We start from the raw sequence: 229,329 nt of genomic DNA, 5'->3' as shown, positions 1-229,329 counted from the left end.
TGGAGTAGAGAAGCCGAACGAGGGGCGCTCTGAGCGGTGATGCGGAGCGCCTCCGACATGGTGAGGAACGGGGCCCAGAGCGATGCGATCTGTTCGACGGTGAGGCCTCCGGCGATCGCGTAGGCGGCGGCGGTGACGACGTCACCGGCCGAGTCGCCGACCATGTGGAACCCTCGTACCTTCCCGTCTCGGCGATCGGAGATGAGGACGGCCTTCCCGGCCGACTCTCCATTGATGGCCGCGCGAGGCACTGCCATCAGAGGTAGTTCACGCACGTCGACGTCGATGCCCTCGGCGGCGGCCTGCTCGGTCGTGATGCCGACGGACGCGAGCTGGGGCGAGGTGAAGGTGACGCGCGGCAGGATCGCGTAGTCGATCGAGCGCGAGGAACCAGTGACCGCGTTCTCGGCCGCGATCGCGCCCTCCGTGCCGGCGACGTAGACGAACTGCGCAGCTCCGGTGACGTCGCCAGCGGCCCAGATCCTCGGGTGGGTTGTGCGCAGGTGGTCATCCACGGTGATCTCGCCGCGAGGACCGGTCTCCACGCCGATCACCTCGAGGCCCAGGCCCGCCGTGGCCGGTTCCCGACCGGCGGCGATGAGGATCCGCTCTGCGTGGACTTCTCGTGCGACGCCGGCGACCATAGCCGTGCCGACGACGGCACCTCCATCTTTGCCGACTTCGAAGAGATCGGCATCCTCGAGGATCTCGATGCCCTGCTCGGTCAGCGCTTCCTTGAGAGCGACTGAGATCTCGGGCTGCTCCTGGGGCGCGATCCTCGAGGGGAGCTGCAGCACGGTCACCTTCGCCCCGAGATGGGACAGCCACTGCGCCTGCTCGAGCCCGACCGCATTGCCGCCGACGACCAGGACGCTGTCGGGGACCTCGGAGAGGGACATCGCCTCGGCGGAGGTGAGGTAGTCCACGTCCTCGAGGCCGGCGACCTGCGGAATCCGAGGAACGGCACCCGTGGCGACCACGACACTACGAGCGCTCGCGGTCCTCGTCGTCCCGTCCTCCCCTGCCACCGCGATCTCGACTGGGGCGTCGACCGCACCTGGCAGGAGCCGGGCGTCTCCGCGCAGGACGTCGATGCCGACGGCGATCGGACCATCGACGTGGTCGGCCTGCCGGCGCTCGTCGGCGAACCGGTCCTTCCAGGACACGAGGGCTTCTAGGTCCACGGCATCCGCGGAAGTCGCGACGCCTGGATAGCGGCTGGCCCCGGCGGAGTAGTGAGCCTCCGCAGCGGACAGGAGCATCTTCGAGGGGACGCATCCGACGTTGAGGCATGTGCCGCCGGCCCGTCCGCGCTCGATCATCACCGCCGTCTTTCCCAATGCGCGAGCGGTCTCCGCCGCTGCGCTCGCCGCGCTTCCTCCGCCGATGACGGCGAGGTCGTAGTCCGAGGCGGTGCTGACCGCAGCTCCCATGTGGATTCCTTCTCTCTGAACAAATTGACCAGACCGACCGGTCTGCCTACTTTCGAGGGTAGAACAGTCGGTCTGGTATCGTCAAACCTATGACCGCGCATGTCCACACAGCACAGGAGGCCCCGTCCGCGCGCGAGCGGATCCTCGACGCCGCCTCGCGGCTCTTCGCCGAGCACGGGGTCCGCGCTGTGGGCGTGGCCAGAGTGATCTCGGAGGCCGGGGTCGCCAAGGCCACCCTGTATGCACACTTCCCATCGAAGGACGACCTCGTGCGCGCATACCTGGAGCGCCAGGCCGAGCGCTCGGAGCGGGAGATCGAAGCCCTCGAGCGGGCAGGACTCCGTGGAGCGCGGCTGATCCGGGCGGTCTTCGATCTGGCCGCCAATGCAGCGGCACAGGACCGATACGCGGGCTGCTGCTTCATCGCAGCGGCGGCGGAGCACCTCGACGACTCCGGAGGGGTTTCCCAAGTCCTGGCAGACCAGCGACGGTCGCTGCTACAAAGGTTCGACCGCTGCCTCGACGAGGATGATCCGCGGAGCCGGGACCGGACAGCCAGGCAGTTGATGGCCCTGCTGGACGGGGCTAAGGTCGCCTCGCTCGAGGAGGGGGCAGCCGCCTTTGATGCCGTCGACCCGCTGATCGACCTTCTGGCGGGTCCGTCCGAGACAGGATCTACTGGGGTACGAGCTCAGCTCTGATCGCGCAGCCGCCCGGAGTCTTGCGAGCAGTGCAGTGAACACCGCAATGGACACCACGCTCAGAACGCTGGCGATGACCCAGTGGCACAAACATCCTGCTCGCCGCTCTCAGTCTCAGCAGCAACCGCCTTGATGGATCGACTCGGCAGGGCAGCTATGGTGAAAATCCCCGAAGGCTGCCGAAGTCTCGTCAAGCGGATTCCCGCACGACCGTGGTGAAGAGGTCCGCAGGATCGGTCGCCTCGACGGCGACGCCTTCGCGCAGGGCCGACGTAACGTCATGCACGATGCGTCGGGCCTCGGCAGCGTGGTCGATGGCGATCGTGGTCAGCGGCGGCGAGGCCAGGCGCGCCGTGGGGATGTCATCAGCGCCGATGACGGCCAGGTCGTTCGGAATGCCCACGCCGGCGAGTCGAGCACCGGCGATCAGCGCCTGCGCCACCTCGTCGTTGTAGGCGCAGACCGCCGTCACGGGGTCGTCCATCCCTCGCCAGTGCTCGATGGCAGCAGCAGCCGATTCCGCGTCAAGCGCCACAGTGCGCACCTCCGGCGCGGCGATGCCCGCCTCCGCACATGCCGCCCGGACGCCCTCGAGTCGGGGCTCGGCGAAGTCCCTAAGCGTAGGCGGCTCGGGGTAGGCGTAGCCGATCCTCGCATGCCCGGCCGCGACGAGGTGCTGAGCCTGGAGCAGCCCGATCCTGGCGTCGGGTCGGACGAAGCGCGCGCTCCCGTCGGGCTCACCCGAGAAGAGGACGGCCACGCATTGCACGCCGGCAGCGCGCATGGTGCGTTCGGCATCCGGATCCACGGGACTGTATGTCAGCACCGCAGCAGGGGCGATCTCGTTCCACACCGCCTCGACGCCGCGCACGCCCGCGCCCTCGATGTGCGTCACGAGGGTCAGGCCCACCGCGTCGAAGCCCGCAGTGAGCTCGGCCAGCAGCAATCCCGACGCCGAACCGAGCGGCCAGGGCTTCACGATGCAGAGCACGACGTCGGACCGCCCTCGCTTGAGCGTCCGCGCGGCCGCGGAGGGCGTGTACCCAAGGCGCGCAGCGGCGTCGAGCACCCGGCGGCGCGTGCCGTCGGGGATCGTCTGATGCGGCGTGCGGTTCAGCACATAGCTCACGGTCGAGCGCGCCACGCCGGCCTCCCTCGCCACATCGGAACTGGTGACCCGCTTCTGCGTTTTCGGCACCATCGGCTCCCTTCTGACCACGCGCTCTGCATCACCTATTGACGTTACCAAGATTACACTGCCATACTGAATCGAGTCACTGACACGAGTCAGTGTCAGTCGTCACGTCGTAAGCAACGCTGTTCGGATTCCCGGCCGACTCCGCGCTCGATCATTCATCTGGCGACTCCCTCGCCCCCAGGGTTCGCTTTTCCGGCAGAACCCGGTCTTTTCCTCACCGAGAGCAGGTCACTTCATGAGCAGTGCGTCCCATCCCTACCAAGACCCGTCCCTAAGCCCGGCGCAGCGGGCCGAGGACCTCCTGTCCAGGCTTCCGCTCGAGGACAAGGCGGGACTCATGTTCCAGCCGCTGGCGGGGATCGGCGACTTCGACGCACCCGGCCCCATCGGCTATCCGTCGACGCGCACCCTGCTCGACCGGCGGATCAACCACTTCAACACCCTGCAAGCATCGAGCGCTCGGGATCTGGCGCAGTGGGCCAATGCCGCGCAGGCCGAGGTCCGCAAGCAGCCTTTCGGCATCCCGGTCACCATCTCGAGCGACCCTCGCCACGCCTTCGGCAACAACCCCGGCACCGGGCTCGCCGCGGGCCCGTTCTCTCAGTGGCCCGAACCCCTCGGCTTCGGCGCGCTCGACGACCCGGATCTCGCGGAGCGCTTCGGCGAGATCGTCCGCCGCGAGTACCGCGCCGTCGGCATCACGCTGGCCCTGCACCCGCAGATCGACCTGGCGACCGAGCCCCGCTGGTCCCGCGCGGGCGGCACCTATGGGCAGAGCGCGGAGACGGCTTCCCGCCTCGGCGTCGCCTACGTCCGCGGGCTCCAGGGCGAGGCTCTCGGCCCGAGCTCCGTCGCCGCCATGGGCAAGCACTTCCCCGGCGGTGGCCCGCAGCTGGACGGCGAGGATCCGCACTTCGACTACGGCAAGGAGCAGGTCTACCCGGGCGGACTGTGGGACATGCACCTGCAGCCGTTCAAGGACGTCCTCACCGCAGGGATCTCGCAGATGATGCCCTACTACGGCGTGCCGATGGGAACCGCGTACGAGGAGGTCGGGTTCAGCTTCAACCGGGAGATCGTCACCGATCTTCTGCGCAAGCAGCTCGGCTTCGACGGCATCGTGTGCAGCGACTGGGGCATCATCGGCGCGACACCGTGGGGCGTCGAGCACTTGTCGTTCGAGGAGCGCATGGTTAAGGCCCTCGACGCGGGGATCGACCAGTTCGGCGGCGAAGCGATCCCCGACACGCTCATCGGGCTCGTCCGATCGGGGGCGGTGAGCGAGTCCCGCATCGACGAGTCCGCCCGCCGCCTGCTGCGTGAGAAGTTCACTCTCGGACTGTTCGACGACCCGTTCGTCGATGCGGAGCGCGCGGAGGTCGTCGTCGGTGCCGCCGACGCCCGCGACACAGGGATCGCTGCCCAGTGCGCCGCGCACACCCTGCTGGTGAACGGCGAGACGAAGGCCCACCTCCCGTTGGACCGGGGCATCTCGGTCTACGTCGAAGGCATGGATCCCGCCGCACTGGCGGGACGGGCCCACGTCGTCGCCGCCCCCGAGGACGCCGACGTCGCCATCCTGCGCGTCGCGGCCCCCTTCGAGCAGCGGGGCGTGCCCGGTGACCTCGAGTCCTTCTTCCATGCCGGCTCGATCGAATTCCCGGCGCAGGACGTCGAGCACATCGCGGCGATCGCATCTTCCGCCCCGACGGTGGTCGGCGTGTACCTGGACCGCGGCGCGATCCTGACGCCGCTGCTGCCGCACGTTGATTCCCTGCTCGCGGAGTTCGGTGCGAGCGACGAGGCGTTCGCCCGGGTCCTCTTCGGCGAGGCCGAGCCCCTGGGACGCCTGCCCATCGAGCTGCCCTCGTCGACCGCAGCGGTGGAGACCAGCAGGCCCGATGTCCCCTCGGACTCGGAAGATCCAGCCTTCGAGTACGGATTCGGCCTCCGGTACGAGGACTGGGAGCCGAAGCCGCAGCCGACTGACGCGGAGCGATCCACCACGACCCTCGCACGGCGCAGAGGCGGGCGCTACCGGCTGGACCGGACGAGCATCGGTCTGCTCCTGAAGGACCCCGACGCCCGATCCGTCCTAGCCGATGACATCCCCGAGCTGCTGGACCATCCGCTTCTGAACGCCACTTTGGGGATGGACGTCCCCTCCGTCGTCGCGATGGTCGGAGACGGCGTCGACGAGAGGCGCCGCGAGCGTCTGATCGCCCGGCTCGCAGCGCTGTAGTCCCGATCCTTCACCCACCCGCAACACCCCTGCGCACCGCTCTTCGCCCTGGTGGAGCGAGCGCGCGCATTCGAGAAAGGAACCGGAACATGTCCGGTGCAGTCCCCACAACCGCCAACGCGATCGTCCGTCGCGTCGGCGCAGGCTTCATCTCGCTGTACGTCCTCGCCTACATGGGCGTGTGGCTCGCGCTCATGGCCCCAGTGCTGGTCACCCTGCCGCTGAAGGTCAACGGCCTGGTCGGCGCGGACGCCGCTCCCGCCGCGCTCGGCCTCATCACCGGCATCGGAGCGCTGCTCGCCCTCGTCGGGAACCCGCTGTTCGGCAGGCTGAGCGACCGCACCACGGCCCGGCTCGGCATGCGCCGCCCGTGGATGATCGTCGGTCTCCTCGGGGCGACCGCCGGCCTGCTCGTCGTCGCCCTCGCCCCTGCGGTATGGGTCGTCGTGATCGGCTGGTCCCTCACCCAGCTAGCCTTCAACGCCCTGCTGGCAGCGGTCGTCGCGATCATGGCCGACCAGATCCCCGAGCGCCAGCGCGGCGTGGTCTCCGGGGTCCTGGGCATCTGCGCCCCCGTCGCGCTCGTCGTCGGGGCGTACGTGGTCCAGCTGGTCGCGCCGCTCGGACAGCTGGCGATGTTCCTGTTCCCCATGGCGATCACCTCCGCGTGCGTCGTGGCGTTCATGGTCGTCCTCAGAGACCGTCGGCTCTCGGGGGACGATAGGCCCGCCTGGTCGTTCCGCGAATTCGTCGCCACCTTCTACACGAGCCCTCGCAAGGCCCCCGACTTCGCCTGGGCCTGGGTCAGCCGGTTCCTGTTCGTCATGGGGCAGTCGTTCCTGCTGACCTACCAGGCGTTCTACCTGCTCAACAAGATCGGGATCTCCGAGGTTCAGCTGCCGGACAGCATCTTCGTGGCCACCCTGGTCTCATCCATCTGCTGGGTGCTGTTCAGCCTCGTCGGCGGAAAGCTCTCCGATGCGACGGGACGCCGGAAGGTGTTCGTCCTGGCGTCCGCGCTCGTGTACGGGATCGGTCTGCTCGTGGTCGCGTTCTCGTCCGAGATGACCGTGTTCCTGATCGCCATGGCGATCACCGGTGCCGGCATCGGCATCTACTTCGCCGTCGACCTCGCGCTGGTCACCGACGTCCTGCCCGACCGCGAGAACGCCGCCAAGGACCTCGGCGTGTTCAACATCGCCAGCGCACTGCCCCAGTCGATCGCCCCGGCCATCGCCCCCGCGATCCTCGCGATCGGCGGAGGCGACTACTCCGTCCTCTTCGTCGTGGCCGGGGCCTGCACCATCGTCGGCGCTCTGGCGGTGCTGAAAGTCAAGGGCGTGCGATGACCCCGTGGCCGGTCCCAGCGCGACCGGCCACAGCGACCCAGTTTGCAAACCACCGATTGATTAGGAGAAGCAATGCACAACCACAATGAAGAAGCCGCGTTCATGGCCGACATCAAGGAGTCCGCGCCGGAGATGGTCTCGGCCTTCTTCGGGTTCGACAAGGCCGTCTTCAAGAAGGAAACCGGCAACCTCGACCTCGCCACGCGGGAGCTGATCGCGGTCGGCGTCGCGGTCACCACCCAGTGCCCGTTCTGCATCGAGGACCACGCCAAGCGCGCCATCAAGGCCGGTGCGTCCAAAGCCGATGTCGCCGAAGCCGTCATGGTCGCCGCAGCCCTGCGCGCCGGCGGCGGCGTCACCCACGGATGGAAGGCGATGAAGGCCATCGCCGAGGACGAGTAGCTCGTAGCGCAGGGTCGCGCCCCGAAGGCTCGCCGGTACCGAGCCGGATGTCTGATTGCGCGACCAGGGCATCGACACGGTCACCCTCGCCGGGTACATGCCCAGCAACTGCGACCACGCTTCCGCTGCGGACGCCGAGACGCGCGACTTGGCCGTCGAAGTCCTCTCCGATGCCACCGGCGCAATCGACCTGTCGAACGAGTCTCGTCAAATCTGCGGCGCAGGGCCGTGCCAGCACCAGCGACGCGGACTCTGCGATCCCGGACGTCTGCTGACAGGAAGTTCCCTCCCACGGGGCGAGCGCCTCCCTTGGCCGATTGCACCGAAGCGTTTCAGACTCATGTCCCTGCAGATGTTCCTGGATCCGCACAGTGCTTCGATCAGCGTCCCGCGGACGTCTTCTTCGCGTATGCACGTGCGGCGCGAACGCGGTCTCCGCAGCGGGTGGAGCACCACTGCCGGCGCGCGTGGGTGCGCAGCATGAAGCGGCCGCAGCCCTGGTCGGCGCACCGGGCAAGGGTCTTCGCATCGGGACCAGTGAGCAGCTCCACCAGGTCTGCGGCGACCAGCGTCATCGCGTGCTCGACGGCACGAGTCGCCGGATGCTCCTGTGCGACATGGAACAGCTGGTCGGCAGACCAGGCGAGACGCGATGCCATGGGACTGAGCACCAGTGCACTATTGATCGCTTCGATGTCTTGATCGCGGGGCGGACGACCGGAGGTGACGGAGTCCAGGACTCCCAGTACGGAGCTGCGGAAGACGCGCAGGCGATTGCTGCAGTAGTGCTGCACCTCCGCGTTATCTCCCGCGAGGCCGTGCGTGACCATCCATCGGGTGGTCTGCTCCGGGGTGCCCAGCAGGTCCACACTCGCCCCTTGGCCAGGGCCCTCCTGGGTGTTGGCCAGGGCGATGGCCGGGTGGAAGTCCTCGCCGACGGCGGCGGGCAGAGGACGAGTCAGTTCAGGGCTAGCATCCATACTTCTCATGGTAACAGCTTGTCTTTAACATGAGAAGTGCAGTACTCTCGATTGCATCGAATCCATGCTCGTCGATCCGACGTAAGCACTCACCCAACCTCCGGAAGGAACCCTTTGCACATCACCCATGTCCGCAACGCCACCCTGCTCGTCGAGGCCGCCGGCCTGAAGATCCTCGTCGATCCGATGCTCGGGGCGAAGGGCTCATTCGGGCCCGCTCCGACGACCGTCCCCTGCGCCGAGCGGAACCCGCTGGTCGACCTGCCGATGCCGCTGACCGAGCTGCTTGACGCTGACCTGGTCGTCGTCACCCACACCCACCCGGACCACTGGGACGCCGCCGCCGCCGCGCTCCTGCCCCGCTCGACGCCGATCGTCGTTCAGAACCGGCAGGACGCGGACGAACTGGCCGAGCACGGCTTCACCGCCATGCAGACGATGGAGGAGCCCATCGCGTTCGGCCCAGTGACGATCACTCGGACCGAGGGCAGACACGGAGCCGACGACTTCTTGGCGGCCAATCCTGGCATGGGCCTGGTCAGCGGCTTTGTTCTGAGCATCGAGGGCGAGCCCTCTCTGTACGTCGCCGGGGACACGGTGTGGACGCAGGGCGTTATCGACGCCCTGGACGGCCACCGACCGGATGTCGTCGTGCTGAACACCGGCGAGGCCCGGTGGGCCGAGGGCGACCCGATCATCATGGGAGCCCAGGACGTGATCCGGGTGCACGAGCAGCTGCCGAGCTCACAGATCGTCGCGGTCCACATGGAGGCCCTCAACCACTGCACGGTCTCACGAGCAGACGTCCGCGCCCTCGCCGAGGCACATCGGATCGGCAACAGGGTCCACGTCCCCGCCGACGGCGAACGGCTCACCTTCTGATGGCCTACGCTGCCATGAAGCCCGCGCCACTCGATGTGCGAACGCTCCAGAGGCGCACGGTCGGGGCGCTGGCCGCTGGCCAGGTCCTCGGCGCGATCGGCACCGGCGCGACCGTCAGCCTCGGCTCCATGCTGATCGTCGAGGTGTCGGGTTCCGCGGCTTGGTCGGGCATGGCTGCGACCACGGGTACGCTCGGGGCGGCGCTGTTCGCCGTCCCGCTCGCCGCACTGGCGCTACGACGCGGCCGGCGCGTCTCCCTGTCGACGGCGGGCATCATCGCTAGCCTGGGCGGGGCAGTCGTGGTCGCCGCGGCAGGCATCAGCAACCTGCTCCTGCTTTTCATTGGCATGGCGCTCATGGGCGCGGCGCAGGCGCTGAACCTGCAGGCGCGCTTCGCCGCGGCCGATCTGGCCGATCCAGCCTCGCGCGGAAGGGACCTGTCGCTGGTCGTCTGGTCCACGACGCTCGGGGTCATCATCGGACCGAACCTGTTCGAGCCCGGCGAGGCACTCGGCTCCTGGCTCGCTCTGCCCTCGCTCACCGGTGGGTTCGCGATCAGCCTCGCAGCGCAGCTGCTCGCCACTGTGATCTACCTGCTGGCACTGCGCCCCGACCCGCTCATTGTGGCCCTTGCGGCCACCTCCACGGTGCCGTCGGGAGGGCACCGATCCCGCGGCGGCGGGCTCGCCCTGCTCCGCACGAGTCCCGCGGTGCGGCGAGCTGTGGCCACAGTCGCGCTCGCCCACCTGGTGATGGTCGCGCTGATGAGCATGACCCCTGTGCACATGTCGAGCCATGGTTCGAGCCTCACGATCGTGGGCGTGACGATCAGCCTCCACATGGCCGGGATGTACGCCCTGTCCCCCGTCTTCGGTTGGCTCACCGACCGGCTGGGCGGCCGTCCCGTTGTCCTGCTCGGACAGGGGCTGACGGCCGGAGCGCTGCTCGCCGGACTGATCTGGCCGCACTCGGTGCTCGGCCTCACCCTCGGGCTGATACTGCTCGGGCTCGGATGGTCGGCCGCGACCGTCGCCGGAGCGACCCTGGTCACGTCCGCAGCCCCCACGGCCCAGCGCCCGGCGGCCCAAGGCATCTCCGACGCGATGATGAACGTCGCCGGCGCTCTCGGCGGAGCACTCGCAGGACCAGTCCTGGCAGCCGTCGCGTACCCGGGGCTCTCGGTACTGCTGATCGTCCCCGTGCTGGTCGTCGTGGCGCTCCAGGCCGCACGGCGCGGCTGAATCGGGGTAGGCGCGGAGGCTATGTCACCGCAGTAGCGCGCATGGCTTCCGAGCTCACCGGGGAGAGCATCGCGAACCGCGACGGCTCGATCCAGGACCGAGCCTCGTCGTGAAGTCCGCCAGCGGGACCGCTGTGACCGTCTCGCCGTCAGGGCCACTGCGGAGGAGCAGGCCTGCACGCTCTTTGAAGCGGTCCTGCAGCCGGTAGCCGCCGCCACAAGAATGGGGCACGAGTCGGCTTCGTCGGCGGGGTGGGCGGCCTCAAGGTCATCGAAGCCGGACACCGCGTCGTCGACGTCGGGGACCTCCCCGCGGCGTTCAAGCCCGAGGCATTCGCGCACGCGGAAGTACTGGAGCGGCTGCGTGACGACGAGGCCGGCGCGGACTGGTTCTTCCTCGGCCGAGTTGCCTCCTTCGGCACATGGAACGCCGAGCGCACCGGCGTGTTCAGCCGTACACCGCCGCGATTTGTCAGTCTCTGCATGCGGCATCGACGTCGGTAAGCACGTGCTCCAGGTGAGCCGTCGGGCACCTGATCACAACGCTTGCCGACCGCTTGAACCGCATACTCCCCGCATTGCGGCACTTCCAAAGGTTTGTGTGGAAGACAAGCCAGGTTTCGGTTGCGTTTACCGGCAGCAGATTTCATGGAGCAGCCGGGGCATTCCTGGCTTCGAGTGCTCCGAATCCGTCGAAATCGCCGAATTCGCGGTCACAGAGACCACGGGCGCGGTCCAAACTTCGTGAAGCAATTCGTGACGTCGTTAAATGGCGGTGACGCGGGGCCTGATTCGCCTCGCGCCGCCGGAGAGTTTTCCGTCAGGAGGCGCTGTCGTCCGGCACTTCCTCGAAGTCAGCATCGGTTGCCGGCGGCGTGAATGCCTCAACGACAGCGTGCGTGGATTTGTGGTTGATCATCAGTCGGTACACGTCCGGCCTGGAGTAGTGACCCGTCGGGTCCGCGGCCGACTTCGCGATCGCGCGCAGCGCGGGGTCCAGATTCGCGAAGAGGATGCCTTCTTCGAATTCCGACAAGGGCTCTGCGAGGACGGAGCCCTCAGGTCCGAAGATGCGGGCAAATCCACCACCGAGCGCGAGGAGCTGACGCTTGGTCTCGGTATCGCAGAAGGTGTCATGCGCGGCCTGGCCGATGACGGAGGTGGGGGCGATGACGAACGATTGCGTTTCGACCGCGTAGTTCAAGCTGGCCGAGATGTTGACTTCAGGACCAAGAGCGATGGCCTGGCCGCGGTAGATGGAGAACGTCGGCCAGGATGCGACATGGATTTCTTCATTGAGTCCGGCCATGGCGTACTTCGTCAGCGGTTGCAAGTGCTCCCAGCAGCAGAGAGCTCCGAGGCGACCGAGGTCGGTGTCGTGAACTTGGATGTCGCTGCCGTCGCCTTCTCCAAACACGGATCGTTCGACGTGGGTGGGCTTGAGCTTTCGGCGGACCGAAATCAGTTCTCCGGCGTCGGAGACAAAGGCCTGCGACAAGTAGAGAGTTCCCCCGGAGATCTCACTGAAGCCGAAGACGACGTGGATCTTGTGCTTCGCTGCGGCCTCCTGGATCCGCTTCATCTCGGCACCGTCGCGCGTCATGGAGTTCTCTGCGTAGCGCGGTACGAATCCCATGTTCGCGCCGGGCGAATCAAGCCAGATCCACCACGGATAGCCTGGGAGCCAGGTCTCGCCGAAGCCGACGAGCTGAGCACCGCCGTCTGCCGCCTGAGCGACCAGATCGAGGAACTTTTCGAGGCTGGCTTCAAGATCGAGCCAAACGGGCTCCGCCTGAACAGCAGCGACGCGTATTGTGGTGTGCATGGTGACCTCCTGATCGAAGATTTGGTGCACCAAGCATGCACGCCCCACAACCGTGTTAAGTTGACGAGGAGTGCCAGAATCACTGACGGCTCGTGCCACTGTCTCGGCGGTACTCGGCGGGAGTCACAGCTGTGACAGCACGGAATGCCCGATAGAACCCTGACTCGCTTTCGAATCCGCAGGCGCTCGCGATGGAGCCGACGGGGCGCTCCGGCTCAGCAATCAAGAGCTGGCGTGCGCGTTCGATTCGAAGCCGCCGAAGCTGGTATGCGATCCCCTGATCTCCAACGATGCGATAGAGGGTGCGGCGCGAGACGTTGCAGGCCTTGGCGACGCTCTCGGCATCGATATCGGGATCGGCGAGGTTCCGCCGGAGAAAATCAGCCACTCGCTGTCTCGCTGCTGCCTCCAAGGCTCCAGCCGGTGGCTTGAGTCCGCTGGCAAAGGATGCCACTGCTTCCACCAGTCCCAAGGTCTGCGGCGCAAGCATCAACGCTGCCTGCGTGTTGGTCGAAGCAGTTCCGGACAGGGAACGCAGAAACGGCACGACTGCGGCGGCTGGAGTTCCGCGACCAAGGGTCCTTGCAGTAAATTGTCGAGTCTCCTTTATGGACAATGCGTCGCGCGGGATCTGGATGACCAGTTGCGCGAAGGGCCGATCAAACTGCAAAGCATAGGGGCGGCTGCTGTCATAGAATGCCATCTCGCCAGGCGAAAGCAAGGCCGTGCGATCGTCTTGCTCGACCCGCCCAGAACCGGAAATCTGGATGCTTGCCAGGAGGAATTCATTGTCGCATTGCGCAATCAGGCCAGGGGTCCTTCTAACCGCCTGAGAGGAGGCGCGTACATCCGAGAACCCGATTGCATCAATCGTTGAATGTTGGATGCGGCCTACGAACTTCTTCTCCTTGATGGGCTTCGCTGACAACGGAACGAAAGTCTGGCTGATCAGCTCCTCCCAGTAGGCGAATGCATCGGGTTGAGCAACAGAACTGGTGCTCGACATATTCGTCGCGGGGCTGCCCTGAGGCGAAGGCGGATCCGAGGTTCTCAGCCGCCCGGAAACCTGAGGGTCGGTGTGCATCATTTCCTCCAGTGATCAAGCATGTGTGGAAACTAGCGTAATTCCAGTGGCCGCGATCGGCCAGGGAACGTGAATTCCACCGGGAGCGACACCCGCATGCGGACGACAGAATTGCAATATTTCATCGGCAGCATTTCGGCTTGCCGTGCCGCTCGGGCATGCGATGCCGTTCGCGGGGCAGCCGATCCGGATTGGCCGAGGGATTTCCGCGCTGGGCAAGGTAGGAACCAGACGAGCTCCGGACAGCGCGAAACATGATGCCGAGGCGATGCCCGGCCTGTCGGGCTGGCCCCGTTAGGCGACGATCGAGATCCGCGGTGGGCTCCGTCACTGGCCGATACGGGGCGACCCACCGGCCAGGGTTGCCGCGATGGTTCTTCGATACCTGGGCCAGATCCCCTCCGTTCGATCTGACGACTCAGGTCTTGGTGACGCACCATACAAGCGCCCAGCCGCCATTGTGGAATACCCACCGGGGGTATATGGTTGTGCACATCGAGATACCCACCGGGGGTATAGAAAGGAGGCCATCCGATGGCTGCGAACGAGTACCAGGTGACGGGTATGACCTGCGGGCGCTGCGAGATGTCGGTGAGGGAAGAGGTCAGCGAGATCGACGGCGTGGAGTCCGTCGAGGTCAGCGCGAAGACCGGAAGGCTCGTCGTGACGAGCCTGGGAGAGATCGACGACGCCAAGGTCCTCGCCGCGGTCGAGGAGGCCGGATACCAGGCGGCGCGGGCCTGATGAGAGCACTGGCCCGGCTCGCCCTCTACGGCGCTGGTCTGGTAGTGGCGTTCGGCGGGGCCTACGGGCTCGCCGGCGTCCTCGTCCCGGAGGGCGTCGTGGAGTCGCGGACCCAGCGGAACCAGGTGAACGAGCACAGCGAAGGAGCGGAGCAGATGAACAGCAACGACAACGCACACCACGGATCCGGGGACATGGCTGGCCATGACCACCCCGCCGACGGCGGCGCACCGCCCGCGGGCATCCAGCCAGCCGCGAACCCCACCTACCCGGTCGGATCGAGGGTGCGGCTGAGCGCGGACCACATGCCGGGCATGGACGGCGCAGAGGCGACGATCTCCGGGGCGTTCACCACGACCACGTACTCGGTCAGCTACACGCCCATCGGCGGTGGGGAGCCCGTGGTCGACCACAAGTGGGTCGTGCACGAGGAGCTTGAGAACCCCGGCGATGCACCGCTGGCCGACGGCACCGAGGTCGTGCTGGAAGCCGAGCACATGGCCGGGATGAAGGGAGCGACGGCGACGATCGACCACTCCACCCAGGAGACCGTCTACATGGTCGACGTCGAGAACGACGAGATGACGATGACCAACCACAAGTGGGTCGTCGAGAGCGAGATCCGACCGGTCGGCTGACCGGTCGGCACAGCGTACGAGGAGAGGAAGGGGCGCGCAGTGAGCACCCATGCACAGCCGGTCGCGGACACCGGCATCGAGCTCGAGATCGGCGGGATGACCTGCGCGTCCTGCGCGAACCGGATCGAGCGCAAGCTCAACAAGCTCGACGGCGTGACCGCGACGGTCAACTACGCCACGGAAAAGGCCAAGGTCACCGTCCCCGACGGCTACGACCCGCAGCTGCTGGTCAGCGAGGTCGAGAAGACCGGCTACACGGCCGCGTTGCCGAAGCCGCAGCAGGCCGGACCTGCCGTGTCGACGTATGAGGCGGAAGACGAGACAGATCCCGAGTTGACCTCGCTGAGGCATCGACTAATCGGAGCGAGCGTGCTCACCGTCCCGGTGATCGCGATGGCCATGGTCCCGGCGCTCCATTTCACCTACTGGCAGTGGGCGTCGCTCGCGCTGGCAGCACCGGTGATCGTCTGGGCGGCGTGGCCATTCCACAAGGCGTCGTGGACCAACCTCAAGCACGGTACCGCCACCATGGACACCCTCATCTCCATGGGCACCGCGGCGGCGTTCCTCTGGTCGCTCTACGCCCTGTTCCTCGGCACCGCCGGGACGCCGGGCATGACGCACGCGTTCGAGCTCGCCATCGCCCCCTCCGACGGGGCGGCGAACATCTATCTCGAGGTCGGGGCAGGCGTGACGATGTTCATCCTCGCCGGCCGCTACTTCGAGAAGCGCTCCAAGCGCCAAGCCGGGGCCGCCCTGCGCGCCCTGCTCGAGCTCGGCGCGAAGGAGGTCTCGGTGCTGCGCGACGGTGCCGAGATCAAGATCCCCACCGCGGATCTGCAGGTCGGGGACGAGTTCGTCGTCCGCCCGGGCGAGAAGATCGCCACCGACGGCACCGTCGTCTCCGGCACCTCCGCCGTGGACGCCTCCATGCTCACCGGCGAATCCGTACCTGTCGAGGTCGTCGCGGGCGACCCGGTCACCGGCGCGACCGTCAACGCCGGCGGACGCCTGATCGTGAAGGCGACGCGCGTCGGCTCCGACACCCAGTTGGCCCAGATGGCCAAGCTGGTGGAGGACGCCCAAACCGGCAAGGCCCAGGTCCAGCGCCTGGCCGACCGGATCTCCGGCGTGTTCGTACCGATCGTCATCGTCATCGCCGTCGTTGCCCTCGGCGCATGGCTCGGGGCAGGATTCCCGGTCACCGCTGCGTTCACCGCCGCCGTCGCGGTCCTGGTCATCGCCTGCCCCTGCGCACTCGGGCTCGCGACTCCGACCGCACTGCTGGTCGGCACCGGCCGCGGCGCGCAGATGGGCGTGCTGATCAAGGGCCCCGAGGTCCTGGAGTCCACCCGGACGGTCGACACCGTGGTGCTCGACAAGACCGGCACCGTGACGACCGGCAAGATGACCCTCACGGAGGTCATCGCTGAGCCCGGCACCGACCGCGCCGAGCTGCTGCGCCTTGCCGGCGCGCTCGAGAACGCCTCCGAGCACCCGATCGCCCAGGCCATCGCCAAGGGCGCGGCCGAGGAGAGCGGTCAGCTCCCGACGCCGGAGGACTTCGCCAATGTCGAGGGCAAGGGCGTGCAGGGCGTCGTCGACGGGCACGCGGTCCTCGTCGGCCGCGAGTCGTTCCTGGCCGACTGGTCCCAGCGGCCCTCCCCCGACGTGGCCGCCGCCAAGGCCGCGGCCGAGGTCGAGGGGAAGACCGTCGTCGCCGTCAGCTGGGACGGACAGGCCCGCGGGATCCTCGTGGTGGCCGACGCAGTGAAGCCCACCAGCGCACAGGCCATCGCCGAGCTCAAGCAGCTCGGCCTGACCCCGGTGCTGCTCACCGGCGACAACGACGCCGTGGCCCGCCGGATCGCTCACGAGGTCGGCATCGAGCAGGTCATCGCCGAGGTCCTCCCGAAGGACAAGGTCGAGGTCATCGCCCGCCTGCAGAGGAACGGCAAGGTCGTCGCGATGGTCGGCGACGGCGTCAACGACGCCCCAGCCTTGGCGCAGGCCGACCTTGGCCTGGCGATGGGCACCGGCACCGACGTCGCCATCGAGGCGGCCGACATCACCCTGGTGCGCGGGGACCTGCGGGCCGCGGTCGACGCGATCCGGCTCGCCCGGAAGACCCTGTCGACGATCAAGACCAACCTGTTCTGGGCCTTCGCCTACAACGTCGCCGCCGTCCCGGTCGCGGCGCTGGGCATGCTCAACCCGATGCTCGCCGGCGCGGCGATGGCGTTCTCCAGCGTCTTCGTCGTCGGCAACAGCCTGCGCCTGCGCGGATTCCGCAGCGTTACCAAGCAGCCCTGAACCCGACCCCCACGCGAAGACCGAAAGGCACCACGAACATGACGACCGAAGCATCCCCAGCCGCAAGCTGCTGCAGCACCACGAGCACGGAAGACCCGGAGAACGGCCGCGAGAGCCTACTCGCCGACGCCGGCTGCTGCGGCGGCGCGGCCGGTCCGAGGGCCGACGCAGAGCACCAGCACGGCTACATCGGCGACAAGTCCGGCTACCTGACGCGCATGAAGCGCATCGAGGGCCAGGCCCGCGGCATCGCGCGGATGATCGACGAGGAGCAGTACTGCATCGACATCCTCACCCAGGTCAGCGCGCTGACACGGGCCCTGCAGACCGTGGCCACCGGCCTCCTCGACGACCACCTCAAGCACTGCGTCCTCGACGCCGCCCGAATGGGCGACGAGGCAGCCGCTCAGGAGAAGCTCCAAGAAGCCAGCGACGCCATCAAGCGGCTCGTGCGCTCCTGAGCTGCCGCCCCGACGAGGCAGACAGACCCGCCGCCCCTTGAATGCTGGAGGGCGGCCAGACCACAGTTCATGAGCAGAGCCCGCTCATGATCTGCCGGCGACCCGCGGTGCCCGCCTCCGCCCAGTGAGACGAAGGCGAGCGGCATCGCCACAGCGTCCGTCACGGCGCGACGCCGTCTACGAAGAGATTGAGAGAGACGAATGACATCGACGAAGACCCAGCCCCGAGGCGGGCTCATACCCCTGCTCGTGATCGCGACGGCGCAGCTCATGCTCGTGCTCGACGACTCGATCGTGAACATCGCCCTGCCGAGCATCCAGGAGGAGCTGGGCGTCGCCCCGGTGCACCTGCCCTGGGTAGTCAACGCCTACATCCTCGCGTTCGGCGCGCTGCTGCTCCTGGGCGGGCGCATCGGCGACCTATGGGGCCGCAGGCGCACCCTCCAGCTCGGCATTGCCGTCTTCGTCGTCGCCTCGCTCGTCGGCGGCCTCGGCGTCAACGTCGAGATGCTCATCATCGCCCGCGCTGTCCAAGGCATCGGCGCGGCGCTGGCAGCGCCCAACGCCCTGGCCCTGATCGCGACGACTTTCTCCGAGCGCTCGATGCGCGACAAAGCGCTCTCGCTCTACGGCGCAATGTCCGGGCTCGGCATCGTCGTCGGCCTGCTGCTCGGCGGCGTGCTCACCGACCTGCTCGACTGGCGCTGGGTGTTCTTCGTCAACGTGCCCATCGGCCTGCTCGTACTCTGGGGCACGCGCACGCTCGTGGCCGCGGAGCGGCACACGGGCCGTCTGGGCATGATCGGCGCGGTGCTCGGCACCGGCGGCATGGTCTCGCTGGTCTACTCGATCACCCGCTTCGGCGAGGACGGCTTCGCCGATCCGATCGCCTGGGTCCTTGTCGGACTGGCCGCCACGCTGCTGGTCGCGTTCGTTCTCACGCAGCGCTCCAGCGCGAGCCCGCTGGTGCCGCTGTCGCTGTTCAAGGACCGCAGCCGAACCGGCGCGTACCTGACGATGCTCGGGCTCGCGATCGGGCCGATGGGCACGTTCTACGTCGTGACCCTGTACCTCCAGGAGGTGCGCGGGTTCAGCCCTCTCATCACCGGCCTGTCCTGGTTGCCGTTCGCCGTGGGCATCGTCCTCGGCGCGGGCATCGCGCCCAAGCTGCTGCTCAAGCTCGCGCCGCGCTGGGTCGCCGCCCTCGGCGGGCTGCTGGGCGCTGCGGGAGCGCTGTGGTTCTCCTCCATCGGCACCCAGACGGGCTACTGGCTGCATCTCGCCCCGGCGATGCTGGTCGTGGCCCTCGGCTTCGGCCTCGGCGTCATCGCCCTGACGCAGGCCGCCGTCTACGGCGTGGAGGCCGACAAGGCGGGCATCGCCTCGGCGCTTCTGAACTCCGCCCAGCAGCTCGGCGTCGCCCTCGGCCTCGCGGTCCTTGCAGGCGTCGCCGCCACAGTCACCGCCGGGACCGGCGGCACCGGGCCCCAGGCTCTCGTCGACGGCTACGGCACCGCGCTGCTCGTGGGCGCGGGTATCCTCCTCGCCGCGGCTCTTCTTGCTGCGCTGACGCTCAGCGGGAAGGTGGGCGAGGACGCTCCGGAGCCGACGGCAGAGACCGCCTGACGAACTCTCAATAGAGCTGCACCATCGCCGTGGCGACCAGCCCGCCGCCTAAAGGTGGCGGGCTGGTTTTTTCGAGGGAGACCCTCTCCAGGCTCTGGTTCTACAGGCTGATCCAGCTCATGCTCGAAACACTTGCCGACCCGGACGAGCCCTGGCGTCGATCGGAGATCTAGACCCGAGTGGCTCGGGCGTGACGGCTCTGGTCATCGCGAGAATCAGCAACTGAACCACGAACCGTCCAGCATCCAGGGCGACGGCGAACGATACGCATTGACGAACTGTGTGTCGATACAGCACGACGATCAAAGTCGACGTGCGAGCTGCCGTTCACACTAGCGTTTCCGCTGGCAGACCGGACAGGAGTAACTCGACCGGTTCATGAACTTCTCCCGCACGATCGGCGTCCCGCAGCGCGTGCAGGGCTGGCCGGCAAGACCGTAGGCGTTCAGGCTGCGGGAAAAATAGCCACTGCTACCTGCGACGTCGACGTAGAGGGAATCGAACGAGGTTCCACCTTGGGCGAGTGCGGCAGCCATGACCTCCCGAGCAGCATCGATCAGCGCTGAGATCCTCGGCCTGCTCAGCGACGAAGCCGGCGTCTCCCCGTGCACCTTGGCAGCCCACAGCGCCTCGTCGGCGTAGATGTTCCCGATGCCGGACACCACCGTCTGGTCCAGCAGCACGCGCTTGATCCCGATACGTTTGCTCTTGATTCGCGCAACTGCTGCCGCTTGGTCGAACTGCGGATCGAACGGATCCCGCGCGATGTGGGCGATCGGCGACGGAAGTGATGCCCCGCCCTCGTCGTACATCAGATGACCGAACGTGCGCTGGTCATCGAACCGCAGATCATGGCAGCCATCAGTGAAAGTGAACCGCGCCCGCTCATGCGCAGCGACCGGAGCTTCAGGGGCCGTGATGAGCATCTGCCCACTCATCCCCAGATGCGCCAGCAGCGCGTCCTCGCCGTCTAGAATAAGCCACAGGTACTTGCCTCGGCGGGCAGTCCCCGTGATCGTCGCACCGACCATCCGCGCTGCCAGATCTTCCGGACCGCCCACATGACGACGAGCGGCCCGAGGATGCCGGACAACAGCCGATGCGATCCTCCTGCTACGGACATGATCGTCGAGTCCCCGGCGCACGACTTCGACCTCAGGCAATTCAGGCATGATTCGCACCTCCCAGACTCTGCAACCCGGCTCCATGGCGGTGCGCTGCTGAGCATGTCGGACCACTGAGCGGCTTGGCCAGCGCTCGTCGTGCCAGGTCAGACCGGGAAACGACTCGTTGACGCCGGGCCGCTGTCCGGCACCGCCAATCACGACGTTTGACTGTACGGCTTCCTTCGACCCGCTCTACGTCAATGTTTAAGTAGCCGCTCTCCCCATTGACGTTGACGTAGAGCGAGTCGAAGCTGGTGCCTCCCTCCTCGAGGGAGCGAAGCATCACATCGACGAGGGACTCGAGGAGCACCCCGCTCTGCTGCCGGGTCAGCGCGGACGCGGGACGCTCGTAGTGCAGCCGTGCGTACCAGAGGGCCTCGTCGGCGTAGATGTTCCCGACGCCGCTGATGACAGCCTGGTCGAGGATGACGCGCTTGACGCCGGTGGTGCGCGGGCGTCCGCTCGGCAGCCGGGTCACCGCCCGGTGGAACGACGCCGGGTCCCACACCGGGTCCAGGACGTCCCGGGCGATATGCCCGGCAGCAGCCGGGATCAGCGGCAGGCCTGTGCCAGCACCTCCGGGGGCGCCGTCCTCCGTCGGAACCAGCGGGCTGATGAACATGCCGCCGAAGATGCGCTGGTCGACGAACCGAAGCTCGCCCGGCAGATCGGCTCCAGCGCCGGCTGGACCACCGTCGAGCGTCATCCTGATCTTCAGGTGCCGAGGCTCTGCCATGCCGGCGTCCTGCAGGAGGACTTGGCCGCTCATCCCTAGGTGCGCCACGACGGCGTCGCGTGGCTCCTCGGAGCCGTCCCGGCTGAAGGGCAGCCAGAGGAACTTCCCGCGCCGGGCCGCCGCGGAGAAACGGGCACCGATGAGCGCCGACTCGAAGGCCGCGGGCCCGCCCTCCTGGCGCCGGAGGGAGCGTGGGTCGAGGATCTCGACGGCGGCGACGCGGCGGCCGGAGACCCAGCGGTCCAGGCCGCGGCGGACGACCTCCGCCTCGGGCAGCTCAGGCACGACGGGTGCCGCGGAAGTGCTCCTTCGACTCGACGGGCGCGGCGGAATCGCCCGCGGCGTCGTCGTTGAGCAGCTTCCAGGAAGCGGCAGCGGCTTCCTGCTCCGCCTCCTTCTTGGAGGGGCCGGTGCCGGCGCCATAATCGGTGCCGCCGATGGTCAGTGTGGCCTGGAAGACGCGGGCGTGGTCCGGCCCGGATCCCTCGACCACGTAGTGAACGGTGCCGAGCTTGCGGCTGGCGGCGACCTCCTGGATGGCCGTCTTCCAGTCGACGCCGGCTCCGAGGTTCTCCACCTCGTCCAGGAGCGGGACGATGAGCCGCAGGACCATGTCCTTGGCGGTCTCGACGCCGCAGCTGAGCATGGTGGCTCCGATGAGCGCCTCGGTGGTGTCGGCGAGGATGGACGCCTTGTCGCGTCCCCCGGTCAGCTTCTCCCCCTGGCCGAGGTAGACGAATTCACCGATTCCGAGGTCCCGGGCGACGCGTGCCAGCGCACGGGTGCTGACCACGGCGGCCCGGCGCTTGGCGAGGTCGCCCTCGGGCAGATCGGGGTACCGGTGGTAGAGGTGCTCGGTGATCGTGTAGCCGAGGATGGAGTCGCCGAGGAACTCGAGGCGCTCGTTGGTGGGGATGCCACCGTGCTCGTACGCGTACGAGCGATGCGTGAGGGCAAGACGAAGCGTCTCGGAGTCGATGTCGACTCCGAGACGCTTCAACAGGTCTTCTGATGCTGGCATCAGACGTCTTTAGGCGTCTGCTACCTTGCGGCCCTTGTACTCAAGGAACAGCTCGGTGCCGGCAGAATCGGTCACGACCTTGGCCTGGTGCGGCAGGCTGTAGGTGACGCGACCGTTCTCGACGGTCTTGACCAGGTTGGGCGCGGTGGCCTTCCACTGGGACCGGCGTGCACGGGTATTGGCGCGAGACATTTTCCGCTTCGGAACAGCCACGGCTAACTCTCTTCTCTCTCGACTGAATCTTTACGTGAATCCGCTGAATCAGCGGGGGTGCCGAGCAGGCCACTCAAGGCCGCCCAGCGAGGATCTAGGACTTCATGGTGGTGGTCCGGATCCTCTTCAAGGCGTACCCCGCATTCGGGGCAGAGACCTTCACAGTCTTCCCGGCACACCGGCTGGAACGGCAGTGCGGTCACCACCGCGTCCCTGAGCACCGGTTCCACGTCGACGAAGTCGTCCTGGACCAGATGCTGCTCCGCTTCTTCGTCCTCGGACCCCTCGATGGGGCCGTAGTAGAAGAGCTCCTGAAATTCGGCGACGTGACTGTACTCGATGGGCTCCAGGCACCGTCCGCATTCGCCGACGATGTCGACTTCAGCTTCACCGGTGACCAGGATTCCCTCGTGCACAGCCTCGAAGCGGACCTCGAGATCGATTTCCGACCCCTGAGGCACACCGATGAGCGCCACACCCATCTCCGCGGGCGCGGGCACCGTCTCCTCCAAGGTCCTCATGTTTCCCGGGCTGCGCCCGAGATCCTTGACCGAGAAGGCCAGCGGCGAACTGCGATCGAGACCGGGTGACGCCGGGCGATCAATACGCTTGTCGCTAATGAGAACTCCTGTAGAACATAGACCGACATTACATCTTAGCCGCTGCGCGCCCGTACCCCAAACCGCGTCGGGGAGCGCGTGTCCTCGGGGCGTGCGGGTCGCCGCGGCCGTGGCCTCAGAAGCCGCCGGCCAGCTCCTTGAGCCAGGGCTTCAGCGCCGGGCCGAGGTCATGGCGGGCACAGGCCAGCTCGACGACGGCCTTGAGGTAGCTGACCTTGTCGCCGGTGTCGTAGCGGCTGCCCTTGAAGACCACCGCGTACACCCCGGCGCCCTCCCCGTCCATGCCGGCCAGTGACTCGAGCGCGTCCGTCAGCTGGATCTCGCCGCCGCGGCCCGGGCCGGTCTCCTCGAGGACGTCGAAGACGCGCGGGGAGAGCACGTAGCGGCCGATCACGGCCAGGTTGGACGGCGCCTCGCTGGCCTCCGGCTTCTCGACCAGCCCCTTCACGCGGACGTAGTCGTCGCCGTCGACGCGCTCGACGTCGGCGCAGCCGTAGGCGCTGATGGCCTCCGGATCCACCTCCATGAGCGCGATGACCGATCCACCGGTCTCCTGCTGGACCCGGATCATCTCCTCCAGCAGGTGCTCGTCCTCGCCGATCAGGTCATCGCCCAGGAGGACCGCGAAGGGCTCGTCGCCGACGTGCCGCTTGGCGCAGAGGACCGCATGCCCGAGACCCTTGGCATCGATCTGGCGCACATAGTGGATGTCACCGAGATCAGTGGCCTCGTTGACCAGCTCGAGCTTGCGGGTGTCGCCCTTGTCGGCGAGCGCCGCCTCCAGGGAGGGGACGCGGTCGAAGTGGTCCTCGAGCGCACGCTTGGAGCGGCCCGTGATCATCAGGACGTCGTCGAGTCCGGCGCGCACCGCCTCGGAGACGACGTACTGGATCGCCGGCCGGTCGACGACCGGCAGCATCTCCTTCGGCATGGCCTTGGTGGCGGGCAGGAAGCGGGTGCCCAGGCCGGCCGCCGGAATAACTGCCTTGGTGACTCGTTTACGGTGCGTCAAAGACTTTCCCTTCGGTCGTGGGTGTGAAGCTGTCAGGACTCGAGCCGCTGGATGACGGCGCGGGGCACGTAGTCGGACACGTCGCCCCCGAGTGCCGCGACCTCCTTGAGCAGGCTCGAGGAGATGTGGGCGTAGTGGTTGTCGGCCATCAGGAACACGGTCTCGACACCCGTGAGGTGACGGTTCATGGTCGCCATCGGCGCCTCGTACTGGAAGTCGGTGGCGTTCCGGAGTCCCTTGATGATGGCGTCCGCCCCGACGTCGCGGCAGAAATCGGCCAGCAGTCCGTCACCCATGGGCCGGACACTGATGCCGGCGATGGAGGAGAGCGTCTGTCGGGCCATCTCGATCCGCTCCGATTCCTCGAAGCGATACTGCTTCGAGTAATTAGTCGATACCGCGACCACCACCTCGTCGAACAGCCGCGTCGCTCGCGCGATGATCTCGATGTGTCCTTTGTGGATCGGATCGAAAGATCCCGGGCAAACGGCGCGTCTCATGGTTCGAACATACCGGAAAGAGAATCAGCGGTCCCTCAATGAAGCCGACGAAACAGCTGGGAGCCCCGGCTGTAGTACAGCTCACCGCTCTCCAGGCGGAGGAGATTGGTTCCGCGTGCGATCAGGCGGCGCGCCAGGGTCGCCTTGTCGATCTCGAAGATGTCGCCGCCCGCGCAGCCCATGAGCGCGGTCCCCGCATCGTGCAGGGTCCGCCCCGTGACGTAGCGGGCCGAGTCACGCCGGTCCCCGTACCGCTGGGCGCGCAGGACACGCAGGTCCGGGACCCTCAGCTGGAAGACACTGTTGCGGGTGATCCCCCAGAGCGTCCCATCGTCCGCATCGAGCGCGAGCGCGGACACGTTCATCTCGCCAGCTACGGGCACGGTGGACGCCAGGACCTCGCCGGTCCGCAGATCGATGCGGGCCACCCTGCCCTCGGCCGCGGCGGCCTCCGCCCCGTACCCTGCAGCCGGTCCCATCCCGGCGAGCGCCTCGTCCCTGGTCCTCCCCGGAGCCAGGCAGAGCGGCGACTGTCCGGGGACCACGTCGCGGTAGGAGCGCTGGGCGGTGAAGGCCGGATCGACGATGGTCAGCGCGCCGCCTGTCTGGCCGTAGTCCGGCGCGGTGCCGACGAGCACCCGTCCCCCGTGCGAGAGGAGACAGACGGGCCGATCCTGACCCGTGTCAGGTGCGAGGTCGAGGTCCACCTTCACGTGGTCGAGGCCGTCCTCGGGGGTCTCGACGGCTCGAGACCCGCTGGTGCGCCGGCGTGGCGCTTCGGCATCCGGGTCCAGCAGGTTCCCGAGCCGCGCCGAGAGCGGTGAGTTGGAGTGTCCCGCGGGGGCGAGTGGATTCCACCGCATCAGTCGTTGCAGGTTCGCTCCGGGATACGAGCCGGCGAGCAGGTCGTGCCCGTGGACCCCGAAGGCCTCGATCTGGCCGTGGCAGGGCAGGGTCCCGAATCGGCCGGAGCCGTCCTGGAATTCGTCGGTGAGCGGCTGCGGCGTGTAGGTCGCCACGCTGTAGGCCGTCCCGAAGGCACCGGCGAAGAGGCGGCCATCGGGTCCCACCCCGAGGGAGCGTATCGGGCGGGAACCGGCTTTCACGTCTGCTCGGATCCGACCGGACCCACCGGAGGTGGCGTCCCACGTGAGGAGCATTCCGGTGGCGTTCGTCGTCGTCAGCCGGTACCGGTGGCGTCTGCCCGGGAGGCGGATCCATCCGGCGCCGCGCAGGGCGGAGACCTGGAGGCTCCTCCGGACGGGGCGGGTGCGGGCTACGGGGTCGTACTCGTAGAGGCGCTGATCGAGACCGGCGAAGAAGAGGGCGGGGTGGCTCGACCCAGGGTGCTGGACCGCCAGGCCGGGCGCGACGTCGGGGATCGATGCCGTCCAGTGCCCGGTCGCCGTGTTGCGGATGTAGACCCGGTTCTCGGGGTCGACTCGCGCGAAGAGGTAGTCGCCCGAGACGGCGAGGTCGTAGACGAAAGTGCGCTCGCCGCTGTAGCTCGGCTTCGGCGCCGGCAGGTCGATTCTCTCGATCCGCCCGTCCGTGAGCCCGACCTTGAAGACGGCGGGCTCGCTGGTGCCGGTGCCCACGTACGCATCGGTCCCGGCCCGGGCCAGACCGATGGAGTAGGCGTTCTCCTGCCCGAACGGACCGTACTCGCGCCAGGTGCCCCCGCCCGGGGCGCTGCCCGCCGCCCGGTCGTCCGGTGGAGTCGGCGTGAAGCGCAGCAGTCTGCCGTCGCCGTAAGTGGTTGCGAGGAAGCCCCCGTCGCCGTCGGGGACGGCGCGTTCGAAGAAGGGCCGGTCCGCTGGAACGCCGACCACCGGGGCGAGGCTCATGCTGGCGGTGTCGATGAGGAAGGCGCGGCCGTCGGTGGTGCCGACGAAGGCGGTCCCGCTCTCCGAGTCGACCGCCACGGCCCAGGCACTGGCGGTGGCGTCCTCCTCCTCGTCCTCCGCGTGCAGCTCGAAGGCCTCGAGCGCCGCTCCGCTGTTCGCGTCGATCACGGTGATCGTCCCCGGACTGCCAGCGGCGACCATGACGGCGATGTCCCGGCCATCGGGCGTGCGCCCCCATCCGGCGACCGGGATGACGACCTGCTGAAGGGGCGAGCCGACCAGGACCTCCTCGCGGCGCTCGTTGCTACGTTCGCCGGGCTCGTGACCGCGAGGACTCGGCGGGGCCGCCTCGGTCGTGGCGCGCTCCCCGGGAGGGACGGTGACCCCGCAGCCGGCAGCCCCGGCCACCGCCCCGGCCAGCGTCACGCCGAGCAACGTGCGCCGGGAGACGGGCGGGGCGGCGTGCTTATCGGTCATAGCGCCCATAAGCTTCTCATGATCCTGACCCGGCCCCCAGGTCGGTTCCGTGGCGCCGGCGGGCCGTCGCGCGGAGGGCACACGACGGAAGGCGACAGAATGACGATGGGTGCAGCCCAGGCCCCGTGGCAGCGCGCCGCGGGAGCAGCTGGGCTTCTGAGCGAGAAGGGCGCAGTGGCCCCGACGGTGTTCGAGGAACTGACCGCTTTGGCGAACCGGCACAGTGCCATCAACCTGGGCCAGGGCTTCCCCGATTCGGACGGGCCGGGCGAGTTGCGCGCCGTCGCGCAGGAGGCCATCGGCCTGGGGATCGACGAGGGCGGCCTCAACCAGTACGCGCCCGGGACCGGCCTCCCCGAGTTCCGGGTGGCCGTCTCCGAGCACCACCGGAGGTTCTACGGCCGCGAGCTGGACCCGGAGTCGGAGGTGCTGGCGACGACGGGCGCCACCGAGGGCATCGCCGCGGCGATCCTGGCGCTGGTATCCCCCGGTGACCGGGTGGTCACCCTCTCCCCGTTCTACGACTCCTACGCGGCGATGATCGGGCTCGCCGGTGGCTCGCACGCCACGATCCCCCTGCGCTGGCCGGACTTCCAGCCACGCGTCGAGGACATCGCGGCGGCCATCGCTCCGGGGACCCGCCTCGTCGTCGTCAACACGCCGCACAACCCGACCGGCTCGGTCGTCGCGACGGAGGCCCTGGAGGCGATCGTCCGTCGATGCCGCGAGGTCGGCGCCCGGATCCTCAGCGACGAGGTCTACGAGCATCTGGTCTTCGAGGGTGCTCATGTGCCCGTCGCATCCCTTCCAGGAGCCGGGGCCATCACCCTCACCGCGGGCTCCGCCGGCAAATCCTTCTCCTTGACCGGCTGGAAGGTCGGCTGGTTGACGGGGCCCCCGGAGCTCATCACCGCCGCTCGTGCCGTCAAGCAGTTCCTGACGTACTCCTCCGGCGGCCCGTTCCAGCGCGCGGTCGCCCGAGGGCTTGGATTCGACCGGCAGTTCTTCCTGGCCGGTGCGGCGAGACTGCAGGAGCAGTCGCGCTGCCTCGGGGACGCGTTGACCTCGATCGGCTTCGAGGTCAATCGTCCCGCGGCGGGCTACTTCCTCATCGCCGACGCGCGCCCGCTCGGCGTCGCCGACGCCCGGGAGCTCGCCTACCGCCTCCCGGAGTCGCTCGGTGTCGCCGCCATCCCCGTCACCGCGTTCGTCCACCCCGGCGCACGCGAGGACTACGCGTCGCTGCTGCGCTTCGCCTTCTGCAAGCGGCCGGACGTGCTGGCCGAGGCGGCGGAACGGCTGCGGCGCCTGCCCGAGGTCCTATGAGCCCCCACGCGCTGAACCGCAGCCTCTCCATGGCCTCCGGGTCGGTCGCCCGAGTCATCGCCGATCCCCTGCAGGACGGTGCTGTCATCCTGCTCGTCGGAGAGGCGGAGCAGTCCCACGTCCACCTCGACGACCAGCGGAGGATCTTCTACGAGTACCTCCAACGCGTCTCCCACGCGATCGACGCCCGTTTCACCCCCGACTCCGCCGGCAGGATGGCCCCGCTGCGGATCCTCCACCTCGGGGCCGGAGCCCTGACGCTGCCGCGATCGATCGGTCTCCGCCGCCCCGGCAGTCGCCAGGTCGTCGTCGACATCGAGCGCGAGCTCGTCGATTTCGTCATCGGGCTGGTCGCGCTGCCAGCGGGCCTGCGGATGGGGCGTGACATCGTCTCGGTCGTGGACGACGCAAGGGAGTACGTGGAGGGTCTGTCCGCCTCCGAGCCCGGACACGAGGCGACGTTCGACGCCGTCGTCCTGGACATCTTCACGGGCCGGGACTCCCCCGCCCACCTCGCGGATCCCGACTTCTACCGCCTGCTGCGCGAGCGGCTGGGTCCGCGCGGGCTGCTCCTGGTCAACGTCGGGGACGATGAGGGGATGCACTTCGCCCGCGAGCAGATCCGGGCACTGCGCGGCGTGTTCGCCGATGTCCTGGCGACCGGGGCCGCGGAGCTCTTCACCGGCCGCTACGCGGGGAACATCGTGGCGGTCGCCTCCGAGTCGCCGTTCTCGGCGGCGGAACTCGACCAGCTCGCGGGGGCCGGACCGTTCCCGGGGTCCACGCTGCAGGGCGTGGACCTGGACGGTTTCAGCCGCGGGTAGCGGGCTCCGCATACCAGATGCGGGTCTCCCCGTACTTCTTGTCGTCGATCGGCTCGAGACCGGCCGGCCAGGCCGGTTCGGGCGAGCGATGGGACCGCTCCACCACGACGACGGCGGTCTCCGAGAGCCGCGGGAGCAGGTTCTCCAGGACCTCGCCCAGCTCACCCTCGGACAACGGGTAGGGAGGATCGAGGAAGGCCAGGTCCCAGACATCTCCCAGAGTCGCGATGATCCCCGGGGCGCGTCCCTTGACCACGCGGGCGCCCGCCGTCCCCAGTTCGTCCGCGCCCCGGCCGGCGCCGACTGCCTGGTTGATGCGCTGGGCGTTGGTCCTCGCCGCCTTCACCGCGGCGTCCGCCGCGTCGACGAGGACCGCTCGCCGAGCACCACGGCTGACGGCCTCGAGACCCAGCGCGCCGCTGCCCGCGAAGAGATCGAGGACCCTGGCGTCCTGGACCGCCTCCCAGTGCTCCAGGCGGGAGAAGACGGACTCCTTCACGCGGTCCGTCGTGGGGCGGGTCCCTGTGCCCGGGACGCTTGCCAGCGCCAGGCCTCCAGCGATCCCTGCGATGATGCGGCTCATTCGGTCCTCCAGTCTCCGGCGCCTCTGACGCCCTAGGCGCGCTCGAGGAAGGCTTTGCTGTCCTCGTCCATGGTCGAGATGATCCGGCGCAGCACGGGGAGGCCCTCCAGGCCGGGGTCGCGGCCGATGAGATCGAAGGCCGCGTCCCGCGCGCGCGCGATGACGGTCTGGTCGCGGGTCACGCGCAGGAGCTTGAGGCTGGAGGCGCCGCCGCTCTGGGACGCTCCGAGGATGTCGCCCTCCTTGCGCGTGTCGACGTCGTACTCGCTCAACTCGAGCCCGTCGGTAGTGCTCGCGACCTTGAAGAGACGCCCGACCGAGGGATGGTCCTCCGCGAGCCGGGTGACGAGGACGCACGTCCCGCCGTGTGCTCCTCGGCCCACCCGGCCACGCAACTGGTGCAGCTGCGCGACACCGAACCGGTCCGCGTCCATGATGATCATCAGCGTCGCATTGGGCACGTCGACGCCGACCTCCACCACGGTGGTCGACACCAGCAGGTCGATCTCGCCCCGTGCGAACGCCGTCATGGTCTGGTCCTTGGCGTCGCTGGGCATGCCGCCGTGCAGGAGGGCGGTCATGGCCTCCTGCAGCGCGGGCTCCTCGGCCAGCTGCGCCGCCAGCGCCTCAGCCGAGGTCGGCTGCGGCCCTTCCCCGCCGTTGCGGTCTGTCGCCTCGCCGATGACCGGGCAGACGACGAAGACCTGTCGGCCGGCTGCGATCTCCTCCCGGGCCCGCTCCCAGAGCCGGGTCTCCCATCCGGGATGCGCCTCGAGAGAGGACACATGCGTCCGGATCGGCTGGCGCCCCCGGGGCAGCTCGGTGAGCGTCGACACCGAGAGGTCGCCGAAGCTGGTCATCGCGATGGTCCGCGGGATGGGCGTGGCGGTCATGATCAGCGTATGCGGTGTCGCGGCGGCCCGCTGCCGGAGCACATCGCGCTGCTCGACCCCGAAACGATGCTGCTCGTCGACCACGACCATTCCGAGCTCGACGAACCCGACGTTCTCGGAGAGCAGGGCGTGGGTGCCGACCACCAGGTCCACCTCGCCGCTGGCGAGGCCGAGCAGAGTGCGCTTCTTGGAGGCCTGCGGGGTGGACCCGGTCAGCAGCTCGACGCGGATGGCGTGTTCGGCGGCGGTGAGCGTCCCGCCCTCCCCCAGGGGGCCGAGGGCGGCCCGGATGGACCTGAAGTGCTGCTCGGCCAGAACCTCCGTCGGGGCCAGGAAGGCGGCTTGGGCGCCGGCATCCACGGCCTGCAGGATCGCCCGGAGCGCGACGACGGTCTTGCCGGACCCGACCTCGCCCTGCAGCAGCCGATTCATCGGCGAGGCGGACGCAAGGTCCGCGGAGATCTCGGCGCCGGCCGCGAGCTGCCCGGCCGTGAGTGCGAAGGGAAGGGCGGCGTCGAACGCCGCCAGGACGCCGTCGGAGCGCGGAGGACGGGGCACGGCCGGCAGAGAGTCGTGGGCGGCGCGTCGGGTCGCCAGGACCGTCTGGAGGAGGAACGCCTCCTGGTACTTGAACCGGTGCTGGGCGCGGTAGGCCTCCTGCAGGGTCTCGGGGCGGTGGATGGAGCGATACGCCTGGCGCAGGGGCAGGAGCCGTTCGCCGGAGAGGACGTGCGCCGGCATCGGATCCTCGAGCTGGTCCAGCGCGCCGTCGTCGAGGAGCCGCCCGATCTGTTTCCTGATCCAGTCGCTGGCCATGGTCTTCGTCGCGCCGTAGATGGGGGTGGGCCGCAGGTCGACGTCGGGGGCGTCGTCGGAGGACAGGACCTCGTAGTCGGGGTGGCTGAACGTGAGACCGTTCTGCCGGATCGTCGGCACACCGGAGAGGAGCACACGGGTTCCCGTCACGAGCCGCTCGACGGCACGGTTGTTGAAGAAGACCGCGCTCACCCGGGGCCCGGCCGACTCGCTGTCGTCCGCGACCTCTAGCTCGTACAGCGTTCCGCGGCGCTGGTGCATCCGGCGCTTGTTGAACTTCACGACCGTTCCCAGGACGCTGGCGTCGACCCCCGGGGCGAGCTGGCCGATCGGTGCCAGCGCGCCGCGTTCGACGTAGCGCCGGGGATAGTAGTCAAGCAGGTCTCCGAGCGTCGTGAGACCGAGCTCGCGCTCGATCCGGCCCGCGTCGGCGGCCCCGAGCAGCTCGCCCAACGGCCGCTCCCGGGCGGGCGTGCCGCTCATGCGCAGTCTTGAGCAGCGCTGAGGCTGGTGACCGTCACGTTCTCCGGCTCGCAGAACGTCCGGAACATCTCGAGGACCGGCGCGGCGTCGGGCACGTGCACGTGGACCCGCCAGCGGGTCGCCTCTCCCGAACCGTCCGGGAGCGGGCTCATGATGACGGACTCGCCCATGTCGTCGAGTTGACCGCGCAGGAGCGCGGCATCGAGCGGTGACAGGGACATGCTGCACATGACCTCGACTCCCTCCTCGGCCTGGGCTGCGGCGTGGATGTGGGGGTCCTGGATCGCGTAGCCCGGGAAGCCCTCGAGGACGAACTCGTCGACGGGCGAACCGACGACGGCGGCCTTGAGTGCCTCGAGGACGAGCAGGAAGCCCATCGCACCGGCGTCGACGACCTGGGCTTTGGTCAGCAGGTCGAGCTCGCCCTCCGAGGCGACCACGGCCAGACGTGTCCCCTCGACGGCCGCGTCCAGGCCCGTGAGGAGCGCCGCCCTCGACTGCAGGTCGACGTCGCGGAGAGAGTCCTCGAGGGCCCGGTTGACCGCCTCGTTGGCCGCGCTCATGGCGCTCGGCATCGTGCCGGGAACCGGGTCGGTGAGGGCCGACCAGGCACGGAGCTGTCCTCGGTCGAGTCCTTCGGAGAGGTGCTGGAGGACCAGACGGCGTTGTCCCACCAGCGGCTCGGCGAATCCGAGGAGGAAGACGGAGAGCAACGTCCCGGAGTTCCCCCGCGCGTTCTCGAGAGCGGTCTGCGCGGCATCGCGCAGAAGCAATCCGATGTCGTCGGTTTCCCCGAAGGACTGGGCCCGCTCGGAGGCGATGCGGACCGTCTGGTAGAGGTTGGTCCCGGTGTCGCCGTCCGGGACCGGGAAGACGTTGATGGCGTCGAGCCGGTCGCTGTGGTTGCCGAGCACTGTCTCCGCCTGCTTCAACCACGCTCTGGCGCCCTGCGCCCCGGTCGCGAGTTTCTGCTGCACGTCTTCGCCCATCGGTTTCTCGTCGAGCGGCTGGAGAGCCGCTTTTGTCCGCCTCACAGCGTATCCCATGCATTCCCGACGGGTCTGCTGGCCCGGCGTCGACCCCCGAAATGCCGGAAGCTCCGAGCCCGGGTGCGTATGATCGGGCAGGACTTTTCCTGACATGGAGGCTGTAGATGACTCGCCGCACCAGGTCGGCGGCCCCGTACGCGGCCGCCGGTGCGCGCCATGCGCGGCAGAACCCGGGCGTTGCCGTCCCAGCGGGTCTCGCGGACCCGTATCACGCTGATCCGGACCGCGTCCCGTGGCTCGGTACGCGCCGGATGCTGGAGGATGACCTGCATCCGGCCACGACGGGGCTGACACGGCTGACCTCGTTTGCGCCGACGGCCGAGAAGCTCGAGCGCAAACGCCTGATCGCGAAGCTGGTGCTGGCTGCGGCCGTGGTCGCGATTCCCGTGCTGGCTGTCGCCCTCTACTTCGTCAGCTGACTTCAGGCCGTACTGCGCCGAGACGCGGAGGGGCGGTACGGCATCGATTCACTCGCCGCCGTACCGCCCCCAGCGTTTCCGTCGCTCCGCCGTCAGCCGAGCACCACCCGCTCCAGCTCTCCCAGAACCTCGTCGGCATGGAACCGCCGGCAGTATTGGCGCGCCTGCCGTGTCGCCTCTCGGTAGGCCGCTGCGTCCCCTGTGACGCCGAGGATCCTCTCTGCCATGGACCCCACCGTCAGGTGCAGCCACTCCCCGGGATAGATGTACTCGGAACCAGGCCACGCAAGCGAGACAGGAAGAGCTCCGGAGGCGCCTCCGTCAGCGAGCGTCAGGTGGAATGACTCGAAGTCACTCACGGAGAGGACGACGCCGATCTTCCGGTACCACTCGACCATGTCGTTCCCGTGTCCATCGAAGTGGACGGCGCCCGCCAGCAGCGGATCGTCGGTGATGCGGGCGTACTGAGCGTTGTAGTACGCCATTTCGTCCTCCCGCTTGGCCATCCACGGGTAGTCCTCCGGGGTCTTCCCCTTGATGAACAGCTGGTACCGCTGATCCGTCAGGCGGAGCTGCCGGAGGACATCCAGGGCCCGGTCGAGGTGCTTCTGCTGCGGCACGATCCCCACGAGTCCCAGGTTGAAGCGGGCGTCTCCCGTCTTCTCCTGGTTGTAGAGTTCCGGCTCCACCGCATTGGGCACGATGCGAGCCGAGCCCGCCGGGTACCCCAGCCGGCTGACGGCCATGTCGCGCACCAGCCGCCCCACGTAGACGGTGGCGTCGAAGCGCTTCGCGTCGGTCCGTTCGGGGTAGGCAGTGAAGAGCTCCTGGGAGTGGAACCGGACGATCAGACGCTGGTCGCCCCGGACGTGGCGCGCATACCACTCTGCATTGCCCAACGACCACTCGCAGAAGATCACGTCTGCCTGCGCGAGCAATCGCTTGCTCTGCTCGGGATCGTGCTTCGCATGGTCCTGCCACTCGTCAACCAGCACGGTATGTCCGGACGATGCCAATCGTTCCATCAGGGCGCGCGCGAATTTCAGGTCGTGACCGGCCACGATAATCGTCCGCGGCGTCTGCTCGGAGGTCGTCGAGGCTGGTTCCACGTCGGGGCTGGTACGGGCGGCGATCGCCCGTCGGGCAACGAGCACCGGCTCGCTCGAACCGGGTTTCCGTCCGAACCAGGGCGCTCCGGGCTCCGAGGGCCGACGGACCAGCAGCGTCTTGCCGCGTTCGTCGATGTCCTGGGTCTGCATTTCAGCGCAGGCGAGGGCCTGGTCGCACTCGATTCTCTGCTCCAGCCACAGCGACCGTGCCAGATCCTCAGCGACCTCCGGATCGGCCAGGGCGTCGCCGAGCCAGGCCCGAGAAGTCTCGGGGAGGTCCTCGCTCCCGTCCGACATCACGATTCCTGCCGCATTCAGTCGAGCAACAGCGTCGGCGGTGGCTCCTCCCCCGCTGCGGACGGCGACTGGCCGGTGCGTCTGTCCGAGGATTTGGTCAGCGACGTCCGGCGTGAGCGAATCGACATCGAGGACGTACTCCGGCAGCGCATCCACAGCGATGCCCAGCCCCGCCGTCCGCAGCATGTAGGCGAGTCTGTGCGTCGCCAGGTGGGCCCTGTAGACATGCCGATGGAGACGCCATCCGTCCGCGTTCCTCCCTGCTTCCTCGTTGAGCCAGTAGTCGGCGAGCAGGTCGGCCGTTCCGGGCTTCACCGCCAGTGGCAGGAGCCGTCCGAACAGGCTCGTGACGCCGCGGCCTCGGCCGGAGATCACCGGCGTGCCACAACCGGCGAGTTCCATCACTCGGCGGGAGAACATCGTCGGCGACTTGTCGACGGAATTGACGTTGACGTGGACCGGGTGGGACTTGTAGGCGGCGACCATCTCCGGATACTCGAGCCCGCCCTGGACATGGGGTGCAAGCCGCTCTGGGAACCTGTAGGGGCTGTTCTCGTGGTTGACCTGGCGGTCATAGATCGTCAGGCCGTGCGGTTCCACCTCGCCGAGGATGCGGGACAGTTCGGCGGACCGGTCCGGGTACCGGTCACCGTAGTACGAGCCGCCGTAGGCGACGGTGTGTTCGTATGGGCGGTCGACCGGGAGGGGATGATGGAGGGCGGCCTGCGCAAAGAACGGAAGTGAGGCCACCGTACGGACGGTTCCCGTGCCCTCCGTTGCGTACCGCCGGATGCAGTCCGCATCCGTGGTGAAGACGTGGTCGAAGAGGGCCGAAGTGCGAATGAAGCGCTCCGTGTGGACGGGATCTTCCTTGTTCCAGAAGATCGTGGGGATCCCACGCGCACGGCAGGCCTCCACCAGGTTCCGCAGCGGGGCGATTTCCTCATCACTGTAGTAGCCGACGCCGCGCGTCCACGCTCCCTCATTTCCTGCCCAGGCCGACTCGACGAGAAGGACATCGATTCCGTCGCCGTCGAGGACTTCGGACCACGTCTCTGGGTAGAGCGCAACCGTCCTGCATTCCGGGCTGAAAGTCGCGAAGGTGAACTCATCGGCGATGAGTCCTAGACGCACTGACGACAGCGGACGTCCTGCTGTCGCAGTGCTCTCATCGGGCTGGAGCCCGCCTATCGACAGTTGTTCATAGGCGGCGGTCGCCAGACGGGCGACAGCTGTCCAGGAGCGATTCTCGACAGCCCACTGGCGGGCAGCGCGCCCCACGTCACCGCGAACTGATGGTCGTTGCCCGAGCTCGATCAGGACCTCGGCCAACGCATCCGCGTTGTCGGCTTCGAAAATGCGACCGCGCTGCTGCTCCTCGCCGATCAGATGCTTGATCGGTGCCACGTCGGATCCGACGACCGGGATGCCAGCGGCCATGGCTTCTAGTGGCTTGAGTGGCGAGACCATCTCCGTCACGACGTTAGAACGCCGGGGGCACGGGGCGACGTCGAACAAGGTCAGGTATCTGCGCACCATCGTGGGCTTCACACGGCCAGTGAAGATCACCGCGCTTCCGAGTCCCAACTCGTCGGCGAGGACTCCCAGGGATTCGCGTTCCTTGCCGTCGCCGACCAACAGGAGGCGGGCGCGAGGCACAGCCTGGTGGACCTGTTTGAACGCGCGGATGAGAAGATCCAGTCCCTCATAGGCCACCATGCTGCCGGCGTAGCCGATGACATAGTCCTCTGGACGGATGTCAAGGGACTGGGCTAGCTGCCGGTCCCGGCCGGTCGGAACGAACACCGCAGGGTCCGCCGCGTTGGGAAGCAGGTCGATGCGCCGTTCGTCGACTCCCCGACGGACAAGTTCGGCCTTCACTTCGTCCGTAATGGCCAGGACACGGTCCGCATTGGTTGCGACGAACGTCTCCAGTCGTTCTGCCAAACGGAATTTGTCGGTTTCCCGCCAGTCCGGAGTCTTGGAAGCGAGTTCGGTGATCTCCCAGAGGCCCCGGACCTCATAGACGAAGGGGATGCCGAGCCGCCGGGCCGCCGTGAGCGCGGGCAGTGCCGTGTAGTAGTTGGAGGCGCTGTGGATGGTCGCGGCTCGCTGGGACTGGGCCTTCCGGACGTAGGAGTCTGCTGCCTGTTGAAGATAGATATCCAACGGCGTGCGCGACCAGTCGGTGCTGGGATCGTAGTGATACTCCAGGGCTCCGAAGCTTCGGACACATGGCCTGCCTACCGGCGCCCGGCGGTCTGTCTGAGAGTCCCAAGGATAACCCGGTCGGGCTGCCACGAATATGTCATGTCCTTCGGCACCCAACGCAGATGCCAGGTGACTCGTCCGAGTCGAATAACCATTGGATTGGAACTCAGCAGTACTATGCGCGCAATACATGATGCGGCCGCGCTGAGGCAGATAGGCGGGGTCGAGTCCGGTAGGCGGAAGAACTGGTAATGAATCGAGAAGTGAGACTTGCCCGCGCAGACGCTTCAGCCAATCAGCTTCGACTTTAGTCGCGTGCTCGTCTGACAGGCCTTGGAGGTACTCGTACGGTGACCTGATATGACCTTCGTTGAGGAGTTCACGAACCCTCTGCATCGGCGACTTCTGACTTGCAACTTTCCGATTTGCGTCGGATACCGATCCACCCAGTTCGGCGGTTCGATTTCCGTCCGGCAAGGGCGTCGAGGACGCGGTCGACGTACCGTCTCCCGGGGGCCGACTCGCCGATGCATGCCCTCCTGGACAAGGTGCGGGGAGCCCCAGGCGTTGGACCAATCGCTTCGGATCGCTGAGCAAGTTCGCTGCCCGGACAACGGGTCGTTGCCGGAGTCCATCGTAGGCCTTCTTGAACTTGTCTACTCGTTCAGTTTGCTTCGCCAGTTTCGTTGCCAGCCGGTCCCGCTCCTGCCGGGTGTCCCGAAGGCGCGAGGCTGCCTCTTCGCCTAAACTTTTCAGTCGGCGATTTTCTTTCTCAAGTTTTCCGATTTTGTCCAGGTACAGACGCTCGCGCTCGATGAGGTCGACCAGATCAACCTCTCCGGATTCAATCCTCTGCTGCACCCGGAACTGCTTGGCGCGGAACAGCGCGTCGTGCGCAGGTGTCACGCCTCGGCTTGCATTGCTTTTGCTCACCATACGACTAATATCCTCTTCTCGGCTTGGGCGCGGCACCCAGTAATTCGAAACGGTCGGGAGGAAATTGGTTCTGAAGTCGTCGCTCGAGTTGTCGGGCTCTGACATGGTCACGGTCCTTGATTGCTTTGGCAACTTGAGAGTGCCACCGGATCACGGTGGACGAGTCCGCCGCCATAACGACCCTACCTTCCTTTAGCCAAATTATGCGGTCGCAAAGGCGCCCGAGGGTCCGAGGGTTGCTACCTGCGAAGACAGTGGATCCCCCGCGCAGGCGAAACGCAGCAATCTTCGCTGCTACGTCCTCGTCCTCGAGTATTGCGGAGAACTCTTCCGGGTCTTCAAAAACGAGTAGTGAAGCTCCAAGCGCAATGCCCATGTAGATTGCGACTGTGCCCAGAGTCATCGGATCAACATCTCCGACTCTCGTCGATGACGCTTCGGCCATGCCGGCCTCGTCGAGGACGAGCTCTACCACCTTGCGAAGTGCAACACCGTTCACCTGACGCGCCATACCCATCCGACTGAGGTTGAACGCGAGGGTCTCCTCTTCGGTGAAGCCGCTTCGGGGTGAGACGACTAGTGGGTACTCCGATTGAAAAACATTTCCACTCTCCGGACGCGCGCTTCCGGAAATGAGATGCACCAAGAGTTCGATCCCGTCATTGCGGCCCCCTAGCAGGCCCAGTGACTCACCAGCATTCACGCAAAGATCCAGATCCTGCAGCCCGACTTCGTGGGAGCTTGCCCCGCGGCCGTAGGTCCGCGAGGCGCCGATACGATGTAACACCAGGTTGGCGCGCGTGACCGGATCGGCGCTAGTCATTATTATCTCCTGCCTTGCGGTAAGTTCCTTCACGCCACCACACCAATAGCGAGCCCACGAGCAGTGGCGCGACGGCCCAGAGCAACATGATGTACCAGCCCTCGAGCGCGGGCGCGCTGCCATAGATCGTGACGTCTCGGGCAGCCGAAAGCACCCATGCCATTGGGTTCCAATGGATTAGGAAAGCCAACAGAGGGCTAAGTTCCGCAAAGCGGTCCACCGAGAACATCACCCCGGATCCGTACATCCACGCTCGCGTGGAGACTCTTAGCAGATTGTTTACATCTGGAACCACCGCGACGAAGTGCGCCGCCATCACCGAGATCCCCAGATTGACAAGGGCCTGCAAGACGATGATGGGTATGAGCAATAGAATGTAGAAACTTAACTCTTCCGCCGGCGGAATAAGAAGTAACATGACAAGAAGCACTAGATAGCTCGGGAAACCACTGAGCCAGACGCGAGCGTTGACACTCAAGGGCGCCGTCAGGGCTGGCAGCAGGCCGCCCGACCCGCCGGGCTTGAATCGATAGATGGACATGGCCGATCCATTGACACATTTAGTCGTCATCTGGAATAGAAATACGCCAATCAACAGGAAGGCAACAAAGTTGTCAATTCCATCACTGAGATTTAGGATTAGTCCAAATACGACGAAATAAACTGCGCCGTCAAGTATAGGATTGATAATCAGCCAAAGGTTACCCAGAAATTGATGCTCGCCGCCTTGAGTAACCTGAGCCTTAGCCTCATGAGATATATAGTCGCGCGTCTCCCAGACTCGAATCAGATAGTCGACGAACCCCTGTCGCCCTCCCCGCTTATTGAGATGCGCAACATCTACATAAGTGGTCTCTTTTTCAGCCGGCAAACGTCGCTCCATTCTCTGTTTATCCAACCGCAGCTAGCGCGGCACGTCCCGGATAAGCGTGTTGTAGTTTTCGATGCAAAGCATGGCGTTGCGCTCCCATGTCCTGGTGTTCAAGACGGTCGCGCGCCCCGCGAACCCCATTCGAGCTCGCACGTCGCCATCCTCGAGAAGCCGGTGGATGGCGTCGGCCAGAGCAGACGGATCGCTAGGCGGAACGACCAAGCCTGTCACACCGTCTTTGACCATCTCCCTCAGGGCCGGCAGGTCGGAGGCGACCACCGGTCTGCACGATGCCATGGCCTCCACCGGCTTGAGGGGGGTCACCGCGCGAGTGACGGCGAAATCCTTGCGGGGTACGACGAACACATCCAACGCTTGGTGGCGCAAGGGGGCCTGCTGGGCAGGAACGCGTCCCGTGAAGATCTTCTCTGGATCCAATCCGAGCTCGGCCGCATGCAGGCGCAGACTCGGCATGGCCATGCCGTCCCCCACGATCATGAGTTCGACGTCATCGCGCCCGGTGCGCAACTCGGCAAAAGCACTGATGAGATCGTCGAGTCCCTCATAGCTCACCAGGGAGGACACGGTGCCAATGAAGAACTTGTCAGGGTCTAGGTGCAGTTCCAATTTGGCCACTCGGGAGGGCCGGGGGGTTTCCAGGAACGCGTTGCCGACGGCATTGGGCGATAACAAGACACGAGCGGGATTTACCCCGGCCCCAAGGATTCTGTCGCGCATGGCATGGCCGAGGGTCAGAACCAGGTTGGCGGCGGCCATTACTTCGGCCTCGCGTGCATTGAAGCGACGATAGCGCTCGGACTCTGTGGCCTCGGGGCCTCGCTTCGAGGCCCAAGTATCGGACAATTGTCCCCGGACTTCGTAGACCCAGGGAATACCGACAGCCTCCGCGACGGCTCGTGCCACGAGGCCATTCACGAAGTGCGTGGTGGTGTGTATGACGGCGGGGCGTAGTTCGAGCACGAGCCTGAGGAGCTTCTCCGCCTCCTCCTGCAACCGATCTCGCAGGTTCGGTACTGGACCATCGGCACGAAGACGGTGATACGTGACCTGGTCTATTGTCTGCTTGCTGTGGTGCGGCAGAATCCCGAGCGACTCCGGGTAGCCAAGGCGAGTGGCCGCGTGAACTCTCCAACCTGCAACCGCCTGCGCTTTGAGCAGCGAATGCGAGCGCTGCGTGTATCCAGTGCTCGTGTAGGGCAGCGAGTTCGTGAGCAGATGGAGCACTGTCCGCTGACGTGGTTCGTAGTCCTGGATCGAGGACACTGCGGGGCACCAGTCGCCGAACACCTCCTGCTCAGCCAGATAGCGGTCGCGGAGCCGCGCGAGCCGTTGATTCTCCGGATCGAGCCGAGAGATCGCTTGAGTGGTATTGCCGTTGTAGAAGTCGAGTTTGGCGAGCGTCTGTTCGGTCCCTACCGCGTCGTCCATGCGGCCCGCGAAGACCTTCGCGAGTTCTGGTTCGTGGGCCGCAAGGGCGAGGTCGGCGAAGTACTTGGCCTGGGCTCCCCTAGGTCCCTTGGCCAGGGCTGCTTTGAGACGTTCGCGTACCGAATCAGAATTCTCGCGAAGGAGCGCCGCGGTCGCTGCCATCCGTGTTGCCGGCGCTGCCCGGAGAACATTGTCGAAGGCGACGAGGAGACGTTGGTGGGAAGCGTTGGCTTTCCGGCGCCAGAGTCGGAGGACGAACGACGCCGGATCCTCCTGCCAGTGCCGCTTGAGGGTATGGCGGTGGGCTAGGACGTTCATCGTCTACGATCTGCCCTTCCGTGCGGGGCGGCGGAATACCTTCACGTAGTAGAGAACGGCCACCGCCGCCACACCGAGAGCGACAGCCACGTTCAAGACGGGCTGGGCGAGGGACTGCTGTGCCACACGTTCAGAGGGCGCGACCCCTCCGGTCTCTCCACCGCCCTGGCCCACCTCTGGGGCGCCAGAAGTCGTGGACGCCGAGGAGTCAGCGGACGGTGCGGCTCGGACCAACGAGGCGGAGGGTGCTTCACCGGCAGAGGGCGACTCGGATTTGGCGGCCGTGGGCGACGGCGACGTCGAACCGGCCGCCGTTCCGGGATGCGCGTAGAGGACGCGGCCGGAGATGAAGCTGTACCTATACCCTGTGTCGGCCAAGGAACCGGGCACAAGCATCTGCCCGCTCTGCGGCACGATCAGAAAGCCAGTGCGGGCGTGAACGTAATAGCCGGTCGCCGAGTCGACGGTCAGCCCGCTGGAACCTGTGCCCACCGAGTCTCGTCCGTTCCCACCGTCGGCAGGCCGTTCGGCGACCGACCCGCGATCTGCAGAGCGCTCGACCCCGTCTGCCTCACCGGTGCCCCGCTGATCGGAGTCGGAGGTGGTGTTGGAGCTTGGCCTCACGCTGGCCGCGCCGGACGGGGCGACCTCGGTGGGCTGTGCGGATGTCGCCGCTTCGCTCGTCGGTTGCGGATTCGCCTCGGAGGGTACATCAGGACCGGTGTCGACGAGACGGTCGTCGGGCTCGAGCGAAGCTGCTGGCGGTGTAGGAAGCGGAACGGCCACGGCCGGTCCGATTGCCGGCCCTGCCGGCATAGTGCCGCCCAGCAACAGGGCGGAGGCGGCGATACGCAGTGGCCACGTGAACGGCCGTGTGCTCGGGTCCATCGACCGGTTCACTCTCTGCTCCTCCCCCGACAGTGCCGCCGCGTCAATTCTGCAGATTGTTCTCAGCGACATACTGAGCCAGCGTGTCATTCTTGATGGCTTCCGCGACCTCGGCCGTGGCCGCGGGATCATAGACGACGATCGACTGGCCATCGGCCGAGCGTCCGACGCCTTGGTTCGGCAGAGTGAACGTGGTGACGTCGGAGCTTCGGACGTCTCTCATGCTGACTCCGATGGTGGCCAACTTCATCGAGTCCAGGGTCTGATCGACGGTGACGTACGGCGAGAACTCGCTCACGACGTCCGAGATCTTGCCCGGATTGGTCAAGGTGTCCGCGTTGAGGAACTCAGACATCACGGCCTTCATGTAGAGCTGCTGATTCGCGACGCGAGTGTAGTCACCGTCCTTGAACTGTTTCCGTTCGCGCACGAACTTCAGAGCGCTTTCACCGTCGAGTTCGATCACTCCTGCGGGGAAATGCTCCCCAGCCGAACCGCCGGACGTGAACGCTTGCGGATTGTTGAGTTCGACACCGCCCAAAGCATCCGTGAGGGCTTTGAATCCCTCGAAATCGATGATGGCCACGTGGTCGATCGGCGCTTCGACCAGACCCTCGATGGTCTGCACGAGGAGCGGGACCCCGCCGAAGGCCAGTGCTGCGTTGATCTTGTGCTCGCCGCGCCCCGGGATCTCGACCCACGTGTCTCGCATGATCGACATGACGTTGACGGCAGACCGGTCGCCCGGAATATTGACCAGCATCATAGTGTCCGACCGGCCGCCATTGGGCACGTCGGCTAGATTCTCCGTCTCGCCGCTGCCGCCGCGCACATCGGAACCGATGACCAGGAAGTTCAAGGCGTCCGCGCTCTCGTCCGGTCGCTCGGGCCGTGGTTCGTCGCTGGGGAAGACGGATTCAATGGTCTGTGCCTTCGACTGGAAGCTGTTCATGAGGCTGTAGAGGTAACCGAAGGCGATACCGCCTGCGATCAGCACGACGGTCAGCAGCGACAGCACCACGATCAGTACTGGGCGCTTCTTGCGGCGCGGCCCCTCGTCGTCGTAACCCGACGTCCCGTCCGTCTGGCTCATACACCCTCATTCCTCGTCATCGCACAGCCGACCGGCTGGACCAAAGAGCAATTATGCCATGCCGATATAACGCAGCCCCCGTCATCGTGGCGCTGGCCATGGCTTGGGCGCTGCGCATGGGTATGCCGTTAGGCTCGAGTCGTGAAGAGCTCCGCTTGTGAAAACCCCGCCTGGACCGAACGGCAGCCACGGCCTCGCCGCAGGGCTCGCTGGTACCTGTTCATGTCCGCAGGTTCGGCCGTCGCGCTGTCGGCGGCCGGGTGCGCACCAGTGGTGGATGTCGATCCAGCCGCCAACGCCAACGATCCGGCTTGCGCAAATGTGATGGTCTACCTGCCCGAGACGCTGTCGGGGCTCCCACGCCGGGAGACCAACAGCCAGGCCACCGCGGCGTGGGGAGACCCGTCGGCCATCGTCCTACGATGTGGCGCAGGGACCCCGAGCACCGTCTCGACGCAGCCGTGCGTCTCCGCGAACGGTGTCGACTGGCTAGCGGCCGAGGGCGACGATCACTGGACCCTCACGACCTATGGACGCACGCCCGCTGTTGAAGTCCTCTTCAACCCGAACGCCGTCCCCTCCAGCAACGTGCTGCCCGAACTGGCGGCGTCCGTGGGACGCATCCCCGCCCAGGAGGAGTGCCTTTCGACGCAACGCGAAACCGACTTCCGCTAGCGCAGCCCGCGCCGACGCTCGAGAGCCAAACTGATCAGCTCGTCGATCAGCTCGGGGTATGCCAATCCCGTCTTCGCCCACATCTGGGGATACATGCTCGTCGGCGTGAAGCCAGGCATGGTGTTGATCTCGTTGATGACCCACCGGCCCTCCGGTGTGTAGAAGAAGTCCACTCGTGCCAACCCCTCGCCGCCGACGGCGTCGAAGGCGGCTGCGGCGAGCTCGCGGATCTGCCGGACAGCGTCTGAGGGGAGTTCCGCAGGACAACTGAGGTTGGCGGCGGAGCCATCCACGTACTTCGCCTCGAAGTCGTAGAACGTGTGGGCGCCATCGGCGACGACGATCTCACCGGGGAACGAGGTGCGTGGCGCGTCGGAGCCGCGACCCTCGAGGACACCGCACTCGATCTCGCGTCCCGCGATTCCTGCCTCGACCACGACCTTCGGGTCGTGCTTGCGGGCCTCCTCGATGGCATCGGTCAACTGGGATGGATCGGTTACACGCGTGATGCCCATCGAGGACCCCGCTCTGGCGGGCTTGACGAAGAGCGGAAAGCGCAACGACTCAGCCTTGTGCAGGGCAGCCGCACGATCACGCCGCCATTCCTTGTCCGTGATGACGGCGTAAGGACCCACCTCGAAGCCGGCCGCGGTGAAGGCGACCTTCATGAAGTGCTTGTCCATCCCGATGGCACTGGCTGCCACGCCCGAGCCCACGTACGCCATGTCCGCCATCTCGAGCAGCCCTTGCAGGGTGCCGTCTTCGCCGAAGGGACCGTGCAGGAGCGGGAAGACCACGTCGATCGCGCCGAGGCTCTCCGGAGGGCCGCTGGCAGCCTGCGCGACGAGCTGGCGTCCTTCCGCAATGTCGGCCGAACCTACAGCGTCATCGGCGACGCCGTCGGGCTCGGCCAAGCGGACGGTGCTCTTCCCGCGCGTGACTTCGGGGCGCCGGCCGGATTCCAGCGTCCAGCCGGCGGGATCGGAATCGACCGGGGTCCAAACCCCGTCTCGGGTGATGCCCACGGGCACCACGTCGTACTTCTCTCGATCGATGGCGCCCATGACGCCGGCTGCGGTGACGCACGAGACCGCGTGCTCCGAGGAGCGTCCGCCGAAGAGCAGCAGGACTCGGGGCTTGCGGGAGGAGGTCATTCGTCATCGCTTTCGTTGCGGTGGTCTTGTTCTGACTTCAAGTCGCGGCCCAGCAGCGCGCGCGCCATGTCCGTGGTGGACAAGCGTCCGTCGAGCACGGCGACGACTGCCTCGGTGATCGGCATCTCGACGTCGTTGCGTCGGGCCAGGTGCAGGACGGCGTGGGCGGACTTCATGCCCTCGGCGGTCTGGGTCATGCTGGCCACGACCTCGTCCGGCGTCAGGTCCTCGCCGAGCAGCCGGCCGGCGGTCCGATTACGGGACAGTGGCGAAGAGCACGTGGCCACGAGGTCCCCGAGCCCGGCCAGGCCGGCCATGGTCTCGATGCGCCCCCCGAGCGCGGACGCCAGCCGGGTGGTCTCGGCGAGTCCACGGGTGATCACCGAGGCCTTGGTGTTGTCCCCCATCCCCATGCCGTCGCACATTCCGACCGCCAGGGCGATGACGTTCTTGACGATCCCGCCCATCTCGACACCGACGACGTCCGAGTTCGTGTACGGCCGGAAGTACGGGGCGCTGGCGGCCGCGGCGACCCACGCGGCGATCTCCTCGTCCTCGCAGGCGACCACGGAGGCCGTCGGTTCCTCGCGGGCGATCTCCATCGCGAGGTTCGGCCCGGAGACGACCGCGACTCGTGAGGAGTCCAACCCGAGCTCGCTGCAGATGACTTCGCTCATGCGGGCATCGCTGTCCCGCTCCAGACCTTTCATCAGGGAGACGACGACGGCGGAACGCGGCAGGACGTCTGCTACTTGTCGGAGCTGAGCCCGGAGCGTCTGAGCCGGCACCGCCAGCACAACGATGTCAGCGTGTTCCAACGCCTCGCTGGGGTCGGCTGTGGCGTGGACGTTCTCCGGCAGTTCGATGCCGTCGAGGTAGCTGGAGTTGCGGTGGCGCTCGTCGATCTCGGTCGCCACTTCGGGTCTGCGCGCCCAGACGACGACGCGGGCCGGATGTCCGTCGTCGTTGGAACTGAAACGGGCGGCGTCGGCGATGACTTTGGCAAAAGTGGTGCCCCAGCTTCCTGCTCCGAGCACCGCGACCTTGCGGGGCGGCTTCACGGTGCGCTCCCTTGTCCGTCGACGCGGCCGGAGTCGTCGAAGTCACGTCCGTGCAGCGCTTGGCCGTGTGCCCGCGGGTCCCAGAGCTCCGCAGGCGCCGACTTCCCCCGCAGCTCCGCCACGCCTGCCGCCACAGCGCGCATGATGCGGTCGGTGGCCTCCTCGAGGACGGACTTGGTGATGGGTTTTCCGTAGAGGTCCGAGAGGTCGACGGGGTCGCCGACGCGTACTCGAACGGTCTTGCGTGGCAGCACGTGCAGCTTCTTGCCGTAACGCGGAAGGACGTCCTGGGCCCCCCAGTGCGCGATGGGTACCACGGGGGCTCGGGACTGCAGGGCCAGTCGCGCGGCTCCGGTCCGGCCGCGCATGGGCCACAGGTCGGGATCGCGCGTCAGAGTCCCCTCCGGATACACAACGGCGACAGAACCAGCATCCAGCAGTGCCTGCGCCTGCTGGAGGGAACGGTTGGCCGAGGCCGATGAGCGGGTGACGGGGATCTGTTCCGTCGCCTTGAGGACCCATCCGATGACAGGCAGCTCGAAGAGCGACTCCTTGGCGAGATAGCGGGGCAGCCGCCCGTTGCTGTAGAGCGCGTGACCGACCACCACAGGATCGATCTCGGTCAGGTGGTTCGGGCAGGCGATGAATCCCGTCTCCGGCAGGCGGTCGAAGCGCTCCCACCGCCTGGCCATCAGGATGTTCATGAGCGGACGGGCGATGCCCGCGATGACGCCGAAGGTGACGCGCGCGCGACGGCTCTCTTGCACGGGCATCCCCTTAGTTGTGCTCTTCGCTCAGTTCCACGCGGGCGCCGAGTCCCTGCAGCTTGTCCAGGAAGTGCTCGTAGCCACGGTTGATCAGCTCGATCCCGGTCACCCTGGAGCTGCCCTCGGCCGCCAGCGCTGCGATCAGATGCGAGAATCCGCCACGGAGGTCGGGGATGTCGATGTCTTGGCCCACCAGTTTCGAGGGTCCGGTGATGACGGCGGAATGGAGGAAGTTCCGCTGCCCGAACCGGCACGGCACAGAACCCAGGCATTCGCGGTGCAGCTGGATGGTCGCTCCCATCCGGACGAGAGCGTCGGTGAAACCGAACCGGTTCTCGTAGACCGTTTCGTGCACGATCGAGACGCCGGTCGCCTGGGTGAGCGCGACGACGAGCGGCTGCTGCCAGTCCGTCATGAATCCCGGGTGGACGTTGGTCTCGAGCACGAGCGGCTTCAGGTCGCCGCCGGGGTGGTAGAAGCGGATACCGTTGTCGTGGACATCGAAGGCACCTCCGACTTTGCGGAAGGTGTTCAGGAAGGCGGTGAGGTTGGGCTGCTGGGCTCCCTCGACGAAGATGTCGCCCTTCGTCACCAAGGCAGCCGAAGCCCAGGACGCGGCCTCGTTGCGATCGCCCACGGCGAAGTGGTTGTAGCCGGAGAGCGTCGGCACACCCTCCACGCGGATGACCCGGTCCGTCTGGACCTGGATGATCGCACCCATCTTCTGCAGGATGGCGATCAGGTCCATGATCTCCGGCTCCACGGCCGCGTTCTTGAGCTCTGTGATGCCTTCGGCTCGGACGGCGGACAACAGGACCTGCTCCGTTGCCCCGACCGAGGGGTACGGCAGTTCGAGCTTGGCTCCGGTGAGCCCGTGCGGGGCACGGATCGCAATGCCGTCAGTCCGCTTGTCGACGACTGCCCCGAAGGCCCGGAGCACATTAAGATGGAAGTCGATCGGACGGTCGCCGATGCGGCAGCCGCCTAGATCCGGGATGAAGGCTTCGCCGATGCTGTGGATGAGCGGCCCGCAGAAGAGGATCGGGATCCGGGAGTCGCCTGCGTGGGCATCGATCTCCTTCGACGAGGCACGGACCGCGCCCCGCGGGTCGAGTGTGAGGTCGCCGGACTCGGGGTCCTTCGAGACGGTGACGCCATGGATCTGCAGCAGTCCGGTGACGATCTCCACGTCCCGGATCTCCGGCACATTGCGCAGCACGGAAGGGCTGTCGCCCAGCAGTGCGGCGACCATGGCCTTCGGCACCAGGTTCTTGGCCCCCCTGACATTGACAGTTCCGCGCAGGGGCGCACCGCCATGAATGGTCAGGACTTTGCCCATGAATCAAACCTCACGTTCGTCGATTGCCGGCTCTCGCCGGAAGCACCACGTAAGCATACAACCGGGGCCTTGGGATTCCGGGGAGCCACCCTGGGCCCACGAGTGTCCTTGCGCACGGGCCAGGACCTGCCTTGACCGTCCGAAATCACAGCAAGCGGCCGCGCTCGGATCACGTCGAGCGCGGCCGCCATGCCTGGTCGCCTGCTTGCTGGATCAGGTGCGGGCGGGCAGGGTCTTGGGCTTGAAGTCCGGTCGGGTCCGCTCATAGGCCACGATGTCGTCCTCCTGCTGGAGCGTGAGGCCGATGTCGTCGAGCCCCTCCATGAGACGCCACCGCGTGTAGTCGTCGATTTCGAAGGGCACGCTGATCGCGCCGCACGCGACGATGCGGCTCTCCAGATCCACGGTGATCTCCGTCCCGGGATTGTTCTCGAGTTCCTTCCAGAGGAGCTCGACATCGGGCTGGGCCACCTGGGCCGCCACGAGTCCCTGCTTGCCCGCGTTGCCACGGAAGATATCCGCGAAGCGAGACGAGACCACGGCCTTGAATCCGTAGTCCTTGAGCGCCCAGACAGCGTGCTCGCGGGACGAGCCGGTGCCGAAGTCCGGTCCGGCCACCAGCACCGACCCTTCGCGGTACGGCTCCTGGTTGAGCACGAAGTTCTCGTCGCGGCGCCACGCCGCGAACAGGGCGTCCTCGAATCCCGTGCGCGTCACCCGCTTGAGGTAGACCGCCGGGATGATCTGGTCGGTGTCGATGTTGTTCTGCGGCAGCGGGACGCCAATGCCGGTATGGGTCATGATCTTTTCCACGGTGACTCCTTATGCTGCCTGGGCCGCGCTGACGAGGGGCGGAAGGTCGGAGGGAGAGCTGAGCGTGCCGCGGATCGCCGTGGCCGCCGCGACAAGAGGCGACACCAGATGAGTGCGCCCGCCCTTGCCCTGGCGGCCCTCGAAGTTGCGATTGGACGTCGAGGCACACCGCTCCCCCGGCGCGAGTTGGTCAGGGTTCATTCCCAGACACATGGAGCAGCCGGCGAAGCGCCATTCAGCCCCGAACTCCTTGAAGACCTTGTCGAGCCCCTCCGCTTCCGCTTCGAGCCGGACACGAGCCGAACCGGGAACCACGATCATGCGGACGCTGTCGGCCTTCCTCCGTCCACGGATGATGTCGGCTGCGGCCCGGAGATCCTCCATGCGGCTGTTGGTGCACGATCCGAGGAAGACGGTATCGACGGCGATCTCCTTCATCGGAGTGCCGGCGACGAGATCCATGTACTTGAGCGCACGGGCGCACGACTGCTGGTCGCCCTCATCGGCGAAATCCTCTGGCGCGGGCACACGTCCGGAGAGCGAAACACCCTGCCCTGGGTTGGTGCCCCAGGTGACGAAGGGCTCCAGCTCATCCGCATCGATGTGGACCTCCGCATCGAAGGCCGCACCGTCGTCCGACTTCAAAGACTCCCAGTACTCCACGGCAGACTCCCACTCCGACCCCTGCGGGGCATGCGGACGACCCTTGATGTAGCTGTAGGTCGTCTCGTCAGGTGCAATCATGCCGGCGCGGGCGCCCGCCTCGATCGACATATTGCAGATGGTCATCCGAGCGTCCATGGACAGGGCCCGAATCGCCGAACCGCGGTACTCGAGCACGTAGCCCTGTCCGCCACCCGTCCCGATCTTGGCGATGACGGCCAGGATGATGTCCTTCGAGGTGACGCCCGGCTTGAGCGTTCCCTCGACGTTGATCGCCATGGTCTTGAAGGGCTTCAGGGACAACGTCTGCGTTGCCATGACGTGCTCGACCTCTGATGTGCCGATTCCCATGGCGAGGGCCCCGAAGGCGCCATGCGTGGACGTGTGCGAGTCACCGCAGACGACGGTCATGCCAGGCTGGGTGAGTCCGAGCTGCGGGCCGACCACATGGACGATTCCCTGTTCCTTGTCGCCCAGAGAGTGCAGGCGCACACCGAACTCCGCGCAGTTCGCCCGCAGCGTCTCGATCTGGGTCCGACTCGTCGGGTCGGCGATCGGCTTGTCGATCTCAAGCGTCGGCGTGTTGTGGTCCTCCGTGGCAATGGTCAGGTCGGGCCGACGGAGCTTGCGTCCGGCGAGGCGCAACCCCTCGAACGCCTGCGGCGAGGTGACCTCATGAAGCAGGTGGAGATCGATGTAGAGCAGATCCGGTTCCTGTGCGTCCCCCGCCCGTTCACCGCGACGGACTATGTGGTCCGCCCATACCTTCTCAGCCAGCGTTTGTGGCTTCTCCCGATCAATCATTGCTTCCTCCATGACAAGAAAATTGCCGATGATTCAAGCAAACCACCGCCGACCGGGAGTGGCTAGCACGAGGGCTGGTGTCTCATATTCCGAGACGCTAATATCAATCCATGGACAACTCGAGTGGTGTGGGCGTGCTGGACAAGGCCGCTATGGTCCTCGATGCTCTGGAGGCCGGGCCGACGACGCTGGCCCAGTTAGTGTCGGCGACGGGGCTCTCCAGACCGACCGTGCACCGTCTGGCGCAAGCTCTGGTGCACCACCGTCTGCTGGGCAAGGACATCCATGGCCGGTTCATTCTGGGCAGCCGTCTGGTCGAGCTCGCTTCAGCGGCGGGCGAAGATCGCCTGATCTCTGCAGCTGGACCGCTTCTCATCCAGCTCCGAGATCAAACCGGCGAGAGCGCGCAGGTCTTCCGGCGTCAGGGCGATAGCAGAGTGTGTGTAGCCTCCGCTGAGCGCCCAGTCGGCCTCCGCGACACCATCCCCGTCGGCACGCAGCTCTCGATGAAGGCCGGTTCGGCAGCCCAAGTGCTCCTGGCGTGGGAAGACCACCAGAGGCTGCTCGACGGCTTGGACGGGGCGAGGTTCACCCCCACTATCTTGTCGGGTGTGCGCCGCCGAGGCTGGGCGCAGAGCCTCGGCGAACGCGAGCCCGGCGTCTCATCCGTCTCTGCGCCGGTGCGGGGCCCGAATGGACGCGTTATCGCTGCCGTGTCCATCTCCGGCCCGATCGAACGCCTGACGCGTCAGCCAGGCAAGCTCTATGCGGACGACGTCGTTCAGACTGCGACGCAGCTCAGCCGAGCCCTTCAACAGCGAAGCGACGAACGAGACAGTGAATAAAAAGGGAAACTACGCTGAAGGGAGCGAACGCCAGAAGCCACGCATCTGCTGGATAGCCACGCGCCCTCTGGACAGACACACCTGACGGAGCTCCGATAATTGACGGGACCCGGCCGTTGAATTCGCCAAGAGTCGTGCGACCTCCCCTCCATCCAAGGCGTCAACGTCGACGACAGAGCCAATCGACATCTCCTCGAAAAACGACGTGACCTTGGGGTCATAGGAGAGTCCAAGAGTGCTTATCCCCAGGCTCGACGCGAGGACACAAAAATGCAGACGCATGCCCGCCGCCGCCACGACATCTTCAAGTGCACCTGCCATATCACGGCCGGTCGTGACGGGATCCAAGATCTCGAGGCCCTCAACCGCCTTGTATCCCGCACTCGTCAGATCCGATTTCAAGCGACCAAGGTAGGCCGCATCCTCCGGCGAGAGGGGTACACCGCGAATAAAGGTACCGCGGTCTTCCGCGACTTTGCACGCCTGACGCAGCAAGCTCCGGATCTGAGTATCGTCCGCGAAGGGCCACGGACGCAGATTAATCGCGATGCCACCATGCTTCGAAGATTCCTCGAAATCGATGCGGGTGGCAGAGGCGAGAACAGGATCCACGACTACGGAAGGCTCCGCACCGAAGGAGACAATAGACGTCTGCCTTGCGGAAGCTTCATCGCGGACCGAGAATGAGGCGGCACCGTGAATAGCCTCGCGGAACGCCCGCTGGGCGTCAGCGCTCCGCAGCGGGCCGACTCCCTGTGCGTAGAAATGAACGGGAACATCGAAGGCTCGTGCAAGTCGTGCATAAGCTCCATAGCCCAGAATTGAACCGCGCGCTCCCGTGACCAGACCACGGAGAGCCCCCTGTTCCTCGAAGTCGTAGTCTTGGAACAGCCCCCCACCCGCATAGACCAGCGCAGCACAATGCTGTAGGACAAACTGCATCTCATCCAGTTGCTCACGACCCAGCGCCGAAACCCCATGACGTTGTGAGGTTCCTTCGGGATCGACACTGAGGACAACCGGAACGAGATCCGGGCGTTCCTCGGAGATGACGGTGAGTGTTTCCTCGAGAATGAGTTCGTCACCGAGATTGGCGGCGCCGAACCACCCACAGAGCATGACGTAACGTCGTGTACTTATGGGCCGCGATTCGAGGGCACAGCTGTCGCCGGGCTTGCCCGCAATCGCCACTTTTTCAGAAGCTAGCCGGGAAGACGGAGGGCCAGGGAGTCCAATGTCGATCTCAACCCCGGCTGCGGAGGCCATACGCCGAAGCAAATCCCAACCGACAGGTCGCTCCGCGCTCGCTTCGGGTACAACCAATCGCTCGTAGTCTCGCAACAGTCGGACGAAATCCGTGGTGGACGGATTGACGTATCTTCTGAGTGCCCTGCCTGAACCGAGCGTCGCGTTCCAATGCTCGATCAGTGACTCCGTTTTCCTGGGAAGAAGTTCACTCGTCACGAGCGCTATATCCTTCTTCACAGTCCGGCGGGTAACGCCCCCTAGCAAATCGGTCAATTGCGCCGCAGGCACGAGATCCGCCATGCCCCCCCGCCGATAGTCTGCTCCAGCGTCTTCCAGACGCAATCGCCTCTCTTCATCAGGATAGAACGAGAGGTCGACCACTTCCAAGCGAACCTTGTTGGCAACAGCCTCAAGCAGCTCGAGTCGAAATAACGTCCAGTCTTCTACTACCCACAAGACGCGATCAAAACGCTCAATCGCCCGGAGGTCGGCGAAGTCTGTTTCCCCAGCCGCTGGACTCGGCAAACTTTGCGTTGGCTCCGTAATGAATGGTGTGGCTCCCAGCTCCGCTAGCACTCGATTGAAGAACAGGCGAACCAAGGAGAATTTTTCTCTAAAGTCTCCAACCAGGACGATCCCGTCTGCGGGTGATTCAATCAGCCCGAGCAAGCGCGCTAGTTCGCTGGTTCGATTGACCACATCATCCATTCAGATGCTCCTCGATAATCGAAGCCACTCCGGCAGGATTGGCCGCTGTCTGTTGTCCGGAAAACAGGCCTTCTCGAGATTCCGGCAGCAGCACGGACGATGCCCGCGCAGCATTGACCTGGTCAAGACCGACGGAACCAACGGCTCCCCAGCTCGGAGAAGAAGAATTGACAAAAACTCGGACGCGCGCCGCGTCCATTTGAATCCACGATGCTCTGCTGTCGCTTCGAGCAACGTCCTGAATACTTGCAAAAGAGGGAAACGCTGATTCATGGACACGGCGAACGAATTTACTGTCACGCCCCTCGTCAGCCAAGGAGAAGACGGGGGCGAGGAACAAGGCGGAGAAGACTGTGGATCGTGCTACGAGACGGCTCGCGATGATGGCAGCCGTCGACGGGGCAACGAGGAGGACCTCCTCGCAATCGGTCCGCTCCGCAACCCGCAAGAGTGCCTTCTCAACGTCCAGGAGAGGATCCCACGACTCCTGTCCCAGGTACCAGCCGACTCTTAATGTGGAACCGGACGAAAACGTGGGATCAGGGATCACTACGCTCCAGGCTCCGAGTTCACGTGGCCGGAGCGGGGAATCGAGGAATGGATGCGGATGAACGGTTGGGTCGACGACAGAGTGCAGGAAAGCCACCAGCGTCCGTGAAGCCGTTGCGTGGTCTTTGGGCGGGTACACCCGAAATGCCAGACGCCCGTCCGAGAAGTCGGTCGGCGCGACGACTGGCATGGGAGTCGCACCATCGCCAATATTCTCGGGTGCATCGGCAGAATCTGCCCGATCGACCCCGGACAGCCCCACCTGACCTCTGCGGTCGCAACTTGGCTCCGCCCCCGGTGGCAGCGGGTCTGCCGCCATGATGTGGCGTCGGAGTCTCTGCACGCTCTCTTCGAACAGCTCATTCCAGCGCGTTATGGGATGAGGTCCATGCCCATCTGCTACGTGTTCGCGAACCAACACAAAATTGTCAAGGTTGCTGCGACCTGTCGCAGCGTCGTACTCGATCGATTGCAGGAAAGGCGACATATGGTCGCGCACGTGTTCATCATCGCCGTCGTTCTGCGCGTAGGTGACTAAATTATTACGATGCATCCCGTCGCGATAAAGGTCTATTACCGAGAACCGGTAAGGATAGGCGCTCTGGACGACGTCGCGATCAGCGGCACCGAATAGATTTCTGACCACTCTCTTGACAAACACTCCGCCGAGATAATTAAAGGTATCGGTCTGGGGACTGAAGCAGAGAGCCACTGAGGAAGAAAACCTCGCCGAGAGCCGAAGCGCAGCGAAACCTCCGCCCGATGAACCCTCAAAAATGACACCGCCCGAATCAATCTTTGACGCGACATGGCGAATGACAGCTTCCATCCAATCGTCAACATCAACTCTTGGCGTACCGAGATACCACGACAGCAGATTGCCTCTGTCCAGTCCAAGCGTAGGGTCGGAAAATGCTAGGAAGGGATACGGGTCCTGGAGACTGGAATTAACGCGCAAGAAATACGGCAATTTGACTTTGGCCGTTCTCGCGCCGTGCAGTGCGACTCTGAGGAGGTCGCTCTCTGCACCGTGCCCCCGCAAAACAAAACTGAGAATCATACCGTCGCCGATCGGCAAATGATATATAGCGGCTCCAGCCACGACGGAAATGTCGTCAATCTCATCGACCGCGTACTCGGGCAAGCCGTAAAATTCGTGCTTCTCGCTGATTACTGTCCTCAAGCTCGTACACCCACCGATGCGACTCCCCCTAGAGCTTCGACCAGATTCTCCTCAACAGCCAAGTGACGTCGAGCGAATTCGATGGAATTCAAGCGAAGATTCTCAAGGCGTCCTTCATCTGACATAAGTCGGTGAATTTTCAGTCGAAGCTCTCCGGGTTGTCCGATCACGAGGCAGTCCTCGCCCGGCGAAGTGATCACCGCAGGGGCTATGCCTCTCATCAAAACGGGCAGGCTACCGCTGATCATCGCGTGACCCAGCAATCTGTTCGGCAGAGGGCCCTTACGCGAGGTGTCGGGAAGAACTATTGAAACCAGGCTATTCGCGATTCGTGCCGCATTGGCCAAGCCATGCTTCTGGCTTCCTCCACTGTCGACAGCGAATCGGGCCGTCTCCAACCCGTGAAAATCCTCGAGAAGGTGCCTGTTCAGAGCGAAATGCGCGTCGCGCTGCGCCAATATTCCGACCCTCTTGTATCGGGTCTTTTGCAACATAAGTAATCTGACGTAGCTTCGGTCGAACCCATCGGGGTAGTAGCCGACATTCTCCAGTCCTCGTTGTCTAAACTTCGAGGGGGTCAGCATATTGACGAAGTACGCGCGGTCCACAATGGAGACCAATCGCGCATCTCGGAGTGTGAATTCCGCTGATTCGAGTCCGAGGACGATCGTCTCAACACTTTCGGCATCCCGCATCCGCGCTACGCCTCGTGCCGCAGGAAGATAGTAGCCACCGACGAACAAGAACACATCCGGTTTGGTCTGGAAGTGATCATAGAGGCCACTGAGGTCGACAATGCCGGAGAATTCCCCCATAGGATCCGGCGTGATGAACTGACGGAAGTTATATGGGTTGACGGGGGTGACCTCGTGGCCAAGGTTCTCCAGTCCGCGTCGAGTCGTGTTCAGAGTGGAGAGGTGATCCCCCCATCCTGTGCCTACCAAGGCAATATTAAGTTTCTCGACCGGAAGAGGTGCCGAGTCAAAGTGGCTGACTAAAGCGGCATCGATCCGTTCGTCGCCCCCGAGCGAATAGTTCTCTGGCGCTTCACGCTGGAGGCCGACCGACGGAGGGGCACCAGTCAATGAACCACTCGCGGTGTCTGACTGCTCCCAGACCTGTCGTTCCAGCGTTGAACCATCAAATTCTGTGAACAAGCGGGCCCGCCCCACGACGTCGAGCGCGCGCCAGTCGTCGCTTTGCAGCAAGTATTCGAGCGCCAGAACACGCGAAGCGGCACTGAAGTTCGCCTCGAACCGTCGGCGCACGGATTGACTGATCGCCGACAGTTCACCACTTTTCAGCAGATCCTTGGCCGTTGCTTCGGCTTCCCGCGCGTCCGAGACACAGAAGATCTCAGGGAACGTCGGCAGCGAGGCGCCCTCCGGAACGAAGGACACGAGTGGAATTCCCATCGCCGCGTACTGGATCACGCGACTCGGGAACTCGAAGAACCCTAGCTCCGCCAGTCCATCGAACCATGTTTCGAGCCCTCGATGGTCTTGGAAGTACTGCGGAATGTTGATCGCAAGTTTCGTCCGGGCACCGGCGTCCACGACTTCCCTATCTGAGTCCAGATACCCGCCCCACACTTTATTGTAGTCGGTGCCGACATTTCCGTGAATTCTCAAATCAAGGTCGAGGCTCGAGAGGCTGAAGTAGCGATCACGACGGACTTGATCGTTAACGTTCCCCAGAAACATGACATCGCTCTCGGGCGCCCTGCTTCCATACACGTACGGGAAACTCACGCCGTCTGTCCAGAACGGGAAATTCACGCCCGTCGGTCGGCCATGCTTCTCCTCATAAAATTTGAGGACTGTCTCATTGCCGCAGTGCAGGATTAAGTCATACAAATCGACAATCGGGCCGTAGGACAACTTCCAAAGAACTGGGTCGTCCGAGAGCCAAGCAATCAGAGTCGCTCCCGAGCCCTTAAGGCGACGGAGCTCGGGATAGGGAAGGCTGGCCGGACGGAAAACGAAGATCACGTCGGGTCTGCTGTCGATGGCTGCATCTATGGCGGCGTTTACAGGGGCAAGCTGGCTTGAATCCGTCAGAAACTTGAAACCGTGGCCGATCTTCCCGGTCGAGCTGACCTCATGGCCTCGGGCGCGGAGAGCACGTTCCAAGGAACTCGCCACATGCGTTTCAAGGATTCCGTCGAAGATTAGAAACTTCACGGGCTCAGATCTTCCAATCGTTGTCTTCGAGGATGGCAGACGTTGTTGCGAGACAATTAAAACGGTCTACCGAATATCCGTCCGCGGGTAATTCCATTGGACGGGTACCGCGAGAGGACGAATCGTAGAGACGGACGAGGTCTTCCAGTCGACGTGCAGCGACCGTACCTCTGAGGACAGTTGGCACGGTGGACTCTGGCCGACAGCCAGCAATCCTCGTCCCGTCGAATAGCTCTGTCTTGCCAAAAAAGGCCTCCGGCTGCTGCCGTGAACAAAGGAAGAGATCCTCTGCGAAGCCTGCCCCATAAGACATGCCCGTCGTAAAGGAAACTGCGAATGTGCCTTCGTTTCCGGCGAGCTCCACCGCCGGCAAGCCCTGGCGAGCTGCCTGGCGCGTCAAGAGCGGGCCGTCCGCCTCGGCCGAAGCCCCTTTGCCGAAGATGATGCCTCTCGGCGGAACGGACTGCTCGGAGATCTCTCGGATGAGCCGTTCAATGTCCTGCTCTCCGGAGCATTCCGTATCAAGGTCGACGTACGCCAAGTAGGAGAATTCACGCGGTCCGTGGAGGTCGTAGGAAGGTGCGGTCGAATCGATCTCGCCCCCAGATTTGGTCGTAACACTCAAGATATATTCCAGTCGGTCCGCGTACGTGTGTCGACGCATCGTCACACGCCACGCCCTATGTGCCGTCCGCTCATGGAAATAGTCGTCGTTGATCGCCGATTCTAGCAGTTCAATCGCCCGCTCCTTTGTTGCAGACTGCAAGACCTCGCCATCCGAATAGAACCGGGAAATTGCGTTCGATGGACTTGAAAGAACCAAGGTTTTGCATGCGCTCAACTCAAAAATTCGACGGGCGCACATTGATTCGCTCTGGGGCACGGAATTGACGTTGAGAAATATCCGGTAGCGTCGATACGCATGAACCATCTCCTCATACGGAAGGGATCCGCAAATCAGATTTTGATAGCGATCTGGGAATTGATAGTTCGGATCGCCATTCTGCTCTCGCGAGTAAATGTCGAACTTGAATTTCGCCGCAGCTGGGAAGAGATATTCCATCTGCGTACGGCGCTCGGGGAACTTGTGCGCAAAATACTGGCCAGCGAAGGCGACTTCGCCCGCTCGGTAGCCCTCGCCGCGACGCGGCGTGTGGATCTCCGGTGCCGCTGCAAATGGAAGGACATAAGCATTCGAACGACCGGTTAGAGTTTTGTATCTTTCAACGACACCCGCCTCAGTGGTGAAGATGTAGTCGAAAAGGGCGGCCGTCTCACTAAACTCGTCGAAATGCGGAGGATCCTCCTTGTTCCAGAAGACAGAAGGGATGCCGCGGGAGCGGGCTGCGTGCACGAGTTCCTCGACTTTGGGGTCGGGTCCCGAATTGCGCGCGAAGCGGTAGCGCCATGAATAGTTGTTTCCGCGCCATGCCGATTCGCAGAGCAGCAGATCCGGCTCGAAGAAGTCAAGAGCCTTCTCAATATCCTGAGTTCCGATTGGAACGAGGTTCGCGATACCCTCGAAGCATCGCGTCGAGAACTCGTCAAGGACGACGGCAATGGTCGGCTTGGAATCGTCCCATTGCTTTCCATAGATCGGTTTCGACGAGCGATTGAAGAGGTCGGCTAGCGCATCTGAATAGTTCAGCATTCGTTCTGGGAAATTCCTTCGTTACAGCCGGTACGCACAGAAGTACCGCGAATCTGGATTGACTCCCCCCGGATCCGGACACTGCACAGTCTCTCACAGCGCTCTTCGAGCCGGGCTAGGGAGACGCATCGAAGCGCGCCGCTGTCACCCAACTCACAGAGAACTCTAAGGAACCAGCGTTCGCGGTCTGCGGTCTGATGCCTGCAAATGATCCGCGCGACGTGAAGCCGCTCTCCTGAAGCGGAGCGCCGTCGGGCATTGGTAGGGTGTTGGCGTCGGACCCGTCGTGGCCCGGCGGCAATCATCGCTCCAGGCGACTCGTAGAAGGCGGAGACGAATCGAAATGCCCAAGTTGTTCATCTGGGGTGGATGCGTAGGCCGGGACACCTATTCGAGGATGGGTCCTGACTGGACGCTGACTGAATACGTGGCGAGGCAGAGCTGGATCAGCGCTGCCACTGGGGCCGCAGAACTCGTGGGTGATGTGGATCTGCAGTCGGCATTCCAGCGAAAGTGCCTCGAACGGGATATCCAAGGTAATGCCCTGGAGATCTTCGCCGGCCACATATCGACTACGGACGTAGTGGTTCTCGATCTACTGGCTGAGCGCACCGGCATTCTCCGAACGCCCAATGGTGCCTACGTGACGCAGTCCTGGGAACTGGAACAAAGCAATCTTGTCGCTCAGCAACCCTCTACTTTACCCGCAGTGGAATTTGGGACTGACGCTCATTTCGCACTTTGGACCGATGCCGCCGAACTAGTATTAGCGGCCATCCGGAACGCGGGAGTCCCCTACGTGATTCTGGCTCCGGAGTGGGCTAGGACGACCGCGTCCGGTATGTCTCACCCCAAGCTCGAGACCTATCGAGGCCGCCCGGTCACGTGGTTCAACAGTGCGTTTGAACGCTACTACGCTTGGTTGGAGGCCGAGGGCCATCCCGTCGTTCGTCTCGATGACCAACTCGCCCGCGCCGACGTGGACCATCAGTGGGGCCTCGCCCCGTTTCACTTCACGGAACAAGCGTATAGACACTTCGGTGAACACATCAAGAACGCGGCAGGGAAGTCACGACTGGCGAGCGGTCACTGAGAGATACGCATGAAGTCAGTGATCTCTTCGCAGATGTACTCGTACATGCTGTCGATGTAGTGGTACGGGGCCAGACCCCATTTGTGTCCAGTGGCTGCCACAGCCAAGCTCTCTGGCGGTCGAATCACGGCAGCTCCCAAGTCCGCGCACCGCTCGTAGTAGCGTCGGTACTTAGCATTCCACTCACTGATCGAGCTCCCGCGGTAGCCGAGGTGCTTTCCCTCGTCGCTGACCTCCGCCCAATCCGGTGCGAGAATTAGCGTTCGAAGTGCTAGAGCATCCAGACGCTCCAGCACAGTCGAGGCGGCCTGCGACCAAAGCTCAAAGTGCCGTTCTGACCCGAACTCGACGAGCTTGAGAGGATCGGCCTGCTGGGACAGAAGGCCACTGCAGCCAAATTCCCAACTGTTCGTCACATGCGTTCCGTCAGGGGCCTGATAGCTTCCCAGCCTCTCATCCACCAGGTCGGCGAGGACAATGTCAGTACGCCTGGCCTCCGCTTCGATGAGATCGAGGGCCTCCCCGCCCAGATCCCATTCCAGGCAACGTCGCTGAAACGGCGAAGACAGATCGGGCTGTCCGCGCAACGTAGTTCTTCCCGATGTCGCGCTGAGGAACCCTTGCCGTGCTACATATCCCGTCAGCACCCATTCCTCGTCGAGGAAGGCGCGCGTGTCTCGTGATACGCAGCTCCCGAAAACGAAAACTCCTGGCATTAGGGCTCCACTTCCTCGACAGGACTGCCGGCATCTACGGACACAGACGAGCAAACACCGCACGAAGGTGCGCATGATCGTAATCCGACCCACATGAGCCACGGGCCCCGGTCATCGTATAGTGAACGCGGTCGCGGGCCAAGAAGCTCTCGCGAAGCCTGCCGAAGGCGGGGACACGGGGCAAGAGCCGGCATCGAACAAGGCCCGAGCTGGAACGCACTCTGTAGGGCGTTTGCCTGAGTTCTCTCAGGCGAACGGGTCCCACCCTGGGCGCAAGCCATCGAGATTTTCCGCCAACCACGACTGTGCTGGCTGCGCATCGATCCGGACGCCGCGACCAGTCTCCGCCCATCCCACATGCCGCCATCCGGGCGGAGGACCCGGCCTTGGATCGAAGGCTGCAAGCAGAGCGAAGTCCTCGCCGCCGGTGAATACCCAACGCCGTGCATCTCCCTCGAGATATTGCGCAACCTGGGTCAGCTCCGGGGGTTCGGCGCAGGCAACGGACTGCAAATGAATACACAGGCCGGAGGCTTCCGCGACACGCGCAGCGTCTTGGATCAAACCATCTGAGATATCAAGCATGGCGCGTGCTCCTGCCATCCGAGCGGATGGCCCGGCACCAATAGGGGGGCGAGGCCGCAATTGGGCGAGCGCCACACTGTACACAGGCTCGGGCGACGAGTCGGATATCCGCTGACCCATCACTTCCGACTCATGTCGTCCGGAGCTACGATGGTCTAGCAGGTCAACGCCAGCGGCACCTAGCCCGAGAGTGCCACACACCGCCAGGATATCCCCCGGTTTCGCGCCGGACCGCAGGACCGGCTCTCCACCGTCCAACGAGCCGAAAGCTGTGGTTGTCACCGAGATCTCACGCCCTCGGCCCACGTCGCCGCCGATGATCGCGCAGTCGTGTGCGCCGAGCTGATCGATGGAGTCCGTGACGCCGGCGGCGAATGACTCGACCCAGTCCAGTCCGATGTCGGCCGGAAGGCTGAGGCTGGTCACAATCCCGGTCGGCCGCGCCCCCATGGCGTTGATGTCTGACAGGTTCTGGGCGACGGATTTCCACCCGACGTCGTATCCGGTGGTTCGGTAACCGCAGGGCCAGATTCTGCGGAAGTCCTGGTCCTCGGTGATCGTGTCCACCGTGGTGACGAGGCGTCCATCCGGCACTGCGAGGATTCCAGCGTCGTCGCCCGGGCCCAGGATCGGCTTCGCCGAGCGGTAGCCGCGGAGCAGGGTCTCGATCAGTTCGTGCTCGGTGAATCCGGCGCTCATCGTCGTCCTCCGGCGCGAGCGACCGCGGAGCGGTACCTATTGCAGCGCTCGACCTCCTGGCGCACTGGTTCGACGACCGAGCGCTCGGCGACTTCTGCCACGGAGGCGTGAAGCCGCCGTCGTACTCTTCGACCCTTCAGGGCAGCGCCGAGGCGCGCGATCACCGATGAGGCGACCGCCAGAACGACTCCGGCCAACAGGCCCGCGACGATCATCAGCGTCGGAACCGGGAAGCCCTCCACATTTGGCGCCGGCGGCAGATCGAACTGCAGGTAGGAGGCCGCGCCGAGACCGAGGAGCCACAGGGCACCCGCGAGCGCCACGGTCAGCGCGATCCATTGGACAAGGGCCACGACGTACCACCACCAGGACCTGGCATTGGCCCCGAGTTCCGTTCCGGCGATGGCACGGTCCAGCTGCTGCGGCAGCTCCTCCCGGTACCGAAGGCCGGCGTCGAGAATCGCAGTCTGCCAGACCGGCGGGGCCTCAGTGCAAGCTTGCTCGGTGAAACGGCGGACGGCGCCATCCGTCATGGCCCGCTGGGCTGGTCCCTGGATCGGCAAGGACGTGCGATTCATCTCGGGGTTGATCTCCGCCGTCTTGAGGTTCAGGCGCCGCAGTGGGTCGGGACGTAGCTTCGCCACCCACTTCGTGAGTGGCCAGCCGGTGTATCCGATGGCGTCCAAGCGGTACGACCGTTGCACGGCTCTGACTACGGTCTCGACGCCGACGGCCGCGGACAGGCCGGAGGCCAGCGTTTCCCGTTGCTGAGGGCCGGGCATGGCGAGCTCTCGCTCGGGCGCGTCCGTGCCCAGGTGGCCCGCGCACTGACGCACGTCGGCGAGCAAACGCGCCTGAGCCGCCGTGCGTTGATCGACGATCGCCCTGATGTCCGAGCGGAGTTCATCCACTCCCTGGCCTGTGACGGCTGAGACGGCGCGAAGGCGCTGGTGTCGGATCCCGTCGGCGGCGAGCAGCGCGGAGAGCGATGCGAGGACCGGTTCCGCCTCGGCCTCGGCGAGGCGGTCCACCTGATTGAGGACGACGAGCGTGACCGCGTCGTGAGTCGCGAGCCGGCGCAGGAAGTCCTGGTGGACCACGGCATCGGCGTATTTCTGCGGGTCGAGGACGAAGACGAGCACGTCCACCTGGCCGGCCATGCGCTCCACGATCTCGCGGTGCTCCCGAGCGGTCGAATCGAAGTCGGGCAGATCCAGGAGGATCAGTCCGCCCGAGGGCCCGGCCGAGTCACCTCGCCACCACCGCCCCAGAGCGCTGCGCCGGGGAGCCTCGGCCTCTGCCGCGTCGGAGACGACAAGACGCTCCTGGACCTGCAACCAGTCCAGCAGTTCGCCCGCATCGGCGACGACGGCTCCCTGGTGCTCGTAAACGGCGGCCAACGCGTAGCTGGTCGTCGGGCGGGTGGCCGCCGTCCGAGCCAGTTCCACGCCCACGATCGCGTTGAACAACGAGCTCTTGCCAGAGCCCGTGGCCCCGAAGAATCCGACGACGGTGTGATCCGCCGACAGGCGACGTCGCCACTGCGCACTGTCAACGACGGCCCCCGCGCGCTCGATCGCCGCGTCCGAGACCCGTCCTCGACCGGCCTCGACCGCTTCGCGGAGACAGGCCAGACCGTCGTCGAGCTCGCTGGTCGCAGCGTGCACCGCCTTCTCGCGTTTAGCCACGGCTCGAGTCTCCTGTCTGCGGCGCCCGGCCGGGCCGGGTCGCGACGAGGGTCCTGACCTCGGCGACGGCCACCCGGAGCCGGTCAACCTCCGCAGGAGCCCGGACGGTGCCCAGCCGGGCGCTGAAACGCTCCGCCTCCGAGTCCATGAGGACCTGGATCCGCTCCTCCAGCAACGCTCTCGCCTTCCTGGCGAGCCGGCGGACGGCCTCCTCGCCGAAGATCGCTTCCAGGAGCTTCTGCCCGACGATGGCGGAGCCACCGGCGATTCCGACCTCGAGGCCGGTGAGTCCCGCCGTAGAGGCGAAGACGACGACCATCAGAGCAACGGCGACACCGTTGACCCCGAAGGAGACCATGCGCGCGGCGAACCGCTTTCCCTCCCCCTCCGTGCGGATCAACTCCATCAGGTCCGTCTGCCACGCCCGGACGTCTGCAGCTGCCCGGTCCGAGAATCCGCTCGAGAGGCGCGCGAGTTCGGCGTCCTGGAGGAGCTCGCGCCCGGCCGGTGTCGAGCGCCACGACCTCTGCACGGTCTCGACGGCGCGGGCTGCGGAGTCCACGATGACGGCGTGAAGGCCCGTCTCAATGGCCTCTTCGACGACCTTGACGGGCACGGGACGCCCGGTGAAGAAGGCGCCGATCCGGTCCCGCATCCGACCGATCGTCGATTCGAGGGAGCGGAAGAACTCTCCAGTGCCGACGAAGTCCTGCCACCGCGCCAGCACTTCGCCGCGCAGCAGCGTCCCGTCCTGTGCCGCCTCGCTGACCTCGGAACGCGCTTGGTCGAAGGCTCCGGCGACGACGTCGATCAGATGGCGGGCTTCCTCGAGCTGCTCCTGTTCGGCGGCGAGGACCTCCTCGGCGAGTCCGGCGATCTGTTCGACGGCTCCCGTCAGGGTGCGGCCCGCCACTCGGGCGCGCTCGGCGGCATCCGAGGCAAGGGCCTCCAGCCACGAGGCGATGTCCTCGACGGCGGTACGCGGCAGCATGCCGTGCTCGTCCACCTGGCTCTCCTGGACCACGAAGAGGCGAGCCTGGGCGAGCCCGTGTCCGGTCAGCATGGACTGCAGATGCGGCCGGATCTCCGCTGCCGCGCCCTCGGGGACGCGGTCGAGGACTACTCCGACGGTGATATCGCGGCCAGCGGCCTCGTCGAGCAGTTCCCAGGGGACGGCGTCGGCGTACCGGTTGGCGGTCGTCACGAACAGCCAGAGGTCGGCGGCAGCGAGCAGCTGTCCGGCGAGGCGACGATTCTCGTCGGCGATCGAGTCGATGTCCGGCGCGTCGAGCAGGGCGATCCCCCGAGGTATCGCTTCCTCGGCCAGGAGGACCAAGGAGTCGGAACGGACCTCGTACGGGTCCGCGACCGACGGCGGCTGGCCGACGGGCCCGCTGCCCTTCATCGGGGCGTCGCGACGGCGCCCGACGATCCGTTCGAGTTCGGGCAGGATCCGCGTCGAGTGGAACCACGCGGCCTCGTCGGGGTGGTGCAGGAGAATGGGCTGTCGAGTCGTCGGGCGGATGGCTCCGGCCCTGGTCACGGGATGCCCCACGAGAGCGTTGACCAGCGTCGATTTGCCGGCGCCGGTGGAGCCGCCGACGACGGCGAGCAGCGGCGCGTCCAGGCTCTGGTAGCGCGGCAGTACGTGATCGCGCAGTTGGCCGACGGCACGCCCCCGTGCGAGCTCGCCTACAGCCCTTCCACCGGTGTCCAAGGGCAGGCGGCTCTCGATCAGTTCGCGCTGCGCCGCCGTCAGGGTCTCGACGGCGACGGCCACGTGCGCTGCGTCCAATGCGTTCACGCCCTCTATCCTGCCCTAAACCGGTGGGTTAACGAGGAAGGTCCCGGGAGCCGTGGCTCCCGGGACCTGGTTGTGACCCCAGCGGGATTCGAACCCGCGTTGCCGCCGTGAGAGGGCGGAGTACTAGGCCGCTATACGATGGGGCCCTAGTTGCGCGCAACGTGACACCGATGCAGTCTCCGACTGGCCGGATGGAACATTGCGCTCGTGACCCCAGCGGGATTCGAACCCGCGTTGCCGCCGTGAGAGGGCGGAGTACTAGGCCGCTATACGATGGGGCCGAACGCAAGCGATTCAGCGCTCGAAGTGAGCGAGAACCGCGTTTGAAGAGAGTTGCTGCGAACTCTCGTCGCTGGGATACCAGGACTCGAACCTAGAATAACGGAACCAGAAACCGTCGTGTTGCCAATTACACCATATCCCAATGCCACCGAGGCGACCGGTCCGGAAGTTCTGGGAACCTCTTTTCCTGCCCCTCGGCACGGATAAATACTTTACCCGAGCCTGCCCGAAAATCCAAAACAGGATCCGGCCCGGCGGCATGTGATCCGCACTACTCCCTAGTCAGACGTGAGGAACCCGGTCCTGAAGGCCGTGAGGCGGGCCAGAGACGAGTCCCTCCCGAGGATCACCATGGACTCGAACAGAGGCGGCGAGATCCGGCGCCCGGACACGGCGGTCCGCACCGGGCCGAAGGCCTTCCGCGGCTTCAACCCGAGGTCGTCGACGAGAGCTCCCCGGAGGGCGGCCTCGATGCTCTCCGCATCCCAGGCAGGGAGCGTCTCGAGCGCTGCGATCGACTTCTCCAGAACCTCGAGGAGGTTCTCCGGCATTCCCTTGAGCGCATCGTCGGCGACGGTGAGCTCGTCGTCGGCGAGGAAGAGGAAGGCCATCATGTCCGGGGCCTCGCCCAGGAGGCCGATGCGCTCCTGCACCAGCGGAGCGGCCTCGGCGAGGATCTCGAACTGCCGTTCGGTGAGATGCTCCCCCACCAGACCGGCGGCGCGGAGGTACGGGACCAGTCGGTCGCGGAAGTCCTCGGGCGCGAGCCGCCGCACGTGGGTGCCGTTGATCGCCTCGGCCTTCTTCAGATCGAACCGGGCCGGGTTGGACAGCACGTCGGCGACGTCGAAGGCCTCCACCAGCTGCTCGCGGGTGAAGATGTCCTCATCGGCGGAGAGACTCCACCCCAGCAGGGACAGGTAGTTCAGCAGCCCCTCCGGGATGAAGCCGCGCTCACGGTGCAGGAACAGGCTGGATTCGGGATCCCGCTTGGACAGCTTCTTGTTGCCCTGGCCCATGACGTACGGCAGATGGCCGAAGAGCGGCATGTACTCGGCGACGCCGATCTCGATCAGTGCGCGGTAGAGCGCGATCTGCCGCGGAGTGGAGGACAGCAGGTCCTCGCCGCGGAGGACGTGGGTGATCCCCATCAGGGCGTCGTCGACGGGGTTGACCAGCGTGTAGAGCGGCTTGCCGGTGGCGCGGACGACGACGAAGTCCGGGACGGAGCCGGCCTTGAAGGTGATCTCGCCACGGACGAGGTCCGTGAAGGTGATGTCGTCATCGGGCATCCGCACCCGGAGGACGGGTTCGCGGCCCTCGGCGCGGAAGGCGGCGATCTCGTCAGCGGTGAGCGCGCGGTCGTAGTTGTCGTAGCCGAGCTTCGGATCCCTGCCGGCGGCCCGGTGGCGGGCCTCGATCTCCTCCGGCGTCGAAAACGACTCGTAGACGTGGCCGCCCGCCTTCAGCTTCTCGATGACGCCCTGGTAGATGTCGTCGCGCTGCGACTGCCGGTACGGGGCGTGCGGTCCGCCGACGTTGACGCCCTCGTCCCAGTCGATGCCCAGCCACTGCAGTGCGTCGAGGAGCTGCTCGTAGCTCTCCTCGGAGTCACGGGCGGCGTCCGTGTCCTCGATGCGGAAGATCATCTTGCCGCCCGTGTGCCGGGCGTAGGCCCAGTTGAAGAGGGCCGTGCGGATGAGTCCTACGTGTGGCGTTCCCGTCGGCGACGGGCAGAAGCGCACGCGGACGGGGGTTTCGTCGGTCACTGTGGGCAGTGTGCTGGGGCTAGTCATGATGCCTCGATTGTAGCCACTGGCCGGCTAGCGTCGCCTGCGGGTGGCCGCCGCGATACGGCGGACCAACAACACGACGGCGACGACCACCGCTGCGGTGATCAGCACCGCGGTGGCCCATTGCGGTCCGCCGAGGTGGTGGTTGACGCGCGCTCCCAGGCCCAGTAGCAGGGCGATCGCCCAGCCGTACCGGGCCGGCAGCCGCCGGTGTCCTCTTGAAGCCGGCGGCTGCCGCGCCGCGCCACGCATGGAACGCGCGAAGACACGTCCGAGGGTCCGCATGCTCAGCGGCGGAACGTGTTGGCCAACGTGCCGATTCCCTCGATCTCGACCTCGAAGCGCTGCCCCTCGCGCAGCAGGCCGACGCGGGCCGGGGTGCCCGTGAGGATGACATCGCCCGGCAGCAGGGTGAACGCCTGCGACGCCAACGCGACGAGTTCGGCCACGGACCAGATCATGTCGGCTGTGGTGCCGTCCTGCATGGTCTGACCATCGAGCCGTCCCACGACACGGATGTCGTCGGTGTCCAGATCGGTCTCGATCCAGGGACCGAGCGGGCAGGAGCCGTCCCAGCCCTTGGCCCGGCCCCACTGCGGATCGGTCTTCTGGGCATCACGGGCCGTCAAATCGTTCGCGCACGTGTATCCGAACACGACGTCGGGCACCTTCTCCAGCGGAACGTCCTTGCAGATGCGACCGATGATCACGGCGAGCTCCGCCTCGAAGGAGATCTCCTCCGAGAAGCTCGGGAGCGTGACCGGGTCGTTCGGCCCGGTCACCGCGGTGTTCGGCTTCAGGAACATCAGCGGTGACGCCGGAACCTCGTTGCCCAGCTCCTCTGCGTGCTTCGGGTAGGTCCTGCCGAAAGCGACGATCTTCGAACGCGGGATAATCGGGGCGACCAGTCGGACGTCGTCTAACGGATACTGCTGTCCGGTCGGCTGGATCCCTTGATAGAAGGGATCGCCAGCGATCGCGGAGACTGTCTCTCCCTCGACCACGCCGTACATGGGGTCACCATCAACTACGAAACGAGCAATACGCATGGGCTCTACAATACGTGCGCAGCCGCTGGTCTGCGGACCGATGCCGTTCAGGCGAGGCGGGTGAGCCAGCCGTGGGTGTCCTCGGCCGTGCCGGTCTGGATGCCCAGGAGCTCCTCGCGGATGCTCATGGTGACCGAGTCGGCCTGCAGCGACGGCGTCGTGATGGACTCCTCGGTGGTCTTGAGCTCGCCGATCGGGGTGATCACGGCGGCGGTGCCGCACGCGAAAACCTCGCGCAGACGTCCGTTCTCCGCGGTCCTGCGCCACTCGTCCAGCGTGATCCTGCGCTCCTCAACCGTCAACCCGCGATCCTTGGCGAGCTGGATGACCGAGCTCCGGGTCACGCCACGGAGGATGTTCCCATTGAGCTCCGGGGTGACGATCCGCCCGTCGTCGAAGACGAAGAACACATTCATCCCGCCGAGTTCCTCCACGGCGTTGTCGTTGAACGGGTCGAGGAAGAGGACCTGCTTGCACCCATTGGCCTCGGCCTCCATCTGTGCGGCGAGGGATGCGGCGTAGTTACCACCGCATTTGGCCTCCCCCGTACCGCCCCGGCCGGCGCGTGCGTAGCGCGTCGACAGCCAGATGGAGACCGGCTTGAGCTCGCCGCCGAAGTAGTTCCCGGCCGGCGAGGCGATGACGCGGTAGGAGACTTCGCGTGAGGGGCGGACACCGAGGAAAGCCTCGGTCGCGATCATGAACGGCCGGAGGTAGAGCGCCTCGCCGTCCCCGCTCGGAACCCACGCGCGGTCCGTCTGGACCAGTTGGCGCAGGGAGTCGATGAAGACCTCGGTCGGCAACTCCGGCAGGGCCAGGCGGGCGGCGGACTTGTTGAAGCGCTCCGCGTTCGCCTCGGCGCGGAAGGTCCAGACGGTACCGTCGGCGTGGCGGTAGGCCTTCAGGCCCTCGAAGATCTCCTGGCCGTAGTGCAGCACCGATGCCGCAGGATCCAACGAGATGGGGCCATACGGCTCGATCCGCGCGTTGGACCAGCGGCCGCCGTCCTCAGACCAGTTCCAGTCGACGACAGCCGTGTGATCGGTGAAGTGGTCGCCGAATCCTGGGTTGGCCAGAATGGCGGCACGTTCCGCGTCGCTCTTGGGGGTGTCTGAGAGCTTCTGAGCGAATTCCATGGGGCTGCGCGGTTCCTTCTCTTCACGAATGGGCGATCCGGGCCGCCGTGTGAGACCGGCGGCACGGGATCAGCCTAAGCCACCAGAGCGGCAATCGCATCGCCGACTTCGGCGGTCGCGCGAACGTCGCTCATCTCCGCTCGCGAGGTGATGTCCTTCTCCACGGCCTCCTCGATGCGGCGGGCGGCCTCCGGCAGGCCGACGTGATCCAGGAGCAGCGCCGCGGAGAGGATCGCGGCCGTCGGGTCGGCCTTCTGCTGCCCGGCGATGTCCGGTGCGGAGCCGTGCACCGGCTCGAACATGCTCGGCGCCGTCCGGTCCATGTTGATGTTGCCGGAGGCGGCGAGGCCGATGCCCCCCGTGACTGCGCCTGCCAGATCGGTCAAGATATCGCCGAAGAGGTTGTCGGTGACGATCACGTCGAATCTGGACGGGTCGGTGACCATGAAGATGGTCGCCGCGTCCACGTGCATGTAGTCGAGCTCGATGCCCGGGTAGTCGGCCGCGACGGCCTCGACGGTCCGCTTCCACAGGTGCCCGGCATGGACCAGGACGTTGTGCTTGTGCACCAGCGTGACCTTCTTCCGGGGACGCCTAGAGGCCCGCTCGAAGGCATCTCGCACGACTCGCTGGACACCGTACGCGGTGTTGACCGAGACCTCGGTGGCGATCTCGTGGTCGGTCCCGGAGCGGACCGCTCCGCCGTTGCCGACGTACGGCCCCTCCGTGCCCTCGCGGACGACGACGAAGTCGACGTCGCCCGGAGCGGCGAGGGGGCTGGGGACGCCCTCGTACAACTTCGAGGGGCGGAGATTGACGTAGTGGTCCAGGCTGAAGCGCAGCTTCAGGAGCAGTTCGCGCTCGATCAATCCCGAGGGGATCCGCGTGTCGCCCGGGGCGGCGCCAACGGCCCCGAACAGGATGGCGTCGTGGCCGCGGAGGCTGGCCAGCGTTTCATCGGTGAGCGTCTCGCCGGTCTCGAGCCAGTGCTGGGCTCCGAGCGGGTACTCGGTGAAGGTGACCTGCGCCTGCTCGTCCTGGAGCGCGCGCTTCATCACCTTCATGGCCTCGGCGATGACCTCGGGGCCGATGCCGTCGCCCGGGATTACAGCAAGATCGATGGTGCGTGTCGTCATGTCTTCAAAGTTAGACAAGAGGTCCGCATGATGGTCACTCCGTCTCACATGGCGAACGATATGACGGGAATTTTTTCGGCTCCGGGCGCTCAACCCTACGCGGCGTGGTACCTCACCTGGGCAGCGATCCACTCGTAGGCCTCGGGAACGTAGTGGTACGGGGCCGGGCCCCATTTGTGCTCGTCGTCGCCGACCGCCAGCTCCTCCGGCATCGCGACGACGGTGAATCCGCTCTGCTCCATGTAGGCATAGAACGGCTTGTAGTCCTCGTTGTACTCGGCGCTGGATCGGCCGCGCAGCGAGAGTGGCTCGCCGGCCCGAGTCTGCGTGGCCCACGGCGTGTTCAGGACCAAGGCCTTCTCCAGGAGTCCGGCGTCGCGGAGCTCACCGGCTACACAATCGACTGCTGCGGTCCACTGGTGCCAGTGACGATCCGTACCGAAGCGGAACCACGGTGCTTCGCCGAGCTGGTCTGCGAGGGCCGTCCGCATCAGTTCGTTCGAACGTGTCACGTAGCCGCCCTTGTAGCGGAGAACGCCGAGCCTTTCGACAATCAGATCCATAAGGATAACGTTCGCGTCCGCTCCGGAACTCTTTAGTTGAGGAAGGAGATTGGACGCTATGTCTCCCCGAACCTGACGCGCCTGAAAGGCCGAGACCAACTCAGTGGCACTCGGCGCGACAGACAGAGGTCGCGTTGCCGAACTGATGAGCGATTGGCGAGCGATGTATGCGATCAAGTCGAAGTCGCTCTTGAGCAGCTCGAAGCTATCCCGCGCGACACAACCGCCGTAGACTACAACGCTCTTGATGGTGACTCCTTCGTTTCAGCAGCCGCCCCCACGCACCGAGTTCAGAGCGGAGGGTCGACAACTAGCTCCGACAATAATAGTCACCTGTCTGCTGTCGTTGGCGCGACGTCCGGACAGAGCCAACGAGCTCGCCCGTATTGCGCCGCACGGGCTCCACCGTTGCTCGCGTAGGCGCCCGCAAACGATAGGTTTGTGAATATGACGTGGCACCGCAAGGTCGACCAGTGGATCCGAGAGCATCCGCGCATCGTGGACCTCATCGGGGCGCTCATGCTGTGGTTCGTCACCGTCGTGGCGACTGCCGGTCTGGCCGGCAGCCCCAGCACGGGAAACGAGGCCGTACTCGCGGTACTCGTCTCCAGCGCCGAGACTCTGCCACTGATCTTGCGTCGCTCGCACCGGCGGATCAGCGCGGGCGTGATCGTGCTGGCCTGTCTGATGCATCTGGCCTTCCTGCCCGGTTTCCTCCCGTCCGTGGTCGCCGTTCCAGTGGTCGTCTACACGTTGGCGAAGTACGGGGAACGGTGGGAGTCCCTCAGCGGCCTGGGTCTCTCCCTGGTCGGTGCCGCGTTCTCGTCCGCCGCCTTCGGTGGAGTAACCGCAGACCGCAGTTTCGCTTCGTTGGTCGCGTCGACCGTCATTATCGGTCTCAGCATGCTCGTCGTGTGGACGTACGGCGACCTCGCCCGCACCAGGCTGGTGGCGCTCCAGGCACTCCACGACCGAGCCGAGCGCCTGGAACGGGAGCAGGCGGCGGAGCGGTCGGCTGCGGCGGCCGACGAGCGGGCCCGGATCGCCCGCGAGATGCACGACATCGTGGCCCACTCGCTCTCGATCATGATCACTCAGGCCGACGGGGCACGCTACGCCGGACGGGAGAACCCCGAGGTGGCCGTCGGGGCCCTGGAGACCATCGCGACTCACGGACGCGAGTCGTTGAAAGACATGCGTCGCCTCCTGGGCGTCCTGCGGGGCGAGGAAGAGGCGCAGTACAGGCCGATGCCCGGGATAGGCGATCTGGAGCAGCTCGCCGAGCAGGTCCGGCTGGCGGGTCAACAGGTGGATCTCCAGATAGTCGGCACCCCGCGCCGAGCCCTCCCGAACGGCGCCGAGCTCGCCGTCTACCGGTGCGTCCAGGAATCCCTGACCAATGTGGTCAAGCATGCGGGCACCGCCGCGCGCGCCACGGTCACCGTCGAGTGGACACGGCACGGCATCTCCGTCAGCGTGACCGACAATGGACGCGGTGCGTTGGCCGATGCCTCGACCGCAGGATCGGGCCGCGGCCTCGACGGCATGCGCGAGCGCGTCGAGCTGTACGGCGGCCAGATGTCCGCCGGTCCCCTCCCCCGCGGCGGCTTCGTCGTCCGGGCCTTCATCCCCTATCTGGAGAATGCATGACCACCCCTGATTCCGCGGAAGTGATCCGCATCGGCCTCGTCGACGACCAGCAGCTAGTCCGCAGCGGCTTCCGCATGCTCATCAACTCGCAACCGGACCTCGAGGTCGTGGCGGAGGCCAACAATGGCCGAGAGGCCCTCGGGTCGCCCGCGCTGGCGCAGGCAGACGTCGTGTTGATGGACGTCCGCATGCCAGAACTCGACGGTATCCAGACAACCGAGCGTCTGCTCGCCGGGGCCGACGGCGATGGTCCGAGGATCATCGTCCTGACGACTTTCGACCTCGACGAGTACGCGCTGGCGGCCATCCAGGCCGGAGCGAGCGGCTTCCTCCTCAAGGACGCTCCGCCCGAGGAGCTGCTGGAGGCCGTCCGCACCGTGCACCGAGGCGACGCAGTGATCGCGCCGTCGACGACGCGTCGGCTCATGGACCATATGGCACCGATGCTGCGCTCGAACGCGAAGACCAACCACGACGACGTCGCAGCCGTCGAGTCCCTGACGGCCCGCGAGCTCGAGGTCTTCAAGCTCATCGCCACCGGTCGGACCAATCCCGAAATCGCAGCGGAACTCTTCCTGTCGGAGGCGACGGTGAAGACGCATGTACGCCACGTGCTGGCGAAACTCAGGGCTCGGGACCGCGTTCAAGCCGTGGTCATGGCGTACACGACAGGTGTGGTGGGCTAAGCAAGTGCCGTCGCCCCGCGACGTCAGCGGGCTGGTTCGAGCAAGTAAACTGGATGCTCGTGCCGGCTCGCTGACAGCTCATCTGAGACGGTTTGGAATGAGAGGACGACATGTCGACGAGTCTTGCTACCCCGGATGCCATGAAGGACTACGACTACTGGGAGCGCCCGGTCCATCGCTGGCCTTCTGCCCGCGCGTTTCTGGACGCCGAAGAACTACCCGACGGCATCCACGCGGTAAGCCTCAGCAGTGGCACGGTCCTGGATATCCTCTTGGAGGGCGAACCCCTGGGTCCAGCAGACACTCGCCATGTTCTGACCTTCTTCAGCGGCGCGGTCCAGGAACGGCAGGGCAGGAAAGGCCCCTACTTCAGCGGCCTTGGAATGAGCAAGCGGCTGGATATGCCCATTATCGCCGTCTCGGATCCGGGTCTCGATGCCGACCCTGACGTGCGGCTTGCCTGGTACGCAGGGAATCTTCGCTCGCGGTTTCAAGACGAACTCTCTGAGCTGTTGAGGGGTTTAGCGGCACGATCGGGTCGGCCTCTCCTGCTGGCAGGCGGTTCAGGCGGGGGGTTCGCGGCGCTGGCTCAAGCTGAGCGCCTCCGCGAACTGGCCACAGTCGTGGTGTGGAATCCACAGACCTCGATTCTGCACTACAATCCAGCTTCTGTGAGAAAGTGGCTGCGCACCCTTGGCTTTGCCGTGGGCTTCATTCAGACCGAGGACTGGATTCCTCAAGTAACGCGTCGGGTGAACGGCCGGATCCAATTGTCGCTTCGCGGGAGCGGTGCCCTCGAGTCAGCGCGGGGTGTGCTGTATCTCCAAAACTGGAGCGACTCGCACCGCCGCGTTCACCTACTTCCATGGTTGAACTGGAATCGGTGGCTCGAAATGCCCGTCGCAAGGGCGGCTTCTACGCCTGCTTCCCTTCCGGGCGCGCCCGTTATCGCTTCGTCATCGCGCGCGCCGCAAGCGGCCGTTTACTCACTGGGGCGGAATCATGCAGTAGTCGTTGCCGAGTTCACGGAAGGACACGGCACGCCGCCTCGGGGCGACCTCGTAAATATTCTCGGCGCTCTCCAAAACGGTACGGCGAGTCCGCAACAGCTGGGACTCCGATTCGCCAAGACGCACGCCTAGTAAGGTCGAATCCAGGTTTCAAGGCGCCAAAGAGGCTACCAAGTTCAGCTACTTACCTTGGAAGTACCAGACCAAGGCGGCATAGGCACTGTAGAGATGCCTGATTTCTCGACGCTTCTGGAGCCTTTCCGTGGATAAACGTCTGACGTAGTCGACATTGAAAATCGGGGCAATCTCGCTCTCATTGATGTGCGCGAGAGCCCAGCGTAACCCCTGCTGTGTCGAGGGCATGTGATGGACCTGCCAATAGCTGACGCCCGCTCGCTTGGCTTGAGCCAAGAGTCGGCGCCGAGCGTCCTCCGACACCGCGGCCTTCTTAGCTGGTGGATAGATCGAACGGTGTGGGCGTGTGGTGAAGCGACCTGCACGCGGCGTGATTGGCTCAGGAGCACGCCGGTACGAATCGAAACCTCCCCCGAATCGAGGCTTGTCGAACGGCAGAGCCGCCAGCTCAGGGACGAGGGACATCATGAGATCGAATCCGATGACATTCGCTGAGCGAGGGCCAAGGGGCAGGGACATAGCCAGGCGGAACCCGGCCCGCGAGTACAGGGGATCGAAGCGGGCCCCGTACCGGCTCCAGAGCACCGATGAGTGACCGATGTGGTACCGATTTCGAGCCGCCGCGTAGTGGAGATCGCCTAGCTGATCCTCGGCAGCAATGTGGGCTGCGAGGTCTTGCAGGGAGTCGGCAGCGCGGCGGCGCAGTCTATCTGCGGCATCCGGGGTAGCCAGACCGCCCTCGGCAGTGGCCCCGGAACCCCAGAGCGCCGCGGCCAGTTCCTTTTCGGGGTATCGCCGATCCAGTCCCAGGTTCAGCGGCGCCAGTTTCGGCGAGTGGAAGGAGCGCAGTACTTCTCCGTAACCGCCGCCTACGGCGGCGACGGACTGCTGTTCCTCGCGTCCAATGGGACCGGTGGTCGTGAGACCTCCGGAGTTGTCCATGGGCAGGAGGAACATTTCTCTCGGGTGACTCGTCGGATACTGCGAGAGGCCCGCATTGAGTGTTCTGGTGAGCCCGAAGTGCGCGGAGATGAGATCCGCGACATCGCGGTCGGGGGACCCTACCGGTCCGGAACAGAAGAACTCGAACCGGTCAGTCAGTCCCCCTTCGAGAAGCCCGGCCAGGATCAGCCGCGAGTCGAAGCCGCCCGTCAGGTGGGCGACGCGCTGGGACACGGGCATGTTCGCGATCGCCTCCAGTGATTCCAGCAGGTCCGCTCGCGCGAGATGCAGGAGATCGGCATAGGAGCCGGTCGCCGCCAAGTCTTCCTCGAAGAAGGGGTAGACGAGCTGTCTTACGCCCGTGTCGTCTATGCGGATCCATGACGACATGGCGGCTACCCGAATACCCGCGTAACTGGTTGGGAGGTAGCCGCCATTGCCGACGAGTGCTCGCTCCAGTTGAAATTCAAGGTCCTTCTCCGGTGCGTCACCGTACGCGGATGCAACCTCGATGACGGATGGCAGACTCGACGACAGGTAGGTGGCCCGAGCTCCTTCCCAGATAAAGACCAGGGAACCGCCGAGCGGATCGGGGACGACGGCGACGCCCTCGCCCGGGTGCGTCAGAAAGAGGGTCGATGGATTCTTGACGGCCGCTCCCCATCGCTCTGCAGCCTTCGTGAGATCGCTTTGATCATGCAAAAGGTCCAGGGCGGAAGCCGCCGTCTGGACGGCGCGGCCAACTATGGCCGTCCCGTCCAATGCTGCGCTCCGACCAGTCGACGGGTCGACGAAAGTCGTTCGATCCGGGCCTGGGACGATCTGTACCGACTCGAGAATCGTTTGGGCAGTGTTCAAGTGGGAGCCGCGCGTGATCCCATGTACTACGACTGGTGCCTGCATTAATTCTCCGGGTCGGAAATCGGACTCGTTGCCGAGTCTAATGGGTGGATAGCGTGGCGAAGCGCTCTGCGAGATCGCGGGCAAGGGCCAGCCGTGATTCTGGCCCCGTTTGAAGTGCCCCGATGAGTTCGGAGAGCAATGCGGCATCGGGTGGAAGGTGACCTTCGGCGAAATCCGCAACCACGACCGTGTGGCTCTCGCCTCGGCTGAAGATCTGTGTGTCGCCCGGGCCATCTTGCCGAGCCCACTCGGCGGCATCGAGCCACGGATCGAGATGGTTTTCGCGGTGCCAATCACTCCGGTTCTGGAGGTACAGCAATCCGGCACAGTGTTCGACCGCACTCGCCCCTGAAAGTCGTGTCCGGATTCGGCCGTTGATTCGCGCCTCCACGGCCTGTATCCAGTCCTGGCCCGTGTAGACGGACGAGGCCAGGCCGAGGGCTTTGCTCAGATATGCACGCACAGGGCCCGGGTGATACCGAAGAAGATCGGTCTGCGCGTTCCAGACCAAGCCAGATGCCAGTCCGGCGAGCTGCTCGAGGAGAAACAACGAGGCGAACCCGGCGCCGGACCCACCGACCAGCAACAGGGGCCGGCCCGCCCTCTCGGCCATCCCACGGAGGACTGACGCGAGCTCGGCTTGGAAGCTGTCCTGGAGCCGGCCCGTGTACCAGGCCAGGTTGACGCCCGTATCCAGATCGACGCCGGGATCAGCGATGCCAACAACGGGCATGTCCAACCCCCCGGCAATTCCCAGACCGCTGAAGAAGGGCCCGGCCTTGTCCGCCCTGCCCGTGACGGCGCCAGCGAGAAAGGTCAGGACATGCGGATGCGATTCATCCGTCAGCGGGCTACCCCGCAGGAAGAGGTCCAGGACGAGCCCGCTCTCCAGACGAATGGCATGAATCCCGTCCGGCACCGACTCGGCATCGCGGAATTCCGCTGGCGATGCCCACCGGTGAACAGGTACCCGCCATGCCGCATAATCCTTGACGAGCTTCCCAGCTTCCACGGCCGTACTTCCCCTCCGTACCGGACGTCACGCAATCCCGGTTACTGTAGTGCACCGTCGGCGAAGTCGTCGAAGACGGCCTGGACGCCGTCGTCGTAGACCAGGATGGACTGGCCGTCCGCGCTGCGTCCGAAAGGCGCCTCCGGCACGTCGTGGCCGACCTCCTGCACGTCGAGGCGGTACGTCCACGCCGCGAAGGTGAGCGCCTGCTCGGCGGTGAGGTTCGTCTGGACGTGCGGGTCGACCAGGGTCAAGGACTCGGCGAGCGCGCCGGGGCCGGTGCCGAGGACGTGGGCGGCGAAGCCGAGCAGCGCGACCCCCTGGTGGAAGCTGCGGTCGAAGTCGCCGCCCGGGAGGGTCTTGCGCTCGCGCACGAACATGAGCGCGTCGTCCGGGTCGAGCGTCGCGGTCCCCTCGGGGACGGTCTTGACGGGGACCGGCGCGTCGAGAGTCAGTCCTCCGAGGTCGGCGACGATCGACTTGAATCCCTCGAACCCGGTGAGGATGTAGCCCTGGGGCTGGATGCCGGTCGCGTCGGCCACCGCCTGCACCTGGGCCTCCGGGCCACCCTGCAGCAGGGCCGAATTGATCTTGGCGGTTCCGCCTCCGGGGATCGGCACCCAGAGGTCGCGCGGTATGCCCACGATGCCGGCGCCGCCCGCCCCGTTGGCCCCGAGCAGCTGCAGCGCGTCGCCGCGTGCCCGGTCGATCTTCTGGCCTTCCTTCTCGCGAGCGTCGGAGCCGATCAGCAGGACGTGCCGCTGATCGCCGAGGACCGGCTCCTCGATCCCGAGACTGGGCCACCAGCCCCCGACGATGCTCCACCCGCCCGGTCCGGCGACGGCCAGCGTCACATCGTCGCCGCTGGTGAGGACCGCGAGCTTCTGCTCGTTCCACGCCCCGAGGGTGGCCTCGACCGCCACGTCGTCCGCGCTCGCCTCTCGCTGGGCAGCAGCCTCCGCTGCGGGCCCGCCGGTGGCGGCGTCTCCCCCGCTGTACCAGGCGACGGCGAGGTCCGCGAGGGCCTGCGGCATGTCGCCGGTGTCGACAGCCGGCGTGGGCGTCGTCGACGGCGCCGCCGACGTCGTCGCCGGAGCGGGCTCGGGTTCCGGCTCGGCGGCCGAGCAGCCGGCGAGCGCCAGCGCTCCGGCCAGAGCAGCGACAGGGAGGACGGCGAGCGGGCGGCCAGTGGGGTCTCGTTCGGTCAGTCGGCGCGGCAGAACTCTCATGGCACCATCCTGCCATTGGCCCGCACCCCTCGGTACGGGGCCTCAGCCCAGCAGCCCGCTCGTCTCATCCCGCGGGGTGAGCCGCCCGCCTCGAGTTCGCGCCGGTGGGACGATGTGCGGGGCCCGCGCTGAAAAATAGCGTGGTCACCATGAGCACACACATGCCCTCGACACTCGAGAACCCGACCCGGCCCGCGCCGGCCATCGCCGTCGCCGCACGCGGCCTGACCAAGGTCTACGGAACCGGCGCCACCCAGGTGGAGGCCCTCGCCGGCGTGGACATCGATTTCCCGGCCGGCCGCTTCACCGCCATCATGGGTCCGTCCGGCTCCGGCAAGTCCACCCTCATGCACTGCTTGGCCGGACTGGACTCGGCGACCAGCGGGCAGATCGTCATCGGCGACGTGGACATCACCGGCCTGCAGGACACCGAGCTGACGCGCCTGCGGCGCGACAAGGCCGGTTTCATCTTCCAGGCGTTCAACCTCGTCCCGACGCTGACCACCGAGCAGAACATCCTCCTGCCCCTCCAGCTCGCGGGGCGCAAGCATGACAAGGCATGGTTCGCCACCGTCGTCGACACGCTGGGGCTGCGCCCGCGCCTGGGCCACAAGCCCCACGAGCTCTCTGGTGGGCAGCAGCAGCGCGTGGCAGTGGCCCGCGCCCTGTTGACGCGTCCCGACGTGGTCTTCGGGGACGAGCCCACCGGCAACCTGGACTCGCAGACCGGCGCCGAGGTCCTCTCGCTGCTGCGCGCCTCGGTCCGCGACTTCGGCCAGACCATCATCATGGTGACCCACGACCCCGTCGCCGCGAGCTACGCGGACGACATCGTGCTGGTGCGCGATGGCCGGCTGGAGGGCCGTGTCCCGGCGACGACGCCGCAGGAGATCGCCGCCGCGCTCGCCCGCCTCACGACCCAGGACGACGCCGCCGCGACGGACACTCGGGGGGCCGGCGCATGATGACCCTCGCGTGGGCGAACGTGCGCAGCTACGCGCGCCGCTACATCGCCGTCGTGCTGGCCGTGATGATCGGTACGGCGTTCCTCGCCGCGACGCTGATGGTCGGCTCCAGCGCCACCGCCTCCCTCCAGCAGTCGATCGGCACCGGCTACAAGCACGCCGACCTGATCGCCTCCGTTGACTACGACGCGTACACGGGCGAGGTCCCCGACGCCCCCTACGACCCGGAGCTCCTCGCCGAAGTGGAGGGCCTCGACGCGGTCCGTGACGTCCAGCCCGACCTCAGCGCCGGCGCCCGGCTCGGCTCCGGCGACTCGACCTTCCAGGCCAGGCTGCACAGCGTCCCGGCGGCCGCGGACTTCCGCAGCACCGAGCTCGCCGAGGGAGAGTTCCCGGATGCAGCCCACGAGCTGACGGTGGACACCGCGACGGCGGAGCGCGCCGGGATCGACGTCGGCGATACCGTCTCCCTCGCGATTCCGACCGGCGAGCAGGAGCCGGCGCCGGTCGCCTACCGGGTCTCCGGCCTCACCGTGGTCAGCGCGAATCCGGCCATGGGCGCCTTCACGGAGGTGGTCGTGACGCCGGAGAGCCTCCAGGAGGCACTCGCGGGCGCGATCGGCGCCACCTCGTTCCAGCTCAAGCTGGCCGACGGCGCCGACGCCGGCGCCGCGGCGGAGGAGGTCTCCGGCGTGCTCCGTGCCGCAGGCGTGGAGCACCCGCAGGTGCTCACCGCGGCCGAGCAGACCGTCCAGGACGTCGCCTCCCTCTCCGGCGGCTCCGACCAGCTGACCGTGGTGCTCCTGGTCTTCGCCCTGGTGGCGCTCGTGGTCACCGGCCTGGTGGTCACCAACACGTTCTCCGTCCTGGTCACCCAGCGCACCCGCGAGCTGGCCCTGCTGCGCACTCTGGGCGCGGCGCGCGGCCAGATCCGCGGTGCGGTGGTCCTCGAGTCCGTCATCATCGGGGTCGTCGCCTCGGCACTCGGCGTGCTGCTGGCCGTCGGTGTCATGTCCGGCCTCATCGGCTACGTGGCGACCCTGCCCGGTACCGCGTTCGCGGTCCTCTCCGTCCCCGTCTCCAGCGTCCTCATCGGGCTCGGCGTCGGCACCGCCATGACGATCCTGGCCGCCTGGATCCCGGCCCGCCAGGCCACCCGCGTGGCCCCACTGGCTGCGCTGCGCCCGGCCGACGGCGCCTCCGTGCGCAACCGTGCCGGCAGGGCCCGGCTCGTCCTCGGTGGGCTCGGCGTGCTCCTCGGCGCCGCGCTCCTGGCCTTCGGCGCGTTCAACGCGAACCTCCTGGTCTCCTTCGCGGGCGGCTTCGTCTCCTTCATCGGCATCCTGATGATCGGCTCGCTGTTCCTGCCGCCCGCCGTCTCGGCGGTGGGCCGCCTGGTCTCCGGCACGGGCGTGCCGGCCAAGCTCGCCGCCCTGAACTCCGTGCGGAACCCGGGCCGGACCACGGCCACGGCCACGGCGCTGCTGATCGGCGTCACCCTGGTCTCGATGATCCTCGTCGGGGCACAGTCCGCGAAGGCGACGTTCGACCAGGGCCTCGCCGCAGAGTACCCCGTGGACGTCACGGTCCAGCACGACGGCGTCGCGGCCCCCTTCGGCGCCGACGCCGCGGACCGCCTGACGGCCGTCGACGGCGTCGAGCACGCCGTCCGGCTCGTTCCCGTGGCCGACTCCGAGTACGGCACTGTCTACGCCGCCGATCCCGAGGCCCTGGGCGCGGTTCTGAACGATCCGTCGCTGGTCCCGGCCCGGGGCGAGATCCTGCTGCCGGACACCGCCTTCGACGAGACGGTCGTGAAGGAGACCTCCGTCGACGGCGACTCCTTGACCGTGCGCCCCACCGACGTCGACGCCTTCGTCCCACTCGTCACCGCGGACACGGCCGCGGGCTGGGATGCGGAGGCCACCGTCGCGGGGCAGCCCTCCCCCGCTGACCTGCCGGCGATCCTCTGGGCCGATGCGAGCGACTCGCTCGATGTCGCCGGCGCCCAGGAACTGCAGAGCACCATCGCCGCGGCTCTCGGTGTGGAGGACTACTCCGTCGGCGGCGGGCTCATCGAGCGGCAGATGTTCACCACGGTGATCGACATGCTGCTGATGGTGGTCACCGGCCTGCTGGCCGTCGCCGTCCTCATCGCGTTGATCGGTGTGGCGAACACGCTGAGCCTGTCCATTCTGGAGCGCACCCGCGAGAACTCCCTGCTGCGCGCCCTCGGTCTGACCACCCGTCAGCTGCGCGGCATGCTGGCGTTGGAGGCGGTCCTGATCGCGGGCGTCGCCGCCCTGATCGGCCTGGGCCTCGGCACGGCGTACGGCCTGCTCGGCACACAGTCGGCCCTCGGGTTCCTCACCGAGGTGGTCGTGGACCTCCCCTGGATCCAGCTCGCGGCCGTACTGGCGGTGGCGGTGTGCGCCGGACTGCTCGCGTCCGTGGTCCCGGCGCGCCGGGCCGCCCGCCTCTCGCCGGTGGCGGGCCTCGCCACCGAATAACAGCAGCGCGTGGCGTGGCCCCCGCGCACTCCGGGCCGGGGGCCACGCCTGCACACTCGGCTGAGCACCGGGGACGGCGCCCCGAGCAGGCGCAGAGAACCCCAGGCAGGCGCAGAGAACAGAGGACGACGGCGGTAGGGAACCTACCGCCGTCGTCCTCTGTCGTGTGCGCTCTGTCAGGGGCGGGGCTCAGCGCGCCGCTGTCCCGCGCGATCGCGGTGCCCGGTCGCTTCAGTCCGCGGGCTCCTCGTAGCGCGGGAAGATCGGCGCCGGGTCCGGCAGTTCCGTCCCGGGCTCGAGCGGCATGTCGAAAGCGGCGAACATGCGGGCGGCGCCCTCCGGCTGGCCGAGAACGTCGAGCAGGCGGCTGGCGGCCTCGGGGACGATCGGCTGGATCAGGAGGGCCACCCGGCGCACCACCTCGAGCGTCACGTACAGGACCGTGCCCATGCGCTCGACGTCGGTCTTGCGCAGGACCCACGGCGCCTGGTCCGCGAAGTAGGCGTTGGCCTCGCCGAGAACGTGCCAGACGGCCTCGAGCGCCCGGCTGAACTCCTGCCGGCTGTACAGGTCTCGGTTCGATTCGAGCAGGGCGGCGGCCAGCTCCAGGATCGCGCGGTCCGCATCGGCGAGCTCACCGGGCCGCGGCACGGACGAGTCGCAGTTCTTCTTCACCATGGACAGGGAGCGCTGGGCGAGATTGCCGAGGTTGTTCGCGAGATCCGAGTTGATCCGGCCCACGATCGCCTCGTGGTTGTAGCTGCCGTCCGCCCCGAACGGGACCTCGCGCAGGAAGAAGTAGCGCATCTGGTCCAGTCCGTACTTCTCCACGAAGTCGGCGGGCGCCACGGTGTTCCCGAGCGACTTGGACATCTTCACGCCGTTGTTGTGCAGGAAGCCGTGGATCATGACCCGCTTGGGCAGCTCGAGCCCGGCCGACATGAGGAAGGCCGGCCAGAAGATGGCGTGGAACCGGGAGATGTCCTTGCCGATGACGTGGACGTCGGCCGGCCAGTACTTCCGGAAGCTGGGCGACTCCACGTCGGGGAACCCGGCGCCCGTGAGGTAGTTGGTCAGGGCGTCGACCCACACGTACATCACGTGCTTCTCGTTGCCCGGGACGGGCACGCCCCAGTCGAACGTGGTGCGGGAGATCGAAAGATCCTCGAGACCGCGCTCCACGAACCGGATGACCTCGTTGAAGCGGGAGCGGGGCGCACCGAAGTCCGGCTGGCGGCGATAGAGGTCCAGCAGCCTGTCCTGGTAGGCGGAGAGGCGGAAGAAGTAGGACTCCTCCTCCGTCCAGGTGACCTCGGTGTCCGTCTCCTTGGCATAGCGGACGCCGTCCTCGCGGACCTCGGTGTCCTCCTCGGAGTGGAACGCCTCGTCGCGCACGGAGTACCAGCCGGCGTACTTGTCCAGGTAGATGTCCCCGTTGGCCTCCATGCGCCGCCAGATCTCCTGGGCGGCATCGATGTGGTCCGGATCGGTGGTGCGGATGAAGCGGTCGTAACTGGTCCCGAGCTCGTCGTTCATCTGCTGGAAGGCATCCGAGTTGCGCTGCGCCAGCTCACGCGGCGACAGTCCCATCCGCTGGGCGGTCTGCAGCATCTTCTGGCCGTGCTCGTCGGTACCCGTCATGAAGAAGACATCGTGCCCGTCGAGCCGCTTGAACCGGGCCATGGCGTCCGTGGCAATGACCTCGTAGGCGTGGCCGATATGGGGCTCGCCGTTGGGGTAGGAGATCGCCGTGGTGATGTAGAACGGGGGCTGCTCGGTGGAAGTCACCCAAGAGAATTTACCGCATCGACGGGCGTTCCCCGGCGGTGCGGCACCGCCTGTGAAGAGAGCCGGCACAGCGTCCTCGACGCCGTGCCGGCTCTCGCCGTTCATCGTTGGGCTCCCGCGGTCAGGACCGGCGACTCCGTGCGGTCCCGGGCCCCTGCGGGGAGGCACCCCTGCTGCAGGTCAGCAGGACCCCAGGTTGGCCACGTTCTTCGAGAGCACGCCCTCGCCACCGAGCAGGGTGACCAGTTCGACCTCGGCGTCCGGATCCAGGAAGTCCGCCAGCGAGGCGGCGGGGACGCACGTGGGCCGGGAGAGGTAGATCGGCGTAGCGTGCCAGCCGGCCGAGGCCGCGCCGGCCAGGGCATCCGGGTAGTTCATGCCGGTCGCGAGCATGACCTCCCCCGAGTAACCGAGCAGCTCCCGATTCACCAGGAGATTGGTGTGGTAGCGGTCCTTGCCCGCGTAGCGGAATGTGGCGACGCCGCTGGCCTTCAGCCCGGACTGGAAGCCGGCGGAGATGACGCCGTTGCCGCCCACCAGGGAGGCCTGGACGATCCCCAGCTCGTCCAGCAGGGCGACCGTCTCCGCGTCGGGGCTCGTGCTGGTGCCCCGGACGAGGACCACGGGAACCTCGAGCGCACCGGCCAGCGGAGCAGCGGACAGCGCGTCCGGGTAGTCGAGTCCGGTGGCGAGGTACGCCTCCTCGGCGCCCTCCGGGAAGACGGCCCGCGCGATGTTCGCCGACGTCTGGTAGCGGTTGTCGCCGCCGATCCGCTCCACCGCCTTCGCGCCGACGATCTCCGCGACGGAGTCCGCCACCTTCTGGCTGACGGCACCCTCGCCGCCGACCAGGACCACCTTGTACGGGGCCAGGCGCTTGATCTCCTGAGCCACGGTCCCGTCCAGCCCGCCCGCCGGGGTCAGCAGCACGGGGCCGCCCTCCGCGGCCGCTGCCGGGCCAGCGACGAGCGCATCGGCGAAATCATGGGCGGTGGCCAGATAGACGACGCTGGATCCACCCGGGAAGTACGTCTTGGAGATCTCCACCGACGTCTGCATGCGGTTGCTGCCGCCGAGGCGCTCGACATCGACGCCGGGCGGGACGGCCGCCGGCTGCGCGGCCGAGGCCGCCGGCGCGGCCGTCACCGCCATCGCTGCTGTGAGCAGGCCGGCGACGAGGACTCGGTGGAGACGCGAGCGCCCGGACGCGGGCGCAGAGGAATTCAAGGACATAGGAGTCCCCTTCGTGAATGCACGTAGTGAGTGCGAGCGAGAATCACCCGAAATGGTGTGATGAGCAGAAAGATATCACCCGGAACAACTGTTTCAGCGGCCGATGCACAAACGTTGTAGAACACCGTCGCTGGAGATGACGACGGGGCGCCACCGGCGCGGCCATGGCCGCGAGGTGACGCCCCGCCGTCGTCCTGTGCGGGTCCCGCCCGCCCGGATCAGTCGTCGAGGTTGACCTCGCGCGCGAAGGTGGCGCCCACGGTGGTGCGGACCTGCTCGAGGGTCCCTTCTGGGAGCGCATCGTCGACGGTGAGGATCGCGAGGGCCTCGGCGCTCTCCGCGCTCGGGGCGACCTGCATGCCCACGATGTTGACCCCGCGCTCGCCGAGGACGGCGCCGAGGGCACCGACGACGCCCGGGCGGTCCTCGTAGCGCAGGACCACGAGGTGCTCGGCGATCGGGATCTCGATCTCGTAGCCGTCGATGCCGACGAGCTTCTCGATCTGCTTGGGCCCGGTCAAGGTGCCGGACACCGCGAGAACGCGGCCGTCGCTGGTGGCCCCGCGCAGGTTCAGGACGTTGCGGTACTCGGGCGAGTCACTGGTGGTGATCAGCCGCGCGGCGACACCGCGCTGCTCGGCCAGGACCGGTGCGTTGACGTAGGAGACCTGCTCGGATACGACGTCGGTGAAGATGCCCTTCAACGCAGCCAGCTCCAGCGCCTTGACGTCGAGGCTGGCGATCTCCCCGGCGACCTCGATGTCGAGGCTCACCAGCGAGTCCTCGGTGAGCGCCGTGAAGATCCGCCCGAGCTTCTCGATCAGCGGGATGCCGGGGCGGACATTCTCGTCGATGATCCCGCCGGCGACGTTGACCGCGTCGGGGACGAGCTCACCGGCCAGCGCCAGGCGCACCGACTTGGCGACCGAGATGCCGGCCTTCTCCTGCGCCTCCTCGGTGGAGGCCCCCAGGTGCGGGGTGACCACGACGTTCTCGAAGTCGAAGAACGGTAGGTCGGTGCTGGGCTCGCTGACGAAGACATCGACGCCCGCACCGGCGATCTCGCCGTCCTTCAGCGCCGTGTAGAGCGCGGCCTCGTCGATCAGGCCACCGCGGGCCACGTTGACGACGTACGCCGTCTCCTTCATCTTCGAGAAGGCGTCGGCGCCGAGCATACCGAGGGTCTCCGGCGTCTTGGGCATGTGGATGGTGATGAAGTCGCTAGAGGCGAGGAGCTCGTCGAGGTCCATCAGCTGCACCCCGAGCTGCTGGGCCCGGGCGGCCGTCACGTAGGGATCGTAGGCGGCGATCTTCATGCCGAAGCCCTGGAGCCGGGCGGCGACGAGCGCGCCGATCCGGCCGAGGCCGATGATGCCGGCCGTCTTCTCGTAGAGCTCGACGCCGGCGTACTTGGAGCGCTTCCACTCGCCGTTCTTCAGGGCGCCGTTGGCCGCCGGGATGCGACGGGCGAGGGAGACGATGTGGCCGACGGTGAGCTCGGCGGCGGAGATGATGTTCGACGTCGGGGCGTTGACGACCATGACGCCGGCCTGGGTGGCGGACTTGATGTCCACGTTGTCCAGGCCCACACCCGCGCGGGCGATGACCTTCAGGTTCTTGGCCGCGGCGATGGCCTCGGCGTCCACCTTGGTGGCCGAGCGGACCAGGATGGCGTCCACGTCGGCGATGGCCGCGAGCAGCTGAGATCGATCGGCACCGTTGGTCTGGCGGATCTCGAAGTCCGGACCGAGGGCCTCGACTGTTGCGGGCGAGAGCTCTTCGGCGAGCAGAACGACGGGCTTGTTCTCTGACACTGCGGTGGCACCTTCTCTGAGTGTGGGATGCGGTCACGACCAGCGACCCGGCTGAGGGCACAGGTCTGCCGAAGCTAGGCTATGCCGCGCCCGCCCCGGCCTCCGAACCCCGCTCCGCAGTATTACAGGGTGAAGCGCCCCCGAGCGGGGTTCGGGCGCGAGAAGACCGACCTGCTCTTTCCCTTCCCGTCACCCCTCGTTAGCCTGCCAGTGGCAGACTCGCCCCACCTCAGGGCGTCCGCCACACGCCGACGCGCCGTGCCGAGGCTAATTCGGAGGCGGCATGCAGGCAGAATAAAGACTGTGGCCATCGCCACCCGTCTTCGTCTATCACTGGAGTCCCACCATGGCGCCTCAGAACGCCGCCTCCGGCCCGCCCACCTGCCGCGGACCGCTCCTGTCCCTCTCGACCGCCGCTCTGACGGCCGTCCTGTCCGTCTCGCTGACGATGGCCGGAGCCGTCCCCGCGTCCGCGGCACAGGCATCCGCCCCGCTGCCGTCACCGTCGGTTGCCGCGTCCGAGGGCGACGGCGAGCCCGTCGAGCTCGGCAAGGCGGCCGCCGGCGAGGTCCCGGACCCGGCCGCCGTCGAGGCGCAGCTGCCGGACGGACCGTCGAACCCCGAGGCCGAGGTCCACTCGGCCGTCGAGGAGGTCACCGCGCAGGCGGTCGCCACGCTGGAGCTCGACCCCGCCGAGGTCACCGTCCTCGGCGCCACGTGGGACGGCACCGACCCGGCAGCGGAGTACCGCGCCAAGGTCGACGGCGAGTGGAGCGAGTGGCAGGAGCTGCCCGAGGAGGAGACGCCCGGCGGCCACGACCAGGAGGAGCAGGCCGCCCAGGCACCCGGCTCATCGGCGCCACTGGCGCTGACCGAGGCGACGGCCGTGGAGGCGCGTGCCACGAACCCCGACTTCTCCTCCGAGCTCGAACTCGTCGCGTACTCCTCCCCCGTGACCGACGTCGACCGCGAGATCACCGAGGGCAAGGGCGGACCCGAGTCCTCCACGCCGAGTTCCGCCGGGTCGCCGGAGGCGCCAGCCGCGAAACCCCCGGCCGAGCCGAGCGCGTCGGCGCCGACTCCGGCGAACGAGGGCGCTCAGCAGACGGCGTCCCCCGCCGCATCAGAGCCGGCCCGGACCGAACCGGGCGGCGGTCAGCCGTCGCCGTCGTCGCCTCCGGACGCCGATGGCTCCACCGGTTCTTCCGCCGAGCCCGGCACGTCGCCGACCGCAGCCGCGACGGGGGCAGCAGCACTGCAGACGCTCGCCGTCGAGCGCACGGCCGTGCAGACGGCGACGACCTCCTCCACCAGTGTGCTCAACCGGGTCATCACACGCTCCTCCTGGGGCGCTGCGACCCCGGTCTGCGACCTCGGGAACAGCAAGCGCAAGTACGCCACGATCGTCCACCACACCGCTGGCACCAACAGCTACACGGTCTCCCAGGTACCGGGGATCCTGCGCGGCATCCAGCGCTATCACATGGCCAAGGACCCGACCTGGTGCGACATCGGCTACCACATGCTCGTGGACAAGTGGGGCAACATCTACGAGGGCCGCGGCGGCGGACTCGGCGTCTCCCGCATCGCGACCCATGCCGCCGGCTGGAACGGCGACACGTTCGGCGTCTCCGTCATGGGCGACTACACGACCACGCGCCCGTCCTCGGCCGTGGTCCGCTCGCTGCAGCAGATCGCCGGCTGGCAGGCGGCCTACTGGGGGTACGACCCGACGGGCTCGGTCCGGCTCGTCGCCGGCCGCGGCAGTCAGAAGCACGACGACGGCGCCACCGTGACGCTGCCGCGCGTCTTCGGGCACCGCGACGTCGGCTACACCACCTGCCCGGGGCTGATCTACGGATACCTCGGCAGCGTCCGCACCGGCGCGAAGTCGTGGATGCCCAACGAGGCCGCGGGCCAGACCGGCGTCGGCGCCTACCGGATCGCCGGCGACGACCGCTACCGGACCGCCGTGGCCGCGTCGCGGCAGGCCTACCCCAGCGGTGCTGGGACCGTCTACGTCGCGACGGGCGCCGACTACGCGGACGCCCTGGTCGCTGCCCCGGCGGCCGCGCGGCAGAACGCCCCGCTTCTCCTGACCCGGCCCGGCGGGCTCCCCAGCCCCGTGGCGGCCGAGATCGACCGGTTGAATCCGCGGAAGATCGTGGTGGTCGGCGGGTCGGGTGCGGTCTCCGCGACCGTGGCCAGCCAGCTCAAGCGCTACACGTCGAACGTCGTCCGCCACGGCGGCGACAACCGCTACTCGACGGCCGCCAAGGTCGTCCGCGGCGCCTTCCCCTCGGCGTCCCGGGCCTACATCGCGACCGGGCTCGACTACCCGGACGCGCTCGCCGCCTCGGCGCTGGCCGGGTCCTACGGGGCGATCGTGATGCTCGTGCCCGGCAAGAACTCCACGGCGAACACCGAGACCCAGCGGGTGCTCAGCGGCCTGGGCGTGGACAAGGCGGTCATCGTGGGCGGACCCGCCGTGGTCTCCCGCGGCATCGCCAGCTCGCTGAGCGCCTACTCCCCCAGCCGCGTGTTCGGCAGCGACCGGTACGAGACCGCCCAGAAGCTCAACTCGGGCCTCGTGAACCACGCGTCGCGGGTCTATTTCGCGACCGGCCGGGACTTCCCGGACGCGCTCGCCGCGGCGGCGATCGCCGGCACCCGGCGCGCACCGCTCTACCTCTCGCACCCCACCTGCGTCCCGCTCGGGATCCGCACGGACGTGGTGGAGTCCGACGTCGCGACGGCCACCCTGGTGGGCGGCGAGGGCGTGCTGACGAACGCCGTCGGACGGATGTCGCCCTGCTACTGACCGTCCCCGTCCGCTGACGGCTGGCCGCTGCCAGCCAGCGACACGAAGAGGTCGGCCCCGCTGCTTCCGCAGCGGGGGCCGACCTCTTCGTTCGTACGGTTCGACCGTGCGACGCGCGCTTGATCAGGGGGACGATCAGCGGGCGGCGCTGCCCTCGGTGTAGTCGTCGTCCTGCTGGCTCCACGAGAAGTGCGAGCGCAGGGCCTTGCCGGTCGCCTCGATCGGGTGGCCGGCCTCCTCCTCGCGCAGCTTGAGGAACTCGGCGCCGCCGTTCTCCTGGTCGTCGATGAAGCGCTGGGCGAAGGCACCCGACTGGATGTCGGCCAGGATCGCCTTCATGGACTCCTTGACCTCCGGGGTGACCACGCGGGGGCCGGAGACGTAGTCGCCGTACTCGGCGGTGTCGGAGATGGACCAGCGCTGCTTCGCGATGCCGCCCTCCCACATGAGGTCGACGATCAGCTTCAGCTCGTGCAGGACCTCGAAGTAGGCGATCTCCGGCTGGTAGCCGGCCTCGGTCAAGGTCTCGAACCCGGCCTGGACCAGGTGGGAGACGCCGCCGCAGAGCACGGCCTGCTCGCCGAAGAGGTCCGTCTCGGTCTCCTCGGTGAAGGTGGTCTTGATGACGCCGGCGCGGGTGCCGCCGATGCCCTTGGCGTAGGACTTGGCCAGGTCCCAGGCGGTGCCCGACGCATCCTGCTCCACGGCGATGATGTCCGGGATGCCGCGGCCGGCGACGAACTCGCGGCGCACGGTGTGTCCGGGCGCCTTCGGGGCGACCAGGAGGACGTCCACGCCGGCCGGCGGCTGGATGTAGCCGAAGCGGATGTTGAAGCCGTGGCCGAAGACCAGCGCGTCGCCGTCCTTCAGGTTGGACTCGATGTCCTCCTTGTAGAGGTGGCGCTGCACCTGGTCCGGCGCCAGGATGACGACGACGTCGGCCCACGCGGCGACCTCGGCGGGGGTGCCGACGGTCAGGCCCTCCTCCTCGGCCTTGGCGCGGGACTTCGAGCCGTCCTTGAGGCCCACGCGGACCTCGACGCCGGAGTCGCGCAGGTTCAGCGAGTGGGCGTGGCCCTGGGAGCCGTAGCCGATGACGGCTACCTTCTTGCCCTGGATGATCGACAGGTCGGCGTCGTCGTCGTAGTACAACTCGGTCACAGTAACTCCTTGGTAGTGCGGGGCTGGGAAAGCTAGGCGGAGACGGAGCGCAGGGCGCGCTCCGACATGGATTTGGAACCGCGGCCGATGGCCAGCGTTCCGGACTGGACGATCTCCTTGATGCCGAAGGGCTCCAGCACGGAGAGGAGCGCGTTGAGCTTCTCCGCGTTGCCGGTGGCCTCGAGCACCAGGGAGTCGGTCGCCACGTCCACGACGTTGGCGCGGAAGAGGTCGGCGGCCTGGGTCACCTGCAGCCGGGTCACGGCGTCGGCGCGGACCTTGACCAGGATGTGGTCGCGCTGCACCGACGCCTCGGGCACGAGCTCGACGATCTTGAGCACGTTGATGAGCTTGTTGAGCTGCTTGGTCACCTGCTCCAGCAGGTCGCCCTCGGCGTCGACGACGACGGTCACGCGGCTGATGCCCTCGTGCTCCGTCGGCCCCACGGCGAGCGAGTGGATGTTGAACGCGCGGCGGGCGAAGAGGCCGGCGACGCGGGTCAGGACGCCGGGGACGTCCTGCACGAGCACGGAGAGTGTGTGACGTGCCATGGCTTAGTCCTCCTCTTCCCAGTCCGGCGTCATGTCGCGCGCGATCTGGATCTGGTCGTTGCTGACGCCGGCCGGAACCATCGGCCACACCATCGAGTCGCGGCTGACCACGAAGTCGATGACCACCGGGCGGTCGTTGATCTCGAGCGCCTGGGCGATGGTCGCGTCCACGTCCTCGGGGCGCTCGCAGCGCAGGCCGACGCACCCGTACGCGTCGGCGAGCTTCACGAAGTCCGGGATGCGGGCGGTGCCGTGGCCGGTGTTCAGATCCGTGTTGGAGTACCGGGAGTCGTAGAACAGCGTCTGCCACTGCCGGACCATGCCCAGCGAGGAGTTGTTGATGACGGCGACCTTGATCGGAATCTGGTTGATCACGCAGGTGGCCAGCTCCTGGTTGGTCATCTGGAAGCAGCCGTCGCCGTCGATCGCCCAGACCACGCGGTCGGGATTGCCGACCTTGGCGCCCATCGCGGCCGGGACCGAGTAGCCCATGGTGCCCAGACCGCCGGAATTGAGCCACTGGTGCGGGCGCTCGTACTTCACGAACTGCGCGGCCCACATCTGGTGCTGGCCGACGCCGGCGACGTAGACGCCCTCCGGGCCGGTCAGCTCGCCGATCCGCTGGATCACGTGCTGCGGGGCGGTGAGTCCGTCGTGAGGCTCCGTGTACCCGATCGGGTACGTCTCGCGGAGCCGGTCCAGCGTCCGCCACCAGGCCGCGAGGTCGGGGCGGCCCGACTCCTCGAAGCGGGCGCGGCAGGCGTCCAGCAGTTCCGGGATGATGTCGGCCAGGTCGCCGACGATCGGGACGTCCGCCACGCGGTTCTTGGAGATCTCCGCCGGGTCGATGTCGGCGTGGATCACCTTCGCGTTCGGCGCGAAGGTGGAGAGCACGCCCGTCACGCGGTCGTCGAAGCGGGCCCCGAGGGTGATCAGCAGATCGGACTGCTGCAGCGCGGTCACCGCCGAGACGGCGCCGTGCATGCCGGGCATGCCGACGTGCTGCTCGTGCGAGTCCGGGAACGCGCCCCGGGCCTGCAGGGTGGTGGCCACCGGTGCGCCGATGAACTCGGCGAGCTCCCGCAGCTCCCGGGAGGCGTGGGCCTTGATGACGCCGCCGCCGACGTAGAGCGCGGGCCGCTGGGCCGAGGCGATCAGCTTCGCTGCCTCGCGCAGCTGCTTGGAGTGGCCCTTGCTGATCACGCGGTAGCCGGGGAGATCGATCCGCGGCGGCCACGAGAACTCCATGGTCGCCTGCTGGGCGTCCTTGGAGATGTCGACGATGACCGGCCCCGGCCGCCCGCTGCCGGCGATGTAGAACGCCTCGGCGAGGACGCGCGGGATCTCCTGCGCGTCGGTGACGAGGAACGAGTGCTTGGTGATCGGCATGGTGATGCCGACGATGTCCGCCTCCTGGAAGGCGTCCGAGCCGATCACGGCGCTGTTGACCTGACCGGTGATGGCGACCATCGGGACCGAGTCCATGTGGGCGTCGGCGATGGCGGTGACGAGGTTGGTGGCCCCCGGGCCGGAGGTGGCGATGCACACGCCGACCTCGCCCGTGACCATGGCGTAGCCCTGGGCGGCGTGGCCGGCTCCCTGCTCGTGACGGACCAGGACGTGGTTGATCACGCTGGAGTCCATCAGGGGGTCGTAGGTGGGGAGGATGGCCCCGCCCGGCAACCCGAAGACGTCTGTGACGCCCAGTTCTTCCAGTGAACGAACGATGGCTTGTGAGCCAGTCATTGCAGTGGGGGGCACGGAGTTGTTCGGTCCCTGCACGGGATTCGGCCCCTCCACAACGGAAGAGACAGGAGCAACATCCTTTGCGCGGTTGGCCGTCCTGGCCACCAGCGCCGGGCTGATGTCGGGTCCGTTTGTCATGGATTCTTCCTTCTCTTCGATGCAATCAAGCATAAAAAAACCCCTCTGGCCCGGCATTTCCTGGGCTTCAGTGGGGTTCAGCGCGTCACCTGTCCGACCAACCGGCGGCTAGGCCACGCGCTCGGTAACTCGTAGGACGGTGATGATGCTCTGCATGCCACTCAGTCTTGTCTCGCCGGCGGGGGGTGTCAACGAGCCGCACCCCTCGTCTCATATTGTGGACAATGCGTCCAAAGGTTGAACAAGCACGACGGCGCGCCCAGCGGTGGGCGGGGGCGCCGTCGTGCTCGGATCTGCGCGGCGTCAGCCGCAGAAGGCACCGACGCTCGCCGACTTCACGAGCTTGGTGTACTTGGCGAGGACGCCGGTCGTGAAGCGCGCGGGCAGCGGCTCCCAACCGACCTTGCGCGCCTCGAGCTCCGCCGGCTCGACCAGGAGGTCGAACGAGCGTCCGGCGATGTCCACACGGATCCGGTCGCCGTCGCGCACGAAGGCGATGGGGCCGCCGTCGACCGCCTCCGGCGCGACGTGGCCGATGCACAGCCCCGTGGTGCCGCCGGAGAAGCGGCCGTCCGTGAGCAGCAGGACGTCCTTGCCCAGGCCCGCGCCCTTGATCGCGCCGGTGATGGCGAGCATCTCGCGCATGCCCGGGCCGCCCTTGGGGCCCTCGTAGCGGATGACCACGACGTCGCCGGCCTTGATCTCGCCGCGGTCCAGGGCGTCGAGCGCGCCCTGCTCGCGCTCGAAGACGCGCGCGGTGCCCTCGAAGACGTCGGCGTCGAAGCCAGCGGACTTCACGACGGCCCCCTCGGGTGCCAGCGAGCCGCGCAGGACGGTGACACCGCCGGTCTTGTGCATCGGGTTGTCGAGCTGGCGCAGCACCTCGCCGTCGAGCGGGCCGGGGGCGATCTCCTCGAGGTTCTCGGCGATGGTCTTGCCGGTCACCGTGAGGCAGTCGCCGTGCAGCAGACCCGCGTCGAGCAGGGCCTTCATGACCACGGGGACTCCGCCGATCTTGTCCAAGTCGAACATGACGTGCTTGCCGAAGGGCTTCATGTCCGCGATGTGCGGGACCTTGTCGCCGATGCGGTTGAAGTCGTCCAGCGTCAGGTCCACCTCCGCCTCGCGGGCGATGGCCAGCAGATGCAGGACGGCGTTCGTGGAGCCGCCGAAGGCCATGGTGACGGCGATGGCGTTCTCGAAGGCCTTCTTGGTGAGGATGTCGCGCGCACGGATGCCCTTGCGGAGCATCTCCACGACGGCCTCGCCCGAGCGCCGGGCGTACATGTCGCGTCGGCGGTCGGCCGAGGGCGGGGCGGCCGAGCCCGGCAGGGACATGCCCAGTGCCTCGCCGATGGAGGCCATGGTGTTGGCGGTGTACATGCCGCCGCAGGCGCCCTCGCCCGGGCAGATCGCCCGCTCGATCGCGTCGAGGTCCTCCTTGCTCATGGTTCCGGCGGCACACGCGCCGACGGCCTCGAAGGCGTCGATCAGCGTGACCTCCTTCTCCGTGCCGTCGGACATGCGGGCGAACCCCGGCATGATCGTGCCGGCGTAGAGGAACACCGAGGAGAGGTTTAGGCGGGCCGCGGCCATGAGCATGCCGGGGAGGGACTTGTCGCAGCCGGCCAGCAGGACGGAGCCGTCCAGGCGCTCGGCCATCATGACGGTCTCGACGGAGTCCGCGATGACTTCGCGCGAGACGAGGGAGAAGTGCATGCCCTCGTGGCCCATGGAGATGCCGTCGGAGACCGAGATGGTGCCGAACTGCATCGGGTAGCCGCCACCGGAGTGGACGCCTTCCTTGGCGCCCTGGGCGAGACGGTTGAGGGACAGATTGCAGGGCGTGATCTCGTTCCACGAGCTCGCGATGCCGATCTGCGGCTTGGAGAAGTCTTCGTCGCCCATGCCGACGGCGCGGAGCATTCCGCGGGCGGGGGCGGCGTGGATGCCGTCGGTGACGGCGCGGCTTCGTGGCTTGATATCTACGGTGGCGTCCTGCGTCATAGCCGCGATTCTAGGCTCGCCGTTTCGGGGCGACCAACGCGTGACTCCTGCACGTAACGATCCAGTGAATTCTTTCCACAACACCCAGAAATTTGTCAGTGACCCTCCATAGACTGTTCGCATGGTCACTACCAAAGACCCGAACCTCTGCGATGCGGCGTTGAAGGCGCATCTGCACCAGGCCTTCGACCACCAGATCCCCAACTTCGGCAGCTACAACCTCGTCTACGCCGCTGGCAACGCCGGCAGTGGCGGCAGTCTCATCATCGGTTTCCGGCGCCAGCCACTCGAGCTGGTCCTGGCCCCCGTGAGCCCCGCGGACCTCGCTCCTCGGGAGCAGCCGATCTCCGTTAACATGACCAATCTGTCCCATCTCGCCGAGGTGCGCGACGGCGGGTTCGAGGTCGGCACCTCCACCGGCCGCGTCTTCCGCTTCGAGGTCGTCCCGCAGCCGAGCATTGCCGTGCCGGAGTCGGTCTTCCCCGAGTCCGGCAATGTCCTGCTCGACCAGGAGCTCGACGCCGAGGAGTTCGTGGGCTTCATGGACGAGTTCATGACCGCTCTGGAGCTCGTGTCGGTCCAGCCGCAATAGCGGGCCTACTCGCCAGCGGGCGGAGGCACCGCGGCCGTGGGCCGGGCGACTGCTCCGGCCGTGCGGCTCCGGCGCGGCTCATGAAGGGGCCTAGTGAGAGCCGGATCGGCACTCGGGTGTGAGGTCCGCCTCAGAGTGCCGGTTCGAGTTGCAGAGCCCTCCGGTGGTGTGTATTGTTATTTCTCGTTGCGAACGCGGCGGGCGCGGAAAAGAGCCCGAAACGACAGCGACAGATGCGCCTCTAGCTCAATTGGCAGAGCAACTGACTCTTAATCAGTAGGTTCCGGGTTCAAGTCCCGGGGGGCGCACTCCTCCGGAAGCCTCTCACCGTCGGGTGAGGGGCTTCCGTCTTTAACCGCAAGACCGTCCAGGTACCCGAGTGGCACGGCGTGTGGGCCCACGTCTTCAGAACCGTCTGGCCGCCCCGGCGGACCCATGCCAGCGGTTGCTGCTCGCTTGCCGCGAGGCACCGACCCGCGCCGGAGAGCCGGGCGGCCGACCGCAGTCGAGACGGTGACGCTCAGGCCCTGAAGCCCTCTGCAAGCACACGCATGAATGGCGGGCGCCGCCGAGGCGCAAGGGAGGATTCAGAGTGATCCCTCGAGAAGCCTGACGTCACGGCGTAGATCATCGAGCACCCTGTGCGACTGAATGTGGTCGGCTGGCGCCGTCGCGGAGACATCGTCAAGCCACTCGAGGAGTTCAGCGAGCGTAGCGGTGCCGGACAAAAACTCTCCCAACCTGTCGGCCGCCTCGCTCATGATCTCGCAGGGCCGTGGCAGGAGTGTAAGAGCCCGATTCATCCAGCCGTCGCGCAAGTGTTCGGCATGCGTCAACGCATCCATTGTTGTTCCCCCCCCGGAAGTACTTGAAGCGCCAAGTATATGCGCTTCCTCACTCGAGCCTCGAACCGCCTCGCTCTTGCAGGGAACTTCTGACTGCGAGCTCCGCTGCCCCGGGAGAGGAGTTGTCACGGATGTGTACTACTCTGCTAGCGGCCGATACAGCCCCGCCGCCCTGAACCGACGGAGCATCCCCGGGTCATGTCCACAGCGCCCGGCAGACAGGATCGCCGGCGGCGTGCCGGCAGTACCGGCTAGTTTCGTCCGCGAAGCTGCGCACGATGCCCAACCCACAGGAGGACCCCCATGGCCGAACGGCTCGCCCCCGGCGCCCCCGCACCCGCCTTCACCCTGCCCGACGCCGACGGCAACGCCATCTCGCTCGCCGACTTCTCCGGGCGCAAGGTCATCCTCTACTTCTACCCGGCAGCCTCCACGCCCGGGTGCACCAAGCAGGCCTGCGACTTCCGGGACAATCTCGCCTCGCTCGCCGCCGCCGGCTACCAGGTCCTGGGCGTCTCGCCCGACTCCCCCATGAAGCTGAAGAAGTTCGTCACCAAGGAGGACCTGACGTTCCCACTCCTGTCCGACGAGGACCACGGAGTGGCCGAGGCCTATGGCGCGTGGGGCGAAAAGAAGAACTACGGGCGCGTCTACGAGGGCTTGATCCGCTCGACCATCGTCATCGGCGAGGACGGCGCCGTCGAGGTCGCCCAGTACAACGTGCGCGCCACGGGCCACGTCGCCAAGCTCCGCCGGGATCTCGGCCTCGCCGTCGAGGCCTGAGTTCCTCCACCACTTCCGGGCACGGGGTGCCCGTCCGGTACACTGATCCGGTCCGCCGCGGGCCCTGACCGCGGACGGAGAGGCGAGCGTGGCGAAATTGGCAGACGCGCTGGATTTAGGTTCCAGTGTCTTCGGACGTGGGGGTTCAAGTCCCCCCGCTCGCACCATTCGGTACGGACCGGTCGCCCCGGCCGGCACCGTCCATCCGCACGGCATCTGCACGCCCTGCGACACGCCGCCCGAGGCGGACGTGGCGCCGGCGCGCGAAGGAGACCCACGCATGGCACGTACGTCCCCGGGGGCCGGGCCCGAGCCCACGCGCCGCTCCGTCCTCGGCTGGGGCCTGGGCCTCGGCGCCGCCGGTCTGACGGCTCTCACGGGCTGCTCGCCAGCGGCGGAGCCCGCCCGGCCCACGGCCGGCCCCACGGCCCCGGGCCCCACGACGTTCCGCGTCGGCACCCCGGCCGGTCCCGTCTCGCTCGACCCTGCGGTCGTGTCGGACGCCGAGTCCCACCGGGTGACCCGGCAGCTCTTCGAGGGCCTCGTCGGGGTCGACCCGGACTCGGGCGCCCCGGCCCCCGCTCTGGCGGAGTCGTGGAAAGTCTCCGACGACGGTCTGACGTACACGTTCACGCTCCGCGACGGCGTGACGTTCCACGACGGCACCGAGCTCTCCGGCGAGGTCGTGGTGCACAACTTCGAGCGCTGGGCGGGCGGCGAGGCCCCGGACGGCGGCACATTCGCCGCCTTCGACACGATCTTCCACCACCAGCACGCGGCCGTGCCGGCCGTCGACGAGAACGCCGAGGATCCCGGCGCCCCGTCCATGGGCGAGCTGACGGAGGCAGCGCTGGACCGCATCCCCGAGCCGCCGCAGGCGATCCTCGACGGTGCGAGCTACTACAAGTCCTGCACTGCACCGGACCGGTTGACGGTGGTCCTCGAGCTCAACGCGCCCCTGACCGGGCTGGTCCAGGCGCTCACCGTGCCGGGGCTCGCCGTGGCCGCGCCGTCGTCGACGGCCGAGGCCCCCGTGGGCACCGGACCGTACCGGTTCGCCGGCCTCGACGAGGAGACGACGGTCCTGGAGCGCTTCCCGGACCACTGGCGCGCCGAGGATTTCGCCGACGCCGTGGACCGCGTGGAGCTGCGCGTGCTGCGCGACGCGCCCTCGCGGCTGCGCGAGCTCAGCCGGGGCGACATCCACGGCTACGACACGGTGACCGTCCACGAGATGCGCGACCTCGTACGCGCGGGACAGCAGATCGTCCAGCGCGACCCCTTCTCCGTGCTCTACCTGGGGATGAACCAGGCCTCGGGCCCGCTGCGCTCCCTCGACGTCCGCCGGGCCGCGGCCCATGCCACCCAGCACTCCGACGCCTGGGAGCAGCTCTTCATCGCCGGGACGGAGCAGGCGCGCTCCTTCCTCCCGCCCAGCCTCGGTGTCGAGGCCCCCGACACGTACTACGGCTACGACCCCACCACGGCGGCGACCCTCCTCGAGTCCGCCGGGTACGACGGCGAGCTGATCCCCTTCCTCTACCCCCGGGACGTCAGCCGCGGCTACCTGCCGCTGCCCGAACTCGTCTACGCGGAGCTCAGCGCCCAGCTCACCGCGGCCGGATTCGTCCTGGAGCCGGTGCCGGTCCGCTGGGAGGACGGCTACATCGACGCGGTCCTGAGCGGTGAGTACGCCGGATTCCACCTCCTGGGGTGGACCGGCTCCTACCGGGACCCGGACCACTTCCTCAGCTCGCTCTTCGGTCTCTCCAACGACCAGTTCGGATACGACTCCACGGCACTGAAGACCCATCTGGCCGCGGCGCGGTCCATGCCGGAGGGTCCCGAGCGGGCCGCCGCCTACCGTGCCATCAGCGAACTGCTGGCGCAGGACCTGCCCGCGCAGCCCCTCTCCTTCCCGATCTCCGCCCTGGCGATGTCGACCCCCGTGGTGAACTATCCGTCCAGCCCCGTACTGGACGAGGTCTACGACCGTGTGAGGCTCGACGCATAAGCCCCGGGCGGGCGCCGACCGATTTCCGCGGCCTCTGATCAGCGCGCTAACCTGAGTGCCGAACCTTGATTTTTCGATGGAGATGATCCGTGCCCGCCTCACTTGGAAACCACAACATTGATGTAGCGCTCATCGGCGGCGGAATCATGTCCGCGACGCTGGGGACGTTCATCAAGCAGCTCGAGCCGGACTGGAGCGTCAGTCTGTTCGAGAACCTGGACGAGGCCGGGCTCGAGTCCTCCGACCCGTGGAACAACGCCGGCACGGGTCACTCGGCCCTCTGCGAGCTGAACTACAGCCCCGCCGCGGCGGACGGCAGCGTGGATCCCGCCAAGGCCATCAAGATCAACGAGCAGTTCCAGGTGTCCCGGCAGTTCTACGCCTTCATGGTGGAGCACGGGCTGATCGGCGAGCCGCAGAGCTTCATCAACCCGCTGCCGCACATGAGCTTCGTCATCGGGGACGACCATGCCGACTACCTCCGCACCCGCTACGAGTCGCTACGCCAGCAGCCGCTCTTCGAGCGGATCGAGCACACCGAGGACCTGTCCACCATCGCGGAGTGGGCCCCGCTCGTCGCCGAGGGCCGCGACGAGGCACAGCGTGTGGCAGCCTCCCGCGTCGCCTCCGGCACGGATGTCGACTTCGGCTCGCTGACGCGTCAGCTGACGGACTACCTGGGCCGGAGCGGCGCGGACCTGAACTTCGGCCACCGCGTGACCGGTCTGGAGCGCGACGGCTCCGGCTGGAAGCTCACCGTCAAGAACAACGCCACGGGCCAGAAGCGGACCGTCACGGCGAAGTTCGTCTTCGTCGGGGCCGGCGGCGGCGCACTACGCCTGCTCCAGTCGGCCGGCATCCCCGAGATCAAGGGCTTCGGCGGATTCCCGGTCTCCGGGCAGTTCCTGCGCAACACCAACGATGCGACGATCGAGCGCCATCACGCCAAGGTGTACGGCCAGGCCTCCGTGGGCGCGCCGCCCATGTCCGTCCCCCACCTGGACACCCGCTTCGTCAACGGCAAGCGCTCGCTGATGTTCGGCCCGTACGCGGGGTTCTCGACGAACTTCCTCAAGACGGGCTCCTACCTGGACCTGCCCCTGTCCATCCGCCCGCACAACATCATCCCGATGCTGGCGGTCGCGAAGGACAACATGGACCTGACCAAGTACCTCGTCACCGAGGTCCTCAAGTCGCGCGGCAAGAAGGACGAGGCCCTCCGCGAGTACTACCCGGAGGCCTCGGCCGAGGAGTGGGAGCTCATCAACGCGGGCCAGCGCGTGCAGGTCATCAAGAAGGACCCGAAGAAGGCCGGCGTCCTCCAGTTCGGCACCGAGGTCATCACCGGCGCCGACGGCAGCGTCGCCGGCCTGCTGGGCGCCTCCCCCGGCGCGTCCACGGCCGCGCCGATCATGATCGACCTGCTGCAGCGCTGCTTCCCGCAGCAGTTCGCCGGCTGGGAGTCCAAGCTCACCGAGATCATCCCCAGCTTCGGCCGCAAGCTCAACGAGAGCCCGGACCTCCTCGCCGAGGTCACGGAGTCCACCGATCGGGTGCTCCAGCTGGGCTGATCCCCACCACGGCGCTCCCGCGGCCCTCACGGCCGCGGGAGCGCCGTCGTCGTACCCGGCCCCGTCCAGGGCTGGACACTGCACCGAAGCCCGAGGCATCGCCACTCTTATATGCAAATGCATATAAATGGGGTAGACTGGCGCTCGCCACGACAACCAAGGAGCAGGCATGCAGATCGGCATCTTCAGCGTCAGCGACATCACCACCGACCCGACCAACGGGACCACGCCCACCGAGCACGAGCGCATCAAGGCGTGGGGCGCGATCGCCCGGAAGGTCGAGGAGATCGGGATGGACGTCTTCGCGGTCGGCGAGCACCACAACCGGCCGTTCTTCTCCTCCTCCCCCACCACCACGCTGGCCCACATCGCCGCCCAGACCGAGCGGATCATCCTCTCCACGGCCACCACGCTGATCACCACGAACGACCCGGTGAAGATCGCCGAGGACTTCTCCATGCTCCAGCACCTCGCGGACGGACGCGTGGACCTCGTCCTCGGCCGCGGCAACACGGCGCCGGTCTACCCGTGGTTCGGCAAGAACATCCAGGACTCCGTGGAGCTCACCGTGGAGAACGTGCACCTCCTGCACCGCCTCTGGAACGAGGACTCGGTCACGTGGCAGGGCAAGTTCCGTACGCCCCTGCAGAACTTCACGTCCACGCCGCGCCCGCTCGACGACGTCGCGCCGTTCGTCTGGCACGGCTCGATCCGCACGCCGCAGGTGGCCGAGATCGCCGCGTACTACGGCGACGGCTTCTTCGCCAACAACATCTTCTGGCCCAAGGAGCACTACCAGCAGCTCATCAGCCTCTACCGGGAGCGCTTCGAGCACTACGGCCATGGCCGGGCGGACCAGGCGTTCGTGGGTCTGGGCGGTCAGTTCTACATGGCCAAGAACTCACAGGACGCGGTGCGCGAGTTCCGCCCGTACTTCGACAACGCGCCCGTCTACGGGCACGGCCCGTCGCTGGAGGACTTCACCGCGCAGACGCCGCTGACCGTCGGCAGCCCGCAGGAGGTCATCGAGAAGACGCTGACGTTCCAGGAGTACTTCGGCGACTACCACCGGCAGCTGTTCCTGGTGGACCACGCCGGCCTGCCGCTGAAGACGGTGCTGAACCAGCTGGATATGTTCGGCGAGCACGTCCTGCCGGAGCTGCGCGCCGAGTACGCCAAGCGCAAGCCGGCCGACCACCCGGACGCGCCGACCCACGAGACGCTGAAGGCCGCGAAGGCCGCTGGCGTCAAGCCGGCCATGGCCAAGAGCGCACCGGAGGGCCAGGCGACGGACGGCGTCGCTCCGGCCGGGGCAGGCGGTGAGCACGATGCCTGAGCTCCCGTCCGTCAAGGAGACGGCCCTGGCCTGGGAGTCGCTGTTCCGGTGCCAGGTGACGATCATGCGCCGGCTCCAGCAGCTCCCGGAGTTCAAGGAGCTGAGCATGCGCGAGTACGACGTGCTGTTCAACCTCCGGCGCGCGCCGCAGTGCGGGCTCCGCCTGGGCGACCTCAACGAGTCGCTGCTGCTCAGCCAGCCGAGCCTGAGCCGGATGATCGACCGGCTGGTGGCACGCGGACTGGTGGTGCGCCAGCAGGACCCCAGCGACCACCGGGCCATCCTCATCACGCTCACCGGGGCCGGGGCCGAGGTCCAGCGCCGGATCGGCCGTGCCCACGTCCGGCACATCAACGAGGTGCTCGGAGGGGCCCTCGACGCCGAACAGCTGGAGCAGCTTCGCGCGCTGACGACGGCGCTCAGCCAGTCCGTCGCGGAGGAGCAGGGCTAGAGAGCGGGGCGGACGGCCCCAGCGCTCGTCCGACCTCCCGCGCCGGCGACCGCCTCCACGGCGGCGACGACGGCGCGCGCTGCCTGCGTCAGCTCTGCCTCCTGCACGCCGCGGGTGAAGCTGAGCCGGACCGAGGTCAGGGCCACATCGGGGGCGAGTCCCATCGCCAGGAGCACCGGCGAGGGCTCGTCCGAATCCGCGTGGCACGCGGATCCGGAGGAGCAGAACACGCCGCGGCGCTCCAGCTCCAGCAGGACCGCCTCCCCGGCCGTCCCGGGGAAGCAGAAGGACACGATCCCGGGGATCCGGCTGGTCGGGTGCCCGGTCGCCAGGGCGCGATCGGGCCGGCCCGGCCGGTTCAGCCGCTCCAGGACGGCATCCCGCAGGTACGCTCCGAAGCCCGTCTGCTCGCCGGACCGCGTGGCCTCGGCGGCCAGGCGCAGGGCCGTGGCCGTGGAGACGGCCCCGGCGACGTTCTCGGTGCCGCTGCGGCGGCCGCGCTCCTGCCCGCCACCGTGGAGCAACGCCTCCAGCGGGAGCCGCCCGCGCACCATGAGCACGCCGGCTCCCTTCAAGCCGCCGATCTTGTGCCCGGAGACGCTCAACGCGTCGGCGTGCCGGGCGATCTCCTCAAGATCGAGCCACCCGGCAGCCTGGACCGCATCGGTGTGAAACAGGGCGCCGGCCCCGCGCGCGAGCGCGGAGATCTCCGCGACGGGCTGCACGGTCCCGACCTCGTTGTTCACGGCCATGACCGAGACCAGTGCGGTATCCGGGCGCAGCAGCGCCGCGACCGCCGCCGGGTCGACGGTCCCGCTGCCGTCCACGGGGGCGACCGAGACCTCGAACCCGTGGTGCGCCTCCAGATACTGCAGGGGCTGCCGCACCGAGGAGTGCTCCACCGCGCTCGTGACGATGTGCCGGCCGCGCGGCGATGCGAGCGCCAGACCCTTCAGCGCCAGATTGTTCGCCTCCGTCCCGCCGGAGGTGAAGACCACGTCGCCGGGGCGCACACCCAGGGCTGCGGCCGCCGTCGTGCGCGCATAGTCCATGGCGCGCGCGGCCGAGCCGCCGAGCTCATGCCGGCTGGAGGGGTTGCCGAAGTCGTGGCTGAACAGCGGCCCGACCATCTCCAGGACCTCCGGCCGGACCGGCGTGGTCGCCGCCGCGTCGAGGTAGATCATGCCGGCTCCGTCCCGTCGGCCCGGCTGCCGCGCAGGTCGATGTCCAGCCCCAGGTCGACGGCGCGGACGCTGTGCGTCAACGCCCCCGAGGAGATGACATCCACGCCGGTGGCCGCGATCGCGGCGATGCGCTCGAGCGTGACCGTGCCGGAGGCCTCGACGGTGCAGCGTCCAGCGACCCGGCGCACGCCCTCGGCGAGGTCCTCGAGGGAGAAGTTGTCCAGCATGACCGTGTCCACGCCGGCGGAGACAACGGGCTCGAGCTGGTCCAGCCGGTCGATCTCCACCTCGAGGTGCTGGGTGTGGCCGAGCCGCGCCCGCAGTCCGACGAGGGCCGCGGTCAGCTCCTCGCCCTCGCCGAGCAGCGCGAGATGGTTGTCCTTCGCCATGACGGCCTCCGAGAGGTTGTCCCGGTGGTTGGAGCCGCCGCCGCAGCGGACGGCGTACCGCTCCAGCACGCGGAGCCCGGGCGTGGTCTTCCGGGTATCGGCGATGCGGGCCGGATGCCCGGCGGCCGCGTCCACCATGGCCCGGGTCTGCGTGGCGATCCCGCTGAGCCGCTGCAGGAGGTTCAGGCCCACCCGTTCGGCGGTGAGGAGCCCCCGCGCGGGTCCGGTGACGACGGCGAGGCGGGCACCGGCCTCGAACCGCTCCCCGTCCCGGACGGAGGGTTCGACCCGGAGCCGCTGGTCGGTGAGGCGCATCGCCGTGGCGAAGGCCTCCAGCCCCGAGACGACGCCGGGCTCCCGAGCGACGACGAACGCCGTCGCCTGTGCGTCCGCGGGGATGAGGAGGTCGGCGGTCAGATCCCCGGCGGGCGCGTCCTCCAGCAGCGCCGCGGCGACGATGCGTTCGAGCTGCAGGCGCGGGACCGGGCGGATCTCGGCCCCGGCGGGCGGGCTGGCCGTTCCGAGCATGGTGGTATCGGCGTTTGCGGCGGCGGTACCGGCGGTTGTGGCGGCGGTGTCAGACGTGGGCAAGGTGGTCCTCTCGGGTGGCGCCGGCCGCGGGGGCCGGCGCGAGCGATGGTTCAGTGCGCGAGGCGGTGGCGCGCGATGCCGGGGTGTCCGCAGCGGTCGGGACGGCAGGGGCGGCAGGGTCGGCGGGCCGGGCGTCGCTGCGGTGATGGGCACCGATGGACTCGGTCCGACGGCGGGCGGCCACCGCGATGCGGTGCGCGACCTGCACCGCGTTGAGCAGCTCGTACCGGTCGCGGGGCCAGGCGTCGTCGCGCTCGGCCAGGAGCGCGGCCTCCATCGCCGCGAGGCCGGCCTGGGCCCGGGCCAGACCCGGCTCGTCGCGTTCGACGGCGAGGTACGTTCCGGTGATCGCGTGCAGGTCCTCCCAACCTCCGGCAGCGGGCACGGCGCCCGGGTGCCCGGGCACGGCGGCGTTCACCCCGGGGCACGGGGCTGTGCCGGTTCCGGTGCTACGGAGGGGGCTGCTGTCGGCGGCAGCGACATCGCCAGCGAGCCCGGCGGTCGACGCCGGCGAGGGCGCGGCGATGTCGGCGACGGCGCGCCACGCGAAGACGAGCGCCTCCAGCAGCGAGTTGGAGGCGAGGCGATTGGCCCCGTGCACACCGGTGCAGGCCGTCTCGCCCGCGGCCCAGAGCCCGGGCAGGGCGGTCCGCCCGGCGAGGTCCGTGGCGATGCCGCCCATCCAGTAGTGCTGGGCCTCCGCGACCGGGACCAGGTCGCGCTCCAGATCGAGCCCCTGCCCGCCCAGCGCGGCGGCGATGGTGGGGAACCGGGCGGCGAGGCCGCGCCCGGCGAGATGCCGGGCGTCCAGGTACACGGCGCCCGTGCGGGCGCGTTCGGCGTGGATGGCGCGGGCGACGATGTCGCGCGGGGCCAGTTCCGCTTCCGGGTGACGGCCGGGCATGAACCGCTCCCCGCGACGGTTGCGCAGGTAGGCACCCTCGCCGCGGACGGCCTCGGTGATCATCAGGGGCGGGCCGCCCTCGGGCCGCCACAGGGTCGGATGGAACTGGACGAACTCCGCGTCGGCGAGATCGAGGGCGACGCCGAGCCGGCGCCCCGCGCGCAGGGCCAGCGCAGCCCCGTCGCCCGTGGCACCGGCCGGGTTGGTGGTGTGCGGGTAGAGGCGGCCGATGCCGCCCGTGGCCAGCAGCACCCGTCCGTGCAGGCTCCGCGACCCGCCGCGGGGCCGGCCGTGCGGGGCGCCGCCGTCGTCCGCGAGGCGCACGCCGGTGACGCTGCCGGGGCCGACGACGCCGCGGAGGGACGGCGCTGCGGCGTCGTCCCTCGTGCCCCCGGGAGGGCCCGGGGTCGAGGCGGGCTCGACGAGGAGGTCGGTGACGAACGCGTGCTCGCGTAGTTCGATCCGGCCCCGGGCGGCGAGGCGCCGCACGACGGCGATCAGCGCCGAGGCGATGCCGCGGCCCGTGGCGTCGCCTCGGTGGTGCAGGATGCGCGGGTGCCGGTGCGCGCCCTCGAGACCGAGGGCGTAGCGTTCCGGGTCCGCGGCGTGCCGGTCGAAGTCCACGCCGTGGCCGATCAGCCGGGCGCAGTGCTCCCAGGCCTCCGAGCAGAGGGCCCGCACCGCCGCCTCGTCGCCGGCGAACGCGCCGGCGCGGAGGGTGTCCTCCACGTGGGAGCCGACCGAGTCGCCCGGTGCGGCCAGCGGCACCGGTGCGACGGCGGAGATCCCGCCCTGGGCGTACCAAGTGTTGGAGTCGCGGAGCCGGTCCTTGGTCACCAGGGTGACGGGCAGGCCGCGGCCGGCCGCGGCGATGGCGGCGTACAGGCCGGCCAGGCCGGATCCGACGACGATCAGCCGCGTCTCGTGGGCAGCCATGGTGATCAGGGGCGCGCGGCGAGCATGCGCTCGAGCGCGGTCTTGGCGTCGACGGCGGTGACGGCGTCCACGGTGATGCGGTTGACGATGCGGCCGGCCACGAGCTCCTCCAGCACCCAGGCGAGGTAGCCGGGGTGGATCCGGTACATCGTGGAGCAGGGGCAGATGACCGGGTCCAGGCAGAAGATGGTGTGCTGCGGGTACTCGGCGGCCAGCCGGTTGACCATGTTGACCTCGGTGCCGATCGCGAAGGTGGTCGGCTCCGTGGCCGCGGCGACGGCCTTCCGGATGAAGTCGGTCGAGCCGGCGGCGTCCGCGGCATCGACCACCTCCATGGGGCACTCGGGGTGGACGATCACCCGGCAGCCCGGGTACTCGGCACGCGCACCCTCGATCTGCCCGACGGTGAAGCGCTTGTGCACGGAGCAGAATCCGTGCCACAGGATGACCTGCGCCTCCTGCAGCGCCTCGGCCGAGTTCCCGCCGAGCGGGCGGCGGGGGTTCCACATCGGCATGGCCTCCAGCGGCACGCCCATGGCCTTGGCGGTGTTGCGGCCGAGGTGCTGATCCGGGAAGAACAGCACGCGGCGACCGCGCTCGAACGCCCACTCGAGGACGGTCGACGCGTTCGAGGACGTGCAGACGATGCCGCCGTGCCGGCCCACGAACGCCTTCAGAGCCGCCGAGCAGTTCATGTAGGTGACGGGGATGACCGGGGCGCGGCCGTCGTCGTCCTCCTCGGCGTAGAGCTCCATGAGCTGCTCCCAGCACTCCTCGACGGAGGACTCGTCCGCCATGTCGGCCATCGAGCAGCCGGCGGCGAGGTTCGGCAGCACCACGGCCTGGTCCCCACGGGAGAGGATGTCCGCCGTCTCCGCCATGAAGTGCACGCCGCAGAACACGATGTACTCGGCGTCCGGTTTGGTCAGCGCCGCGTTGGCGAGCTGGAAGGAGTCGCCCACGAAGTCCGCGTACTGCACCACCTCGTCCCGCTGGTAGAAGTGCCCGAGGACCACGAGCCGGTCCCCCAGCGTCTCCTTCGCTGCGCGGATGCGGGCGTCCAGCTCGGCGTCCGTGGCGAGGCGGTACTCCTCCGGGATCCCGCCCTGGCGCGGGGTGTCCGCGGGGGCCGTGTCCCCCATCGACGCGCCGGGGCCGTAGGCGGGGGAACCGCCGTCGAAGTTCCACGGCGACTTCGCGAGGTCCGGCGTGCAGGTGGAGGACGCCGTCGCGGACGGGGCGCCGCCCGCCCCCCGGGCGGCGGGGCGCAGTCCGGGGTCGACCGTGCGGGTGAGTTCCTGGATGGTGACGTTGACGCTGCTCATGGCTGGACCTTCGATGCGGTGGGTGCCGCCGGCGCGGAGTGCGGCTCCGGCTGCGGGGAGGTTTCGGACGGTGGACTGGAGGTCGACGCCGACGCGGCCGCGGACGGAGGACCGTCGGCGTCGGGCCCGGCGTACCGGTAGAGCTTCGGCGGGCGGTGCTTGACGCCCTGCAGGTACTGGCCGGTGTCGACGAGGTCGGGTGAGCCGCGCAGCTGCCGGCGGAAGTTCGCCGGGTCGATCGGCCGTCCCAGGATGGCCTGGTGGACCTCGTGGATCTGGGCGAGCGTGAACCGGTCACCGAGCAGGCGGTGCGCGATCTTCCCGTAGGCGACCTTGTTGCGCAGGCGCTCGAGCGCGTAGGCGACGATCGCGGAGTGGTCGAACGCGAGGTGCTCGGCAACCTCCGCCGAGTCGGCGGGGAACCAGGAGACATGGGGGTCGTCGACGAGCGTGGAGTTGGCCCCGCCGGACGGGTCGGCGTCGGCGTCGCGCACCAGCGCCCAGTAGGCGATCGTGACGACGCGCTGGGCCGGCGAGCGGTCGACGCCGCCGAACGTGTAGAGCTGCTCGAGGTACCGCGGGACGAGTCCGGTGGTGGTGCGCAGGTGCTCGGCCGCGGCCTCCTGCAGCGATTGCCGGGGCAGCAGCGGGCCGCCCGGCAGGGCCCACTGGCCGCGGTGCGGCTGGCGGGTACGGCGCACCAGGGGGATCCAGAGCCGCAGCCCCTCGCCGGCCCCGGAGCCGGCCCGGGCTTCGTCCGGCCGGGCGGGACCGAGCGAGAAGATGACCGTGGACACGGCGATCTGCGGGCTGGCCGCAGCCCGCTCGCTGACGTTCATGAACTCCACGGATCCCCGTTCGGTCGACGGTTAGTTAATGTCAAAGTGACTATAACTCATTCGCCGCGGCGGCCGTTCGGTGGGCGGGCTCTGTTACGGGCGGCCCTCCCCGGCGGCGGAGCGGACCAGGGGCAGGGCGCGCGGCGGGATCAGGGAGTTCAGGACGACGACGGTCGAGGAGCGGACCACCGTCCCCGTGGCGATGACCGCGTCCAGCACGCGCTGCAGGTCGGCATTGGAGCGCGCGACCACGCAGGCCAGGAGATCGAACTCCCCGGAGACCGTGTGCAGCTCCAGCACCTCCGGCACGCCGGAGAGCGCCTCGGCCACGGCGTCATGCCCGCTGTCCTGATGGATGGCGAGCGAGCAGTAGGCGCGCACGGGGTACCCGATCCCTTCTGCGGAGAGGTGCGGCCCCCACCCGGTGACGACGCCGCGGGCGGTCAGCCGATCGAGCCGCGCCTGCACCGTGGCGCGGGCGACCTCCAGCGTGCGCGAGGCCTCGAGGACCGACATCTTGGGGTCGGAACTGAAGATCTCGATGATCCGGGCGTCGAGCTCGTCGACCATGGGCCCCTCCATCAAACTAGTCAGACTGATAAGTGCTCTACCTCCACTGTGGCACACTTTGCGCAACTTGCCAGGTGGCATGGCCGCAGATTGCACCGGCACCGTGGAGTGTCTAGGGTCACAGCAACCAAGGAAAGGAGCGGCGTCATGAGCGTGACCGCCACCCCCGAGGCGCACGGCGCCCTGGAGCTCGACCCGCAGCGGCTGCCGGCCGACGAGCTCAAGCGGCTCCTCGCCCAGATGATCACCGTCCGCCACCTGGACACGTCCGCCATCGCCTGGCAGCGCCAGGGCATCATCCCCGGCTACGCCCCCATGCAGGGCCAGGAGGCCGCGCAGGTCGGCAGCATCGCCGCCCTGGACATGTCGCGCGACTTCGTCTTCCCCACCTACCGGGAGATGGGCGCGGCCTATGCGGCCGGCGTCGACATGGCCGAGTACATGGCCACCCACAAGGCCACCTGGAACGGCGGCCTCCACGATCCCGTGAAGCACCGCTTCACCCCGATCCAGACCGTGATCGCCGGGTCCGCCCTCCACGCCGTCGGCTGGGCCCACGGCCAGCGCCTGGACGCCATCCGCGAGGGCCGCGAGCAGACCGACCTGCCCGCGTCGCTGATCTACCTCGGCGACGGCGCGTCCTCGCAGGGCGACATCCACGAGGCCATGAACTTCGCCGGTGTCTTCAAGACGCCCACGGTCTTCTTCGTGCAGAACAACGGCTGGGCCATCTCCGTGCCCACCGAGCGCCAGGTCGCCGGCGGCTCAGTCGCCGCCCGCGGCGCGGGCTACGGCCTGCCGTCCGTGGCGGTGGACGGGAACGACGTCGAGGCCGTGGTCCGCGCGGTCCGAGCGGCCGTGGCGCACGCCCGCTCGGGCGCCGGCGCCGTCGTCGTCGAGGCGTTCACCTACCGGCGCGGCCCGCACTCGACGTCGGACGATCCCGGCCGCTACCGCACCCTCGAGGACGAGCGACGCGACGCCGGTCCGGACCCGATCGAGCGGCTCGTCGAGCGACTGGTCGCGGACGGAGAGCTCACCGAGGCCGGGGTCGAGGAGTTCCGAGCCGAGGCCGCGGCGTTCGAGGAGCGGACCCGCGAGGCCGTCGCCGCGCAGGGCCCGCGCCCCGGCGCGGAGATGTTCGAGTACGTGTACCAGGAGACCACGCCCGTCCTGCAGCAGCAGGCGGCCCAGTGGCGCGAGGAGTCCGACCATGCCTGAGGCGACCATGACCGCGAACACCGGAGCAGTGCGGACGGGGACGCAGGAGCTCTCGCTCAACAAGGCCATCAACGCGGCCCTCGCCGATGCGCTGGAGGAGAACCCGCGGGCGCTGGTGCTGGGAGAGGACGTGGGCCGGCTCGGCGGCGTCTTCCGCATCACCGACGGACTCCAGGAGCGCTTCGGCGCCGAGCGCGTCTTCGACACCCCGCTGGCGGAGTCCGGAATCCTCGGCATGTCCGTGGGGCTGGCGATGGCCGGCTACCACCCGATCCCCGAGGTCCAGTTCGACGGGTTCACCTACCCGGCCGTGAACCAGATCGTCACGCAGATCGCCCGCATGAACTTCCGCACCCGCGGCGCCCTGCCGATGCCGATCACACTGCGCATGCCGAGCTTCGGCGGCATCCAGTCCCCCGAGCTGCACTCGGAGTCGCTCGAGTGGCTGTTCGCCCACGTCGCCGGGCTCAAGGTGGTCTCGCCGTCGAACCCGCACCAGGCCTACCACCTGATGCGCCACGCGGCGACGATGCCGGACCCGGTGGTCTTCATGGAGCCCAAGTCCCGCTACTGGCAGAAGGGCAGCGTGGACTTCGAGACCCCCGGCGACCTGACCGGCTCGGTCGTGGCCCGCGAGGGCCGGCACCTGACCCTCGTCGCCTGGGGCGCGATGGTCTCCCGCTGCCTGCAGGTGGCGGACATGGCCGCCGAGGACGGGGTGGAGGTCGAGGTCCTGGACCTGCGCTGGCTCAAGCCCATCGACGCCGAGGGCCTGGCGAGGTCCGTCGCCAAGACCCGCCGCGCCGTCGTGGTGCACGAGGCGCCGAGGAGCGCCGGACTCGGCGCCGAGGTGGCTCAGCTGATCACCGAGCACTGCTTCGGTACCCTGAAGGCACCCGTGGAACGCGTCACCGGATTCGACGTCCCCTTCCCCTCGGGCAGCCTGGAGAACGAGTACCTGCCCAACGCCGACCGCATCCTCTTCGGCATTCAACGAGTATTGGAGTACCGCCGTGGCTGAAGTTTCCTTCCCGCTGCCCGACCTGGGCGAGGGCCTGATCGAGGCGACCGTGCTGGAGTGGCTGGTCGCCGAGGGCGACCAGGTCGAGCGCAACCAGCCGATGGTCGAGGTCGAGACCACCAAGAGCTCGCTGGAGCTGCCGAGCCCGCAGGCCGGCACCGTCGTGCGCACGTTCGGCGAGCCGGGCGACACGATCAACGTCGGCGATCCGCTGATCGTCTTCGAGGTGCCGGACGACACTGCCGGGATCGTGGGCACCGTGCCGAAGGACGAGGCGCCCAAGCGCCGGGTGCGGCTCAGCGCCAACCTCGACGACGACTGATGCCGGCCGTGACCGACGTCCCGCAGCTGACCGCCCACGTCTTCGCGCCCGAGGGCGCCGAGACGGGCCGGCCCGTCCTGCTGATCCACGGCTTCGCCTCGTCCACCGAGCTGAACTGGGTCGCCACCGGCTGGGTGAAGTACCTGAACGACGCCGGCCGCCGAGTCGTCGCCGTCGACCTGCCCGGGCACGGACAGACGCCGCTGGACGGGCCCGACGCCTCGGCGCCGGTGCCGAGCCTGCTGCGCGCCGGCATCCGGCGGGCGGCCCTCGAGGCCCTGGGGCACGGCGGCGACGTCACGGCCGCCGGGACAGACGGCCGCGCTGCGGCGACCGAGGGGCTCGTCGACGTCGTCGGATACTCCTTCGGGGCGCGCCTGGCCTGGGGCCTGGCCGCGGACTACCCGGAGCTGGTCCACCAGCTCGTCCTCGGCGGTGCCGCCGCCACGGACCCGCTCGCCGACTTCGACGTCCCCGAGGCGCGCGCGGTCCTCGCGAGCGGGGACGACGCGGCGCGCATGTCCGACCCAGTGTCGGATGCGCTGCTGCAGATGGCCCAGCTGGTCCCGAGCAACGACGTCGACGCCCTGCTGCGGGTGATCGAGGCAGTGGGCGCCGAGCCGTTCACGCCCGGGCAGTCCGTGCCGCAGCAACCGGTCCTCCTGGTCGCCGGGCAGCGGGACGAGCTCGCCGAGACCATGCCGCGCCTGACCGAGCTGGCACGCGGCGCGGGCGGAGCCGAGGAACTGTGGCTGCCGGCGCGCACGCACTCGAACGCGGTGACCTCACGCGCCTTCAAGCAGGCCGCCCTGGAGCACTTCGCGTCCTAGCTGGACCAGGCCGGACATCCACCCACCAGCACTCGAAGGCCGCCCACGTTTGCGCGTGGGCGGCCTTCGTCGTCGCTGCGCCCCGGGAGCCAGCCGCGGTCAGCCGGACGGGCGGAGAACGGGCAGAGGACGACAGCCCTTGACAGGATGCGTGACGGAGGACACCATGATCGTATACGATTTCGTACATCCGATCCGTACTCATCGAGCCCCGGGAGCAGATCTTGACGAACGACCATGGGAACCACACCGCAACAGCCGCGCAGGCGAACCCCTCCGGCGAACGCCCGGTCGACCAGGCCTTCCTCGACTCGGTCGGCAAGGTCCTGGCCGTCCACCTCTCCTACCGGTCGCGGGCCGAGCAGCGCGGCCGCACGCCGAAGTTCCCGTCCTACTTCATGAAGGCGACCTCCTCCCTGGCCCCGAGCGGCAGCGCCGTGGAGCGCCCCGCCGGAACCGAGCTGCTGGCCTTCGAGGGCGAGATCGCCCTGGTCATCGGCACGCGCGCGCGGCGCGTCTCGCCCGAGGCCGGCTGGTCCCACGTGGGCTGGGTGACCGCCAGCAACGACCTCGGCCTGTACGACATCAAGTACGCGGACAAGGGATCGAACGTCCGCTCCAAGTCCGGCGACGGCTTCACCCCGCTCGGCCCGGCCCTGCTCCCGGCCGACGCGGTGGACCCGCAGCGGCTGCGGATCCGCACCCGGGTGAACGGGGAGGTCGTCCAGGACGCCACCACCGAGGAGCTCCTGTTCGAGTTCGGCCAGATCGTCGCGGACCTCTCCCAGCAGATGACCCTCCTGCCCGGCGACGTCATCCTCACGGGCACCCCGGCGGGCTCGTCCGTCGTCGTGCCCGGCGACGTGGTGGAGGTCCAGGTCGACGACATCGCCTCCGGCCGCACGACCGGCCCGCTGGCGACGACGGTGGTCCAGGGCGAGGCGGGCTTCGCCGCGTTCGGGAACCCGCCTCGCATCACGGACGCCGACCGGGTCGACGCCTACGGCACGGCGGAGGGCGCTGGCGTCGAGAGCGAGCCCACGGGCCGCGACGTGCTGACGGACGAGGTCCGCGCCAAGCTGCTCTCCGTGGCCACGGCGACGATCTCCGGCGCACTGCGCAAGCGCGGGCTGAACAACGTGGCGATCGAGGGGCTCACCGCGACGAAGGGGACGCGCAAGGTCATCGGCGTCGCCCGCACCCTGCGCTACGTCCCCCATCGCGAGGACCTCTTCAAGGCTCGCGGCGGCGGCTACAACGCGCAGAAGCAGGCGATGGACTCCCTGAAGCCGGGCGAGATCCTCGTCATGGAGGCCCGCGGCGAGCAGGGCTCTGCGACCCTCGGCGACATCCTCGCGATGCGCAGCCAGGTGCTCGGGGCGGAGGCGATCATCACCGACGGCGCCGTGCGGGACCTCTCGGCGGTGGAGGACGCCGACCTGCCGGTCTTCCACCATGGGGCGCACCCGGCCGTCCTCGGCCGCAAGCACGTCCCCTGGAGCGTCGACGAGACCATCGCCTGCGGCGGCACGACCGTCCAGCCGGGGGACGTGATCGTCGGCGACTCCGACGGGATCCTCGTGATCCCGCCGGCCCTCGTCGCGGAGCTCGCCGACGAGGTCGTGGAGCAGGAGCGGCGTGACTCGTTCGTCCTCGAGCACGTCAAGCAGGGTCACGCGATCGACGGCCTGTTCCCCATGAACAAGGACTGGCTGGCGAAGTACCACGCCTGGGTCGACGCCGGAGCGGACCTTGGCGCCCTCTAAGTCGGAGCAGGCGTACGAGCTGATCCAGGACAAGATCGTCTCCGGGGCCTACTCCCCCGGCTACCGTCTGGTCCTGGGGAGCATCGCCGCGGAGCTCGGCTGCTCCACGGTCCCCGTCCGGGAGGCGATCCGCCGGCTCGAGGCCGAGGGTCTGGTGGCCTTCGAGCGGAACGTCGGCGCGACCGTGGCGAGCGTGGACGCGACGCTCTACCTGCACACGCTCCAGACGCTCTCGGTCCTCGAGGGGGCGGCGACGGCCCTGGCCGCCCCGCTGCTCGACGCGGACGACCTGGCTGCAGCCCGCCGGATCAACCGGGACATGGAGTCCTGCCTGGAGCACTTCGACCCGCAGCGGTTCTCTCGGCTGAATGTGGCCTTCCACGAGCGGCTCTACGGCCCCTGCCCGAACCCCCACATCCTGGACCTGGTCCAGCGCGGCTGGAACCGCATGCGGGCCATGCGCTCCTCGACGTTCGCCACCGTGCCCGGCCGGGCACGGGAGTCGGTCGCCGAGCACGACGTCCTCCTCGACCTGCTGGAGGCCGGCGCTCCCCCGCCCTCCGTGGAGGCGGCTGCGCGAGACCACCGCACCAACACGCTGAACGCCTACCTGGCGGTCGCCGGCCTCCCGCCGTCGCCGCTGTACCTCCCCCTCCCGGGCACGAGCCCCACCGACGCCACCCCCGACCAGACCCCCGAGCCCGCCCTGCGCGGACGAAAGGACACACCATGAGCAAGCACTTCCTCCCCGACGCCCTGCCGACCCGGCTCCAGCACTACATCGGCGGCGCATTCGTCGACTCGATCGGCGGCGAGACCTTCGACGTCCTCGATCCAGTGACCAACCAGCCCTACGCCACCGCAGCCTCCGGGCAGAAGGCCGACGTCGACGCCGCCGTCGCAGCCGCCCGCGAGGCCTTCGTCAACGGCCCGTGGCCGCGCATGAAGGCCCGCGAGCGCGCCAATGTGCTGTACCGGATCGCCGACGCCGTCGTCGAGCAGGAGGACCGCCTCGCCGAGCTCGAGACGTTCGACACCGGCCTGCCGATCACCCAGGCGCGCGGTCAGGCGAAGCGCGCGGCCGAGAACTTCCGCTTCTTCGCCGACCTGATCGTCGCCCAGCACGACAACGCCTTCAAGGTCCCGGGCTCGCAGGTCAATTACGTCAACCGCAAGCCGATCGGTGTCGCCGGGCTCATCACCCCCTGGAACACGCCGTTCATGCTGGAATCCTGGAAGCTCGCCCCGTCGATCGCCTCCGGGTGCACCGTGGTCCTCAAGCCGGCCGAGTTCACGCCGCTGTCCGCCTCCCTGTGGGCGACCATCTTCAAGGAGGCCGGCCTGCCCGACGGCGTGTTCAACCTGGTCAACGGGCTCGGCGAGACGGCCGGCGACTCCCTGGTCAAGCACCCGGACGTCCCGCTGATCTCCTTCACCGGCGAGTCGACCACGGGGCAGACCATCTTCCGCAACTGCGCGGAGGGCCTGAAGGGCATGTCGATGGAGCTCGGCGGCAAGTCGCCGGCGATCGTCTTCGCCGACGCGGACTTCGACGCCGCGATCGACTCCACGCTGTTCGGCGTGTTCTCGCTCAACGGCGAGCGCTGCACGGCCGGCAGCCGCATCCTGGTCCAGCGGGACATCTACGACCGCTTCTGCGAGGTCTACGCGGAGCGCGCCCGGAACATCCGGGTCGGCGACCCCCACGATCCGCAGACCCAGGTCGGCGCGCTGGTCCACCCGGAGCACTACGACAAGGTCATGGGCTACGTGGAGCTGGGCAAGTCCGAGGGCCGGCTGCTCGCCGGCGGCGGCCGGCCGGAGCACCTGCCCGTGGGCCAGGAGAACGGTTCCTACGTGGCGCCGACCGTCTTCGCCGACGTGGCCCCGGACGCACGGATCTTCCAGGAGGAGATCTTCGGCCCCGTCGTCGCGATCACGCCCTTCGACACGGACGAGGAGGCCCTCGAGCTGGCGAACAACACCAAGTACGGGCTGGCCGCCTACGTGTGGACCTCGGACCTGAAGCGCGCCCACAACTTCGCGCAGGACGTGGAGGCGGGCATGGTGTGGCTCAACAGCCACAACGTCCGCGATCTGCGCAGCCCGTTCGGCGGCGTCAAGGCCTCCGGCCTCGGACACGAGGGGGGCTACCGCTCCATCGACTTCTACACCGACCAGCAGGCCGTGCACATCACCCTCGGCGACGTCCACACCCCCAAGTTCGGGTCTCTGGACGACGCCGCGAAGCTCGACGGCTGACCCGACCACCCCACCCTCCCGACGGCGGCACGCAGCGCCGCGTGCCGCCGTCGTACCCACCCCAGGAGACAGACATGACCGAGAAGACCGCCTCCAATGAGATCCCCCGGCCCACCGCGCCGACGCCGGACATCCTCCGCTGCGCCTACATGGAGCTGGTGGTGACCGACCTGGCGAGGTCCCGCGACTTCTACGTGGACCTGCTGGGCCTGCACGTCACCCACGAGGACGACCAGCAGATCTACCTGCGCTCCTTCGAGGAGTTCATCCACCACAACCTGGTCCTGACCAAGGGCCCGGTCGCGGCCGCGAAGGCCTTCGCCTACCGCGTCCGCACCCCCGAGGACGTGGACCGCGCCGAGGCCTACTACCGTGAGCTCGGCTGCCGGACCGAGCGCCGGAGCGAGGGGTTCGTCCGCGGCATCGGCGACTCCGTGCGCGTCGAGGACCCGCTGGGCTTCCCCTACGAGTTCTTCCACGAGGTCGAGCACGTGGAGCGGCTGCACATGCGCTACGACCTCTACTCGGCCGGCGAGCTGGTGCGCCTGGACCACTTCAACCAGGTCACCCCCGACGTCCCCCGGGGCCGGAAGTACCTGGAGGACCTGGGCTTCCGTGTCACCGAGGACATCAAGGACGCCGAGGGCACCACCTACGCGGCGTGGATGCACCGCAAGGGCACCGTGCACGACACGGCCCTGACCGGCGGCAACGGACCGCGGCTGCACCACGTCGCCTTCTCCACGCACGAGAAGCACAACATCATCCAGATCTGCGACAAGATGGGCGCCCTGCGCCTGTCCGACCGGATCGAGCGCGGCCCGGGCCGCCACGGCGTCTCCAACGCGTTCTACCTGTACATCCTCGATCCGGACGACCACCGCATCGAGATCTACACGCAGGACTACTACACCGGCGACCCGGACAACCCGGTCATCACGTGGGACGTCCACGACAACCAGCGCCGCGACTGGTGGGGCAACCCGGTGGTCCCGTCCTGGTACACCGAGGCCTCCCCCGTCCTCGACCTGGACGGGAACCCCCAGGAGGTCGTCGAGCGCACCGACAGCTCGGAGATGGCCGTGACCGTCGGCGCCGACGGTTTCTCCTACACCCGCGAGCAGGACGAAGACGGCACCTACCGCGGCGAGGCCTCGAAGGGGTTCAAGCTCGGCAACCAGGTCTGAGCCTGACCACGCGCGCCACCCCGCGGCACGACGGCACCCGGCGGCTCCCGGCATCGACACCGGGAGGCGCCGGGCGCCGTCGTTCTCCTTGCCCCCCCGCGACGCCGCCCGTGACGACGGGCCGTCGCGGGTGCAGACTGGATCCATGGGTGAGGACCAGCCGCACGACGGCGCAGCCGCAGCCCCCTACGCCGATCGCGAGGAGGCCGCCCGGGCGCTGGCCGCGGAACTCGACCGGGCCACGACGGGCACGCTGCGCGGGCGCCGCGACGCCGTGGTCCTGGGCCTGGCTCGCGGCGGTGTGCCCGTCGCGGCCGGCATCGCCGAGACCCTCGCACTCGACTGGGACGCGCTGATCGTCCGCAAGCTCGGGATCCCCGGCCACAGCGAGGTCGCCTTCGGCGCCGTCGCCGCGCACGGGCCACGGACCGCCGAGCACCGGGTCGGCTCGGTGCTGCGGTCCATGCCCCGGCACATCAGCCGTGGCCAGCTGCACCGGGTCGAGCGCGAGGAGGCCGCCGAACTGCGTCGCCGGCAGCAGGAGTACCTGCACGGCCGCATCGTGCCCTTCGCGGACCGGACCGTGGTCCTCGTCGACGACGGCCTGGCGACCGGCGCCACCATGCACGCTGCCGTGGACGTGGTGCGGTCGGCGGGCGCGGCCCGGATCGTGATCGCGGTCCCCGTCGGACCGCCGGAGGTCTGCGCCCAGCTGGCCGCCTCGGTCGATCTGCTCGTGTGCCCCTGCCGTCCCGTCGACTTCAGGGCCGTCGGCGCCTCCTACCGGCGCTTCGACCAGGTCGACGACGCGGAGGTGCGGGATCTGCTGGACCGGAGACCGCGGGACCCGGGCCCGGACTGATCCGGCTGCTACTCCCCGTCCCGCGGCAGAGAGCCCAGGCGCTCGCCGTCGGCATCGAAGACCACCAGCTCGTCGCCGTGCACCTCCATGGAATGCAGGCCCTCGAGCCACTGGGTCGTGTCCTCGCACCACATCTCCGTGCGGACGATGGCGGGGGCCTCGATGCGGCCGTCCTCGACCGACCATTCACCCGAGAGCCAGTTGCAGCCGTCCGAGCCGGTGAGGACGCCGCCCTCGTCGAACCGCAACCAGGGCGAGGAGGCCTCGTCGTCACCCCACTGGCCGAGCACCTGCTGTCCGACGGGCTGCCCGGCCCCGCTCGGCTCGGCGCACCCCGAGAGGAGGAGGGTGAAGGCGACTGCTGCACTCAGGGCCGGCAGGCGCCGCGGCATAGTCGTCATGGCAACAGCATGGCCCGTGCACGTTGGATTTCGCCGGGTTCCAGCGGGGAGCTTCCTCAGTGCCTGCCGCACCCTTCCTCGGTGCGGGCCCTTCCTTCGTCGGTGCGGCCCCTTCCTTTCGCGGTCCGGCTCCTTCCTTTCACAGTCCGGCCCCTTCCTTTCACAGTCCGGCCCCGCCCCACCGGAAGACGCGAAAGCGGTGCGGACATCGGTCCGCACCGCTCCCACGCGTTGCACCTCGGGCGAGGCCGGCCGCTAGTTGTACGCGGCCGTCAGGTTGGTGACACTCGGGCTGCTGGGGCGAGGCCGTGGCTCGAGTGGATGCGTTCAGTGTTGTAGTGCTTCAGCCAGGGTGCAAGTTCATCCCTCCGGGCTTGATTGCTGGTAAAGGGCTGCCGGTAGGCCCATTCGGTGGCGAGGGTGCGGTTGAAGCGCTCGACCTTGCCGTTCTGCCAGGGGCAGTGCGGTTTGATGAATTTCTGCCGTGCCCCCCCGGGCCGCGACGGCGTCCTTGAACGCAGTCGAGTGGCGGTAGGCGAAGGCGTTGTCGGTGATGACTCGCTGGATACGGTCGATGCCGTGGGAGGCGAAGTAGGCTGCCGCCCGGGTCAGGAACCCGGCTGCGGTCGCCCCTTTCTCATCGGTGTGGACCTCGGCGTAGGCGAGCCGGGTGTGGTCGTCGACGGCTGCGTGGACGTAGTCGAAGCCACCCCGGCGCGCCCGGTGCGGTGGTTCGCCCGTGACTGCTCCGGGTCCGCCCGCCAGCCCCCGCCATCGGGGATGCGTCCGAGTTTCTTCACATCCAGATGCACGAGGTCGCCCGGGTCGGAGTGCTCGTAGCGGTGCGCGGTGGACCTGGCGGCACGGATCACGGCACCGGTGACCGGGTCCAGCCACGACAGCGGCGGCACCCGGTGCCGGGCCAGGATCCGGGAGACCGTCCGGGCCGGGACCCCCGTCAGCGGGGCGAGCCGGGCGGGTCCGACCCGGTGCCGTGCCCGGGCCGCGAGCACGGCCTGCTCGCGGCCCGGACTGGTCTTCCCTGGCATCCGGTGGGGCCGGCTGCTCCGGTCCGCCAACCCTTCCAGGCCTGCTTCCCGGAAACGGCGGACCCACCGGTGCGCGCACTGCCGTGAGACGCCCAGCTCCTTCGCGACGTGGGACACGGGCCGGCGGTCGTCGAGGACCCGGGCGACGAGCAGCCGCCTTCCGTGAACGGTCAGACGGGCATTAGCGTGGGACACAGAGGCCTCCTGGCGATGGTTGAACTAGACAGCTCCATCAAGCCAGGAGGCCTCGCTAGATCACAAGCCCCGAAGTGTCACCAACGCTATGGCCGGGTACAGCTAGTCGGCGGAGGCCCGGGGAACCGGGTGCACGTCCTCGACGTGGAGGTTCTTGCCCCGCGTCTCCTTCACGAAGGAGACGGCCACCAGCGACACGATGGTGATCGCCAGGATGTAGACGCCGATGCTCCACGACTGCCCGGTGCGCGTCAGCAGCGATTCGGCGATCAGCGGGGCGAACGCGCCGCCGAGGATCGCACCGAGGGCGTAGCCGATCGAGACGCCGGAGTAGCGGACGTCCACCGGGAACATCTCCGCGTACAGCGCCGACTGGGGGCCGTAGGACAGGCCCAGGCCGATCGTCAGGACGAACAGCGCGATGAAGTACGCGATGATGTTGCCGGTGTCCAGGACGAACCACATGGGGATCGCCCAGGCCGCGACGATGGCATAGCCGATCTGGAACGTCCGGATGCGTCCGATCCGGTCGGAGAGGATGCCGCCGTACATGGTGAAGATCAGCCAGCCAAAGGACGCGAGCGTCGTCGCGAGCAGCACCTGCGGACGCGGCATCCCGAGATCACGGATGACGTAGGTCGCGAAGAACGCGATCAGCAAGTAGCCGGCGGCGTTGTTGGCGATGAAGATCAGGGCGCAGAGCATGACCTCCTTGGCATTCTTCTTGAACAGCCGTCCCAAGGGGGCGGAGGACTCCTTCTTGCGCTCCTGGAGCTCCAGGAAGATCGGGGACTCCTCGACCGCGCGGCGGATGAAGTAGCCGATCCCGATCAGGACGATCGAGAACAGGAACGGAACACGCCAGCCCCACTCGAGGAAGGCCTCGTTGCCGATGATCGTGGTGAGGATCCACATCGTGAACGTCGCCAGGATCATGCCGCAGGGCACGCCGATCTGCGGGTAGGCCCCGAAGAAGCCGCGCTTCTCGACGGGCGCGTGCTCCACGGACATGAGGGCCGCACCGCCCCATTCGCCACCGGCGGAGAAGCCCTGGAGGACGCGCAGGAGGATCAGCATGACCGCTGCCCCGGCACCGATCTGGGCATGCGTCGGCAGCACACCGATCAGGGCCGTGGCGGCGCCCATCATGATGAGGGTGAAGACCAGCATCTTCTTGCGTCCGAGCCGGTCCCCGAGGTGGCCGGCGACGATGGCGCCCAAGGGACGGAACAGGAAGGAGATGCCGATGGAGGCCCAGGAGGCGAGCTGCGCGCCCGTCTCACCGAGCGGCGCGAAGAAGAGCGGGCCGAGCACGAGGCCGGCGGCCTGAGCGTAGATGAAGAAGTCGTACCACTCGATGGTGGTGCCCACGAGGGTGCCGGCGAGGACCTTGCGTTCCTCTTTCCGGCTCGACTCGTGGTGCAGGGTGGCGGAAGCCATGAGAACTCCAGTGTTCGGGCACGCGGTGCGGTGCGGTGATCGAATTACCAACCGACCGAACGGTCGGGAACTGCTTGAATGCTACACCAATGCGATCCAAATCACATAGAGCCAGCTCGCGAGGATTCGAGACCCCCGGGCCCTGCGCCCCGGCGAGGAGTGGGGCAGGGCGACGCAGTCCATGTTCTATAATCGAACGAGCAGTTCTATTTTGGATCGTTACCCACCGTAGACTTGCGTGACGCACGGCACAAGCGTGTTGCGTCCTCCTCGCGCATCGAAAGGGATCCGCATGAGCTCCGAGACGGACACGAGTACCCCGCCGGGCAAGCCGGCGTCGCAGACGCTCTCGCGGGGGCTCCGGATGCTGGAGGTGCTGGCCGAGGCGTCCGGTCCGATGACGATCGCCGAGTTGGCCGCTGAGCTCGGGCTGCACCGTTCGATCGCCTACCGGATCCTGCGGACGCTGGAGGAGCACAATCTGGCGCACCGCGGCCGGTCCGGCGCCGTCGAGCTGGCGCCCGGGCTGGCGGCGCTCGCTCGTGGCGTGCAGCGGGACCTCCAGTCGGCGTCGCTGCCGGAGCTGACGGAGCTGGCGAACGAGCTCGGCGTCAGCGCGTTCCTGGCGGTCTGGGACCACAGGGACTGCATCACGCTGGTGACCGTCGAGCCTCGCCACTCCAGCGCGGCCGTCATCCAGCGTCCCGGGACGCGGCACGCGTTCACCCGCGGCGCCCCGGGCATCGCGATCCAGTCCTCCCACACCGCGGAGGAGTGGGAGGCCCGGATGCCGGACGAGCCGTATCGCGAGGCGGCCGCCGAGGCACGCCGCCGTGGTTTCGCCTCCAGCCACGACGAGGTCATCCCGGGGGTGTCGTCGGTGGCGGCGCCGGTGATCGTGCCGGGCCAGCTGCCGGCCTCGGTCGCGATCGTCTATCCGACGGCGACCGGGCCGCTTCCGGCGGAGGAGCTGGGCGGCCGCGTCGCGCAGGCGGCACGGACCATCGAGCGCTCCCTGGGCAGCGTGGTCCAGCGCTGACCGGTCCGGGCCCTCGACTCAGACCGGGAGCGCATCGGTCTGCAGAGAGGTGCTGGAGCCCTCGCGGTGCTTGTGGACCACGAGCTGCGTGGCGATCTGGTCCTTCAGTTCCTGGACGTGACTGATGACGCCGACGACGCGGCCACTGCTGCGCAGGTCGTCGAGCGAGCGCATCACGAGCTCCAGGGTTCCCGGATCCAGGGTCCCGAAGCCCTCGTCCACGAAGAGGGTCTCCATGTCGATCCCTCCGGACTCCGCCTGGATGACGTCGGCCAGACCCAGGGCGAGCGCCAACGAGGCCATGAACGTCTCCCCGCCGGAGAGCGTGCTCGGCTCGCGTGTCTGCCCGTTCCACTCGTCGATCACGCTGATGCCCAGGCCGCCCTTGCCGCGACCGCCGGACGCGTCGTTGTGCCGCAGTTCGAAACGCCCTCCGGTCATGATGGAGAGCCGCTCCGTGGCGGCAGCGGCGACGGCCTCCAGACGGGCCGCGAGGACGTAGGTGCTCAGCGTCATCTTGAGGGTGTTCTCACCGGCCCCGGCGACGGTATCCGCGAGCCCGCGGACCAGCTCGTACTCCTCGAGGAGGCTGCCCTGATCGCCGACGAGCCGCACCAGCGATTCGAGGTCGGCTGCGGAGCGCCGCTCGAAACTGGCCAGGGCCCCCCGACGCTCCGCCAGTTCGGCCCCTCGCGCCTCTGCGGCCTCCGCCTCCGCTTCTGCGGCTTCCAGCACGTCCTCCCCGGGAAGTGCTTCGCCAGAGGCTCGGGCTGCCAGAGCGCGGGCCACGGCTTCGCTCTCGGACAGGGTGCGCAGGCGGATCTCCCGCTCGTCGTGCTCGCGGACCCGCTGGCGCAGCGCATCGGCCTGCTCGGGGGCCAGCCGGGCACGGGCCGCCGACCGGCAGGCGTCCTGCAGGGACTCGGCGTCCGTGTCGAGGACGCCTGCGGTATCGCGCGCGCCGGGCGGCAGGAAGCCGTACTCGACCAATGCCTCCTCGAGCTCCTGCTCGGTCTCGGCCGCAGCGTCCGTCAGCTGCGCGACCGCCCGCCCGGCGTCGCGCCAAGCCTCCAGCGCCTGGCAGACCCGGCGGACGCCGTCCAGCCGTTCGGCGAGCGTCGCCGCGGGTGCCACGGCGCGGGCGAGCTCGGCCTCGAGCCGACTGACCCGTGCGGCGGACTCCTCCAGGGTGGCGGCCAGCACGCCGGCCTCCTGCTCGCTGCGCCGATCCTCGGCGTCGAGTTCGCGGCAGGCCTCCCGGCCGGACTCCACCAGGGCCTCGAGTCGCGTGGACCGTGCGGCCGCCTCACTGGCTTCCCGGGCCGCCGTCTCCGCCGCGGCGACCGCGGCCGACGCCGCGTCGGCGTCGAGCTCGCCGGCCTCGGCCGAGAGCCGGGCCATCTCCTCCTTGGCCTTCGCCTCGGCCGACGCTGCCTCGCGCTCACGATGCTGCGCGGACTCCACGGCCGCCTCGGCGGCCTCGAGCTCTGCGTCGGTGACGCTCGGGTTGCCGGAGCCCGCCGCGGGGGCGGGGTGGGTCTCGCTGCCGCACACGGCGCAGGGTTCGCCATCGACGAGTCCCGCGGCGAGCACGGCCGCTGACTGCTCCAGACGATCGCGCACGAGCTGGGCCCGGGCCTGTCGAAGACCCAGGAGCTTCTTCTCCGCTTCGAGCCACTCCCCGGTCCGCTGCCGCACTTCGACGGCGAGCTCGTCGCGGGCCGCGACGGCACGGAGTCGGCGGCGTGCCGCGGCCAGAGCGTCTTCCTGCTCCGCGGGGTTCCGGGCGGACGCTCGAAGGCCCGCCAGCTCCGTCTCGGCCTCCTCGAGGCGCGCCCGTTCGGCACGGAGCCTCTGGGCCGTCGCGGTCCGCTGGCGCTCGAGCACGAGCCGGCGTTCACGAGCCCGCTCGTGGGTCCGTCTCTCATCCGCCAGCTCGTCCTCGCGGGCACGCAGCGCCTCGAGCCGGGAGGCGAGCTCCGTGGCCGTCCGACAGGCCTGGCCGAGCCCTTCGACGTCCGGATGCGCCGCGGCGAGCACCTCGTCGAGTCCGGCGAGCCCGCGCGCCTCGTCCGAGGCCTCCTGGAGGGCTCGATGCGACTCGGCGAGCCGGGTACGGGCTGCGGTATTGCGGCGATCGGCGCGCTCGACGAGCATCCCGCGTTCGTGGAGTTCCAGCCGTTCGCGCGCCTCCACCGCCTCCGGCCGGAGCTGTTCGTGCCGCTCCCGATCTCGTTCCAGCTCGATCAGGCGCGCCTCGTCGTCCCGGCGGCGGCGCATCCCGTCCACGCGCTCACGGGCGGCGGCCACGCAGCGACGCGCTGCCTCCTCCCGGGCCGCTGCGGCGCGTCGGCGGGTCTCGAGGAGGTTGTCGATGACTCCGGCGAGCACCTCGGGCTCGGGCAACGGCGCTTCATCGGGATGATGCGCGAGCGCAGCGTCCCACTCCGCCAGTGTCCCGACGGGCGGCTCAGCCGTGCCGGGGTCCGCGATGCCGTGGCCAGGCTGCTCGTCCGTGTCCGGTTCCAGCAGGTTCTCGGCCGCGTCGCGGACCACGCGGGCTGTGAGGGTCCGCTTGGTGCGCTCGGCGGTCTCGGCGCGGCGGGCGAGCTCCCGGCGTCGTTCGGCGAGCAGCTCCTCGACCCGCTGGTAGGTCGTGACGTCGAAGAGCTTCTGCAGCAATTCGGCGCGGTCCTTGTCCTCGGCCCGGAGGAAGGTCGCGAACTCCCCCTGGGGCAGCATGGCGACCCGCGTGAACTCCTCGCGGCCGAGGTGGACGAGCCCCTGGATCAGCTGCCCGACCTCGTCGTTCCGCGCGGAGAGCGCCGTCCACTCCCCCTCCACGAGCTCCCGGAGCGAGCTCTGGGCCTGCTGGCGCGTGGTCCCGGTTCCGCGTGCCTTCGGCCGGTCCCAGGCGGGCGACCTCATGGCCTCGAACCGGCGTCCTCCGACACTGAACTCGCAGAGCACCTGCGGAGGCGTCGCGTCGTCCGCATAGGCGCTCCGCAGGGTCCGCGCCTTCTGCCGGGCCCCGGGGAGAGATCCGTAGAGCGCATAGCAGATCGCGTCCAGCACGGTGGTCTTGCCCGCGCCGGTGTCGCCGTTGAGCAGGAAGAGCCCCCCTGCGGAGAGCGCGTCGAAGTCGATGTCCTCCCGGTCCTTGAACGGCCCGAAGGCCTGGATGACGACGCGGTGAATCCTCAAGCCGTCGCCTCCTCGATCGCGGCCGCCTCGATGAGCCGCTCCAGTTCCTGCCGCTCCGACGCGCTGGCCGTTCGCTGCCGCACGTGGGCCAGGAAGTCGGCGGAGACATCGAGCGGCGGCCGACCACGCCCGACGCGCTGCGCGTACGTCGATGGCCAGGCCGCGGGGCCCGTCGGGGCGAACACCAGCTGGAGCACGTGCGGGAACCGCTCCTTGAGCCGCGACAGCGCCCGGGGTGGGCGCTCCGGATCGGTCAGCGTGATCTGGCAGTAGGCCTCCTCCGCATCGGAGTACTCCTCGGCCTCCAGCAATTCGTCCAGGGGGCCCTGGAGCCGGCGAAGCAGCCGGTGGGCCCGCCAGTCCACGCGCTCGGCCGCTACGGGCGCCGAGACGTCGGCGGGACGGTCGTCCCCGGTGGTGAGCATCCAGGCACCCTTGATGTGGCCCGCCTCGGAGAAGGAGTAGTGCAGGGGCGATCCGGAGTAGCGGACGGTGGGAGCCAGCTCCTGCCGACCATGCAGGTGGCCGAGCGCCGCGTAGTCGAACCGCTCGAACAGTGCGGTGGGCACCACGTCGACCCCGCCGATGCTCAGCGGTCGCTCGCTCTCGGAACCCGAGCCTCCGGCCGCGAAGACGTGAGCCATGACGATCCCGACGACGGGGCCCTCCGCGTGCTCGCGCCGGCGCTCGAGGTCGGCCCAGGCCCGTTCGAGGACCTCCGCCGTAACGGGGGTGTGGCCTGGCGCGGAGACACCCAGCGCCTCGCGCACCAGCCGCGGCTCGAGATAGGGGACGGGGTAGACCGCCACCTGGTGGTCCTCGGCGTGGAGGACCACGGGCTCCCACGCGCGCGCGACGTCCGTGCGCACGTGGACTCCCCCGAATGCCATGAACGACGACCCTGCGCCGAGGCGGACCGCGGAGTCGTGGTTGCCGCTGGTCACCACGATCTCGGCACCAGCCTGGCGCAGCCGCACCAGCGCGTCGTCGAAGAGCCGAATGACGTCGACCCGGGGCATCGCCTGGTCGTAGACGTCCCCCGCGATCAGGACGACGTCGATTCCCTCCGCCCGCACGAGCTCCACGAGCTGGTCGACGAAGTCGCGCTGGGCGGGGAGCATGTCCTCCTCGTGGAAGGAACGACCCAGATGCCAGTCCGAGGTGTGAAGGAGCTTCATGGGTCCACCCTAGGACGCGGCGCCGACCGGTTGGCGCACGGACGCCCGACGCCGTGGACAATGGAGGGGTGAGCCTTCCAACGACGCCCCCGTCCGCCTCCGTCGACGCCTTCCTCGACCGAGCCACCGCGCTCTGGGCCGCCCCAGGACTGGCCGCCGCGCCGGACGAGCTGGACGCCCTCCACCTCCTGCACCTCTATCTCACCGACGGTCTCCTCGAGGCGCTCGAATGGGCCAACCAGGGGGTCGGCTCCGACGAGGCCGCCTGCATGTGGCTCGCGGCCCTGCGCTGGTACCGGAGGACGACGGGCGCCTTCCCCTCCGGCGCGCCCCAGCCCCTCGACCGCTGGATCGACGAGTTGGTCGCGGAGGTTCCGGCCGAACGGACGATCCCGGCCCCCGAGGAGATCGAGTCGGCCCTGGCCGGCGTGGAGATGGGCAGCACGTCGCGGCCCAATGCGTCCGGCACCGCGTCGACGGCCGCGCTCGTCTGTGCCACCGTCCCGGGCCTCCTCCCCCACACCCCGGAGGTTACGGCCCGGCATCTCGGGACGGACGCCGCGGCGCTGGTCGTCAGGCGAGAGCTCTTCGAAGCGGCAGGGGCGACCGCGGCCACGGTCCGTCGACTCGTCTGGGCCCGGGACACGGAGACCGTCCTCAGTGAGCTCCAGGCAGAGCACCGCGACGTCCCCGGGCTCGGACCGGCGCTCGCCGCGGTCGCCGCGGCGGGCGGCCCGGAGGGCGCCGCGGAACGCCTGGCCGCGTCCGCGGGCGACGCCGGGACGCTGGGTCTCGCCCTCGCACTCGTCGGTGCCGCCCACGGCACGGCGGCCCTCCCGAACGGATGGGGTGCCCGCCCCGCCTCCGCGCTCGCCGTGGAGACGGCGCGCCGCTGGCGGACGCTGGTCCTGCCGGCCTGAACCGGCGACAGGACCGGGGCCACGGCGGGCGTCCCTGCCGGTCCGGCGGAGCGGCCTCGGACGGGCCTCGCGTCAGGAACCCGCGGACGCCGACGCCGGACGGGTGCCCGTGACCGCGCTGCCCTCCGTGGTTGAATCCGGCCCGGGGTCCGTCGCTGAATCCGTCACCGGACCCACCACTGGCCCCGTCCCTGGCTCCGTCCCCGGACCGTGCGCTCCTTCGGACCAGCCCCCGCCGACCATCTGGAGGAACTCGCCCTCGGAGACGATCTCGACCTCCTGGCCGGCCTCGCGGTAGCGCAGGACCTGCCGCGCTTTGGACGTCAAGCGGCCCGCCCTCAGATCCGATGCGACGAAGCCGTCGCCGACGACGAGCACGGTGGTCTTCCGTGTGACCCGGCTGGCCGTCTGCGCGCCGCAGGCAGCTGCGCGCTGCTTGGCCTCGGGACGGCTAATCCCGAGGTTCCCCGTGAACACCACGGTCTGGCCGTGGAGCGGGTGCGACGGATCCGCACCGGGGTCCGGCTCGGGGTTGGGGCCCTCCTGCGGCCAGACGGCCCAGTCCGGCTGCCGTGGGATCGGCCCACCGCTGGCTCGCCAGTTGAGCGCGTCCCGCGTCGCCTTGGAGAGCTCGTCGCCCACGGCGTAGGCCGGAGCCGTGCTGAAGGCGGAGGCCATGCTCGCGCCTAGGTCCTGCGGAGCAGCGGCACCGTGGAGCCGGCCGATGTCGATCATGATGCCGGCGCAGGCACGGGCGTCCTCGAGCGCGTCGTGGTGGTTCTGCAGCGGCACGCCGGCGGCCTCGGCGACGAAGGGCAGCGAGTACGAGGCCAGTCGGTAGCTGCGCCGGGAGAGGATGACCGTGCACGCATGCTCGAACGCCGGCCCGGGGAGCTCGGAGACCTCCAGGGCGGATCGGATGACGCCGAGGTCGAACGCCGCGTTGTGCGCGACGACGAGGTCCGCGCCGATGAAGTCGCTGAGCGCGCCGAAGACGTCGCCGAACCGGGGTGCCGCGGCCACCCGTTCGGGGGTGATCCCGTGGATCTGCACATTGCGCGGATCGAAGTGGTCGTAGCCGGGAGGCGGCCGCATCAGCCAGAGGTTCTCCTCGACGATGCGTCCGTCGCGGACCTTGACGGCGCCGACGGAGCAGGCGGAGCCCCGGAAGCCGTTGGCTGTCTCGAAGTCGATGGCGGTGAAGTCGTAACTCATGGCTCTCAGACGGTTCTCAGGCGGAGGGGCTCTGGTCTCGCGAGCTGCGGCTCGCGCGGACGCGCTTGACGACCCAGTAGACCAGCGCGGCGGCGACGGCGACGAGCACGATCTTCTGGAAGATGTCGGCGTACTGCTCCACGAGGTGCCACTGCTCGCCGAGGTAGTAGCCGGCGAGCACGAAGATGGTGTTCCAGATGGCGCTGCCGGCGAACGTCAGCCCGAGGAATTTCGCCGGGTGCATCGCCGTGACGCCCGCGGGGATGGAGATGACCGACCGGAAGACCGGCACCATCCGACCGAAGAACACGGCCTTGGCGCCATGCTTGTCGAACCACGCCTCCACCTTGTCGACGTCCTCGACCGCGACCAGCGGCAACGCGCCGAAGATGCGCCGCGTCCGTTCGCGGCCGAGGAGCCGGCCGACCCAGTAGAGCACGAACGCCCCGACGACGGAGCCCAGCGTCGTCCACACCAGGGCCTCCGCCAGGCTGAAGCTCCCCCGGCTGGCGGCGAACCCCGCCATCGGCAGGATCAGCTCGCTCGGCAGCGGCGGGAAGAGGTTCTCCAGGGCGATGGCCAAGGCGGCGCCCGGAGCGCCGATGGTCTCCATCAGCCCGACGGCCCAGTCCGCGAGGCCGCCGAGCCACCCGCCCCCGGAGGCGGGCGGGGTCGTCGTCATTGCATTCACAGGAATCCCCTCGGTGGTGCTCCGCCGGCTCGCGCCGGCGGGCCGGCGAAATCAGCGCGCCAACGCAGCGACGACCTCGGGCAGCAGCGCCCGGAAGGCCTGCCCGCGGTGGCTGATCGCGTTCTTCTCGGCAGAGGTCAGCTCCGCGCAGCTGCGGGTCTCCCCCGCGGGCAGCAGGATCGGGTCGTAGCCGAAGCCGCCCGCTCCCCGGGGCTCGCGCAGGAGCCGCCCCTGAAGCCGCCCCTCCCGCACGGCCGTCTCGCCCCCGGGGGACGCCAGTGCCGCCGCGCACACGAACGCCGCGCCGCGGTGCTCGTCGGCGATGTCCTGCAGCTGGGCGAGGAGCAGATCAAGATTCGCCGCATCGTCACCGTGCCGGCCCGCCCACCGAGCGGAGAAGATCCCCGGTGCCCCGTGAAGCACGTCGACGGCGAGCCCCGAGTCGTCCGCGATGGCCAGCAGCCCGGTGGCGGCGGCGACTGCACGGGCCTTCAGGAGGGAGTTCTCCGCGAAGGTCACGCCGGTCTCGACGACGTCGGGCGCGCCCACCGCGCCCGCGTCGACCACCTGCGTGTCGACGTCGAGGCCCGGGACCTGGCCACGGAGCAGCTCGCGCAGCTCACGGACCTTGCCCTCGTTGTGCGTGGCCAGGACCAGCCGCGGCTCGGCTCCGCTCACAGGGACTCGCCCGTCTCGACGCCGAGGGCCTCCCGCTGGATCCGGGACAGCTCGGCGGTTCCCGCAAGCGCCAGGTCCAGGAGCGCGTCGAGCTCGTCGCGCTTGAAGGGCGCACCCTCCGCCGTGCCCTGGACCTCCACGAAGTCACCCGAACCGGTGACGACGACGTTCATGTCGGTCTCGGCGCGGACGTCCTCCACATACGGGAGGTCCAGCATGGGCGTGCCGTCGATGATGCCGACCGAGACCGCCGAGACGGTGTCCGTGAGGACCTTGGCGTTCTTGTGGACCAGGCCCTGCTCACGCGCCCAGCGGATCGACTCCGCCAGCGCGACGAACGCACCCGTGATAGCCGCCGTGCGCGTCCCGCCGTCGGCCTGCAGGACATCGCAGTCCAGCACGATCGTGTTCTCGCCCAAGGCCTTGGTGTCGATGATCGCGCGCAGCGAGCGACCGATGAGCCGCGAGATCTCATGCGTGCGGCCGCCGATCTTGCCCTTGACCGACTCCCGCGAGCTGCGGGTGTTCGTGGCGCGCGGCAACATGGCGTACTCGGCCGTCACCCAGCCCTTGCCCTCGCCCTTCAGCCACCGCGGCACGCCCTCCGTGAAGGACGCCGTGCAGAGCACACGGGTGCTGCCGAACTCGATCAGCGCGGAGCCCTCCGCCTGGCTCGACCAGCCGCGGGTGATGGTGATGGGGCGGAGCTGGTCGTGGGCGCGCCCGTCGGCACGCGGCGCGTCGCCTGCTCCGGTTGCGGTCGCGCTGGCCTGTGGGGATGTGGTCGTCATGCCATCAAGTCTAGGCGGCACAGCCCCCGTCTCGGGCACGCCGGGGAACCCCGCGCGGTGTGCGGCGACTACCGGCTGCGCCCCGCCTTGCGCTCGGGACCCCGCGGCCGGCCCGGCCACACGCGTTGCTCGGTGTCGGGACGGATGAGGGCCACCGGCGCCGTGGGCATGGCCCGCGGGTCGCCCAGCCGGGTGCCGGACCACACGCCATAGGTGACACCGGAGACCGCGACGGCGATGCCGCCGTCGTACACCTCCGTCGCCTCGTCGACCACCTGGTTGATGCCGGTCCAGACGGGGATGTGGGTCAGCAGGAGCCGGTGGACGCCGGCGTCGCGGGCCGCCTCCCCGGCCCGCTTGCCGGTCAGGTGGACGCCCTCGATGGCGTCGTCGCGCCCCTCCTCGAAGGCGGCCTCGCAGAGGAACATGTCGGCGTCGCGGGCGGCCTCGTTCAGGCCCTCGCAGGCGTCGGTGTCCCCCGAGTACGTCAGGACGGACGTCATGAGCGTCCCGTCCGCCACCGGCTCGGTCGCCTCCACGCGCAGCGCGTAGGCCTCCTCGATGGGATGGCGCACGGGATACGGGGTGATCCGGAAGGGGCCGATCTCGATCGGCGACCGCGGCTCCCAGGACCGGAAGTCGAAGTCCTTGTGCATGCCCTCGGGATCCGTCGGCGCCAGCCCGTAGGCCGTGCCGATGCGGTCCTCCGTCGCCTCCGGGCCGTAGACCGTCATCCGGTCCCGGCCCCAGCCGTTCGGGTCCCACCGGATGGCCACGTGCATGCCGCACAGGTCCATGAAGTGGTCCGGGTGCAGATGCGTGATCATGATCCCGTCGAGATCCTTGAGATCCGTGTAGCGCTGCAGGACTCCCAGCGCCCCCGACCCGAGGTCCAGCAGGATCTTCCACTCGCGCTCGCCGTCGAACGCGGAGACCAGATAGCAGGAGGCCGGCGACCCCGGACCCGGGAAGGAACCCGTGCAGCCGATGATGGTGAGTTTCATGGTCTACTTCCTGGCACTGTTGCCGATAGACGCACGGGCGGTCATCTCTGGAGTCACCATAGCGATGGAACCAGTCGGGTAGCGAGCCGCGACGTGATCGACGTGCTCCACGCCGAGCACCTCGGGGCCGAGGAATCGGCGGGCGAGGGACTCGAAGGCCGCCGCGTCGCCGGTGGCGATGAAGTGATGGCTCGGGTCGGTGGACTCCACACGGGAGAGGCCCGTGCGCATCAGCGCGGCGTAGACGTCCTTGGCGGTCTCCTCGGCGCTGGAGACGAGCGTGACGCCGTCGCCCATGACATAGGAGAGCACGCCGGTCAGCAGCGGATAGTGCGTGCAGCCCAGGACCAGGGTGTCGACGCCGGCCTCCTTGAGCGGTGCGAGATACTCCTCGGCCGTCGCCAGCAGGTCCTCCCCCGTGGTGACGCCGCGCTCGACGTAGTCGACGAATCGCGGGCAGGCCACCGAGGAGACCTGCAGGTGCGGTGCGGCGGCGAACGCGTCCTCGTAGGCCCGCGACCCCACGGTGGCCCGCGTGCCGATGACGCCGATTCTGCCATTGCGCGTGGCCGCGACAGCTCGGCGCACGGCCGGCTGGATGACCTCGACGACCGGGATCCCGTACCGGGCGGTGTATCGCTCGCGCGCATCGCGCAGGACGGCTGCCGAGGCCGAGTTGCAGGCGATCACCAGGAGCTTCACCCCGGCGTCGACCAGCTCGTCCATGATGCCGAGGGCGTTCGCGCGGACCTCGGCGATGGGCAGCGGGCCGTACGGGCTGCGTGCGGTGTCCCCGACGTAGAGCGTGGACTCGTTGGGCAGCTGGTCCAGCACCGCGCGCGAGACCGTCAGGCCCCCGACGCCGGAGTCGAAGATCCCGATGGGGGCCGAGGCGCGCAGCTGCCGCACCGGTTCCGCGGACTGCAGAGGTTGGGGCACCTCGCCGGTGCCGACAGGGACGACGTTCATGATCAACCGACAATATCCGATGCTGCCGCCGGCGCCGGTGTGATGCTGCCTACACTCCTAGCGGTCGTGGTCCTCGCCCCGGGAGCCGTCCAGATCCAGTTCGAAACGCTCGGTGAGGGCGACCATCAGACTGTCCTGGGCCCAGGTGACGAAGTTGTAGACGAGCGCGAGGTAGTCGTCGACCGACTCCGCCTCGGCCCAGTCCTCGAGCCGGTGGACCCGTTCGGCGTCCTCCTCCGTCTCGATGCCGAGGCGTTCCGCCAGGACGAGCCGGACGTCGTTGAGGGCTGCGGCGAATCGCGGTGCCGACGCGTCGTCGAGGTGGAGCCGCGATGTCTCCAGCGCCAGCTTGGCGGCGCGCAGCGAAGCGGTCTTGGACTGCCGGAGGGCGTGCTCCGTCAGCCCGCGGAACTCCGCCGCGGCGGTGTCGTCGTCCTTCACTGCGTCCGGCAGCAGCCGGCGCAGCGCCGGATCGCGGGGCGGCTCGGCTGCCGCTGCCCCGGCTCCGGAGGCGAAGTCCTCCGGGCTCAGGCCCGTCAGCTCCCACAGGGGATCCCGTTCGGGGGACGACGGCGGCGCGGCCAGCGGTTCGTCGTCGTCCGGTTCCAGCATGGTGATGACGTCGTCGAACAGATTGCGGAGGAGGTCGCGCTCGGCGCGCTCCAGATGTCCCGTCACGCCGCGGCGCGTGTTCTTGAAGGCGCGTGCCATCAGGCCTCGTCCGCCCTCTTGAACGTCGCCCACAGGCCGTAGCGGTGCATCGCTGCGACGTCCGCCTCGACCTTCTCCAGCGATCCGGTGGACACGACGGAGCGGCCCAGCGTGTGGACCTCCATCATGAGGTCGTCCGCCTTGTCCTTGGAGTAGCCGAAATAGCTGCGGAACACCCAGCTCACGTAGCTCATGAGGTTCACCGGATCGTTCCAGACGATCAGGACGTACGGAATGTCATGGGCCGGCGTCGTCTCGGCGCCGGTCCCTTCCACTGTCTCGGGGGTCAGCACGGGCATTCCTCCAGTCTAAATCCGATTGGCCGCCACGCCCACGCCGGAGGGCGGGACGGTGGATGCCCCGCGCCGGGCTTAGCCCTCGTCGGCCAGGCGGCGCGCGACGGATTAGAGTGATTCGCAGCGCCAGCGCGCCCGGTCAGTACGTCAGCACCAGCAGGAGCCACCCATGCGGCAGCAGCCGACCTCGCTTTTCACCGACCACTACGAACTGACGATGCTCCAGGCATCGCTGCGGTCGGGGGCCGCGCACCGCCGGTCCGTCTTCGAGGCGTTCTCGCGCCGACTCCCGGAAGGCCGTCGCTACGGCGTGGTCGCGGGCACCGGCCGAGTCCTGGAGGCGCTCGAGCGCTTCCGGTTCTCCACGGAGGAGCTGGACTTCCTCTCCGACAACGCCGTGGTGGACGACCCGACGCTCGAGTTCCTGCGGGACTTCCGGTTCTCCGGCAGCATCCACGGCTACGCCGAGGGCGAGCTCTACTTCCCCCACTCCCCGCTGCTCACGGTGGAGTCGACCTTCGCCGAGGCCTGCATCCTGGAGACCCTCATCCTCTCGATCCTCAACCACGACTCGGCGATCGCCTCCGCGGCCTCGCGCATGGTCGCCGCGGCGCACGGGCGGCCGTGCGTGGAGATGGGCTCGCGCCGCACGCAGGAGGAGTCGGCCGTGGCCGCGGCCCGCGCCGCCGTGATCGCCGGGTTCAGCTCTACCTCCAACCTGGAGGCCGGCTTCCGCTACGGCCTGCCCACGGTCGGAACGGCCGCGCACTCCTTCACCCTGCTGCACGACTCGGAGCGCGCGGCCTTCGAGGCCCAGGTCGCCTCGCTCGGCCGCGACACCACCCTGCTGGTGGACACGTACGACGTCGAGGAGGGCGTCCGGACGGCGGTCGAGGTGGCCGGACCCGAGCTCGGCGCGGTGCGGCTGGACTCCGGCGACCTGGTGGACCAGGCACGCTGGGTGCGGGTCCTCCTGGACGACCTGGGAAACCACAACACGCGCATCATGGTCACCAGCGATCTGGACGAGTACGCGATCGCCGCCCTGCAGTCGGCGCCGGTCGACGCCTACGGCGTCGGCACGTCCCTGGTGACGGGCTCGGGCGCGCCGACGGCGTCCATGGTCTACAAACTGGTGTCGCGGCAGGACGACTCGGGCGAGTTCGTCGACGTCGCCAAGGCGGCCAAGAACAAGGCCAGCGTCGGGGGCCGGAAGCAGGCGGTCCGCCGGATCAACGAGCGCGGCCGCGCCACTGCGGAGCTCGTCGGCGTGGGCTTCCGCCCGGAGGCCGACTCCAATGACCGGCAGCTGCTCGTCCCGCTGGTGCTCGACGGCGAGGTACAGCCCGGCTTCACGGGGGCCGAGGGAGTGCGCCGGGCGGCCGAGCGGCACCGGGCCAGCATCCAGGAGCTCCCGGGGGTCGCCCGCAAGCTGCAGAAGGGCGAGCCGGTCATCCAGACGGAGCTCATCACGCGCTGAGCCGCCGGACGGCCGGCGCCCCGGTCCCTGCTACTTGCGGCCGACGAACCAGTCCTGGAGCTTCTTGATCCGCGCATCCAACTGGTCCGCACTCGCCTGCGCGACGGGCGGGCCGCCGCAGACCTCGCGCAGCTTGTTGTGGATGGACCCGTGGGCCGTACCCGTCCGGGCGGCCCAGGCCGAGACGTTCTTGGCCAGCTGCTGACGCAGGTCCAGGAGCCGGCGGTGGTCGACGACGGCGGCCGACGATGCCTGCTCCGATGCCGACGAGCGGCGTTTGACGTGCTCGGCCTGGCGCTGCCGCAGGAGCACGCCGACCTGGTCGGCATCCAGCAGGCCGGGGATGCCGAGGAAATCGTGCTCCTCGTCCGAGCCGATGGCGCCCCCCGTCCCGAACTCCCCGCCGTCGAAGAGCACGCGGTCGAACGAGGCGTTGGAGTGCAGCGCCTCGAACTTCTGCTTGGTCAGCTCGTCGGAGGCCTTCTCCTCCCGGTTGGCCTCGTCGAGCAGGCCCTCCTCGGGGATGAAGTCCGGGTCCTCGACGTGCTTCTCGGGGCGGTCGAGGGCATGGTCCCGCTCGACCTCCATCTCGTTGGCGAGGGCCATGAGGATCGGCACGGACGGCAGGAAGACGCTGGCGACCTCGCCGCGCTTCCGTGATCGCACGAAACGGCCGACGGCCTGGGCGAAGAACAGCGGGGTGGACGTGCTCGTGGCGTACACGCCCACGGACAGCCGCGGCACGTCGACGCCCTCGGAGACCATGCGGACCGCGACCATCCAACGGCTGTCCCCGGCGGAGAACTCCTCGATCCGGCTCGACGCCTTGGGGTCGTCGGAGAGGATGACGGTCGTCTTCTCCCCCGTCAGCCGGTCGAGCTGGGCAGCGTAGGCGCGGGCGTCGTCGTGGTCAGTGGCGATCACCAGGCCGCCGGCGTCGGGCACGGTCCGGCGGACCTCCGTCAGGCGGCGGTCCGCCGCCGAGAGCACGGCAGGGATCCACTCGCCGTCGGGGTTCAACGCCGTGCGCCAGGCATGCGCCGTGATGTCCTTCGTGAAGCCCTCGCCGAGGTTGGCCTCCATCTCCTCGCCCGCGCTGGTCCGCCAGCGCATCTGGCCGGAGTAGGCCATGAACAGGACCGGGCGGACCACGTTGTCCTTGAGCGCGTCGCCGTATCCGTACGTGTAGTCGGCCTTGGAGCGGCGGATCCCCTCGGCGTCCTCGACGTAGTCGACGAACGGGATGGCGGCCGTGTCGGAGCGGAACGGCGTCCCGGTCAGGGCCAGTCGGCGGGTCGCCGGTTCGAAGGCCTCCCGGATGCCGTCGCCCCAGCTGAGCTCGTCGCCGCCGTGATGGACCTCGTCGAGGATCACGAGCGTGCGGGCGGCCTCCGTCTTGGCGCGGTGCAGCAAGGGCTTGGAGGCCACCTGCGCATACGTCACGGCCACGCCGATGTAGCCCGCGCCGTGGCGTCCGTCGGAGTTCTTGAAGTTGGGGTCCAGGGACAGCCCGATCCGGGCGGCCGCGTCGGCCCACTGGCTCTTGAGATGCTCGGTCGGGGCGACCACGGTGATGCGGTTGACCGTCCCGGCGTCGACGAGCATGCGGGCGATGCGCAGGGCGAACGTCGTCTTGCCGGCGCCGGGCGTCGCGACGGCCAGGAAGTCCCTCGGCGCCTGGTCGATATAGAGCTGCAGGGCCTCCTGCTGCCACTGCCTGAGCTTCGGGGCCGTGCCCCACGCGGCGCGTTCGGGATAGGCCGGGGGCATGCTCTCGCCCACGGAGAAGAGCGCTTCGGTCACGGGTGTCCCCTTCGGAAGTCGACGATGTCGACCGGCGCGGCTCCGGGCCGCGCGGTCATTCAGCTCACGAGTCGGGCGCGCGGCGGCGCCCCGGGCAGGTCAGCTGTTCTCGTCGGCGTCGCGGAAGCCGTCGTACACGGCCTTGCACTCCGGGCACACGGGGAACTTCTGCGGGTCCCGCCCGGGGACCCACACCTTGCCGCACAGCGCGATCACGGGATCGCCGGTCACGGCGGATTCCATGATCTTCTCCTTGCGCACATAGTGCGCGAACCGCTCGGAGTCACCCGGCTCGATCAGCTGGCGGGTCTCCTCGCGTTCGACCGTCGCGGTACCGCCGCGGCTTCCGCCGTCGAAGGGATCGTTCTCGATGGAGTTCGCAGGCAGGCTCATGGACTCCATTCTATCAACGGTGCCCTACTTGTTGAGTGTGACCGCCTGCATCAGCTCCGGCAGCCGGGCATCGAACCAGCGGCCCCCGATCCGCACGCCGAGCGCCAGCAGAGCGCCGCCGAGGAGCAGCCCCACCGCGAGCGTCAACCAGGCGTAGAGCGGGTTCCCGGTGACGAAGAACGCGATCAGGAGGCCCAGTTCGGGCAGGAGCGCGACCGTCGCGACGGCGAAGGTGGCCAGCTGCACGACGGCGACACGCGCGCCTGCACCGGGCGGCGTCTTGAAGGGGTTCTCCCCGGGCAACGGCACGCTGTACGTCCAACGGGCCGACGCGACCGAGGACACGCCGAGGCCCGAGAGCAGGCCGCCGAGGCTCACGCCGAGAATCGCCAGCACGTCCACCGGGTCGCCACCGGCCGCGAGCGGGATGAAGGAGAGGAGCACGACGAGCGGGACCGAGATCACGGAGCAGGCCAGGACCCGGCCCAGGCGGTCGTGCACGCCGCGCAGGCCCGTGGTGGCGTGCAGCGCGAATGCCGTCGAGTCGTAGGAGACGTCGGCGGAGATCGCGAACCCCAGCATGACGGCCACGAGCGGCGACGCCGCGTAGAGCATGAAGGGCGACTCCGCCTGCGAGGACGCGTACCAGAAGGCGATCGGGATCAACGGGACGACGACGATGCTCGCGGCGTACCGCGGGTCCTTGAACCAGTAGGTCAGGGACCGACCGGCGACGGCGCCCCACGGCGTGGCCGGGAACCACCCGAGCGGGCCCAGACCGGCCTGCGCCCGACCGCCCTTGCCGCTGCCCGCGGGGCGTTCGAGGGAGCGGCGGAGCAGCACGGCCCAGAGCCAGATCGTGGCGGCGAGGTAGCCCACTGCCGCGGCGAACCGCAGTCCGAGGACCGCCCAGGCTCCGGCCGCGGCGTCGGCGGGGAGCGCTGCGAAGACGCCGAGCGGCGTCCAGCCGATGACTCCGGCCACCTGCGGCAACCAGTCCATCAGACCGGCGGAGGAGATCCAGCTCTCGATCCCGCCGATGATGGGCCCGAGCAGGACGAGCGGGACGAAGAGCAGGATGGTGCCGACCTCGCGGAAGCGCCGGCTGGCGGTAAGCGAGTGGGCCGCCGTCGTGGTCAGCCGCGCCAGCGCCAGGCAGTAGAGGGCGCCGAGCGCGCCCGCCACCACGGCCGCGGCAGCGGCGGGTGCCCACTGGCGCCAGGCCAGGGCCTGCGCGACGAACAGGATCAGGGTCACGGCGCCGGGGACACCGACGAAGCCGGTGAGCAGGAGCCCGGCGGCGAGATCGCGGCTCGGGATCGGGAACGGCGCGAAGCGCGCCGGGTCGAGCGTGGAGTCCACACCCGCGGCGAGGACGGGGATCACCGCCCAGAGCAGGGTCGCCACGCCCCCGGCGAGGACCAGGACCGTGCCGATGAGCTCAGCGTCCTGCCCGCCGAGGCCGAAGAGGCCGACGATCAGCATGACAGCGACGAACAACCCGTAGAGCGCACCGAGGATGACCCCGACCAGCTGCCAGGGGCTGCGCCGGAAACCGTTGGCGAGGAGCGCTCCCTTGAGCCGGATCAGCTCTGCAACCACTGGAGTCCCCCGCCCTCGGCGCGGCCGCCGACCAGCTCGACGAAGCGGTCCTCCAGGCTGTCGCCCCCGCGTACCTCGTCGACCGTTCCGGCGGCGAGCACGTTGCCGTCGGAGATGACGGCGACATGGGAGCACATGCGCTGGACCAGGTCCATGACGTGGCTGGAGACGACGACGGTTCCGCCGCGCTCGACGTAGCCGGCCAGGATGGACCGGATGTTGGCGGCCGAGACGGGGTCGACGGCCTCGAAGGGCTCGTCCAGGACGAGGACCCGAGGCGAGTGGATGAGCGCAGTGGCGAGCGCGATCTTCTTGGTCATGCCGGCCGAGTAGTCGACGACCAGCTTGGAGGCGGCGTCCTCGAGGTCGAGGACCCGCAGGAGGTCCTCGGTCCGCTCGGCGACCGTCGTGGGGTCCATCCCGCGGAGCCGCCCGGCGTACGTGACGAGCTGGCGGCCGGTGAGGCGGTCGAAGAGGCGCACGCCGTCGGCGAGGACGCCGAGGAGCCCCTTGGCCTCGAGCGGGCGCTCCCAGACATCGACGCCGTGGATCCAGACCTGGCCGGCGTCCGGCCGGAGCAGGCCCGTCGCCATGGACAGGGTGGTCGTCTTGCCGGCCCCGTTCGGCCCGACGAGCCCGTAGAAGGAGCCCGCCGGCACGTCGAGGTCGATGCCGTTGACGGCGACCTTGTCGCCGAAGCGCTTGCCCAGCCCCCGCACCGAGATCGCGGCGTGCGGGCGCGCGTTGTCCATTCCCTGCTCGATCATGGCGCAAATCTAGCAACGCGGCAGGGGCGGAGGCTTCATCCTTTCGGATGAACCTGCCACCCCCACCGGCGCCTGCGTTCCGAGCTGCCGCCCCGCAGCGTCAGCGGGGGCGGGGCGGGGGCGGGGCTAGAAGAGGACCCGGGCGAGGCGCTGGCGCGCGGCACGCACGCGGTCGTCCTGCGGACCGACGACGTCGAACAGCTCCACCAGTCGCGTCCGAGCCGCCTCGCGGTCGTCGCCGGCGCTGCGGGACACGAAACCGATCAGGCGGCGGAACGCGTCCTCGACGTGCCCGCCGGACAGGTCGAGGTCCGCGACGTCCAGCTGGGCCTGCAGGTCGTCCGGGTGGTCTGCGCCGCGGGAGCGCACCTCCTGCGGGTCCATGGCCTGGACCCGCGAGAGCAGCTTCACGTTGGCCAGTCCGATCTCGGCGTCGCGGTCGTTCGGCTTCTGCGCGAGCGCCTCCCGGTACGCCGCTTCGGCCGCCGCGTAGTCGCCGGTGTCGATGGCCTCCACGGCCTTCCGGTGCAGCGGTGGCAGTTCCGGCTCGGCCTGCTCCCCCTCGGCCACCCCGAACGCCGGGAGGGTGCCTGTGACGCCGTGCTGGACCGCGAGCTGGATGAGCTCGTCGAAGAGCGATTTCATCTGCTCGGGGGAGGCGGCGCCCTGGAAGAGCGGCACGGGCTGCCCGCGGACGACAGCGACCACCGCGGGGATCTGCTGGACGCGGAAGGCCTGGGCGACGGCCTGTTCCTTCTGGGCGTCCACGAGCAGCAGTGCGAGACGGCCGGCGTAGCCGTCGACCAGCGCGCCCATCGTCTCGTCCAGGCGAACGGACTCGGGCGCCGAGGCGGCACCCAGCGAGACCACCACCGGTGCCGTCTCGGACCACTGCAGCGCCTGCTCGAACTCTGCCTGCCCGATGCGCTTGACCCAGGTGCCCCCACTGGACGGCCCGGGGCCGGGGGCAGGCGTCGCGCCGCCCCCTCCGGCCAGTGCCGAGAGGTCGACGGCGCCGCGGGTCGAGGCGGGCGCGGCTGCGGGCTCGTGCTGGCCGTGGGTCGGTTCGTGCGTCGGATCGGTGGGGAGGCTCATGCCGGCTTGTTCGTCCTTACTCGTCGATGGTCACGGACTTCAGGGTGGTGTCGCCCGCGATCACTTGGATCTTGTCCTTGCTGCCCGAGGCGGGGATGTACAGCGCCACCGTATCGGTGTAGCTGAACGTAGCGGTACCCGTCGTCGAATCCCCTCCGGCCATCTCGATGTGCAGCTCGTCGACCAGGGAGACCGTCCCGCCGTCCTCGGCCGGCGTCGTCAGCATCCTGGAGTCGATGGCGGCGGTGACGATCGCTCCGCCGTCGGGCGTGGCCAGGACGTTCGTCTCGGAGACGTCGACGCCCCGTTCGAAGTTCACGCGGGCGAACTCGCGGTTGTCCTCGTTGTCGCGCACCGCCTCCTGCGCCTGGTGCACGCGGTCGATGAAGACGCTGTCGGCGAAGAGGTCCTTCTCGGCCGCCGCCGGATCGGAGAGGTACTGGCTCAAGCCGGCCAGCGCGGCGTCCGGCGAGGCGAGCAGCCCGTTCTCCTCGGCGGGGTCGAGCGGCTTGACGGCCGGGTCGCCCACGGCGATGCCGGGGAAGCTGGTTCCCGGAAGCATCGGCACGTTGTTCACGAGCTCGTAGTTCTCGCGGGGAGACTCCTGCTTCAGCGTGAGGACGCGCGGGAAGGCGCTGCCCTCCACCTGCGTCACGGCGATTACCGTGCGCGGCCAGGCGGTGTCCGTCGTGACAGCGGCGGAGAGGATCGGCCCGGCGGCGACCGGCTCGGCCGGATCGACCTCGAGCCCGTCCTTGCGCTGCTCGTAGTTCAGCGCGCGCAGGGCCAGGGCCGTGCCGTTAGTACGGGGGCGGAGGGCGTCCACGTTCTGCTCCTCGTCACCTGCCGCCACGGTCTCCGAGACGTTCTGGAGGATCCGCTCGAGCTGGGTCTCGAGCACCACGGGGTAGCCCTCCTCCTCGGAGGTGTCGGCGGTGCCCTCGTCCTCGGCGGGGGCCGACTCGGCGGGCTCGGACGGTGTCGCCGACGCGCTCTCGGACGGCGCGGCGCTCTCCGAGGCGTCCTCGCTCGGCGTCGCATGAGCGGCACTCGCACCGCCCAGGCCCAGGCCGAGGGCCGCCACGGCCGCCACCACACGCCGGGCGACGCCGCCGGCCGACGAACCCCCGTTCGTCCCGTCCTGCGGCTCCGGCGTCCTCGCATCGGCCTGGCCGCCCGACTTGCCGCCGGGCATGATCAGACGGATCAGACCGAGCAGCAGCAGCAACGCGCCGATGATGATCAGTGCGAGCGCGAAGGGAGTGCCGGCGTCGTTCGGCCACTCGAACGTGATGTCCACGGGGGCGGGCTGCTCCCCGTCGACCGCGAGCAGGAGCGACCAGTCGCCCTCCGCCGGCTCAGTCCACGTGTGGGTGGTCTGCTGGTCCACCTTGTCGGTGGCGACCCACAGGTCGGACTGGGCCGGGCTCGGGACGGTCGCCTCACCCTCCACGTGCTCCGTCTGGACGGCGACGTTCTCGGCGTCGATCCCGGTGACCCGGTTGACCGCAGCGCCCTCCACCCAGGCGTCCACGTCACCGCTGCGCCCGAGCATCACGTTGAATTCGGCGGGCGACTCGACGGTGATCTCGACGGGCTCGTCGTGGACGTCGGCCACGGCGGGCTCGATCACCGTCAACGGCGCGTCGGGAAGGCCGGACACACTGGCGGTCAGAGTCTCGGACGGCGCCCAGAAGGTCTTCTGGCCGATCCCGACGAGCAGGGCGACGGCGCCGAGCACGATCGCGACGGCGGCTGACAGGATTCTCACGGACTTACTCACCTTACGGCTGGGAACAGGACTCGACCACGGCGCTGGGGTCCACGAGGATGCGCCGCCCGATCTCAATGATAACGAGACGGTCACGTCCAATGGTTCCCACTTTGGGACGAGTCTCACACGGCGAGGCCCGGCAGACCACCCCGGCGCCGATGCTCAGCGGCCCGTGCGCGTGTTCCAGCAGTGCGTGTGCCAGTGCCGCCGGCCGGCGGCGGAGGCCTCCTCGCCGGACCAGTGGTCGGACCGCCACGTCACGAGGTGCTCGACGCCGGGTGCGATCTGGAGGTGGCAGCCGGGGCATGTGTAGTGCTTCTCGGCCCGGTGGCCGGCGATCCGCCGCACGTGCCATTCCCCGTCCCGGGCGCTCTGCTGGGAGGGGAAGCCGAAGGAGAAGGCCTCGACCGGGCGCTCCTCCCCCGCGGACTGCCACTTGTTGCGCCGCTTCCCCTTGCCCGGGGCGGCGGACGGGCGGCGCGGACGGTGCGATCGGGGCATGCCCGCCATTGTGCCAACAAGGGCCGGCCTGCGCGATCCGGCGCGCCTCGCTAGAGTGTCCTCTTGTGCGTCTAGTCATTGCCCGCTGCTCCGTAGACTACGAGGGCCGTCTGCGCGCCCACCTCCCGCTGGCCACGCGCCTGCTGGTGGTCAAGGCGGACGGATCCGTCCTCGTCCATTCCGACGGCGGCTCCTACAAGCCGCTGAACTGGATGAGCCCGCCCGCAGTGCTCCGCGCCGTCGAGCCGGACGAGGACGACCGCGAGGCCGGCGTCGAGTCCGTCTGGCGCGTCCAGAACGCCAAGAGCGACGACCGCCTGATCGTTCGCATCCACGAGACGATCCACGATTCCACCCATGAGCTGGGCGTGGACCCGGGCCTCATCAAGGACGGTGTCGAGGCGGATCTGCAGCGTCTGCTCGCGGAGCAGATCGACACCCTCGGCGCCGGGTTCTCGCTGGTGCGCCGCGAGTACATGACGGCGATCGGTCCGGTCGACATCCTCGCCCGGGACGCCGAGGGCCGGACCGTCGCCATCGAGCTCAAGCGCCGAGGCGACATCGACGGGGTCGAGCAGCTCACCCGCTACCTCGAGCTCATGAACCGCGACCCGCTCCTGGCCCCGGTCCGCGGCATCTTCGCCGCCCAGAAGATCAAGCCCCAGGCCCGCACGCTCGCCACCGACCGCGGCATCGAGTGCGTGACGCTGGACTACGACCAGATGCGCGGCGTCGACGACTCCGCCTCGCGCCTGTTCTAGCCCTCCGGCGCCTCCCGGTCGCCGCCACCCTGTCGGGCCCGCCCCGCGTTCCCCTAGGATGGGCGCATGGCCCCCCTCCCCGCTCCGACGCCCCCCGACGACGCCCCCGGCGGAGCCGGTCCGCACCGCGGATCCACCGGGCCCGACGGATCCGCCGCGGCGCCCTCCCGGATCGCGGTGCGCGGCACGGTGGTGACCGAGGGCCTCCAGCTGACCGACGCCGTCGTGGTGATGGAGGGCGATCGGATCGACTACGTCGGGCCATGGGACGTCTTCGCCCGCGACGCGGATGCCGGCACCTACACGGTCGAGGAGCTGCCCGAGGCCGCCCTCGTGCTGCCAGGGCTCGTCGACCTGCACTGCCACGGCGGCTACGGCGTCGACTTCACCGCCTCCAGCCGCGAGGAGATCGAGGCGGCCCTCCCGCGGCTGTACGCCACGGGCACCACGACGTTGCTCGCCTCGATCATGTCCGCCCCGGCCGAGCGCATGGTCTCCGCGTGCGAGCGGCTCGGCGAGCTCGCCGGCGAGGGGGTCATCGCGGGCATCCACGCCGAGGGGCCCTTCCTGGCCGGGGCCCGCTGCGGCGCCCAGCCAGTCGAGCACCTGCTGGGCTACGACGCCGACCTCGTCGACACGCTGGCGGGGGCCGCGGCCGGGCAGCTGCGCACGATGACCTACGCCCCCGAGCTCGAGGGCAGCGATGCCCTCGTCGAGCAGCTGGTCACGCACGGCGTCGTGCCCTCCATGGGGCACACCGACGCCGACGTCGACACCGCCGCGGCATCGCTCGCCCTGGCGGCCGAGGAACTCGAGTCGGCCGGGTTCGACGGGTACGCCGAGGTCCCCACGGTCACGCACTGCTTCAACGGGATGCCCCCGTGGCACCACCGCGCCCCCGGGGCGGCCGGCGCCGCCCTCGATGCCGCCGCCGAGGAGGAAGCAGTCCTGGAGGTCATCGGGGACGGCCACCATCTCTCGCCCCAGACCGTGCGGATGCTGTTCAACCTGCTCCCCGAGCCCGCCCTGATGCTGGTCTCCGACGGCACATCCGCTGTCGGCCTGTCCGACGGCACGCACCGGCTCGGCGACCAGGAGATCACCGTGTCCGACGGCGTCGGGCGCACCGCCGACGGCCGGCTCGCCGGAGGCGCCGCAACACTGCTCGACGGGCTGCGCAGCGTGGTCGCCGCCGGGATCCCGATCCAGCGGGCCGTCCCGGCCGCGACCAGCATCCCGGCCTCGCTGATCGGGCTGGCCGACGAGGTGGGCCAGCTCCACGCCGGCTTCAGCGCCGACGTCCTGGTCGTCACCCGGGACCTCGAGCCGCTGGCCGTCTACCGCGCCGGCCTCCGCGTCGAGCCCTGACCCAGGGCGTCACGAACGAGTCATATCCGCAGGTCAGGAACCCGGAGCGCCGGCGAATAGGTCAATTCACGCAATGTTCGCCGGAGACCCTTGCCGAGGTCACCACCGTGTGTGAGTCTGAAGCCAGTCTTTGTGTTGGTTGTATCGATCCCGCAAAGCACTATGCGGGTGGGAAACATCGCTTGTTGCGGCCTCGGGACTAATCCCTGGCCGACTCCCCCGCCTCTGCCGGCGAAAAGGTTGCCGGCAGCGACATCTCGATCGGGAGGAAAGTATGGCTCAGGGAACCGTGAAGTGGTTCAACGCTGAAAAGGGCTTCGGCTTCATCACGCCGGACGGCGCGGATCAGGACGTCTTCGTGCACTACTCGGAGATCCAGACCCAGGGGTTCCGCACGCTGGACGAGAACCAGCGCGTGGAGTTCGAGATCGGCGAGGGGACCAAGGGTCCCCAGGCCACGGGCGTCGTCGGGCTCTAGCGGCCGCAGACAGACCGAAGGGGTGGGAACGGTTCGTCCGTTCCCACCCCTTCGGTCTGTCACTTTCCGGGTCCTGCCCGTCGGTGCCGTCGGCTACCGCCAGGTGCCGATGCCGACCACCGGACCCGCCTCGAGCCACGCGCTCAGCCCGGTGTAGGCCCCGTAGTTCATGGCGAGGTCGAAGCGGTCGCCACCGTGCTCCAATCCGACCACGATCCAGCCTCCGGGCAGCTTCGTGGCCTCCGCGCCCTGCGGCTCGCGCCACCCGTGGATCTCGAGCTTGCTGCGCCGGAAGCGGTGCCGCGGTATCGGCGAGAGCGAGTAGAGCGACATGAACTCGAGCTCCTGCTCCGCATAACGACAAACCCCCATCCGCCAGCGTCCGGAGACGAGGCAGATGGAGGCGTCGAAGGTGCCCAGGGCGCCCCGCAGCTGCGACCGGCGCAGCAGCAGGGCACCCACCATCAGCACGACCGCGACAGCGGCCAGGATGATGATCAGCAGTCCGAGGTCGTTCAAGGCCGGACTATCGGTTTCCCGCTGTCGCGGCCTCGTCGAGCTGGGCGTTGTCGGCGACGATGACCACGCGGTTGTTGTCGACCGAGAAGAACCCACCGTCGGCCTGGACCGTGATCCGCGAGCCATTCACCGGAGTGATCTCCAGCTGGCCGGCCTCCATCACCGCGAGGACCGGGGTGTGGCCCGGCATCACGCCGATGTCGCCGTCGCTGGTGCGCGCCTTGACCAGAGTCGCTGCGCCGGACCACACGAAGTGGTCCGCGGCGACGATTTCGACTTCGAGTTCGGCCATGGCTACTTGGTCTGTTCCTGGATCTTGGCCCACTGGCGCTCGACGTCGTCGAGACCGCCGACGTTGTAGAACGCCTGCTCGGCCACATGGTCGAGCTCGCCGTCGCAGATGGCCTTGAAGCCCTCGACCGTGTCCTTGAGGGAGACCGTCGAGCCCTCGACGCCGGTGAACTGCTTGGCGGTGTAGGTGTTCTGCGAGAGGAACTGCTCGATGCGGCGGGCACGGGCGACCGTGACCTTGTCCTCCTCGGAGAGCTCGTCCACACCGAGGATCGCGATGATGTCCTGCAGCTCCTTGTTCTTCTGGAGGATCTGCTTGACGCGCACGGCCACGTCGTAGTGCTCCTGGCCCACGTACTGCGGGTCGAGGATGCGCGACGTCGAGGTCAGCGGGTCGATGGCCGGGTAGAGGCCACGCGACGCGATCGCACGCGAGAGCTCGGTGGTCGCGTCGAGGTGCGCGAACGTGGTCGCCGGCGCCGGGTCGGTGTAGTCGTCGGCGGGGACGTAGATCGCCTGCATCGAGGTGATCGAGTGGCCCTTCGTCGACGTGATGCGCTCCTGGAGGAGGCCCATCTCGTCGGCGAGGTTCGGCTGGTAGCCCACTGCGGACGGCATGCGGCCGAGCAGCGTCGAGACCTCGGAGCCGGCCTGCGTGAAGCGGAAGATGTTGTCGATGAAGAGCAGCACGTCCTGGTTCTGCACATCGCGGAAGTACTCCGCCATGGTCAGGGCCGAGAGGGCCACGCGCAGACGCGTTCCCGGCGGCTCGTCCATCTGACCGAAGACGAGGGCCGTGTCCTTGAGAACGCCCGCCTCCTCCATCTCGACCCAGAGGTCGTTGCCCTCACGGGTACGCTCGCCGACGCCGGCGAACACCGAGGTGCCGCCGAAGTTGCGGGCGACACGGGTGATCATCTCCTGGATGAGCACCGTCTTGCCGACGCCTGCGCCGCCGAAGAGACCAATCTTGCCGCCCTTGATGTAGGGGGTGAGCAGGTCGATCGACTTGATGCCGGTCTCCAGCATCTCGGTGGCGCCCTCGAGGTCCGCGAACTTCGGGGCCTTGCGGTGGATCGTCCAGCGGTCGCTGGCCTGGATCTCGGATGCCTCGACGTCGAGCGGCTCGCCCAGGACGTTGAAGATGTGGCCCTTGACGCCGTCGCCGACGGGGACGGAGATCGAGGCGCCGGTGTCGACCACGACCGTGCCGCGGACCAGGCCGTCGGTGGCCTGGAGCGAGATGGCGCGGACCAGGTTGTCACCGAGGTGCTGGCTGGTCTCGAAGGTCAGGGTCTTGGTGACGCCATTGAGCGTCACCGTGGTGGTCAGTGCGTTGTAGATGGCGGGGAGGGCGTCGGCCGGAAATTCGACGTCGACGACCGGACCGATCACGCGCGCGACGCGGCCGGTGGCACCGGCGCCCGCGGCTGCGGTTCCCTGCTCGTTCAGTTGGGCAGTCATGTCTCTCACTTCGCTCGTGTAAATAGCGGGGGGTTACGTGTTGTTCGGCTGGCTAGGACGCGTTCAGTGCGTCCGCACCGCCCACGATCTCGGTCAGTTCCTGCGTGATCTCGGCCTGGCGGGCGTTGTTGCGAAGTCGCGTGTACTTCTTCACAAGCTCGGAGGCGTTGTCGCCGGCGGCCTTCATGGCGCGCTGGCGTGCGGCGAGCTCGGAAGCGGCCGCCTGCAGGAGCGCGGCGAAGATCCGGGACTCGACGTAGCGCGGCAGCAGAGCGTCGAGGACCTGCTCGGGCTCCGGTTCGAACTCGTACAGCGGAAGCAGGTCGGAGCTGTCCGTCGTCTCCTCCTCCACGACCTCGAGGGGAAGGAGGCGCGTGACGACCGGCTCCTGCACGACCATCGACTTGAACTGCGTGTAGACCACGTGGATCTCGTCCACGCCGCCGTCCTCGTAGTCGCCGACGAAGTCCTCGAGCACGGCTGCGCCGAGCTCACGGGCGATGTCGAACGCCGGGTTGTCGGTTCCGCCGGTCCAGACCTTCGCGTAGTCGCGCCCACGGAAGTCGAAGTACGCCTGCGCCTTGCGGCCGACCAGGTAGAACTTGACCTCCTTGCCTTCCTCCCGCAGGAGTTCGGTGAGGGCCTCGGCCCGCTTGAGGACGCTGGACGAGTAGGCTCCGGCCAGACCGCGGTCGGACGTCAGGACCACGACCGCGGAGCGACGCGCCTGCGTGTGCTCCTTGGTCAGCGGGTGCTCGATGTCCGAGGCGGACGCGGCAGCAGAAACAGCACGGGTGATCGCGTTGGCGTAGGGCAGGGAGGCAGCCATCCGGCTGCGCGCCTTGCCGATACGGGAAGTGGCGATCAGTTCCATCGCCTTGAAGATCTTGCCCATCGACTGCGTCGACGCGATCTTCTGGCGGTAGACCCGAATCTGGGCTCCCATGTTTTTCCTTTCCTTGTCCGCTGCCCGGGCGGGCCGACCCTCGGGGCCGGCCCGCCCGGGCGGCGGCCGATGTCAGCGCTTCTGCTTGACGATCTTTTCCTGGCCGACGGCGTCCTCAGCGAGCGGGGCGTGCTCCTCGTGGCCGGGGCCGACGAGCTTGTCGTCGCCCTCGCCCAGGAAGCCCTTCTTGAACTCGGTGATCGCGTTGTTCAGCGCATCGACGGTCGAGTCCTCGATCTTGCCGGTCTCGGCGAGAGTGGTGAGGATGCTGGTGCGATGACGCAGGTAGTCGAGGAAGTCGCCCTCGAAGCGGCGCACGTCGGCGACCGGGACGTCGTCGAGGTGGCCGTTGGTTCCGGCCCAGACCGACACGACCTGCTCCTCGACGGGGAACGGGTTGTACTGGCCCTGCTTGAGCAGCTCCATCAGGCGGGCGCCACGGGTCAGCTGCTGCTTCGAGGCGGCATCGAGGTCCGAGGCGAACATGGCGAAGGCCTGCATGTCGCGGTACTGGGCGAGCTCGAGCTTCAGCGTGCCGGAGACCTTCTTCATCGACTTCACCTGGGCGGCGCCGCCGACGCGGGACACCGAGATGCCCACGTCCACGGCCGGGCGCTGGTTGGCGTTGAAGAGATCCGACTGCAGGAAGATCTGGCCGTCGGTGATGGAGATGACGTTCGTCGGGATGTAGGCCGAGACGTCGTTCGCCTTGGTCTCGATGATCGGCAGTCCGGTCATCGAGCCGGCGCCCAGCTCGTCGGAGAGCTTGGCGCAACGCTCGAGCAGGCGGGAGTGCAGGTAGAACACGTCGCCCGGGTAGGCCTCGCGTCCCGGCGGGCGGCGCAGGAGCAGCGACACGGCGCGGTATGCCTCGGCCTGCTTCGACAGGTCGTCGAACACGATCAGGACGTGCTTGCCGCCGTACATCCAGTGCTGGCCGATCGCCGAGCCGGCGTACGGGGCCAGGTACTTGAAGCCGGCCGGGTCGGACGCCGGCGAGGCCACGATGGTCGTGTACTCGAGGGCACCCTGGTCCTCCAGCGTCTGGCGGACGCCGGCGATGGTGGAGGCCTTCTGACCGATGGCGACGTAGATGCAGCGAACCTGCTTGTTGACGTCGCCCGACGCCCAGTTGGCGCGCTGGTTCAGGATGGCGTCGACGGCGATGGCCGTCTTGCCGGTCTGGCGGTCGCCGATGAGCAGCTGGCGCTGGCCGCGGCCGATCGGGATCATGGCGTCGATGGCCTTGATGCCGGTCTGCAGCGGCTCGTGGACCGACTTGCGCTCGGTGACGCCGGGCGCCTGGAGCTCGAGGGCGCGGCGGCCCTCGGCCTGGATGGGGCCCTTGTCGTCGATGGGGTTGCCGAGGGGATCGACCACGCGGCCGAGGAAGTTGTCGCCGACGGGGACAGAGAGGATCTGTCCGGTCCGCTTCACCTCCTGGCCTTCTTCGATGCCGGCGAAGTCCCCGAGGACCACGACGCCGATCTCGCGGGTGTCGAGGTTCTGGGCCAGGCCCAGCGTGCCGTCCTCGAATTCAAGAAGTTCGTTGGCCATGACGGAGGGAAGACCCTCCACCTTGGCGATGCCGTCGCTTGCCGTGGTGACGCGACCGACCTCGACACGATCTGCTGCGCCCGGTTCGTAGGACGCCGCGAACTCGGTCAAGGCATTGCGGACGTCATCGGCATTGATGGTCAAATCGGCCATCTGCAGTCCCTGCTCTCCTGTGTTCTGTCGCCTTCCCTGGTGACCCAGAGCGACGACCTGATGTTTGATTCAGTCTGAATGCGGCGGGTGGGCGCCGGAGCGCCTAGCCCGCCACCTTGCGGCGCAACTCGTTCAGGCGCGAAACCATGGTCGCGTCCAGCACCTCGTCGCCGACGGCGACGCGGATGCCGCCGATGAGGTCGGGGTCCACGCTGACGTTGACCGTCAGCGTACGACCGTATGCGTTGTTCAGTCCGGCCTGCAGCCGGTTGACCTGGTCCTCCGTCAGCGGACGGGTGACGCTGACATGCGCGATCCACCGCTGCTGCCGTGCGGCGACCAGCTCGATGAACTGGTTGACCAACTCGGCCGGCTTCAGCCCGCGCGGGGCCGAGACGGCCTGGCGGATCAGCAGCCGGGCGGCTTCGCCGGCCCGCGGGACCAACTTCAGCGCCAGTGCTGCCTTGGCGTCGCTACCGGCCTGCGGCTCGTCGAGGGCTCGCTGGAGATCGTGGCTGGAGCCGACGATCTCCGTGAACGCGAAGAGCTCCTCCTCGAGCGCGCTGAGGCCCTCGGCTCCGCCGTGCCGCTCTGCAACCGCCACGGCGACGGTCGCCGCCAGGGTCTCCAGTGCGTCACCGATGTCGCGTGCCGAGCGCCAGCGCGCCGCGGCAAGGTCGGCCGCAACGCCTTCCGCCGTGGCGGAGACCCTGCCGGCGACGAGCCGCGACACCAGCGCAGCCCTGCCCTTGCCGTCGCGTGCCGGATCGGTCACGGCGCGGCGCAGACCGGCGTTGCTGTCCAGCAGGCCCAGGATGGAAAAGAGGTCCTCGGCGAGCGACAGGTCAGCGTCGGCCAGAACCGGTTCCAGCCGTGCCTGCGCCGCCGCCAATGACTCGCTCGATACGCCTGCCATTACTTCGATGCACCTGCACTCTGCTGAGTCTCGAGATCAGCCAGGAAGCGATCCACGACGCGAGCCGCGCGGGCGTCGTCGTCGAGCGACTCTCCGACGATCTTGCTGGCCAGCTCCGTGGCCAGCGTGCCGACCTCGGTGCGCAGCGACGTGATCGCGGCGTTGCGCTCGGCCTCGATCTGGACGTGGGCCTGCTCAGTGATCCGAGCGGACTCCGAAGCGGCCTTCTCCTTCAGATCCGCGAGGATCTGGGCGCCCTCGGCGCGGGCCTCCTCGCGGATGCGGTTCGCCTCCGCACGAGCGTCCGTGAGCTGCTGCTTGTACTCGTCGAGTGCGGCGTTGGCCTCGGCCTGAGCGGCCTCGGCCTTGGCGATACCGCCCTCGATGGCCTCTGCACGTTCCGCGTACGTCTTCTCAAACGCAGGGACGACGTACTTGGTCACGATGAAGAGCAGCACTGCGAAGCCCAGCGTGGTGACCAGGATCTCCCACACATTGGGGACCAGCGGGTTTGAGGCCTCGCTGGCAGCATTGAGAACTGCCTCGTTCATACTTCACCCGTCTTTCTGAAGAGTGTCTGGACTGACTTTGGGTTCAGCCCGGGGTCAGCTCCAGACGAAGGCGAACACGAGGCCGAGGATGGCGAGCGCCTCGGTGAAGGCGAGACCCATGAAGGCCAGCGGCTGGAGGACGCGCTGTGCCTCCGGCTGACGGGCGACGCCGTTGATGAAGGCTGCGAACACGAGGCCCACGCCGATGCCGCCGCCGATGGCGGAGAGGCCGTAACCGATCGCATTGAGGCTGCCGGAGATTTCCATTGTTTTCCTTTCACGATGCCGTCTCGGTCGGACCGATCGGGCAGGTTGGTTGCGTTAACGTCGACCCCCGCGAAGAGGGACAGCTATTAGTGGGCCTCGGAGATCGAGCCCTGGATGTAGACGGCGGTCAGCAGGACGAAGACGTAGGCCTGCAGGACCTGGATGAAGATCTCGAAGAGGTACATCCCCACGCCGCCGGCCATGGTGAGCACGCCGAGCGCCGGGACGACGCCCGAGGTCTGGGTCAGGAGGAAGGCCGAGCCGGAGGCGGCGAGGGCGATGATCATGTGACCGGCGAGCATGGTCGCGAAGAGACGCAGGGAGTGCGTCAGCGGGCGGACCACGAAGTTCGAGACGATCTCGATGATGACCACCGGGACGAGGAAGGCCTTCGGCACGCCCGAGGGGACGACGGCCACCTTGAAGTAGCCGATGCCGTGCGTCCGGATTCCGAGGACGATCCACAGGATGTACACGAAGCCGGCCAGTGCGTAGGCGGTGCCCACGTGGGAGGTCGTCGGCAGCTGCACCAGCGGGATCGAGCCCATCAGGTTGTTGACCAGGATGAAGAAGAACAGCGACACCAGCACCGGGACGTAGGGGCGGAAGTCCTTCTCGCCGATCAGGTCCTTGCCGACGCTGTTGCGGACGAAGTTGTAGCTGTACTCCCCGAGGAACTGGAACTTGCCCGGGACCATCTGGCCCCGGCGCGACGCGGCGACGAGGAACCAGGAGATCAGGACGACGGAGAGCAGGACCAGCAGCATCTGCTTGCCGAATCCCTCGCCGTAGTGCGCACCCCACGGAAGGATCTCCGGAAGGTGCAAGTCATCAATCGTCGGGGGAACGAATCCCTCGGATTCGTTGGTAGCCGCCGGAAGCGCAAGCGCGATCAACGCGTTTCCTCTCTGCAGTGTCCGTCTTTGGGCATATCAGTGTCCGTCGGGTGATCGCACGGACGTGTACTTCGTGAAGTCATTGGGAGGCGGTGTCGCCGCGGTCTTGGCGCTGCCGGTAGGCCTTGCGGTGCTCGTTCGCCAGCAGGCATCCAGCCACGGCACCCAGGAGGGCACCGGCGATCCAGATCCAGCGAGTTTGCAGCAAGAAATCCAAGCCCCAGCCTATCAAACCGAAGGCCAGCAGCCCGCCAACGCCGTAGTTGATGAATTCGCGGGTCCACGAGCCGTTGGTCGGCTCGCGCTGGACCAGACGGTTGTCCTTCATCCTCGGTCCCCTCCGTCCGCCGGAGCGGACTCGTCGTCGTAGAGCTGGAAGCGGAATCGCGCGAAGACGGTCAGTTCCGTCGCCTGCCACACGACCACGCCGGCGACGCCGCCGATGAGGAACCACAGCCGGTCGAGCCAGGCGGGGGCACCGAGGAGGAACACCACCGCGCCGAATCCGACCACCTTGATGAGGTAGCCGAACATGAAGGCGCCCAGGGCGGCCCGGGGGTTGCGGCGCCCGACCACGTGGCCGATCAGCAGAGTGATCCCGAAGAAGACGAGGACGAGCGCGACGGCGCCCACGGCGCTGAGCGCGGCCTCGCCGCCGGCGGCGATGGCGCCCGCCGCGGCCAGCACGAGGGCGATCCCCGCCGAGGCGATCGAGCAGACGCGCAGCAGCTTCAGCCACGGCTGCGGGGTCTCCCCTGCCGCGCGCTGCATGTGCACGCCGTGCTGCTGCGGAGCGGTCCTGCCCATGTACGTCCCGTCGGTCTGGTCCTGGCGGAGAAGTCTGGTGCGGAGAGTGGCGGCCCGAGTGGCCCGCCGCACGGCACCGGATCAATTCTACAGTACGTAGAGCATCCGGCGCGCGCCCGGTCAGCCGTCGGCGTCGTCCGGGGTCTCGGGGCGCGTCGGGTGCTGGGGCCGGTCGAGGCCGGCGGCGTGGCGCCTCTGCGCCACGCCGCGGCGCAGCCACGGGCGCATCGTCAGGTAGGCGGCCCCCACGGCGAGCAGCAGGTCGACGGCGACGATGGTCTGCCAGTCGAACATGCGGAAGATGAACGCCACGGACCCGAAGGCCACGATCGCCGACCAGAGGTAGAGGACCAGGACGGCCTGACGCTGCGTGTAGCCGCCGTCGACGAGTTTGTGGTGGAGATGCCCGCGGTCCGCGGAGAACGGCGAACGGCCGTGCGCGGTGCGCCGGATGACCGCCAGGGCGAAGTCGAGCAGCGGGAGCAGGATCACCGCGACCGGGAGGATGATCGGCATGTAGGCGGGGACGTTGCGGAAGCGGTAGCCCTCCTGGGCGCCGACGTCGGCGGTCACCATGATCGCCGCGACGGACATCATCAGGCCGATGATGAGGGCGCCGGACTCCCCCATGAAGATCTTCGCGGGGTTGAAGTTGTGCGGCAGGAAGCCCAGGCAGGCGCCGAGCAGCAACGCCATCAGCATGGCCGCGAAGTTCGAGTGGTCGTACTGGTTGATGGTGCGGGCCAGGGTGTAGCAGTAGATGAAGAAGGCCGTGGCGCCGATGACCGCGACGCCGGCCGCGAGCCCGTCCAGGCCGTCGACGAAGTTGATGGCGTTCATGGTCAGGACGATCAGGAACACCGTGAGCGCGAACTGCAGCGGACCCGACTGCACGCCGATCCACCCGACGGGCATCGCCTCCAGGCGGATGCCCGAGAACGCCACCACCGTGCCGATGCTGACCTGCCCGATGAGCTGGACGTACCAGCGCAGGTCCAGCAGGTCGTCCACGATGCCCAGCACCAGGGCCAGCAGGGCGCCGACGAGGACGCCGACCGCCGGACGCGGGTCCGCGAACGAGCCCTGCAGGAAGTCCATCCGCGAGGCGACCCCGAGGCCGACCAGGATGGCGATGATCATGGCGACCCCGCCGAGCTTGGGGATCGGGACGCTGTGCACGTCGCGGTCCCTGATCGACGACGCTGCGCCGATCCGGAGCCCGATGCGCCTGACGAGCGGCGTCAGCGCGAACGCCGTCACGAACGAGAGCGCGATCAGGACGAGGTATGAGGACATGCGGGGCCGGTCTACCGTTCCGTCGTCTCGGGCGCGCCCGCATCGGCGTCGTCGGCCGGGACAGTGCTCTCCGGCACCGCTGGGCCCGAGCCGTCGGCGTCGCTCGCGGGCGCGTCCCCGTGCTCGACGTCCGCGTCCGCGGCTCCGGCGGGCTTCTCTCCGAGGCCGAGGAGCTCCGGGACGACGCGGCGGAGGTCGTCGAGGTCGATCGCGCCCTGGCGGACGACGGCGGGAACCTCGCCCGTGAAGTCGACGATGGTGGACGGCAGCGCGTCCTGCCCGCCCGGGCGGCGCTCCCCGTCCCCGAGGTAGACGGCGACGGCCTCGCCGAGCTGGTCCTCGGCCTCGTCGATGCTCGCCGCCGCCGGCTTCCCGGATCGGTTGGCGGAGGAGACCGCGAGCGGGCCGACGGCGCGGAGCAGCTCGAGCGCGACCTCGTCGTCCGGCATGCGGAGGGCGACCGTCCCCTTGGTCTCGCCGAGGTCCCAGGTCAGGGACGGCTGGGCGTGGAGGATCATGGTCAGCGCACCGGGCCAGAACTCGGCGGCGAGCTTCCGGGCGGCGTCCGGCACGTCGGTGGCCAGGCCGTCCAGCGTCTCCGGCCGCGGGATGAGCACCGGCGGGGGCATGGTCCGGCCGCGGCCCTTGGCCGCCAGCAGGGTGGCGACGGCCTGCGGGGAGAAGGCGTCGGCCGCGATGCCGTAGACGGTGTCCGTGGGGAGTACGACGCACTGTCGGGCCGCGAGGGCCTCCCGGGCGGCGTCCAGACCTGCGGTGCGGTCAGCGGCGTCCTGGCAGTCGAATCGTGAAGTCACGAGATGCATTCTCGCACGTTCTCCCGGCGATCCCCGGGAACCGCGGGGCTCGATTCAGGCGTCCCGGCGGACGGCCGACGTGCAGCGCGGCCTCCCGGTGAGATCGCGGTGCCCGGCGACCGAGGTCCAGGCCCCGGCCGCGCGGAACATGTCCTGCATGGCGGCCTCCTGCACCTCCGCGTGCTCGAGCGCGACGAAGCCGCCGGGCACGAGGAGGCGGGCCGCCGTGCGCTCGACGGCCCGGGGCAGCTCCATGCCGTCGGCGCCGCCGCCGTAGAGGGCGAGCGAGGGGTCGTGCTCGCGCACCTCGGGGTCCACGGGCACGGCGCCGTCGGGGATGTAGGGCGGGTTGGAGACGACGACGTCGACCGAGCCGTCGAGGTCGCCGAAGGCCGTGCGGAGGTCGCCGAGACGCAGCTCGACGCCGTGCGGGGCGAGGTTCTGCTCGGCCCAGGCCGCGGCGTGCTCGCTGAGCTCGACCGCGTGGACGCGCGCCGCGGGCAGCTCGGAGGCCACGGCGGCTGCGACCGCACCGGAGCCCGTGCCGAGATCGACGACGACGGCGCTCCCCCGCCGCTCGATGACGGCGGCGGCGGCCTCGATCGCCAGGCCGGCGAGCTCCTCCGTCTCGGGTCGCGGGACGAAGACGCCGGGGCCCACGCGCAGTTCGAGGTGACGGAAGTACGCGACCCCGGTCAGGTGCTGCAGCGGCACGCGGGCCGCCCGCTCGTCGACGAGCGCGTCGATCCGCTCAGCGTCGTCGGCCGCGAGGACGTGGCCGGCGAGTCGGAGCGCGCCGATCCGGCCGCGGCCCACGCCGAGGACGTGCGCGGCCAGGAGCTCGGCATCGGTCCGCGCCGAGGGCACGCCGGCCGCGGCGAGGCGCTCGGCGCAGTGCCCGAGGAACGGGTCCAGGCCCGGTGCCGGCACGGCCTACTTCTGCGCTTCGTCGCCGATGGCCGCGAGGCGCTGGGCCTCGTCCATCTCGATGCAGGACTGGATCACGGGCTCCAGCTCGCCGTTCATGACGGTGTCGAGGTTGTACGCCTTGTACCCCGTGCGGTGGTCGGCGATCCGGTTCTCCGGGAAGTTGTAGGTGCGGATGCGCTCGGAGCGGTCCATGGTGCGCACCTGGGAGGCGCGCACCGCGGAGTTCTCGGCGTCGATCTGCTCCTGCTGGTGCGCGAGCAGGCGCGAGCGCAGGACGCGCATCGCCGCCTCGCGGTTCTGGAGCTGGGACTTCTCGTTCTGCATGGCGACGACGATCCCGGTGGGCAGGTGCGTGATGCGCACCGCCGAGTCGGTGGTGTTCACGGACTGGCCGCCCGGGCCCGAGGACCGGTAGACGTCGATCTTCAGGTCGTTCGGGTGGAGGTCGATCTCCTCCGGCTCGTCGACCTCGGGCAGGACCAGGACGCCCGCGGCGGACGTGTGGATCCGGCCCTGGGACTCCGTCACGGGGACGCGCTGGACACGGTGGACCCCGCCCTCGAACTTCAGGTGCGCGTAGACGCCCTCCGCCGGGTCGTTCGAGCCGCCCTTGATGGCCACCTGGGCGTCCTTGTAGCCGCCGAGGTCGGACTCCGTGTAGGAGATCAGCTCGGTCTTCCAGCCCTTGGTCTCGGCGTAGCGGGTGTACATGCGCAGCAGGTCCGCGGCGAACAGCGCGGCCTCGTCGCCGCCCTCGCCGCCCTTGACCTCGAGGATCACGTCCCGCGCGTCGTTGGGGTCGCGCGGGATCAGCAGGCGGCGCAGCTTCTCCTCGGCGGCCGGCAGCGCGGCCTCGAGCTCCTCGGCCTCGGCCGCGAAGTCGGGATCCTCGTCGGCCATGGTGCGCGCGGCCTCGAGGTCCTCGCTGATCTGCTTCCAGCGCTTGTGCGCCTCGACGATGCCGTTCAGCTGCGCGCTGCGCCGCCCCAGCTTGCGAGCCTTCGCCTGGTCGGCGTAGACGGCGGGGTCGGACAGCTGCTTCTGCAGCTCGGCGTGCTCGTCGAGCAGGCCCTGGACGGACTCAAACATCACTCACTTCTTTCCGTTTCGCCCGGCGTCGGCGGTTCTGGCGGCGGCGCCTCCGGCGCGTGGCTGCGCGCCTGTCTAGTGTATGCGGTCGGTGCGCGGCCGCCGTCGTGCCCCTGACGGCCCCCGGCGGGCCGGAGGGCGGGCCCGACGGCGTTAACGCGCAAGCGCCCGGAGCCGCACCCCGCGCGGGGTGCGGCTCCGGGCGCGCTGCGTCGCTAGTTCTCCGACTTGGAGGCCAGCGTGGTCTTGCTGACCGTCATCAGGAACTCCGCATTGGACTGCGTCTCCCGGATCTTGGTGGTCAGGACCTCGAGGGCCTGCTGCGTGTCGAGGCCGGAGAGGACGCGGCGCAGACGCCACATGATCTTGACCTCGTCCTGCGAGAGCAGGTTCTCCTCGCGACGCGTGCCGGACTCGTTGACGTCGACCGCCGGGAAGATGCGCTTGTCCGCGAGCTTGCGGGACAGGCGGAGCTCCATGTTGCCGGTGCCCTTGAACTCCTCGAAGATGACCTCGTCCATCTTGGACCCGGTCTCCACCAGTGCGGTGGCGAGGATGGTCAGCGAGCCGCCGTTCTCGATGTTGCGGGCGGCGCCGAAGAACCGCTTGGGCGGGTACAGCGCGGACGAGTCCACACCGCCGGACAGGATGCGGCCCGAGGCCGGGGCGGACAGGTTGTACGCGCGACCGAGGCGGGTCATGGAGTCGAGGAGCACCACGACGTCCATGCCCATCTCGACGAGGCGCTTGGCCCGCTCGATGGCCAGCTCGGCGACCGTGGTGTGGTCGTCGGCCGGGCGGTCGAACGTCGAGGCGATGACCTCGCCCTTGACCGAGCGCTGCATGTCGGTGACTTCCTCGGGACGCTCGTCCACGAGGACCATCATGAGGTGCACTTCCGGGTTGTTCAGCGTGATCGCGTTGGCGATGGACTGCAGGACCATCGTCTTGCCGGCCTTGGGCGGGGACACGATCAGGCCGCGCTGGCCCTTGCCGATCGGGGCGACCAGATCGATGACGCGGGGTCCGACGAGCTTCGGGTCCGTCTCCAGGCGCAGGCGCTCCTGCGGGTAGAGCGGCACGAGCTTGTTGAACTCGACGCGGCTCTTGTTGTCCTCCGGAGCCTTGCCGTTGATGCTGGTGAGCTTCACCAGGGCGTTGAACTTCTGGCGCTGGTTGCCGGCGTTGTTGTTGCTCTCGCCGTCGCGCGGGGCGCGGATGGCGCCGACGACGGCGTCGCCCTTGCGCAGGTTGTACTTCTTGACCTGGTTCAGCGAGAGGTAGACGTCGTTGGAGCCGGGCAGGTAGCCCGAGGTCCGCAGGAACGCGTAGTTGTCGAGGACGTCGAGGATGCCCGCGACCGGCAGGAGGACGTCGTCCTCGGTCAGCTCGGTCTCGTCGACCTCGGGCTGGTTGCCCCGGCCGCGGCCGCGACGACGCTCGTTGCGGTCGTTGCGGTTGTTCTTGCGGTCGTTGCGGTCGTTGCGATCCGAACGGTCGTTGCGGTCGCCGCGCTCGTTCCGGTTCCGGTTCCGGCGGTTGCGGCGGTCGCCGCGATCGTCGTCGTTCCGGTCGCCGTTGTCGCCGCCCTGGTCGGAGTTCTGCTTGACCGGCTCGGCGCGCTGGTCGTTGCTGCGCTGGTCGTTACTGCGCTGATCGTTGCTGCGCTGGTCGTTGCCGCGCTGGTCATTGCGCTGCTCCGACTCGCTGTCGTCACGCTGACCGCGACGGCTGCGTCCACGGCGGTTGCGACCGCCGCGATCGCCCTGCTCGTCGTTGTTCTCGTCGCGGGCGGACTCCCGCTCGGAGCCGGCGTCGGCCTTCTCGGAGCCGTCGCTCCGGGCAGAGCTCTTGGCGTCCTGCGAGGTCTCCTTGGCCTGGCCGTTGCTCGCATCGTCCGGGGTCTGGCCGGAGGTCTCGGCGCGTGCCGAGTCATCGGACTGGCCGGAGGCCTCGGACTGGACGGAGGTATCGGTCTGCGCGGCCTCGGCCCGGCGGGATCCCCGGCGTCCGCGGCGGCCACGGCCGGCCGCGTCGTCGGAGTCGGCGGGGGTCTGCTCGGCGGCCGGCTCCTGGGGAGCCGACTCCTTCGCCGGCTCGACGGCCGGCGTCTCGGCCGCTGCCTGCGGCTCCGCGGCCTTCTGGTTGCGGCGTCCGCGGCTCGGGCGCTTGGCCGGGGCCTCGGCGGCGTCGTCGTCGGAGCCCGTCGTGGCGGCGGGTGCGTCGGCCTCGGCGGCCTTCGGCTTCGTCGCGGCCTTGGTGGCCCGGGACTTGGCCGGAGCCTTGGTCCCGGCGGCACCCTCGGCGCCCGACTGCTCGGCGCTCGACTGTTCAGTGGTCGACTGCTCGGTGGTCGGCTGCTCGGCGGACGCATCGGCGGGCTTCTTCGACCGGTCGGCGACGGCTCCGCCGCGCTGATGGTCGGCGATGGCCGTCACGAGGTCCGACTTGCGCATGCGGCGGGCGCCGGTGATGCCGAGCTGCGACCCCAGGGCCTGGAGCTGAGCCAGCTTGAGTCCGGCCAGGCCGGTGTTGTTGGCGGATGTCTTTTCCACGCCTGCTTCGAGGCTCGTGGTTTCTGTCACGAAGGTTTCCTTCTCCCTCGTCGGGCGGGTCAGGTCAGATCTGGCCCGCGTCATGGTGTCTCGTCAGGCACACGTAGATGGTGGTGCCTGACCTATGTCGAGAACACGCCGCGATGGGCGTTCGGACTCACGCGTGTCCGGCCAGAGGCGAATGCACTGAACACCGTCGACGGGCATCGGGGATGCCCCTGGACGTCTGGGCGGCGAGAGCCGCATTGGGCCGGAGGGAAATCATGGATGGAAGACCGATGCTCGTTCGCATCGCCAGCATGATCTGGCCGCTAATGCCTCTCAACCATAACACCCGAGGGGCTCAGGCCCGGAATCTCCACACGCCACGATCCGGACCCGGCGTCGAACTCGCCCGCGCGGACCCGCCCGGCCAGCTCCTCGGCCTGTTCGGTCCCGTGCGCCAGGACGAGCACGGTCGGCCCCGCCCCGGAGACGGTGGCCGCGTGCCCGGCGTCGCGCAGGGCGGCGATGAGCCGACTCGACTCCGGCATCGCCTCGGCCCGGTAGTCCTGGTGCAGGAAGTCGCGGGTGCCCTCGTGCAGCAGGGCCGGCGCAGTGGTCAGCGCGTGGATCAGCAGGCCGGCCCGGGCGGAGTTCGCCGCCGCGTCGGCGTGCGGGACGCTCTCCGGCAGCAGTCCACGGGCGGCACGGGTGGAGAGCTCGACGTCCGGGATCGCGACGACGGGGACGACGTCGGCCGACAACGGAAGTCGGTGCGTGCGCATCCGTCCGCCCTCGGTGAGGGACAGGGTCAGGCCGCCGTACACCGCCGGCGCCACGTTGTCCGGGTGCCCCTCCAGGCGGGCCGCCTCCTCGAAGAGGGAGTCGCGGCCGTCCAGCGAGGAGCGCACCTCGGCCGGGAGCAGCGCGTCCGCCGCCGCGAGGGCGGAGACGATCGCCGCGGCCGAGGAGCCGAGGCCGCGGCCGTGCGGGATCCGATTCGTCGCCCGGATCTCCAGGTCCGCGCCGACGACGCCGAGCTGCGACCAGCGGTCCAGGATCGTGCGGGCGATCAGGTGCGTCTCGTCGTCGGGCAGCGACTCGGCGCCCTCGCCCGTGACCAGCACGCGGACGCGGGCCTGCGGCGTCGTCAGCTCCTCGTAGAGCGCCGCGTCCTCGGGGGCGGGGTCCGCGCCGGATCGACCGTCTCCGGCCTGGCCGTCGCGGGCGAGGGTGCGGACGTCGAGCGTGTCCGTCAGGTCCAGCGCCAGGCCCAGGCTGTCGAAGCCCGGGCCCAGGTTCGCGCTGGTGGCGGGGACGGTGATGGTGACGTGCTGGCCGGTCCGGATGCCCGGCGCCTCCACGGGTGCCACGGCGCGCTATGCCTCCAGGCCGAGCGCCGCCGCCACGGAGACGACGTCGAACGGCACCTTGGTGGGCTGGACGTCGTCGCCGTCGGCGTTCTTCAGGGCCCACTGCGGGTCCTTGAGGCCGTGGCCGGTCACCGTGATGACGATCGTCTTGTCCTGCGGGGCCTCTCCGGCAGCGTGGTACTTGAGCAGGCCCGCGACGCCTGCCGCGGAGGCGGGTTCCACGAACACGCCCTCCTTGGAGGAGAGCCAGCGGTGGGCGGCGAGGATCTCCTCGTCGGTCACGGAGTCGATCAGGCCGCCGGACTCGTCGCGCGCGGCCTCCGCCTGCTCCCAGGAGGCGGGGTTGCCGATGCGGATCGCGGTGGCGATGGTCTCCGGCTCGGTCACCGGGTAGCCCTTGACGATCGGCGAGGCGCCCTCGGCCTGGAAGCCCCACAGGGTGGGCGTCCGGGTGGCGACCGCGGGCAGCTCCCCGGCGGTGGAGGACTGGTAGGGCGCGGCGTACTCCTTGTAGCCCTTCCAGTAGGCGGTGATGTTGCCCGCGTTGCCGACCGGCAGCAGGTGGTAGTCCGGGGCGTCGCCGAGGAAGTCCACGACCTCGAAGGAGCCGGTCTTCTGCCCCTCGATCCGGGCCGGGTTCACGGAGTTCACGAGGAAGACCGGGTAGTTCTCGCTGAGCTTGCGGGCGACCTCGAGGCAGTTGTCGAAGTTGCCGTCGACCTGGAGCAGTTCGGCGCCGTGCGCGATCGCCTGGCTGAGCTTGCCCATGGAGATCTTGCCGTCCGGAACGAGGACGGCGCAGGTCAGGCCGGCCTGGGCGGCGTAGGCGGCCGCGGAGGCGGACGTGTTGCCGGTGGAGGCGCAGACCACGGCCTTGGCGCCGGCCTCGACCGCGGCCGTGATGGCCATGGTCATCCCGCGGTCCTTGAACGAGCCGGTCGGGTTCATGCCCTCGACCTTGAGGTAGACCTCGTTGCCGGTGTGCGCCGAGAGCGCGGGCGCGTGCACCAGGGGGGTGCCGCCCTCCCCCAGCGTGATGACCCGGGTCTGCTCGGTGACCGGGAGGCGGTCTGCGTACTCGCGGATGACGCCGCGCCACTGATGTGCCATTTACTTTCCTTCGACTCGCACGACGGACGAGACCGCCTTGACGACGGGGAGCTGTTCGATGTCGGCCACCGTGGCGGCCAAGGCGGCCTCGCGGCCGACGTGCGTGATGATGCGCAGCCGCGCGGAGCCCGCGCCGCCCTCCGCCGAGGCGGTCTGGCGCATCGTCTCGATCGAAACGCCGTGCCGGGCGACGATGCCGGCGATCTCGGCCAGGACGCCGGTCTCGTCGGAGACGTCCAGGCTGAGCGCGTAGCTGGTGGCGGCGTCCGCGATGCCCAGCGGACGGGACGGGCGCGGCTGCGGCTCGGCGACCGATCCGCCGGCGGCCTGCGTGGCGCGGGTGCGCCCGATGGAGACGACGTCGCCCATGACGGCCGAGGCGGTCGGCGCGCCGCCGGCGCCCTGACCGTAGAACATCAGCTCGCCGGCGTTCTCCGCCTCGACGAAGACCGCGTTGAAGGCGCCGCGGACGGCGGCCAGCGGGTGCTCCCGCGGGAGGAGGGTCGGGTGGACGCGCACGCTGATCCCCTCGTCCCCGGCGGAGTCGGTGCCGCGCTCGGCGATCGCGAGGAGCTTGATGACCATGCCGGCGTCCTCGGCCGCCGCGACGTCCTCGGCGCTGATCGACGTGATCCCCTCGCAGTGCACGTTCTCCAGGGCGAAGGTGGTGTGGAACGCCAGCGAGGCCAGCAGCGCGGCCTTCGCGGCGGCGTCGTGCCCCTCCACGTCGGCCGTGGGGTCCGCCTCCGCGTACCCGAGGCGCTGGGCATCGGCCAGCGCCTGGTCGAACTGCGCTCCGGACGTGTCCATCGCGTCGAGGATGTAGTTGGTGGTGCCGTTGACGATGCCCATCACCTTCGTGATGTCGTCGCCGGCGAGCGACTCGCGAATGGGGCGGAGGATCGGGATGGCACCGGCCACGGCCGCCTCGTAGAGCAGCTGGGCGCCGCCGGCCTCCGCGGCCTCCGTGAGCTCGGGCAGGCGGGCGGCCAGGAGGGCCTTGTTGCCGGTGACGACGGACGCGCCGCGACGCAGGGCCCGCTCGATGTACTCGCCGGCCGGCTCGAGGCCGCCAATGAGCTCGATGACGATGTCAGCGCCGTCGACGAGGGCGTGCGCGTCGGTGGTGAAGATCTCCCGGGGCAGCTCGACGTCGCGGGCCGCGTCCGGGTTGCGCACCGCGATGCCCGTCAGTTCGAGCGGGGCGCCCACGCGGGCGGCGAGCTCGTCCGACTGCTCGAGCAGGATCCGCGCCACCTGCGATCCCACGTTCCCACAGCCGAGCAGCGCAACCTTCACAGTCATCAATCAGTACCTATCCCATGTCTCGGGCCAACAAGTCGTCTTCGGTCTCCCTGCGGATGATGACGCGCGCGCGTCCGCCCCGGACCGCGACAACGGCCGGGCGCCCCAGATAGTTGTAGTTGCTGGCCAAGGCCCAGCAGTAGGCACCGGTGGCGGGCACGGCGAGCAGATCGCCGGCGGCGACGTCCTCCGGCAGGTAGACATCCCTGACGACTATGTCACCGGATTCGCAGTGCTTGCCAACCACGCGGGAAACAATCGCGTCAGAGTCCGTCACACGCGAGGCGAGGACGGCGGTGTAGTCCGCGTCGTACAGCACGGGGCGCGCGTTGTCGCTCATGCCGCCGTCCACGGAGATGTAGCGGCGCGGCAGCGTCCCCTCCGGATGGTCGACCTGGACGGTCTTGCGCACGCCGGCCTCGTAGAGCGTGAACGCCGCCGGACCGACGATCGCCCGGCCCGGCTCGATGGACAGCCGGGGCGCCGTCAGCCCGTGCTCGGCGAGCGTCTCGCGGACGACCCCGGCCATGGCGGCCGCCAGTTCGGCCGGGGGCCTCGGGGTGTCCTGCTCGGTGTAGGCGATGCCGTAGCCGCCGCCGAGATCGAGCTCCGGCAGCTCCACGCCGTGCTCGTCGCGGACGCGGGCGAGGAAGCCCAGCATCTTCTGCGCGGCGACGGCGAACCCGGCGGCGTCGAAGATCTGCGAGCCGATGTGCGCGTGGATCCCCAGCAGCTCGATGCGCGGGTGGGCCAGCGCGGCCGCGACGGCCCGGTCCGCCGGCGCTCCCCCGCCGTCGTCCACCATGGAGAGGCCGAACTTCTGGTCCTCGTGCGCGGTGGCGATGTACTCGTGCGTGGACGCGTGGACGCCGGGCGTCAGGCGGAGCATGACGCGGCCGGTGACGCCGAGACGCTCGGCGATCGCGCCGAGGCGCTCCAGCTCGTCCAGGCTGTCGACGATGATCCGGCCCAGCCCCAGCGTCAGGGCCGTCTCGATCTCGGCGACCGACTTGTTGTTCCCGTGCAGGCCCAGATTCTCCGCGGGCACGCCGGCGCGGCGGGCGACGGCGAGCTCCCCGCCGGAGGCGGTGTCGAGGCGCAGTCCCTCCTCGGTGACCCAGCGGGCCACGTCGACGGAGAGGAAGGCCTTGCCCGCGTAGTAGACGTCGACGCCGCCGCCGAGATCGGCGAAGGCCTCGTCGTAGGCGTCGCGGAAGGCGCGGGCGCGGGCGCGGAAGTCGTCCTCGTCCAGGACGATCAGCGGCGTCCCGAACTCGCGGGCGAGCTCGGAGACGGGGAGGCCCTGCACGGCGACTTCGCCGTCGTCGTTCCGGGCGACCCCGGCGGCCCAGAGGGGCCCACGGAGCGCGTTGGCGTCGGCCGGGTAGGAGAGCCAGGCGGGGGCGAGTGCGGAGGCGGCCACGGGCTACATCCGCTCCGGTGCCGTGACGCCGACCAGCGCCAGGCCGTTGGCGAGGACCTGCGTGGTGGCGTCGTTGAGCCAGAGCCGGGTGCGGTTCAGGTCCGTGACCTCCTCGTCGGCCAGCGGGGCGACGCGGCAGGACCCGTACCAGCGGTGGTAGGCGCCGGCCAGGGTCTCCAGATAGCGGGCGACCCGGTGCGGCTCGCGGAACTCCGCGGCCTGTGCCACCTGGTGCGGGTACTGGGCGAGGAGGGCCAGCAGCTCGTTCTCGGTCTCGTGCGTGAGCAGCGACGCATCGAACGCGGAGCGGTCCACCCCCTTCTCGGCGGCGTTGCGGGCGGCCGCACAGGAGCGGGCGTGCGCGTACTGGACGTAGAAGACCGGGTTGTCGTTCGTCTTCTTCTGCAGCAGCTCCGGGTCGATCGCGATCGGCGAGTCGGCCGGGTAGCGGGCCAGCGAGTAGCGCAGCGCGTCGGCGCCGAGCCAGTCGATGAGGTCACGCAGCTCGATGATGTTGCCGGCGCGCTTGGAGAGCTTGGCCCCGTTGACGGAGATCAGCTGACCGATGAGGATCTCGATGTTCGCCTGCGGGTCGTCGCCGGCGCACGCGGCGATGGCCTTGAGCCGGTTGACGTATCCGTGGTGGTCCGCCCCCAGGAGGTAGATCTTCTCGGTGAACCCGCGGTCCTTCTTCGAGAGGTAGTAGGCGGCGTCCGCGGCGAAGTACGTGGGCTCGCCGTTGGCGCGCAGGAGGACGCGGTCCTTGTCGTCGCCGAAGTCCGTGGTGCGCAGCCAGACGGCGCCGCCGTCGTCGAACACGTGGCCCTGCTCGCGCAGGCGGGCGACGGCCTGCGCGACGGCGCCGCCGTCGTGCAGCTCCTGCTCGGAGAAGTAGACGTCGAACTCCACGCCGAAGTCCGCCAGCGTGGACTTGATGTCCTCGAGCTGGGCGCGGTAGGCGAGGTCGCGGATGACCGGGATCGCCTCGGCCTCCGGGAGCTCCTCGACGCCGGGGCGCTGCGCGCGGACCGTCTCGGCGAGCTCCTGGACGTACGCGCCCGGGTAGCCGCCGTCCGGCACGGGCAGGCCGTGTAGGCGGTTGTAGACCGACTGGGCGAAGACGTTCATCTGATGGCCGGCGTCGTTGATGTAGTACTCGCGGGTGACCTCGGCGCCGGACGCGCGCAGGACGCGGCCGATCGCGTCGCCGAGCGCCGCCCAGCGGGTGTGGCCGATGTGCAGCGGGCCGGTGGGGTTGGCGGAGACGAACTCGAGGTTCACCACGCGGCCGGCCAGCACGTCGTTGGTGCCGTACTCGCTGCCGGCCTCGACGATCTTCTTCGCGAGCGCGCCGGCTGAGGCCGCGTCGAGGGTGATGTTGAGGAAGCCGGGGCCGGCGATCTCCACGCCCGCGATCCCGTCCACGGTCTCGAGCCGGCCAGCCAGCAGCTGCGCGAACTCCCGCGGGTTCATCCCGGCCTTCTTGCCCAGCTGCAGCGCCACATTCGTCGCCCAGTCGCCGTGGTCCCTGCTCTTGGGTCGCTCCACCTTCACCGTCTCCGGTAGTTCGACCGCGAAGTCGCCGGCGGCGACGGATTCGGTGAGGGCAGCGGAAATGGCACGGGAGAGCTGTTCTGGAGTCACCCGTCAAGAATAGCGGTCGTGCCCCGGCGCGCGCCGCGGATGACCCGCGCGGCGCCGTCGTCGGTGCCGCCCGGCGAGGCCACGGACCCGATTTCGGGTTTGCGGGCCGAGTCCTGCTAAGCTCTTCTAGGTCCTGCGGCAGACATTGCGCGGGGCATCCCGCAGTAAGGCCCTCGTAGCTCAGGGGATAGAGCGTCCGTCTCCGGAACGGAAGGTCGAAGGTTCGAATCCTTTCGAGGGCACCGTCGAGAAGGCCCCGGAACCGCCGAATGAATCGGTGGTTCCGGGGCCTTCGTCGTACCCGCCGGCCTGCGCCGGCCCTCCCGGTGCTACTGGAGCATCGTGCGGTCGTCCAGCTGGGCGCCCTTGATCTTCTCGAACTCGTGCAGCAGTCCGGGCACCGTCATGGCGGCCTTCTCCTGGGCGTTCAGGTCCAGGATGATCTGCCCGTCGTGCATCATGATCAGCCGATTGCCGGCCTTGAGGGCCTGCTCCATGTTGTGCGTGACCATGAGCGTGGTGAGCCGGTGGCGCTCCACGGCCTCGATGGTCAGTCGGGTCACCAGGGCTGCCCGCTGGGGGTCCAGCGCGGCGGTGTGCTCGTCGAGGAGGAGGATCTTCGGCCCCGTCAGCGTGGCCATCAACAGGCTGAGGGCCTGGCGCTGACCGCCGGAGAGCAGGCCCACCTTGGTCTTCAACCGCTTCTCCAGCCCGAGCTCGAGGGTCTTGAGCTCGTCGACGAACTGCTCGCGCTTCCGGGCCGTCACGCCCGTTCCGAGGCCGCGGAACTTTCCCCGGCCCAGCGCGAGCGCGAGATTCTCCTCGATGGTCATCGTCGGGGCCGTGCCGGCCATCGGGTCCTGGAAGACGCGCCCGAGGTACTTGGCGCGTTTGAAGTCGGGCAGCTTGGTGACGTCCTCGCCGTCGACCAGGACCGTGCCGGTGTCCGGGAAGAGCTTTCCCGCCGCCATGTTCAGCACGGTGGACTTGCCGGCGCCGTTGGAGCCGATGACCGTGACGAACTCCCCCTCGCGGAGCGTGAGGTTGATGTCGCGCAGCGCGCGTCGCTCGTTGACCGTCCCCGGGAAGAACGTCTTGTTCAGGTTGGCGATCTCAAGCATTCTGGGCCTCCTTCTGCTCCGGCTCGGCCGTGGCGTCCGCGTCGGTGTCGCGGGCCCCGCGGGAGGTGATCCGCAGCCGGCGGCCCAGGGCGCCGAAGGCCTTCACCTGCGGCAGGATCAGCGCGAGCACCACGAGCACCGCGGAGATCAGCTTCATGTCGTTGACCTCCAGGCCGGCGTTGAGAGCGAACTGGATCACGACGCGGTAGATCACGGCGCCGAAGACCACCGCGAGGGCGGCCAGCCAGATGTACCGCTGCGAGAAGATCGCCTGACCGACGATCACCGAGGCGAGGCCGATGAGGATGAGGCCGATGCCCATGCCGATGTCGGCGAAGCCCTGGTACTGGGCGATGAAGGCGCCCGAGAGTGCGACGAGGCCGTTGGAGATCGCGAGTCCGAGGATCTTCTGGTTGTCCGTGCTGACGCCGAGCGAGCGGATCATCTCCGGGTTGTCACCGGTGGCGCGCATGGCCATGCCGAGGTCCGTGTGGAGGAACCAGACGATGATCGCCACGGCGACGAGGCAGCCGGCGAAGAGCAGGCCCGCCGAGGCCCACGTGCCCAGCAGGCCGTTCTCCCGCAGCGGGGAGAGCACGGTGTCCTGCCCGAGGAGCGGCACGTTGGCCTTCCCCATGATGCGCAGGTTGATCGAGTAGAGGGCGATCATCGTCAGGATGCCGGCCAGCAGGCCGTCGATGTTCCCCTTGGTGTGCAGCAGGCCGGTGATGACACCGGCGGCGGCGCCGACGAAGAAGGACAGGGCCGTCGCCACGTAGGGGTCGGTGCCGTTGACGATGAGGATGGACGCGGTGGCGGCACCGGTGGTGAAGGAGCCGTCGACCGTCAGGTCCGGGAAGTCGAGGATGCGGAAGGTCAGGTAGACCCCAAGAGCCATGATCGCGTAGATCAGGCCCAGCTCAACCGCTGTGATCATGGGTGGATCCCTTTGGCTTTGTAGTGGGAAGGGTGGTCCGGCATGACGTGTGGCCGGTCGCGGGACCGGCCACACGTCAGGCGGAGGAGTGGTGGGGGCCGGAGGACGACGGCGCGCGCGCCCTCCGGACCGGCGTCCTACTCGTAGACCTCGGCGGCCTCGTCGAGCATCTCCTGCGGGATCTCCACGCCGACCTTCTCCGCGGCCGTGGTGTTGACGTACAGCTCGACCTCCTCGATGGTCTCGACGGGCATGGACGCCGGGTCGGCCTCGCCGTCGAGGATCCGGGCGGCCATGCGGCCGGTCTGCTCACCGAGCTTCTCGTAGTTGATGCCGTACGTCGCGGTCGCGCCGCGCTCGACCGAGGAGCCGTCCGCGGAGATGACCGGGACGCCCTTGTCCTGGGCCACCTGCAGCAGCCCCTCGAGGGCCGAGACCACGGCGTTGTCGGTCGGCACGTAGAACGCGTCGACGTCGAGTCCGGCGGCGGCCTGCTGGACCTCGGACGACGCCGAGATGGCGGCCTCCTCGATGGTCAGCCCGAGCTCCGCCGCCGCTTCCTTGGCCCAGTCGACCTGGACCTGCGAGTTGACCTCGCCGGAGGAGTAGACGATGCCGACCTTCTTGGCGTCGGGGCTCAGCTCCTGGAGCAGCTGGAGTTGCTCCTTCACCGGATTCTTGTCGCTGGTGCCGGTGACATTCCCACCGGGCGCCTCGAGCGACTCGACGAGGCTGGCCTCCACCGGGTCGGTCACCGCCGAGAAGACGACGGGCACACCCGTCACCGACTGGGTGAGGGCCTGCGCCGACGGCGTGGAGATGCCGAGCACCAGGTCGATCTCGGAGTCCGCCGCGAACTGGCCGGCGATCGCCGTGTTCGTCGCCTGATCGCCCTGCGGGTTCTGCTCGTCGTACTCCACGTCGGTGTACCCGGCCTCCTCGAGACCGGCCTTGAAGCCCTCCCGCACCGCGTCGAGCGACGGGTGCGACTGGATCTGGCTGATGCCGATCTTGACGGAGTCGCCGGCCTCCGCGCCTCCGCCGTCGCCGCCGTTCTCCGAGCCGCCGCAGGCGGAGAGGACGAGCGCCGTCGCGGCCATGCCGGCCGCGAGCTGTGCTGCCTTTGCGAGTTTCATGTTGCTCCTTGTTGTTGCAGCGGGAATGCCCGCGCCTACGGGGAACGCCCAGTGCATTCGACTCCCCCACGAAGTACTCAGAATCCTACCCGTGAGGAACATCACTTTTTACTGTCGGCCGGGGTGGCCGTAGACGGATCCGCACCGGAGGCTCGGGACACCGTGCAGATTTGCGCCATCTGGCCAGCCCTGACGACGAATCGTCCACCCCGGGGCCGGAGTTGCGGCCGCTTCAGTGGACGACCGTTCGGATTGACCGGGGTCCGGCGGACGATCTACCCGGCTGCCGTGCCGGGGATCCGCGGCGGCGGGCGGGCACCGGCCGACCGCGAGCGGCAGCCCGGCCGGCTCGCGGATAGACTGGCGGGCATCATGGCCATCTCCCTGACCTACCCCGAGACACTGCCGGTCAGCGCACGGCGCGACGACATCATGGCCGCCATCCGCGAGAACCAGGTCGTGGTGGTCGCCGGCGAGACGGGCTCCGGCAAGACCACCCAGCTCCCCAAGATGCTGCTCGAGCTGGGGCTCGGCGAACGCGGCATGATCGGCCACACCCAGCCGCGCCGGCTCGCGGCCCGGACCGTGGCCGAGCGCCTGGCCGAGGAGACCGGCGTCGAGCTCGGCGAGGAGATCGGCTTCCAGGTCCGCTTCACGGGTGAGGTGTCCAAGCGGACGCGTGTGAAGGTCATGACGGACGGCATCCTGCTGGCGGAGATCAAGCACGACAAGCTGCTCAAGCGCTACAGCGCGATCGTCATCGACGAGGCCCATGAGCGCAGCCTCAACATCGATTTCCTCCTCGGCTACCTGAAACGGCTCCTGCCGCAGCGCCCGGACCTGAAGATCGTCATCACGTCCGCGACCATCGATCCGGAGCGCTTCGCGCAGCACTTCGGCGAGCCGGAGCGGCCCGCGCCGATCATCGAGGTCTCCGGCCGCACCTTCCCGGTCGAGATCAGGTACCGCCCGCTGAATCCGGCGGATGCGCACGACGCCGACGAGCTGGACGACGAGGCGGCGAGCCGCGACGAGGACCGGGATCCGGTGGATGCGATCTGCGACGCCGTCGACGAGCTCGCGAAGGAGCCGCCGGGCGACATCCTGGTCTTCCTCTCCGGCGAGCGGGAGATCCGCGATGCCGCGGAGGCCCTGCGGGCCAGGGTCGCCGCCAGCCGCCGGCTCGCGGGCACCGAGGTCCTCCCCCTGTTCGCGCGCCTGTCCCTGGCCGAGCAGCACCGGGTCTTCCGGACCGGCCCGCAGCGGCGCATCGTCCTGGCCACGAACGTGGCCGAGACATCGCTGACGGTCCCCGGCATCAAGTACGTGATCGACACGGGAACGGCCCGCATCTCCCGCTACTCGCACCGGACCAAGGTGCAGCGGCTGCCGATCGAGCGCGTCTCGCAGGCCAGCGCCAATCAGCGCTCGGGCCGCTGCGGCCGCGTCAGCGACGGCATCGCGATCCGCCTGTACTCGGAGGAGGACTTCGAGTCCCGGCCGGAATTCACCGACCCGGAGATCCTGCGGACCAACCTCGCGGCCGTCATCCTGCAGATGAGCTCGATCGGCGTGGTCCGCTCCCCCGCCGAGGTCTCCGACTTCCCGTTCGTGGAGCCGCCGGACGCCCGTGCGGTGAACGACGGCGTCACGCTCCTGCGCGAGCTGGGCGCCGTGACGGCCGGGAAGAGCCCCCGGGTCACCGAGATCGGTCGGCAGCTGGCGCAGCTGCCGCTCGACGTGCGCCTGGGCCGGATGATCGTCGAGGCCGGCCGGCGGGGATGCGCCAAGGAGGTCATGGTCCTGGCGGCCGCGCTGACCATCCAGGATCCGCGGGAGCGCCCGAGCGAGGAGACAGGTCTGCGCCAGCGCGCCGCCGAGCTCCACTCCCGCTTCCGGGACGAGAAGTCCGACTTCGCCAGCTTCCTGCTGCTGTGGAAGTACCTGCAGGAGCAGCAGCGCGATCTCTCCTCCTCCGCGTTCCGGCGGCTGTGCAAGAAGGAGTTCATCAACTACCTGCGCGTCCGGGAGTGGCAGGACCTCTTCGCCCAGCTGCGTCAGCTCGCCAAACCGCTCGGCATCACGCTCACCCCCGGCCCGGTCGACCCCTCCGGCCTCGAGGAGCCGATCCACACGTCGCTGCTCTCCGGGCTGCTCAGCCACATCGGCCTGTGGGACGACCGCAAGCGCGAGTACGTCGGTGCCCGCGGGACCCGCTTCGCGGTCTTCCCCGGCTCGGCCCTGTTCAAGAAGAAGCACGACTGGGTGATGGCGGCCGAGCTCGTCGAGACCTCGCGGCTCTGGGCCCGCACGGTGGCGACGTTCAAGCCCGAGTGGGTCGAGGAGGTCGCCGGCGACCTGGTCAAGCGCAGCTTCTCGGAGCCGCACTGGTCGCGCCGCAACGGTTCCGTGATGGGCTATGAGAAGGTCACTCTGTTCGGCATCCCGATCGTTGCCCAGCGCAGGATCCAGTACGACCGCGTCGATGCCGCTCTGGCGCGCGAACTCTTCATCCGCCATGCACTCGTCGAGGGCGACTGGCGCACCCATCACAAGTTCTTCCACCGCAACCGGAGGCTGTTGCAGGAGGTCGAGGAGCTGGAGACCCGTCTGCGCCGACGCGACCTGCGGATCTCCGACGAGGACCTGTTCGACTTCTACGACCAGCGCCTCGGCGCCGAGGTCACCTCGGAGCGCCACTTCGACCGGTGGTGGAAGCAGGCCCGCCGGGACGACCCGGCGCTCCTGGACTTCGACCCCGACGCCGTGCTCGCGGTCGACGCCGACGATGTCGACCTGGAGGCGTACCCGCGTCAGTGGCAGCACGGCGGCCTCTCGCTCGAGCTGACCTACGAGTTCAATCCCACGCAGGAGGCCAAGGACACCGACGGGGTCACCGTCCGCGTCCCCGTGCTCTTCCTCCATCAGTTGGACCCGGAGCGCTTCCGCTGGCAGATCCCGGGTCTGCGGCACGAGCTCGTCACCGCCCTGATCAAGTCGCTGCCGAAGCAGGTGCGGAAGAACTTCGTTCCGGCACCCGACGTCGCCCGGCAGGCCGTCGAGGCGCTCGCGCGGGACTTCGACCCCGCCGACGACGAGCTGGAGCCGTCCCTCGAGCTGGCGCTGCGGCGCCTGCGCGGCGAGATCGTCCCGCCGGGCTCGTGGAACTGGGAGGCCGTCCCGCCGCACCTGAAGCCGACCTTCCAGGTCATCGGCGACGGCGGCCGGGTCCTCGGCGCGGACAAGAACCTGGCACTGCTGCAGGAGCGCCTCGCCCCGGAGAACCGCCGCGCCCTGGCCGCCTCCCTCGGCACGGGCGGCGAGCAGCTGGCCGCCGCGGCGTCGCCCGCGGCCGCGGCGCGCGGGGCGAAGGTCTCCGGACGGAAGGGGCCGGCGGCACCGTCACGGCAGGGCGCGGCCGCCGGTGGCGGCGAGGCGGGGAAGGGCCGGCCGTCCCGGACCCCCGCGTCCGGGACGGCGTCGAGCGGGCGCGCGGGCGCGGGCCCCGGCGTGGTCTGGGAGCGGGCCGGGATCACCGACTGGACGGAGGAGGTCGGCCGTTCCGGGACTATCGAGCGGCGAGTGAGCTCCGAGGTCGCGGGCCAGACGATCACCGGGTTCCCGGCCCTGCTGGACGACGGCGACTCGGTCCGGCTGACGGTCTTCCGCGACGAGGACGAGCAGCTCTCGGCGCACCGCTCCGGCGTCGTGCGCCTGCTGATGCTGAAGGTCCCGTCGCCGAACCGCTACGTCCTGGATCACCTGAACAACACGGAGAAGCTGGTCTTCACGCAGAACCCGCATGGTTCGGTGGAGTCCCTGATCGCCGACTGCGCGCTGACGGCCATCGACAAGCTGGTCCCGGCCGACCTGCCCTTCGCCCGGGCCGACTTCGACGCGCTGTTCCAGCACGTGCGGGCCGAGCTGATCGACACGGTGTTCTCGGTGACCGCCGTGGTGGAGCAGACGCTCTCCGCCGCGCGGCGGATCAACCAGCGGATCAAGAAGGCGTCCTCGCTGGCGCTGATGCACGCGCTGAGCGATGTCCGGGCCCAGTTGGAGCAGCTGGTGTTCCCCGGCTTCGTCGCGGCGACCGGCTACGCCCAGCTGGCCCATCTCCCGCGCTACCTGCGGGCGATCGAGGTCCGGCTCGACAAGCTCGAGGCCGGTGCCGTCACCCGCGACAACCAGCACATGCTCGCCGTCCAGGCGCTCGAGGACGAGTACGATGCCGTCCTGGACCGCGTGCCCGCGGGCGTGCGGACGCCGGCGGCGCTGTCGCGGGTGAAATGGATGATCGAGGAGCTGCGCGTCAGCTTCTTCGCCCAGGAGCTCGGCACCGCGCACTCGGTGTCCGAGAAACGGATCAGGACCGCGCTCCGGGAAGCCGCAGCCGCGCTGCCCACCGGCCGCTGAGCACTGATCACTGGCGGCAGCGGCGCTGGCCACCGGCCGCAGCCGCGGTCCCCCGCACGCCGCCGAGGCGGGCTCCTGTTCAGTCCGTGGGGACCGCGTCGCCGTGGCCGGCGCGGCGCAGCGCCTCCCGGAGCGAGCCGGCGGCCGCGTCGAGGCTCTCGTCGTCCGTCGCGCCCTGCGGGTGGGCGAAGTCGTAGTCCGCCATCGAGTTCACGGGCCACACGTGGACGTGCAGGTGCGGTACCTCGAACCCCATCACGGTCAGGCCCGCCCGCGCGGACCCGAAGACCTGCACCTGGGCGTGGCCGATGGCCTGGGCGACCCGCATGACCTTCTCGAGCAGGTCCGGCTCCGCCTCCGTCCACCGGTCCACCTCGCGCCGTGGGACCACCAGGACGTGCCCCGTCGTCTGCGGCCGCACGTCCAGGAAAGCCACGACGCTCTCGTCGCTCCAGACGAAACGCCCGGGGATCTCGCCGTCGATGATCTTGGTGAATATGGTGCTCATGGCTCGAATGTACCCGACGGGCCGGGCCGATCGTGGCTCCGGCCGAGGACAGCGGCGGGCGCGGCTCAGACCCGCAGCGTCTCGCCCGCGCCGGGGTCGACGAGCTCGACGCCGAAGGGCGAGCTGAGCCGGGCGGCGTGCTCGAGGACCAGGCCGCGGCCGCGTTCGTTGAGGAGTCCGTCGTGGATCGGGACCGCCCGGCGGGGCCGGACCGCGATCAGGAAGTCGATGACGTCGGCGCTCCTGGACCACGGAGCATGGAGCGGGACCAGCAGGGTGTCGATCCGGTCCGGCGGGACCGTGAACGCATCCCCCGGGTGGTAGACGCTCCCGTCGACGACGTAGCCGAGGTTGGCCACATACGGGATCAGGGGGTGGATGACGGCGTGCTGCCCGCCGACCGCGCGGACCTCGAAACCGGCCACGTCGAACCGCTCCCCGGCCTCGACGGGATGGAGGCCGGACCGGTCCGGCAGTCGCGAGCGCAGGTCGCGGACGACCCCGGCGGGCGCGTGGAACGGCACCTCGGGGTGCTCGGCGAGCCACGGCACGACGACGTCGTGGTCCAGATGGTCGGGATGCTCGTGCGTCACGAGCACCGCGTCGACGGGTCCGGACGCCAGCGCCCCGGCGGCATCGGCGAACGTGCCCGGGTCGATGACCAGGGCGTGCCCGTCTCGCTCCAGACGGACGCAGGAATGCTCGAACCGCGTGAGTTCCATGGCTCACACCCTAATGACTGGCGCGGCCCGGTCAACCCCCGCTGGTAGGCTGGAACGGTTCTCAGGAAGCCGACGAGCAGGAGCGAGCGAGCATGTCCGGCACGCCAGACCCCACCCGCAGCACGGCGCAGGCGGCCGGCCCCGCGGGATCGGCCGCGGCGCCCTCCGCGCCGGGCTCCGACGGCCGGGAAGGGACCGTCCGGGTCACCCGCCAGCGGCGGGCCGTGACCGGCGCACTCGAGCAGCTCGACGACTTCGTCAGCGCGCAGGAGCTCTACCGGTGGCTCCACGACCGGGACCACCGCGTCTCGCTCGCCACCGTGTACCGGATCCTGCAGTCCCTCGCGGACGACGGCGACGTGGACGTCCTGCGCTCGGGCGAGGGCGAGGCGATCTACCGCCGCTGCGAGGTCACCGGGCACCACCACCACCTGGTGTGCCGCCAGTGCGGCCGCGCCGTGGAGATCGAGGCACCCATCGTTGAGGCGTGGACCGCGCGCATCGCGGCAGAGCACGGCTTCACCGAGCCGAGCCACACCGTGGAGATCTTCGGGCTCTGCCCCGACTGCTCGCGCACCTGAGCGCCCGCCGGCGATCGACCGCCGCTCGGGTTCGGACGCCGCACGGAATGCGAACGAGCGTCAGGCGACGACCCGGCGTCGTACCCGCGTCCGCCGCCACGCGATCACCCGACACACGGCGTAGATCAGGAACGAGAGCGTGGTGACGTAGGGACTGATCGGCAGCCGGCCCGCGAGGGCCAGCAGGATGCCGCCCACCACGGAGACGGTGGCGAACACCACCGAGAGCGCTACCGTCAGACCCGGCCGGGCCGTCACCGCGAGAGCCGCGGCCGCCGGCGTGATCAGGAGGCTGAGCACCAGCAGGGCGCCGACGATCTGGATGGACAGCGCCACCGCCAGTCCCAGCAGGACCATGAAGGCCACGGACAGCCACCCGGCCGGCACGCCGCGGGAGGCCGCGATGGCGGGGTCGACGCTGACGAACGTGAGCGGCCTCCAGATGACCAGCAGCCCGGCGATGACGACCGCGCCGCAGCCCGCCAGGAGACCGAGCTGGACGGTGTCCACCGCCACGATCTGGCCGGTGAGCAGGCCGAACTTGTTGGCGCTTCGGCCCTCGTACAGGGCCAGGAAGAGAATGCCGAGACCGAGGCCGAAGGGCATCAGCACGCCGATGATGGAGTTGCGGTCCTTCGCCCGGGCGCCCATCAGCCCCAGGACCAGGGACGCGAGCACGGCACCGATGATCGAGCCGCCGACGACGTTGGCGCCGATCAGGAGGGCGAAGGCCGCCCCGGCGAAGCTCAGCTCGGCGATGCCGTGGACGGCGAAGGCCATGTCCCGCATCATGACGAAGACGCCGATCATGCCGCCGACCAGGCCCAGCAGGGCGCCGGCGATGATCGAGTTCTGCACCAGCGGCAGCAGTTCGGCGTAGTTCTCGAACGAGAAGATGGTCGACCAGAGGTCGTTGGGGCTCATCGGGCGTTGTCTTCCGACTCGTGGATCGATTCGGTCTGCAGGCCGTGCGGGTGCTCCATGGTCTCCGGGACGCCGACGACGACGATGCGTCCGTTGGTGCGGATGACCTCGATCGGGCTGTCGTAGAGGTCGGAGAGCACCTCGCTGGTCATCACCTCGTCCACCGTGCCGATGTGGAACCGGCCGCCCGCCAGGTACACCACCCGGTCCACGTACTGCAGGACGGGATTGATCTCGTGGGTCACGAACAGGACTGCGGCCCCGTGGTCGCACGCCTGGTGGTGGATCAGCGACGACACGGCGCGCTGGTGGTGCAGGTCCAGCGAGAGCAGGGGCTCGTCGCAGAGGAGCAGTTTCGGATCGTCGGCCAGAGCCTGGGCTGCGCGCAGCCGCTGCTGCTCGCCGCCGGAGAGGATGCCGACGGGCTGGTCCGCGTACGACGACGCGCCGACCTTCTCGAGCAGCGCGTCCACGCGGGACGCGAGTCTCCTGCGACCGAGCAGCCGCGGTCCCCAGCGGTGGCCGTCGATGCCGAGGGCCACCATGTCGCGGGCCCGCAGGGGCGTGTCCTCGGCGAACGACTTCTGCTGCGGGATGATGCCGACGTTGCGCGCCCGCAGGTCGGGGGCGCGGCCGTCGATCCGCACCGTGCCGGCGGAGAGCTCCTTGAAGCCGAGGATCACTTTCAGGAGCGTCGACTTGCCTGAGCCGTTCGGCCCCAGGACGGCCACGAACTCGCCGGGCGCCACGTCGAGATCCAGGTCCTGCCAGAGGACGCGGTCGCCGAAGGCCATGGTGGCCCCGCGCAGGCTCACCGCGGGCGATACTGAGGCCGGGAGGCCGGCACGGTCCACGCCGCTCGCGGTTCCGCTCGACGTCGCCGGGGGGTTGGCGCCCGAGGGCGGGGTGGGAGGATCAGCCGGCAAGGGCCGCCTCCAGGGCATCGAGGTTCGTGGACATCCAGTCAGCATAATCCTGATCGTCCGGGAGCGTCTCGGTGAGCTCGACGACGGGGACCCCCGCCTCCTCGGCGGCCGATCGCACGGCCTCCGTCTGGGGGCTGGCGCTCTGCGGGTTGTACGCCAGCACGGCGATCTCGCCGGCACCCAGGGCGTCGATCAGCTCCTTCTGGAGCAGCGGCGGCACCGACTCGCCGGCCTCGACCGTCTCGCTGTAGCCCTCGGGGGTCGCGTCCGCCAGGCCCGCCTCCTCCATCAGGTAGAACGGGAGCGGCTCCGTCATGGCGTACTTGCGTCCGTCCGCGGTGGCGGAGAGCTCCTGAACGCGGGCCTCGAGCGCCTCGAGCTCCGCCGTCAGCGCGGCGGCGTTCTCCTGGTACGTCGACTGCCCCTCGGGATCGGCGGCGACCAGTGCGGCCGTCACCTCCTCGACGGCGGCCTGCATGACGTGGAAGTCGTACCAGACGTGCTCGTTACCCTCCGCGTGGGAGTGCCCCTCGTGGCCGTGACCGTCATGGCCTTCCTCGGCCCCCTCTTCGGCCTGCCCGTCCGCGGCGTGGTCGTGCTCGGACTCCTCCGCGGCGTGGTCGTGCTCTTCATCCTCCGCGGCGTGGTCGTGCTCGGCCTCCTCCGCGGGCTCCTCGCCGGCGGCCTCGCCGTCGGAGTGGGCCGTCTCGGAGAGCTCGAAGACGGTGACGACACTCGCTGGGTCGACATCGGTGTCGGCGATCAGCTGCTCCATGAAGGAGTCGTAGCCTCCCCCGTTGGCGATGACGACGTCGGCTTTGGAGACGGCCAGCTTGTCCTGCACCGTGGCCTCGTAGGAGTGCGGATCCTGCGCCACCGAATCGACGATCGAGTCGACCTCGACGCCGTCGCCGCCGATCTGCTCGGCGATGTCGCCGTAGACGCTCGTTGAGGCGACGACCGTGATACCGGCGTCGTCCCCGCCGCCGGAGGCGGGGTCGGTGGAGCAACCGGCGAGGACCAGGGTCCCGGCGGTGAGACCGACGGCGAGGAGCGGGAGGGGACGACGGCGCACGGAATGGCCTGCCTTTCGCATCGGCGCGGCGGGAGACGTGTCCCCCGCCGGCGCGAGTTCGAGAATGGGGCGTCCGGGCGGGGGTCGAGCCCCGGCCGAACGCCCCTACCCTACATCACATGCGAATGATTTTCATTTAGGCCGGCGGCTACGGGGTCGCGGCACTCGACCCGCTCGGGCCTCCCCGGCGCCGCGCGCCGCGGGACTGCGTGGCGTCGCGGATCTCGCCGACCAGTACCTCGATCACGTCCTCGAGGAAGAGGATCCCCCGGGTCTCCCCCTCGGCGTCGATCACGCGCGCCAGGTGCGAGCCCGTGCGCTGCATGACCGAGAGCGCGTCCTCCACCTCGGCGTCGTACCCGATGTTGGCCAGCGAGCGCAGGCGGGTGACCGGGATCGGGTCGTCGGAGCGGTGCGGGGGGATGCTCATGACGTCCTTGAGGTGCAGGTAGCCCGCCAGGTCGCCGCCCTCGTCCTCCATCACGAAGCGGGAGAATCCCGTCCTGCCCACGGCTCGCTCGAACTCGGTCGGGGTCGTGGTGCCCGGGAGGGCCACTACTTCGTGGAGCGGGACCATGAGCCCGCCGGCCACGTGCTCGGAGAACTCGAGCGCCCCGGAGATCACCCCGGACTCGTCGTCGACCAGGCCCTCCCGCGTGGACTCGGCGACGATGCTGTGGACCTCCTCGAGCGTGAACGTCGACGTCACCTCGTCCTTCGGCTCGACGCGCATCAGGCGCAGCAGGCCGTTGGCCACCCAGTTGAGCAGCGCCACGACCGGGTAGGACACCTTGGAGAGGGCGACCAGCGGAGTCGCCAGCAGGACCACGGCGCGGTCCGCGACGGAGACGGCGATGTTCTTCGGGACCATCTCGCCGAACGTCACGTGCAGGAAGGTCACCAGCAGCAGTGCGACGACGAAGCCCGCCGGTCCGGCGACGGCGTACGGGACGCCGACGGCCTCCAGCGGGCCGGCGACCAGGTGGTGGATCGCCGGTTCGGCGACGTTCAGGATCAGGAGGGAGCACACGGTGATGCCCAGCTGGCAGACGGCCAGCATGAGCGAGACGTGCTCCATCGCGTACAGCGCCGTCCTGGCCCGGGGGTTGCCGGACTCGGCGAGGGGCTCGACCTGGCTGCGGCGCGCGGACATGACCGCGAACTCGGCGGCCACGAAGAACGCGTTGCCGATCAGCAGGACCACGAGCCAGAAGATGCCCATCCAGTCGTTCATCGCGTGCTCCCCTCCTCGTCGGCGCGGCCGTCGACGGCGCCACGCTCACGGTCCGCCTCGTCGCCCGGGGTGGGGACGAACCTGACCCGGTCCACACGGCGTCCGTCCATGCGGACGACCTCGAGCGTGCCGTAGTCGCACTCGACGGAGTCCCCGACGGCGGGGATGCGCCCGAGCTGGTCCATGAGGAAGCCGCCCACCGTGTCGTAGGCGGCGTCGTCAGGGATCGTCAGGCCCTTGATCTGCTCCCCGACCTCGTCGGGCCGGAGCAGACCCGGGAAGTACCAGTCCCCGCCGGCGGCCTGGAGGACGCCGGGCAGCGTCCGGTCGTGCTCGTCCGCGACGTCCCCGACAATTTCCTCGACGAGGTCCTCCAGCGTGACGATTCCGGCGGTCCCGCCGTACTCGTCCAGGACGACGGCGACCTGCAGGTTGGCCTCCCGCAGGTCGGAGAGGAGCGAGTCCAGATGCACCGTCTCGGGGACCGAGATGATGTCCGACATGATGTTGGCGGCCACCAGGCCGGCCCGCTTCTCGCGCGGGACCGAGACTGCCTTCTTCACGTGGGTGACGCCCAGGATGTCGTCGGCCGACTCGCCGATGACCGGGAAGCGGGAGTAGCCGGTGCGGCGGGCGAGCCCGATGACCTCCACCAGCGGCTCGTCCGCGCGCACGGCCTCCATGCGCGGCCGTGGCGTCATGACGTCGGCCGCCGTCCGCTCGGAGAACCGCAGGGAGCGGGAGAGGAAGTTCGCGGTGTCCCGGTCCAGCGTCCCCAGATCGGCCGAGCGGCGCACGAGCGAGGCGAGCTCCTGCGGGCTCCGGGCGCTGGAGAGCTCCTCCTTGGCCTCCAGCCCGAACCGGTGCAGGACCTGGTTGGAGAACCCGTTGAGGACCACGATGGCCGGGCGGAACACGGCGGTGAACATCAGCTGCGGGCGGGCGAGCGCCCGGCCCAGCGGGAAGGCCTTCGCAATGGCGAGGTTCTTGGGAACCAGCTCGCCGATGAGCATCGAGAGCAGCGTCGCGAGCACCATGGCCACGATGAGGGAGACGGGAGCGGCCGCCGAGCCGAGGCCCCAGCCCTCGAGCACGGGCGTCAGGAGGCGGCCGACCGATGGCTCCATGACGTAGCCGGTCAGCAACGTGGTGACGGTGATGCCGAGCTGGCAGGCGGAGAGCTGGGTCGAGAGCGAGCGGAGGCAGCGCAGGAGCGGCTCCGCCTTGGTGTCGCCGGCGTTCACGGCCGCGCGGACGCTGCCCTGGTCCAGGGCGACGAGGGAGAACTCGACGGCGACGAAGAACCCGGTGCCGAGGATCAGGAGGAGGCCGAAGCCGAGGTAGAGGAATTCCATCTCAGAGCTCCCCCCGCGATCCTGCCGGGGCGGACGCGGGCAGGGCCCGTCTGGAGGGCTCCGAGCTGGACGCGTCACCGGACGCGTCCTCGGTGACCGGGCTGTGGTCGGGGCGGACCGACGGGCCCGGCGCGGCGTCGGAGGCCGCTGGGCCGGAGGCGGCCCGGTGGGAGGGGGTGTGGTGGGAAACAGAGACTGGGGCGATGCCGGCACTTCGCGCACCCTTTACGGTAGCGACGGGCCGGCCAAGAGAGTGACTGTCCATAAGGCCTCCAGTCTAGAGGCAAAATCCGATGCCTTGCAGGTGTCCGCGACACGCCCTGCCCCGGCGGCCGGGCGGCCTGCCGCGCTCGGCCGACGGCGCCTACTGTGAGGCATGGCCACTTTTCCGAAGGCGCGCTCCCCCCGGGGCCGGTCGCCCCGGAGCCCCTGGGAGCGCAGGGATCGTTTCGCCGTCGACGGGCTGCAGGTGGACGTCCTCTCCACCGGGCGGCTCCGCGGCTCGGACGCGCCCGTGGTGCTGGTCCACGGGATCGGCGTCTCGCCGCGGTACTTCGAACCGCTCGCGGCCGTGCTCGCCGCCCGGACAGCCGTGCACGCGATCGAGCTCCCGGGCTTCGGCACCACCCCGCGGCCGCGCCGCACGCTCTCCATCCCCGAGTTCGCCGACGCCGTCGCCGGGGCCCTGCGCCGAGCCGGCCTCGACGAAGTCGTCCTGGTCGGGCAGTCGATGGGCTGTCAGATCGCGGCCGAGGCCGCGGCCCGGCACCCGGGGCTGGCCGGGACGCTGGTGCTGCTCGGCCCCACGGTGAACGACCGGGAGCGGTCCGCGCCGCGCCAGGGACTCCGGCTCGCCCAGGACATGCTGCGCGAGTCAGCGGCGGCCAACGCCGTGGTCCTCTCCGACTACTTCCGCGCCGGGCCGGTCTGGTACTTCCGCACCCTCGGGGCGATGCTCGAGCACCGCCTGGAGGACGCCCTGCCCCGGGTTCGCTGCCCCGTGCGCCTGGCCCGCGGAGCGCTGGACCCGATCGCCCCGCCGGACTGGCTGGAGCGCCTCCGCCGGGTCAGCCCCGGAGCGGCGGTCTCCGAGGTCCCGGGCCAGGCGCACCTGGCGATGTTCGGAGACCCCCGCGCCGTCTGCCGGCTGTGCCTGCCCGCCGGCCGCGGCGCAGACGACGCCGCGGCGGCACCGTCTGCCCCCGAGGTCCAGCGGCCCCGGCGACGGGAGCCCCGGCGACGGGAGCCCCGGCGACGGGAGCCCCGGCCCGCGGGTGCCAGCCGCCGGCGAACGGGCTGGCGGGGAACGGGCTGGCGGGGAACCGGCTGGCGCAGGGCGCTGGGCTGGCTCCGGGAGCGTGTCCGGCTCGGAGTGGCCTGGGCCCTCGACTACGCGTACGTCGGGTACTGGCAGGTGCACGGCTTCCTCTTCCCGCGGGAGGCCGCGGCGTACGCGCGACGGCCGGAGGGATCCGCGAGGCAACCCGTGGTGCTCCTGCCCGGGATCTACGAGAACTGGCAGTTCATGCACCCGGTCGCCGAGCACCTCCACCGGGCCGGGCACCCCGTGCACGTCGTCTCGCGGCTGGGCTACAACCGCGGCACGGTCCCGGCGATGGCCGCCCTCGTCGCCGCCTTCCTCGAGGAGCGCGGGCTGCACGACGTGATCCTCGTGGCCCACAGCAAGGGCGGGCTGATCGGGAAGTACCTCATGACGATGCCGGGCGCGTCCGACCGCGTGTCCCGGCTCGTGGCCGTGAACTCGCCCTTCTCCGGTTCGGTCTACGCCGACTTCTTCCTGATCCCGAGCATCCGGGCCTTCTCCCCCAGGAACGCCACCCTGCGGCAGCTGCGGGAGAATTTGCACGTCAACGAGCGGATCACCAGCATCTACGCCAGCTTCGACCCCCACATCCCCGGTGGCAGCCGACTCGCCGGCGCCACCAACGTCGAGCTCGAAGCCATGGGGCACTTCCGGGTCATCGGCGACGCGCGGCTCCTCGCGGCCCTCGACGACGCGATCTCGGACGACACGCCGCACGACGACGTCTCCCGGCCCGCGCAGACCCCGCCCGAAGGGGGCTGACCAGCCGGGCGACGGACCGCGCCCGGACCGCTCGTCGCAGGGGGAAACGCCCCCGCCTCGTCGCCCCCGCGAAGATTCGCAACGGCGCCGCGATTGTCACTAGACTGGCTCGAGGTCCAAAACTGCACTGTAGCGGGATGACCGCGCGGTGCTTGCGGCGAGGCAACCCAAGGAAGAGGCGTATCAACGTGCCAGATCAACCGCACCACCAGCTGACGGAGGAATTCGGAGGCAACGAGTGGCTTGTCGAGGAGCTGTACCAGCAGTACCGCAAGGACAAGAACTCCGTCGACAAGAAGTGGTGGGACATCTTCGAATCGTTCGAGGACGGCAGCGACGCCGCCCCGAGCCGGGAGGCAGCGACGCCCGCCGAGGCCGACACGACGAAGGGATCGGCCCAGTCCGCCCCGCGTGCGGCGGCCACCCACGCCCGCGTCGTCGACTCGACCAGGGCGACCGCCGACGCCTCGAGCGAGTCCACCGCCGAGGAGTCCGCGAACCGCGTCCCCAGCGAGCCCGGCAAGAGCGACGCCGGGGCGAAGGGATCCGACGCCAAGGCCCCCGCCGAGGATGAGCCGAAGGAAGAGGCGAAGAAGCCCGCCAAGGCCGCGCCGATCCCGGCCGAGCTGCCCAAGTCCGAGCCCGTCGAGTCGACGGAGGAGGACAAGGTCTCCCCGCTGCGCGGGCCGGCCAAGGCCATCGCCACCAACATGGAGGCGTCGCTGACCGTCCCGACGGCCACGACGGTGCGCGCCGTCCCCGCGAAGGCGCTGATCGACAACCGCATCGTCATCAACAACCACCTCGCCCGCGCCCGCGGCGGCAAGGTCTCCTTCACGCACCTCATCGGCTTCGCCGTCGTCCGCGCCCTGAAGCTCTTCCCCTCGCAGAACGTGACGTACGCCGAGGTCGACGGGAAGCCCGCCGCCGTGCAGCCCGCGCACGTCAACTTCGGCATCGCGATCGACCTCCCGAAGCCGGACGGCTCGCGCATGCTCGCGGTGCCGAACCTCAAGAAGGCCGAGACCCTCAACTTCACCGAGTACTGGAACGCGTACGAGGACCTGATCCGCCGCGCCCGCAGCAACAAGCTCACGGCCGACGACTACGCCGGCACCACGGTGTCCCTGACCAACCCCGGCGGCATCGGCACCGTCCACTCCGTGCCGCGACTGTCCAAGGGGCAGGCCACCATCGTCGGCGTCGGCGCGCTGGAGTACCCGGCCGAGTTCCGCGGGGCCGCAGAGAAGACCATCGCCAACCAGGGCATCGGCAAGATCATCACGCTGACCTCCACCTACGACCACCGCGTGATCCAGGGCGCCGGCTCCGGCGAGTTCCTGCGCATCGTGGAGAGCCTGCTGCTCGGCGAGCAGGGCTTCTACGACGAGATCTTCGAGGCCCTCCGCATCCCGTACGAGCCCGTCCGCTGGGTCGCGGACAACCAGGTCGACGTGGACCTCGAGGTCAACAAGATCGCGCGCATCCAGCAGCTGATCCACGCCTACCGCGTCCGCGGCCACCTGATGGCGGACACGAACCCGCTCGAGTACGTCCAGCGCCGTCACCCGGACCTGGACATCCAGACCTACGGCCTGACGCTCTGGGACCTGGACCGCGAGTGGGTCACCGGCGGCTTCGGCGGCAAGCCCCGCCTCAAGCTGCGCAAGATCCTGGGCGTCCTGCGCGACTCCTACTGCCGCACCACCGGCATCGAGTACATGCACATCCAGGACCCGGTCGAGCGCGACTGGTTCCAGGACGAGCTCGAGCACGAGTACTCCAAGCCGACGCGCGAGGAGCAGCTGCGCATCCTCGGCAAGCTCAACGCCGCCGAGGCGTTCGAGACGTTCCTGCAGACGAAGTTCGTCGGCCAGAAGCGCTTCTCCCTCGAGGGCGGCGAATCGCTGATCCCCCTGCTGGACGCGATCATCTCCGACGCCGCGGACCAGGGCCTGGACGAGGTCACCATCGGCATGGCCCACCGCGGCCGGCTCAACGTGCTGACGAACATCGCCGGCAAGACCTACGCGCAGGTCTTCCGCGAGTTCGAGGGCACCCAGGTGCCCGGCTCGGTCCAGGGCTCCGGCGACGTCAAGTACCACCTGGGCACCGAGGGCAAGTACGTCTCGGACCACGGCAACGAGACCAAGGTCTACCTGGCGGCCAACCCGTCCCACCTCGAGGCCGTGAACCCGGTGCTCGAGGGCATCGCCCGCGCCAAGCAGGACCGGCTGAACAAGGGCAGCGACGGCTTCTCCGTCCTGCCGATCCTCGTCCACGGCGACGCCGCGTTCGCCGGCCAGGGCGTGGTCGCGGAGACCTTGAACCTGTCCCAGCTGCGCGGATACCGCACGGGCGGCACCATCCACGTCGTGGTGAACAACCAGGTCGGATTCACCACGGCTCCGACAGCGTCCCGCTCCTCCGTGTACTCCACGGACGTCGCGAAGATGATCCAGGCCCCGGTATTCCACGTCAACGGGGACGACCCCGAGGCCGTGGTGCGCGTGGCGCAGTTCGCGTTCAAGTACCGGGAGAAGTTCAACAAGGACGTCGTCATCGACCTCGTCTGCTACCGCCGCCGCGGCCACAACGAGGGCGACGACCCGTCGATGACCCAGCCGATGATGTACAACCTCATCGAGGCGAAGCGCTCCACCCGCAAGCTGTACACCGAGGCCCTCGTCGGCCGCGGCGACATCACGCAGGAGGAGGCCGACCAGGCGCTGCGCGACTACCAGGAGCGTCTCGAGCGCGTCTTCTCGGAGACCCACGCCGCCCAGACGTCGCCCATCCCGGTCATCAGCGCGGACGGCACGGTCAACGACCTGGAGCTGCCGGACTCGCAGCGCGACGAGGGCGTGTCCGGCCACCGGTCGACCGCCATCAGCGCCGAGACGCTCGCCCGGATCGGCGAGGTCCACACGGAGATCCCCGAGACGTTCACGGTCCACCCGAAGCTGAAGGCGCTGCTGGAGCGCCGGCACAAGATGGCCACCGAGGGCGGGATCGACTGGGGCTTCGCCGAGATGGCAGCGTTCGGCTCGCTGGCGGTCGAGGGCGTCCCGGTGCGCCTGGCCGGCCAGGACTCGCGCCGCGGCACCTTCGTCCAGCGCCACGCCGTGTTCCACGACCGGTCCAACGGCGAGGAATGGGTGCCGCTGCAGCACCTCTCCGACGACCAGGCCGACGTGCGCATCTACGACTCGCTGCTGAGCGAGTACGCCGCGATGGGCTTCGAGTACGGCTACTCGGTCGAGCGCCCGGACACCCTGGTGCTCTGGGAGGCGCAGTTCGGCGACTTCGTCAACGGCGCGCAGACCGTGATCGACGAGTTCATCTCCTCGGCGGAGCAGAAGTGGGGCCAGCGCTCGTCGGTGGTCCTCCTCCTGCCGCACGGCTACGAGGGCCAGGGGCCGGACCACTCCTCCGCCCGCATCGAACGCTTCCTGCAGATGTGCGCCGAGGACAACATGGTCGTCGCCAACCCCACCACGGGTGCGAACCACTTCCACCTGCTGCGCCGGCAGGCCTACGCCCGGCCGCGCAAGCCGCTGGTGGTCTTCACCCCGAAGCAGCTGCTGCGCCTGAAGGCCGCGGCCTCCTCCGTCGAGGACTTCACCCAGGGCGAGTTCCAGAAGGTCATCCCGGACGCCGGCGAGCTGGACGCGACGCAGGTCAAGCGCGTGGTGCTGGTCTCCGGCCGCCTGTACTACGATCTGGCGGCCGCCCGGAAGAAGGCCGAGGACGGGACGACCGCCATCCTCCGCGTGGAGCAGCTCTACCCGCTCCCGGTGGAGGAGATCCGCGCCGAGCTGGCGAAGTACCCGAACGCCGACGTCGTCTGGGCCCAGGACGAGCCGCAGAACCAGGGCCCCTGGCCGTTCATCGGCCTGAACCTGGCGGACCAGCTCGACCGTGAGCTACAGATCGCCGCACGCCCGGCCTCGGCGTCGACGGCGGCGGGCTCGCACAAGCGCCACGAGGTCGAGCAGGCCACCCTGCTCAACCAGGTGTTCTCGCACCAGGGCTAGCAGGCTGGAGCACGAGGGGGACGGACGCGGCCGCGTCCGTCCCCCTCGTGCTCCGTGCCGGCCACGCCGACACACTCGACTACCAGGGCGCGTTGCTAGGGTTGCCCTAACCCCACCAGAAAGGTCATTCGTGGAACAGCGCATTATCCGCCTCGTCGCGGTCGGCGACGAACTGCTGGCCGGGCACGGGGATCCGCGGGCACTCGGCTGGTACGGCCGCGTCCTGGCCCGCACCCAGAACGACGACGTGCGGATCGAGAGCTTCCAGCTCGCCTCGCCGCGGGAGGGCACCGAGGCGCTCGCCCAGCGCTGGCTGGCCGAGGCGGGGCCCCGCTTCTCCGAGGCAGCCGAGAACCGCGTGGTCATCGCGCTCTCCGACGCGGACCTCGACGGCGACCTCTCGACGGCCCGGAGCCGGCTGAACCTGGCGAACATCCTCGACGCCGCCTCGCAGTCGAGCATCAAGGCCCTGGTGGTCGGTCCTCCCCCGAGCCTCGACGCCGAGCGGAACAGCCGCCTGGCCGAGCTCTCTGCCGCCTACGGCGACGTCACGAGCCGCCGGCACCACGCTTTCGTGGACACGTTCTCCCCGCTCCAGAACCACCAGCAGTGGCGCTCGGACCTGGCGGCGAACTCGGGCATGCCGGGGCAGGCCGGCCACGGTCTCATCGCCTGGCTCGTCCTGCACCGGGGCTGGTACCAGTGGCTCGGAATCGCCGAGCCATCCGTCGGCTGAGGACGCGCCGCGTTAGGACCGGCCCCGCCGGTATGGAAGACTAGTGGGCAGTCCTTTTCGGATGAACGATCGAACGAAGGAGTCACCATGAGCAAGCGAGCTCGCAAGCGTCGCGACCGCAAGCGTGGCGGGGCGAACCACGGCAAGCGTCCCAACAGCTAGGCAGCACCTCGGCGGGACTCCTCCCGCCGCGAAGCGCAGGAGGCCGGCACCAGTCGAACTGGTGCCGGCCTCCTGCGTCTGCGGCGAGACCCGTCGCCCCTCCGGGCAACGGCGTCCACGGATCAGCCGTGGCCCACCTCGATCCGGATCTCGCTGATCCGCAGCATGATCCGGCTCTTCAACGTCTGCGGAGCCGTGTCCGTGCAGCTCCGCCGCACGACGGAGCGGATGATGCACTCGAGGTCGTACTCCTGCGCGCACTCCGAGCAATGCTCCAGGTGGCGCTTGACGTCGTTCAGATCCTCCTTGGACAGCGCACCGTCCAGGTATTCGTAGAGGCGCTCGATGCGCGTGTCATCGCAGTCGCCCAGCGAGTTGCAGTCGCCCATTTACTTCTTCTCCTGCTCAGTGCCCGTCGTTCCGGCGCCCGTTGCCTTCTTGCCTGCCGTCTCGGTGCCCGCCGTCTTGCCGCCGCCGTTCCGCCGCCCCACTCCGCGCTCGGCGGCGTAGTCCGCCAGGAGTTCGCGCAGCTGCTTGCGGCCGCGGTGGAGGCGCGACATGACGGTGCCGATCGGCACGCCGAGGATCTCGGCGACCTCCTTGTACGCGTACCCCTCCACGTCCGTGAAGTAGACCGCGAGCCGGAACTCCTCGGGAATGGCCGCGAGCGCGTCCTTCACCGCCGAGTCCGGCAGGTGGTCCAGGGCCTCGGCCTCCGCGGACCGCAGCCCGGTGGACGTGTGCTCGGCGGCCTGCGCCATCTGCCACTCCTCCACCGTGTCGGTGCTCGAGCGCTGCGGCTCCCGCTGCCGTTTCCGGTAGAGGTTGATGTACGTGTTGGTCAGGATCCGGTAGAGCCAGGCCTTGAGGTTGGTGCCCGGCTTGTACTGGTGGAACGCCGAGTACGCCTTCGCGTAGGCCTCCTGGACGAGGTCCTCGGCGTCGCTGGGGTTGCGCGCCATGCGCAGGGCTGCCGAGTACAACTGGTCGACGTACTGCAGCGCATCGGCCTCGAAGCGGGCGTCCCGCTCTGCGTCGGTCTCCGCCACGGCTCCGTCGGAGTCCGCTGTGATCAGGCCATCTGTTGAATCGGTCATCGCCGCCCAGTCTACGCTCGGGCTCGGCGCCTCCAACAGGACTCCTCCTGCGCGCATCCCCACCTCACTCCCGGTGCTCCGTCACCCGGCGGTCCGCCCGGTGTTCTAGAGTCAACGACCGGCCGACGCTGGCTATTCCCTGAGTACCCGTCATCCTGGGGCCCGGCGCCGGGAAAATCTGCAAGACTAGTGCCGACAACGCCGCCCCAACCAGTTGGAGGAAGAATGTCTGCCATCCGCGTGCTCGCCCGCCCTCTCCTCGCGTCCAGTTTCGTGTATTCCGGGTACGAGCGACTGACCAAGCCGCAGGAGACCGCCGACAACCTCCGCGGCAGCCTGGAGAAGTTCGCGGCCAAGGTCCCCCAGGTCCGCTCGCTCGCGGATCGGCCGGAGGCCGTCGCACGCCTGCTCGGCGGCGTGCAGCTGGTGGCGGGGCTGTTCTACGCGCTCGGCAGGTGCCCGCGCCTGTCCGCGGCGGCGCTCGTCGTGTCCTCGCTCGTCGGTGCCGCCGACGACTACAAGGACCTGTCCACCACGGACAAGCTCAAGACCGTGTCCCTCTCGGGCGGTGTGCTCCTGGCCGCCGCCGACACGAACGGCGCCCCCTCCGTCGCCTGGCGCGCCCAGCACCTCGGCCGCAGCGCCCGCAAGGACCTGACCAAGGCCGGCCAGAAGGCCTCCCGCACCGTCCGCCGCAGCGCCAAGAGCGCCGCCAAGACCGCCGAGGGCATTCTTGACCACTGACGCGCACGACGCGCCCAGCACCCCCCACGCCACGGCCGGTTGGCCCGCCCCGCGTGCCCGGTCCGGTGTCGACGCGACCGTCGTGGTCCCGGCGTCGAAGTCCCTGACGAATCGCTACCTGCTCCTGGCGGCGATCGCCGACGGACCGTCGCGGCTGCGCAAGCCGCTCCATTCGCGTGACTCGGTCCTGATGATCGCGGCGCTGCGCGCGCTGGGCGCCGGGATCGAGGAGATCGACGGGAGCGGCCCCTACGGCCCGGACCTCGCCGTCACGCCGATCGACTTCGCCCGCGAGGCCCACGGCTCCGTGGCCGTGGACTGCGGCCTGGCCGGAACGGTCATGCGCTTCGTGCCGCCGCTGGCCGCGCTCACCGGCCTGCAGGCAGCCTTCGACGGGGATCCGCACGCCCGCACCCGCCCCATGAGCCCGGTGGTCGACGCGCTGCGCCAGCTCGGCGTCGAGGTCGACGACGACGGGCGGGGCTCGCTGCCCTTCACGGTCGCGGGCGGGCGGCTCGCCACGGCCCCGGCCGACGGGCCCGCCCGCGTCCGGATCGACGCCAGCCAGTCGTCCCAGTTCGTCAGCGCGCTCCTCCTCGTGGGCGCACGGCTGCCCGGGGGCCTCGTCGTCGAGCACGTCGGCGAGTCCGTCCCCAGCCTCGACCACATCGGCATGACGGTCGAGGTGCTCCGCGCGAGCGGCGTGGACGTCGACGCGTCGGCGCCGTCGTCGTGGCAGGTGGCCCCCGGGGCCGTGCGCGCGTTCGACGTGGAGATCGAGCCGGACCTCTCGAACGCCGGACCGTTCCTGGCCGCGGCGCTCGCCACCGGCGGCACCGTCCGGGTCCCGGGCTGGCCCGAGCGCACCACGCAGGTCGGGGACCAGTGGCGGAGCATCCTGGCACGCATGGGCGCGGAGGTGGAGTTCGACGGCGGCGTGCTGACCGTCCGCGGCACCGGTGCCATCCACGCGGCGGACCTCGCCGACACGTCCGAGCTGGCCCCGACCGTCGCCGCCCTCTGCGCCCTCGCCGATGGCCCCTCGCGGCTCTCGGGGATCGCGCATCTGCGCGGGCACGAGACGAATCGGCTCGAGGCCCTGGTCGCCGAGATCAAGCGCCTCGGCGGCGACGCCGAGGAGACCGAGGACGGCCTGATCGTCCGCCCGCGCCCGCTGCGGGGCACGCTGGTGCGCAGCTACGCCGATCACCGCATGGCCACGTTCGCCGCGATCCTCGGCCTGGCCGTGGACGGCGTCGTCGTGGAGGACATCGCGTCCACCGGCAAGACCATGCCCGAGTTCCCCGACCTCTGGACCGATCTGGCCGCGACGGCCGAGCGGCCCAGACCGCCGGCGGAGGCCGGTTCGGCGCGGGCGAAAGGCGCCTGATGGGGCGGAGGCACGAGGACTGGGACGAGTCCTCCGTCCGGATCCGTCCCAACAAGCGGGGCACGCGCCCGCGCACCAAGGACCGGCCGGCCCACTCGGACGCGGTCCGGGGGCGCATCATCACGGTGGACCGGGGCCGCTACACGGCCCTCGTGGACGAGGGCCTGGCCGAGGAGCGCCTCGTGATCGCGGCCCGGGCCCGCGAGCTCAACCGCCGCCCCGTGGTCCCGGGTGACTTCGTCGGACTGGTCGGGGACACGTCCGGCCAGCCCAACACCCTCGCCCGGCTCGTGCGGATCGAGGACCGGAAGACCGTGCTGCGCCGCAGCGCCGACGACACCGACCCGGTGGAACGCGTCGTCGTCGCGAACGCCGACCAGCTGGTCATCGTCGTGGCCGCCGCCAACCCGGAGCCCCGCACCGGGTTCATCGACCGGGCGCTCGTCGCCGCGTACGACGCCGGCATCCACCCGGTCCTCTGCGTCACCAAGGCGGACGTCAAGGACCCGGCGGGACTGCTGGCGAACTACACGCACCTGGACCTGGACATCGTCGTGAGCCGCAGCACCGCGGACGAGGCGAGCGGCGTCGACGCGCGCTCCGCCGAGGGCGCGTCCGCCCGGCTCGAGCGGAGCGCGCTCGAGCGACTCCACGAGCTGATGGACGGGGAGGTCAGCGTGGTCCTCGGCCACTCGGGCGTCGGGAAGTCGACGCTCGTCAATGCCCTCACGGGGGCCGAGCGCGCGACCGGGGGCGTCAACGCCGTGACCGGCCGCGGACGCCACACCTCCTCCTCGGCGCTCGCCCTGCGGATCCCCGATGCGAGCTCCGGCACCTGGATCATCGACACGCCCGGCATCCGGTCCTTCGGGCTGGCGCTCGTGGAACCGGACCGGATCCTGGAGGGCTTCGAGGATCTCCTGCCGGGCTCGGAGTCCTGCCCGCGCGGCTGCACCCACGCAGCGACCGAGCCCGGGTGCGGGCTCGACGCCTGGGTCGCGTCCGGGGAGGCGGGCGACCACGGGCCCGAGCGGCTCGCGTCCTACCGGCGCCTCATCGGCGCCGAGGACACGGAGTCGGCCAAGGAGCTCGGCACCGTCCAGTAGCAGACGTCGCCGGCGGGAGTCCCGCGGCGGTCGCCCGCGGCCCGCTCCCCCGCCGGAGGCGCCGCCGCAGCGCCGGTCCGCCCCGGTCATGCGGCGATCCGCCGCGACGGCGCTGCGGTAGGTTGGAATCCATGACCCGCGACGTGATGACGTACAACGACGACCTGCGCCTGGCCCATGTCATGGCCGACAACGTCGATTCGGTGACCATGGACCGCTTCAAGGCCCTCGACCTGGCGGTGGAGACCAAGCCGGACATGACGCCGGTGACGGACGCCGACCGCGCGGCGGAGGAGGCCATCCGCGGCCAGCTGCGCCGGTCCCGGCCCCGCGACGCCGTGGTCGGGGAGGAATTCGGGACCACCGGCCACGGTCCCCGCCGCTGGGTCATCGACCCGATCGACGGCACCAAGAACTTCGTGCGCGGCGTTCCCGTCTGGGCCACGCTGATCGCGCTGATGGACGAGGACGAGCCCGTGGTGGGCGTCGTCTCCGCGCCGGCGCTCGGCAAGCGCTGGTGGGCCGCCAAGGACATGGGCGCGTTCGCCGGCAAGTCCATGACGCGCGCCTCCCGCCTGCAGGTCTCCAGCGTCTCCCAGCTCTCGGACGCCTCCCTCTCCTACTCCAGCCTGACGGGCTGGAAGGAGCAGGATCGCCTCGACGGCATGCTCGCGCTGCACGACTCCGTCTGGCGCACCCGGGCCTACGGCGACTTCTGGTCCTACTGCCTCCTGGCGGAGGGCGCCGTGGACATCGCCACCGAGCCCGAGCTCGCCCTGCACGACATGGCCGCGCTCGTCCCGATCGTCCGCGAGGCCGGCGGACGCTTCACCTCGCTCGACGGGGCGGAGGGATGCTACGGCGGGAACGCCCTGGCCACGAACTCCCTCCTCCACGACGAGGTGCTCGAGGTCCTCGCCCGCCGGCAGGGCTAGCCGCTTCACGGCCGGGACACGGATTGCGTGCCGCCCGGCTGGGGTGCACTATGGAGCCATGACTTTTTTAGGCATGGCTAAACCGACGGCGGGCACCGCCCGTCCCGCCGCGCCGCCTCCCGCCACGCCGCCCGTGCGCCGGCGCACGGCCGTCCGCGCGGCCGTCCTGCCCCTGGCGATCGGCGCCGTGGCCGTGCTGGGCTCCTGCTCCGCCCCGGCCGCGGCGCCGCCCGTCCCCAGCGGCACCGCCTCCTCGGCTGCCGACGGATCCCGGGCGGACGGCCCGGCCGAGGACGGACCCGTCGTCCTGACGACCTTCAGCGTGCTCGCCTCGCTCGTCGAGGAGATCGCCGGCGACCGGGTGGAGGTCCTCTCGCTGACGAAGCCCGGAGTCGAGATCCACGGCTACGAGCCCACGCCGTCGGACCTCGTCCGCCTCTCGGAGGCGTCCATGGTGCTCGACAACGGCCTGGGCCTGGAGCGCTGGTTCGAGCAGTTCACCGAGACGCTCGATGCCGAGCGCGTGGTGCTCTCCGCCGGCGTCGAGCCGATCGACATCGCCCAGGGCGAGTACTCCGGGCGCCCCAACCCGCACGCCTGGATGGCCCCCTCGGCGGCCGCCCTGTACGCCGACAACGCGGCCGCGGCGCTCTCCCGGCTGAGCCCGGAGGACGCAGGCTACTTCCGCGCGAACGCGGAGCGCCTCAAGGAGGAACTGGACGCCCTCGTCGACGACGCCGCCGCCCGGCTGCCGGACGACGCCGCTCTCGTGACCTGCGAGGGGGCGTTCTCCTACCTCGCCCGGGATCTGGGGCTGCGCGAGCACTCGCTCTGGCCGGTGAACTCGGACGTCGAGGGGACGCCGCGGCAGATCGAGGCGCAGATCGAGTTCGTCCGCGCGAACGACGTCCCGGCGGTCTTCTGCGAGTCGACCGTGGACGACGGCGCACAGCGGCACGTCGCCGAGGCGACCGGCGCCGAGCTGGCCGGGCCGCTCTACGTCGACTCGATCTCGCCGCCGGACGGCCCCGTGCCGGACTTCGTCTCGCTCCTGCGCCACGATCTCGAACTCATCACGGATGCCTTGGGAACGGAGGCCCGACCATGACCACCGCCATCGAGGTGCAGGGCGTCAGCGTGCACTACGGAACGGTCCGGGCGCTCGACCGGGTCGACTTCGCGCTGGAGACCGGCGAGCTGTGCGGGCTGATCGGGGTGAACGGCAGCGGCAAGTCGACGCTCTTCAAGACGCTCATGGGGCTCGTCGCCCCCGCCGCCGGAAGCGTCGCCCTCTTCGGGCGGGGCCCGGCGGCGGCCCGCAGATCCGGGCTGATCACGTACGTCCCGCAGGCCGAGGACGTGGACTGGACGTTCCCGGTCAGCGTCCGCGACGTCGTCATGATGGGCCGCTACGGGCGCATGGGCCGCGCGCGCCGGCCTCGGGCCGACGATCGCGACGCCGTCGCCGACGCGCTCGTCCGGGTGGACCTCGCCGGTCTCGCGGACCGGCAGATCGGGCAGCTCTCCGGCGGACAGCGCAAGCGGGCGTTCGTGGCCCGCGGGATCGCGCAGGGCGCCGAGCTGCTACTTCTGGACGAACCGTTCGCCGGCGTCGACGCGGCATCGGAGCGGCTGATCATGGACGAGCTCCGCCGCCTCACCGGTGAGGGCCGGACCATCCTCATGTCCACCCACGATCTCGCGGGCGTGCCCGAGTACTGCTCCCGCGCCCTGCTGCTGCAGCAGCGCGTCGTCGCGTCGGGGGCTCCCGCCGACGTGCTCACCGAGGCGAACCTGGCGGAGGCGTTCAGCGGCCCCGTCCGTGCCGGCCGCTCCGACCGTGCCGGCCGCCCTGACCGGTCCGTCCACTCCGACCAGTCCGACCGACCGGAGGCCACAGCGTGATCGAGACCGTCCTCAACGCCCTCCTGGAGCCGTTCTCCTACGGCTTCATGACGCACGCCCTGCTCGCGGCGCTGGCCGCGGCACTCGTCTGCTCGGTGCTGTCCTGCTGGCTCGTCCTCATGGGCTGGTCCCTCATGGGCGATGCCATCTCCCACGCCGTGCTCCCCGGCGTCGCGCTCTCCTACCTGCTCGGCCTGCCCTTCGCCGTGGGGGCGCTCGCCTTCGGACTCGGCGCCGTCCTGCTGATCGGCGGGCTGCGCTCGACGACGAATCTCAAGGCGGACACCGCGATCGGCGTCGTCTTCACTACGCTCTTCGCCCTCGGCCTGGCGATCGTCTCCAAGACGCCCAGCGAGGTCGACCTCGGGCACATCCTGTTCGGCAACGTCTTAGGCACGAGCACGGCGGAGCTGGTGCAGGTGGGCGCGCTCGGGGTCCTGACCCTCGCGATCGTGCTGTACCTCCGCAAGGACCTGACGCTCATGGCCTTCGACCCCGTGCACGCGCATGCGATCGGCATCAACACCCGGGTCCTGCACTTCCTGCTCCTGGGGCTGCTGGCCCTGACCGTGGTGACGAGCCTGCAGGCCATGGGCATCATCCTGGTGGTGGCGATGCTCATCATCCCCGGCGCCACGGCCTTCCTGCTCACGCGCCGGTTCGGCCGGATGCTCGTGTGGGCCTCGGGGCTCGGCGTGGCCTCCGCCGTGGCGGGACTCTACGCCGCCTACTACTTCGACGTCTCGGCCAGCGCGGCGATTGTCCTGACCCAGGCGCTCGCGTTCGCGGTAGCGTATGTGGCAGCGCCCGAGCAGGGCGTGATCCCCCGTGCCCGTGCGAGAAGGACCGCCGTGTGAATCCAGCGCCTGTGAATCCAGCGCCCGAGAACCCCGCGCCCGATGCGCCGGCGGCCGGGGCTCCGGTGCCCGCCGGCGGCCCGCCCCGCCTCAGCCCGAGTGAGGAGAACTACCTCAAGGTCGTCTACGCGCTGCGCGAGTGGGCGCCGGCGGACGTCACCACGGGCCGGCTGGCCACGGCCCTCGGCGTGGCCCCGGCATCCGCGACCGCCATGGTGGGCAAGCTCGTCTCGCGCGGTTTCCTGGACCATCCGCCCTACGGGTCGGTCAACCTGACGGCGGCGGGACTCACGGCGGCGCTCTCCGTGGTACGCCGCCACCGCCTGATCGAGTCCTTCCTCGTCGAGCACCTCGGGTACTCGTGGGACGAGGTCCACGACGAGGCCGAGGTGCTCGAGCACACGGTCTCCCAGCGCTTCGTGGACCGGATCGATGCCCTGCTGGGCCATCCCGCAGCCGACCCGCACGGCGACCCCATCCCGACGTCCCAGGGCGAGCCCCGCCGGCAGGATGCGGAGCGACTGGACGCGGTACTGGACGGCCGCGCACTGGTGGTCAGGGTCAGCGACGCGAGCCCGGACGTCCTGCGCGCGTGCGCGGAGGCCGGCGCAGTGCCCGGCGCCACGTTGGAGGTGGCCCTGGCCCGCAGGACGCTGCCGGAGGAGGCAGTCGGCTCCATCTGGGTCCAGCGGGTGGAGGCGTGAGGCACCCGTGACCGTCCGGACGGACGCCCGCGCCCTGCTCGCGGTGGCAGTCGGGGGCTTCGCGGGCACGCTCGCGCGTCTCGGCCTGTCCGCGGCGTACGACGGCGCCGCGCACCTGCCCTGGGGGACGCTCGCGGCCAATGCATCGGGCTGTCTGCTGCTCGGCCTCCTCACCGGCTGGTGGCAGGTCACGGGGCGGATGGGCGAGCGGTGGCGGCTGGCGCTCGGCGGCGGCTTCCTCGGCTCGTTCACCACCTTCTCCGCGGTCGCCACGATGCTGCCCTGGGCAGCCTCCTCCTCGCTCCCCGGCACGGTGCTGCCCGGCGCCGCGTTCTCGGCTCCAGCCGCGTTGTCTCCGGTCGGTTCGCCGACGGCGCTGGCCTGGACGCTCGGGATGGCGCTGGTGTGCTGCCTCCTGGCCGGCGTCGGCCTGGCGCTCGGCAGCCGGTACGCGACGGGGAGTCCTCGCGTTGGCTCCGCTCCGGCCTCCCCGCCCTCCGCTTCTGGCGGCCGCGGCGAACCGGGGAGCACCCGATGAGTCCGGGGCTGGTGCTCGCGATCGGGCTCGGGGGCTCCGCCGGCGCGGTCCTGCGTGTCTGGCTGGACGGCCGCCTCGCTCCCCCGCATCCGTTCCGGATCCCACGCGGCACGCTGCTGGTCAACGTCCTCGGCTCACTGGTGCTCGGTGCGGCGATCGTCGCGACGGGCTCGACGGCACTGGACGAGTCCGCCCGGGCGGTGGTCGCGGCGGGTCTCTGCGGGGCGCTGAGCACCTACAGCTCGTTCGCGGTCGCCTCGGCGTCGCTGTGGCTGGACGGCCGCCGGGGCGCATCCCTGCTGAACGTCGCCCTGAACGTGCTGCTCGGCTGGCTGGGGGCTGCCGTCGGGATGGCGGGGTCTGCCTGGGCGCTCGCGTCCCTGGGGGCGGGTTAGCGGGCCGCCCGGCGCCCGCCGCCGCCGGACTTGCGGGCCCGGCGGCGCTCGCGGGCGGTGGCCCGGCGCGCGGCGAGGTCTGCGTCCTGGGCGGCGAAGCCGCGGCGGAGACGCCAGTTCAGGCCGGCGGAGAGCAGGACCAGCAGCACGAAGATCCAGCCGAGGGTGAGGTAGTCGAGGGCGATCAGCACGATGGCGCCCGCGAGGTAGAGGATGTGCGCCACGAGACCGCGGAGCGGCCAGAGGAGGCGCCACTTCGACTGGGCCGAGAGGAACAACGCCGTTACCACCAGCGCGGGGATGCCGGCGGCGAGGGTCGCGACGAGCGGACTCAGACCGGGCACATCGATGGCCCAGAGAATCACCGAGCAGACGAACGCGACCTCGAGCACGAAGGATGCTGCGTTGGCTGCCTTCACGGGGATTCGCCTCTCTGCCGGATGGGTGAGTGCACACCGCCTCGCCGGGGACTCCCAAGGGTTCCGAACCGGACGGCGGCCTGACCATTCTATGGCACACCATCGGCCCGGACGCATCCCCGGCCTGCACCGTCGGATCGCACTCCGACGTGGGCTTCCGTGGCCCTGCCGACACGAGAAGAGGAGGGCCTCCGAACCCGTAGGTTCGGAGGCCCTCCTCTCGACGACGGGCCGGGGCATCGATCACGATGCCCCGGCACATCACAGGGTGGAGATGGCGGGAATTGAACCCGCGTCCGATGTGGTGTTGCCTGGTCTTCTCCGGGCGCAGTTTGCTGTGGGTTTTCTCTGCCCCATGAGCCGTCACGCAAACAAGCGGCTCGTCATCCCTGGGCACAGTCGCTAAAAAGTCCCGGGTGCACCAGCGACGAGTGCACCCAGCAGTGGCTATCTAATCGACGCCAGATTCAGGGGCGATAGCAACCTCTGGCTGACGGACTGTCTGGCTGCTTAGGCAGCGAGAGCGAAGTCAGTGCGCTTAGATTCGGCACTTATTGTTTTGCAGAGGGCGTTTACGAGATAACTCTGCATCCTCGGCCCGCTTCTCCCGACGCGACTCACACCGTCGAAACCGATCATCCCCGTATTCTGTTGTCAACGACGGCGAACCGTCGGCGACCTCCGCGGCCGGAACCGCAGACATTCAGTGTAACGCCACCGCCACCGGTTTCATTCCCGGCCCCGACGGCGTCGGCGCGCCGCAAGGCGGCAACCATTAACGATAGGCCACCCGGCGGCACCTGTCGACCCGGGCGCTCCCCGCTCCGGGGACGCCGGGGCCATCAGGCGCTGCGCCGGTTCCGCTCGCGCATCGCCCGCAGCGCCTCGCGGTTGTCCTGCTTCTCCCGCAGGGTCTGCCGCTTGTCGAACTCGCGCTTGCCGCGGGCCACAGCGATCTCGATCTTGACCCGGCCGTCCTTGAAGTAGAGCTGCAACGGCACGATCGTGTTGCCGGCGTCGCCGAGCTGGCGCTGGATCTTGGTCAGCTCCTGCCGGTGCAGCAGCAGCTTGCGCCGGCGACGAGCGGTGTGGTTGGTCCAGGAGCCGTTGAGATACTCCGGGATGTAGATCTGCTCGATGTAGAGCTCGTCCCGGTAGAACTGCGCGAAACCGTCGACGAGCGAGGCCTTCCCCTCGCGGAGGGATTTCACCTCGGTCCCGGTCAGCACCATTCCGGCCTCGTAGGTGTCCAGCACCTCGAAGTCGTGGCGTGCCTTGCGGTTGCTCGCGATGACCCTGTTGCTGGGATCCTTGGCCTCCGTCTTCTTGCCCACGGAACCTCCCTTCGTCGTCGTACTCACCCCATGGCAGATCATCCATCCTACGGCAGGTCCCGCGACGGGAGCGGCCCGCGGCGGAATCCGCCGCGGACCGCTCCAGACCGCCGCAGCGGCCCCGCCGGGAGGCCTACAGGAGGCCGAGCGGGTTGACGGCCTTGCCGTTGAGGATGGTCTCGAAGTGCAGGTGGCACCCGGTGGAGTTGCCGGTGCTGCCGACGTAGCCGATGACCTGGCCGCGCTCGACGTTCTGGCCCTCGCTCACGGCCTGCGAGGCGAGGTGGTGGTAGTTGGTCGCGAGCGCATTGCCGCGGACCACGCCGTGGTTCAGCGTCACCTTGTTGCCGGAGCTGCCGCCCCAGCCGGAGAACCAGACCTCGCCGTCGGCTGCCGCGTAGACGGGCCGTCCGCAGGCTCCGCCGACGCCCCAGTCGAGCCCGGCGTGCATGTAGCCGCCGGCTCCGCCGTAGTCGATGGTGCCGGCGGGCGTGGGCCGCCAACCGAAGCCCGAGGTGATGTAGGCGCCGGCCGGGGCCGGGGACTGGAGGCCCCACGAGCTGGTGCTCGCGCTGGAGCCGCCTCCGCCGCCGCTGCTGCCACCGCTGCTGCTGGGCGATCCTCCGCCGGCCTCGTCGGCGGCCTTGCGGGCCTGGTCGGCCTCGCGCTGCTTGCGCTCCGCCTCCGCCTTGGCCGCAGCGTCGGCGCGGGCCCGGGCGCGCTCGGCGGCCTCGCGGGCCTCCTCCGCCTTGCGCTTCGCCTCGGCCTCGGCCTTGCGGCGGGCCTCCTCGGCCTCGCGGCGGAGTCGCTCCTGGCGCTCGGCGATGTCGGCCACGACCTGCTCGTGCTCGGCCTGGTGCGCCTGGATCTGCTCCTGGATCTGCGGCTTCTTCGCCTCGAGCTCCTCGCTCAGCGCGGCGGCCTTGCTGATCAGCGAGTCGACTTCGCGCTTCTGGGCCGCGGCCTCGTCGCGCGCCTGCTGCTCGCGGGCCAGCGCCGCGTCGGCCTCCGCCTTGAGGTCCTTGATCTCCTGTTCGACGGCGGCCAGGCGGGCCTCGGCGTTGCGCTCGGTGGCTGCCCGCTGGGTGAGATCGGTGAGGGCGGCGTTCTGGCTGCGGAGCGCCTGCCCGGCGAGGTCGAGGCCGTTGGCGAGGTTGCCGCCGTCCCCCGCGCCGAGGATGAGGCTGAGGTCCGTGGAGACGCCGCCGCGCTTGTAGGCGGAGGTGGCGATCTGGCCGATCATCTCGCGGGTCTCCGCGATCTTCGCCTCGTCCTCCTCCAGCTGGCGGTTCAGATCGTCGCGCGTCTGCTCGGAGGCGGCCACGCGCTGGGCGAGGGCCGCCACCTCGTTGCCGGCGGCCTGGACGCGTCCCTCGGCGTCCGCCAGCGCCTGCTGGGCGGCCGGCAGCTGGGACTGGTACTCCTGCAGTTTCGCGGCGGTCTCCTGGATATCCTCGTCGAGGAACTCCAGATCCGTCTGCAGGCCGTCGATCTGCTGCTCGATCTCCTGCTTCTTATCCTTGAGGTCATCGGCGCGCGCAGTCGCACCGAGACTCAGGACCAGCATCGCCGCGACGGCGCTGCTCAGAACGGCCCGAGGCCAGGTGCAGCTCATTCGCTGTGCCAAGAAGAATCCTTCCGGTCGGCGCCCCGCAGTTGCGGGGCACGCGTTGGTGGTGCAGGAGTTGTCACGGAATGACAACGATCAAACCTTAAGGTACCGCCTCAAAGTTAACATTGACGAGACCCCGGCCAGAACCACGCCGAGCGCGATGAGGCCCGGGGCGATGATCCAGACGTCCGAACTCGAGATGAAGGCGGTGTCCGGGTACTCCTTGGCCAGCCGCCCCTCGATGAAGAACTGGCCCACCGCCCACAGGGCCCCGGTGGCCAGGGCGGCGCCGATGAGGGCGGCGATGACGCCCTCCAGGATGAAGGGCAGTTGGATCACCAGCTTCGATGCGCCGACCAGCCGCATGATGCCGGTCTCGCGCCGGCGGCTGAACGCGGAGAGCCGGATCGTCGTGGCGATCAGCAGGACCGCGCAGACGATCATCACGCCCGCGATGCTCAGGGACACGAAGGAGGCCACGGTCATGATGGAGAAGATCTGCTCCAGCAGCTCGCGTTGGTCCACGACGACGTCGACGCCGGGCATCGAGGAGAACAGCTCGTTGATGACCTCGTACTTCTCCGGATCGACCAGGCGGATGCGGTAGGACTCCGGGAGCTGCTCGGCGGTCACGGTGTCGACGATCGGCGAGTTCTCGAACTGCTCGCGGAAGTGCGAGAGCGCCTGGTCCTTGGACTCGTAGACGTAGTTCTCGATGTACTGCGCGACCGCCGGCGAATCCATCATCGCCTCGATATCGGACCGTTGCTCGTCCGTGACCGCTCCCTCGGCGCACGTCTCGCTGCCGTAGTTCTCGCCGCAGAGGAAGATCGCGACCTGGACACGGTCGTACCAGTACCCCTTCATCTGGCCGATCTGCTGCTGGAGCATGGCGGCGCCGCCGACGAAGGTCAGCGAGACGAAGGTGACGAGGACGACCGAGATGACCATGGAGAGATTGCGGCGCAGACCGGTGCCGATCTCGCCCAGAATGAATGCGAGCCTCACAGCTCGTCCTCCTCGGTGTCGAAGGGGGCGATGGCCTGCCCGCCTGCCGCGGGGACGGTGCCCTTGGCCGGGCGCAGCTCGCGCGTGCCGTCCGCGTTGACGATCGGGATCATGGCCGTGTACTCGCCGGCGCTCTCGTCGCGGACGACGCTGCCGTTGTCGAGCTCGACGACGCGGCGGCGCATGCTGTTGACGATGTCGTCGTCGTGGGTCGCCATGACCACCGTGGTGCCGTTCTGGTTGATCCGGTCCAGGATGTTCATGATGCCGACGCTGGTGGCGGGGTCGAGGTTGCCCGTGGGCTCGTCGGCCAGGAGGATGCCCGGCTTGTTCACGATGGCGCGGGCGATGGCCACGCGCTGCTGCTCGCCGCCGGAGAGCTCGTGCGGCAGCCGCCGCTCCTTGCCCTCGAGGCCGACCAGCTTCAGCACCTCGGGCACGGTCTCCCGGATGGCGTGGCGCTTGCGGCCGATGACCTGCATGGCGAACGCGACGTTACCGAAGACGTCCTTGTTCGGGAGGAGCCGGAAGTCCTGGAAGACGACGCCGATGCCGCGCCGCAGCCGAGGCACGCGCCAGGACGGCACGGAGGCCACGTTCTTGCCGGCCACGTAGACGCTGCCGGAGGTCGCGCGGTCCTCGCGCAGGATGAGGCGCAGGAACGTCGACTTCCCGGACCCGGACGGGCCCACGAGGAAGGCGAAGTCGCCGCGGTCGATCTCGAGGTCGACGTCGTTGAGGGCGGGGCGCGACTTCTGGTCGTAGACCTTCGTGACGCTCTCGAATCGAATCATGTCGGTTCCGCCCGCGCAGACCACCGGTTTCGATCATGGGCGCGGGACTTTTGCTGGGAGAAGTGACAGCACCGGCACCTCGCACTCTAGCCTCCGGCGGCGGCGCGCCCCGGCAGGAACCCCTGCGTGTCGTTATGGGTCCGTGACCGTGCGCCCCGCCCGGTCGGCCCCCGCCCGGTCAGTCCGTCGCCAGGGGCGCGCCGGTCGCCGCGACGACGTCGTCGACGCTCACCCCCGGAGCCGTCTCGACGAGCTTCAGCCCGTCCTCGGTCACGTCGATCACCGCGAGGTCCGTGATGATCCGATCCACCACGCCACGGCCGGTGAGCGGGAGCGTGCACTCGGGGAGGATCTTCGGCGAACCGTCCTTGGCCACGTGCTCCATGAGCACGATGACGCGCGCGGCGCCGTGCACGAGGTCCATGGCGCCGCCCGGGCCCTTGACCATCTTCCCGGGGATCATCCAGTTGGCGAGGTCGCCCGCGACCGAGACCTGCATGGCCCCGAGGATGGCGGCGTCGATCTTGCCGCCGCGGATCATGGCGAAGCTGGTCGCCGAGTCGAAGAAGCTGGCCCCGGGCTTCACCGTGACGGTCTCCTTGCCGGCATTGATGAGATCCGGGTCGACGTCCTCCTCCCGCGGATACGGTCCGACCCCGAGGATGCCGTTCTCCGACTGGAGCACCACCGTCACGTCGTCGGGCACGTGGTTGGGCACGAGCGTGGGCAGTCCGATGCCGAGGTTGACGTAGTCGCCGTCGTGGAGCTCCCTCGCGGCGCGCTGCGCCATCTGATCGCGTGTCAGTCCCATTTCAGGCCTCTCCCTCCGTCGCGCGGACGGTCCGCTTCTCGATGCGCTTCTCGATGTCGGTGCCGACCTCGACGACGCGGTGGACGTAGACGCCCGGTAGATGGACCTGGTCGGGGTCGATCTCGCCCGGCTCGACGAGCTCCTCCACCTGGGCGATGCACACCCGTCCGGCCATGGCCGCCGGTGGGGCGAACTGCCGCGTGGCCTTGTTGAACACGAGGTTTCCGTGGCGGTCGCCGCGCAGCGCGTGCACCAGGGAGAAGTCGGTGACGATCGACTCCTCGAGCACGTACTCGTTCTCGACTCCCCCGGGCGCGAAGGTGCGCACGTCCTTCGGCGAGGAGCCCTGCACGACGTTCCCGTTGGCGTCGTACCGCTGGGGCAGCCCGCCCTCCGCGACGAGGGTGCCGACGCCGGTGCGGGTGAAGAAGGCGGCGATCCCGGCGCCGCCGGCGCGGAGCTTCTCCGCGAGCGTGCCCTGCGGCGTCAGCTCGAGCTCGAGCTCGCCCGAGAGATAGCGGCGGGCGAACTCCTTGTTCTCCCCGACGTACGACGACGTCATCTTCCGGATGCGTCCGGCCGCCAGGAGGATCCCCAGGCCCCAGCCGTCGACGCCGCAGTTGTTGGAGACCACGGAGAGGTCCGTGGCCCCGGACTCCAGCAGCGCCTCGATCAGCGCCATGGGGTTGCCGGAGAGCCCGAATCCGCCGACGGCGAGGGTGGCTCCGTCCGGGATGTCGGCGACCGCCTCGGCGGCGCTCCTGAAGGTCTTGTCGATGGCCATGGGTCCTCCCGCGACGGTCTCGGCGGCCGGTCCGGCCGCCCAGTCCCGATCCTAACCCGGGACGTGGCCCGGATCACAGGGAGGAGTTAATGTCCGCTTACTCGGCGTTGGTGCGCTGACCTGCACGCCAGCGGATGCCGGCGTCGATGAAGTCGTCGATCTCGCCGTCGAACACGGCGCCGGTGTTGCCGACCTCGTGGTCCGTGCGCAGATCCTTGACCATCTGGTAGGGGTTCAGCACGTAGGAGCGCATCTGGTCGCCCCAGGAGGCCTTGACGTCCCCGGCGAGCTCCTTCTTCTTCGCGTCCTGCTCCTGCTTCTTGACCAGGAGGAGCCGGGACTGCAGGACGCGCAGCGCCGCGGCGCGGTTCTGCAGCTGCGACTTCTCGTTCTGCATGGAGACCACGATCCCCGTGGGGATGTGCGTCAGACGCACGGCGGAGTCGGTGGTGTTCACGGACTGGCCGCCGGGTCCGGACGAACGGAAGACGTCCACCTTGATCTCGTTCTCGGGGATCTCGATCGAGTCCGTCTGCTCGATGAGCGGGATGACCTCCACGGCGGCGAAGGACGTCTGGCGGCGGCCCTGGTTGTCGAAGGGCGAGATGCGCACCAGCCGGTGCGTGCCGGCCTCCACCGACAGGGTCCCGAAGGCGTACGGCGCGTTGACCTCGAACGTGGCGGATTTCAGGCCCGCCTCCTCCGCGTAGGACGTGTCCATGACCGCGGTCTGGTAGCCCTTGCGCTCGGCCCAGCGCAGGTACATGCGCATCAGCATCTCGGCGAAGTCCGCGGCATCGACGCCGCCGGCGCCGGCGCGGATGGTGACGACGGCGGCGCGCTCGTCGTACTCGCCGGAGAGCAGGGTGACGACCTCGAGCTCGGAGAGCGCGCGCTTGAGCGCGGTGAGCTCGTTGCCCGCCTCGGCCAGCGTGTCGGCGTCGTCCTCCTCGGCGGCGAGCTGCACCATGACCTCGAGGTCGTCGATGCGGCTGCCGATCTCGCGGACGCGCTTGAGCTCGTGCTGGCGGTGGGAGAGCTCGGAGGTGATCTTCTGCGCGGCGGCGGGATCGTCCCAGAGGTCCGGCACGCCCGCCGCCTCGGAGAGGCGGGCGACGTCGGCCTCCAGCTTCTCGACGTCGATCACCTGCTCGACGTTGGCGTAGGTGGCGCGGAGCGCGCGGATCTCCTCGGAAAAATCAATTGAAGCCATGGTGACCCAAGCCTACGCGATCGAGCACCGGCCACGGCCGCCACGCCCCGCGAGGCCGCGCCGCCGGGGCATGCCGACTCGAGCGGGCCCCACGGGTCAGCCGGGCAGCGGCGTGCCAGGGGACGGCACGGAGGCCTCCCGGCTCCCGACCCGGTCCCGGGAGAGCCTGCCGGCCACCCCGAGCGTCGCCAGGCCCCACAACAGCCAGCTGCCGTAGACGACGGCGCCGAGGGCCGGCCCCTCGGCGGTCGCCGTCGTCAGCGTCGCGTTCACTCCGCAGGCCCCGAGGCCCACGAGCATCAGGCCCCCGGCGGCGGCCACCGGGCGCGCCCAGGCCGGCGCGGGTGCGTCCCACCACCGCAGGGCGACCACTGTGGCCGCTCCGCCGAGCAACGCGAGGGCGACCGGCACGGCGTAGGCCGCGTCGACCCGGTGGCTCACACCGTGCGGCGTGAGCCAGTCGAGCCCGAGGAGCCAGAGGGTCTTCAGCACCGGATAGGCCACGGCGGCGCACAGTCCGGCGAGGGCCACCCAGCGGGGTGTCCGCAGCGGGCGGCCACCCCCGCTCCGCAACGGATCGCAGAGCGCCCACGCCGCCCAGAGGGTGAGAGCGGCGCCGACGGAGCCGACGAGGGCCAGCCAGTCGACCGGCAGCGGGATCGCCCCCAGCACCCGCAGCGCATGGAAGACGCCCGCAATGGTCGGGGGCAGGAGGAAAACCGTCGCCGCCATGCACCAGAGCCTGCGGCGCCGGATCGCGGCCACGCACATCAAGGCGAGCAACGCGCCGACGAGCGGCGCCCACGCCGGCGAGATGCGGTCCGCGTAGGCCGCCTGGCCCTGAACCGCGAGGGCGAGCCCCGCCGCGGCCGTCGGCACAGCGCACAGGACGAGCACCCGCCCGCTCCAGCCAGTGAACAGTGATCGGCGCACAGCCGCCCTCCTTCATCGCGTTTATTGGAGACTACTCTCTAGAGGGGCCTCTCGCCAGAGGGCTAGCATGGAGGGATGCCGGCAGCGAAGTTCTCCCACGACGGGATCCTGGACGCGGCGGCGCGCGAGGCCCTGGAGCACGGGACGGACGTGAAGGTCGGTGCCGTCGCCCGCCGGCTCGGCGCGCCCAGTGGCTCCATCTACCACCGATTCCCTTCCCGGGACGAGCTCCTCGTGCAGCTGTGGCTGCGCAGCGTCCGCCGCTTCCACGAGCACTATCTCGCTGCCGGCGGCGACCCCGACCCGCAGCGCGCCCTGCTGGGGATGGCCGTCTCCGTCGCCAGTTTCACGCGCGAGCACCAGTCCGACGCCGCCGCCATGACGCTGTTCCGCCAGTCCCGTCTGGCGGAGACAGCGCCGGTGTCCTGCCGGGCGGAGGTGGAGCAGGTGAATGTCGACGTCCACCGCCGGCTGGCCGAACTCGCCGAGGCGCGCTATCCCCGGCGGACGCAGCGGCACGAGACGCTGGTCCGGATGGCTGCGATCGAGGGGCCCTACGGGCTGGTCCGGCCCTACGTCCGCGGATCCGTTCCGGAGTGGCTGGACGAGGTCGTCGAGGCCAGTTCGCGCGGCATCCTGGCTCTCGGGGACTGAGCTCTCGGGGACTGAGCCAGGCGGCCGGCACTTCGTCGCCTGCACCCCGCCGCTACGCACCGGGATCGCTACTGCCGCATGGCCGTGCGGGCGTCGCCCGAGGCGTGGATGGGTATGCGCCAGGGGGTGATCCACCCGACGATGGGCGGTCGTACGGTGGCGGTCAGGCGGACATAGGCAGTCGTCCCGTCGGCCGAGGCACGCGCCGACTCCAAGCGGAGGCCCGTGAACCGCCCCTCGGCACGGATCGTGCCGAGGAAGGCGGACGAGCGCGCCCTCACGGTGCCGTCGGAGAGACCGACGCTCAATCCTTCGGAGGTGGTGGTGGCCCCGTTGGCGGCGGCGTCCGCTGTGCTGTCGGCGACCGACTGCAGTCGACGGGCCTCGAGGTTGACCGACGTCGCAGCCAGCATGGCGGAGAGGGCCAGCAGGGCGATCATGACGTATCCGATGATGAGCACGGTCGTCTGCCCGTCCTCGCCCTCGCCCGGGCGACTCGTGTCGGCGACGAGCCTGCGCCAGACGGGCGCAGCGTGATCGCAGCGCATCACAGGGTCCCGAAGACGCGTGTCGACTCGGCGCTGACGGACCCCACCGACGCCTCGACCCCGGCCGGCAGCAGCGGCAACGGGACGGGGACATGGACAGTGACCGTCACGGCCCCATCGCGGCTCATGCACCCACCATGGCACCGGTAGGTCATCTCGGCCTCGTTCGTGCCGAGCTCCATGTTCGCCACGGCCCGCTGGACGGCGTCGCCCGCTCTGGCGGCTCCGCTCGGCTCGTCGGGTGCGACCGCGAAGACCTGGGCGCCGTGATCCGCGGCGGCCACCGCGGCATAGCTTGCAGCCTGCAACTGGCTCGCGGCCAGGACGAGGTAGACGAGCGGCACGAGCAGGAGCACGCCCAGCATCGTGAACTCGACGATGGCGGATCCGGCGTCGTCGCGCCAGACGATCCGAGGCCCCGGATTCGTCCTCCTGCCGGTCGGACGGCACACCCGGGCGGGCCCCACGAGGGTGTCGTCAGTCATAGCGCAGTGCCTCCGCATCGATGCTCATGCGTCCAGCCACCGGCAGGAAGCCGATCAGCGGTACGTGGGTCTCCACCGTGATGCTCAATCCTTCCAATCCGCCGCGGCTGATGCCCCGTGCCGCCACGTCCTCGGCGAAGACGGGGGACAGCGATTCGCCGATGATCGCCCGGGTCCGAGCGGCCCCGTCGGCGGGACTCCGATCGGCCAGCGCGCCGTAACGGGCACCGGCCGCCGCGGCGTCCATGATCGTGTTCCGCACGTGGAGCACGAGGGTCAGCTGCAGCACGGAGAGGAAGACCGCCGTCAGGAGCGCGACCACCATGACGAATTCGGCCATGGCGGCCCCACGCTCACCGACTGTGCTCTCGTCGGTGCAAGGGAACTCGTCCGCGGGTCCGCCAGCGGCCGGCGGGGAGGCCGAGGCCGGGGACCTGCGGATACCGCAGTTCACCCCTGGTCGTCTCTTCCTCATCGGCCCCTCCGGTCCTGTTCCTGTAGAGTCCCACGCGCGTACGCTGCGATGCAGGGCAGCGTACGCGCGTCCAGCCGCGGTCAGCCCAGGCCGGACACGCGGTCGATGGCCTGCTGGAACAGGGCGCTCAGGCGGGGACCGGCGATCGCCAGCAGCGCGGCGACCAGGACGGCGGACATAAGGGTGATCATCACCCAGCCCGGCACGTCGCCGCGCTCGTCCCGGCGCACGCGCTCCGCCAGCAGCAGGATCGCGCTCATCGTGGCCAACAGGATGCGGTGGCCGATTTCCATTCTCATTCCAGGATTCTTCCTCATGCGTTTCTCCTTGTGATTGGACGGTGCGAGTTCGAGTCGCCGGTGGAGGCGGGACGGTCCGGGTAGGACGGTTCGGGTGGATGATTCACAGGTTCAGGTCGATCAGCGAGAGCCCGGGGAAGACAGCGAAGGCGACCGTCAAGGGGAGGACCCCGAAGACGACGGGCACCAGCATGCCGATCTCCTTCTTGCCCGCCGTTTCCATCAATTCGCGCTTGGCCGCGTCCCGGACGTCCTGTGCCTGGGCCCGCACGACGTCCGCTATGGGGGTGCCTCGCTCGATGGCCACGGTGAGCGCGTCGACGAAGCGGCCCATGGCGGCGAGCTCGACCCGCCGCGACATCGCCCGCAGAGCGAAGGCGAGCGTCTGCCCGGACCGCAACCCAGCGAGCGTGCGCTGGAACTCGTCGGCGAGGTCGCCCTCGGCAGTACGGGCGATGCGTTCGATCGCGCCCGTCGTGCTCTCTCCCGCCGCCACCGCCAGCGCGAAGAGCTCGGCGATGGCGGGGAACTGGCTCAGGATGCGACGCCGGCGGCGCTGCACCTGTTCTCTGAGGAACCATTCCCGGAGGGCGTAGCCCCCGACCGTTCCGGCGAGGATCAGGAGGCCGACGACGAACCAGTTGATGGTACTCAGTCCGGCGGCGACGAGGGACCAGACGACGGTGACGGTGAAGCCGCCGGCCGCCCAGATGAGCTGCGAGGCCCGGAACTCCGTCGGCGTCAGCTGCAGTCCCGCCTGCGCGAGCCGGTGCTCGAGATTGCGCCCGACGGGATTGATCCGGTTCACCCAGGCCAGCAGATCCCTGAACAGGGGGGCGAAGATCGTCCCGAGCGACCCGAAGGCGGCGTCCTCGCCGACGTGCTCGAGCAGCCGGGAGCCAGGGCGGCCGGTGCGTAGCTGCGGTGCGACTCGATCGGCGAAACTCGTCGCGCGCATGGCGGGACTGCGGATGACGATCAGCCATGCTCCGAAGCCGAGGGCGAAGCCGGTCACGATGGCCCCCGCGGTCAGGGCGCTCACTTGATCACCCGCTCTTCCTGCGGGAGGGTCCCGATCCGCAGCATCGCCCAGTAGCAGACCGCGGAGACGACGAGGCCCCCGACGAGGACAAGGGCCCCGGTGACCGTGGAATAGGCCGCGACCGCCTGTGGCTGCATCGCCAGCAGCAGCAGGATGACCCATGGAGCAGCAACGGCGAGGCGCGCAGCATTGACGGTCCAGGATTGGCGGGCCTCCAGCTCTCCGCGGGTCCGGGCGCTCTCGCGCAGGAACGTGCTCAGGGTTTGGAGCATGACGCCGAGGTCCGAGCCGCCGACCTCGCGCGTGATGCGCAAGGCCTCGACGATCTTGTCCGCGACCGGGTCCGCGAGTCGATCGCGGAGCCTCTGGATGGAGTCGTCGAAGCGTCCGGTGGCGCGGTAGTCGAGGGCGAACTCGCGGAAGTGCCCTCTGAGCTCGTCCGGTCCCTGGGAGGAAAGCTGGGAGAGGGCGTCGGGCAGGGGCAGACCGGCTCGGATCGCAGATCGCAGGTGGTCGACGACGTCCGGCCACAGTTCACGAAGGTCATTCGTCCGCTTGTTCGCTCGCCACCGCAGTACCGCAGTCGGTGCCAGTGATCCGAAGAGCCCGAAGACGGCGGCAATCACCGGCGAGGTCGTGAGGATCAGCACCACGAGGCCGACCAGGACAGCGCAGGCCGACGAGGCAGCATAGTAGCCATTGACGGTGAGGCCCCGGACTCCTGAGCGGAGGATCAGCCGTTCGATCCGACTCGTCCGCCTTAGGGTGCGGGGTCTGACCCGACGCGTCCAGAACGCTTGCCAGACGAGGAGCAGGCCCAGCCCCAGGACGGCTCCGAGCAGCAGGCTCATGGGACCGCCGCCAGGAGGTCGGCCGCCTGGACACCGTGTCGGTCGAACTTGTCGTGCTCCAGGTCGGCCGTCTCGTTCACGACCAGGGCCCCGCCGTGGCGGCCGAAGACTTGCGAGGTCTCGATGACCCCGCTCTCGACGCGACGACCGAGCTTGACGATCTCGGAGACCTGCCGGTGTCCGGCGGCGGTTCGCTCGCAGTGGACGACCAGGTCGATGCTGGACGCCACCGTGGGGACCACGAACTGGGCGGAGATGTTCTCGCCGGCGAGGAGCGGCAGGGTGCAGATCTTGGTGATCGCATCGCGCGCACTGTTGGCGTGCAACGAGGCCATGGCGGGGATGCCGGCGTTCATGGCGATCAGCATGTCGAGCGACTCGGCCTCCCGGACCTCTCCGACGATGACTCGGTCCGGGCGCATCCGCAGCGCCTCCTTGACCAGACGACGCATCGAGATCTCCCCGCCGCCTTCCAGGTTGGCCTGCCGGCACTGCATCGAGACCACATCGCGGCGCTTCACCTGCAGCTCGAAGATCTCCTCGATGGTGATGACCCGCTCGCGGTTGCCGATGGCGGAGGCGAGGCAGTTGAGCATCGTCGTCTTGCCCGCCTGGGTCGCCCCCGAGACGAGGACGTTCATGCCGCTGGAGACGGCGGCCTGGAGGTACCGGGCCGCCTGCGAGGTGAGGGAGCCGAGGTCGACGAGCTGTTCAAGCCGCTGCGCGCGGGCGATGAACTTCCGGATATTGACGGACCAGTGCTCCCGGGTGATGTCGGGGATGACGACGTGGAGTCGGGAGCCGTCCGGCAGCTGCGCGTCGACGAACGGCGACGAGAGGTCGAGCCGGCGTCCCGACGGCTTGAGCATGCGCTCGACGAGTACCTTGACCTCCTCGGCCTCCAAGCGAATCGACGTCAGCTCGCTGACACCGCCGCGGGCGCAGAAGACCTGGGTCGGCCCGTTGATCCAGATCTCCTCCACGTCAGGGTCATCCAGGAGCGGCTGGAGCGGCCCGAACCCGGCGACGGCGTCGAAGACCTCCCGAAACGCCTCGTCCAGCGTGGTCAGTCGAGGCAGTCCACCGCGGATCGAGCGCTGATCGTAGTCGCGGACAGCTTCGCGGACCAGCCGTCGGACCTCGTTGGGCTCGCGGGCCGGGTCGAAGCCGCGGGCCCGGATGACCTCGCGTACCTCTTCCTCGACGATCTTGACGCCGTTCACATGTCGCCCTTTCGCCGGCCCTCGTGGGATAGGTCTCATCCGTTGACTATCCGACCTTAGCCACGCCTCCATAGGACGACCAACCGGGCATGACCGATGTGGATAAGTGTTTCCCGGTCCACAACGGCGGCTCGACGAGCGGGCTCCGAGCCTCCCCCGCCCTAGGTTGAGAGTGCTTTGAGGTCCTCGAAACGAAAGGGATACCCGATGCTCGCCCATGTCACCGTGGCGGGGTGCACCGACGAGGGCGCGAGCTCGGTGCACCACTTCCGCGTCGAAGCCGCCGAAGCGCCGACGGGACGGATGCTCGCCGAGGCGCTCCGCGACCGCGGCTTGCGTTACGCGCTCTACGCGGGCGCCCTCCCCCTCGACGAGCTCCCCTCGCTCGACTCGGACGCGCCCCTGCTGCTCACTCCCTTTCCCCGGAGCCGCGAGGAAACCCATCGACCGCCCTCGCTCTGGCTCGTCACCCGAACGGGGCCGGACAGTGGCCGGGCGGCCCCGCTCTCACGGGGCGTCTACCGGATCGGGCGTGGCACGGGCGATTTTCCCGTGCTGGACCCGGCGATCTCCCGGGAGGGGGCGACGCTCGATGTCAGTCTGTCCGGCATCGTGCTCACCAGCGGCCACGGGGCCGAGTCGCCCGTCCGGCTCGGACAGGGCTTCCAGCTCGGTGCCACCGACCTCTCTGTGCTGGCGCCGCCCGAGCCCCGCGGTCCGTCCTCGGGTGTCTGGCCCCCTCCGGCCGAGGAGCTCGGCGAGGGGGCCGGCAAGTCTCGTCCCTGGCTGATGCTGACCACAGCGGCCGCGCCCGTCGCGATCGCCGTCGTCCTCGCCGTCGCACTGGGGTCGTGGTATTTTCTCGCCTTCAGCGCTCTGGGACTGCTCACCGGCGGCATACCCGCCGTCGCGGAGATCCGTCGGCGACGCCGACTCAGGACGAGCCTCGAGTCTGCGGCGACCCGTCGGGTCGAGGACTTGGAGGTGGCGTGCCCGCCTCTCGGCGACCTCGTCCTCGGAGTGCTGGCCGCGCGCAGGCCGACGCACCGCGTCGTCCCGGGGGCCGAATCTCCATCCGGGCTGTCGCAGGCGACGCCCCTGCGGTCGGTCGGCGAGCGCCCGGCGCACCCGCTGCCCGTCCGTCTCGGTACGGGTCCTGTCGCTCCCGTGGTCCGGTTCCGCGAGGGGCGCGAGCCCCGTGCGCTGCCGACGGCGCCGGGGCCGGTGGTCCTGGAACTCGCCCCCGGCAGCTGCGGCGCGCTCCCCGCGGCCGTCGGCAATGCGGTGGTGGTGCGTCTGCTCGACTTGGCAGCCCGTGGCGACGTGGCACTCGGCGTCTCCCCTGGCTGTGCGCTCCCGGTCGAGCTCGAGTTCGTGCCCGGTGTCCAGTGCGGCAGGCCGTCGGCGGACGCAGCAGTGCCGGGCGGAGCAGTGCCCGGCCGAGCGGTGCCGGGGGTGTGGCTGGTTCCGGAGTCCGAGCACGCCGCCGCGGCCGCGGCTGTCGCCGACTGGTCCCCGGGATCGTCACGCGCCGGCGGCACGGCCCCACCGGCCGTGGTGGTGTACGACGGCGTGGCGCGCCCGAATGACACCTGGCGGCTCGGCGCGTGGCCGCCGGGCACGCCCGCGTCCGCGGATCCGTCGGCGCGGGGAACCCGCTTCGCGGGCCCGCGGACGCCGGGGCCGACGGGGAGTAGGTCGCAGGAGCACTGGCTGGAGCTCGACGGCGAGCGACATCGCCTGCGTCTCGATGGCGCGCACGCGACGACGGTCCGCCGCTTCGCCGCCGCACTGGCACATTCGTCGCCCCGCGGGTCCCGCAGCGCCACGCTTCCGGACTCAGCGCTCTGGTATCCGTCTGAGTCGCGCTGGGCCGCCTCCTCGATCAGCGCGCTCCGCTTCGCACTGGGACAGGACGCGGCGGGAGCGCTGGATGTCGATCTCGTGACGGACGGCCCCCACCTCCTCGTCGCCGGCACAACCGGCTCCGGGAAGTCGGAGCTGCTCCGGACGATTATCGCCTCCCTCATCCACCGCTACGCGCCGGACGAACTGGCGCTGGTCCTCGTCGATTTCAAGGGCGGTGCGACTCTTGGCGCTTTCGCAGGCGAGCCGCATGCCCATGGCCTGGTGACCGACCTCAACGAGGAGTCCGCGGCCCGGTTCCTGCGCAGCCTGCGCCACGAACTGCGCCGACGCGAACGGATCCTCGGCCGGTTGGGCGTGCCGGGCTACAGCGCCGCGAGGACGACGACCTCGGGGCCGCCGCGCGCCGAGGATTTCCTCCCGCGTCTGCTGGTCGTCGTCGACGAGTTCCGCGTCCTGGCCGACGAGATTCCGGACGCGCTGCCCGAGCTGCTGCGCATCGCCGCCGTCGGCCGCTCGCTCGGCGTCCACCTGGTGCTGGCCACGCAGCGTCCCCAGGGTGTCGTCACTGCCGAGATGCGCGCCAACATCAACACGACCGTCTGCCTGCGCGTCCTGGGTGACTTCGATGCGCAGGACCTCGTGGGAACGACGGGGCCGGCCCGACTGCCCGGCGACCGCCCGGGGCGCGGATTCCTGCGGCGCAGCGGCCAGGACGCCTCCGAGTTTCAGGCAGCCCGCCTCTCCGACGGCGTCCTCGACTGGACGCTGACCGAACTGGGCTCGACCATCGGTGCGGCGGGTGCCTCCTCCGCCCACCGCGGGACGCGGCCTTGCCCGCAGGACTCGATCGGCGAGCCGCAGCCAGGGACCGAGCGGACCGTCCCACCCCTCTTCTCGCCGGAGCTGCCCCTGCGGCTCGACCCCGCCGACCTGCGGCGGGACGGCGACGGGGTGCCGATCGCTCTGCTCGACGACATCGCGCATCTGCGCCATCGTCCGCTGAACTGGTCGGCCGGCATGCGCCGGCTCGCGGTCGTGGGCGGCCCCCAATCCGGCGCCCAGCCGATGCTGGGGCACCTCATCGATCAGTCGGCCCGCCTCCGAGCCGAGCACCACGCCTACGTCCTGGACGGCTCCGGCACGATGACGCAGGGGCTGGAGGACCTCCCCCGCGTCTCCGGATGGGCCAGCGCGACCGATCCGCAGCGACTGGCCGAGGTCCTCGATGTGCTCGACGAGGCGCGCTTCGCGGCGCCGACGCTGATCGTCGTCCTGTCCCTCGCGGGGTGGTCCTCTGCTCTCGCGGCCCAGGACTTCGCCCGCCTCGAGGAGACGCTCGCGCGACTCGCGCGGTCGGCCGAGACGCGGAACATCAGCGTGATCGTCTCCGGAGATCGTGACCTGACCTCGTCGCGCTTCTTCGCGCTCGCAGAGCACCGACTCCTCTGCCCCACCGGCCTGGGGCGCGAGACCACCATGATGTGGCCTCGGACCGTGCCCGTGCGCTCCCATCCCGGCCGGTGCGTCTACATCGGACCGGACACCCCAGGCGACGGCATCGCCGCGCAGATGGTGTCGCCGCACTACGAGGGCTCCGAGCCGGGGCAGATCGGGCACCCGGAGCGCACTCCGATGCCCGCTCCGGATCGAGGGGCACCTCGAGCCTCCCTCGCACAATCCCGTGCGGTGCCGCTCCCGGCACGCGCGGCGCGCCCCCGAGACACCCTGCACACCCGTAGCAGCGCAGGGGATCCCCCAAGGGCGCCGGTCAGTGGTCTGCCGCTCGGCCTGCGCTCGCCGGATGGAGCCCCCTGGGTGTGGTCGCCCGGGCGGCTCGGCGTCGTGCTGGGCCCGGCCCGAAGCGGCAAGAGCACCCTGCTCCGGGCCGTGGGAGCACTGATCGCCGAGCGTCGGCCAGACCTGGACGTACTGCACTGCTCCGGTGGGGGCGATGCCCTGCCGCGCACCGGCCGGCCAGGGGTGGCGCCGTACGACGAACGACGGCCCGACCTGGTGCTGATCGACGACGCGACGCAGCTCGACCCGCAGGCGAGGCTGCACATCGAACAGTGGTTCGACGCCGGGTCCGCAGTGGTGATGACGGCTCGCACGGGGCCGCAGCTCCACACCGGCCTTCCCCTGGCGCACCACGCCCGGCAGTCGCCGGACGGCGTGCTCCTCTGCCCTCGTTCTCCCCGTGACGGAGAGTTCTGGAACTGGAGGATCACGGCCACGGGAGAGACGCGGCCCGGCCGTGGGCTGGTCCTCGTCGACGGCCGGCTCCGCAGCGTCCAGGCCTTCTCCGACTGACCGCGGGTCCGGCGACCGCGAGAGCGGTGCACGCTCCACTGTGAGGCCTTTGTTGAATGCCCGATCGCGCCCGCCGATCAAGGACCCGAGACGCACAGGGCTTGACCCAGTCGGCGGGTCTGATCCGATCGGCGGGCTTGATCCGGGCAGCGGGCTTGCTCCGGCACGCGGGCGGGGTTAGCCTCCGTCACATGGGCCAGCCTTCGCGCCTGTCCCGCTATCAGCGCCTCGCCCGGCGGCTCGTGCGGCCGCGCGTGGTCCTCGATGCGGCGGACGGCATCCACCTGCTCCAGCACGCCGACGTCAATGCCTACGTGGCCGTCGACGGCGAGCGCCTGATGCTCGTCGACGCCGGCCTCCCGGCCATGTGGAGCCCGCTCGTCAGGCTCCTCGGCGAGCTCGGAAGGACGCCGGAGGACCTCGACGCCGTCGTCCTGACCCACGGGCACTTCGACCATGTCGGGGTGGCGCGGCGACTGGGCGGCGCCGGCGTCCCGGTCCTGGTCCATCCCTCGGATCAGCGCCTGGCCGCGCACCCCTACCGGTACCGCTCGAGCCGGAACAGACTGGCCTTCCCGCTCCTCCACCCCGGAGGACTGCCGTCACTGGGCAGGATGCTCGTCTGCGGGGCACCGGTGGTCCGCGGCGTCAGCGGGACGCGGATGCTCACCTCCGAGGTCGCCGCGGCGCTCCCGGGGTCGCCACACCTGGTGCACTCCCCCGGGCACACGGACGGGCACTGCGCCCTCCACTTCCCGGAGCGTGGCGCTGTGCTCACCGGCGATGCACTCGTGACGCTCGATCCCTACACGGGCCGGCGTGGTCCGCGGCTTGTGGCTCGGGCCGCGACGGCGGACCCGGGCCTGAATCTCGCGTCGCTCCAGGCGTTGGCCGGCACGGGGGCGGACGTGGTCCTGCCCGGGCACGGCGACCCGTTCCGGGGCGGCGCGGCCGAGGCGTGCCGGCTCGCGCGCCTGGCCGGGGCCGCCTGACGAGTCCGTCCCGACGCCACGGCACCCGCCGGCCTAGGCTCCCCGCCCCGCGTCCGGACAGCAGGCTGCCCCGGCGCTCGCGCACCGGGGCAGCCCGTGGACACGTGAGAGATGGCCGCGGGTCGGTCCTATCGACGGTCGGCCGGCTCCCCACGACGGCGGAGCAACAGCGCCAGGCCGATCATGCCGACGCCGAGGACGAAGTGCAGCCAGTTGTCGGCCGAGTTCACCGGGACGAAGTTGGCGGCGCTGTCGAGGTCGATGAAGAGGCCGTAGAGCCAGAGCACCAGATAGATGACTCCGCCCCAGAGCAGGAAGTTGTACGCCCTCGCGTGGCTCTTGGCGAGCGCGAGCCCGGCGACGCCGAACAGCAGGTGGACGATGTTGTGCAGGACCGACACTTGGAAGATGCCCATGAGCATCGACTCGGAGTGGTGTCCCGCGAACGTCAGTTGGTCGTAGTTGGTGGTGATGCCGGGAATGAAGCCGAGGATGCCGACGAGCAGGAAAACAGCTCCCACGACGACGGCGGCCTTCTGCAGCGCGGTCCGGCCTGCCTCGGTTCTGGACGGTGTGCTCATCGGTTTGCCTTCCTTGAGATCGGGGCCGACGCTCCGGCCGCATTTGGGCTTTCAAGGGGACTAACAATGCTCAAGATAGGCTCATCGACACCGGCTGGCAAGGGTGGGCTCCGAGCTTTGGAGGGAGCTCCCTGGAAGCGCCCGAGCACTCTCTGGGAAGTCCCGCAGAACCTGTCCACCGGGTGCATCGATCCCTGTCGTTCGCCGACGTCCCGGCGTAGCGTTCTCATCCCGGGCCCTTCCGGGCCGGGGGTACCAAGCCCGATCGACCGGAGCGGCTCCCGAGCCGCAGGGAGGGATCATGAGAGCAGACGAGAACCCAGGCGACCAGGGGCCGGACGGCCCGAAGCTGGACGACGTCATCGACCCCGGCGCGGACCCGGTGGTGACACCAACCCGCCGCGGCCACGGCAAGATGCCCGAGGACGTGAGCGACGAGGACTACACGGCCGCCGAGGAGCGGGAACGGGCCGCCGCCGGCCTCGAGGACTTCGCTCCGGCCGACGTCCCGCCGGCGACCGACCCGGCGCCGCCGGGGACGTCCGACGAGGCGATCCGGGCCGAACGAGGCATCGCCGACGAGGATGGCCCGGATCTCGAGAGAGATCAGACGGCGAGCGACCAGACGAGCAAGCAGGCGGAGGAGTAGCCATGGCAGAGCGCGGCAGCGACAAGCACGGGCCCGAGCTGGACGAGGAGATGCAGCACGAGGCGGACGGCGGGATCAAGGGGGCCAAGCCGGCCCACCGCGAGGAGTTCCGGCAGAGCGAACCCTTCACGGACGACACGGACCCGCAAGAGGTGCAGGACGCACCGATGCGCGAGGACCTGACGGACGACGACCGCTGAGATGGGACTGCGCTGGTACTCGACCGTGGTCGACGCGGTGGACCACCACTCGCTGGCCCACTGGTGGGCCGAGGCCCTCGGATGGCAGGTGTGGGTGGACTCGGAGCTCGAAGCGGTGGTCGTCCCGCCGTGGGCCGGTGAGCTGGTCGGGCAGCTCCCCTTCGAACGGGTGCCCCCGGGGATGGTCTTCGTCCCCACCGGCGTGACGAAGAGCGGGAAGAACCGTCTGCACTGGGACTTCGCCCCGCAGAGCGACGACGAACGCGCAGCGGAGATCGAGCGCCTGGTCGGACTGGGAGCCTCCGTCATCGACGTCGGCCAGCCGGCCGACGCCACCTGGACGGTCCTGGCCGACCCGGAGGGCAACGAGTTCTGCGTGCTCTCGGCGCGTGACGCCTGACGCGCAGGGGCGGCCGGGCCCGGCCGGGTCAGGCTAGCGGCGGGCCTCCGTCGCGGCGAGGTGCTCGGTGGAGCTGCGGGAGAAGAGGCAGAGGAGTGCGACGGCGGCCGGCACGAGGAGCGCCCAGCCGGTCAGCGCCGTCGTACTGCCGTTGCCCGGGTCCAGCATGGGCACGGCGAGGATGATCTGGAAGACCTGCCACGCGACGATCGCGGCGCGGGTCCAGGCCTTGCCGGTGAGGTACTTCCACGCGACCCAGCCCTGCCAGGCCCCGGCGCCGAGCATCATGGCCAGGAGGAAGACGCGGCCCGGCACCCCGACGATCCCGGGCGAGGTGATCTCCACCAGGGACGCCACCGCCAGTCCGAGCATGAGGAGCGCCTCCGCGGCGACGACGGCCACCACGGTCAGGACTTGGGGGGTGCGCAGTCCGGCGCGCACCTGCCGCGACGGCTGCGGATCGACGGGATCGGAGGTCATGGGGACGAGCCTAGTCGGCCGCCGGCGGCCCGTTCGAGCCGGACGTCCGGGGCCGCTGCGGAGACCCGGGAGGAAAGCGCTGCGGCACCCTTTCGCGGCGGGCACATCATAGGGCAGAGTTGTGATGAAGGCCTCACCGGCGGGCCTCGTTTTCTCCAGTTGGACCCTTGTTTACGTATACGTAACGTGACAGCCTTGAATGTCGGCGATTTGAGGCACGGTGTCACGCGGCCCAGATCCGCTTCGACCATCGGGAACCCACCTCGAGAGCGCTGCCTCTCGGGAGCCTCGTCCCGATCACCACGTACCTCAGATTTAGGAGCATCATCGAGCATGGATTGGCGTAGTCGCGCGGCCTGCCTGGACAAGGACCCGGAACTCTTCTTCCCCGTCGGGAACACCGGCCCGGCCTTGTTGCAGATCGAAGAGGCCAAGAGCGTCTGCCGGACGTGTGAAGTGATCGATACCTGCCTGCAGTGGGCGATCGAGTCCGGCCAGGACGCAGGCGTCTGGGGCGGCATGAGCGAGGACGAGCGCCGCGCGCTCAAGCGTCGCGCCGCTCGCGCCCGCCGCGCCTCCTGACCGGAGGAACGGCCCCGGCGCTCCCCTGCGAGCGCCTCTAGCAGCAGGACAGCTGGCAACATGAGCCCCGCGGGCATCCCGGCCGCGGGGCTTTTCGCCGCCCCGGCGCCCGCGTCGGTCCGGCGCGACCGCGCGCGAGCTGACTACGATCGAACGGTGGCACAGTTGCGAGACGACCCACTCCACGGGCAGACGATTGACGGCCGGTACCGGATCAAGCACCGGCTGGCCCACGGCGGCATGTCCACGGTCTACCTCGCGACCGACCTGCGTCTGCACCGCGACGTCGCCGTCAAGCTGCTCTACCCCCACCTGGCGCAGGATCCCGAGGTCGTCGCGCGGTTCGAGGCCGAGGCCGTCAACGCCGCCAAGGTCTCCCACGAGCACATCGTCAACGTCCTGGACCAGGGCGTCGACGGCCCCCACGCCTACCTGGTCATGGAGTACATCCGCGGGCGGACGCTGCGCGACCTCCTGCGGGCCGAGGGCGCGCTGACGCCCCGCCGCACGCTGGAGCTGATGCACGACGTGATCGAGGGTCTGGCGGCCGCCCACGACGCCGGCCTGGTCCACCGCGACATGAAGCCGGAGAACGTGCTGCTCACGGCAGCGGGCCGGGTCAAGGTCGCCGACTTCGGACTGGCGCGCGCCACGACCAACCACACGGCCACGGGCACGCTCGTCGGCACCGTCGCCTACGTCTCCCCCGAGCTGGTCACCGGCGAACCGGCCGAGGAGCGCAGCGACCTCTACGCCGTCGGGATCATGCTCTACGAGCTGCTGACCGGACGGCAGCCGCATGCCGCCGAGCTCCCGATCAACGTCGCTTTCAAGCACGTCAACGAGACCGTCCCGCCGCCCTCCCGCCGCGTCCCGGGGCTCGCCCAGGATCTCGACGAGCTGGTCGAGTGGTGCACCGCGAAGGACCCGGAGAAGCGCCCGCATGACGCGCACGCCCTGCTCGGGGAGATCGAGCACATCCGGGCGACGCTCACCGACGAGCAGCTCGACGTCGTCGCACCCGCCGCGCTGGCCGCGGCGGACCGGGCCCGGGCCGAGGGCCCCGTCGCGGCCGCCGACGCGGCAGACGCCGCCGACGCGACGGATGTCCTCGCCGGGGACGACGACCCCTCCGTGGCATCGGATGACGCCGGCCCCGACGGGGCCACGGAGGTGCTCGGCCAGCGCAGCGGCGCGCCGTCGGACGCGACCGAGGTCCTTCCCGCGGCCGGCGATCACGGCCGCTCGGCCGGCGACGATCACACCGAGGTGCTCGCCCCGGACGGTTCTTCGCACGGCGACGACGCCACCAGCGTCATCCCGACTGACCAGGCACAGACCCGCGCCTACACGCGTGCCGTGCCCCGGCCGGCCGGTCCCGCCGACGCGCCCGCGGCCGCCGCCGAGGACGGTGGGTACGACGACGACGGGCACAGAGACGGAGAGCACGACGACGGGCGCGACGGCGCCGGCGCCCTGACGCCACGGCAGCAGCGCCGGCAGAGCAAGCTCGAGCAACGCCGGTGGCGCCGGACGGCGCAGGTCCCCACCGCCCGGCTGGAGCGGAACACCCGCGGGCGCGGCGTCGTCTGGGCCGTGATCGTCCTGCTGCTCGCAGCGATCCTCGGCACGGCCGGCTGGTTCTTCGGCGCGGGCCCCGGCGCGCCCGTGGTCATCCCGAGTCTCCAGGGGCAGCCGGCGGACCGGGCCGCCAGGGAGCTCGCGGCCCTCGGCGTCGAGGCGGCCCAGCGGCGCGTGTACTACGAAGAACTCGACAACGGGCTCGTCGTCGGGACCGAGCCGGAGGCCCGCACCACCATCCGCCGGTTCCAGGGCGTGGAGCTGATCGTCTCCCGTGGGCCGGACCTCTTCGCCGTGCCGAACCTCCGCGGACGCACCGCGGAGGACGCCGAGCGGCTGCTCGCGGACGCGCAGCTGGCGGTCGGGGAGCTGACCGAGGAGTACAGCGAGTCGATCGCGGCCGGGGAGATCGTCTCCCAGTCCGTGACCCCGGACAAGCAGGTCCGCCGCGGCACGGAGGTCTCCTTCGTGGTCTCGCGCGGCCCGGCGCCGGTGCCCGTGCCGGACGTGGTCGGCGAATCGCTCGACGACGCCGTGCGGCTGCTCGAGGCCGCCGGACTCGCCGGCGAGCAGTCCGGGACCGAACACCATGCGTCGATCCCGAAGGGCGCGGTCGTCTCCCAGAGCCCCGGCGAGGGCAAGCTCGAGTGGGGAAGCACCGTGTCCCTGGTGGTCTCCGAGGGACCGCGCATGGTCGAGGTCCCGAAGGTGACGGGCCAGCAGCTCGACACGGCCCGGCGCATCCTGGAGGACGCCGGCTTCGCGGTGAAGGTCACCGAGGGCACCTTCGGCATCATCTTCAACACGGTCGCCACCCAGGAACCGGCCGGCGGGAAGCTTCCGGAGGGCTCCACGGTGACGATCGGCGTCGTCTAGCTCCCGGGCTCGTCCTCGGGTGCGGGCTCGACGCCGAGCCCGGGCACGCCTTCGATGCGGGGCTCCCCGTCCGGGAGGAGCGCGACCCGGGCGTCCTCGTGCACCGAGCCGTCCTGCATCCTGAGATCCACCAGCGCGTGCGATCCGGTCCAGGTGTAGTCCTCGACCGCGGCGACCTCCGGCTCCGCCCGGAGCACGTTCCCGACGACGGCGTCCTCGGCGCGGCCCAGTCCGGCCATTCCGGCCGCCGCCAGCGCCGCCCCAGCGACGATCAGCGCCGCCCCCAGGAGGGACTCCACCCGGAGGCCGCGGCGCCGCGCGTACGTCTGCAGGGGCTCGGGGGCGCGCTTGAACACCCGCCAGCGGAAGAGCGCGTGGACCAACAGCGGCACTCCGAAGAGGCCGACGATGACCGCGCACGCCAGCAGGACCATGGGCGTCATGTAGTCGACGTCAGTGAACATGGCCCCACCCTAGCGCCGACGCCGGCCGGGCACCGCCGGCCGCGGCCGAGGCTCAGCTGCGCGGGCCCCGTGCGGCGAGCGCCCCGGAGACGAGGAACGCCATCTCGAGGGACTGGCGGTGGTTCAGGCGCGGGTCGCAGAGCGACTCGTACAGATCGTCGAACTGCTCCTCGCGGATCGGGTCCGCCCCGCCGAGGCACTCGGCGACGTCGTCGCCGGTCATCTCGACGTGCAGGCCGCCGGCCACCGTGCCGAGGGCGTCGTGGACCTCGAAGAAGCCGCGGACCTCGTCCATGACGTCGTCGAAGCGGCGTGTCTTGTACCCGTTGGCGCTGGTCACGGTGTTGCCGTGCATCGGGTCCGTCACCCAGAGCACCTCGGCACCGGAGGCGGTGACCTTCTCCACCAGGGAGGGCAGGTTCTCGCGGATGTTCTTCGCGCCCATGCGGGTGATGAACGTCAGGCGTCCCGGCTCGCGGTTCGGGTCCAGCTTGTCGATCAGCGCGAGCGCGTCGTCGCCGGACGTGGTCGGCCCGAGCTTCACCCCGATCGGGTTGCGGACGCGCGAGAGGAAGTCGACGTGCGCGCTGTCCAGCTGCCGGGTCCGCTCGCCGATCCACAGGAAGTGGCCGGACGTGTCGTAGGGCAGCCCCGTGCGCGAGTCGGTGCGGGTGAGCGAGCGCTCGTAGTCGAGCAGCAGCGCCTCGTGGGCGGCGAAGAACTCGGTGCGCTTCAGGGCGTCGAAGTCCGCTCCGCAGGCGTCCATGAAGCGGACCGCCCGGTCGATCTCGGCGGCGAGCGACTCGTACTGCTTGTAGGCCGGGTTGGCGCTGAAGCCCTGGTTCCACTGGTGGACCAGCCGGAGATCGGCGAAGCCGCCCTGCGTGAACGCCCGGATGAGGTTCAGCGTCGAGGCCGCCGTGTGGTACGCCCGGACCATGCGGGACGGATCGTGCCGGCGGGACTCCTCGGTGAACTCGAACCCGTTGACGATGTCGCCACGGAAGGCCGGCAGCGTCACGCCGTCGCGGGTCTCGGTGTTGGACGAGCGCGGCTTGGCGAACTGGCCGGCCATGCGGCCCATCTTGATCACAGGCATGGATGCGCCGTAGGTCAGGACCACGGCCATCTGCAGGATCGTCTTGACGCGGGCGCTGATCTTGTCCGCCGTCGCGCCGTCGAACGTCTCGGCGCAGTCCCCGCCCTGGAGCAGGAAGGCCTTGCCGCGCGCGGCCTCCGCCAGCCGCTGACGCAGCACGTCCACCTCGCCGGCGAAGACCAGGGGCGGCAGCGACGAGAGCTCGTCCACCGCCCGCGCGTGCTCGTCTGTTCCGCGCCAGTCCGGCTGCTGCTGGATGGGCAGCTCGCGCCAGGCGTCGAGGCCCGGGTCTGCCGCCGGTCCGGGGATCGGCGTGGTCAGTGGCTTGGGGGCTTCTGCAATCTCGCTCACCCGACAAGCGTAGGCCCGGACGACGCCGCCTCCCAGTCCGTCCGTAATGTGAGCAGTCGGCGCGCGCAACGCTGCCGGGTCAAGGCGCCTCCTCGTCCCGTGCCGGGCGCGGGGCCCGGCTGCCCGGCCCGGCCGCGGCCGCACTGGAGTGCGCCAACCAGGCGGCGAGCCCCAGATGGGCAACGGAGCCGACGAAGTCCCAGGAGTCGGGCAGGAGGAGGAGCAGCTGACCGATCACGAGCGAGACGCCCACGGTCCAGAGCCCGGCCCGGAGCAGGGCCTTCCGCAGGGCCGGGCTGCCTCCTCCCCACAGGACTCCGGCCAGGAGGAGCCACAGGCCCACCACCGCTCCCGGGGGCACCGTGAACCAGGTCCAGAGGGCGAGGAGGCCCCCGAGTACGACGTCGACGACGGCCGTGTAGAGGCCGAGGAAGACCCGCCGGGAAAGCATGCCGAGCACGAGGACCCCGATGAGCGGCACCAGGAGGAGGATCCCTGCGACCGCGCTCGCTGCAGCGCCCCAGGGATGGCTCGGCTCGGCCCAGGCGGCCCCGAGCCCCGGGTAGGCGGCACCGGCCAGGCACCCCACGCCGGCGCTGCCCAGCAGCCATCTCCTGGCGACCGCGGCCTGGCCCGTCATCGGCGGGCCATCCCGGCGCCGGTGCCCGGATGAGGGCGCGGGAACCGCCGGCGCGTCACGCCGCGGCGTCCGGACCGTCCCCGGCCGCGCCCTTCCGCGCCCCCTCGGCCTTGGCCTCCTTCTTCTGCGCATCCAGCTTCGCCTTGACCGTGGATGCGTACGCGTCGACGTACTCCTGGCCGGAGAGCCGCATGATCGCGTACATGATCTCGTCGCTGACGGAGCGCTGGACGAACCGGTCGTCCTCGAGGCCGGCGTAGCGGGAGAAGTCGAGCGGCTCCCCGATGATCATCCCGACGCGGCGGATGTTCGGGACGGTCTTCCCGATCGGCTGGACCTTGTCGGTGCCGATCATGGCGATCGGCACCACGGGGACGCCGGTGGCCAGCGCGAGCTTGGCGACGCCGAGCTTGCCGCGGTACAGCCGGCCGTCCGGGCTGCGGGTGCCCTCCGGGTAGATGCCCAGCAGCTTGCCGTCCAACAGGGCCTTCTCCCCGGCGCCGAGCGAGCGGGCGGAGGCCGCGCCGCCGGAGCGGTCCATGGGCAGCTGGTTGGACATGCGGAAGAACGCCGCGGTGACCCGGCCCTTGAGCCCGGGGCCGGTGAAGTACTCGCTCTTGGCGAGGAACACCACGGGCCGGTCCACGGCGACCGGCAGGAACACCGAGTCGGAGACAGAGAGGTGGTTGCTGGCCAGGATGGCGCCGCCGGAGGCCGGGATGTTGTCCAGTCCCTTGACCCAGGGCCGGAAGAGCAGATTGACGAGCGGACCCACGATGAACCGCTTCACGACCCAATAGAACACCGGTGCTTGCCTCCGCCTGTCGTACAGAACAGTCTTCCGTTGCGCCCGACGGGGTGACCGCGGCCGTCGCTTACGATCTACTCTAAGCACACGGGAGCCCGGCGCGCCGCATCGCCGGGTGCGTCCCGTGGGTCAGGAGCGCACCATGACATCGCCAACCGCGACATCGCCGATTCCACCGGCCGGGTCCACCGGGCGGGCCGTCCTGCTCGTGCACGGCTTCACGGGCTCGCCCGTCAGCCTCGAGCCGTGGGCGGAG

Annotated in this window: 199 protein-coding genes, 6 tRNA genes, 1 other RNA gene and 2 pseudogenes (2 of these 208 running past the window's edge); 73 read left to right on the top strand and 135 right to left on the bottom strand. The window is 69.2% G+C overall.

Features of this window, described 5'->3' with window-relative positions:
- Positions 1-1,433 carry the 5' portion of a dihydrolipoyl dehydrogenase family protein gene (locus ABD784_RS01285; RefSeq protein WP_344878826.1) on the bottom strand. It extends 22 nt beyond the left edge of the window, so 1,433 of the gene's 1,455 nt are visible here — the first part of the coding sequence; it begins with the start codon at positions 1,431-1,433; its stop codon lies off the left edge, out of view.
- Positions 1,434-1,522: 89 nt separating this feature from the next.
- Here ABD784_RS01285 and ABD784_RS01280 point away from each other — a divergent pair, with 89 nt between their 5' ends.
- Entirely contained in the window at positions 1,523-2,134 is a 612-nt protein-coding gene (locus tag ABD784_RS01280) for a TetR/AcrR family transcriptional regulator (protein WP_344878823.1), read from the top strand.
- 190 nt (positions 2,135-2,324) lie between these two features.
- Here the strand turns inward: ABD784_RS01280 and ABD784_RS01275 are convergent, their stop codons facing one another.
- Complete coding sequence (locus tag ABD784_RS01275; RefSeq protein WP_344878820.1) at positions 2,325-3,335, bottom strand: LacI family DNA-binding transcriptional regulator; 1,011 nt, start codon at positions 3,333-3,335, stop codon at positions 2,325-2,327.
- Positions 3,336-3,567: 232 nt separating this feature from the next.
- Between ABD784_RS01275 and ABD784_RS01270 the strand changes: the two genes are divergently transcribed.
- From ABD784_RS01270 to ABD784_RS01260, 3 genes are all read left to right on the top strand, one after another.
- Positions 3,568-5,574: a glycoside hydrolase family 3 protein gene (locus tag ABD784_RS01270; protein WP_344878817.1), complete on the top strand. Its 2,007-nt coding sequence runs from the start codon at positions 3,568-3,570 to the stop codon at positions 5,572-5,574.
- Between the two features lie 89 nt (positions 5,575-5,663).
- Positions 5,664-6,923, top strand: a complete 1,260-nt coding sequence (locus ABD784_RS01265) for an MFS transporter (protein WP_344878814.1) — start codon at positions 5,664-5,666, stop codon at positions 6,921-6,923.
- Between the two features lie 72 nt (positions 6,924-6,995).
- Complete coding sequence (locus ABD784_RS01260) at positions 6,996-7,325, top strand: carboxymuconolactone decarboxylase family protein (protein ID WP_344878811.1); 330 nt, start codon at positions 6,996-6,998, stop codon at positions 7,323-7,325.
- 380 nt (positions 7,326-7,705) lie between these two features.
- Here the strand turns inward: ABD784_RS01260 and ABD784_RS01255 are convergent, their stop codons facing one another.
- On the bottom strand, positions 7,706-8,305 hold the full coding sequence (locus tag ABD784_RS01255; RefSeq protein ID WP_344878809.1) for a CGNR zinc finger domain-containing protein: 600 nt from the start codon (positions 8,303-8,305) through the stop codon (positions 7,706-7,708).
- 114 nt (positions 8,306-8,419) lie between these two features.
- Between ABD784_RS01255 and ABD784_RS01250 the strand changes: the two genes are divergently transcribed.
- The 3 genes from ABD784_RS01250 to ABD784_RS01240 all read left to right on the top strand — a co-directional run bounded on the left by ABD784_RS01250 (position 8,420) and on the right by ABD784_RS01240 (position 10,931).
- Positions 8,420-9,187: an MBL fold metallo-hydrolase gene (locus ABD784_RS01250; protein WP_344878806.1), complete on the top strand. Its 768-nt coding sequence runs from the start codon at positions 8,420-8,422 to the stop codon at positions 9,185-9,187.
- A gap of 14 nt (positions 9,188-9,201) precedes the next feature.
- Positions 9,202-10,428 carry an MFS transporter gene (locus ABD784_RS01245; protein WP_344878803.1) on the top strand — a complete coding sequence of 409 codons (1,227 nt, stop codon included), beginning with the start codon at positions 9,202-9,204 and terminating at the stop codon, positions 10,426-10,428.
- A 251-nt stretch (positions 10,429-10,679) separates the two neighbouring features.
- A complete protein-coding gene (locus ABD784_RS01240; protein WP_344878800.1) occupies positions 10,680-10,931 on the top strand; it encodes a hypothetical protein in 252 nt (83 codons plus the stop codon).
- Positions 10,932-11,247: 316 nt separating this feature from the next.
- Here the strand turns inward: ABD784_RS01240 and ABD784_RS01235 are convergent, their stop codons facing one another.
- Both ABD784_RS01235 and ABD784_RS01230 read right to left on the bottom strand, forming a co-directional pair.
- Positions 11,248-12,252 (bottom strand): carbon-nitrogen hydrolase family protein, encoded by a 1,005-nt coding sequence (locus ABD784_RS01235; protein WP_344878797.1) that lies wholly within the window; start codon positions 12,250-12,252, stop codon positions 11,248-11,250.
- Positions 12,253-12,331: 79 nt separating this feature from the next.
- On the bottom strand, positions 12,332-13,339 hold the full coding sequence (locus tag ABD784_RS01230) for an AraC-like ligand-binding domain-containing protein (RefSeq protein WP_344878794.1): 1,008 nt from the start codon (positions 13,337-13,339) through the stop codon (positions 12,332-12,334).
- A gap of 531 nt (positions 13,340-13,870) precedes the next feature.
- Here ABD784_RS01230 and ABD784_RS01225 point away from each other — a divergent pair.
- The 5 genes from ABD784_RS01225 to ABD784_RS01205 all read left to right on the top strand — a co-directional run bounded on the left by ABD784_RS01225 (position 13,871) and on the right by ABD784_RS01205 (position 19,118).
- The gene (locus ABD784_RS01225) at positions 13,871-14,080 is read left to right on the top strand and encodes a heavy-metal-associated domain-containing protein (protein ID WP_344878791.1); all 210 of its coding nucleotides are present in this window, start codon (positions 13,871-13,873) and stop codon (positions 14,078-14,080) included.
- Positions 14,080-14,718 (top strand): YdhK family protein, encoded by a 639-nt coding sequence (locus ABD784_RS01220; protein ID WP_344878788.1) that lies wholly within the window; start codon positions 14,080-14,082, stop codon positions 14,716-14,718. Before ABD784_RS01225 ends, ABD784_RS01220 begins: the two co-directional genes overlap by 1 nt.
- A gap of 39 nt (positions 14,719-14,757) precedes the next feature.
- On the top strand, positions 14,758-17,031 hold the full coding sequence (locus ABD784_RS01215; protein WP_344878785.1) for a heavy metal translocating P-type ATPase: 2,274 nt from the start codon (positions 14,758-14,760) through the stop codon (positions 17,029-17,031).
- A gap of 188 nt (positions 17,032-17,219) precedes the next feature.
- Positions 17,220-17,492 (top strand): metal-sensitive transcriptional regulator, encoded by a 273-nt coding sequence (locus ABD784_RS01210; protein WP_344881228.1) that lies wholly within the window; start codon positions 17,220-17,222, stop codon positions 17,490-17,492.
- Positions 17,493-17,693: 201 nt separating this feature from the next.
- Positions 17,694-19,118 (top strand): MFS transporter, encoded by a 1,425-nt coding sequence (locus tag ABD784_RS01205; protein WP_344878782.1) that lies wholly within the window; start codon positions 17,694-17,696, stop codon positions 19,116-19,118.
- A 332-nt stretch (positions 19,119-19,450) separates the two neighbouring features.
- Here the strand turns inward: ABD784_RS01205 and mutM are convergent, their stop codons facing one another.
- From mutM to ABD784_RS01165, 8 genes are all read right to left on the bottom strand, one after another.
- Positions 19,451-20,290, bottom strand: a complete 840-nt coding sequence (gene mutM, locus ABD784_RS01200) for a bifunctional DNA-formamidopyrimidine glycosylase/DNA-(apurinic or apyrimidinic site) lyase (protein ID WP_344878779.1) — start codon at positions 20,288-20,290, stop codon at positions 19,451-19,453.
- The gene (locus tag ABD784_RS01195) at positions 20,283-21,305 is read right to left on the bottom strand and encodes a DNA-formamidopyrimidine glycosylase family protein (protein ID WP_344878776.1); all 1,023 of its coding nucleotides are present in this window, start codon (positions 21,303-21,305) and stop codon (positions 20,283-20,285) included. Before ABD784_RS01195 ends, mutM begins: the two co-directional genes overlap by 8 nt.
- On the bottom strand, positions 21,298-22,041 hold the full coding sequence (rnc, locus tag ABD784_RS01190) for a ribonuclease III (RefSeq protein WP_344878773.1): 744 nt from the start codon (positions 22,039-22,041) through the stop codon (positions 21,298-21,300). Before rnc ends, ABD784_RS01195 begins: the two co-directional genes overlap by 8 nt.
- 9 nt (positions 22,042-22,050) lie before the next feature.
- A complete protein-coding gene (gene rpmF / locus ABD784_RS01185; protein WP_309081904.1) occupies positions 22,051-22,254 on the bottom strand; it encodes a 50S ribosomal protein L32 in 204 nt (67 codons plus the stop codon).
- 2 nt (positions 22,255-22,256) lie between these two features.
- Positions 22,257-22,817: a YceD family protein gene (locus ABD784_RS01180; RefSeq protein ID WP_344881225.1), complete on the bottom strand. Its 561-nt coding sequence runs from the start codon at positions 22,815-22,817 to the stop codon at positions 22,257-22,259.
- Between the two features lie 172 nt (positions 22,818-22,989).
- On the bottom strand, positions 22,990-23,886 hold the full coding sequence (galU, locus tag ABD784_RS01175) for a UTP--glucose-1-phosphate uridylyltransferase GalU (RefSeq protein WP_344878770.1): 897 nt from the start codon (positions 23,884-23,886) through the stop codon (positions 22,990-22,992).
- 32 nt (positions 23,887-23,918) lie between these two features.
- Positions 23,919-24,386, bottom strand: a complete 468-nt coding sequence (gene coaD, locus ABD784_RS01170; RefSeq protein ID WP_344878766.1) for a pantetheine-phosphate adenylyltransferase — start codon at positions 24,384-24,386, stop codon at positions 23,919-23,921.
- Between the two features lie 35 nt (positions 24,387-24,421).
- A complete protein-coding gene (locus ABD784_RS01165; RefSeq protein WP_344878763.1) occupies positions 24,422-26,710 on the bottom strand; it encodes a WD40 repeat domain-containing protein in 2,289 nt (762 codons plus the stop codon).
- A gap of 99 nt (positions 26,711-26,809) precedes the next feature.
- Between ABD784_RS01165 and ABD784_RS01160 the strand changes: the two genes are divergently transcribed.
- Positions 26,810-28,036, top strand: a complete 1,227-nt coding sequence (locus ABD784_RS01160) for an aminotransferase class I/II-fold pyridoxal phosphate-dependent enzyme (protein ID WP_344878760.1) — start codon at positions 26,810-26,812, stop codon at positions 28,034-28,036.
- The gene (locus ABD784_RS01155; RefSeq protein ID WP_344878757.1) at positions 28,033-28,860 is read left to right on the top strand and encodes a spermidine synthase; all 828 of its coding nucleotides are present in this window, start codon (positions 28,033-28,035) and stop codon (positions 28,858-28,860) included. Before ABD784_RS01160 ends, ABD784_RS01155 begins: the two co-directional genes overlap by 4 nt.
- Here ABD784_RS01155 and rsmD read toward each other — a convergent pair.
- From rsmD to ABD784_RS01140, 3 genes are read right to left on the bottom strand one after another with little or no spacing between them, the layout of a single operon-like run.
- On the bottom strand, positions 28,847-29,443 hold the full coding sequence (rsmD, locus tag ABD784_RS01150; RefSeq protein ID WP_344878755.1) for a 16S rRNA (guanine(966)-N(2))-methyltransferase RsmD: 597 nt from the start codon (positions 29,441-29,443) through the stop codon (positions 28,847-28,849). The genes ABD784_RS01155 and rsmD overlap by 14 nt on opposite strands.
- Before the next feature lie 32 nt (positions 29,444-29,475).
- A complete protein-coding gene (locus ABD784_RS01145) occupies positions 29,476-31,635 on the bottom strand; it encodes an ATP-dependent DNA helicase RecG (RefSeq protein WP_344878752.1) in 2,160 nt (719 codons plus the stop codon).
- Positions 31,632-32,624, bottom strand: a complete 993-nt coding sequence (locus ABD784_RS01140) for a DAK2 domain-containing protein (RefSeq protein WP_344878749.1) — start codon at positions 32,622-32,624, stop codon at positions 31,632-31,634. The genes ABD784_RS01145 and ABD784_RS01140 overlap by 4 nt, the downstream gene beginning before the upstream one ends.
- Before the next feature lie 164 nt (positions 32,625-32,788).
- Between ABD784_RS01140 and ABD784_RS01135 the strand changes: the two genes are divergently transcribed.
- Positions 32,789-33,103: a hypothetical protein gene (locus ABD784_RS01135; protein WP_344878746.1), complete on the top strand. Its 315-nt coding sequence runs from the start codon at positions 32,789-32,791 to the stop codon at positions 33,101-33,103.
- 92 nt (positions 33,104-33,195) lie between these two features.
- On the opposite strand, the gene ABD784_RS01130 is transcribed toward ABD784_RS01135, so the two are convergent.
- The 5 genes from ABD784_RS01130 to ABD784_RS01110 form a co-directional block, all read right to left on the bottom strand.
- The gene (locus tag ABD784_RS01130; RefSeq protein ID WP_344878743.1) at positions 33,196-37,761 is read right to left on the bottom strand and encodes a glycosyltransferase; all 4,566 of its coding nucleotides are present in this window, start codon (positions 37,759-37,761) and stop codon (positions 33,196-33,198) included.
- Positions 37,661-38,479, bottom strand: a complete 819-nt coding sequence (locus tag ABD784_RS01125) for a hypothetical protein (RefSeq protein WP_344878740.1) — start codon at positions 38,477-38,479, stop codon at positions 37,661-37,663. Before ABD784_RS01125 ends, ABD784_RS01130 begins: the two co-directional genes overlap by 101 nt.
- A complete protein-coding gene (locus ABD784_RS01120) occupies positions 38,472-39,362 on the bottom strand; it encodes an ABC transporter permease (RefSeq protein ID WP_344878737.1) in 891 nt (296 codons plus the stop codon). Before ABD784_RS01120 ends, ABD784_RS01125 begins: the two co-directional genes overlap by 8 nt.
- 21 nt (positions 39,363-39,383) lie before the next feature.
- The gene (locus tag ABD784_RS01115) at positions 39,384-41,117 is read right to left on the bottom strand and encodes a glycosyltransferase family 4 protein (protein WP_344878734.1); all 1,734 of its coding nucleotides are present in this window, start codon (positions 41,115-41,117) and stop codon (positions 39,384-39,386) included.
- A gap of 931 nt (positions 41,118-42,048) precedes the next feature.
- A complete protein-coding gene (locus tag ABD784_RS01110; RefSeq protein WP_344878731.1) occupies positions 42,049-43,098 on the bottom strand; it encodes an LCP family protein in 1,050 nt (349 codons plus the stop codon).
- Positions 43,099-43,239: 141 nt separating this feature from the next.
- On the opposite strand from ABD784_RS01110, the gene ABD784_RS01105 reads away from it, so the two are divergent.
- A complete protein-coding gene (locus tag ABD784_RS01105) occupies positions 43,240-43,773 on the top strand; it encodes a DUF3515 domain-containing protein (protein ID WP_344878727.1) in 534 nt (177 codons plus the stop codon).
- Here the strand turns inward: ABD784_RS01105 and ABD784_RS01100 are convergent.
- The 6 genes from ABD784_RS01100 to leuC all read right to left on the bottom strand — a co-directional run bounded on the left by ABD784_RS01100 (position 43,770) and on the right by leuC (position 50,386).
- Positions 43,770-44,927, bottom strand: a complete 1,158-nt coding sequence (locus ABD784_RS01100) for a D-alanine--D-alanine ligase family protein (RefSeq protein WP_344878725.1) — start codon at positions 44,925-44,927, stop codon at positions 43,770-43,772. The genes ABD784_RS01105 and ABD784_RS01100 overlap by 4 nt on opposite strands.
- Positions 44,924-45,988, bottom strand: coding sequence for an NAD(P)H-dependent glycerol-3-phosphate dehydrogenase (locus ABD784_RS01095; protein WP_344878722.1), 1,065 nt, complete (start codon positions 45,986-45,988; stop codon positions 44,924-44,926). Before ABD784_RS01095 ends, ABD784_RS01100 begins: the two co-directional genes overlap by 4 nt.
- Positions 45,985-46,755 (bottom strand): lysophospholipid acyltransferase family protein, encoded by a 771-nt coding sequence (locus tag ABD784_RS01090; protein ID WP_344878719.1) that lies wholly within the window; start codon positions 46,753-46,755, stop codon positions 45,985-45,987. The genes ABD784_RS01095 and ABD784_RS01090 overlap by 4 nt, the downstream gene beginning before the upstream one ends.
- Before the next feature lie 10 nt (positions 46,756-46,765).
- Positions 46,766-48,094 (bottom strand): UDP-N-acetylglucosamine 1-carboxyvinyltransferase, encoded by a 1,329-nt coding sequence (murA, locus tag ABD784_RS01085; RefSeq protein ID WP_344878716.1) that lies wholly within the window; start codon positions 48,092-48,094, stop codon positions 46,766-46,768.
- A 213-nt stretch (positions 48,095-48,307) separates the two neighbouring features.
- Complete coding sequence (gene leuD, locus ABD784_RS01080; RefSeq protein ID WP_344878714.1) at positions 48,308-48,907, bottom strand: 3-isopropylmalate dehydratase small subunit; 600 nt, start codon at positions 48,905-48,907, stop codon at positions 48,308-48,310.
- 9 nt (positions 48,908-48,916) lie between these two features.
- A complete protein-coding gene (leuC, locus tag ABD784_RS01075) occupies positions 48,917-50,386 on the bottom strand; it encodes a 3-isopropylmalate dehydratase large subunit (protein WP_344878712.1) in 1,470 nt (489 codons plus the stop codon).
- A gap of 98 nt (positions 50,387-50,484) precedes the next feature.
- Between leuC and ABD784_RS01070 the strand changes: the two genes are divergently transcribed.
- On the top strand, positions 50,485-51,219 hold the full coding sequence (locus ABD784_RS01070; protein WP_344878710.1) for an IclR family transcriptional regulator: 735 nt from the start codon (positions 50,485-50,487) through the stop codon (positions 51,217-51,219).
- 9 nt (positions 51,220-51,228) lie between these two features.
- Here ABD784_RS01070 and ABD784_RS01065 read toward each other — a convergent pair whose 3' ends face one another.
- Genes ABD784_RS01065 through ABD784_RS01050 form a run of 4 tightly spaced genes read right to left on the bottom strand, consistent with a single transcriptional unit; the run spans position 51,229 to position 58,741 of the window.
- Positions 51,229-53,175, bottom strand: a complete 1,947-nt coding sequence (locus tag ABD784_RS01065) for a polysaccharide pyruvyl transferase family protein (RefSeq protein ID WP_344878708.1) — start codon at positions 53,173-53,175, stop codon at positions 51,229-51,231.
- Positions 53,168-54,868, bottom strand: coding sequence for a hypothetical protein (locus ABD784_RS01060; protein WP_344878705.1), 1,701 nt, complete (start codon positions 54,866-54,868; stop codon positions 53,168-53,170). Before ABD784_RS01060 ends, ABD784_RS01065 begins: the two co-directional genes overlap by 8 nt.
- A gap of 35 nt (positions 54,869-54,903) precedes the next feature.
- Positions 54,904-57,090, bottom strand: a complete 2,187-nt coding sequence (locus ABD784_RS01055) for a glycosyltransferase (protein ID WP_344878702.1) — start codon at positions 57,088-57,090, stop codon at positions 54,904-54,906.
- 4 nt (positions 57,091-57,094) lie between these two features.
- Positions 57,095-58,741 (bottom strand): CgeB family protein, encoded by a 1,647-nt coding sequence (locus ABD784_RS01050; protein WP_344878699.1) that lies wholly within the window; start codon positions 58,739-58,741, stop codon positions 57,095-57,097.
- Positions 58,742-59,084: 343 nt separating this feature from the next.
- On the opposite strand from ABD784_RS01050, the gene ABD784_RS01045 reads away from it, so the two are divergent.
- Positions 59,085-59,834 carry a DUF6270 domain-containing protein gene (locus tag ABD784_RS01045; RefSeq protein ID WP_344878696.1) on the top strand — a complete coding sequence of 250 codons (750 nt, stop codon included), beginning with the start codon at positions 59,085-59,087 and terminating at the stop codon, positions 59,832-59,834.
- Here ABD784_RS01045 and ABD784_RS01040 read toward each other — a convergent pair.
- From ABD784_RS01040 to ABD784_RS00985, 12 genes are all read right to left on the bottom strand, one after another.
- Complete coding sequence (locus ABD784_RS01040; protein ID WP_344878693.1) at positions 59,828-60,550, bottom strand: DUF6270 domain-containing protein; 723 nt, start codon at positions 60,548-60,550, stop codon at positions 59,828-59,830. The two genes, ABD784_RS01045 and ABD784_RS01040, sit on opposite strands and share 7 nt — an antisense overlap.
- A 246-nt stretch (positions 60,551-60,796) precedes the next feature.
- On the bottom strand, positions 60,797-61,834 hold the full coding sequence (gene thiL, locus ABD784_RS01035) for a thiamine-phosphate kinase (RefSeq protein WP_344878690.1): 1,038 nt from the start codon (positions 61,832-61,834) through the stop codon (positions 60,797-60,799).
- On the bottom strand, positions 61,831-63,522 hold the full coding sequence (locus ABD784_RS01030) for a dynamin family protein (RefSeq protein ID WP_344878687.1): 1,692 nt from the start codon (positions 63,520-63,522) through the stop codon (positions 61,831-61,833). Before ABD784_RS01030 ends, thiL begins: the two co-directional genes overlap by 4 nt.
- Positions 63,515-65,326: a dynamin family protein gene (locus ABD784_RS01025; RefSeq protein WP_344878684.1), complete on the bottom strand. Its 1,812-nt coding sequence runs from the start codon at positions 65,324-65,326 to the stop codon at positions 63,515-63,517. The genes ABD784_RS01030 and ABD784_RS01025 overlap by 8 nt, the downstream gene beginning before the upstream one ends.
- A gap of 73 nt (positions 65,327-65,399) precedes the next feature.
- Positions 65,400-65,472: transfer RNA gene (locus tag ABD784_RS01020), tRNA-Glu, on the bottom strand.
- Positions 65,473-65,534: 62 nt separating this feature from the next.
- Positions 65,535-65,607: transfer RNA gene (locus tag ABD784_RS01015), tRNA-Glu, on the bottom strand.
- Between the two features lie 71 nt (positions 65,608-65,678).
- Positions 65,679-65,750: transfer RNA gene (locus ABD784_RS01010), tRNA-Gln, on the bottom strand.
- A 136-nt stretch (positions 65,751-65,886) separates the two neighbouring features.
- Complete coding sequence (gene gltX, locus ABD784_RS01005) at positions 65,887-67,404, bottom strand: glutamate--tRNA ligase (protein WP_344878681.1); 1,518 nt, start codon at positions 67,402-67,404, stop codon at positions 65,887-65,889.
- 284 nt (positions 67,405-67,688) lie between these two features.
- Complete coding sequence (locus ABD784_RS01000; protein ID WP_344878678.1) at positions 67,689-68,450, bottom strand: fumarylacetoacetate hydrolase family protein; 762 nt, start codon at positions 68,448-68,450, stop codon at positions 67,689-67,691.
- Positions 68,451-68,497: 47 nt separating this feature from the next.
- Positions 68,498-69,586 (bottom strand): branched-chain amino acid aminotransferase, encoded by a 1,089-nt coding sequence (locus ABD784_RS00995; RefSeq protein ID WP_344878676.1) that lies wholly within the window; start codon positions 69,584-69,586, stop codon positions 68,498-68,500.
- 74 nt (positions 69,587-69,660) lie between these two features.
- Entirely contained in the window at positions 69,661-70,722 is a 1,062-nt protein-coding gene (locus ABD784_RS00990; RefSeq protein WP_344878673.1) for a 3-isopropylmalate dehydrogenase, read from the bottom strand.
- Positions 70,723-70,817: 95 nt separating this feature from the next.
- Complete coding sequence (locus ABD784_RS00985; protein ID WP_344881222.1) at positions 70,818-71,534, bottom strand: DUF6270 domain-containing protein; 717 nt, start codon at positions 71,532-71,534, stop codon at positions 70,818-70,820.
- Positions 71,535-71,732: 198 nt separating this feature from the next.
- On the opposite strand from ABD784_RS00985, the gene ABD784_RS00980 reads away from it, so the two are divergent.
- The 3 genes from ABD784_RS00980 (at position 71,733) to ABD784_RS00970 (ending at position 74,763) form a co-directional block, all read left to right on the top strand.
- Positions 71,733-72,935 carry a sensor histidine kinase gene (locus ABD784_RS00980; protein ID WP_344878671.1) on the top strand — a complete coding sequence of 401 codons (1,203 nt, stop codon included), beginning with the start codon at positions 71,733-71,735 and terminating at the stop codon, positions 72,933-72,935.
- Entirely contained in the window at positions 72,932-73,621 is a 690-nt protein-coding gene (locus ABD784_RS00975; protein WP_344878668.1) for a response regulator transcription factor, read from the top strand. Before ABD784_RS00980 ends, ABD784_RS00975 begins: the two co-directional genes overlap by 4 nt.
- Before the next feature lie 140 nt (positions 73,622-73,761).
- A complete protein-coding gene (locus ABD784_RS00970) occupies positions 73,762-74,763 on the top strand; it encodes a hypothetical protein (protein ID WP_344878665.1) in 1,002 nt (333 codons plus the stop codon).
- Between the two features lie 48 nt (positions 74,764-74,811).
- On the opposite strand, the gene ABD784_RS00965 is transcribed toward ABD784_RS00970, so the two are convergent.
- The 3 genes from ABD784_RS00965 to ABD784_RS00955 form a co-directional block, all read right to left on the bottom strand.
- On the bottom strand, positions 74,812-76,470 hold the full coding sequence (locus ABD784_RS00965) for a hypothetical protein (protein ID WP_344878662.1): 1,659 nt from the start codon (positions 76,468-76,470) through the stop codon (positions 74,812-74,814).
- 178 nt (positions 76,471-76,648) lie between these two features.
- A complete protein-coding gene (locus ABD784_RS00960; protein ID WP_344878659.1) occupies positions 76,649-77,623 on the bottom strand; it encodes a hypothetical protein in 975 nt (324 codons plus the stop codon).
- A gap of 41 nt (positions 77,624-77,664) precedes the next feature.
- Entirely contained in the window at positions 77,665-78,852 is a 1,188-nt protein-coding gene (locus ABD784_RS00955; protein ID WP_344878656.1) for an LCP family protein, read from the bottom strand.
- A 149-nt stretch (positions 78,853-79,001) separates the two neighbouring features.
- Between ABD784_RS00955 and ABD784_RS00950 the strand changes: the two genes are divergently transcribed.
- Entirely contained in the window at positions 79,002-79,817 is an 816-nt protein-coding gene (locus ABD784_RS00950; protein ID WP_344878654.1) for an ABC transporter ATP-binding protein, read from the top strand.
- Positions 79,814-82,327 carry an ABC transporter permease gene (locus ABD784_RS00945; RefSeq protein WP_344878652.1) on the top strand — a complete coding sequence of 838 codons (2,514 nt, stop codon included), beginning with the start codon at positions 79,814-79,816 and terminating at the stop codon, positions 82,325-82,327. Before ABD784_RS00950 ends, ABD784_RS00945 begins: the two co-directional genes overlap by 4 nt.
- A 231-nt stretch (positions 82,328-82,558) precedes the next feature.
- On the opposite strand, the gene metG is transcribed toward ABD784_RS00945, so the two are convergent.
- The 3 genes from metG to serA all read right to left on the bottom strand — a co-directional run bounded on the left by metG (position 82,559) and on the right by serA (position 87,162).
- Positions 82,559-84,115, bottom strand: a complete 1,557-nt coding sequence (gene metG / locus ABD784_RS00940; protein WP_344878649.1) for a methionine--tRNA ligase — start codon at positions 84,113-84,115, stop codon at positions 82,559-82,561.
- Between the two features lie 180 nt (positions 84,116-84,295).
- A complete protein-coding gene (locus ABD784_RS00935; protein ID WP_344878646.1) occupies positions 84,296-85,348 on the bottom strand; it encodes a cell wall-binding repeat-containing protein in 1,053 nt (350 codons plus the stop codon).
- 218 nt (positions 85,349-85,566) lie between these two features.
- Positions 85,567-87,162: a phosphoglycerate dehydrogenase gene (serA, locus tag ABD784_RS00930; RefSeq protein ID WP_344878643.1), complete on the bottom strand. Its 1,596-nt coding sequence runs from the start codon at positions 87,160-87,162 to the stop codon at positions 85,567-85,569.
- A gap of 346 nt (positions 87,163-87,508) precedes the next feature.
- On the opposite strand from serA, the gene ABD784_RS00925 reads away from it, so the two are divergent.
- Entirely contained in the window at positions 87,509-89,983 is a 2,475-nt protein-coding gene (locus ABD784_RS00925) for a cell wall-binding repeat-containing protein (protein ID WP_344878640.1), read from the top strand.
- A 135-nt stretch (positions 89,984-90,118) separates the two neighbouring features.
- On the opposite strand, the gene ilvC is transcribed toward ABD784_RS00925, so the two are convergent.
- From ilvC to ilvD, 4 genes are all read right to left on the bottom strand, one after another.
- On the bottom strand, positions 90,119-91,144 hold the full coding sequence (ilvC, locus tag ABD784_RS00920) for a ketol-acid reductoisomerase (RefSeq protein ID WP_344878637.1): 1,026 nt from the start codon (positions 91,142-91,144) through the stop codon (positions 90,119-90,121).
- Between the two features lie 32 nt (positions 91,145-91,176).
- A complete protein-coding gene (ilvN, locus tag ABD784_RS00915) occupies positions 91,177-91,695 on the bottom strand; it encodes an acetolactate synthase small subunit (protein ID WP_309081954.1) in 519 nt (172 codons plus the stop codon).
- Between the two features lie 3 nt (positions 91,696-91,698).
- Positions 91,699-93,579, bottom strand: coding sequence for an acetolactate synthase large subunit (locus ABD784_RS00910; protein ID WP_344878634.1), 1,881 nt, complete (start codon positions 93,577-93,579; stop codon positions 91,699-91,701).
- Between the two features lie 303 nt (positions 93,580-93,882).
- Positions 93,883-95,586 carry a dihydroxy-acid dehydratase gene (gene ilvD / locus ABD784_RS00905; protein WP_344878631.1) on the bottom strand — a complete coding sequence of 568 codons (1,704 nt, stop codon included), beginning with the start codon at positions 95,584-95,586 and terminating at the stop codon, positions 93,883-93,885.
- A gap of 121 nt (positions 95,587-95,707) precedes the next feature.
- On the opposite strand from ilvD, the gene ABD784_RS00900 reads away from it, so the two are divergent.
- The 8 genes from ABD784_RS00900 to ABD784_RS00865 all read left to right on the top strand — a co-directional run bounded on the left by ABD784_RS00900 (position 95,708) and on the right by ABD784_RS00865 (position 103,178).
- Complete coding sequence (locus tag ABD784_RS00900) at positions 95,708-96,178, top strand: hypothetical protein (RefSeq protein ID WP_344878628.1); 471 nt, start codon at positions 95,708-95,710, stop codon at positions 96,176-96,178.
- A gap of 235 nt (positions 96,179-96,413) precedes the next feature.
- A tRNA-Lys gene (locus ABD784_RS00895) sits at positions 96,414-96,486 on the top strand.
- A gap of 840 nt (positions 96,487-97,326) precedes the next feature.
- Entirely contained in the window at positions 97,327-97,806 is a 480-nt protein-coding gene (bcp, locus tag ABD784_RS00890) for a thioredoxin-dependent thiol peroxidase (RefSeq protein WP_344878625.1), read from the top strand.
- Positions 97,807-97,888: 82 nt separating this feature from the next.
- Positions 97,889-97,973: transfer RNA gene (locus ABD784_RS00885), tRNA-Leu, on the top strand.
- A gap of 113 nt (positions 97,974-98,086) precedes the next feature.
- Complete coding sequence (locus ABD784_RS00880) at positions 98,087-99,820, top strand: ABC transporter substrate-binding protein (protein ID WP_344878622.1); 1,734 nt, start codon at positions 98,087-98,089, stop codon at positions 99,818-99,820.
- 89 nt (positions 99,821-99,909) lie between these two features.
- Positions 99,910-101,391: a malate:quinone oxidoreductase gene (locus tag ABD784_RS00875; RefSeq protein WP_344878619.1), complete on the top strand. Its 1,482-nt coding sequence runs from the start codon at positions 99,910-99,912 to the stop codon at positions 101,389-101,391.
- 169 nt (positions 101,392-101,560) lie between these two features.
- Positions 101,561-102,727: an LLM class flavin-dependent oxidoreductase gene (locus tag ABD784_RS00870; RefSeq protein ID WP_344878616.1), complete on the top strand. Its 1,167-nt coding sequence runs from the start codon at positions 101,561-101,563 to the stop codon at positions 102,725-102,727.
- The gene (locus ABD784_RS00865) at positions 102,720-103,178 is read left to right on the top strand and encodes a MarR family winged helix-turn-helix transcriptional regulator (RefSeq protein ID WP_344878613.1); all 459 of its coding nucleotides are present in this window, start codon (positions 102,720-102,722) and stop codon (positions 103,176-103,178) included. Before ABD784_RS00870 ends, ABD784_RS00865 begins: the two co-directional genes overlap by 8 nt.
- Here ABD784_RS00865 and ABD784_RS00860 read toward each other — a convergent pair.
- The 6 genes from ABD784_RS00860 to ABD784_RS00835 all read right to left on the bottom strand — a co-directional run bounded on the left by ABD784_RS00860 (position 103,175) and on the right by ABD784_RS00835 (position 109,916).
- The gene (locus ABD784_RS00860; protein WP_344878610.1) at positions 103,175-104,362 is read right to left on the bottom strand and encodes a cysteine desulfurase family protein; all 1,188 of its coding nucleotides are present in this window, start codon (positions 104,360-104,362) and stop codon (positions 103,175-103,177) included. The two genes, ABD784_RS00865 and ABD784_RS00860, sit on opposite strands and share 4 nt — an antisense overlap.
- On the bottom strand, positions 104,359-105,279 hold the full coding sequence (gene nadC, locus ABD784_RS00855) for a carboxylating nicotinate-nucleotide diphosphorylase (RefSeq protein WP_344881219.1): 921 nt from the start codon (positions 105,277-105,279) through the stop codon (positions 104,359-104,361). The genes ABD784_RS00860 and nadC overlap by 4 nt, the downstream gene beginning before the upstream one ends.
- Positions 105,280-105,328: 49 nt before the next feature.
- On the bottom strand, positions 105,329-107,182 hold the full coding sequence (locus ABD784_RS00850; protein ID WP_344878607.1) for an L-aspartate oxidase: 1,854 nt from the start codon (positions 107,180-107,182) through the stop codon (positions 105,329-105,331).
- Positions 107,183-107,187: 5 nt separating this feature from the next.
- The gene (gene nadA, locus ABD784_RS00845; protein WP_344878604.1) at positions 107,188-108,507 is read right to left on the bottom strand and encodes a quinolinate synthase NadA; all 1,320 of its coding nucleotides are present in this window, start codon (positions 108,505-108,507) and stop codon (positions 107,188-107,190) included.
- Positions 108,504-109,346: an NUDIX hydrolase gene (locus ABD784_RS00840; protein WP_344878601.1), complete on the bottom strand. Its 843-nt coding sequence runs from the start codon at positions 109,344-109,346 to the stop codon at positions 108,504-108,506. Before ABD784_RS00840 ends, nadA begins: the two co-directional genes overlap by 4 nt.
- A 93-nt stretch (positions 109,347-109,439) precedes the next feature.
- Positions 109,440-109,916 carry an Lrp/AsnC family transcriptional regulator gene (locus tag ABD784_RS00835; protein ID WP_344878598.1) on the bottom strand — a complete coding sequence of 159 codons (477 nt, stop codon included), beginning with the start codon at positions 109,914-109,916 and terminating at the stop codon, positions 109,440-109,442.
- 147 nt (positions 109,917-110,063) lie between these two features.
- Here ABD784_RS00835 and ABD784_RS00830 point away from each other — a divergent pair, with 147 nt between their 5' ends.
- From ABD784_RS00830 to ABD784_RS00790, 9 genes are all read left to right on the top strand, one after another.
- Positions 110,064-111,137 (top strand): thiamine pyrophosphate-dependent enzyme, encoded by a 1,074-nt coding sequence (locus ABD784_RS00830; RefSeq protein WP_425582900.1) that lies wholly within the window; start codon positions 110,064-110,066, stop codon positions 111,135-111,137.
- On the top strand, positions 111,130-112,158 hold the full coding sequence (locus tag ABD784_RS00825) for an alpha-ketoacid dehydrogenase subunit beta (protein ID WP_344878595.1): 1,029 nt from the start codon (positions 111,130-111,132) through the stop codon (positions 112,156-112,158). The genes ABD784_RS00830 and ABD784_RS00825 overlap by 8 nt, the downstream gene beginning before the upstream one ends.
- Complete coding sequence (locus tag ABD784_RS00820) at positions 112,151-112,480, top strand: biotin/lipoyl-containing protein (protein WP_344878592.1); 330 nt, start codon at positions 112,151-112,153, stop codon at positions 112,478-112,480. Before ABD784_RS00825 ends, ABD784_RS00820 begins: the two co-directional genes overlap by 8 nt.
- Complete coding sequence (locus tag ABD784_RS00815) at positions 112,480-113,310, top strand: alpha/beta fold hydrolase (protein ID WP_425582899.1); 831 nt, start codon at positions 112,480-112,482, stop codon at positions 113,308-113,310. The genes ABD784_RS00820 and ABD784_RS00815 overlap by 1 nt, the downstream gene beginning before the upstream one ends.
- Positions 113,311-113,636: 326 nt before the next feature.
- Complete coding sequence (locus ABD784_RS00810; protein WP_344881213.1) at positions 113,637-115,076, top strand: fumarylacetoacetate hydrolase family protein; 1,440 nt, start codon at positions 113,637-113,639, stop codon at positions 115,074-115,076.
- Entirely contained in the window at positions 115,063-115,809 is a 747-nt protein-coding gene (locus ABD784_RS00805; RefSeq protein WP_344878586.1) for a GntR family transcriptional regulator, read from the top strand. The genes ABD784_RS00810 and ABD784_RS00805 overlap by 14 nt, the downstream gene beginning before the upstream one ends.
- Entirely contained in the window at positions 115,806-117,338 is a 1,533-nt protein-coding gene (hpaE, locus tag ABD784_RS00800; protein WP_344878583.1) for a 5-carboxymethyl-2-hydroxymuconate semialdehyde dehydrogenase, read from the top strand. Before ABD784_RS00805 ends, hpaE begins: the two co-directional genes overlap by 4 nt.
- Before the next feature lie 74 nt (positions 117,339-117,412).
- Entirely contained in the window at positions 117,413-118,525 is a 1,113-nt protein-coding gene (gene hpaD, locus ABD784_RS00795; RefSeq protein ID WP_344878580.1) for a 3,4-dihydroxyphenylacetate 2,3-dioxygenase, read from the top strand.
- A 145-nt stretch (positions 118,526-118,670) separates the two neighbouring features.
- Entirely contained in the window at positions 118,671-119,387 is a 717-nt protein-coding gene (locus ABD784_RS00790; protein ID WP_344878577.1) for a phosphoribosyltransferase, read from the top strand.
- Positions 119,388-119,395: 8 nt separating this feature from the next.
- Here the strand turns inward: ABD784_RS00790 and ABD784_RS00785 are convergent, their stop codons facing one another.
- The 3 genes and pseudogenes from ABD784_RS00785 to ABD784_RS00775 all read right to left on the bottom strand — a co-directional run bounded on the left by ABD784_RS00785 (position 119,396) and on the right by ABD784_RS00775 (position 122,472).
- Entirely contained in the window at positions 119,396-119,788 is a 393-nt protein-coding gene (locus ABD784_RS00785; RefSeq protein ID WP_344878574.1) for an META domain-containing protein, read from the bottom strand.
- A gap of 272 nt (positions 119,789-120,060) precedes the next feature.
- Positions 120,061-121,032: pseudogene (locus ABD784_RS00780) on the bottom strand (IS481 family transposase).
- Between the two features lie 102 nt (positions 121,033-121,134).
- On the bottom strand, positions 121,135-122,472 hold the full coding sequence (locus tag ABD784_RS00775; protein ID WP_344878571.1) for an MFS transporter: 1,338 nt from the start codon (positions 122,470-122,472) through the stop codon (positions 121,135-121,137).
- A gap of 292 nt (positions 122,473-122,764) precedes the next feature.
- Between ABD784_RS00775 and ABD784_RS00770 the strand changes: the two genes are divergently transcribed.
- Entirely contained in the window at positions 122,765-123,511 is a 747-nt protein-coding gene (locus tag ABD784_RS00770; RefSeq protein WP_344878568.1) for an IclR family transcriptional regulator, read from the top strand.
- Positions 123,512-123,529: 18 nt separating this feature from the next.
- Here the strand turns inward: ABD784_RS00770 and ABD784_RS00765 are convergent, their stop codons facing one another.
- The gene (locus ABD784_RS00765) at positions 123,530-126,715 is read right to left on the bottom strand and encodes an AAA family ATPase (RefSeq protein WP_344878565.1); all 3,186 of its coding nucleotides are present in this window, start codon (positions 126,713-126,715) and stop codon (positions 123,530-123,532) included.
- Positions 126,712-127,893: an exonuclease SbcCD subunit D gene (locus ABD784_RS00760; protein WP_344878562.1), complete on the bottom strand. Its 1,182-nt coding sequence runs from the start codon at positions 127,891-127,893 to the stop codon at positions 126,712-126,714. The genes ABD784_RS00765 and ABD784_RS00760 overlap by 4 nt, the downstream gene beginning before the upstream one ends.
- A gap of 68 nt (positions 127,894-127,961) precedes the next feature.
- On the opposite strand from ABD784_RS00760, the gene ABD784_RS00755 reads away from it, so the two are divergent.
- Positions 127,962-128,813: a hypothetical protein gene (locus ABD784_RS00755; RefSeq protein ID WP_344878559.1), complete on the top strand. Its 852-nt coding sequence runs from the start codon at positions 127,962-127,964 to the stop codon at positions 128,811-128,813.
- A 72-nt stretch (positions 128,814-128,885) separates the two neighbouring features.
- Here the strand turns inward: ABD784_RS00755 and ABD784_RS00750 are convergent, their stop codons facing one another.
- The 8 genes from ABD784_RS00750 to clpS form a co-directional block, all read right to left on the bottom strand.
- Positions 128,886-130,028: a 3'-5' exonuclease gene (locus ABD784_RS00750; RefSeq protein ID WP_344878556.1), complete on the bottom strand. Its 1,143-nt coding sequence runs from the start codon at positions 130,026-130,028 to the stop codon at positions 128,886-128,888.
- A gap of 16 nt (positions 130,029-130,044) precedes the next feature.
- Entirely contained in the window at positions 130,045-130,710 is a 666-nt protein-coding gene (locus tag ABD784_RS00745; protein WP_344878553.1) for a DedA family protein, read from the bottom strand.
- A gap of 60 nt (positions 130,711-130,770) precedes the next feature.
- Complete coding sequence (rdgB, locus tag ABD784_RS00740) at positions 130,771-131,397, bottom strand: RdgB/HAM1 family non-canonical purine NTP pyrophosphatase (protein ID WP_344878550.1); 627 nt, start codon at positions 131,395-131,397, stop codon at positions 130,771-130,773.
- Positions 131,394-132,188, bottom strand: coding sequence for a ribonuclease PH (rph, locus tag ABD784_RS00735; protein WP_344878547.1), 795 nt, complete (start codon positions 132,186-132,188; stop codon positions 131,394-131,396). Before rph ends, rdgB begins: the two co-directional genes overlap by 4 nt.
- 68 nt (positions 132,189-132,256) lie before the next feature.
- Entirely contained in the window at positions 132,257-133,192 is a 936-nt protein-coding gene (locus ABD784_RS00730) for an MBL fold metallo-hydrolase (protein WP_344878544.1), read from the bottom strand.
- A gap of 3 nt (positions 133,193-133,195) precedes the next feature.
- Positions 133,196-134,161 carry a glutamate racemase gene (gene murI / locus ABD784_RS00725; protein WP_344878541.1) on the bottom strand — a complete coding sequence of 322 codons (966 nt, stop codon included), beginning with the start codon at positions 134,159-134,161 and terminating at the stop codon, positions 133,196-133,198.
- 57 nt (positions 134,162-134,218) lie between these two features.
- Complete coding sequence (locus ABD784_RS00720; RefSeq protein ID WP_344878538.1) at positions 134,219-134,872, bottom strand: DUF2017 domain-containing protein; 654 nt, start codon at positions 134,870-134,872, stop codon at positions 134,219-134,221.
- Positions 134,872-135,171 carry an ATP-dependent Clp protease adapter ClpS gene (gene clpS, locus ABD784_RS00715; protein ID WP_344878535.1) on the bottom strand — a complete coding sequence of 100 codons (300 nt, stop codon included), beginning with the start codon at positions 135,169-135,171 and terminating at the stop codon, positions 134,872-134,874. The genes ABD784_RS00720 and clpS overlap by 1 nt, the downstream gene beginning before the upstream one ends.
- A 160-nt stretch (positions 135,172-135,331) precedes the next feature.
- Here clpS and ABD784_RS00710 point away from each other — a divergent pair.
- Positions 135,332-136,648, top strand: a pseudogene (locus tag ABD784_RS00710) (nicotinate phosphoribosyltransferase); the annotation flags it as partial.
- Between the two features lie 30 nt (positions 136,649-136,678).
- Here ABD784_RS00710 and ABD784_RS00705 read toward each other — a convergent pair.
- The 7 genes from ABD784_RS00705 to ABD784_RS00675 form a co-directional block, all read right to left on the bottom strand.
- The gene (locus ABD784_RS00705) at positions 136,679-138,451 is read right to left on the bottom strand and encodes a DEAD/DEAH box helicase (RefSeq protein WP_344878532.1); all 1,773 of its coding nucleotides are present in this window, start codon (positions 138,449-138,451) and stop codon (positions 136,679-136,681) included.
- 99 nt (positions 138,452-138,550) lie between these two features.
- Positions 138,551-138,844, bottom strand: coding sequence for a DUF3039 domain-containing protein (locus tag ABD784_RS00700; protein ID WP_309082110.1), 294 nt, complete (start codon positions 138,842-138,844; stop codon positions 138,551-138,553).
- A gap of 24 nt (positions 138,845-138,868) precedes the next feature.
- Positions 138,869-140,446 carry a transporter gene (locus ABD784_RS00695; protein WP_344878525.1) on the bottom strand — a complete coding sequence of 526 codons (1,578 nt, stop codon included), beginning with the start codon at positions 140,444-140,446 and terminating at the stop codon, positions 138,869-138,871.
- Positions 140,431-141,213 (bottom strand): ABC transporter ATP-binding protein, encoded by a 783-nt coding sequence (locus ABD784_RS00690; RefSeq protein WP_344878522.1) that lies wholly within the window; start codon positions 141,211-141,213, stop codon positions 140,431-140,433. Before ABD784_RS00690 ends, ABD784_RS00695 begins: the two co-directional genes overlap by 16 nt.
- A gap of 126 nt (positions 141,214-141,339) precedes the next feature.
- Positions 141,340-142,308, bottom strand: a complete 969-nt coding sequence (locus tag ABD784_RS00685) for a tetratricopeptide repeat protein (RefSeq protein ID WP_344878519.1) — start codon at positions 142,306-142,308, stop codon at positions 141,340-141,342.
- Between the two features lie 16 nt (positions 142,309-142,324).
- Entirely contained in the window at positions 142,325-144,079 is a 1,755-nt protein-coding gene (locus ABD784_RS00680) for a hypothetical protein (protein ID WP_344878516.1), read from the bottom strand.
- A 165-nt stretch (positions 144,080-144,244) separates the two neighbouring features.
- Positions 144,245-144,583 (bottom strand): hypothetical protein, encoded by a 339-nt coding sequence (locus ABD784_RS00675; protein ID WP_344878513.1) that lies wholly within the window; start codon positions 144,581-144,583, stop codon positions 144,245-144,247.
- Between the two features lie 65 nt (positions 144,584-144,648).
- Between ABD784_RS00675 and nucS the strand changes: the two genes are divergently transcribed.
- The 3 genes from nucS to ABD784_RS00660 all read left to right on the top strand — a co-directional run bounded on the left by nucS (position 144,649) and on the right by ABD784_RS00660 (position 147,190).
- Positions 144,649-145,344, top strand: coding sequence for an endonuclease NucS (nucS, locus tag ABD784_RS00670; protein WP_344878510.1), 696 nt, complete (start codon positions 144,649-144,651; stop codon positions 145,342-145,344).
- A 66-nt stretch (positions 145,345-145,410) separates the two neighbouring features.
- Positions 145,411-146,712 carry an N-acetylglucosamine-6-phosphate deacetylase gene (locus ABD784_RS00665; protein WP_344878507.1) on the top strand — a complete coding sequence of 434 codons (1,302 nt, stop codon included), beginning with the start codon at positions 145,411-145,413 and terminating at the stop codon, positions 146,710-146,712.
- Positions 146,713-146,986: 274 nt separating this feature from the next.
- Complete coding sequence (locus ABD784_RS00660; RefSeq protein ID WP_344878504.1) at positions 146,987-147,190, top strand: cold shock domain-containing protein; 204 nt, start codon at positions 146,987-146,989, stop codon at positions 147,188-147,190.
- A gap of 93 nt (positions 147,191-147,283) precedes the next feature.
- Here ABD784_RS00660 and ABD784_RS00655 read toward each other — a convergent pair whose 3' ends face one another.
- From ABD784_RS00655 to argS, 21 genes are all read right to left on the bottom strand, one after another.
- Positions 147,284-147,709 (bottom strand): DUF2550 domain-containing protein, encoded by a 426-nt coding sequence (locus ABD784_RS00655; RefSeq protein WP_344878501.1) that lies wholly within the window; start codon positions 147,707-147,709, stop codon positions 147,284-147,286.
- Positions 147,710-147,716: 7 nt separating this feature from the next.
- Positions 147,717-148,001 carry a F0F1 ATP synthase subunit epsilon gene (locus ABD784_RS00650; RefSeq protein ID WP_344878498.1) on the bottom strand — a complete coding sequence of 95 codons (285 nt, stop codon included), beginning with the start codon at positions 147,999-148,001 and terminating at the stop codon, positions 147,717-147,719.
- Between the two features lie 2 nt (positions 148,002-148,003).
- Positions 148,004-149,464 (bottom strand): F0F1 ATP synthase subunit beta, encoded by a 1,461-nt coding sequence (gene atpD / locus ABD784_RS00645; protein WP_344878495.1) that lies wholly within the window; start codon positions 149,462-149,464, stop codon positions 148,004-148,006.
- A gap of 52 nt (positions 149,465-149,516) precedes the next feature.
- The gene (locus ABD784_RS00640; protein ID WP_344878492.1) at positions 149,517-150,410 is read right to left on the bottom strand and encodes a F0F1 ATP synthase subunit gamma; all 894 of its coding nucleotides are present in this window, start codon (positions 150,408-150,410) and stop codon (positions 149,517-149,519) included.
- Between the two features lie 72 nt (positions 150,411-150,482).
- Positions 150,483-152,120: a F0F1 ATP synthase subunit alpha gene (atpA, locus tag ABD784_RS00635; protein WP_344878489.1), complete on the bottom strand. Its 1,638-nt coding sequence runs from the start codon at positions 152,118-152,120 to the stop codon at positions 150,483-150,485.
- A gap of 103 nt (positions 152,121-152,223) precedes the next feature.
- Positions 152,224-153,036, bottom strand: coding sequence for a F0F1 ATP synthase subunit delta (locus ABD784_RS00630; RefSeq protein WP_344878486.1), 813 nt, complete (start codon positions 153,034-153,036; stop codon positions 152,224-152,226).
- Positions 153,036-153,587 (bottom strand): F0F1 ATP synthase subunit B, encoded by a 552-nt coding sequence (locus tag ABD784_RS00625; RefSeq protein ID WP_344878483.1) that lies wholly within the window; start codon positions 153,585-153,587, stop codon positions 153,036-153,038. The genes ABD784_RS00630 and ABD784_RS00625 overlap by 1 nt, the downstream gene beginning before the upstream one ends.
- Before the next feature lie 54 nt (positions 153,588-153,641).
- Positions 153,642-153,854, bottom strand: coding sequence for an ATP synthase F0 subunit C (gene atpE, locus ABD784_RS00620; RefSeq protein WP_344878480.1), 213 nt, complete (start codon positions 153,852-153,854; stop codon positions 153,642-153,644).
- Between the two features lie 86 nt (positions 153,855-153,940).
- On the bottom strand, positions 153,941-154,750 hold the full coding sequence (gene atpB, locus ABD784_RS00615) for a F0F1 ATP synthase subunit A (RefSeq protein ID WP_344878477.1): 810 nt from the start codon (positions 154,748-154,750) through the stop codon (positions 153,941-153,943).
- 79 nt (positions 154,751-154,829) lie between these two features.
- Complete coding sequence (locus ABD784_RS00610; RefSeq protein ID WP_344878474.1) at positions 154,830-155,078, bottom strand: AtpZ/AtpI family protein; 249 nt, start codon at positions 155,076-155,078, stop codon at positions 154,830-154,832.
- The gene (locus ABD784_RS00605) at positions 155,075-155,629 is read right to left on the bottom strand and encodes a hypothetical protein (protein ID WP_344878471.1); all 555 of its coding nucleotides are present in this window, start codon (positions 155,627-155,629) and stop codon (positions 155,075-155,077) included. Before ABD784_RS00605 ends, ABD784_RS00610 begins: the two co-directional genes overlap by 4 nt.
- A gap of 48 nt (positions 155,630-155,677) precedes the next feature.
- The gene (locus ABD784_RS00600; protein WP_344878468.1) at positions 155,678-156,853 is read right to left on the bottom strand and encodes an MraY family glycosyltransferase; all 1,176 of its coding nucleotides are present in this window, start codon (positions 156,851-156,853) and stop codon (positions 155,678-155,680) included.
- Positions 156,854-156,864: 11 nt separating this feature from the next.
- Positions 156,865-157,668, bottom strand: a complete 804-nt coding sequence (locus tag ABD784_RS00595; RefSeq protein ID WP_425582898.1) for an L-threonylcarbamoyladenylate synthase — start codon at positions 157,666-157,668, stop codon at positions 156,865-156,867.
- A 54-nt stretch (positions 157,669-157,722) separates the two neighbouring features.
- Complete coding sequence (gene prmC / locus ABD784_RS00590; RefSeq protein WP_344878462.1) at positions 157,723-158,598, bottom strand: peptide chain release factor N(5)-glutamine methyltransferase; 876 nt, start codon at positions 158,596-158,598, stop codon at positions 157,723-157,725.
- 3 nt (positions 158,599-158,601) lie between these two features.
- On the bottom strand, positions 158,602-159,687 hold the full coding sequence (gene prfA / locus ABD784_RS00585) for a peptide chain release factor 1 (protein ID WP_344878459.1): 1,086 nt from the start codon (positions 159,685-159,687) through the stop codon (positions 158,602-158,604).
- Between the two features lie 215 nt (positions 159,688-159,902).
- Positions 159,903-162,272, bottom strand: a complete 2,370-nt coding sequence (gene rho / locus ABD784_RS00580) for a transcription termination factor Rho (protein ID WP_344878455.1) — start codon at positions 162,270-162,272, stop codon at positions 159,903-159,905.
- Positions 162,273-162,553: 281 nt separating this feature from the next.
- Entirely contained in the window at positions 162,554-163,588 is a 1,035-nt protein-coding gene (gene thrB / locus ABD784_RS00575) for a homoserine kinase (protein WP_425582923.1), read from the bottom strand.
- A 15-nt stretch (positions 163,589-163,603) separates the two neighbouring features.
- Positions 163,604-164,707 (bottom strand): threonine synthase, encoded by a 1,104-nt coding sequence (gene thrC / locus ABD784_RS00570; RefSeq protein ID WP_344878449.1) that lies wholly within the window; start codon positions 164,705-164,707, stop codon positions 163,604-163,606.
- The gene (locus ABD784_RS00565) at positions 164,708-166,012 is read right to left on the bottom strand and encodes a homoserine dehydrogenase (RefSeq protein WP_344878446.1); all 1,305 of its coding nucleotides are present in this window, start codon (positions 166,010-166,012) and stop codon (positions 164,708-164,710) included.
- Between the two features lie 10 nt (positions 166,013-166,022).
- On the bottom strand, positions 166,023-167,435 hold the full coding sequence (gene lysA, locus ABD784_RS00560; protein ID WP_344878443.1) for a diaminopimelate decarboxylase: 1,413 nt from the start codon (positions 167,433-167,435) through the stop codon (positions 166,023-166,025).
- Between the two features lie 3 nt (positions 167,436-167,438).
- Complete coding sequence (gene argS / locus ABD784_RS00555) at positions 167,439-169,079, bottom strand: arginine--tRNA ligase (protein ID WP_344878440.1); 1,641 nt, start codon at positions 169,077-169,079, stop codon at positions 167,439-167,441.
- Positions 169,080-169,248: 169 nt separating this feature from the next.
- On the opposite strand from argS, the gene ABD784_RS00550 reads away from it, so the two are divergent.
- Positions 169,249-169,321, top strand: a tRNA-Arg gene (locus tag ABD784_RS00550).
- 87 nt (positions 169,322-169,408) lie between these two features.
- On the opposite strand, the gene ABD784_RS00545 is transcribed toward ABD784_RS00550, so the two are convergent.
- From ABD784_RS00545 to ABD784_RS00535, 3 genes are all read right to left on the bottom strand, one after another.
- Entirely contained in the window at positions 169,409-170,200 is a 792-nt protein-coding gene (locus ABD784_RS00545; RefSeq protein ID WP_344878437.1) for an ABC transporter ATP-binding protein, read from the bottom strand.
- The gene (locus ABD784_RS00540) at positions 170,193-171,137 is read right to left on the bottom strand and encodes an ABC transporter permease (protein WP_344878434.1); all 945 of its coding nucleotides are present in this window, start codon (positions 171,135-171,137) and stop codon (positions 170,193-170,195) included. The genes ABD784_RS00545 and ABD784_RS00540 overlap by 8 nt, the downstream gene beginning before the upstream one ends.
- A 137-nt stretch (positions 171,138-171,274) precedes the next feature.
- The gene (locus ABD784_RS00535) at positions 171,275-172,273 is read right to left on the bottom strand and encodes an ABC transporter substrate-binding protein (RefSeq protein WP_344878431.1); all 999 of its coding nucleotides are present in this window, start codon (positions 172,271-172,273) and stop codon (positions 171,275-171,277) included.
- 372 nt (positions 172,274-172,645) lie between these two features.
- On the opposite strand from ABD784_RS00535, the gene hrpA reads away from it, so the two are divergent.
- A complete protein-coding gene (gene hrpA, locus ABD784_RS00530; RefSeq protein WP_344878428.1) occupies positions 172,646-176,689 on the top strand; it encodes an ATP-dependent RNA helicase HrpA in 4,044 nt (1,347 codons plus the stop codon).
- A gap of 79 nt (positions 176,690-176,768) precedes the next feature.
- Here the strand turns inward: hrpA and ABD784_RS00525 are convergent, their stop codons facing one another.
- Positions 176,769-177,197, bottom strand: coding sequence for an HIT family protein (locus tag ABD784_RS00525; protein WP_344878425.1), 429 nt, complete (start codon positions 177,195-177,197; stop codon positions 176,769-176,771).
- A gap of 65 nt (positions 177,198-177,262) precedes the next feature.
- Positions 177,263-177,919 (bottom strand): MBL fold metallo-hydrolase, encoded by a 657-nt coding sequence (locus tag ABD784_RS00520; protein WP_344878422.1) that lies wholly within the window; start codon positions 177,917-177,919, stop codon positions 177,263-177,265.
- Between the two features lie 92 nt (positions 177,920-178,011).
- Between ABD784_RS00520 and ABD784_RS00515 the strand changes: the two genes are divergently transcribed.
- Positions 178,012-178,500 carry a Fur family transcriptional regulator gene (locus ABD784_RS00515; RefSeq protein ID WP_344878419.1) on the top strand — a complete coding sequence of 163 codons (489 nt, stop codon included), beginning with the start codon at positions 178,012-178,014 and terminating at the stop codon, positions 178,498-178,500.
- A gap of 60 nt (positions 178,501-178,560) precedes the next feature.
- Here the strand turns inward: ABD784_RS00515 and ABD784_RS00510 are convergent, their stop codons facing one another.
- The 5 genes from ABD784_RS00510 to ABD784_RS00490 all read right to left on the bottom strand — a co-directional run bounded on the left by ABD784_RS00510 (position 178,561) and on the right by ABD784_RS00490 (position 184,014).
- Positions 178,561-179,424, bottom strand: coding sequence for a metal ABC transporter permease (locus ABD784_RS00510; RefSeq protein WP_344878416.1), 864 nt, complete (start codon positions 179,422-179,424; stop codon positions 178,561-178,563).
- A complete protein-coding gene (locus ABD784_RS00505; RefSeq protein ID WP_344878413.1) occupies positions 179,421-180,239 on the bottom strand; it encodes a metal ABC transporter ATP-binding protein in 819 nt (272 codons plus the stop codon). The genes ABD784_RS00510 and ABD784_RS00505 overlap by 4 nt, the downstream gene beginning before the upstream one ends.
- A gap of 100 nt (positions 180,240-180,339) precedes the next feature.
- A complete protein-coding gene (locus ABD784_RS00500; protein WP_344878410.1) occupies positions 180,340-181,425 on the bottom strand; it encodes a metal ABC transporter solute-binding protein, Zn/Mn family in 1,086 nt (361 codons plus the stop codon).
- A gap of 148 nt (positions 181,426-181,573) precedes the next feature.
- On the bottom strand, positions 181,574-182,659 hold the full coding sequence (locus ABD784_RS00495) for a hemolysin family protein (protein WP_344878407.1): 1,086 nt from the start codon (positions 182,657-182,659) through the stop codon (positions 181,574-181,576).
- Positions 182,656-184,014: a hemolysin family protein gene (locus ABD784_RS00490; RefSeq protein ID WP_344878404.1), complete on the bottom strand. Its 1,359-nt coding sequence runs from the start codon at positions 184,012-184,014 to the stop codon at positions 182,656-182,658. The genes ABD784_RS00495 and ABD784_RS00490 overlap by 4 nt, the downstream gene beginning before the upstream one ends.
- Before the next feature lie 376 nt (positions 184,015-184,390).
- On the opposite strand from ABD784_RS00490, the gene ABD784_RS00485 reads away from it, so the two are divergent.
- The 4 genes from ABD784_RS00485 to ABD784_RS14320 all read left to right on the top strand — a co-directional run bounded on the left by ABD784_RS00485 (position 184,391) and on the right by ABD784_RS14320 (position 191,035).
- Entirely contained in the window at positions 184,391-186,100 is a 1,710-nt protein-coding gene (locus ABD784_RS00485; protein WP_344878401.1) for an alpha/beta hydrolase, read from the top strand.
- 188 nt (positions 186,101-186,288) lie between these two features.
- Entirely contained in the window at positions 186,289-190,137 is a 3,849-nt protein-coding gene (locus ABD784_RS00480; RefSeq protein ID WP_344878398.1) for a multifunctional oxoglutarate decarboxylase/oxoglutarate dehydrogenase thiamine pyrophosphate-binding subunit/dihydrolipoyllysine-residue succinyltransferase subunit, read from the top strand.
- Positions 190,138-190,267: 130 nt separating this feature from the next.
- A complete protein-coding gene (locus tag ABD784_RS00475) occupies positions 190,268-190,873 on the top strand; it encodes a GDSL-type esterase/lipase family protein (RefSeq protein WP_344878395.1) in 606 nt (201 codons plus the stop codon).
- Positions 190,874-190,960: 87 nt separating this feature from the next.
- Positions 190,961-191,035 carry a 50S ribosomal protein bL37 gene (locus ABD784_RS14320; RefSeq protein ID WP_369299107.1) on the top strand — a complete coding sequence of 25 codons (75 nt, stop codon included), beginning with the start codon at positions 190,961-190,963 and terminating at the stop codon, positions 191,033-191,035.
- Between the two features lie 122 nt (positions 191,036-191,157).
- Here the strand turns inward: ABD784_RS14320 and rsrA are convergent, their stop codons facing one another.
- Both rsrA and ABD784_RS00465 read right to left on the bottom strand, forming a co-directional pair.
- The gene (rsrA, locus tag ABD784_RS00470) at positions 191,158-191,424 is read right to left on the bottom strand and encodes a mycothiol system anti-sigma-R factor (RefSeq protein WP_344878392.1); all 267 of its coding nucleotides are present in this window, start codon (positions 191,422-191,424) and stop codon (positions 191,158-191,160) included.
- Positions 191,425-192,132, bottom strand: coding sequence for a sigma-70 family RNA polymerase sigma factor (locus ABD784_RS00465; RefSeq protein WP_344878389.1), 708 nt, complete (start codon positions 192,130-192,132; stop codon positions 191,425-191,427). It abuts the gene before it with no gap.
- A 225-nt stretch (positions 192,133-192,357) separates the two neighbouring features.
- On the opposite strand from ABD784_RS00465, the gene ABD784_RS00460 reads away from it, so the two are divergent.
- The 10 genes from ABD784_RS00460 (at position 192,358) to crcB (ending at position 200,706) form a co-directional block, all read left to right on the top strand.
- Complete coding sequence (locus ABD784_RS00460) at positions 192,358-192,876, top strand: DoxX family protein (protein ID WP_344878386.1); 519 nt, start codon at positions 192,358-192,360, stop codon at positions 192,874-192,876.
- Positions 192,866-194,266: a 3-phosphoshikimate 1-carboxyvinyltransferase gene (gene aroA, locus ABD784_RS00455; protein ID WP_344878383.1), complete on the top strand. Its 1,401-nt coding sequence runs from the start codon at positions 192,866-192,868 to the stop codon at positions 194,264-194,266. The genes ABD784_RS00460 and aroA overlap by 11 nt, the downstream gene beginning before the upstream one ends.
- Complete coding sequence (rsgA, locus tag ABD784_RS00450) at positions 194,266-195,372, top strand: ribosome small subunit-dependent GTPase A (protein WP_344878381.1); 1,107 nt, start codon at positions 194,266-194,268, stop codon at positions 195,370-195,372. Before aroA ends, rsgA begins: the two co-directional genes overlap by 1 nt.
- Positions 195,373-195,503: 131 nt before the next feature.
- Positions 195,504-196,307, top strand: a complete 804-nt coding sequence (hisN, locus tag ABD784_RS00445; RefSeq protein ID WP_344878378.1) for a histidinol-phosphatase — start codon at positions 195,504-195,506, stop codon at positions 196,305-196,307.
- A 73-nt stretch (positions 196,308-196,380) separates the two neighbouring features.
- Positions 196,381-197,415, top strand: coding sequence for a metal ABC transporter solute-binding protein, Zn/Mn family (locus ABD784_RS00440; protein WP_344878375.1), 1,035 nt, complete (start codon positions 196,381-196,383; stop codon positions 197,413-197,415).
- The gene (locus ABD784_RS00435; RefSeq protein ID WP_344878372.1) at positions 197,412-198,212 is read left to right on the top strand and encodes a metal ABC transporter ATP-binding protein; all 801 of its coding nucleotides are present in this window, start codon (positions 197,412-197,414) and stop codon (positions 198,210-198,212) included. The genes ABD784_RS00440 and ABD784_RS00435 overlap by 4 nt, the downstream gene beginning before the upstream one ends.
- Entirely contained in the window at positions 198,209-199,069 is an 861-nt protein-coding gene (locus ABD784_RS00430; protein ID WP_425582897.1) for a metal ABC transporter permease, read from the top strand. Before ABD784_RS00435 ends, ABD784_RS00430 begins: the two co-directional genes overlap by 4 nt.
- Complete coding sequence (locus tag ABD784_RS00425) at positions 199,066-199,773, top strand: metal-dependent transcriptional regulator (RefSeq protein WP_344878369.1); 708 nt, start codon at positions 199,066-199,068, stop codon at positions 199,771-199,773. Before ABD784_RS00430 ends, ABD784_RS00425 begins: the two co-directional genes overlap by 4 nt.
- 7 nt (positions 199,774-199,780) lie before the next feature.
- Positions 199,781-200,311 carry a fluoride efflux transporter FluC gene (locus ABD784_RS00420; protein ID WP_344878366.1) on the top strand — a complete coding sequence of 177 codons (531 nt, stop codon included), beginning with the start codon at positions 199,781-199,783 and terminating at the stop codon, positions 200,309-200,311.
- Entirely contained in the window at positions 200,308-200,706 is a 399-nt protein-coding gene (crcB, locus tag ABD784_RS00415) for a fluoride efflux transporter CrcB (RefSeq protein ID WP_344878363.1), read from the top strand. The genes ABD784_RS00420 and crcB overlap by 4 nt, the downstream gene beginning before the upstream one ends.
- Here crcB and ABD784_RS00410 read toward each other — a convergent pair.
- The 10 genes from ABD784_RS00410 to ABD784_RS00365 form a co-directional block, all read right to left on the bottom strand.
- Positions 200,703-201,125 carry a DUF2568 domain-containing protein gene (locus tag ABD784_RS00410; protein ID WP_344878360.1) on the bottom strand — a complete coding sequence of 141 codons (423 nt, stop codon included), beginning with the start codon at positions 201,123-201,125 and terminating at the stop codon, positions 200,703-200,705. The two genes, crcB and ABD784_RS00410, sit on opposite strands and share 4 nt — an antisense overlap.
- 266 nt (positions 201,126-201,391) lie before the next feature.
- Positions 201,392-201,768, bottom strand: a transfer-messenger RNA (tmRNA) gene (gene ssrA, locus ABD784_RS00405).
- 199 nt (positions 201,769-201,967) lie between these two features.
- Positions 201,968-202,459 carry an SsrA-binding protein SmpB gene (smpB, locus tag ABD784_RS00400; protein WP_344878357.1) on the bottom strand — a complete coding sequence of 164 codons (492 nt, stop codon included), beginning with the start codon at positions 202,457-202,459 and terminating at the stop codon, positions 201,968-201,970.
- Between the two features lie 133 nt (positions 202,460-202,592).
- Positions 202,593-204,086, bottom strand: coding sequence for a peptidoglycan DD-metalloendopeptidase family protein (locus ABD784_RS00395; RefSeq protein WP_344878354.1), 1,494 nt, complete (start codon positions 204,084-204,086; stop codon positions 202,593-202,595).
- A gap of 78 nt (positions 204,087-204,164) precedes the next feature.
- Positions 204,165-205,079 (bottom strand): permease-like cell division protein FtsX, encoded by a 915-nt coding sequence (gene ftsX / locus ABD784_RS00390; protein ID WP_344878351.1) that lies wholly within the window; start codon positions 205,077-205,079, stop codon positions 204,165-204,167.
- Positions 205,076-205,873: a cell division ATP-binding protein FtsE gene (ftsE, locus tag ABD784_RS00385; RefSeq protein ID WP_344878348.1), complete on the bottom strand. Its 798-nt coding sequence runs from the start codon at positions 205,871-205,873 to the stop codon at positions 205,076-205,078. Before ftsE ends, ftsX begins: the two co-directional genes overlap by 4 nt.
- A 178-nt stretch (positions 205,874-206,051) precedes the next feature.
- A complete protein-coding gene (locus ABD784_RS00380) occupies positions 206,052-206,684 on the bottom strand; it encodes a CoA transferase subunit B (protein ID WP_344878345.1) in 633 nt (210 codons plus the stop codon).
- A gap of 1 nt (position 206,685) precedes the next feature.
- Positions 206,686-207,468 (bottom strand): CoA transferase subunit A, encoded by a 783-nt coding sequence (locus ABD784_RS00375; RefSeq protein WP_344878343.1) that lies wholly within the window; start codon positions 207,466-207,468, stop codon positions 206,686-206,688.
- A gap of 97 nt (positions 207,469-207,565) precedes the next feature.
- Positions 207,566-208,681 carry a peptide chain release factor 2 gene (gene prfB / locus ABD784_RS00370; RefSeq protein WP_344878340.1) on the bottom strand — a complete coding sequence of 372 codons (1,116 nt, stop codon included), beginning with the start codon at positions 208,679-208,681 and terminating at the stop codon, positions 207,566-207,568.
- Positions 208,682-208,777: 96 nt separating this feature from the next.
- Positions 208,778-209,614 carry a hypothetical protein gene (locus ABD784_RS00365; RefSeq protein WP_344878337.1) on the bottom strand — a complete coding sequence of 279 codons (837 nt, stop codon included), beginning with the start codon at positions 209,612-209,614 and terminating at the stop codon, positions 208,778-208,780.
- A gap of 75 nt (positions 209,615-209,689) precedes the next feature.
- On the opposite strand from ABD784_RS00365, the gene ABD784_RS00360 reads away from it, so the two are divergent.
- Positions 209,690-210,268 (top strand): TetR/AcrR family transcriptional regulator, encoded by a 579-nt coding sequence (locus tag ABD784_RS00360; RefSeq protein ID WP_344878334.1) that lies wholly within the window; start codon positions 209,690-209,692, stop codon positions 210,266-210,268.
- 68 nt (positions 210,269-210,336) lie between these two features.
- On the opposite strand, the gene ABD784_RS00355 is transcribed toward ABD784_RS00360, so the two are convergent.
- The 7 genes from ABD784_RS00355 to ABD784_RS00325 form a co-directional block, all read right to left on the bottom strand.
- Entirely contained in the window at positions 210,337-210,816 is a 480-nt protein-coding gene (locus ABD784_RS00355) for a pilus assembly protein TadG-related protein (protein ID WP_344878331.1), read from the bottom strand.
- A complete protein-coding gene (locus tag ABD784_RS00350) occupies positions 210,816-211,301 on the bottom strand; it encodes a hypothetical protein (RefSeq protein ID WP_344878328.1) in 486 nt (161 codons plus the stop codon). Before ABD784_RS00350 ends, ABD784_RS00355 begins: the two co-directional genes overlap by 1 nt.
- Complete coding sequence (locus ABD784_RS00345) at positions 211,294-211,641, bottom strand: TadE/TadG family type IV pilus assembly protein (RefSeq protein ID WP_344878325.1); 348 nt, start codon at positions 211,639-211,641, stop codon at positions 211,294-211,296. The genes ABD784_RS00350 and ABD784_RS00345 overlap by 8 nt, the downstream gene beginning before the upstream one ends.
- Positions 211,642-211,856: 215 nt before the next feature.
- Positions 211,857-212,036, bottom strand: a complete 180-nt coding sequence (locus ABD784_RS00340; RefSeq protein ID WP_344881207.1) for a hypothetical protein — start codon at positions 212,034-212,036, stop codon at positions 211,857-211,859.
- A gap of 142 nt (positions 212,037-212,178) precedes the next feature.
- Positions 212,179-213,117: a type II secretion system F family protein gene (locus ABD784_RS00335; protein WP_344878322.1), complete on the bottom strand. Its 939-nt coding sequence runs from the start codon at positions 213,115-213,117 to the stop codon at positions 212,179-212,181.
- Positions 213,114-213,968 (bottom strand): type II secretion system F family protein, encoded by an 855-nt coding sequence (locus ABD784_RS00330; RefSeq protein ID WP_344878319.1) that lies wholly within the window; start codon positions 213,966-213,968, stop codon positions 213,114-213,116. The genes ABD784_RS00335 and ABD784_RS00330 overlap by 4 nt, the downstream gene beginning before the upstream one ends.
- The gene (locus tag ABD784_RS00325; RefSeq protein WP_344878316.1) at positions 213,965-215,191 is read right to left on the bottom strand and encodes a CpaF family protein; all 1,227 of its coding nucleotides are present in this window, start codon (positions 215,189-215,191) and stop codon (positions 213,965-213,967) included. The genes ABD784_RS00330 and ABD784_RS00325 overlap by 4 nt, the downstream gene beginning before the upstream one ends.
- A 207-nt stretch (positions 215,192-215,398) precedes the next feature.
- Here ABD784_RS00325 and ABD784_RS00320 point away from each other — a divergent pair, with 207 nt between their 5' ends.
- Positions 215,399-219,370 (top strand): FtsK/SpoIIIE domain-containing protein, encoded by a 3,972-nt coding sequence (locus tag ABD784_RS00320; protein ID WP_344878313.1) that lies wholly within the window; start codon positions 215,399-215,401, stop codon positions 219,368-219,370.
- A 191-nt stretch (positions 219,371-219,561) separates the two neighbouring features.
- Complete coding sequence (locus tag ABD784_RS00315; RefSeq protein ID WP_344878310.1) at positions 219,562-220,362, top strand: MBL fold metallo-hydrolase; 801 nt, start codon at positions 219,562-219,564, stop codon at positions 220,360-220,362.
- Between the two features lie 128 nt (positions 220,363-220,490).
- Here ABD784_RS00315 and ABD784_RS00310 read toward each other — a convergent pair whose 3' ends face one another.
- Positions 220,491-220,943: a DUF4383 domain-containing protein gene (locus ABD784_RS00310; RefSeq protein ID WP_344878307.1), complete on the bottom strand. Its 453-nt coding sequence runs from the start codon at positions 220,941-220,943 to the stop codon at positions 220,491-220,493.
- A 301-nt stretch (positions 220,944-221,244) separates the two neighbouring features.
- Here ABD784_RS00310 and ABD784_RS00305 point away from each other — a divergent pair, with 301 nt between their 5' ends.
- The 3 genes from ABD784_RS00305 to ABD784_RS00295 are packed head-to-tail and all read left to right on the top strand — an operon-like array spanning position 221,245 to position 222,192.
- A complete protein-coding gene (locus tag ABD784_RS00305; protein WP_344878304.1) occupies positions 221,245-221,592 on the top strand; it encodes a hypothetical protein in 348 nt (115 codons plus the stop codon).
- Between the two features lie 2 nt (positions 221,593-221,594).
- A complete protein-coding gene (locus ABD784_RS00300; protein WP_309082033.1) occupies positions 221,595-221,792 on the top strand; it encodes a hypothetical protein in 198 nt (65 codons plus the stop codon).
- A 1-nt stretch (position 221,793) separates the two neighbouring features.
- The gene (locus ABD784_RS00295) at positions 221,794-222,192 is read left to right on the top strand and encodes a VOC family protein (protein WP_344878301.1); all 399 of its coding nucleotides are present in this window, start codon (positions 221,794-221,796) and stop codon (positions 222,190-222,192) included.
- 33 nt (positions 222,193-222,225) lie between these two features.
- Here the strand turns inward: ABD784_RS00295 and ABD784_RS00290 are convergent, their stop codons facing one another.
- Positions 222,226-222,672 (bottom strand): hypothetical protein, encoded by a 447-nt coding sequence (locus tag ABD784_RS00290; protein ID WP_344878298.1) that lies wholly within the window; start codon positions 222,670-222,672, stop codon positions 222,226-222,228.
- A gap of 333 nt (positions 222,673-223,005) precedes the next feature.
- Between ABD784_RS00290 and ABD784_RS00285 the strand changes: the two genes are divergently transcribed.
- Together ABD784_RS00285 and ABD784_RS00280 are read left to right on the top strand one after the other, a co-directional pair.
- The gene (locus tag ABD784_RS00285) at positions 223,006-223,254 is read left to right on the top strand and encodes a WhiB family transcriptional regulator (protein WP_309082030.1); all 249 of its coding nucleotides are present in this window, start codon (positions 223,006-223,008) and stop codon (positions 223,252-223,254) included.
- A 156-nt stretch (positions 223,255-223,410) separates the two neighbouring features.
- Positions 223,411-225,711 (top strand): Stk1 family PASTA domain-containing Ser/Thr kinase, encoded by a 2,301-nt coding sequence (locus tag ABD784_RS00280; RefSeq protein WP_344878295.1) that lies wholly within the window; start codon positions 223,411-223,413, stop codon positions 225,709-225,711.
- Here the strand turns inward: ABD784_RS00280 and ABD784_RS00275 are convergent.
- From ABD784_RS00275 to ABD784_RS00260, 4 genes are all read right to left on the bottom strand, one after another.
- On the bottom strand, positions 225,708-226,175 hold the full coding sequence (locus ABD784_RS00275) for a hypothetical protein (protein WP_344878292.1): 468 nt from the start codon (positions 226,173-226,175) through the stop codon (positions 225,708-225,710). The two genes, ABD784_RS00280 and ABD784_RS00275, sit on opposite strands and share 4 nt — an antisense overlap.
- A 52-nt stretch (positions 226,176-226,227) precedes the next feature.
- Positions 226,228-227,625: a class II 3-deoxy-7-phosphoheptulonate synthase gene (locus ABD784_RS00270; RefSeq protein ID WP_425582896.1), complete on the bottom strand. Its 1,398-nt coding sequence runs from the start codon at positions 227,623-227,625 to the stop codon at positions 226,228-226,230.
- A gap of 79 nt (positions 227,626-227,704) precedes the next feature.
- On the bottom strand, positions 227,705-228,265 hold the full coding sequence (locus ABD784_RS00265) for a hypothetical protein (RefSeq protein ID WP_344878289.1): 561 nt from the start codon (positions 228,263-228,265) through the stop codon (positions 227,705-227,707).
- Between the two features lie 55 nt (positions 228,266-228,320).
- A complete protein-coding gene (locus tag ABD784_RS00260; protein ID WP_344878286.1) occupies positions 228,321-229,070 on the bottom strand; it encodes a lysophospholipid acyltransferase family protein in 750 nt (249 codons plus the stop codon).
- Positions 229,071-229,215: 145 nt separating this feature from the next.
- Between ABD784_RS00260 and ABD784_RS00255 the strand changes: the two genes are divergently transcribed.
- Positions 229,216-229,329, top strand: partial view of an alpha/beta hydrolase gene (locus ABD784_RS00255; protein ID WP_344878283.1) — the 5' end (the start) only. 630 nt of this gene lie beyond the right edge of the window; 114 of the gene's 744 nt are visible here — the first part of the coding sequence; the start codon lies at positions 229,216-229,218; its stop codon lies beyond the right edge, outside the window.

Origin of the sequence: Zhihengliuella alba (assembly GCF_039538765.1) — a bacterium.
Lineage (GTDB): Bacteria > Actinomycetota > Actinomycetes > Actinomycetales > Micrococcaceae > Zhihengliuella > Zhihengliuella alba.
The sequence above is the reverse complement of the archived record's forward strand: the minus strand, read 5'-3'. Positions and strand labels throughout refer to the sequence as shown.

What these genes read in the sequence shown, in the direction of transcription:
- ABD784_RS01280 (WP_344878823.1), top strand. Translation starts at nt 1,523, where the DNA reads ATGACCGCGCATGTCCACACAGCACAGGAGGCCCCGTCCGCGCGCGAG.
- ABD784_RS01275 (WP_344878820.1), bottom strand. Translation starts at nt 3,335, where the DNA reads ATGGTGCCGAAAACGCAGAAGCGGGTCACCAGTTCCGATGTGGCGAGG.
- ABD784_RS01270 (WP_344878817.1), top strand. Translation starts at nt 3,568, where the DNA reads ATGAGCAGTGCGTCCCATCCCTACCAAGACCCGTCCCTAAGCCCGGCG.
- ABD784_RS01265 (WP_344878814.1), top strand. Translation starts at nt 5,664, where the DNA reads ATGTCCGGTGCAGTCCCCACAACCGCCAACGCGATCGTCCGTCGCGTC.
- ABD784_RS01260 (WP_344878811.1), top strand. Translation starts at nt 6,996, where the DNA reads ATGCACAACCACAATGAAGAAGCCGCGTTCATGGCCGACATCAAGGAG.
- ABD784_RS01255 (WP_344878809.1), bottom strand. Translation starts at nt 8,305, where the DNA reads ATGGATGCTAGCCCTGAACTGACTCGTCCTCTGCCCGCCGCCGTCGGC.
- ABD784_RS01245 (WP_344878803.1), top strand. Translation starts at nt 9,202, where the DNA reads ATGAAGCCCGCGCCACTCGATGTGCGAACGCTCCAGAGGCGCACGGTC.
- ABD784_RS01235 (WP_344878797.1), bottom strand. Translation starts at nt 12,252, where the DNA reads ATGCACACCACAATACGCGTCGCTGCTGTTCAGGCGGAGCCCGTTTGG.
- ABD784_RS01230 (WP_344878794.1), bottom strand. Translation starts at nt 13,339, where the DNA reads ATGATGCACACCGACCCTCAGGTTTCCGGGCGGCTGAGAACCTCGGAT.
- ABD784_RS01225 (WP_344878791.1), top strand. Translation starts at nt 13,871, where the DNA reads ATGGCTGCGAACGAGTACCAGGTGACGGGTATGACCTGCGGGCGCTGC.
- ABD784_RS01220 (WP_344878788.1), top strand. Translation starts at nt 14,080, where the DNA reads ATGAGAGCACTGGCCCGGCTCGCCCTCTACGGCGCTGGTCTGGTAGTG.
- ABD784_RS01205 (WP_344878782.1), top strand. Translation starts at nt 17,694, where the DNA reads ATGACATCGACGAAGACCCAGCCCCGAGGCGGGCTCATACCCCTGCTC.
- mutM (WP_344878779.1), bottom strand. Translation starts at nt 20,290, where the DNA reads ATGCCTGAATTGCCTGAGGTCGAAGTCGTGCGCCGGGGACTCGACGAT.
- rnc (WP_344878773.1), bottom strand. Translation starts at nt 22,041, where the DNA reads ATGCCAGCATCAGAAGACCTGTTGAAGCGTCTCGGAGTCGACATCGAC.
- coaD (WP_344878766.1), bottom strand. Translation starts at nt 24,386, where the DNA reads ATGAGACGCGCCGTTTGCCCGGGATCTTTCGATCCGATCCACAAAGGA.
- ABD784_RS01165 (WP_344878763.1), bottom strand. Translation starts at nt 26,710, where the DNA reads ATGACCGATAAGCACGCCGCCCCGCCCGTCTCCCGGCGCACGTTGCTC.
- ABD784_RS01160 (WP_344878760.1), top strand. Translation starts at nt 26,810, where the DNA reads ATGACGATGGGTGCAGCCCAGGCCCCGTGGCAGCGCGCCGCGGGAGCA.
- ABD784_RS01155 (WP_344878757.1), top strand. Translation starts at nt 28,033, where the DNA reads ATGAGCCCCCACGCGCTGAACCGCAGCCTCTCCATGGCCTCCGGGTCG.
- rsmD (WP_344878755.1), bottom strand. Translation starts at nt 29,443, where the DNA reads ATGAGCCGCATCATCGCAGGGATCGCTGGAGGCCTGGCGCTGGCAAGC.
- ABD784_RS01145 (WP_344878752.1), bottom strand. Translation starts at nt 31,635, where the DNA reads ATGAGCGGCACGCCCGCCCGGGAGCGGCCGTTGGGCGAGCTGCTCGGG.
- ABD784_RS01140 (WP_344878749.1), bottom strand. Translation starts at nt 32,624, where the DNA reads ATGGGCGAAGACGTGCAGCAGAAACTCGCGACCGGGGCGCAGGGCGCC.
- ABD784_RS01135 (WP_344878746.1), top strand. Translation starts at nt 32,789, where the DNA reads ATGACTCGCCGCACCAGGTCGGCGGCCCCGTACGCGGCCGCCGGTGCG.
- ABD784_RS01130 (WP_344878743.1), bottom strand. Translation starts at nt 37,761, where the DNA reads ATGTCAGAGCCCGACAACTCGAGCGACGACTTCAGAACCAATTTCCTC.
- ABD784_RS01125 (WP_344878740.1), bottom strand. Translation starts at nt 38,479, where the DNA reads ATGACTAGCGCCGATCCGGTCACGCGCGCCAACCTGGTGTTACATCGT.
- ABD784_RS01120 (WP_344878737.1), bottom strand. Translation starts at nt 39,362, where the DNA reads ATGGAGCGACGTTTGCCGGCTGAAAAAGAGACCACTTATGTAGATGTT.
- ABD784_RS01115 (WP_344878734.1), bottom strand. Translation starts at nt 41,117, where the DNA reads ATGAACGTCCTAGCCCACCGCCATACCCTCAAGCGGCACTGGCAGGAG.
- ABD784_RS01110 (WP_344878731.1), bottom strand. Translation starts at nt 43,098, where the DNA reads ATGAGCCAGACGGACGGGACGTCGGGTTACGACGACGAGGGGCCGCGC.
- ABD784_RS01100 (WP_344878725.1), bottom strand. Translation starts at nt 44,927, where the DNA reads ATGACCTCCTCCCGCAAGCCCCGAGTCCTGCTGCTCTTCGGCGGACGC.
- murA (WP_344878716.1), bottom strand. Translation starts at nt 48,094, where the DNA reads ATGGGCAAAGTCCTGACCATTCATGGCGGTGCGCCCCTGCGCGGAACT.
- leuC (WP_344878712.1), bottom strand. Translation starts at nt 50,386, where the DNA reads ATGGAGGAAGCAATGATTGATCGGGAGAAGCCACAAACGCTGGCTGAG.
- ABD784_RS01070 (WP_344878710.1), top strand. Translation starts at nt 50,485, where the DNA reads ATGGACAACTCGAGTGGTGTGGGCGTGCTGGACAAGGCCGCTATGGTC.
- ABD784_RS01065 (WP_344878708.1), bottom strand. Translation starts at nt 53,175, where the DNA reads ATGGATGATGTGGTCAATCGAACCAGCGAACTAGCGCGCTTGCTCGGG.
- ABD784_RS01050 (WP_344878699.1), bottom strand. Translation starts at nt 58,741, where the DNA reads ATGCTGAACTATTCAGATGCGCTAGCCGACCTCTTCAATCGCTCGTCG.
- ABD784_RS01045 (WP_344878696.1), top strand. Translation starts at nt 59,085, where the DNA reads ATGCCCAAGTTGTTCATCTGGGGTGGATGCGTAGGCCGGGACACCTAT.
- ABD784_RS01040 (WP_344878693.1), bottom strand. Translation starts at nt 60,550, where the DNA reads ATGCCAGGAGTTTTCGTTTTCGGGAGCTGCGTATCACGAGACACGCGC.
- thiL (WP_344878690.1), bottom strand. Translation starts at nt 61,834, where the DNA reads ATGAGCGCCGGATTCACCGAGCACGAACTGATCGAGACCCTGCTCCGC.
- gltX (WP_344878681.1), bottom strand. Translation starts at nt 67,404, where the DNA reads ATGACTAGCCCCAGCACACTGCCCACAGTGACCGACGAAACCCCCGTC.
- ABD784_RS01000 (WP_344878678.1), bottom strand. Translation starts at nt 68,450, where the DNA reads ATGCGTATTGCTCGTTTCGTAGTTGATGGTGACCCCATGTACGGCGTG.
- ABD784_RS00995 (WP_344878676.1), bottom strand. Translation starts at nt 69,586, where the DNA reads ATGGAATTCGCTCAGAAGCTCTCAGACACCCCCAAGAGCGACGCGGAA.
- ABD784_RS00990 (WP_344878673.1), bottom strand. Translation starts at nt 70,722, where the DNA reads ATGACGACACGCACCATCGATCTTGCTGTAATCCCGGGCGACGGCATC.
- ABD784_RS00980 (WP_344878671.1), top strand. Translation starts at nt 71,733, where the DNA reads ATGACGTGGCACCGCAAGGTCGACCAGTGGATCCGAGAGCATCCGCGC.
- ABD784_RS00975 (WP_344878668.1), top strand. Translation starts at nt 72,932, where the DNA reads ATGACCACCCCTGATTCCGCGGAAGTGATCCGCATCGGCCTCGTCGAC.
- ABD784_RS00970 (WP_344878665.1), top strand. Translation starts at nt 73,762, where the DNA reads ATGAAGGACTACGACTACTGGGAGCGCCCGGTCCATCGCTGGCCTTCT.
- ABD784_RS00955 (WP_344878656.1), bottom strand. Translation starts at nt 78,852, where the DNA reads ATGAGAGTTCTGCCGCGCCGACTGACCGAACGAGACCCCACTGGCCGC.
- ABD784_RS00950 (WP_344878654.1), top strand. Translation starts at nt 79,002, where the DNA reads ATGAGCACACACATGCCCTCGACACTCGAGAACCCGACCCGGCCCGCG.
- ABD784_RS00945 (WP_344878652.1), top strand. Translation starts at nt 79,814, where the DNA reads ATGATGACCCTCGCGTGGGCGAACGTGCGCAGCTACGCGCGCCGCTAC.
- ABD784_RS00935 (WP_344878646.1), bottom strand. Translation starts at nt 85,348, where the DNA reads ATGTCCTTGAATTCCTCTGCGCCCGCGTCCGGGCGCTCGCGTCTCCAC.
- ABD784_RS00925 (WP_344878640.1), top strand. Translation starts at nt 87,509, where the DNA reads ATGGCGCCTCAGAACGCCGCCTCCGGCCCGCCCACCTGCCGCGGACCG.
- ilvN (WP_309081954.1), bottom strand. Translation starts at nt 91,695, where the DNA reads ATGGCACGTCACACACTCTCCGTGCTCGTGCAGGACGTCCCCGGCGTC.
- ABD784_RS00910 (WP_344878634.1), bottom strand. Translation starts at nt 93,579, where the DNA reads ATGACAAACGGACCCGACATCAGCCCGGCGCTGGTGGCCAGGACGGCC.
- ilvD (WP_344878631.1), bottom strand. Translation starts at nt 95,586, where the DNA reads ATGACGCAGGACGCCACCGTAGATATCAAGCCACGAAGCCGCGCCGTC.
- ABD784_RS00900 (WP_344878628.1), top strand. Translation starts at nt 95,708, where the DNA reads ATGGTCACTACCAAAGACCCGAACCTCTGCGATGCGGCGTTGAAGGCG.
- bcp (WP_344878625.1), top strand. Translation starts at nt 97,327, where the DNA reads ATGGCCGAACGGCTCGCCCCCGGCGCCCCCGCACCCGCCTTCACCCTG.
- ABD784_RS00880 (WP_344878622.1), top strand. Translation starts at nt 98,087, where the DNA reads ATGGCACGTACGTCCCCGGGGGCCGGGCCCGAGCCCACGCGCCGCTCC.
- ABD784_RS00870 (WP_344878616.1), top strand. Translation starts at nt 101,561, where the DNA reads ATGCAGATCGGCATCTTCAGCGTCAGCGACATCACCACCGACCCGACC.
- ABD784_RS00865 (WP_344878613.1), top strand. Translation starts at nt 102,720, where the DNA reads ATGCCTGAGCTCCCGTCCGTCAAGGAGACGGCCCTGGCCTGGGAGTCG.
- ABD784_RS00860 (WP_344878610.1), bottom strand. Translation starts at nt 104,362, where the DNA reads ATGATCTACCTCGACGCGGCGGCGACCACGCCGGTCCGGCCGGAGGTC.
- nadC (WP_344881219.1), bottom strand. Translation starts at nt 105,279, where the DNA reads ATGCTCGGAACGGCCAGCCCGCCCGCCGGGGCCGAGATCCGCCCGGTC.
- ABD784_RS00850 (WP_344878607.1), bottom strand. Translation starts at nt 107,182, where the DNA reads ATGGCTGCCCACGAGACGCGGCTGATCGTCGTCGGATCCGGCCTGGCC.
- nadA (WP_344878604.1), bottom strand. Translation starts at nt 108,507, where the DNA reads ATGAGCAGCGTCAACGTCACCATCCAGGAACTCACCCGCACGGTCGAC.
- ABD784_RS00840 (WP_344878601.1), bottom strand. Translation starts at nt 109,346, where the DNA reads ATGAACGTCAGCGAGCGGGCTGCGGCCAGCCCGCAGATCGCCGTGTCC.
- ABD784_RS00835 (WP_344878598.1), bottom strand. Translation starts at nt 109,916, where the DNA reads ATGGTCGACGAGCTCGACGCCCGGATCATCGAGATCTTCAGTTCCGAC.
- ABD784_RS00830 (WP_425582900.1), top strand. Translation starts at nt 110,064, where the DNA reads ATGAGCGTGACCGCCACCCCCGAGGCGCACGGCGCCCTGGAGCTCGAC.
- ABD784_RS00825 (WP_344878595.1), top strand. Translation starts at nt 111,130, where the DNA reads ATGCCTGAGGCGACCATGACCGCGAACACCGGAGCAGTGCGGACGGGG.
- ABD784_RS00815 (WP_425582899.1), top strand. Translation starts at nt 112,480, where the DNA reads ATGCCGGCCGTGACCGACGTCCCGCAGCTGACCGCCCACGTCTTCGCG.
- hpaE (WP_344878583.1), top strand. Translation starts at nt 115,806, where the DNA reads ATGAGCAAGCACTTCCTCCCCGACGCCCTGCCGACCCGGCTCCAGCAC.
- hpaD (WP_344878580.1), top strand. Translation starts at nt 117,413, where the DNA reads ATGACCGAGAAGACCGCCTCCAATGAGATCCCCCGGCCCACCGCGCCG.
- ABD784_RS00790 (WP_344878577.1), top strand. Translation starts at nt 118,671, where the DNA reads ATGGGTGAGGACCAGCCGCACGACGGCGCAGCCGCAGCCCCCTACGCC.
- ABD784_RS00785 (WP_344878574.1), bottom strand. Translation starts at nt 119,788, where the DNA reads ATGACGACTATGCCGCGGCGCCTGCCGGCCCTGAGTGCAGCAGTCGCC.
- ABD784_RS00775 (WP_344878571.1), bottom strand. Translation starts at nt 122,472, where the DNA reads ATGGCTTCCGCCACCCTGCACCACGAGTCGAGCCGGAAAGAGGAACGC.
- ABD784_RS00770 (WP_344878568.1), top strand. Translation starts at nt 122,765, where the DNA reads ATGAGCTCCGAGACGGACACGAGTACCCCGCCGGGCAAGCCGGCGTCG.
- ABD784_RS00760 (WP_344878562.1), bottom strand. Translation starts at nt 127,893, where the DNA reads ATGAAGCTCCTTCACACCTCGGACTGGCATCTGGGTCGTTCCTTCCAC.
- ABD784_RS00750 (WP_344878556.1), bottom strand. Translation starts at nt 130,028, where the DNA reads ATGAGTTACGACTTCACCGCCATCGACTTCGAGACAGCCAACGGCTTC.
- ABD784_RS00745 (WP_344878553.1), bottom strand. Translation starts at nt 130,710, where the DNA reads ATGACGACGACCCCGCCCGCCTCCGGGGGCGGGTGGCTCGGCGGCCTC.
- rph (WP_344878547.1), bottom strand. Translation starts at nt 132,188, where the DNA reads ATGACGACCACATCCCCACAGGCCAGCGCGACCGCAACCGGAGCAGGC.
- ABD784_RS00730 (WP_344878544.1), bottom strand. Translation starts at nt 133,192, where the DNA reads ATGAAACTCACCATCATCGGCTGCACGGGTTCCTTCCCGGGTCCGGGG.
- murI (WP_344878541.1), bottom strand. Translation starts at nt 134,161, where the DNA reads ATGAACGTCGTCCCTGTCGGCACCGGCGAGGTGCCCCAACCTCTGCAG.
- ABD784_RS00720 (WP_344878538.1), bottom strand. Translation starts at nt 134,872, where the DNA reads ATGGCACGCGCCTTCAAGAACACGCGCCGCGGCGTGACGGGACATCTG.
- clpS (WP_344878535.1), bottom strand. Translation starts at nt 135,171, where the DNA reads ATGCCCGTGCTGACCCCCGAGACAGTGGAAGGGACCGGCGCCGAGACG.
- ABD784_RS00700 (WP_309082110.1), bottom strand. Translation starts at nt 138,844, where the DNA reads ATGAGCCTGCCTGCGAACTCCATCGAGAACGATCCCTTCGACGGCGGA.
- ABD784_RS00690 (WP_344878522.1), bottom strand. Translation starts at nt 141,213, where the DNA reads ATGATCGAGCAGGGAATGGACAACGCGCGCCCGCACGCCGCGATCTCG.
- ABD784_RS00685 (WP_344878519.1), bottom strand. Translation starts at nt 142,308, where the DNA reads ATGAGCCTCCCCACCGATCCGACGCACGAACCGACCCACGGCCAGCAC.
- ABD784_RS00675 (WP_344878513.1), bottom strand. Translation starts at nt 144,583, where the DNA reads ATGCCCCGATCGCACCGTCCGCGCCGCCCGTCCGCCGCCCCGGGCAAG.
- ABD784_RS00665 (WP_344878507.1), top strand. Translation starts at nt 145,411, where the DNA reads ATGGCCCCCCTCCCCGCTCCGACGCCCCCCGACGACGCCCCCGGCGGA.
- ABD784_RS00660 (WP_344878504.1), top strand. Translation starts at nt 146,987, where the DNA reads ATGGCTCAGGGAACCGTGAAGTGGTTCAACGCTGAAAAGGGCTTCGGC.
- ABD784_RS00650 (WP_344878498.1), bottom strand. Translation starts at nt 148,001, where the DNA reads ATGGCCGAACTCGAAGTCGAAATCGTCGCCGCGGACCACTTCGTGTGG.
- atpD (WP_344878495.1), bottom strand. Translation starts at nt 149,464, where the DNA reads ATGACTGCCCAACTGAACGAGCAGGGAACCGCAGCCGCGGGCGCCGGT.
- ABD784_RS00640 (WP_344878492.1), bottom strand. Translation starts at nt 150,410, where the DNA reads ATGGGAGCCCAGATTCGGGTCTACCGCCAGAAGATCGCGTCGACGCAG.
- atpA (WP_344878489.1), bottom strand. Translation starts at nt 152,120, where the DNA reads ATGGCCGATTTGACCATCAATGCCGATGACGTCCGCAATGCCTTGACC.
- ABD784_RS00630 (WP_344878486.1), bottom strand. Translation starts at nt 153,036, where the DNA reads ATGGCAGGCGTATCGAGCGAGTCATTGGCGGCGGCGCAGGCACGGCTG.
- ABD784_RS00625 (WP_344878483.1), bottom strand. Translation starts at nt 153,587, where the DNA reads ATGAACGAGGCAGTTCTCAATGCTGCCAGCGAGGCCTCAAACCCGCTG.
- atpE (WP_344878480.1), bottom strand. Translation starts at nt 153,854, where the DNA reads ATGGAAATCTCCGGCAGCCTCAATGCGATCGGTTACGGCCTCTCCGCC.
- ABD784_RS00610 (WP_344878474.1), bottom strand. Translation starts at nt 155,078, where the DNA reads ATGAAGGACAACCGTCTGGTCCAGCGCGAGCCGACCAACGGCTCGTGG.
- ABD784_RS00600 (WP_344878468.1), bottom strand. Translation starts at nt 156,853, where the DNA reads ATGTCCTCATACCTCGTCCTGATCGCGCTCTCGTTCGTGACGGCGTTC.
- prfA (WP_344878459.1), bottom strand. Translation starts at nt 159,687, where the DNA reads ATGTTTGAGTCCGTCCAGGGCCTGCTCGACGAGCACGCCGAGCTGCAG.
- thrC (WP_344878449.1), bottom strand. Translation starts at nt 164,707, where the DNA reads ATGGCACATCAGTGGCGCGGCGTCATCCGCGAGTACGCAGACCGCCTC.
- ABD784_RS00565 (WP_344878446.1), bottom strand. Translation starts at nt 166,012, where the DNA reads ATGACTGTGAAGGTTGCGCTGCTCGGCTGTGGGAACGTGGGATCGCAG.
- ABD784_RS00545 (WP_344878437.1), bottom strand. Translation starts at nt 170,200, where the DNA reads ATGCTTGAGATCGCCAACCTGAACAAGACGTTCTTCCCGGGGACGGTC.
- ABD784_RS00540 (WP_344878434.1), bottom strand. Translation starts at nt 171,137, where the DNA reads ATGATCACAGCGGTTGAGCTGGGCCTGATCTACGCGATCATGGCTCTT.
- ABD784_RS00535 (WP_344878431.1), bottom strand. Translation starts at nt 172,273, where the DNA reads ATGAAACTCGCAAAGGCAGCACAGCTCGCGGCCGGCATGGCCGCGACG.
- hrpA (WP_344878428.1), top strand. Translation starts at nt 172,646, where the DNA reads ATGGCCATCTCCCTGACCTACCCCGAGACACTGCCGGTCAGCGCACGG.
- ABD784_RS00525 (WP_344878425.1), bottom strand. Translation starts at nt 177,197, where the DNA reads ATGAGCACCATATTCACCAAGATCATCGACGGCGAGATCCCCGGGCGT.
- ABD784_RS00520 (WP_344878422.1), bottom strand. Translation starts at nt 177,919, where the DNA reads ATGGAACTCACGCGGTTCGAGCATTCCTGCGTCCGTCTGGAGCGAGAC.
- ABD784_RS00515 (WP_344878419.1), top strand. Translation starts at nt 178,012, where the DNA reads ATGTCCGGCACGCCAGACCCCACCCGCAGCACGGCGCAGGCGGCCGGC.
- ABD784_RS00510 (WP_344878416.1), bottom strand. Translation starts at nt 179,424, where the DNA reads ATGAGCCCCAACGACCTCTGGTCGACCATCTTCTCGTTCGAGAACTAC.
- ABD784_RS00495 (WP_344878407.1), bottom strand. Translation starts at nt 182,659, where the DNA reads ATGAACGACTGGATGGGCATCTTCTGGCTCGTGGTCCTGCTGATCGGC.
- ABD784_RS00490 (WP_344878404.1), bottom strand. Translation starts at nt 184,014, where the DNA reads ATGGAATTCCTCTACCTCGGCTTCGGCCTCCTCCTGATCCTCGGCACC.
- ABD784_RS00485 (WP_344878401.1), top strand. Translation starts at nt 184,391, where the DNA reads ATGGCCACTTTTCCGAAGGCGCGCTCCCCCCGGGGCCGGTCGCCCCGG.
- rsrA (WP_344878392.1), bottom strand. Translation starts at nt 191,424, where the DNA reads ATGGGCGACTGCAACTCGCTGGGCGACTGCGATGACACGCGCATCGAG.
- ABD784_RS00465 (WP_344878389.1), bottom strand. Translation starts at nt 192,132, where the DNA reads ATGACCGATTCAACAGATGGCCTGATCACAGCGGACTCCGACGGAGCC.
- ABD784_RS00460 (WP_344878386.1), top strand. Translation starts at nt 192,358, where the DNA reads ATGTCTGCCATCCGCGTGCTCGCCCGCCCTCTCCTCGCGTCCAGTTTC.
- rsgA (WP_344878381.1), top strand. Translation starts at nt 194,266, where the DNA reads ATGGGGCGGAGGCACGAGGACTGGGACGAGTCCTCCGTCCGGATCCGT.
- hisN (WP_344878378.1), top strand. Translation starts at nt 195,504, where the DNA reads ATGACCCGCGACGTGATGACGTACAACGACGACCTGCGCCTGGCCCAT.
- ABD784_RS00440 (WP_344878375.1), top strand. Translation starts at nt 196,381, where the DNA reads ATGGCTAAACCGACGGCGGGCACCGCCCGTCCCGCCGCGCCGCCTCCC.
- ABD784_RS00435 (WP_344878372.1), top strand. Translation starts at nt 197,412, where the DNA reads ATGACCACCGCCATCGAGGTGCAGGGCGTCAGCGTGCACTACGGAACG.
- crcB (WP_344878363.1), top strand. Translation starts at nt 200,308, where the DNA reads ATGAGTCCGGGGCTGGTGCTCGCGATCGGGCTCGGGGGCTCCGCCGGC.
- ftsE (WP_344878348.1), bottom strand. Translation starts at nt 205,873, where the DNA reads ATGATTCGATTCGAGAGCGTCACGAAGGTCTACGACCAGAAGTCGCGC.
- ABD784_RS00380 (WP_344878345.1), bottom strand. Translation starts at nt 206,684, where the DNA reads ATGGGACTGACACGCGATCAGATGGCGCAGCGCGCCGCGAGGGAGCTC.
- ABD784_RS00375 (WP_344878343.1), bottom strand. Translation starts at nt 207,468, where the DNA reads ATGGCCATCGACAAGACCTTCAGGAGCGCCGCCGAGGCGGTCGCCGAC.
- prfB (WP_344878340.1), bottom strand. Translation starts at nt 208,681, where the DNA reads ATGGCTTCAATTGATTTTTCCGAGGAGATCCGCGCGCTCCGCGCCACC.
- ABD784_RS00360 (WP_344878334.1), top strand. Translation starts at nt 209,690, where the DNA reads ATGCCGGCAGCGAAGTTCTCCCACGACGGGATCCTGGACGCGGCGGCG.
- ABD784_RS00355 (WP_344878331.1), bottom strand. Translation starts at nt 210,816, where the DNA reads ATGCGCTGCGATCACGCTGCGCCCGTCTGGCGCAGGCTCGTCGCCGAC.
- ABD784_RS00350 (WP_344878328.1), bottom strand. Translation starts at nt 211,301, where the DNA reads ATGACTGACGACACCCTCGTGGGGCCCGCCCGGGTGTGCCGTCCGACC.
- ABD784_RS00345 (WP_344878325.1), bottom strand. Translation starts at nt 211,641, where the DNA reads ATGGCCGAATTCGTCATGGTGGTCGCGCTCCTGACGGCGGTCTTCCTC.
- ABD784_RS00340 (WP_344881207.1), bottom strand. Translation starts at nt 212,036, where the DNA reads ATGAGCGCGATCCTGCTGCTGGCGGAGCGCGTGCGCCGGGACGAGCGC.
- ABD784_RS00330 (WP_344878319.1), bottom strand. Translation starts at nt 213,968, where the DNA reads ATGAGCCTGCTGCTCGGAGCCGTCCTGGGGCTGGGCCTGCTCCTCGTC.
- ABD784_RS00320 (WP_344878313.1), top strand. Translation starts at nt 215,399, where the DNA reads ATGCTCGCCCATGTCACCGTGGCGGGGTGCACCGACGAGGGCGCGAGC.
- ABD784_RS00315 (WP_344878310.1), top strand. Translation starts at nt 219,562, where the DNA reads ATGGGCCAGCCTTCGCGCCTGTCCCGCTATCAGCGCCTCGCCCGGCGG.
- ABD784_RS00310 (WP_344878307.1), bottom strand. Translation starts at nt 220,943, where the DNA reads ATGAGCACACCGTCCAGAACCGAGGCAGGCCGGACCGCGCTGCAGAAG.
- ABD784_RS00305 (WP_344878304.1), top strand. Translation starts at nt 221,245, where the DNA reads ATGAGAGCAGACGAGAACCCAGGCGACCAGGGGCCGGACGGCCCGAAG.
- ABD784_RS00300 (WP_309082033.1), top strand. Translation starts at nt 221,595, where the DNA reads ATGGCAGAGCGCGGCAGCGACAAGCACGGGCCCGAGCTGGACGAGGAG.
- ABD784_RS00295 (WP_344878301.1), top strand. Translation starts at nt 221,794, where the DNA reads ATGGGACTGCGCTGGTACTCGACCGTGGTCGACGCGGTGGACCACCAC.
- ABD784_RS00290 (WP_344878298.1), bottom strand. Translation starts at nt 222,672, where the DNA reads ATGACCTCCGATCCCGTCGATCCGCAGCCGTCGCGGCAGGTGCGCGCC.
- ABD784_RS00285 (WP_309082030.1), top strand. Translation starts at nt 223,006, where the DNA reads ATGGATTGGCGTAGTCGCGCGGCCTGCCTGGACAAGGACCCGGAACTC.
- ABD784_RS00275 (WP_344878292.1), bottom strand. Translation starts at nt 226,175, where the DNA reads ATGTTCACTGACGTCGACTACATGACGCCCATGGTCCTGCTGGCGTGC.
- ABD784_RS00265 (WP_344878289.1), bottom strand. Translation starts at nt 228,265, where the DNA reads ATGACGGGCCAGGCCGCGGTCGCCAGGAGATGGCTGCTGGGCAGCGCC.